This window comes from Streptomyces akebiae (assembly GCF_019599145.1).
Classification (GTDB): domain Bacteria; phylum Actinomycetota; class Actinomycetes; order Streptomycetales; family Streptomycetaceae; genus Streptomyces; species Streptomyces akebiae.
Genome location: NZ_CP080647.1, coordinates 9,573,106 through 9,803,791, shown reverse-complemented (window position 1 = coordinate 9,803,791; position 230,686 = coordinate 9,573,106). Strand labels below are relative to the sequence as shown.

The 230,686-nt window shown below is 70.5% G+C and carries 195 protein-coding genes, 15 pseudogenes and 1 riboswitch (2 of these 211 running past the window's edge); of the genes and pseudogenes, 104 read left to right on the top strand and 106 right to left on the bottom strand.

Annotated elements, in window-relative coordinates:
• Positions 1–1,235, top strand: the 3' portion of a protein-coding gene (locus tag K1J60_RS42480) for a GMC family oxidoreductase (protein WP_220650879.1). It extends 298 nt beyond the left edge of the window; 1,235 of the gene's 1,533 nt are visible here — the last part of the coding sequence; its start codon lies off the left edge, out of view; it ends in the stop codon at positions 1,233–1,235.
• Complete coding sequence (locus tag K1J60_RS42475; protein ID WP_220650878.1) at positions 1,232–2,668, top strand: aldehyde dehydrogenase family protein; 1,437 nt, start codon at positions 1,232–1,234, stop codon at positions 2,666–2,668. The genes K1J60_RS42480 and K1J60_RS42475 overlap by 4 nt, the downstream gene beginning before the upstream one ends.
• A gap of 77 nt (positions 2,669–2,745) precedes the next feature.
• Here K1J60_RS42475 and K1J60_RS42470 read toward each other — a convergent pair.
• The 5 genes and pseudogenes from K1J60_RS42470 to K1J60_RS42450 form a co-directional block, all read right to left on the bottom strand.
• Positions 2,746–3,482, bottom strand: a pseudogene (locus K1J60_RS42470) (dienelactone hydrolase family protein).
• Between the two features lie 254 nt (positions 3,483–3,736).
• Positions 3,737–3,892, bottom strand: coding sequence for a hypothetical protein (locus K1J60_RS42465; RefSeq protein WP_220650877.1), 156 nt, complete (start codon positions 3,890–3,892; stop codon positions 3,737–3,739).
• A gap of 154 nt (positions 3,893–4,046) precedes the next feature.
• A complete protein-coding gene (locus K1J60_RS42460) occupies positions 4,047–4,508 on the bottom strand; it encodes an IS5 family transposase (protein WP_220650876.1) in 462 nt (153 codons plus the stop codon).
• 72 nt (positions 4,509–4,580) lie between these two features.
• Positions 4,581–5,075: a MarR family winged helix-turn-helix transcriptional regulator gene (locus tag K1J60_RS42455; protein WP_220650875.1), complete on the bottom strand. Its 495-nt coding sequence runs from the start codon at positions 5,073–5,075 to the stop codon at positions 4,581–4,583.
• Between the two features lie 133 nt (positions 5,076–5,208).
• On the bottom strand, positions 5,209–6,435 hold the full coding sequence (locus tag K1J60_RS42450) for an acyl-CoA dehydrogenase family protein (RefSeq protein ID WP_220650874.1): 1,227 nt from the start codon (positions 6,433–6,435) through the stop codon (positions 5,209–5,211).
• A gap of 63 nt (positions 6,436–6,498) precedes the next feature.
• Here K1J60_RS42450 and K1J60_RS42445 point away from each other — a divergent pair, with 63 nt between their 5' ends.
• The gene (locus tag K1J60_RS42445; protein ID WP_220650873.1) at positions 6,499–7,326 is read left to right on the top strand and encodes an SDR family oxidoreductase; all 828 of its coding nucleotides are present in this window, start codon (positions 6,499–6,501) and stop codon (positions 7,324–7,326) included.
• On the opposite strand, the pseudogene K1J60_RS42440 reads toward K1J60_RS42445, so the two are convergent.
• The 4 genes and pseudogenes from K1J60_RS42440 to K1J60_RS42425 all read right to left on the bottom strand — a co-directional run.
• A pseudogene (locus K1J60_RS42440) lies at positions 7,327–8,028 on the bottom strand (FAD-dependent oxidoreductase); the annotation flags it as partial.
• A gap of 30 nt (positions 8,029–8,058) precedes the next feature.
• Positions 8,059–9,120, bottom strand: a complete 1,062-nt coding sequence (locus K1J60_RS42435) for an LLM class flavin-dependent oxidoreductase (RefSeq protein ID WP_220650872.1) — start codon at positions 9,118–9,120, stop codon at positions 8,059–8,061.
• Positions 9,120–9,653 carry an SRPBCC family protein gene (locus tag K1J60_RS42430; RefSeq protein ID WP_220650871.1) on the bottom strand — a complete coding sequence of 178 codons (534 nt, stop codon included), beginning with the start codon at positions 9,651–9,653 and terminating at the stop codon, positions 9,120–9,122. Before K1J60_RS42430 ends, K1J60_RS42435 begins: the two co-directional genes overlap by 1 nt.
• Before the next feature lie 114 nt (positions 9,654–9,767).
• Positions 9,768–10,217, bottom strand: a complete 450-nt coding sequence (locus tag K1J60_RS42425; RefSeq protein WP_259408166.1) for a winged helix-turn-helix transcriptional regulator — start codon at positions 10,215–10,217, stop codon at positions 9,768–9,770.
• 155 nt (positions 10,218–10,372) lie between these two features.
• Between K1J60_RS42425 and K1J60_RS42420 the strand changes: the two genes are divergently transcribed.
• The gene (locus K1J60_RS42420; RefSeq protein WP_220650870.1) at positions 10,373–11,269 is read left to right on the top strand and encodes an SDR family oxidoreductase; all 897 of its coding nucleotides are present in this window, start codon (positions 10,373–10,375) and stop codon (positions 11,267–11,269) included.
• Positions 11,270–11,317: 48 nt separating this feature from the next.
• Here K1J60_RS42420 and K1J60_RS42415 read toward each other — a convergent pair whose 3' ends face one another.
• Entirely contained in the window at positions 11,318–11,959 is a 642-nt protein-coding gene (locus K1J60_RS42415; RefSeq protein WP_259408165.1) for a TetR/AcrR family transcriptional regulator, read from the bottom strand.
• Between the two features lie 249 nt (positions 11,960–12,208).
• Here K1J60_RS42415 and K1J60_RS42410 point away from each other — a divergent pair, with 249 nt between their 5' ends.
• The 3 genes from K1J60_RS42410 to K1J60_RS42400 are packed head-to-tail and all read left to right on the top strand — an operon-like array spanning position 12,209 to position 15,607.
• On the top strand, positions 12,209–13,177 hold the full coding sequence (locus K1J60_RS42410; RefSeq protein ID WP_220650868.1) for an enoyl-CoA hydratase/isomerase family protein: 969 nt from the start codon (positions 12,209–12,211) through the stop codon (positions 13,175–13,177).
• A gap of 7 nt (positions 13,178–13,184) precedes the next feature.
• Positions 13,185–14,105 (top strand): alpha/beta hydrolase, encoded by a 921-nt coding sequence (locus K1J60_RS42405; protein WP_220650867.1) that lies wholly within the window; start codon positions 13,185–13,187, stop codon positions 14,103–14,105.
• 35 nt (positions 14,106–14,140) lie between these two features.
• On the top strand, positions 14,141–15,607 hold the full coding sequence (locus K1J60_RS42400; RefSeq protein ID WP_220650866.1) for a class I adenylate-forming enzyme family protein: 1,467 nt from the start codon (positions 14,141–14,143) through the stop codon (positions 15,605–15,607).
• A 229-nt stretch (positions 15,608–15,836) separates the two neighbouring features.
• Here the strand turns inward: K1J60_RS42400 and K1J60_RS42395 are convergent, their stop codons facing one another.
• Positions 15,837–16,709, bottom strand: a complete 873-nt coding sequence (locus K1J60_RS42395; protein ID WP_220650865.1) for an alpha/beta fold hydrolase — start codon at positions 16,707–16,709, stop codon at positions 15,837–15,839.
• A 65-nt stretch (positions 16,710–16,774) separates the two neighbouring features.
• Between K1J60_RS42395 and K1J60_RS42390 the strand changes: the two genes are divergently transcribed.
• The gene (locus tag K1J60_RS42390; protein ID WP_220650864.1) at positions 16,775–17,380 is read left to right on the top strand and encodes a CGNR zinc finger domain-containing protein; all 606 of its coding nucleotides are present in this window, start codon (positions 16,775–16,777) and stop codon (positions 17,378–17,380) included.
• A gap of 34 nt (positions 17,381–17,414) precedes the next feature.
• On the opposite strand, the gene K1J60_RS42385 is transcribed toward K1J60_RS42390, so the two are convergent.
• The 3 genes from K1J60_RS42385 to K1J60_RS42375 all read right to left on the bottom strand — a co-directional run bounded on the left by K1J60_RS42385 (position 17,415) and on the right by K1J60_RS42375 (position 19,509).
• Positions 17,415–17,888, bottom strand: a complete 474-nt coding sequence (locus K1J60_RS42385; RefSeq protein ID WP_220650863.1) for a winged helix-turn-helix transcriptional regulator — start codon at positions 17,886–17,888, stop codon at positions 17,415–17,417.
• Between the two features lie 258 nt (positions 17,889–18,146).
• The gene (locus tag K1J60_RS42380) at positions 18,147–18,320 is read right to left on the bottom strand and encodes a hypothetical protein (RefSeq protein ID WP_220650862.1); all 174 of its coding nucleotides are present in this window, start codon (positions 18,318–18,320) and stop codon (positions 18,147–18,149) included.
• Positions 18,321–18,669: 349 nt separating this feature from the next.
• Positions 18,670–19,509 (bottom strand): alpha/beta fold hydrolase, encoded by an 840-nt coding sequence (locus K1J60_RS42375; RefSeq protein WP_220650861.1) that lies wholly within the window; start codon positions 19,507–19,509, stop codon positions 18,670–18,672.
• Between the two features lie 88 nt (positions 19,510–19,597).
• Between K1J60_RS42375 and K1J60_RS42370 the strand changes: the two genes are divergently transcribed.
• Positions 19,598–20,248 carry a TetR/AcrR family transcriptional regulator gene (locus K1J60_RS42370; protein WP_259408164.1) on the top strand — a complete coding sequence of 217 codons (651 nt, stop codon included), beginning with the start codon at positions 19,598–19,600 and terminating at the stop codon, positions 20,246–20,248.
• Positions 20,249–20,339: 91 nt separating this feature from the next.
• Here K1J60_RS42370 and K1J60_RS46995 read toward each other — a convergent pair.
• Positions 20,340–20,618, bottom strand: a pseudogene (locus K1J60_RS46995) (IS5/IS1182 family transposase); the annotation flags it as partial.
• A gap of 50 nt (positions 20,619–20,668) precedes the next feature.
• On the opposite strand from K1J60_RS46995, the gene K1J60_RS42365 reads away from it, so the two are divergent.
• On the top strand, positions 20,669–20,818 hold the full coding sequence (locus K1J60_RS42365; protein WP_220650860.1) for a hypothetical protein: 150 nt from the start codon (positions 20,669–20,671) through the stop codon (positions 20,816–20,818).
• A 233-nt stretch (positions 20,819–21,051) separates the two neighbouring features.
• Here K1J60_RS42365 and K1J60_RS42360 read toward each other — a convergent pair whose 3' ends face one another.
• A complete protein-coding gene (locus K1J60_RS42360; RefSeq protein WP_220650859.1) occupies positions 21,052–21,639 on the bottom strand; it encodes a TetR/AcrR family transcriptional regulator in 588 nt (195 codons plus the stop codon).
• A gap of 160 nt (positions 21,640–21,799) precedes the next feature.
• On the opposite strand from K1J60_RS42360, the gene K1J60_RS42355 reads away from it, so the two are divergent.
• A complete protein-coding gene (locus tag K1J60_RS42355) occupies positions 21,800–22,513 on the top strand; it encodes an SDR family oxidoreductase (RefSeq protein ID WP_220650858.1) in 714 nt (237 codons plus the stop codon).
• Positions 22,514–22,763: 250 nt separating this feature from the next.
• Here K1J60_RS42355 and K1J60_RS42350 read toward each other — a convergent pair whose 3' ends face one another.
• The 4 genes from K1J60_RS42350 to K1J60_RS42335 all read right to left on the bottom strand — a co-directional run bounded on the left by K1J60_RS42350 (position 22,764) and on the right by K1J60_RS42335 (position 26,488).
• On the bottom strand, positions 22,764–23,597 hold the full coding sequence (locus K1J60_RS42350) for an enoyl-CoA hydratase/isomerase family protein (RefSeq protein ID WP_220650857.1): 834 nt from the start codon (positions 23,595–23,597) through the stop codon (positions 22,764–22,766).
• Between the two features lie 122 nt (positions 23,598–23,719).
• On the bottom strand, positions 23,720–24,526 hold the full coding sequence (locus tag K1J60_RS42345) for a strictosidine synthase (protein WP_220650856.1): 807 nt from the start codon (positions 24,524–24,526) through the stop codon (positions 23,720–23,722).
• A gap of 33 nt (positions 24,527–24,559) precedes the next feature.
• On the bottom strand, positions 24,560–25,426 hold the full coding sequence (locus K1J60_RS42340; protein WP_220650855.1) for an alpha/beta fold hydrolase: 867 nt from the start codon (positions 25,424–25,426) through the stop codon (positions 24,560–24,562).
• A gap of 66 nt (positions 25,427–25,492) precedes the next feature.
• Complete coding sequence (locus K1J60_RS42335) at positions 25,493–26,488, bottom strand: NADP-dependent oxidoreductase (RefSeq protein WP_220650854.1); 996 nt, start codon at positions 26,486–26,488, stop codon at positions 25,493–25,495.
• 149 nt (positions 26,489–26,637) lie between these two features.
• On the opposite strand from K1J60_RS42335, the gene K1J60_RS42330 reads away from it, so the two are divergent.
• On the top strand, positions 26,638–27,261 hold the full coding sequence (locus K1J60_RS42330; RefSeq protein ID WP_220650853.1) for a TetR/AcrR family transcriptional regulator: 624 nt from the start codon (positions 26,638–26,640) through the stop codon (positions 27,259–27,261).
• A gap of 68 nt (positions 27,262–27,329) precedes the next feature.
• Here the strand turns inward: K1J60_RS42330 and K1J60_RS42325 are convergent, their stop codons facing one another.
• The gene (locus K1J60_RS42325) at positions 27,330–27,581 is read right to left on the bottom strand and encodes a hypothetical protein (protein ID WP_220650852.1); all 252 of its coding nucleotides are present in this window, start codon (positions 27,579–27,581) and stop codon (positions 27,330–27,332) included.
• A gap of 474 nt (positions 27,582–28,055) precedes the next feature.
• Here K1J60_RS42325 and K1J60_RS42320 point away from each other — a divergent pair, with 474 nt between their 5' ends.
• The 4 genes and pseudogenes from K1J60_RS42320 to K1J60_RS42310 all read left to right on the top strand — a co-directional run bounded on the left by K1J60_RS42320 (position 28,056) and on the right by K1J60_RS42310 (position 32,884).
• Positions 28,056–28,967, top strand: coding sequence for an alpha/beta hydrolase (locus tag K1J60_RS42320; RefSeq protein ID WP_220650851.1), 912 nt, complete (start codon positions 28,056–28,058; stop codon positions 28,965–28,967).
• A 198-nt stretch (positions 28,968–29,165) separates the two neighbouring features.
• A complete protein-coding gene (locus K1J60_RS42315) occupies positions 29,166–31,055 on the top strand; it encodes a propionyl-CoA synthetase (protein ID WP_220650850.1) in 1,890 nt (629 codons plus the stop codon).
• A 56-nt stretch (positions 31,056–31,111) separates the two neighbouring features.
• Positions 31,112–31,570: pseudogene (locus tag K1J60_RS46515) on the top strand (ATP-binding protein); the annotation flags it as partial.
• Positions 31,571–31,816: 246 nt separating this feature from the next.
• Positions 31,817–32,884 carry an alkene reductase gene (locus tag K1J60_RS42310; protein ID WP_220650849.1) on the top strand — a complete coding sequence of 356 codons (1,068 nt, stop codon included), beginning with the start codon at positions 31,817–31,819 and terminating at the stop codon, positions 32,882–32,884.
• 356 nt (positions 32,885–33,240) lie between these two features.
• Here K1J60_RS42310 and K1J60_RS46510 read toward each other — a convergent pair whose 3' ends face one another.
• Both K1J60_RS46510 and K1J60_RS42300 read right to left on the bottom strand, forming a co-directional pair.
• Positions 33,241–33,495 carry an RICIN domain-containing protein gene (locus tag K1J60_RS46510; RefSeq protein WP_317619742.1) on the bottom strand — a complete coding sequence of 85 codons (255 nt, stop codon included), beginning with the start codon at positions 33,493–33,495 and terminating at the stop codon, positions 33,241–33,243.
• Between the two features lie 146 nt (positions 33,496–33,641).
• Positions 33,642–34,802 carry a DUF418 domain-containing protein gene (locus K1J60_RS42300; RefSeq protein WP_220650847.1) on the bottom strand — a complete coding sequence of 387 codons (1,161 nt, stop codon included), beginning with the start codon at positions 34,800–34,802 and terminating at the stop codon, positions 33,642–33,644.
• A 321-nt stretch (positions 34,803–35,123) separates the two neighbouring features.
• Between K1J60_RS42300 and K1J60_RS42295 the strand changes: the two genes are divergently transcribed.
• The 3 genes from K1J60_RS42295 (at position 35,124) to K1J60_RS42285 (ending at position 37,838) form a co-directional block, all read left to right on the top strand.
• Positions 35,124–35,339 (top strand): hypothetical protein, encoded by a 216-nt coding sequence (locus K1J60_RS42295; RefSeq protein ID WP_220650846.1) that lies wholly within the window; start codon positions 35,124–35,126, stop codon positions 35,337–35,339.
• A gap of 76 nt (positions 35,340–35,415) precedes the next feature.
• Entirely contained in the window at positions 35,416–37,203 is a 1,788-nt protein-coding gene (locus K1J60_RS42290; protein WP_220650845.1) for an ABC transporter ATP-binding protein, read from the top strand.
• 107 nt (positions 37,204–37,310) lie between these two features.
• Complete coding sequence (locus K1J60_RS42285; RefSeq protein WP_220650844.1) at positions 37,311–37,838, top strand: hypothetical protein; 528 nt, start codon at positions 37,311–37,313, stop codon at positions 37,836–37,838.
• A 745-nt stretch (positions 37,839–38,583) separates the two neighbouring features.
• Here K1J60_RS42285 and K1J60_RS47325 read toward each other — a convergent pair.
• The 5 genes and pseudogenes from K1J60_RS47325 to K1J60_RS42260 all read right to left on the bottom strand — a co-directional run.
• Positions 38,584–38,829, bottom strand: a pseudogene (locus K1J60_RS47325) (two-component sensor histidine kinase); the annotation flags it as partial.
• A gap of 190 nt (positions 38,830–39,019) precedes the next feature.
• Positions 39,020–40,297, bottom strand: coding sequence for a DUF418 domain-containing protein (locus K1J60_RS42275; RefSeq protein WP_220650843.1), 1,278 nt, complete (start codon positions 40,295–40,297; stop codon positions 39,020–39,022).
• Positions 40,298–40,796: 499 nt separating this feature from the next.
• On the bottom strand, positions 40,797–41,531 hold the full coding sequence (locus K1J60_RS42270; RefSeq protein ID WP_220650842.1) for an SDR family NAD(P)-dependent oxidoreductase: 735 nt from the start codon (positions 41,529–41,531) through the stop codon (positions 40,797–40,799).
• Positions 41,532–41,607: 76 nt separating this feature from the next.
• A complete protein-coding gene (locus K1J60_RS42265; RefSeq protein WP_220650841.1) occupies positions 41,608–42,717 on the bottom strand; it encodes an alanine racemase in 1,110 nt (369 codons plus the stop codon).
• Between the two features lie 136 nt (positions 42,718–42,853).
• The gene (locus tag K1J60_RS42260; protein ID WP_220650840.1) at positions 42,854–43,342 is read right to left on the bottom strand and encodes a RidA family protein; all 489 of its coding nucleotides are present in this window, start codon (positions 43,340–43,342) and stop codon (positions 42,854–42,856) included.
• Between the two features lie 391 nt (positions 43,343–43,733).
• Between K1J60_RS42260 and K1J60_RS42255 the strand changes: the two are divergent.
• Positions 43,734–44,276 (top strand): annotated as a pseudogene (locus tag K1J60_RS42255) (NAD(P)/FAD-dependent oxidoreductase); the annotation flags it as partial.
• Positions 44,277–44,383: 107 nt separating this feature from the next.
• Positions 44,384–44,566, top strand: a pseudogene (locus K1J60_RS42250) (IS5/IS1182 family transposase); the annotation flags it as partial.
• 66 nt (positions 44,567–44,632) lie between these two features.
• Here the strand turns inward: K1J60_RS42250 and K1J60_RS42245 are convergent.
• Together K1J60_RS42245 and K1J60_RS42240 are read right to left on the bottom strand one after the other, a co-directional pair.
• Positions 44,633–44,908: pseudogene (locus K1J60_RS42245) on the bottom strand (HAD family hydrolase); the annotation flags it as partial.
• 153 nt (positions 44,909–45,061) lie between these two features.
• Complete coding sequence (locus K1J60_RS42240) at positions 45,062–45,748, bottom strand: GntR family transcriptional regulator (protein ID WP_220650839.1); 687 nt, start codon at positions 45,746–45,748, stop codon at positions 45,062–45,064.
• Positions 45,749–46,007: 259 nt separating this feature from the next.
• Here K1J60_RS42240 and K1J60_RS42235 point away from each other — a divergent pair, with 259 nt between their 5' ends.
• The 10 genes and pseudogenes from K1J60_RS42235 to K1J60_RS42190 all read left to right on the top strand — a co-directional run bounded on the left by K1J60_RS42235 (position 46,008) and on the right by K1J60_RS42190 (position 54,805).
• Positions 46,008–46,688: a haloacid dehalogenase type II gene (locus K1J60_RS42235; protein ID WP_220650838.1), complete on the top strand. Its 681-nt coding sequence runs from the start codon at positions 46,008–46,010 to the stop codon at positions 46,686–46,688.
• Between the two features lie 89 nt (positions 46,689–46,777).
• Positions 46,778–47,263 carry a RidA family protein gene (locus tag K1J60_RS42230; RefSeq protein ID WP_220650837.1) on the top strand — a complete coding sequence of 162 codons (486 nt, stop codon included), beginning with the start codon at positions 46,778–46,780 and terminating at the stop codon, positions 47,261–47,263.
• A gap of 161 nt (positions 47,264–47,424) precedes the next feature.
• Positions 47,425–49,032 carry an FAD-binding oxidoreductase gene (locus K1J60_RS42225; protein WP_398684342.1) on the top strand — a complete coding sequence of 536 codons (1,608 nt, stop codon included), beginning with the start codon at positions 47,425–47,427 and terminating at the stop codon, positions 49,030–49,032.
• A gap of 19 nt (positions 49,033–49,051) precedes the next feature.
• The gene (solA, locus tag K1J60_RS42220) at positions 49,052–50,200 is read left to right on the top strand and encodes an N-methyl-L-tryptophan oxidase (protein ID WP_220650836.1); all 1,149 of its coding nucleotides are present in this window, start codon (positions 49,052–49,054) and stop codon (positions 50,198–50,200) included.
• A gap of 251 nt (positions 50,201–50,451) precedes the next feature.
• Complete coding sequence (locus K1J60_RS47320) at positions 50,452–50,937, top strand: transposase family protein (protein ID WP_220650835.1); 486 nt, start codon at positions 50,452–50,454, stop codon at positions 50,935–50,937.
• A complete protein-coding gene (locus K1J60_RS42210) occupies positions 50,934–51,704 on the top strand; it encodes a transposase (protein WP_220650834.1) in 771 nt (256 codons plus the stop codon). The genes K1J60_RS47320 and K1J60_RS42210 overlap by 4 nt, the downstream gene beginning before the upstream one ends.
• A gap of 121 nt (positions 51,705–51,825) precedes the next feature.
• Positions 51,826–52,314: pseudogene (locus K1J60_RS42205) on the top strand (transposase); the annotation flags it as partial.
• A gap of 27 nt (positions 52,315–52,341) precedes the next feature.
• On the top strand, positions 52,342–52,482 hold the full coding sequence (locus K1J60_RS42200; RefSeq protein WP_220650833.1) for a hypothetical protein: 141 nt from the start codon (positions 52,342–52,344) through the stop codon (positions 52,480–52,482).
• 658 nt (positions 52,483–53,140) lie between these two features.
• Positions 53,141–53,608 (top strand): STAS domain-containing protein, encoded by a 468-nt coding sequence (locus K1J60_RS42195; protein ID WP_220650832.1) that lies wholly within the window; start codon positions 53,141–53,143, stop codon positions 53,606–53,608.
• 441 nt (positions 53,609–54,049) lie between these two features.
• The gene (locus K1J60_RS42190; RefSeq protein ID WP_037723406.1) at positions 54,050–54,805 is read left to right on the top strand and encodes a DUF4142 domain-containing protein; all 756 of its coding nucleotides are present in this window, start codon (positions 54,050–54,052) and stop codon (positions 54,803–54,805) included.
• A gap of 403 nt (positions 54,806–55,208) precedes the next feature.
• Here the strand turns inward: K1J60_RS42190 and K1J60_RS42185 are convergent, their stop codons facing one another.
• A complete protein-coding gene (locus K1J60_RS42185) occupies positions 55,209–55,742 on the bottom strand; it encodes a MarR family winged helix-turn-helix transcriptional regulator (RefSeq protein ID WP_220650831.1) in 534 nt (177 codons plus the stop codon).
• Positions 55,743–55,775: 33 nt separating this feature from the next.
• The gene (locus tag K1J60_RS42180; RefSeq protein ID WP_220650830.1) at positions 55,776–56,864 is read right to left on the bottom strand and encodes a PP2C family protein-serine/threonine phosphatase; all 1,089 of its coding nucleotides are present in this window, start codon (positions 56,862–56,864) and stop codon (positions 55,776–55,778) included.
• Positions 56,865–57,026: 162 nt separating this feature from the next.
• On the opposite strand from K1J60_RS42180, the gene K1J60_RS42175 reads away from it, so the two are divergent.
• On the top strand, positions 57,027–57,533 hold the full coding sequence (locus tag K1J60_RS42175) for a nitroreductase family deazaflavin-dependent oxidoreductase (RefSeq protein WP_220650829.1): 507 nt from the start codon (positions 57,027–57,029) through the stop codon (positions 57,531–57,533).
• A gap of 213 nt (positions 57,534–57,746) precedes the next feature.
• Here the strand turns inward: K1J60_RS42175 and K1J60_RS42170 are convergent, their stop codons facing one another.
• Entirely contained in the window at positions 57,747–58,961 is a 1,215-nt protein-coding gene (locus K1J60_RS42170; protein WP_259408162.1) for a lactonase family protein, read from the bottom strand.
• Positions 58,962–60,475: 1,514 nt separating this feature from the next.
• On the opposite strand from K1J60_RS42170, the gene K1J60_RS42165 reads away from it, so the two are divergent.
• The gene (locus K1J60_RS42165) at positions 60,476–62,263 is read left to right on the top strand and encodes a copper resistance CopC/CopD family protein (protein WP_220650827.1); all 1,788 of its coding nucleotides are present in this window, start codon (positions 60,476–60,478) and stop codon (positions 62,261–62,263) included.
• Between the two features lie 621 nt (positions 62,264–62,884).
• Here the strand turns inward: K1J60_RS42165 and K1J60_RS42160 are convergent.
• Genes K1J60_RS42160 through K1J60_RS42150 form a run of 3 tightly spaced genes read right to left on the bottom strand, consistent with a single transcriptional unit; the run spans position 62,885 to position 65,231 of the window.
• The gene (locus K1J60_RS42160; protein ID WP_398684053.1) at positions 62,885–63,814 is read right to left on the bottom strand and encodes a methyltransferase domain-containing protein; all 930 of its coding nucleotides are present in this window, start codon (positions 63,812–63,814) and stop codon (positions 62,885–62,887) included.
• On the bottom strand, positions 63,811–64,458 hold the full coding sequence (locus K1J60_RS42155) for a TIGR04282 family arsenosugar biosynthesis glycosyltransferase (protein ID WP_220650826.1): 648 nt from the start codon (positions 64,456–64,458) through the stop codon (positions 63,811–63,813). Before K1J60_RS42155 ends, K1J60_RS42160 begins: the two co-directional genes overlap by 4 nt.
• Positions 64,455–65,231, bottom strand: coding sequence for a glycosyltransferase family 2 protein (locus K1J60_RS42150; protein ID WP_220650825.1), 777 nt, complete (start codon positions 65,229–65,231; stop codon positions 64,455–64,457). The genes K1J60_RS42155 and K1J60_RS42150 overlap by 4 nt, the downstream gene beginning before the upstream one ends.
• A 68-nt stretch (positions 65,232–65,299) precedes the next feature.
• On the opposite strand from K1J60_RS42150, the gene K1J60_RS42145 reads away from it, so the two are divergent.
• Positions 65,300–66,034, top strand: a complete 735-nt coding sequence (locus tag K1J60_RS42145) for a response regulator transcription factor (protein ID WP_037723413.1) — start codon at positions 65,300–65,302, stop codon at positions 66,032–66,034.
• Entirely contained in the window at positions 66,024–67,136 is a 1,113-nt protein-coding gene (locus K1J60_RS42140; RefSeq protein ID WP_220650824.1) for a sensor histidine kinase, read from the top strand. Before K1J60_RS42145 ends, K1J60_RS42140 begins: the two co-directional genes overlap by 11 nt.
• 108 nt (positions 67,137–67,244) lie before the next feature.
• Here the strand turns inward: K1J60_RS42140 and K1J60_RS42135 are convergent, their stop codons facing one another.
• From K1J60_RS42135 to K1J60_RS42115, 5 genes are all read right to left on the bottom strand, one after another.
• Positions 67,245–68,297 (bottom strand): NAD-dependent epimerase/dehydratase family protein, encoded by a 1,053-nt coding sequence (locus K1J60_RS42135; protein WP_220650823.1) that lies wholly within the window; start codon positions 68,295–68,297, stop codon positions 67,245–67,247.
• A 71-nt stretch (positions 68,298–68,368) separates the two neighbouring features.
• On the bottom strand, positions 68,369–68,989 hold the full coding sequence (locus K1J60_RS42130) for a hypothetical protein (protein ID WP_220650822.1): 621 nt from the start codon (positions 68,987–68,989) through the stop codon (positions 68,369–68,371).
• Positions 68,990–69,082: 93 nt separating this feature from the next.
• Complete coding sequence (locus K1J60_RS42125) at positions 69,083–69,484, bottom strand: hypothetical protein (protein WP_220650821.1); 402 nt, start codon at positions 69,482–69,484, stop codon at positions 69,083–69,085.
• On the bottom strand, positions 69,481–70,617 hold the full coding sequence (locus K1J60_RS42120) for a molybdopterin-dependent oxidoreductase (protein WP_220650820.1): 1,137 nt from the start codon (positions 70,615–70,617) through the stop codon (positions 69,481–69,483). The genes K1J60_RS42125 and K1J60_RS42120 overlap by 4 nt, the downstream gene beginning before the upstream one ends.
• Positions 70,618–70,985: 368 nt before the next feature.
• Entirely contained in the window at positions 70,986–72,491 is a 1,506-nt protein-coding gene (locus tag K1J60_RS42115; protein ID WP_220650819.1) for a DUF1996 domain-containing protein, read from the bottom strand.
• 760 nt (positions 72,492–73,251) lie between these two features.
• On the opposite strand from K1J60_RS42115, the gene K1J60_RS42110 reads away from it, so the two are divergent.
• On the top strand, positions 73,252–74,673 hold the full coding sequence (locus tag K1J60_RS42110) for a hypothetical protein (RefSeq protein ID WP_259408160.1): 1,422 nt from the start codon (positions 73,252–73,254) through the stop codon (positions 74,671–74,673).
• Between the two features lie 116 nt (positions 74,674–74,789).
• On the opposite strand, the gene K1J60_RS42105 is transcribed toward K1J60_RS42110, so the two are convergent.
• From K1J60_RS42105 to K1J60_RS42080, 6 genes and pseudogenes are all read right to left on the bottom strand, one after another.
• Complete coding sequence (locus tag K1J60_RS42105) at positions 74,790–76,418, bottom strand: serine/threonine protein kinase (protein WP_220651956.1); 1,629 nt, start codon at positions 76,416–76,418, stop codon at positions 74,790–74,792.
• 481 nt (positions 76,419–76,899) lie between these two features.
• Entirely contained in the window at positions 76,900–77,763 is an 864-nt protein-coding gene (locus K1J60_RS42100; protein ID WP_220650818.1) for a cytochrome c biogenesis CcdA family protein, read from the bottom strand.
• Between the two features lie 7 nt (positions 77,764–77,770).
• Complete coding sequence (locus tag K1J60_RS42095; RefSeq protein WP_220650817.1) at positions 77,771–78,361, bottom strand: redoxin domain-containing protein; 591 nt, start codon at positions 78,359–78,361, stop codon at positions 77,771–77,773.
• Between the two features lie 230 nt (positions 78,362–78,591).
• A pseudogene (locus tag K1J60_RS46505) lies at positions 78,592–79,180 on the bottom strand (galactose oxidase); the annotation flags it as partial.
• 246 nt (positions 79,181–79,426) lie between these two features.
• Positions 79,427–80,260, bottom strand: coding sequence for a TnsA-like heteromeric transposase endonuclease subunit (locus tag K1J60_RS42085; RefSeq protein ID WP_259408159.1), 834 nt, complete (start codon positions 80,258–80,260; stop codon positions 79,427–79,429).
• 148 nt (positions 80,261–80,408) lie between these two features.
• Positions 80,409–81,002, bottom strand: coding sequence for a DinB family protein (locus K1J60_RS42080; protein WP_220650815.1), 594 nt, complete (start codon positions 81,000–81,002; stop codon positions 80,409–80,411).
• Positions 81,003–81,576: 574 nt separating this feature from the next.
• On the opposite strand from K1J60_RS42080, the gene K1J60_RS42075 reads away from it, so the two are divergent.
• Entirely contained in the window at positions 81,577–82,551 is a 975-nt protein-coding gene (locus tag K1J60_RS42075; protein ID WP_220650814.1) for a DNA-directed RNA polymerase subunit alpha, read from the top strand.
• A gap of 883 nt (positions 82,552–83,434) precedes the next feature.
• Here the strand turns inward: K1J60_RS42075 and K1J60_RS42070 are convergent.
• Both K1J60_RS42070 and K1J60_RS46500 read right to left on the bottom strand, forming a co-directional pair.
• Positions 83,435–83,953 (bottom strand): annotated as a pseudogene (locus K1J60_RS42070) (DM13 domain-containing protein).
• Positions 83,954–84,065: 112 nt separating this feature from the next.
• A complete protein-coding gene (locus K1J60_RS46500; RefSeq protein WP_259408158.1) occupies positions 84,066–84,188 on the bottom strand; it encodes a hypothetical protein in 123 nt (40 codons plus the stop codon).
• Positions 84,189–84,360: 172 nt separating this feature from the next.
• Here K1J60_RS46500 and K1J60_RS42065 point away from each other — a divergent pair, with 172 nt between their 5' ends.
• From K1J60_RS42065 to K1J60_RS42055, 3 genes are all read left to right on the top strand, one after another.
• Positions 84,361–85,683, top strand: coding sequence for a hypothetical protein (locus tag K1J60_RS42065; RefSeq protein WP_220650813.1), 1,323 nt, complete (start codon positions 84,361–84,363; stop codon positions 85,681–85,683).
• Between the two features lie 88 nt (positions 85,684–85,771).
• Positions 85,772–87,352 (top strand): AMP-binding protein, encoded by a 1,581-nt coding sequence (locus K1J60_RS42060; protein ID WP_220650812.1) that lies wholly within the window; start codon positions 85,772–85,774, stop codon positions 87,350–87,352.
• Positions 87,353–87,443: 91 nt separating this feature from the next.
• Entirely contained in the window at positions 87,444–88,658 is a 1,215-nt protein-coding gene (locus K1J60_RS42055; protein WP_220650811.1) for an alpha/beta fold hydrolase, read from the top strand.
• Positions 88,659–89,140: 482 nt separating this feature from the next.
• Here K1J60_RS42055 and K1J60_RS42050 read toward each other — a convergent pair whose 3' ends face one another.
• The 6 genes and pseudogenes from K1J60_RS42050 to K1J60_RS42025 all read right to left on the bottom strand — a co-directional run bounded on the left by K1J60_RS42050 (position 89,141) and on the right by K1J60_RS42025 (position 103,121).
• Positions 89,141–89,605 (bottom strand): hypothetical protein, encoded by a 465-nt coding sequence (locus K1J60_RS42050; RefSeq protein ID WP_037723449.1) that lies wholly within the window; start codon positions 89,603–89,605, stop codon positions 89,141–89,143.
• 521 nt (positions 89,606–90,126) lie between these two features.
• Positions 90,127–91,362 carry an alpha/beta fold hydrolase gene (locus K1J60_RS42045; protein ID WP_220650810.1) on the bottom strand — a complete coding sequence of 412 codons (1,236 nt, stop codon included), beginning with the start codon at positions 91,360–91,362 and terminating at the stop codon, positions 90,127–90,129.
• A 382-nt stretch (positions 91,363–91,744) separates the two neighbouring features.
• A pseudogene (locus K1J60_RS42040) lies at positions 91,745–92,005 on the bottom strand (SpoIIE family protein phosphatase); the annotation flags it as partial.
• A gap of 423 nt (positions 92,006–92,428) precedes the next feature.
• Positions 92,429–92,689, bottom strand: a complete 261-nt coding sequence (locus K1J60_RS42035) for a hypothetical protein (protein WP_220650809.1) — start codon at positions 92,687–92,689, stop codon at positions 92,429–92,431.
• Between the two features lie 81 nt (positions 92,690–92,770).
• Positions 92,771–99,244 carry an RHS repeat domain-containing protein gene (locus K1J60_RS42030; protein ID WP_220650808.1) on the bottom strand — a complete coding sequence of 2,158 codons (6,474 nt, stop codon included), beginning with the start codon at positions 99,242–99,244 and terminating at the stop codon, positions 92,771–92,773.
• A 178-nt stretch (positions 99,245–99,422) separates the two neighbouring features.
• Positions 99,423–103,121: a LamG domain-containing protein gene (locus K1J60_RS42025; protein WP_398684041.1), complete on the bottom strand. Its 3,699-nt coding sequence runs from the start codon at positions 103,119–103,121 to the stop codon at positions 99,423–99,425.
• Positions 103,122–103,547: 426 nt separating this feature from the next.
• Between K1J60_RS42025 and K1J60_RS42020 the strand changes: the two genes are divergently transcribed.
• Positions 103,548–104,132: a uracil-DNA glycosylase gene (locus K1J60_RS42020; RefSeq protein WP_220650807.1), complete on the top strand. Its 585-nt coding sequence runs from the start codon at positions 103,548–103,550 to the stop codon at positions 104,130–104,132.
• A gap of 36 nt (positions 104,133–104,168) precedes the next feature.
• On the top strand, positions 104,169–104,564 hold the full coding sequence (locus K1J60_RS42015) for a hypothetical protein (RefSeq protein ID WP_220650806.1): 396 nt from the start codon (positions 104,169–104,171) through the stop codon (positions 104,562–104,564).
• Between the two features lie 368 nt (positions 104,565–104,932).
• On the opposite strand, the pseudogene K1J60_RS42010 reads toward K1J60_RS42015, so the two are convergent.
• The 4 genes and pseudogenes from K1J60_RS42010 to K1J60_RS42000 all read right to left on the bottom strand — a co-directional run.
• A pseudogene (locus K1J60_RS42010) lies at positions 104,933–105,220 on the bottom strand (transposase); the annotation flags it as partial.
• A 53-nt stretch (positions 105,221–105,273) separates the two neighbouring features.
• Entirely contained in the window at positions 105,274–105,405 is a 132-nt protein-coding gene (locus K1J60_RS46495) for a hypothetical protein (protein WP_259408156.1), read from the bottom strand.
• A 600-nt stretch (positions 105,406–106,005) separates the two neighbouring features.
• Positions 106,006–107,184 (bottom strand): acyl-CoA dehydrogenase family protein, encoded by a 1,179-nt coding sequence (locus K1J60_RS42005; protein ID WP_220650805.1) that lies wholly within the window; start codon positions 107,182–107,184, stop codon positions 106,006–106,008.
• A gap of 117 nt (positions 107,185–107,301) precedes the next feature.
• The gene (locus K1J60_RS42000) at positions 107,302–107,679 is read right to left on the bottom strand and encodes a ferredoxin (RefSeq protein WP_033526372.1); all 378 of its coding nucleotides are present in this window, start codon (positions 107,677–107,679) and stop codon (positions 107,302–107,304) included.
• Positions 107,680–107,850: 171 nt separating this feature from the next.
• On the opposite strand from K1J60_RS42000, the gene K1J60_RS41995 reads away from it, so the two are divergent.
• The gene (locus K1J60_RS41995) at positions 107,851–108,213 is read left to right on the top strand and encodes a DUF6479 family protein (protein WP_220650804.1); all 363 of its coding nucleotides are present in this window, start codon (positions 107,851–107,853) and stop codon (positions 108,211–108,213) included.
• A 72-nt stretch (positions 108,214–108,285) separates the two neighbouring features.
• Here K1J60_RS41995 and K1J60_RS41990 read toward each other — a convergent pair whose 3' ends face one another.
• The 10 genes from K1J60_RS41990 to K1J60_RS41945 form a co-directional block, all read right to left on the bottom strand.
• Positions 108,286–109,485: a 4-hydroxybenzoate 3-monooxygenase gene (locus tag K1J60_RS41990; protein WP_220650803.1), complete on the bottom strand. Its 1,200-nt coding sequence runs from the start codon at positions 109,483–109,485 to the stop codon at positions 108,286–108,288.
• Positions 109,486–109,610: 125 nt separating this feature from the next.
• Positions 109,611–110,825, bottom strand: coding sequence for a type III PLP-dependent enzyme (locus K1J60_RS41985; protein WP_259408155.1), 1,215 nt, complete (start codon positions 110,823–110,825; stop codon positions 109,611–109,613).
• 50 nt (positions 110,826–110,875) lie between these two features.
• A complete protein-coding gene (locus K1J60_RS41980) occupies positions 110,876–112,627 on the bottom strand; it encodes an IucA/IucC family protein (protein ID WP_220650801.1) in 1,752 nt (583 codons plus the stop codon).
• Positions 112,628–113,821, bottom strand: a complete 1,194-nt coding sequence (locus K1J60_RS41975) for an MFS transporter (protein ID WP_220650800.1) — start codon at positions 113,819–113,821, stop codon at positions 112,628–112,630. It abuts the gene before it with no gap.
• Positions 113,818–115,599 carry an IucA/IucC family protein gene (locus K1J60_RS41970; protein WP_220651953.1) on the bottom strand — a complete coding sequence of 594 codons (1,782 nt, stop codon included), beginning with the start codon at positions 115,597–115,599 and terminating at the stop codon, positions 113,818–113,820. Before K1J60_RS41970 ends, K1J60_RS41975 begins: the two co-directional genes overlap by 4 nt.
• Positions 115,600–115,688: 89 nt before the next feature.
• Positions 115,689–116,888, bottom strand: coding sequence for an ATP-grasp domain-containing protein (locus K1J60_RS41965; RefSeq protein WP_220651952.1), 1,200 nt, complete (start codon positions 116,886–116,888; stop codon positions 115,689–115,691).
• Between the two features lie 89 nt (positions 116,889–116,977).
• Positions 116,978–117,994 carry an ABC transporter substrate-binding protein gene (locus tag K1J60_RS41960; protein ID WP_220650799.1) on the bottom strand — a complete coding sequence of 339 codons (1,017 nt, stop codon included), beginning with the start codon at positions 117,992–117,994 and terminating at the stop codon, positions 116,978–116,980.
• Positions 117,995–118,094: 100 nt separating this feature from the next.
• The gene (locus tag K1J60_RS41955; protein ID WP_220650798.1) at positions 118,095–118,916 is read right to left on the bottom strand and encodes an ABC transporter ATP-binding protein; all 822 of its coding nucleotides are present in this window, start codon (positions 118,914–118,916) and stop codon (positions 118,095–118,097) included.
• 267 nt (positions 118,917–119,183) lie between these two features.
• Positions 119,184–120,227, bottom strand: coding sequence for an iron chelate uptake ABC transporter family permease subunit (locus tag K1J60_RS41950; RefSeq protein ID WP_220650797.1), 1,044 nt, complete (start codon positions 120,225–120,227; stop codon positions 119,184–119,186).
• On the bottom strand, positions 120,224–121,192 hold the full coding sequence (locus tag K1J60_RS41945) for a FecCD family ABC transporter permease (protein WP_259408372.1): 969 nt from the start codon (positions 121,190–121,192) through the stop codon (positions 120,224–120,226). The genes K1J60_RS41950 and K1J60_RS41945 overlap by 4 nt, the downstream gene beginning before the upstream one ends.
• A 269-nt stretch (positions 121,193–121,461) precedes the next feature.
• On the opposite strand from K1J60_RS41945, the gene K1J60_RS41940 reads away from it, so the two are divergent.
• Positions 121,462–122,307, top strand: coding sequence for a (2Fe-2S)-binding protein (locus tag K1J60_RS41940; protein WP_220650796.1), 846 nt, complete (start codon positions 121,462–121,464; stop codon positions 122,305–122,307).
• Positions 122,308–122,457: 150 nt separating this feature from the next.
• A complete protein-coding gene (locus K1J60_RS41935) occupies positions 122,458–124,563 on the top strand; it encodes a family 43 glycosylhydrolase (protein WP_220650795.1) in 2,106 nt (701 codons plus the stop codon).
• On the opposite strand, the gene K1J60_RS41930 is transcribed toward K1J60_RS41935, so the two are convergent.
• A complete protein-coding gene (locus K1J60_RS41930) occupies positions 124,550–125,485 on the bottom strand; it encodes an endonuclease/exonuclease/phosphatase family protein (protein ID WP_259408371.1) in 936 nt (311 codons plus the stop codon). The genes K1J60_RS41935 and K1J60_RS41930 overlap by 14 nt on opposite strands.
• A 75-nt stretch (positions 125,486–125,560) precedes the next feature.
• Complete coding sequence (locus tag K1J60_RS41925) at positions 125,561–125,920, bottom strand: ArsR/SmtB family transcription factor (protein ID WP_033526294.1); 360 nt, start codon at positions 125,918–125,920, stop codon at positions 125,561–125,563.
• A gap of 105 nt (positions 125,921–126,025) precedes the next feature.
• On the opposite strand from K1J60_RS41925, the gene K1J60_RS41920 reads away from it, so the two are divergent.
• From K1J60_RS41920 to K1J60_RS41910, 3 genes are read left to right on the top strand one after another with little or no spacing between them, the layout of a single operon-like run.
• Entirely contained in the window at positions 126,026–127,429 is a 1,404-nt protein-coding gene (locus K1J60_RS41920) for an MFS transporter (protein WP_220651949.1), read from the top strand.
• A gap of 55 nt (positions 127,430–127,484) precedes the next feature.
• Complete coding sequence (locus K1J60_RS41915; protein WP_220650794.1) at positions 127,485–127,910, top strand: helix-turn-helix domain-containing protein; 426 nt, start codon at positions 127,485–127,487, stop codon at positions 127,908–127,910.
• Positions 127,911–127,957: 47 nt separating this feature from the next.
• Positions 127,958–128,269: an NIPSNAP family protein gene (locus K1J60_RS41910; protein WP_220650793.1), complete on the top strand. Its 312-nt coding sequence runs from the start codon at positions 127,958–127,960 to the stop codon at positions 128,267–128,269.
• Positions 128,270–128,326: 57 nt separating this feature from the next.
• Here the strand turns inward: K1J60_RS41910 and K1J60_RS41905 are convergent, their stop codons facing one another.
• Positions 128,327–129,451, bottom strand: coding sequence for a Nickel transporter NicT (locus K1J60_RS41905; RefSeq protein ID WP_220650792.1), 1,125 nt, complete (start codon positions 129,449–129,451; stop codon positions 128,327–128,329).
• 265 nt (positions 129,452–129,716) lie between these two features.
• Positions 129,717–129,899, top strand: a riboswitch (cobalamin riboswitch).
• Positions 129,900–129,929: 30 nt separating this feature from the next.
• Here K1J60_RS41905 and K1J60_RS41900 point away from each other — a divergent pair.
• Genes K1J60_RS41900 through K1J60_RS41885 form a run of 4 tightly spaced genes read left to right on the top strand, consistent with a single transcriptional unit; the run spans position 129,930 to position 132,815 of the window.
• On the top strand, positions 129,930–130,649 hold the full coding sequence (locus tag K1J60_RS41900; RefSeq protein ID WP_220650791.1) for an energy-coupling factor ABC transporter permease: 720 nt from the start codon (positions 129,930–129,932) through the stop codon (positions 130,647–130,649).
• Positions 130,646–131,182, top strand: a complete 537-nt coding sequence (locus K1J60_RS41895) for an energy-coupling factor ABC transporter substrate-binding protein (RefSeq protein WP_220650790.1) — start codon at positions 130,646–130,648, stop codon at positions 131,180–131,182. The genes K1J60_RS41900 and K1J60_RS41895 overlap by 4 nt, the downstream gene beginning before the upstream one ends.
• Positions 131,183–131,187: 5 nt before the next feature.
• Positions 131,188–131,937 (top strand): cobalt ECF transporter T component CbiQ, encoded by a 750-nt coding sequence (gene cbiQ, locus K1J60_RS41890; protein ID WP_220650789.1) that lies wholly within the window; start codon positions 131,188–131,190, stop codon positions 131,935–131,937.
• Entirely contained in the window at positions 131,934–132,815 is an 882-nt protein-coding gene (locus tag K1J60_RS41885; RefSeq protein WP_220650788.1) for an energy-coupling factor ABC transporter ATP-binding protein, read from the top strand. Before cbiQ ends, K1J60_RS41885 begins: the two co-directional genes overlap by 4 nt.
• On the opposite strand, the gene K1J60_RS41880 is transcribed toward K1J60_RS41885, so the two are convergent.
• The 6 genes from K1J60_RS41880 to K1J60_RS41855 form a co-directional block, all read right to left on the bottom strand.
• On the bottom strand, positions 132,797–133,585 hold the full coding sequence (locus tag K1J60_RS41880; protein WP_259408370.1) for an amidohydrolase family protein: 789 nt from the start codon (positions 133,583–133,585) through the stop codon (positions 132,797–132,799). The two genes, K1J60_RS41885 and K1J60_RS41880, sit on opposite strands and share 19 nt — an antisense overlap.
• Before the next feature lie 152 nt (positions 133,586–133,737).
• Positions 133,738–134,049 carry an L-rhamnose mutarotase gene (locus tag K1J60_RS41875; RefSeq protein ID WP_220650786.1) on the bottom strand — a complete coding sequence of 104 codons (312 nt, stop codon included), beginning with the start codon at positions 134,047–134,049 and terminating at the stop codon, positions 133,738–133,740.
• On the bottom strand, positions 134,046–135,044 hold the full coding sequence (locus K1J60_RS41870; protein ID WP_220650785.1) for an aldo/keto reductase: 999 nt from the start codon (positions 135,042–135,044) through the stop codon (positions 134,046–134,048). Before K1J60_RS41870 ends, K1J60_RS41875 begins: the two co-directional genes overlap by 4 nt.
• Positions 135,041–135,805: an SDR family NAD(P)-dependent oxidoreductase gene (locus K1J60_RS41865; protein ID WP_220650784.1), complete on the bottom strand. Its 765-nt coding sequence runs from the start codon at positions 135,803–135,805 to the stop codon at positions 135,041–135,043. The genes K1J60_RS41870 and K1J60_RS41865 overlap by 4 nt, the downstream gene beginning before the upstream one ends.
• A complete protein-coding gene (locus K1J60_RS41860; RefSeq protein WP_220650783.1) occupies positions 135,802–137,139 on the bottom strand; it encodes an L-fuconate dehydratase in 1,338 nt (445 codons plus the stop codon). Before K1J60_RS41860 ends, K1J60_RS41865 begins: the two co-directional genes overlap by 4 nt.
• A 23-nt stretch (positions 137,140–137,162) precedes the next feature.
• Positions 137,163–138,014: a fumarylacetoacetate hydrolase family protein gene (locus tag K1J60_RS41855; protein WP_220650782.1), complete on the bottom strand. Its 852-nt coding sequence runs from the start codon at positions 138,012–138,014 to the stop codon at positions 137,163–137,165.
• 418 nt (positions 138,015–138,432) lie between these two features.
• Between K1J60_RS41855 and K1J60_RS41850 the strand changes: the two genes are divergently transcribed.
• The 4 genes from K1J60_RS41850 to K1J60_RS41835 all read left to right on the top strand — a co-directional run bounded on the left by K1J60_RS41850 (position 138,433) and on the right by K1J60_RS41835 (position 142,978).
• Positions 138,433–139,482 carry a sugar ABC transporter substrate-binding protein gene (locus K1J60_RS41850; protein WP_220650781.1) on the top strand — a complete coding sequence of 350 codons (1,050 nt, stop codon included), beginning with the start codon at positions 138,433–138,435 and terminating at the stop codon, positions 139,480–139,482.
• A gap of 100 nt (positions 139,483–139,582) precedes the next feature.
• On the top strand, positions 139,583–141,208 hold the full coding sequence (locus K1J60_RS41845) for a sugar ABC transporter ATP-binding protein (protein ID WP_220650780.1): 1,626 nt from the start codon (positions 139,583–139,585) through the stop codon (positions 141,206–141,208).
• Between the two features lie 2 nt (positions 141,209–141,210).
• A complete protein-coding gene (locus tag K1J60_RS41840; RefSeq protein ID WP_220650779.1) occupies positions 141,211–142,251 on the top strand; it encodes an ABC transporter permease in 1,041 nt (346 codons plus the stop codon).
• A 22-nt stretch (positions 142,252–142,273) separates the two neighbouring features.
• On the top strand, positions 142,274–142,978 hold the full coding sequence (locus tag K1J60_RS41835) for a FadR/GntR family transcriptional regulator (RefSeq protein ID WP_033526310.1): 705 nt from the start codon (positions 142,274–142,276) through the stop codon (positions 142,976–142,978).
• A gap of 5 nt (positions 142,979–142,983) precedes the next feature.
• Here K1J60_RS41835 and K1J60_RS41830 read toward each other — a convergent pair whose 3' ends face one another.
• Both K1J60_RS41830 and K1J60_RS41825 read right to left on the bottom strand, forming a co-directional pair.
• Complete coding sequence (locus K1J60_RS41830; protein ID WP_220650778.1) at positions 142,984–144,300, bottom strand: phytase; 1,317 nt, start codon at positions 144,298–144,300, stop codon at positions 142,984–142,986.
• A gap of 177 nt (positions 144,301–144,477) precedes the next feature.
• Positions 144,478–145,794, bottom strand: coding sequence for a DUF418 domain-containing protein (locus K1J60_RS41825; protein ID WP_220650777.1), 1,317 nt, complete (start codon positions 145,792–145,794; stop codon positions 144,478–144,480).
• A 192-nt stretch (positions 145,795–145,986) separates the two neighbouring features.
• Between K1J60_RS41825 and K1J60_RS41820 the strand changes: the two genes are divergently transcribed.
• Positions 145,987–146,664, top strand: coding sequence for a response regulator (locus K1J60_RS41820; protein WP_220650776.1), 678 nt, complete (start codon positions 145,987–145,989; stop codon positions 146,662–146,664).
• Positions 146,661–147,782, top strand: coding sequence for a sensor histidine kinase (locus tag K1J60_RS41815; protein WP_259408154.1), 1,122 nt, complete (start codon positions 146,661–146,663; stop codon positions 147,780–147,782). The genes K1J60_RS41820 and K1J60_RS41815 overlap by 4 nt, the downstream gene beginning before the upstream one ends.
• A gap of 181 nt (positions 147,783–147,963) precedes the next feature.
• On the opposite strand, the gene K1J60_RS41810 is transcribed toward K1J60_RS41815, so the two are convergent.
• Positions 147,964–148,266 carry a response regulator transcription factor gene (locus K1J60_RS41810; RefSeq protein WP_220650775.1) on the bottom strand — a complete coding sequence of 101 codons (303 nt, stop codon included), beginning with the start codon at positions 148,264–148,266 and terminating at the stop codon, positions 147,964–147,966.
• Positions 148,267–148,521: 255 nt separating this feature from the next.
• On the opposite strand from K1J60_RS41810, the gene K1J60_RS41805 reads away from it, so the two are divergent.
• The 11 genes from K1J60_RS41805 (at position 148,522) to K1J60_RS41760 (ending at position 159,668) form a co-directional block, all read left to right on the top strand.
• A complete protein-coding gene (locus tag K1J60_RS41805) occupies positions 148,522–149,211 on the top strand; it encodes a response regulator (protein ID WP_220650774.1) in 690 nt (229 codons plus the stop codon).
• Positions 149,212–149,310: 99 nt separating this feature from the next.
• Positions 149,311–150,657 (top strand): sensor histidine kinase, encoded by a 1,347-nt coding sequence (locus K1J60_RS41800; RefSeq protein WP_259408153.1) that lies wholly within the window; start codon positions 149,311–149,313, stop codon positions 150,655–150,657.
• A gap of 246 nt (positions 150,658–150,903) precedes the next feature.
• Positions 150,904–152,334, top strand: coding sequence for a phytoene desaturase family protein (locus K1J60_RS41795; RefSeq protein ID WP_220650773.1), 1,431 nt, complete (start codon positions 150,904–150,906; stop codon positions 152,332–152,334).
• A 219-nt stretch (positions 152,335–152,553) separates the two neighbouring features.
• Positions 152,554–152,823, top strand: a complete 270-nt coding sequence (locus K1J60_RS41790) for a hypothetical protein (protein ID WP_259408152.1) — start codon at positions 152,554–152,556, stop codon at positions 152,821–152,823.
• A 115-nt stretch (positions 152,824–152,938) separates the two neighbouring features.
• The gene (locus tag K1J60_RS41785) at positions 152,939–154,858 is read left to right on the top strand and encodes an alpha/beta fold hydrolase (RefSeq protein WP_220650772.1); all 1,920 of its coding nucleotides are present in this window, start codon (positions 152,939–152,941) and stop codon (positions 154,856–154,858) included.
• A 2-nt stretch (positions 154,859–154,860) separates the two neighbouring features.
• Entirely contained in the window at positions 154,861–155,475 is a 615-nt protein-coding gene (locus K1J60_RS41780) for a hypothetical protein (protein WP_259408369.1), read from the top strand.
• A gap of 1 nt (position 155,476) precedes the next feature.
• Entirely contained in the window at positions 155,477–155,602 is a 126-nt protein-coding gene (locus K1J60_RS46490) for a hypothetical protein (RefSeq protein ID WP_259408151.1), read from the top strand.
• 39 nt (positions 155,603–155,641) lie between these two features.
• On the top strand, positions 155,642–157,534 hold the full coding sequence (locus K1J60_RS41775; RefSeq protein WP_220650770.1) for an ABC transporter ATP-binding protein: 1,893 nt from the start codon (positions 155,642–155,644) through the stop codon (positions 157,532–157,534).
• Between the two features lie 58 nt (positions 157,535–157,592).
• The gene (locus K1J60_RS41770) at positions 157,593–157,784 is read left to right on the top strand and encodes a hypothetical protein (protein WP_220650769.1); all 192 of its coding nucleotides are present in this window, start codon (positions 157,593–157,595) and stop codon (positions 157,782–157,784) included.
• Complete coding sequence (locus tag K1J60_RS41765) at positions 157,781–158,644, top strand: class I SAM-dependent methyltransferase (protein WP_220650768.1); 864 nt, start codon at positions 157,781–157,783, stop codon at positions 158,642–158,644. Before K1J60_RS41770 ends, K1J60_RS41765 begins: the two co-directional genes overlap by 4 nt.
• A gap of 67 nt (positions 158,645–158,711) precedes the next feature.
• The gene (locus tag K1J60_RS41760) at positions 158,712–159,668 is read left to right on the top strand and encodes an alpha/beta fold hydrolase (RefSeq protein WP_220650767.1); all 957 of its coding nucleotides are present in this window, start codon (positions 158,712–158,714) and stop codon (positions 159,666–159,668) included.
• 229 nt (positions 159,669–159,897) lie between these two features.
• Here K1J60_RS41760 and K1J60_RS41755 read toward each other — a convergent pair whose 3' ends face one another.
• Positions 159,898–160,080, bottom strand: coding sequence for a hypothetical protein (locus K1J60_RS41755; protein WP_220652009.1), 183 nt, complete (start codon positions 160,078–160,080; stop codon positions 159,898–159,900).
• An 831-nt stretch (positions 160,081–160,911) separates the two neighbouring features.
• Here K1J60_RS41755 and dhaK point away from each other — a divergent pair.
• The 3 genes from dhaK (at position 160,912) to K1J60_RS41740 (ending at position 163,011) form a co-directional block, all read left to right on the top strand.
• A complete protein-coding gene (gene dhaK, locus K1J60_RS41750) occupies positions 160,912–161,904 on the top strand; it encodes a dihydroxyacetone kinase subunit DhaK (protein WP_220650766.1) in 993 nt (330 codons plus the stop codon).
• Between the two features lie 89 nt (positions 161,905–161,993).
• The gene (gene dhaL / locus K1J60_RS41745; RefSeq protein WP_220650765.1) at positions 161,994–162,608 is read left to right on the top strand and encodes a dihydroxyacetone kinase subunit DhaL; all 615 of its coding nucleotides are present in this window, start codon (positions 161,994–161,996) and stop codon (positions 162,606–162,608) included.
• Complete coding sequence (locus K1J60_RS41740; protein WP_220650764.1) at positions 162,601–163,011, top strand: PTS-dependent dihydroxyacetone kinase phosphotransferase subunit DhaM; 411 nt, start codon at positions 162,601–162,603, stop codon at positions 163,009–163,011. The genes dhaL and K1J60_RS41740 overlap by 8 nt, the downstream gene beginning before the upstream one ends.
• 262 nt (positions 163,012–163,273) lie before the next feature.
• Here the strand turns inward: K1J60_RS41740 and K1J60_RS41735 are convergent, their stop codons facing one another.
• On the bottom strand, positions 163,274–164,002 hold the full coding sequence (locus K1J60_RS41735; protein ID WP_220650763.1) for a glycoside hydrolase family 75 protein: 729 nt from the start codon (positions 164,000–164,002) through the stop codon (positions 163,274–163,276).
• Between the two features lie 400 nt (positions 164,003–164,402).
• Between K1J60_RS41735 and K1J60_RS41730 the strand changes: the two genes are divergently transcribed.
• Together K1J60_RS41730 and K1J60_RS41725 are read left to right on the top strand one after the other, a co-directional pair.
• A complete protein-coding gene (locus tag K1J60_RS41730) occupies positions 164,403–165,383 on the top strand; it encodes a fibronectin type III domain-containing protein (protein ID WP_259408150.1) in 981 nt (326 codons plus the stop codon).
• A gap of 161 nt (positions 165,384–165,544) precedes the next feature.
• Entirely contained in the window at positions 165,545–166,081 is a 537-nt protein-coding gene (locus K1J60_RS41725) for a hypothetical protein (protein WP_220650762.1), read from the top strand.
• A gap of 198 nt (positions 166,082–166,279) precedes the next feature.
• On the opposite strand, the pseudogene K1J60_RS41720 reads toward K1J60_RS41725, so the two are convergent.
• From K1J60_RS41720 to K1J60_RS41705, 4 genes and pseudogenes are all read right to left on the bottom strand, one after another.
• Positions 166,280–166,819 (bottom strand): annotated as a pseudogene (locus K1J60_RS41720) (PadR family transcriptional regulator); the annotation flags it as partial.
• A 115-nt stretch (positions 166,820–166,934) separates the two neighbouring features.
• The gene (locus K1J60_RS41715) at positions 166,935–168,956 is read right to left on the bottom strand and encodes an NADPH-dependent 2,4-dienoyl-CoA reductase (protein WP_220650761.1); all 2,022 of its coding nucleotides are present in this window, start codon (positions 168,954–168,956) and stop codon (positions 166,935–166,937) included.
• Positions 168,957–169,069: 113 nt separating this feature from the next.
• Positions 169,070–169,846, bottom strand: coding sequence for a putative protein N(5)-glutamine methyltransferase (locus K1J60_RS41710; protein ID WP_220650760.1), 777 nt, complete (start codon positions 169,844–169,846; stop codon positions 169,070–169,072).
• A gap of 163 nt (positions 169,847–170,009) precedes the next feature.
• Entirely contained in the window at positions 170,010–170,819 is an 810-nt protein-coding gene (locus K1J60_RS41705) for a GNAT family N-acetyltransferase (protein ID WP_220650759.1), read from the bottom strand.
• A 299-nt stretch (positions 170,820–171,118) separates the two neighbouring features.
• Here K1J60_RS41705 and K1J60_RS41700 point away from each other — a divergent pair, with 299 nt between their 5' ends.
• The 8 genes from K1J60_RS41700 (at position 171,119) to K1J60_RS41665 (ending at position 178,814) form a co-directional block, all read left to right on the top strand.
• On the top strand, positions 171,119–171,724 hold the full coding sequence (locus tag K1J60_RS41700; protein WP_220650758.1) for a sulfite oxidase-like oxidoreductase: 606 nt from the start codon (positions 171,119–171,121) through the stop codon (positions 171,722–171,724).
• The gene (locus K1J60_RS41695; RefSeq protein ID WP_220650757.1) at positions 171,717–172,490 is read left to right on the top strand and encodes a ferredoxin reductase; all 774 of its coding nucleotides are present in this window, start codon (positions 171,717–171,719) and stop codon (positions 172,488–172,490) included. The genes K1J60_RS41700 and K1J60_RS41695 overlap by 8 nt, the downstream gene beginning before the upstream one ends.
• Before the next feature lie 124 nt (positions 172,491–172,614).
• The gene (locus tag K1J60_RS41690) at positions 172,615–173,199 is read left to right on the top strand and encodes an Rv1733c family protein (protein WP_220650756.1); all 585 of its coding nucleotides are present in this window, start codon (positions 172,615–172,617) and stop codon (positions 173,197–173,199) included.
• Between the two features lie 173 nt (positions 173,200–173,372).
• The gene (locus K1J60_RS41685) at positions 173,373–173,774 is read left to right on the top strand and encodes a DUF485 domain-containing protein (protein ID WP_259408148.1); all 402 of its coding nucleotides are present in this window, start codon (positions 173,373–173,375) and stop codon (positions 173,772–173,774) included.
• Positions 173,768–175,366 (top strand): solute symporter family protein, encoded by a 1,599-nt coding sequence (locus tag K1J60_RS41680; RefSeq protein ID WP_220650755.1) that lies wholly within the window; start codon positions 173,768–173,770, stop codon positions 175,364–175,366. The genes K1J60_RS41685 and K1J60_RS41680 overlap by 7 nt, the downstream gene beginning before the upstream one ends.
• Before the next feature lie 123 nt (positions 175,367–175,489).
• Complete coding sequence (locus tag K1J60_RS41675) at positions 175,490–176,458, top strand: acetylxylan esterase (RefSeq protein WP_220650754.1); 969 nt, start codon at positions 175,490–175,492, stop codon at positions 176,456–176,458.
• Between the two features lie 182 nt (positions 176,459–176,640).
• Complete coding sequence (locus K1J60_RS41670; protein WP_220650753.1) at positions 176,641–177,801, top strand: serine hydrolase domain-containing protein; 1,161 nt, start codon at positions 176,641–176,643, stop codon at positions 177,799–177,801.
• Positions 177,802–178,007: 206 nt separating this feature from the next.
• Positions 178,008–178,814, top strand: a complete 807-nt coding sequence (locus tag K1J60_RS41665) for an alpha/beta fold hydrolase (protein WP_220650752.1) — start codon at positions 178,008–178,010, stop codon at positions 178,812–178,814.
• An 18-nt stretch (positions 178,815–178,832) separates the two neighbouring features.
• On the opposite strand, the gene K1J60_RS41660 is transcribed toward K1J60_RS41665, so the two are convergent.
• A complete protein-coding gene (locus K1J60_RS41660) occupies positions 178,833–179,579 on the bottom strand; it encodes a class I SAM-dependent methyltransferase (RefSeq protein WP_220650751.1) in 747 nt (248 codons plus the stop codon).
• Between the two features lie 64 nt (positions 179,580–179,643).
• Between K1J60_RS41660 and K1J60_RS41655 the strand changes: the two genes are divergently transcribed.
• Positions 179,644–181,230 (top strand): alpha-amylase family glycosyl hydrolase, encoded by a 1,587-nt coding sequence (locus tag K1J60_RS41655; protein WP_220650750.1) that lies wholly within the window; start codon positions 179,644–179,646, stop codon positions 181,228–181,230.
• Positions 181,231–181,278: 48 nt separating this feature from the next.
• Here K1J60_RS41655 and K1J60_RS41650 read toward each other — a convergent pair whose 3' ends face one another.
• On the bottom strand, positions 181,279–183,063 hold the full coding sequence (locus K1J60_RS41650) for an alkaline phosphatase family protein (RefSeq protein ID WP_220650749.1): 1,785 nt from the start codon (positions 183,061–183,063) through the stop codon (positions 181,279–181,281).
• A gap of 384 nt (positions 183,064–183,447) precedes the next feature.
• On the opposite strand from K1J60_RS41650, the gene rho reads away from it, so the two are divergent.
• Positions 183,448–184,599: a transcription termination factor Rho gene (gene rho, locus K1J60_RS41645; protein ID WP_220650748.1), complete on the top strand. Its 1,152-nt coding sequence runs from the start codon at positions 183,448–183,450 to the stop codon at positions 184,597–184,599.
• 80 nt (positions 184,600–184,679) lie between these two features.
• Positions 184,680–185,906 carry a D-alanyl-D-alanine carboxypeptidase family protein gene (locus K1J60_RS41640; protein WP_220650747.1) on the top strand — a complete coding sequence of 409 codons (1,227 nt, stop codon included), beginning with the start codon at positions 184,680–184,682 and terminating at the stop codon, positions 185,904–185,906.
• Positions 185,907–186,084: 178 nt separating this feature from the next.
• Here the strand turns inward: K1J60_RS41640 and mptB are convergent, their stop codons facing one another.
• The 11 genes from mptB to K1J60_RS41585 form a co-directional block, all read right to left on the bottom strand.
• Positions 186,085–187,473: a polyprenol phosphomannose-dependent alpha 1,6 mannosyltransferase MptB gene (gene mptB / locus K1J60_RS41635; protein ID WP_220651944.1), complete on the bottom strand. Its 1,389-nt coding sequence runs from the start codon at positions 187,471–187,473 to the stop codon at positions 186,085–186,087.
• A 174-nt stretch (positions 187,474–187,647) separates the two neighbouring features.
• Complete coding sequence (locus tag K1J60_RS41630) at positions 187,648–188,568, bottom strand: glutaminase (RefSeq protein WP_220650746.1); 921 nt, start codon at positions 188,566–188,568, stop codon at positions 187,648–187,650.
• The gene (aspA, locus tag K1J60_RS41625; protein ID WP_220650745.1) at positions 188,568–189,980 is read right to left on the bottom strand and encodes an aspartate ammonia-lyase; all 1,413 of its coding nucleotides are present in this window, start codon (positions 189,978–189,980) and stop codon (positions 188,568–188,570) included. The genes K1J60_RS41630 and aspA overlap by 1 nt, the downstream gene beginning before the upstream one ends.
• Positions 189,981–190,163: 183 nt before the next feature.
• Entirely contained in the window at positions 190,164–191,216 is a 1,053-nt protein-coding gene (locus K1J60_RS41620) for an asparaginase (protein ID WP_220651943.1), read from the bottom strand.
• A gap of 8 nt (positions 191,217–191,224) precedes the next feature.
• Entirely contained in the window at positions 191,225–192,673 is a 1,449-nt protein-coding gene (locus K1J60_RS41615; protein ID WP_220650744.1) for an amino acid permease, read from the bottom strand.
• The gene (locus K1J60_RS41610; RefSeq protein WP_078937039.1) at positions 192,670–193,401 is read right to left on the bottom strand and encodes a FadR/GntR family transcriptional regulator; all 732 of its coding nucleotides are present in this window, start codon (positions 193,399–193,401) and stop codon (positions 192,670–192,672) included. Before K1J60_RS41610 ends, K1J60_RS41615 begins: the two co-directional genes overlap by 4 nt.
• Positions 193,402–193,522: 121 nt before the next feature.
• Positions 193,523–194,356: an undecaprenyl-diphosphate phosphatase gene (locus K1J60_RS41605; RefSeq protein ID WP_220650743.1), complete on the bottom strand. Its 834-nt coding sequence runs from the start codon at positions 194,354–194,356 to the stop codon at positions 193,523–193,525.
• 137 nt (positions 194,357–194,493) lie between these two features.
• Positions 194,494–194,868, bottom strand: a complete 375-nt coding sequence (crcB, locus tag K1J60_RS41600) for a fluoride efflux transporter CrcB (protein WP_220650742.1) — start codon at positions 194,866–194,868, stop codon at positions 194,494–194,496.
• Between the two features lie 9 nt (positions 194,869–194,877).
• The gene (locus tag K1J60_RS41595) at positions 194,878–195,249 is read right to left on the bottom strand and encodes a DUF190 domain-containing protein (RefSeq protein WP_259408147.1); all 372 of its coding nucleotides are present in this window, start codon (positions 195,247–195,249) and stop codon (positions 194,878–194,880) included.
• On the bottom strand, positions 195,246–195,728 hold the full coding sequence (crcB, locus tag K1J60_RS41590) for a fluoride efflux transporter CrcB (RefSeq protein WP_220650740.1): 483 nt from the start codon (positions 195,726–195,728) through the stop codon (positions 195,246–195,248). Before crcB (K1J60_RS41590) ends, K1J60_RS41595 begins: the two co-directional genes overlap by 4 nt.
• A gap of 204 nt (positions 195,729–195,932) precedes the next feature.
• Positions 195,933–196,919, bottom strand: coding sequence for an SMP-30/gluconolactonase/LRE family protein (locus K1J60_RS41585; RefSeq protein WP_220650739.1), 987 nt, complete (start codon positions 196,917–196,919; stop codon positions 195,933–195,935).
• 113 nt (positions 196,920–197,032) lie between these two features.
• Here K1J60_RS41585 and K1J60_RS41580 point away from each other — a divergent pair, with 113 nt between their 5' ends.
• A complete protein-coding gene (locus tag K1J60_RS41580; RefSeq protein WP_220650738.1) occupies positions 197,033–197,866 on the top strand; it encodes an ATP-grasp domain-containing protein in 834 nt (277 codons plus the stop codon).
• Between the two features lie 60 nt (positions 197,867–197,926).
• Here K1J60_RS41580 and K1J60_RS41575 read toward each other — a convergent pair whose 3' ends face one another.
• Together K1J60_RS41575 and K1J60_RS41570 are read right to left on the bottom strand one after the other, a co-directional pair.
• On the bottom strand, positions 197,927–199,495 hold the full coding sequence (locus tag K1J60_RS41575; protein ID WP_220650737.1) for a glycoside hydrolase family 53 protein: 1,569 nt from the start codon (positions 199,493–199,495) through the stop codon (positions 197,927–197,929).
• Between the two features lie 216 nt (positions 199,496–199,711).
• Positions 199,712–201,733 (bottom strand): beta-galactosidase, encoded by a 2,022-nt coding sequence (locus tag K1J60_RS41570; RefSeq protein ID WP_220650736.1) that lies wholly within the window; start codon positions 201,731–201,733, stop codon positions 199,712–199,714.
• Between the two features lie 209 nt (positions 201,734–201,942).
• On the opposite strand from K1J60_RS41570, the gene K1J60_RS41565 reads away from it, so the two are divergent.
• The 5 genes from K1J60_RS41565 (at position 201,943) to K1J60_RS41545 (ending at position 207,161) form a co-directional block, all read left to right on the top strand.
• Complete coding sequence (locus K1J60_RS41565; protein WP_220650735.1) at positions 201,943–203,265, top strand: extracellular solute-binding protein; 1,323 nt, start codon at positions 201,943–201,945, stop codon at positions 203,263–203,265.
• Positions 203,262–204,185 (top strand): carbohydrate ABC transporter permease, encoded by a 924-nt coding sequence (locus K1J60_RS41560; protein WP_220650734.1) that lies wholly within the window; start codon positions 203,262–203,264, stop codon positions 204,183–204,185. Before K1J60_RS41565 ends, K1J60_RS41560 begins: the two co-directional genes overlap by 4 nt.
• Positions 204,182–205,087, top strand: a complete 906-nt coding sequence (locus K1J60_RS41555; RefSeq protein ID WP_220650733.1) for a carbohydrate ABC transporter permease — start codon at positions 204,182–204,184, stop codon at positions 205,085–205,087. The genes K1J60_RS41560 and K1J60_RS41555 overlap by 4 nt, the downstream gene beginning before the upstream one ends.
• The gene (locus K1J60_RS41550; protein ID WP_033526359.1) at positions 205,084–206,115 is read left to right on the top strand and encodes a LacI family DNA-binding transcriptional regulator; all 1,032 of its coding nucleotides are present in this window, start codon (positions 205,084–205,086) and stop codon (positions 206,113–206,115) included. The genes K1J60_RS41555 and K1J60_RS41550 overlap by 4 nt, the downstream gene beginning before the upstream one ends.
• Before the next feature lie 245 nt (positions 206,116–206,360).
• Positions 206,361–207,161, top strand: a complete 801-nt coding sequence (locus tag K1J60_RS41545) for a VOC family protein (RefSeq protein ID WP_220650732.1) — start codon at positions 206,361–206,363, stop codon at positions 207,159–207,161.
• 16 nt (positions 207,162–207,177) lie between these two features.
• Here the strand turns inward: K1J60_RS41545 and glgX are convergent, their stop codons facing one another.
• On the bottom strand, positions 207,178–209,313 hold the full coding sequence (glgX, locus tag K1J60_RS41540) for a glycogen debranching protein GlgX (RefSeq protein ID WP_259408146.1): 2,136 nt from the start codon (positions 209,311–209,313) through the stop codon (positions 207,178–207,180).
• Positions 209,310–209,825, bottom strand: a complete 516-nt coding sequence (locus K1J60_RS41535; protein ID WP_220650731.1) for a pep a2 — start codon at positions 209,823–209,825, stop codon at positions 209,310–209,312. Before K1J60_RS41535 ends, glgX begins: the two co-directional genes overlap by 4 nt.
• A gap of 269 nt (positions 209,826–210,094) precedes the next feature.
• On the opposite strand from K1J60_RS41535, the gene K1J60_RS47315 reads away from it, so the two are divergent.
• From K1J60_RS47315 to K1J60_RS41500, 7 genes and pseudogenes are all read left to right on the top strand, one after another.
• Positions 210,095–210,502 (top strand): DUF5133 domain-containing protein, encoded by a 408-nt coding sequence (locus K1J60_RS47315; protein ID WP_220650730.1) that lies wholly within the window; start codon positions 210,095–210,097, stop codon positions 210,500–210,502.
• 60 nt (positions 210,503–210,562) lie between these two features.
• Positions 210,563–212,578 (top strand): alpha-1,4-glucan--maltose-1-phosphate maltosyltransferase, encoded by a 2,016-nt coding sequence (locus tag K1J60_RS41525; protein WP_220650729.1) that lies wholly within the window; start codon positions 210,563–210,565, stop codon positions 212,576–212,578.
• Positions 212,575–214,293 (top strand): maltose alpha-D-glucosyltransferase, encoded by a 1,719-nt coding sequence (treS, locus tag K1J60_RS41520; protein WP_220650728.1) that lies wholly within the window; start codon positions 212,575–212,577, stop codon positions 214,291–214,293. Before K1J60_RS41525 ends, treS begins: the two co-directional genes overlap by 4 nt.
• 29 nt (positions 214,294–214,322) lie before the next feature.
• Complete coding sequence (locus K1J60_RS41515; RefSeq protein ID WP_220650727.1) at positions 214,323–215,711, top strand: maltokinase N-terminal cap-like domain-containing protein; 1,389 nt, start codon at positions 214,323–214,325, stop codon at positions 215,709–215,711.
• A 4-nt stretch (positions 215,712–215,715) separates the two neighbouring features.
• Positions 215,716–217,986, top strand: a complete 2,271-nt coding sequence (gene glgB / locus K1J60_RS41510) for a 1,4-alpha-glucan branching enzyme (RefSeq protein ID WP_220650726.1) — start codon at positions 215,716–215,718, stop codon at positions 217,984–217,986.
• A gap of 40 nt (positions 217,987–218,026) precedes the next feature.
• A pseudogene (locus K1J60_RS41505) lies at positions 218,027–218,197 on the top strand (VOC family protein); the annotation flags it as partial.
• Positions 218,198–218,291: 94 nt separating this feature from the next.
• A complete protein-coding gene (locus K1J60_RS41500) occupies positions 218,292–218,693 on the top strand; it encodes a MarR family winged helix-turn-helix transcriptional regulator (protein WP_220650725.1) in 402 nt (133 codons plus the stop codon).
• Positions 218,694–218,767: 74 nt separating this feature from the next.
• Here the strand turns inward: K1J60_RS41500 and K1J60_RS41495 are convergent, their stop codons facing one another.
• Positions 218,768–219,190 carry an SseB family protein gene (locus K1J60_RS41495; RefSeq protein WP_220650724.1) on the bottom strand — a complete coding sequence of 141 codons (423 nt, stop codon included), beginning with the start codon at positions 219,188–219,190 and terminating at the stop codon, positions 218,768–218,770.
• A gap of 293 nt (positions 219,191–219,483) precedes the next feature.
• Here K1J60_RS41495 and K1J60_RS41490 point away from each other — a divergent pair, with 293 nt between their 5' ends.
• The 6 genes from K1J60_RS41490 (at position 219,484) to ligA (ending at position 230,609) form a co-directional block, all read left to right on the top strand.
• The gene (locus K1J60_RS41490; protein ID WP_220650723.1) at positions 219,484–220,773 is read left to right on the top strand and encodes an alpha-L-fucosidase; all 1,290 of its coding nucleotides are present in this window, start codon (positions 219,484–219,486) and stop codon (positions 220,771–220,773) included.
• A 143-nt stretch (positions 220,774–220,916) separates the two neighbouring features.
• Positions 220,917–223,772 carry a helix-turn-helix transcriptional regulator gene (locus tag K1J60_RS41485; protein ID WP_259408145.1) on the top strand — a complete coding sequence of 952 codons (2,856 nt, stop codon included), beginning with the start codon at positions 220,917–220,919 and terminating at the stop codon, positions 223,770–223,772.
• Positions 223,773–224,213: 441 nt separating this feature from the next.
• Complete coding sequence (locus tag K1J60_RS41480; RefSeq protein ID WP_220650722.1) at positions 224,214–226,421, top strand: endonuclease; 2,208 nt, start codon at positions 224,214–224,216, stop codon at positions 226,419–226,421.
• A gap of 67 nt (positions 226,422–226,488) precedes the next feature.
• Entirely contained in the window at positions 226,489–226,722 is a 234-nt protein-coding gene (locus K1J60_RS41475) for a hypothetical protein (protein WP_220650721.1), read from the top strand.
• A gap of 111 nt (positions 226,723–226,833) precedes the next feature.
• Positions 226,834–228,279 (top strand): glyceraldehyde-3-phosphate dehydrogenase, encoded by a 1,446-nt coding sequence (locus K1J60_RS41470; protein ID WP_220650720.1) that lies wholly within the window; start codon positions 226,834–226,836, stop codon positions 228,277–228,279.
• Positions 228,280–228,512: 233 nt separating this feature from the next.
• Entirely contained in the window at positions 228,513–230,609 is a 2,097-nt protein-coding gene (gene ligA / locus K1J60_RS41465; RefSeq protein WP_220650719.1) for an NAD-dependent DNA ligase LigA, read from the top strand.
• A 72-nt stretch (positions 230,610–230,681) separates the two neighbouring features.
• Here the strand turns inward: ligA and K1J60_RS41460 are convergent, their stop codons facing one another.
• Positions 230,682–230,686 carry the 3' end of a PP2C family protein-serine/threonine phosphatase gene (locus K1J60_RS41460; RefSeq protein WP_220650718.1) on the bottom strand. Its footprint extends 1,225 nt past the window's final position, so only the last 5 of its 1,230 coding nucleotides appear in the window; the start codon falls outside the window, past its right edge — the gene reads right to left on this strand; its stop codon occupies positions 230,682–230,684.

The window sequence follows — 230,686 nt, the reverse complement described above, 5'->3', positions numbered from 1 at the left end:
GCCACCGGGCCGACTACGACAACTGGGCCTACCAGGGAGCGGCCGGCTGGTCGTACGACGAGGTACTGCCGTACTTCAAGCGCTCGGAGGACTTCGAGGACGGCGCGTCGTACTACCACGGGGTCGGCGGCCCGCTGCCCGTCAGCCGGAACCACTCCCCCAACCCGGTCACCGCCGCCTTCGTCGAGGCCTGCCAGGACTACGGGATCCCGTACAACGACGACTGCAACGGCCAGGACCAGCTCGGCGTCAACCTGATTCACCGCACCATCCGCGACGGCAGGCGCGTCAGCGCGTGGACCGCCTTCGTGCAGCCGGTGCTCGACAGTGCGCTGCTGACGGTGACGACCGGCGCGGCGGTCACGCGAGTCCTGGTGGACGGCGGCCGGGCCCGGGGCGTCGAGTTGCTGCACGAGGGCCGTACGACGGAGATCCGCTGCGAAGGCGACGTGATCCTGTCGGGCGGCACCATCGGATCGGCCCAGCTGCTCCTGCTCAGCGGCCTCGGGCCGGCCGACGAGCTGCGGACACTCGGTATCGGGGTGACCGCGGACCTGCCGGGCGTGGGCGCGAACCTGCACGACCACACCCTCGCTCCGGTGGTGTGGGAGTCGGCACGGCCGGTGCCACAGGGCACGGCCAACAAGCTGGAGGCGCACTACTTCGCCAAGTCCGAGCCGACGCTGTCCGTGCCGGACCTGCAGCCGCTGATGTCTCACGTACCGGTGCCCGTGCCCGATGTGAACGTCCCGGAGGAGGGCCACGGCTTCTCGGTGCTCGCCGGGACGATCCGTCCACTCAGCCGGGGCCGCATGTGGCTGCGCTCGGCCGACCCCACCCAGGCTCCCGCCCTGGACCCCGCCTACTTCTCCGAACCGTCGGACCTCGCGGCCATGGTGCGGGCCGTGCAGCAGGTGCGGGAGATCGGCGAGGAGAAGTCGCTGGGCGACTGGCGGGCCCGCGAGGTCGCGCCCGGACCGTACGTCCGCACGGACGCGGAGGTCGCCGCGTACATCAAGCGGACCCTCCTCAGTTATCACCACCAGGTGGGCACCTGCCGGATGGGCATCGACCGGATGGCGGTCGTCGACCCGCACCTGCGCGTACACGGCGTGGCCGGGCTGCGCGTCGCGGACGCCTCCGTCATGCCCTCCGTCACCTCCGGAAACACCCACGCACCTGCCGTCATGATCGGCGAGCGCTGCGCCGACCTCATCCTGGGAGCACAGCTGTGACCAAGACCCTTCTCATCGGTGACGAGTGGCAAGCCTCGGCCTCCGGGGCGGAGTTCGAGACCCTGGACCCGGCGACGGGACAGCCGCACGCCCGCGTTTCCCTGGCGGGGGCCGTGGACGCCGACGCGGCCGTACGGGCCGCCCGCGCCGCCTTCGAGAGCCCTGAGTGGGCGGGCCTCACCCCGGCCGCCCGCGCCCGGATCCTGTGGCGCGTCGGTGACCTCATCGAGGAACACGCGGAGGAACTGGCCGAGTTGGAGACGCGCGACCAGGGCCAGCCGCTCGGTGTCTCCACCGCCGTCAGTGTCGCCGCGGCGGCCGAACACTTCCGGCACTACGCCGGCTGGGTCACCAAGATCTACGGCGAGACGGCGCCGCTGTCCTTCCCCGGCGTGCTGCAGTACACCAAGCGCGAGCCGGTGGGAGTGTGCGCGCTGATCACCCCGTGGAACTTCCCGCTCATGATCGCGAGTTGGAAGATCGCGCCGGCCCTCGCCTGCGGGAACACCGTGATCGTCAAACCCGCGGAGCAGACCCCGATGACCACGGTGCGGCTCGTCGAGCTGTGCCGGGCGGCCGGTGTGCCGTCCGGCGTCGTCAATCTGCTGACCGGGGGTCCCGAGGCCGGCCGTGCCCTCGTCGAGCACCCGGGCGTGGACAAGGTGTCCTTCACCGGTTCGACCGAGACCGGCAGGGAGATCGTCCGGGCTTCCGCGGGGAATCTCAAGCGGGTCTCGCTCGAACTCGGCGGGAAGGCACCGAGCCTCGTCCTGCCCGGCGCCGACCTGGACGCGGCCGTGACGGGCTGTCTGCAGGGCGCGCTCCTCAACAGCGGCCAGGTGTGCGCCGCCTACACCCGGTTCCTCGTCCACCGCTCCCTCGCCGACGAGTTCGCCGAGCGCTGCGCCAAGGCTGTCGGTGGGATGCGGCTCGGCGCGGGCAGCGCGCCCGGCACCGAGCTCGGCCCCCTGGTCACCGGCGAACACCGGGACCACGTCCACGCACTGGTGCGCAGCGGGGTCCAGGAAGGCGCCCAGCTGCTCGCCGGCGGGGCCCCCGTCGACGACCTGCCGGGCTTCTTCTACCAGCCGACCGTGTTCACGGGCGTGCGGGACGACATGCGCATCGCCCGCGAGGAGATCTTCGGCCCGGTGCTGTCCGTCCTGCCGTACGACGACGAGGACGAGGCGATCGCCCGCGCCAACGACACCGAGTACGGTCTGGCGGCGGCCGTGTGGACCCGTGACGTGGGCGCGGCGCACCGCGTGGCGGGCGCCATCCGTGCCGGCACGGTGTTCATCAACATGCCCAACCCCGTGGACGCCTCCGCCCCCTGGGGCGGGTTCAAGGCCAGCGGCTGGGGCCGGGAGATGGGCAGGGGAGCCATCGACGCGTACACCGAGGTCAAGAGCGTGTGGACCTCGCTCGCCTGAGAGGCCTGCCTGCCGACGGCCAGGCAGGACCTGCCGGGGATGTGCAGGTCTCGCGGTCGGCCTTTGGCGTGGAGTGATCACGAGTCGGTCGGGTGTTCGGCGAAGAACGTCTCGATGCGGCGCCAGGCGTCGGCGGCGGACTTGGGTTCGGGACCGATCCCCGCGATCCGCGTGAGGGGGCGCAGCAGGCGCGGGGCGTTCTCCGCGTCGTTGAGGAAGGAGTGCCCGGCGGCCGGGTACTCCTTCACGTCGTGCGGTAAACAGGCCCGCGTCAGGGCGGACTCCAGTTGGCCGCGGCCCCTTTGAGCATGCGGTCGCGGCCGCCGTAACTGGCCACCACCGGGCAGGACTCGGCGAGGGCACGGTCGGCGTCCTTGGGCAAGAGGCCGTAGTTGACGGAGGCCGCGTCGAAGGTGCCCCGTCCGGCGGCGACCAGGGCGAAGCTGCCGCCCATGCAGAAGCCGATGACACCGACCCGTCCGGTGCAGTCGGGGTGTTCGGCCAGCGTCTGTCGCGCCGCTTCCAGGTCTGCCCACGCACGGCCGCGGCCCGATGTCGCGGCGCGCATCGTGGGTACCAGGCAGCGGCGGACGCCGCCGTCGGCGAACAGGTCCGGCATCAGGGTCAGATAGCCGGCCCGCGCGAGACGTTCGGTCTGCCGGAGCATGACGTCGTCCACTCCCAGGGCCTCGTGGACGACGACACCGGGCCAGGGACCGGCGCCCTCGGGGCGGGCGAGATGGCCGCGCAACCGGCGGGAACCGCCGAGAGATGCGCTGAGTTCGGTCAGGTCGAGCGGGGTGGGCGTGGGCATCGAGTTCTCCGGGTCGGGAATGCGGGGCAGGGATACGTACGGGGCAGGGAGGGGAACCGGACTGCGGGAACGGGAATGCGTCCGAGGGTGGAACCAACCGGCTGGGCCAGGGCTCAAGGGTCGGCGGGCGGGCCGCAGTCGGGACGGCGAGGACCAGTTGCCCGAGGCAGGGTGACACCAGGGTGCCCCGGCGCACGCTGCCGCCCGGGGCTCCACGGCAGGATCAGCCTGCCGGGGTGTTGGCGGTGCGCGTTTCAGCGCGCCACGTCGAAGAGGTCGGCGTGGTCGCGGGCCCATTCGGTGAAAAAGGTCGGCTTGATGCCCCAGGTCGCGTGGATGTCCTCGGGGCTGGGGGCGCCGTAGCCGATCTGGTTGGCCCGTTCCTGGCTGTGTGCGACGCCTGCGAACATGCCGTCGCGGAGGGCGTCGGCGACCGACAGCGCCCGATAGGTGTAAACCGTCCAGCACCGGAGCGAACATCGGGCTGTCGCCCCGCTGACCGGGCGAGGTCAGCCAAGTACAGCGGGCGGGCACGGTCGTCGGAGAGCAGATGGACCTTGCTGGTCAGCCCGCCCCGCGAGCGCCCCAACGCCTCGCGCCCATCCGCCTCCTCACGTGCCCCGCCCCCTCTTGCGGGTGGTCGGCCGGAGGCTTGCGGGGCGCCCCGGCCGCGTGCCGATGCGCCCGGCAGGAGGTGGAGTCGATGTTCACGGCCCACTCCCGCCGCTCCGCCTGGCCGGCGAGCGTCCCGTCCGGGTCACCGGCATCGGCCTCGCTCTGCAACTCCTCAAGGACGGTCTGCCAGGTGCCGTCGGCCGACCAGCGGCGGTGACGCTCATAGACGGCCTGCCAGGGACCGCACCGTTCGGGCAGGTCAGAACAGGGCACCCCGGTCCGGGCCCGGAACAGCACCCCGTTGATCACCTTGCGGTGATCCGCCCACTGCCCGCCCGGATTGCCGTTGCCGGGCAGGAGAGTCTCGATCTTCTGCCACTGCGCGTCCGTGAGCTCATGCCGCCGCACCATACGAGCGTCCTGCCCGGCCATCCTCGAGATCCACCCAGCCATCCAAGAGCCATCAGAAACAGCCCAGAGCCGTTAAGCCCGTTTCCCACCGTTCTGCTCCCGGACGGTGTCGAACAGGGAGGTCAGAGCGGGACTTCCCGCGAGACTGTCCAGCAGGACGTGAAGCGACTGTCGTTCCGTGGCGCCCAGGTCTGCCAGGATTTCGCCGTCGAGATCGACGAGTGTGCGGTTGAGGCGGGCCAGGACCGTGCGCCCTTCGGCGGTGATGTCCACGGCGTAGCGGCGACGATCCTGCGGATCTCGTGTCCGCTCCGCGTATCCGGCGCGCTCCAGGTCGTCGAGACTCGTCACCATCGTCGCGGGGTCGATGCGCAGGAACGAGCCAAGTGCCAGTTGCGGCATGGCACCGTTGTCCGCCAAGGCCTGCAGGACGCTGTAATGCCGCACTCGCAGGCCGGTCCCACCGATGCCGTCCTCGGCGATCCTGAACGCCACCTGCCCGAGTTTGACCAGCAGGCAGATGGTGTGTTCGGCCACTGTCCCCGGTACCAGCGGAGCCTCGGACATCGTTTATCCCGCCCATGGTTAGTCGCACGTATGGTCCTGTCCATCGTACGAGAAAGCCCGAGGTGCCAGGACCGCTGCAAGCCGGCGGGACTCCCCACCGTCCGCCGGCTTACGGCCGGTGCGTCCCGGGCGGTCAGCCGACGATGGCCCGACCGAAGATCTGCCGGGCTATGACCCACTTCTGGATCTCGTTGGTGCCCTCATAGATCTCGCCGATCTTGCTGTCCCGGTAGATCGCCTCGACGGGGCCGGGGCTGCCGTCGGCACCCAGTTCGCGCGCGAAGCCGAGGCCTCCGAAGGCCTGGACGGCGTCGCGCGCCATGTCCACCGACAGCTTGGTGGCGTAGTACTTCGCCATCGCGGCCTCGGGCTCCGGGGACGGGTTGCCCGCGTCCAGGCGCAGGGCGGCCTTGGTGTAGAGGGTGCGGGCGTTCTCGATCTCGGTGGCCCGTTCGGCGAGCAGGAACTGCCAGTGCTGGTTGGCGGCCACCGGCTTGCCGAAGGCGTGTCGCGTCGACAGGTGGGCCACGGTGTGGTCGAAGGCGGCCTGCGCCATGCCGACCCCGGCAGCCGCGATGCCGATCCGGCCGTAGGTCAGAGTGGACAGCGCCTGGCGCAGTCCGTGCCCCTCGGCGCCACCGAGGAGGTCGTCGTCGGTCAGGTGCACATCCGTGAAGCGGATGTCCGCGGTGAGCTGGCCGCGGTTGCCCATCTTGCGGTCGGGAAGGCCGACTTCCACTCCGGGAAGTGCCGTGTCGACGATGAACATGCTCAGCCGGGTGCCGGTGCGGGCGAGAACCACCACGAACCCGGCGACGGGCGAGTTGGAGATCCACCGCTTGTGGCCGTTCAGCACCCAGCCGGCCTCGGTGCGTATCGCCTCGGTCTGAACCGCCTGCGGGGACAGGTCACTTGAGGCGTTCGGCTCGGTGGTGGCGAACGCGCCGACCACTGAGCCCTCCGCGACCTTTCGCAGCCATCGCTGCTGCTGCTCCTCGGTGCCCTGCCGCAGGGCGTTGCCCGCCAGGATGCAGTGCACATCGAAGACGGCCGCGACACTGCTGGAGTAGTAGGCCAGTTCCTCGATGGCCGCGGCGGTGGCGGTCGCCGGGTGGGTCAGACCGTCGCCGCCGACCTCGCCGGGGAAGGGAATCCGGAAGACCCCCGCCGACGCAAGCCCGTCAAACACATGCCGGGGGAAGCCGTCCGTGCGCTCGTCGCCCCCAGCGATCGCCGCGGCGTGCGGAGCCACTTCGTGCTCTGCGATCCGGCGCACGGCAGCGCGAACGGACTGTGTCTCTTCGGGGGCGAGGAGCTCGTGGTAGAGCCGGTCGATCTGGCGTGTGGGAGTGGAAGTCATACGGGGAAGATACCATTAGCACCACGTACGATTAGCTCGGCAATCTATTGTGGAGGTTCGACCATGACACAGACACTGGCCGACAAGACCATCCTGATGTCGGGAGGCAGCCGCGGCATCGGACTCGCCATCGCTCTGCGCGCGGCCCGCGACGGTGCGAACGTGGTGATGCTCGCCAAGACCGCCGTGCCGCATCCGAAGCTCGAAGGCACGGTCCACAGCGCCGTTGACGAGATTGAGCGCGCAGGCGGCAAGGGGCTGGCCGTTGTCGGCGACGTCCGCAACGAGGACGATGTGCACACCGCTGTCGACGCGGCGGTCAGCGCCTTCGGTGGCATCGACATCGTGCTGAACAACGCCAGCGCGATCGACCTGTCATCGTCGGAGCAGCTGGAGATGAAGCGGTACGACCTGATGCAGGACATCAACACGCGGGGCACGTTCCTGCTGAGCAAGGCCGCTGTCCCGCACCTGCGCAAGGCGGGCAACCCGCACATCCTCACGCTCTCCCCGCCGTTGAACCTCGCGCCGCACTGGGTGGGGAAGCATCTCGGTTACACGCTGTCGAAGTACGGCATGAGTCTGTGCACCATCGGGCTCGCGGAGGAGCTCGCCGCCGACGGCATCGCCGCCAACTCGTTGTGGCCGCGGACCCTGATCGACACAGCCGCCGTGCGCAACGTGGTCGGCGGCGCCGGACAAGCCCGTAGTCCGCGGATCATGGCTGACGCCGCGCACGCCATCCTCACGCGTGACGCGCGGAAGTGCACCGCCAACCTGTTCATCGACGACGAGGTCCTGTCGGACGAGGGCGTCACCGACCTGTCCGTCTACAGCCCTGCCGGCTTCGAAGGTGATCTCGCGCTCGACATATTCGTCGATCCGGCCTGAGGTGGTGCGCGGGATCATGACGTAGTCCAGCTCCATGGTCTCCGCGCCGGAGAGCGTCTCAGCGGCGACCACTCCCATCGCCTCAGCGGCGTGCGCGAGCATGAGCTTCGCGGTGACGTCACCGATGGCGCAGATGTGCGGAACGGAGGTACGGCAGCGCTCGTCCACGTCGATGGCGCCGTGCTCCGTGACCTTGACACCGGTGTTCTCCAGGCCGTATCCCCGGTCACGTTCGCGGCGACGCCGATCGCTTGGAGGACCTTGTCCGCCTCCAGGACCTGGCGGGCACCGTCCGTTCCGGTGACCGTGACGCGGACCTGGTGCCCGGACTGGGCGATCGACTCGACACGGGTGGAGGTGAGTACGTCGATGCCCAACTTTCGGTACTGCTTGGCCAGTTCGGCGGAGACTTCGGCGTCCTCGAAGGGAGCGGCTCGGTCCAGGAACTCCACGATCGTGACCTGCACACCGTAGGTGTGCAGGACGTACGCGAACTCGATGCCGATGGCGCCGGCACCCGCGATGACGATCGACTGCGGGGGGTCCTCCGCGAGCATCTGCTCCTCGTACGTCACCACGCGCGCTGCGCTTGGTGCCGGGTAGCAGCTTCGGGGTGGCGCCCGTGGTGATGATGCAGTGGCCGAAGCCTATGGTGCGGGAGTTGCCGTCGTGGTCGGCGACCAGAAGCGTGTGCGGGTCAACGGCACTCCTCGACTGCACCAGGCCGTGCCGCTACCGTGCCGCCTCGTCCTCGATGTCACGGACCAGGTCGATGGCCCGGCCGAGAGTGGTGAGCCGAGCGTCGAGGGTCTCTCCGGCCGGATAGAAACGTACGGTGTCCACACCGGCGTCGCGCCACACACGCAGCCGTTGGCGCACCATGGCCTCGGTTCCGATCAGCGTGGTCGCCAGGACCATTTCGTCGGTGACCAAGCCGGCCGCGCCGTCCCGGTCCCCAGCCTGCCAACGTGTCCGGACTTCGGCCGCCACCTCGGCCCAACCCTGGCGGCTGTAGGCGTTGTTGTAGAAGTTCGTGGTCGCGGAACCCATGCCGCCCAGGCTGAAGGCCAGTTCCTTCTTGCGTCCGGCCACCATCGCGCTCAGCGCGTCCTCGTCGTCCGCGAAGGCGACCTCGGCACCTTGGCAGATGTCGAGGTCGGCACGAGCGCGACCGGCGGTGGCCAGGCCCTGGTCCAGGTGGTCGAAGTACGCCTCCTTGGCGCCCTCGGGCACGAAACTGGTGCCCAGCCACCCATCGGCGATCTCACCGGTCAGGTGCAGCATCTTCGGCGAGAGGGTGGCGAGGTAGACCGGAATGTCATGCTCGGCACGCATCGACAGACGCATGGGCTTCGCCTCCGCGCCCGGCAGTGGAATCCGGAACTCCTGTCCTGAGTAGGAGACTTTGCCGCCGGCGGCGGCCTCCCGCACGATCTCGACGGTCTCCCGCATCCGCACCAGCGGCCGGGCGAAGGGCACACCGTGCAGCCCCTCGATCACCTGCGGCCCGGAGGGGCCCAGTCCGAGAAGGAAGCGCCCCTCGGAGATCTGCGACAGTGTGATCGCGGCGCGGGCGATGGCCATCGGCGTGCGGGTGCCGAGTTGGATGATTCCGGATCCGAGGAGCATGCGCTCGGTCTTCGCCGCGAGGTAGCCCAACGGCGAGGGAGCCTCGGAGCCCCATGCCTCCGCCACCCAGCAGATGTCGAGACCGAGCTTCTCCGCCTCGGTGACATAGGCGACGATCTCCCGCCAGTCGCTCCCGGAGGCTTCGATCGTGGTGGAGGTCCGCATCAGAGCCTCTCCTCGCCCGCGGGCTGGGCCCTCTCGGCCAGCTTCTTGATCTCTTCGAGGGTGATGGTCATGTTGGCCTCGAACTCGCGCATGCGCACGAAGACGATCTTCTGCTCCTTCTCCGGCATGCGATCGATGGCGAAGGAGAGGCCCGAACGGGCCGGCCCCATCTGCATCCATTCGCTCAGCAGAGTGCCACCGGCCTGCGGCTCCAACGTGAACCGCCAGATCGCCGTTGGGTTCTGCGGGTTCTCGACGCCCCAGGCAAGCAGCCTCGGCGGCTCGTACTCGACGATGTGGGATGTGGTGGTCCACTCCCCGAGCGCCTCGTGCTTGCTCCGGCCGATGAACCGGGCCCCCAGAGCAGGGGCGGTCCTGCCGTCCAGCCATTCGACGTACTGCAGCTCGGAGCTCATACGCGGCATCAATTCGATGTCGGACACGAGCGTCCACACCTGTTCGGGCGGAGCAGCGATCCAGGTACGGACCTCCACCGTCGGCTTGTCCGCATAGCGCGCGCCTGTCCACTCCATGTTCCTGCAGCCTCCATGCCGATCCGAGAACTCCCATGACCAGACGTGACCAGTAAAGTTGCGTAGATAGACTCACATGTCAAGGGCATACGCAGCCCCGGCGGAGCCGCTGAGTCAGCCGGCGAAACGCTCCCGCACATCGGGCCGTTCGGCCAGATGCGGCGGATAGCCGGGACCCATCCGAGGACTGGTGTTCTCCGCGGTCATCTGCTCGCCGCAGGAAGAACACACCACCTCGGCATGGGCTTCCTGTCCGCAGACCTCGTGACGCATGACTACCGGCGGGCCCTCTTCACCGGACAGCCAGCGGTCCCCCCACCGGTTCATCACCAGCAGCACACCGTAGAAGTCGCGCCCCTTCTCCGTGAGCACGTAGTCGTACCGAACCGGCTCCGTCTGGTACGGCCGTTTCTCCAGCAGCCCCTCGTCCACCAGCCGGCGCAACCGGTCCGTCAATGTGTTGCGCGCGATCCCCAGTGACACCTGGAACGCGTCGAACCGCCGGATCCCGTAGAACGCCTCACGCAGCACCAACGGCGTCCACCAGTCCCCGAGCAAGTCCATGGTGCGCGCGATCGAACAGGGCCAGTGCGCAAAGGATGTCCGCCTCATGACAGGCAGCATAGGTTCGTCCGGTCGTGAGACCCAGCAGGTGGAGCGGCGACAGTTCATACGCGCGACATCTTGCGCTCAATAAATAACGAAGTTATGTTGCGGCCATGAAACGTGACTTGCTGGGCAGAAAGCTGGTTGTCACCGGAGCGGCGCGCGGCATCGGCGAGAAGGTGGCCCGCCTGGCCATCGCCCGAGGCGCTCAGGTGACCTTGATCGGACTGGAGCCCGACCGGCTCCGTGACCTCGCCCGCGATTTGGGCCCCGCCGCTTCCTGGCGTGAGGCCGATGTGCGCGACGGCACCGTCCTGCGGTCAGCGATCGACGAGGCCGCGGGGGTCATGGGCGGCATCGATCTCGTCGTCGCCAACGCCGGCGTCGTGGCGTACGGGACCGTGCGACAGACGGACGAGGCGTCGTTCGAGCGGGTCCTGGACATCAATCTGAACGGTGTCTTCCGGACCCTCAAGTACGTGACGCCCCATCTGGAGCACAGCCGGGGACACGTGCTGGTCGTGGCGTCCGCGCTGTCCTTCATGCCGCTGGCGGCGATGGCCTCCTACGGCGCCAGCAAGGCCGCGGCCGAACTGCTCGCCCTGACCTACCGCCAGGAGGTGGCGCACCTCGGCGTCACGGTCGGCCTGGTGCACCCCTCCTGGATCGACACGGATCTCGTCCGGGGCGCCGAGGTGGACCTCCCCTCGTTCCAGGGCCTGCGCAACCGGCTTCCCTACCCGGGCAATGTCACCACGAGTGCCGACCGAGCGGCTGCCGCGATCGTCGACGGGCTCGTGCGCCGCCGCAGCCGCGTGTACGTCCCGCGCGCGGTCGTCGTGGCCAACTGGGCCAAGGCAGTGCTGAATTCGCCACTGGCCTGGCCATGGGCGAGGCGCTTCGCGGCCCGTGCCGTTCCGTCCCTCGAACGGGAGGTCGCGGCGCTGGGGAGGCACGACCAGCTCACGCCGGGCACCGGTACCTCTACCACGGAGACCAAGTCGCCCTAGCCGCACACGGGTAGTCCCACGCGGGACGGCGACCTGCCCTACCGACTTTCACCGACCTTGAACGATCGAGTCGTAAAGGCGCGCGCCCGCCTCGTGCGAGGCTTCGGCCCGTTCCCGCTCGTCGCCCAGACCGACAGAGAAGTTCACGCCCATCGGCAGCATCACCTGCGCCACGGGGTCCTCGAACTCGCCGAAGTGCTCGGCCAGCTCAAGGGTGATGTACCCGTGGACCAGACTCCACAACTGGGCGGCTATGACTTCAGGTTCCTGCCGCTCGGCCCTGCCCGAGTCCACGAGCCGTTGACATGCCGCGGTGATATGGACGTGGGCATCCCGGAAGGCCGGCGAATGTCCGCTCAAGCGAAGGTCCGCGTCCGACAACGGCCGGTACGTCGCACGAGTGGACAGGCCGAACATCAGGTCGTACAGGTGAGGGTTCTCGTGGGCCACTCGGCGGCAGGTCAAAGCCATGGCGAAGAGATCCGCGATCGGATCATCCGTCACCGGCACCTGGGCGAAAGCCGCGCCGAGCTCCCTGAAGCCGTGGTCGGCTACGGCGCGCATCAGTTCGGGGATTCCACCGAAGTGGCCGTAGACGACCATCGTCGACAGCCCGCTCGCGGATGCCACCGTACGCGCCTTGATGGCCGACGGCCCCTGTTCGGCCAGCAGGCCGACAGCGGCTCGCACAAGCCGCTCCGGTGCGTCATCGAGCCTCGGCCGCCCCATGTCTCTCGCGCCTCCACCATTGACACTCTTGAAATAACTTGGTTACCTAACTCGTCACGGCAATAGTACACATCTCGAGTGACGTGCCGTTTCGGACACGGGTGCGCTCCCCGGACGGGCTTTCACGCACTGTCCCAGATTCCTGGCGCCGGTAGCCCCTCCCTCACCCGCTTTGCACTCCCCCATGAACCCAGCACGGGAGCAGAATCCATGCCATACAAAGACAAGGGCCATCTGGAGATCGAGGACCGCGGAGCCGTCCTTGTCGTCCGGGTCGACGGCGGCCCGCACCAGTTGTTCGGCCTCGATATCGCCCATCAGCTGGACAAGCTGGTGAACCGGGTCGACCGCGATCCGAGCATCCGTGCCGTCGTCTTCACCGGGGCACATCCCGAGCGGTTCGTCAGCCATGCCGCGGTCCGGTGGCTGCAGGAAGAGGGCGCCGCGAGCCCGACGGTCGGCCGACGCGGTGCCGCCGCCGTCGTACGCATGGCCAAGCACGTGGACCGGTCCCGTCTCCTCGGGCCCGCGATGCGCAGGACCCCGATGCGCGGGGCCCTCCAGCTGGAGCGTCTGCACACGACCTTCCTCCGGATGAACGCCAGCGGTGTCCTCTTCGTCGCCGCCCTCAACGGTTCGGCTCTCGGCCTCGGCGCCGAGTTCGCCTGGGCCTGCGATCTTCGGGTCATGGCCGACGGGGACTTCTTCATCGGCCAGCCCGAAATCCTCCTCGGCATCATCCCGGGCGGAGGCGGCACCCAGCGGCTGACCCGCCTGATCGGCACTCACCGGTCCCTGGCCGCGATCCTCGAAGGCAAGCCGTTCACGCCCGCGGAGGCTCTCGCCAACGGGGCGGTCGACAAGGTCGTCCCCCAGGACAAGGTCGTCGCGCAGGCGGTCGAACTCGCGGAGCACTTCGGCCGGCGGTCGAAGGGGTCGGTCGCGGCCGCCAAGAGGTCGGTGTACTTCGGCGGCTCGATGTCACTGGAGGACGGCCTGCACGTCGAACGTGCCGAATTCTTCACCAGAGTCATGTCCAAGGGGGGCCAGGAACTGATGCTCGACTACCTCGAGACCACGGACGCCACCGGCGAACTCCCGCTCTACCGGCCGGAGACCTACGCGCACGCGCTCGCCGCAGGCAGCGTGCCCGGGCGCCGCACGGCGAACGGACGGTGAGCCGACGATGACCACTGCGCAGCCCTTCATCCGGCACAACATCACATTCCCCTCCGGCGACAGCACGTGTGCCGGCTGGCTCTACCTGCCCACGGGCGTCACCTCCCCGCCCGTCGTCATCCTCGGGCACGGCCTCGGCGCCACCCGCGAGATGCGCCTGGACGCCTTCGCCGAGCGTTTCGCTCAGGCCGGCATCGCCGCCGTGGCCTTCACCTACCGGCACTTCGGCGACAGCGGCGGCCACCCGCGCCAGCTCCTGTCGATCAAGCGTCAGCTCGCCGACTGGGACGCCGCCATCGCCTACGTCAAGGCCCGCCCTGACATCGACCGCTCCCGCATCGCGGTGTGGGGCAGCTCCTTCGGCGGAGGCCACGCCATCACCGTCGCCTCTCGGCATCCCGAACTGCGCGCGGCCGTGTCCCAGTGCCCGTTCACCGATGGTCTCGCCTCCGCGCTCGCGCTCGGCCCGGTCGCCTCGCTCAGGATGACCCCCGTGCTCGTTCGGGACATGGCGGCCAGAGTGCGCGGCAAGGCACCCGCGATGGTTCCCATCGCCTCCGCCCCCGGTTCGCCGGCCCTCATGAACGCTCCGGACGCCCTTCCCGGATACCAGGCGCTGCAGCCGCCCGGCACGACGTTCCGCAACGAGGTGGCGGCACGGGTCATTCCGACCATCGCCACCTACCGGCCCGGGCGTGCGGCGAAGAAGGTCGCCATGCCGATCCTCTTCTGCGTCAGCAACACCGACTCCGTCACGCCTCCCGCCCAGACCCTCCGGTACGCGCGCACCGCACCCCGGGGAGAGATCAAGAGGTACGACGCCGGCCACTTCGACTTCTACACCGGCGAGACCTTCGAGGCCCTGGTCCGCGACCAGATCGAGTTCCTCACCCGGCAGTTGCACCCCGCGCCGGCATCGACTCCTTGACCGGATCGCACAACACCGAGACAGGTACGCCCGCCATGAACTTCGCTTCACTGCCCGACCGTCGCGCCGCTCTCGACCCCGATGGGGCAGCGGTCTCGGACGGGCGCCAGTCACTCACCAACACTCAGTTGCTGGACCGCGTCCGTGCGGCAGCGCGTCAGCTCCAGGACCTCGGCATCGGTCCCGGCGATGTCGTGGCCCTCAAGCTGACGAACCGCATCGAGTTCGTGCTGCTGTTGTTCGCCGCCTGGCGGATCGGCGCCACCATCACGCCGGTCAACCCGAGCATGACCGACGTCGAGGTGGCCCGACAGGTCAAGGACTCCGGTGCGCGTCTGCTGGTGGTCGAGGACCACGCGGCGCCCGTCACGGACGGTACTGCCGTACTCGCCGTCGGCGCACTGTACAAGGAAGGGGCGAGTTCGGATCACGCACCGCATGTGGACTCGTCCGCGCTGGCTCTTCTCATATACACCAGCGGCACCACCGGGATTCCCAAGGGCGTGATGCTGGACCACGCCAACATCGACGCCATGACGGAGATGGGCCGCCTGTCCCTGGACATCGGGCCCGCCGACCGGTGCCTGCTGATCCTGCCGCTCTTCCACGTCAACGGCATCGTGGTCAGCATTCTCACGCCTCTTCTCGCGGGGGCGAGCGTCGTCATCGCGGGCCGTCGGTTCGACCCACACAGCTTCTTCGACCTCGTCGAGCAGGAGCGCCCCACCTTCTTCAGCGCCGTGCCGACGATCTACGGCATGCTCGCCGCGCTCCCGGACGACGTGCGCCCCGACACATCGTCGCTGCGGTTCGGAGTCTGTGGCGCCGCACCTGCCTCCGCCGAACTGCTGAACCGGTTCGAAGCCCGGTACGGGTTCCCTCTTGTCGAGGGGTACGGCCTGTCCGAAGGAACCTGCGGGTCCACCATCAACCCCGTCGCGGGCCCGCGACGTGCCGGCACCGTGGGACTTCCCTTCCCCGGCCAGGAGATTCGGATCGTCGACGCCGAAGGTACCGAGGTGGGGCCGGGCACGGACGGTGAGGTCCTCGTGAAGGGCCCCAACGTCATGCGTGGCTATCTCGGCCGCCCTGAGGAAACGGCCCGAGTCATCGTCGACGGCTGGTTGCACACGGGCGATGTGGGTCACCTCGACGCCGAGGGCTATCTGACCCTGGTCGGGCGCTCGAAGGACATGATCATCCGCGGTGGGGAGAACATCTACCCCAAGGAGATCGAGGACGTCCTCACAGGCGACCCGTCGGTGCTCGAAGCCGCCGTGATCGGCGTACCCGACGAGAAGTGGGGAGAGGTGGTCGTGGCCTACATACAGCCGCGACCAGGCGTGACCGTCGATCTGACGGCGCTGCGGGAGCTCTGTGCGCGCAGCCTCACCGGCTTCAAGCGTCCGACCGGGTTCTTCGTGGTAGAGGCCATAGCGAAGAACGCGGTCGGGAAGATCGACAAAGCCTCCTTGCGCGCTGCCCACGTCGCGGCTACCTGATATTCACCGCGCGCCGAGCCCGGATGCCCGGGCAGCGCATATCCGACTACGTGGCCGCGGGGGACACTTCGGCGGGTGTCCCGGTCTCGGCCAGGATCTGACTGAGGGGCGGCCCGACCGGAAGCGGCTGGGCCGCCCCTCGGTTCGGGAGGCTGCTCGGACGACTTGCCCCGGCCGGCCAGTGAGACTGGGGACCCGCAGGGGCGCCGCTCTCGTCACGGTGGCAGGGTCACCGACCCGCCTCGTCGGCCAGGAACGGCCGCAAATGGCCCAGCAGCGCCTCCGGTTGCTCTTCCGGGATGAAGTGGCCGCACTCCGGGATTTCCGCTCCGGTGACGTCGTCCGCGTAGGCGCGCCAGATCTCCAGCGTCGGCAGGCGGGAGGGCAGCCCTGCGGAACCCCAGAGCGCCAGTACCGGCATGGTGAGGCGGCGGCCCTCGGCGGCGTCGATGTCGTCGAGGGCGACGTCCTGCTCCATGGCGCGGTAGTCGTCGAAGCTCGCGCGCATGGCACCCGGGCGGGAGAAGGCTCGGACATATCCGTCGACCGCTTCGGGTGTCAGCCCGTGCCGGTTGTAGGTCCACCGCTCGAAGAAGTACTCGAGATACCCGCGTATGTCGTGCCCCACGAGCCGCTCGGGAAGGTCGGGCTGCATCTGGAACAGCCAGTGCCAGTACCCGGAGGCGAGCGAGGCGTCCAGCCGGCGGAACATCTCCCGGGTCGGCACGATGTCGAGCACAGCCAGCCGTTCCACCTGCTCGGGGCGGTCCAGCGCCCAGCGGTGCCCCACGCGGGCGCCCCGGTCGTGCCCCACGACGGCGGCCGTCTCGAAGCCGAGTGCTTCGACGAGGCCCGCCATGTCGGCGGCCATCCGCCGCTTGTCGTATCCGGTCGAGGGCTTGTCGCTCAGGCCGTAGCCACGCAGGTCGGGTGCCACAACGGTGTGGTCGGCGGCAAGATCCGCCAGCACCGGCCGCCAGCAGTCGGAGGTCTGCGGCCAGCCGTGGAGCAGGACGAGCAGAGGACCGGATCCCGCTCGGAGGTAGTGCAGGCGGACCCCGTCCACCTGCGTCACGCCTGTGGTCACTGCGGGCTGTCCCATGGATGCGCCTCCCCGGCACGAACTAACCCTCTCAGGGGGTTAAACCTAACGTGCAGAATGAAGGCGTGGCAACGGACGACGCATGGATCTGGGACGGCGGGCGGGTCTGTCTGGACTTCACCAACACCCTCCGCCACCGGTGGCGACCCACGCCGGGGGAGACGCTCCGGAACCCGGGCGATCTCACCCTCTGGCTTCAGCGGGCCGGGCTACTCGCACCGGGCGTCCCGGATCCCGTGGATCCCGCCGTCCTGGCATCGGGCCGACGGCTGCGCGAGGCGGTCGACCGGGCCGTACTCGCGGTCTCCGACGGCCGACTGCCCTCCTCCAGCGACGTCGTGCTGCTCAACGGATCGGCAGCGGAGGCGCCCCGGCCGGCGCCGCAAATCGCCATCAAAGACGGCCACTTGGAGCCCGCCGGCACCACGACCATGGCACCTGGTCCCGCGACCGCCCTGGCACTGATCGCCCAGGACGCCGTAGACCTGCTCCTGTCGACCGAGATCCGGCGCGTACGCGTGTGCGGCGCGGACACGTGCGCCCTGCGCTTCCTGGACCGCTCCCCCGCCCACAACCGCCGCTGGTGCTCGATGTCCCGCTGCGGCAACCGCACCAAAGTCCGCCTCCACCAGGCCCGAGCCAGACGGAGTGAGCACACCCCGGCGGACTGAGCCCACCCGGACCCCTGCCGCCACCGCGCTCAGCTCACTCAGCGGCCTTCATACGGAAAGCGGGGCCGGGCACACTCTCGATGCCCTCCGCCTGCACGGCGTGGCCGCGTTCGCAGCGGATCTGGGCATCGACGTGCGCACCGCATCCGCGGTGTCGCGTCAGTACGGCCGGGCCCTCCGGGTCGGCGCGGTAGCGGTCGCCCCACTGCAGGAGCCCCATCACGGCAGGGACCAGGTCCACGCCCTTGGGTGTGATCACGTACTTCGGCCGACTCCGCGAACCCGGCTCCCTGTAGGTCTCGGTGGCCAGGATCCCTTCCTCCACGAGCATCTTGAGCCGCGCCGCGAGGAGATTGCAGGGACAGCCGAGGACCCGTTCGAAGTCACTGAAGCGGGACGAGCCGTACCAGACCTCGCGCAGGATCAGGATCGTCCACTTCTCACCCACGACCTCGAGGGTCCGGGCGATCGAACAGTTCGACATGTCCCCGTCGAGCCGGGTGTCCATGCCGGCGTCCTGAAGAGCTTCGGTCCTCGCGTCCCCAACATCGACGGCTCGCGTGTCTCGACGCTCATGACGGACACGGGAGTTGTCCGACGGCGCTCTCTGCTCCGACCTCGAATCCGAGGGCTGCCGGCGGCCGCGACAGTCCGCGGAGCCCCGCACTCCGCGCGCCTTGTTGTCGCGTGCCTTTGGTTATGCGCTGTTGAGCCGTCCACGGGCTGTCGTCCAGCGTCATGTCGATCACCGGTTGGCGAGCGCATTTCACCCGTCGAGACCCATGGAGCCACGACGCGAGGTGAAGTGGCTGCCACCGAAGTCGTATCGGCTTTGGCGCAACCCGGACACCACGATCGAGCGGATCGCCGCCCAGTGGCTGGAACTGAGGCGCTCTTCGTCGTGGTCACCGACGGCGCGGCCGGCGCCCACGTCTTCCACGCCCGTGCGGCACGTATCAGCCGTCCCGGCGGAAGGTCGCGGTGGTGGACACCGTGGGAGCGGGCACGGCAGCCGGGCAATGGCGCACGCCGCCTCGATCACGCAGGATGCGCCTACCTCAGCCAGCCGCTCCGGCGGCCGGGGTCCGGCCTGCCGGATTCTCGCGCAGCTGGTCAAGCCGGCGACATCGGCGACGATCCGTTGGCCGGACTGTCTTCCGTTTCGACCACGGGGGCGCAAAGGACTCCATGGCCTGGGAAGGTGTGCGTGTCGCATTCCGGGGACCGGTGAGCCTGCGGCCCGTCATCACGGACCAGGCGTCAGCGACTGCACCGAAGCACCGCGGGTGTTACTCGTCGAGGAACTGAATGGCGTGCTTCAGGAACCGCTCGGGATACTGGAACTGCGCTCCATGCCCGGCGTCGGGATAGATCAGCAGTTGCGCGTTGGGGATGTTCTGGGCGAGGTGCCAGGAGTTGATCGAGGCGATCATCACGTCGTTCTCGCCGTTGAGGACCAGCGTCGGCTGGGTGATCGCGTTCAGGTGGGCGTAGGGATTCTCGCCCGGCAGCGGTTCCGCGTAGGCGATGGTCGCTTCGAACTGCGCCTGTGCGACCGCGGGCGAGCTCGGCGGGTCCTGGTCGGCCCGCTGGTGGCGGCGCTCCCAGAAGGCCTTGCCCGCTTGCTTCGCGGCTTCCGAGCGGCCGAAGAACAGGAAGAGGAAGTCCTCCAGGGTGGGGACCGGGTTCAGGGCGTACTGAGGCACCTCGGGGTCACTCGTCGGGTCCCCGCCTCGGAGGCCGGTGCCGAGCAGGAGGAGCTTGCGCACCAACTGGGGATGGCGCAGCGTGACCTCCTGCGCCTGGAAACCGCCGAGCGAGAAGCCGAGCAGGTCGACCTGCTCCAGCCCCAGCGCCCGGATGACCGCGGCGATGTCGTCGGCCATGTCCTCGATCCGGTTACGCGGCGTGCCCGATGACGAGGCCACGCCGCGGCCGTTGAACAGGATGACCTCACGGCCTTCCGCGAGGCCGTCGGTGAGCAGCGGGTCCCAGTTGTCCATCCCTCCGCGGAAGTGCTGGACCAGGAAGATCGGGACGCCCGAGGGCTTGCCCCAGCGCCGGTAGGCGAACCGGTCGCCGTCGACCTCGATGTACTGAGTCGGTGCGGTCACATGCGTGTCACTCATGGCCTGAGCCTTTCTGGAGGGAGTGAGCAATACGATGACGATCGTAATCTAAAAAGTCAAGCTCTTTGATGTCGATCGACATCTATGTATGCTGACCGTCGAGCGTCGACCGAGGAAGGGACGGCTGGACATGCGGGTCACCAAGGCACAGGCAGAGCAGAACCGGGCCCACATCGTCGCGACAGCCGCCCGACTGTTCCGTGAGCGCGGATACGACGGTGTCGGCGTGGCAGAACTGATGGCAGCCGCCGGGTTCACCCATGGCGGGTTCTACAAGCACTTCCGCTCCAAGGCCGACCTGATGGCCGAAGCGTCCGCAAGCGGGCTCTCGCAGACCGTGGCACGGACAGAAGGTCTGGACCCCGCCGAGTTCGTCGAGCGCTACGTCTCGCGGGAGCATCGCGACGGGCGCGGCGACGGCTGCACCATCGCGGCCCTCGGCGGCGACGCCGCACGTCAGCCGGCGGACATCAAAACAGAGTTCGCAGCCGGGATCGAGAACCTGCTGACGGCCCTTCAGCCCCAGAGCGATACGCCGGGGGATGCGGACCAGCGCGCGGCCCGCATGATGGTGATCGACATGCTCGCCCATTCGGTCGGCGCGATCATGTTGTCGCGGGCATGCCCGGACGGTTCTCCGCTGGCGGACGAAATCCTCGATGTCTGCCGCAAGGAAATTCTCGCGTCACTGGCACAGGGCAACAGCAACCAGCCGGCGGCAAGGAGTCCAGAAACCTGACCGCGGCCGACCGACTCAAGCCCAGCTCAGCACCATGAGCAGCGCGAAGCCGGCTCCCAGTCGCCTCAGTACGAACACCGGCAGGACCACCCCCGCCGCCCTTTCGGGCGATCTTCTTCAACGTGCGGTCCAGGCGCGGGGCGCGGGCGGCCGGCAGGCCCACGACCTCACACACCCACCGGCTCACGGTGGTGCGGTGCACCCCGTCCCCGCCGGCCAGATCGCCGGGCCGCTGGTCACAGCGCAGCACCGCCGGCACGATGCCGGCGATCTTCCCGGCGGGCAGCGCCCGCCACCGCGAGGCGATCTTCTTCAGGCGGCCGCGCATCAGGCCGGCGCGATGGTTCAAGGTCGCACTCGACAGCGGCAGGCGGGCGGTGCAGACAAGGCCGTCAGGTCCCTCGGTGAGACCGTTGTTACGTGGATGCCACCGACGCCAAGGACGGCCTTCCCATGGTGGCCACCCTGGTCGGCGCGATCCTGCTGGCCCGCGCCACGGCGGGCACAGAACTGTCGGAGAAGATCCTGGAATCGACCCACAAAGCCCTGCCCGCACCACACGGGCCCTGACCCGGACTTCCGGGAACAGGGGCTGCGGGAGTGGGACCCGACGCCACACAGGTGGGCAATCTCCGGAATCCCAGCAGCACGCGGTGGCGGTAGCCCTCCGGCCGGCCGCCCCACCCGTCGAGTCATGTCGACATGGGCAGCAACGGCCGGATGACCTGTCATCTGAGGATTCGGGCCATGCCGCAGCCGCGGACTGCCCGGATGGTCACCTGCGCCTGAGGCTGGGCCGCGCTTCAGCGAGGCAGTAGGACCTCAACCTGCCCCCGGATGTCCTGCACGATCTCCTCGACGCTCAAGGCGATGTTCACGCTCGCCGCCATGCTGAGGAACATCACGGCGGACACGATGTGTGCCAGGGTCGCGGCGTCGCCCTCTGCGACCCGCTCGTCTCGGCGCAGCACGGCGGCGATGACCTCCTCGGTCTGCGCGGCGATGGCGAGGGCCGCACCGTGCCGGGGCTCCTCGGGGTCGCCGAAGACCATCTCTCGCAGGTAGGTGCGTCCGTTGTCGACCTGGATGCGGTTGCACTCCACGATCGGCCGGACGATCGCCAGCACCGCGTCCAGCACGCCTGGGACGGCCTCGGCGTCCGCCCGGCCCTGCTCAAGTGCTTCGACGTACTTGGCGTTCTGGACAAGGAGGAGGAGTTCGCCCTTGGTCTTGACATAAAGGAACAGGGTCCCGGTGCCGATGTCGGCCTGGTCCGCGATCTGCTGGGTCGTGACCTCATCGACGCCGTGTTCGGCGAACAGTTCACTGGCGGCAGCGACGATGCGGTCGAGCTTTTCCTGCTTTTTCCGCTCGCGCCGTCCGAGAGGCATAGCAGCGTCCTCCAGATTCTGACTGTAATCAGTTATGATTGTACTCAATATCATGTGGGCTCACATGTGTCTTCGCTCATTCTCCCATCGCGGAGCGACGTTCGTTGCTCCATCCGTGCACCGCCACGCACTTCACATCCCCCTCGGAAAGAAGGAACCCATGCCCTCCCTCGATGGAGCAGTCGTCCTCGTCACCGGCGCCAATGGCGGTATCGGCACCCACTTCGTCCACGAGGCCCTGGCTCGCGGCGCCGTCAAGGTCTACGCCACCGCCCGCTCCCCCCGCGCCTGGGACGACGAACGCATCGTCCCCCTGACCCTTGACATCACCGACCGCGCGTCGATCGACGCGGCCGTGGCCGCCGCGGCGGATGTCACCGTACTCGTCAACAACGCGGGCGCCACCCCGCCGAGCGCGAGCCTGCTGGACGTCACCGAGGCGGACATCCGGGCGAACATGGAGACGAACTTCTTCGGACCGGTCTTCCTCGCCCGCGCCTTCGCACCGGTCCTCGCCGCCAAGAAGGGGTCAGTCCTCATCGACGTGCACTCCGTTGCCAGCTGGTATGCCTTCGGCGGCGCCTACAGCGCGTCCAAGGCCGCGCTGTGGTCGGCCACCAACTCGCTGCGCATCGAGCTCGCACCCATGGGCATCCATGTGACGGGTGTGCACATGGGCTACGTCGACACCGATATGGCCGCGCACGCCGACGGACCCAAGATGCTGCCGACGCAGTTGGTGACGACGGTCTACGACGCCGTCGAGGCCGGAGAATACGAGGTCCTGGCCGACGAGTTGACCAAGGGGGTCAAGGCGGCTCTGAGCGGCCCGGTCGAGGCGCTTTACCCGGACCTGCGCAGCACGGACGCCTGAGCTTGTTCTTCGGTGCCGACGTGATCTCTTCACGTCGGGCCCCGGTGATCCATGGCGTTGGACAGTTGGCCGGCCGGTGTCCAGAAGCGGTGCACCGTCGCGGCCGTCGAGCGGTGGATGACATCGGCGGCCGATCCGGCAGCAGCCCGATCCGACCACGGCGCCGAAGGCGTCGGGAATCAGGTGGACCCCGCGGCAAAAGAGCACGGACGCTGCATCCGCTGCGTCCGTGCTCTCATTCTGATGGGTGTCAGCGTTGCTGGTTGGCGATGCCGATGTAGTGCCCGAGACGGTACTCGAAGTCGATGCCGGCCTGTTCGACGACGGCCTGCGTGCCTGCGGCCCGGGTGAGGAAACCGGGGAGGGTGAGGGAGTGGGTGAACTCGCCGTACGCGGCGACCAGGTCCGCGTCCGGGGGCAGGGAGGCCCGGTTGATCTGGGCTTTGGCCGAGGCGAGTGAGGTGCGGTCGAAGGAGGCGAGTCGGGCGGCGACGGTGCCGACGAAGGCGTCGAGTTCGCTGTCGGGGAGGGCGCGGGTGACCCAGCCCCAGCGTTCGGCGGTGTCGGCGTCGTAGTCGTCGCTGGTGAGGATGGCTTCCAGGGCGCGGTCGCGTCCGATGGCCCGGGGCAGGCGTTCGCTGCCGCCACCGCCCGGCAGCAGTCCGCTGCCGACCTCAGGCTGTCCGAAGATCGCCTTCTCACGACTGGCGTAGCGCAGGTCGAGGGCGAGGGCGAGTTCGTTCCCTCCGCCGCGGGTGCGTCCACGGATGGCCGCGATGGTGATGTACGGCGCTTTGGAGAGTTCAAGGACCAGATTCGTCCATGCCGGCACCGCGTCCGGGTCCTCGGAGGCGGGGAAGTCGGCGGCGGCGGCCAGGTCGAAGTGGTTGTAGAAGAAGTCGGGGGTGGCGCTGTCGAACAGCACGACCTGGATGTCCGGGTCGGTGGCCAGTTCGGTGACGATCTCGATGAGGCGCAGGACTGTCTCGCCGGCGATGAGGTTGACGGGCGGGTTGGCGAAGGTGATCTTCGCGATCTGCGGTGAGGTGCGCTCGTAGTGGATGGTGCTCTGCTGCTCGCTCATGGCTGGCTCCAGATGCGTGAGGGGTAACAGACGGCGACGGGGGCGCGAGGAGGGACCAGGAAGCCGGGGCGGATGGATTTACCGAACAGATCCGGCGGTCCCGCTCCCGGTCTGCGCGCCGCTCACTCCTGGTAGTGCGGGAGGATCTGGCCGTTCTTGACGTAGCTGAGGGCGGCGGCGACGTCGTAGGCGTGGATCGCGGAGACTTGCGGTGCCAGCCGGTTGGACAGGTCCTCGATCACCTTGCCGGTGAAGAACGCGTCCCGTGCTGCGGTGTCGGTGAACCCGAGGCTGACCGAGGCGTGGAAGTGCTGGTCGCGGGGGTTGTCGTGGGCGACGTCCGGGGTGTCCCAGAGCTTTTCGATCCAGGGCAGGAACGTCTGCGTGCGCAGTTCCTTCAGCACTCCGGTCCCGGCGAGCGCGGGAGCGAGCTGCTCGTTGACGAACTTCCGGAAGGCGCCGGCGCCGACCCCCTCCCTGCGGCGAAGGTAGATCAGCGCGCGGGCACCGACCGCCTCTCCGGGGCCTGCGACGTCGTACCACCGAGAGGAGTTCGGCGGGCCGGCGTAGAGAAGGGTGCGGCGGAACACGTTGATCTCGTCGGCGTAGGCCAGCTTCGTCTGCTCGCGCCCTTTCAGGGGTGCGAGCACCGATTGGAAGGTGACTTCCGCGACGCCGTCGATCTTCCGGTCGGCGGGGATCGCGGTCTGGACCCCGTCGATGGCCGGCCACAGGCCCGTGTTGTGCTCGGCGAGGTGGATCTGCCGGTACTCATCCAGGCCCGGGGTGGCGGAGATGATCCCTGAGTGCGGGCCCTTCCAGTGGTCCATGCCCCTCTGGCGGGGCTGGTCGGTGCGCACCCACAGCAGGATCGAGGAGGTGAGAGGCTTCTTCACTTCCAGGGGCGCGGCGGCCGGTGACGTGCTCATGGTGTTGCCCTTATCTTCCTGGTCAGGCGGTGGTCATCGGGCCAGGAACTCGACCGCCAAGGGGGCGAATTCCTGGTGGTACTGGAAGATGCCGCCGTGCCCGGAGTCGGGGTAGATGATCAGCTCGCTGCCCTTGATGCGCCGGTGCAGGTCCTCCGACAGGACCGACGGCACCATGCGGTCGTTGTCGCCGTTGGCGATCAGGGTGGGCTGCGTGATCGACGACAGGTCGTCGGGGGCGGAGCGCCCCCACTTCTTGATCGCCTTCAGCTGCGTCTGGAACGCCTTGGTCTTGATGTCCGCGTCGCGGTCGACGGTGCGCTCCTTGAGCCGGTTGACGAACGCGCGCCCGGCGGCCTTGCCGGTGGCGTCGCGGTTGAAGAACAGGAACTCCTTGGGGTCCGAACGGGTCAAGGTGGCGCGCAGGATGTCCCAGTAGGTGGTTCTGGCGACCTTGTCCATGTCCTTGCCGCCCTTGGGCCCGGTGCCGGTGAGGACGAGCTTGCGGATGAGCTCGGGGTGCTTGACCACCAGGGCCTGGGCGACCATGCCGCCGAGGGAGAAGGAGAAGACGTCGATCTTGTCGTACCCGAGCGCCTTGATGAAGGTGTAGGCGTCGTCGGCCATCGCCTCGACACTGTCCGGCACCTGGCCGGTGGATGCCCCGACGCCGCGGTTGTCGAAGGCGATGACGTGACGGCCCTTCGCGATGGGATCGATGATGCGGGGATCCCAGTTGTCCAGGGTCGCGGCGAGGTGGACGAAGAAGACGACGGGGATACCGCCCTTCGGTCCCAGCTCGCGGTAGGCGTAGGTGACGCCACCGGCGCTGACGGTGCGGGCCGGGGCCTTCGCGTAGGAGGTGATGACGGCTTCGTTCGGGGTGCCGGTGCTGCTCATGACGGATTCTCCTTGCGTGTTCTGTGTCGCTGTGTGTTTCGTGTCGCCCGTCGCGGTTGCGGCGGGTCAGCTGGTGCCGATGACGGCCTTGCCGCGGATGCCGCCCTGGGACAGGGACTGCAGCGCGTGCGGGGTCTGGTCGAAGGGGACCACCTTTCCCACGACCGGGCGTACCGCGCCCTGGTCGATGAGGGTGGTTATCTGGCGGAGCTGGTCGCCGCTGGCGCGCATGAACAGGAACTCGTACGTCACGCCGAGCTTCTTGGCCTGCCTGCGGATCTTGCGGCTCAGGGCTGCGACCGCGAGGCGCAGCAGCGGGTTCAGGCCGGCCTCGCGGGCGAACGCGGGGTCCGGGGGACCGGTGATCCCGATGGCTTTGCCGCCGGGCTTGAGCACCCGCAGGGACTTCTCGAGGGTCTCCCCACCGATGCTGTCCAGCACCAGGTCGTAGCCGGTCAGGAGCTGTTCGAAGTCCTGGGTGCGGTAATCGATCACCGTGTCCGCGCCGAGCGCGCGCACGAAGTCCGCGTTGGAGCCACTGGCGGTCGTGGCGACGCTCGCCCCGAGGTGCGCGGCGAGCTGGATCGCGATCGAACCGACCCCGCCGGCGCCGGCGTGGATGAGGACCTTCTGCCCGGGCCGCACCTTCCCGCGCTCCACCAGCGCCTGCCACGCCGTGAGCGCCGCCAGCGGCAGTGAGCCGGCCTCTTCCATGCTGATCGAGGCGGGCTTGAGCGCCAGGTCGCCCTCCGCTACGGCGATGCGCTCGGCGAACGTGCCGATGCGGTCCTGGTCGGGCCGGGCGTAGACCTCGTCTCCGGGCTTGAAGCCGCGAACCGCCGTCCCGACGCCGATGACGGTGCCCGCTACGTCGTTGCCCAGGATCAGCGGGAGCTTGTAGGGCAGGATCTGCTTGAACTCACCGGCGCGGATCTTCTCATCCAGCGGGTTCAGCCCGGCGGCCTCCACCCGGACCAGCACGTCGCGCTCCCCCACGGTGGGCTCGGGGACGTCCGCCTCCTGCAGCGGCTCCTTGTACTTGGTGACGACGAACGCTCGCATGGGGCGCCACTCCTAACGCTTGTCCTATTTATCCAGGTCTGAGACTGGATCGGCGAACCCGGTGCGACATCCGGGGCCTCGCCCCGCCCAGCAACTCCGAGTACACTCAACTATGAGTCCACTCAGAAATATTGTCAAGGGAGGTCCCCATGGGAAGCGGTCACATGCCGATCGGGCGCCGCGAGAGGGCCAAACAGGCCAAGCGCGAGCGCATCATGACCGCAGCCCGCGAGCTGTTCGCCGAACACGGCGTCGACAGGGTCACGACGCAGCAGATCGCCCGCCGGGCCGATGTCGCGATCGGGACGCTCTACCTGTACGCGTCCACGAAGGCCGAATTGCTGATCATGGTGCAGAACGAGAAGTTCGCCGCCGCCGTCGATTCCGGCCTCGCCGCCGCGAACGCCGCCGTCGGACAGGGCGCGCTGGAGCCGGTCATCGCTCTCATCCGCCCCGTGGTGGAGTGCGTGAGGGAGCACATCGAGAACGGCCGCACATACGTGCACGAACTCATCTTCGGCGACCCGGCCGAGCCCTACCGGCAAGCGGGCCTGACCCTTGCCGGCCGCCTCGAGGACGGCATCACCGGCCTGCTCACCCGCAACGAGGACATCGGCGCCGCCGACGCGGCAACGCTGGCGCGGGTGATCACCGCGATCATCCACATCAGCACCACCGCCACCGTGTGGCTGCACCGCAGCGACGAAGCCGTGCTCGCCGACATCCGCGACCAGATCCACGCCACCCTGGCGCCGCACATCCGCGCCGCATGACCACTCGCTCCACGAGCCGACCATCTCCCCGGAGCGGGGGCACTTCGTGAGTACGCGCTACGGCGCCGTCACCATCGGCGCCGGAACCGCGGGAACGTCACCGCGATCCGCGCCGCGCAACTCGGCAAGAACATCCTGACCGGCAGTCCGGCAGTCCGGACAACGGACAGCCGCAAACCCTGTCCACCAAATCCGATCACCGAGTCCGCCGCGCGTTCCCGCCACACGGTCAGGCCGGCGCCAAGCGAATCGGCCGTCGGATCCGGGACGGTCCCGGCAAACAGACGCGGCTGCAGTCCGGCGTCCTCAAGCATCACCATCAGGCGTTCCGCCGCACCGGTCCCGGCGACGGGGGACTACTCCTCCGCACCGTTCTCACGGTCGTCTCGCCCATCGTCTCGGGAAGCGAGTTCGCGTTGCGGCCGGAAGCGCGTTTCAACTGGTATCCGTTCCAGACCCCAGGCCTGGTTTCGGCGCCTGCGGCGTTCGCTCCCGGGTGGCTCGGTACCGTCAGCTCGCCCGAAGGTTCCAGGGTCGATTGCGAGCAAAGGCAGTACAGGATCCTGACGGGAAAGACAGTCGGACCTCAGACCGCTGATCCGCAACGGCAGAGATTCTGGAGCGTCGATCGCTCTCGGTCGCCCGCACAGCGCCGCCGCGCCCCCGCAGCCAGAGATGATCCCGAACCTCCTGAGTTTACTTTTCTATACTCAGACAGTAGCGTCACGACCAGCACATCAACCTGGCTGCACGCGGGACGTGGGCGTGGCAGCAACCTGCGAAGGAGCACCACCATGGGAGCAAGCCCAGAGGCACAGCAGTTCGCCCAGTTCCTCGAGAGCGTGAGCGCGAAGTCCTCGACGCCGGGGCTCGACCTGGCCATCGTCCGCGACATCGTCGACTCGAACCACAAGGCGTCGACCGAGCCGGAAGGCGTCACGTACGCCGAGGTGGACGCGGGCGGCGTCCCCGCCCTCTGGGCCATCCCCGAGGGAGCCGATCCCGACCGGGCTCTGCTCCACTTCCACTTCGGCGGGTCGGTCACCGCCTCGATGCACTCGGACCGCAAGGCCGCCGGCCATATCGCGAAGGCGGCGGGCGCCCGCTCTCTCGTCGTGGACTTCCGCCTGGCGCCCGAACACCCTTACCCGGCGCAGCTCGACGACGCCGAGACGGCGTACCGGTGGCTGCTCTCGCAGGGCTATGAGCCGCGGAACATCGGCAGCACGGGCCATTCGATCGGCGGCACCCTCGCGGTGATGCTCCCGCTGCGCCTGCTCGCGCAGGGGGAGGCGACCCCGGGCGCGATCGTCAGCGTCTCGCCGTGGACCGACCTCACCCTGCAGAACGCGTCGGTGGACGAGAACGAGGACAACGACAAGATGCTCAGCAGGAACACTCTTGAGCTCTTCCGTGGAGCCTGGCTCCAGGAGCCCGGAGTGGACTTCGCCGATCCGAAGATCAGCCTCGTGAACGCCGATCTGACCGGCCTGCCTCCCACGATCGTCCTCTACGGCGAGTACGAGACCCTCGCCGACGACGGCGCCCAACTGGGCCGTCGCCTCAAGGACTTCAAGGTCACCTCCGAGGTCCACCCGCTGCCCGAGGGACAGCACTCGTTCGTCCTGGGCGCGGGGCGCGTACCCGAGGTCGACGAGGCGATCCAGCAGATGGGTCAGTGGCTCCGCAAGCACCTCGGCGCGTGAGCTGAAGCCACACCGGGCGGAGCGGCCTCTCGGCCGGACCGCCGGACCGCCGCACCGCCGCACCACCGCGATGCCGGTGACCGATCCGCCGGTCGCCGGCATCCTGCTCGACCATGTCGCCGACATGCGGTACTTGTGTCCGACACGGTTCCGCACACAGCCACACCACCGTCCCTTGATGCCACAAAGGAGTGCGCGATGGGAACATACGAGGATGTCTTCCGCGCCAGTACCGAGGACCCGGAGAACTTCTGGCTGAAGGCGGCGGAGGGCATCGACTGGGATGTCACCCCACGACGCGCCCTGGACTCCTCGGGCGCTCCCTTCCACCGCTGGTTTCCCGACGGTCGGCTCAACGTCTGTTTCAACGCGGTCGACCGGCACGTCGAAGCCGGCCGCGGTGAACAGGCTGCGCTCATCTATGACTCACCCGTGACCGACACCCGGCGCACCTACACCTATCTCCAGCTGAGGGACGAGGTGGCGGCTTTCGCTGGAGCACTCGCGCGGCTCGGTGTCGGGCACGGCGACCGTGTGGTGATCTACATGCCGATGGTCCCCGAGGCCGTTGTCGCGATGCTGGCCTGCGCACGTATCGGCGCGGTGCACTCGGTCGTCTTCGGCGGGTTCGCCCCGCGCGAACTCGCGCTGCGCATCGATGACGCGGCCCCCAAGGTGGTCGTCTCCGCCTCCTGCGGCATCGAGGGCAAGCGTGTCATCGCGTACAAGCCCCTGCTCGATGAGGCGATCGAGCTCGCGGCCCACAAGCCGGAGAAGAGCGTGATCCTGCAACGCCCGCAGGAGACGGCCGAGTTGGGACCTCACGATCTCGACTGGGCCGACCTGGTGGCTGCCGCGCCGCCGGCCGACTGTGTTCCCGTCCCCGCAACCGACCCCCTCTACATCCTCTACACCTCCGGAACCACCGGAAAGCCCAAGGGAGTCGTGCGTGACTGCGGCGGCTACGCGGTCGCCCTCCACTGGTCGATGGGGGCCGTCTACGACGTGGGCCCGGGCGAGACGATGTTCACCGGCTCCGATGTCGGCTGGGTCGTGGGGCACTCGTACATCGTCTACGCGCCTTTGCTGGTCGGCGCGACGACGGTGCTGTACGAGGGCAAGCCGGTCGGCACACCGGACGCGGGCCAGTTCTGGCGCGTCGCCGCCGAGCACCGGGTGAAGACCATGTTCACGGCACCCACCGCCTTCCGGGCCATCCGCAAGCAGGACCCGAAGGGAACGCTCACCGCGGGCTACGACCTGACCGGTCTGCGCCACCTCTTCCTCGCCGGCGAGCGCCTCGATCCCGAGACCTACCACTGGGCGACCGATCTGCTGGGCATCCCCGTGATCGACCACTGGTGGCAGACCGAGACCGGCTGGCCCATCGTCGCCAACCCGGTGGGCATCGAGGCGGCTCCCCTCAAGCCCGGGTCTCCCACCCGCCCGCTGCCGGGATGGGACGTCCGGGTCCTCGACGCTGCGGGCGAGCCGGTGCCCGCAGGCGTCGACGGCGCGATCGTCGTGCGGCTCCCGCTGCCACCCGGCGCACTGCCCACGCTCTGGCAGGACGACGACCGGTACGTCGCCTCCTACCTCTCCGCCTACACCGGCTACTACCTGACCGGCGACAGCGGTCACATCGACGACGACGGCTACGTCTTCGTCATGGGCCGCACCGACGACGTCATCAACGTCGCCGGACACCGCCTGTCCACCGGCAGCATGGAAGAGGCCCTGGCCGCCCATCCCGACGTCGCCGAATGCGCCGTCATCGGCGTCGCCGACGCCTTGAAGGGGCAGGTACCGCGCGGCTTCGTCGTCCTGAAAGCCGACGTCGACCGCGAACCGGGCGACGTCGAGGCCGAACTCGTCCAGCTCGTGCGCGAGCGCATCGGCGCCGTCGCCTCCCTCAAGGACGTCGCGGTAGTAGCCGCCCTGCCCAAGACCCGCTCGGGAAAGATCCTCCGCAAGACGATGCGCGGCATCGCCGACGGGCACGACGAACCCATCCCCTCCACAGTGGACGACCCCGGTGTCATCGAGGCCCTGCGACCTGTTCTCCGCCGCACCGGTCACACCCCGTGATCGGCTGTCGCCTTCCCTGGCTGACGGTGGGCGGGCGCGCCCGGCGGACTGCCCACCGGAGCTTTGACACCGATCATGTCGCGACCTGGGGTCTCGTCGGCGACCCGGCAGTCGTCTCCACGGCCCGCGTCCAGGCATCCGATCAACTGACCGCCTGAGGGCTGGAAGAACTGGCCTTCACCACCGAACTCGTGGTCAGCGACTCGTGGTCAGCGAACTCGCGGTCAGCGAACTCGCGGTCAGCGAACTGGTGACGACCGCCATCCGCTACGGCAAGAGCCCCATCCAACTACGGATGATCCTGCAGTCCGCCCTGACGCGAAGTCTCCGACGCCAGCAGCACCGCCCCGCACCTGCGTCGTGCCCGGGTCTTCGACGAGGGCGGCCGCGGCCTGTTCCTCGTCGCCCACCCCACCGAACACTGGGGCACACGGCACAACCGCGAGGGCAAGGTCATCTGGGCGGAGCAGGCGATTCCAGCTTCCATTGCGGAACTCCCATCCGCTCTGGCGTGAGGTTCTTGCGCGAGCTGCGCCGCGGCTTCGTGCCCCATGCCGGGACCCACTTGCCACAGCCCACCCGATCACATAGCATTACGATCGTAATTTTATAGGCCGATGCCGATGCCGACTCCGACTCGGCCGGCGGGCGCAGGGCGGGTGCGTCTTCGGACCCGGAAGCAGAAGAGCCCGGTGCCCACGTCCACGCGGTGTCCGCCCCCGCCCTTTCGAAACCATCACCCATCACCTGAGGAATCCCCCATGCCCAACGCCTTGTGGAACCCGACCGTCGTCGGAGAGATCTCCCTGCCGCACCGGCTGGCCATGGCCCCCCTGACCCGCAGCAGGGCCACCCCGGACGGCGTGCCGACCGAGCTGAACGCCGAGTACTACGCCCAGCGCGCCTCGCACGCGCTCATCATCACCGAGGGCACCCAGCCCTCCGCCGACGGCCAGGGCTACCCGGTGACCCCGGGCATCTACACCGAGGATCACATCGCCGGCTGGCGCAAGGTCACCGATGCCGTACACAAGGCCGACGGACGCATCGTCATCCAGCTGATGCACGCCGGACGCATCTCCCACCCGGACAACACCCCCCACCACCGGCAGCCGGTGGCACCCTCCGCGATCAAGCCGGCCGGCCAGACGTTCACCCCGTCCGGGCTCCAGGAGATGCCGGAGCCGCGCGAACTGTCCACCGAGGAGGTCGCCGCGACGGTCGACGACTTCCGGCACGCCGCCGCGGCCGCCATCGCGGCCGGCGCCGACGGCGTCGAGATCCACGGGGCCAACGGCTACCTGGTCAACCAGTTCCTCTTCCCCAGCGCCAACCAGCGCACCGACCAGTACGGGGGCTCCCTCGACAACCGCATCCGTTTCGCGGTGGAGGTCGCCACGGCCGTGGCCGACGAGATCGGCGCCGGCCGCACCGGCATCCGGATCTCTCCCGGCAACCCCTTCAAGCTCAACGACCTCGCGGAGAGCGACCCGCACGAGCTCTACCCGCACCTCGTGCGCGCCCTCGCCCCCCTCAACCTCGCCTACCTGCACATCGGCCACGGCGGCGACGACGAACTCCTGCACACCCTCCGCAAGTTGTGGCCGACCACGCTGATCCTCAACCGGGCCGGTGCCGACATCGCCACCCGCGCCAAGGACGTCGAAGACGGCCTGGCCGACGTCGTCACCGTCGGCACCATGGCCCTCGCCAATCCCGACCTCGTCGAGCGCGTACGCTCAGGCGCCCCCCTGAACACCCCCGACCCCGCCACCTTCTACGGCGGCGGCGCGGCCGGCTACACCGACTACCCCACCCACGCCGCCTGACGAAGAGCAGCCCGGCGCCCGAGCGAACCACCACCTTCGGGCGCCTCGACACAGCTGCGGCGCACGGAGGCCGGCGACCCGAGGAGTTACGGGCCGCGACCGACGTGCGCCGCAGCGGTTTCACCTCACACCCCGGCGTCCGCGCCGAGATCGAGGGAGTGCGCCACCTGCACTTCGCCCAGCGGCCGGTGCCCGGACCGCCTGCGGTGATCCCCCCACCCCCCCACCGCACGCGCGCCGGGCAGCGCCGAGCGGATGCTCGCGCGGCTCCGCATCGGCACCAGCGGTGGGCGTCGGTAGAGGCGACGACCGTCGTCGGGATCGTCAGACGGCGATGATCTACCACTGCTGCCGCGTCAGTGACGGGTACGGCTGTGCTCGATGGTGGCTCCGTCGGCGGTGCTGCCCTCGTCGACGGCGAGGCAGAGCCCGCTGTAGCGGTTGTTGAGGAAGTAGTAGCCATCACCCGTGGGCGTGATGGCCCAGTGCTGCTGGCGGCGTTGGCCCCCCCCCCGGATGACCACGTTGCCGCCGTCGGCGCGGGAGAGGCCCGCGGCCTCCAAGACCTTGCCGCTGACCAGACCCTTGATCTCGTAGATCGAGGGCTCCATGTCGGTGCGGCGCTTTTCAGGGCCCGCAGTGCCGTCCTGTCGAGGGCCGACAGGGGCTCGGAGTCGGAGTCTGGGAAGGGGATGAGGAACTGCTCGGGCATCTCGGTGCCGGGGTGGAGCGAGGGGGCGTCCCACCCCGGCGGGTCTCATCGGATGTGCTTCGCCGGCTTGGTGGCGGCGTTGAGGAGGAATTCCAGGGGACCTCGGCGGAAGAAGCGGGACCAGACCGCGGCGAACACGGTCGCCCCGAGGACGAACATGAGCAGCGGCACCCATGATTGCTGGGTGCCGGTCCCGGCGGGCACGGACAGCGCGGACTGGGCGAGGAAGTGGCCGACGTAGGCGGTCAGGGACATGGTGCCCACGGCGATGACCGGCTTCGCCAGGCGGCGCAGTCGCGGCAGGCGGTCCATCGCCACCGTCGCGCCCACGATCACGAGGATCGCGACGCCCACGCTGCCGATGATGTCGAACGTGGTGCCGCTGTGCGGCCCCGCCTTCAGCAGGTACGACGCGGACATCTCGGGGAACGACCCCCCGTCCGGGGGCATCGAACCGCTGGCGGGGGGCATCGAACCGGAGCTGCCGGACGACGACCCGTCTTCCGCCATGCTCCTCAACGCGCCCGATCCGGCGAGCAGCAGGGACATGCTGTAGGCGGCCGCGGTGAGGGAGGCGCCGAGCGCGGCGAGGCGCTTCTGAACGGTGCCGGAGGACAGGTCGAGACGGCCCAGTGCCATGCCCGCGATCACGAACGACATCCACGTGAGCGCCGGGTAGAAGCCGGTGAACAGCAGGTCGAGCACGCCCACCTCGCTGAGGCGGCGGAGCGGGTCGTAGGCGTTGATGCTCTCCTGGACCGACGAAGTCAGCAGCGAGGTCAGGACGAACGCCAACTGCGGTGTGACGAGGGCGAACGCGGCAGCGATGATCGCGAGAGTCCTGGCGCTCAGGCGCACCAGGGGCAGGGCGAGGAGGAAGTAGACGCCGTAGAAACCGAGGATGATCACTCCCCCGTACTCCATCGCCAGCACGGTGCCCAGCACCAGCAGGATCACGGCGCGGATCGCGATACGGGCCCTCGCCTGCCGGCCCGCCAGGCCCGTCTTCGGCTCGCGGCGGCCGGCGATCAGCATCAGCGAGAACCCGGCGAGAGTGGCGAACAGGACCGACGAGTGACCGTCCGCTATGTAGCGGATCCAGCTCGCCACGCCGGTCGTGGCGGACAGCGGGGGGCCGATGTGCACGACGTACATGCCGAACACCGCCAGCGCGCGGGCCAGGTCCACCCCGACTAGGCGTCCCATCGAGGGACCGGCCGAGGCCGGCACGGCGGACTCGGGGGAGGTTCGGGGTGGCGGAGGTGAGTTCTCCGGGAGAGCTGATGTCTCCTGCGGCGGCTGCGTCTGTGTCATACGGCAAACCTCGCGCGGAGCTCAGGGGGCGGGCCATCCGGCAGGCTTCGGTAACGCCCCCGCCGACCGGCGGGTACCGCCCTGCCAACCGGCGGCCCTCGTCCCCGAACCGGTCCGTTGCGACCGGGCGGTGGTCTTGTCCAGCCACTCGGCGGGGGTGGACCCGACGGTTGCCGGATGGATGCGGGGCGGCCGGGCTTCCAGGGTGGAGGCATGACACACCGTGCGCGGCACACGGAGCCCGACACCTCCCACGCCTCACCGGCTGACGAACCGGGGCATGACGTGGTCCCTCGCAGGGGCGACTTCCTGGAGTTCCTCGGCCTGGTGCTGGCTGCGGGCGCCCTCGTCCTGGTCGTCGTACGCCCTGAGCTCCCCGAAGCGTTGGTGCGCGCCTTTTCATCGAGCACCGCCGGACTCGTCCGCTGAGTCGGCACACCATCACGCCCCGTCCGCCCGGCACCGTCTATGCGGTGCCGGGCGGACCGCAGAAGGAAGGAATGTTGTGAACACCGCATCCGCCCCGGCGAAGGATGAGACGTCCCTGTCTGCCCGGGAGACGGTCAGGGCGCTCTACGGGTATGTCCGGCCGCACCGTTGGGCCGTTGCCCTTGGTCTGTTGTGTGCCTTGGTGGGGGCCGCCGGGGCGCTGTTGCAGCCGCTGGCCACGAAGGCGCTGGTGGACCGGATGGCCTCCGGTGGGACGATCACCGGGATCCTGATCGGGCTCACCGTGCTGGTGGTGGTGGGCACGGCGGTCGAGGCGTTCGGCGCGTATGTGCTGGAGCGGACGGCGGAGTCGGTGGTCCTGGCCGCCCGACGCACCGTGGTGGGGCGGCTGTTGCGGCTGCGGCTCGCGGAGTTCGAGCGGATCCCGCCGGGTGATCTGATGTCCCGCGTCACCTCGGACACGACGCTGCTGCGGGCGGTCAGCACCCAGGCGGTCGTCTCCGCGGCCACCGGCGCGGTCGCGTTCGTCGCGGCGATCGTGATGATGGCGTTCCTCGACGCCGTGCTGCTGGGTGTGACGCTCGGCGTGGTCGTGCTGGTCGGCGGGGCCGTCGCACTGGTGATGCCGCGGATCGCGCGGGCCACCGAACGGTCGCAGCAGGCGGTCGGGGAGATCTCCGTCGCGTTGGAGCGGGCCTTCGGGGCGTTCCGTACGGTGAAGGCGTCCGGCGCCGAGGGCCGGGAGACCGCCCGGGTGGAGGCGGCGGCACGGCGGGCCTGGTGGCACGGCGTGAAGAGCGCGAAGTGGGAGGCCGCGGCGGGCTCGGCCGACGAACTCGCCGTACAGCTGGCCTTCCTCGCGGTGCTCGCCGTCGGCGGGGCGCGCGTGGCGTCCGGGGAGATCCCGGTCTCCACCCTCATCGCCTTCCTGCTGTACCTCTTCTATCTGATGGAGCCGGTGTCCCGGCTGGTCGACGCCGCGTCCTCCTACCAGGAGGGGTCGGCCGCCATCTCCCGGATCGCGGCCGTGGAACGTCTGGCGGCGGAGCCGGTCATCGGGCGGCAGGACACCCCGCCCCGGCAGCAGGCGCCGGTGCCGGGCCCGGCGTCGGTCCGCTTCGAGGACGTGTCCTTCCGCTACCGGCCCGGTCTGCCGTACGTCCACCACCAGGTCAGCTTCGAGGTGCCGGACACGGGGACGACGGCCTTCGTCGGTCCCTCGGGCGCGGGCAAGTCGACGGTCTTCGCGCTCATCGAGCGGTTCCACGAGGTCACCGGCGGCCGGGTCCTGGTCGACGGCAAGGACGTCCAGGACTGGTCCCTGTCCGAGCTGCGGTCTGCCATCGGGTACGTGGAACAGGACGCGCCCGTCCTGGCCGGCACCCTGCGGGAGAATCTCGTCTTCGCGGCGCCCGGCGCGACGGACGACGACATCCGCGACGTCCTGGCCCGCACGAAACTCGACACCCTCGTCGAGCGCCTGCCCCACGGCCTGGACACCCCGGTCGGACACCGCGGCTCCAAGCTGTCCGGCGGCGAGGGGCAGCGCGTCGCCATCGCCCGCGCCCTGCTGCGCAGGCCCCGCCTGCTGCTCCTGGACGAGGCGACCTCGCAACTCGACGCCGTCAACGAGCTGGCGCTGCGGGACGTCCTCACGGAGGTGGCGCGGGAGACCACCGTGCTGGTGGTGGCCCACCGCCTGTCGACGGTGACGGGAGCCGAGCGGATCGTCGTGATGGAGGCCGGACGGGTCCGGGCCGTCGGCACCCACGAGGAGCTGGTGGGCGAGGACGAGTTGTACGCACAACTGGCCGCCACCCAGCTCCTGACCCCCGCCCGATGACCCCACCACACGCGAGGTGGTCCGGTCGGCCACTGCCCCACGCCCGGCCGGACAACCACCACACCCACACCCACACCCACACAGACCAAGACCGCGAAAGGCCCCCCATGTACACCGAGTCCGCCATCCGTCACAGACGAGCGGTGTGGAGCTGGCTGGCGCAGCCGACCGCGCTGTTCGGCGGCGTGTACGGGCTGCTGGTGTCGAGTTCGGCCGTCGCCGCGCTCACCCAGTTCGGCGAAACGACTCGAGCGGCACGCATGGACGACGCCCTGTGGGTCCTGTTCACCGCCCTCGCCTCGGCCCTGGCCCACGGTTATGCCCACCAGATCGCCCACCGCGACGCGCAGGGACGTCCCGGCGTGCGGGGTGTGGTACGCGCCGTGCTCGCCGAATGGCCGCTGGTGGTGGCGGCACTGCCCACCGCACTGCTGCTGTGGGGGGCGGGCCTTGGCTGGTGGTGCTCGGCAGGCATCGAGTACGTCGCCTTCGGCATCAACACCGTCCTGCTGCTGGGCTGGGGCGTGCTGGCTTCCCAGGCCGCGGGCAGCACATGGGGACGAGCTCTCCAGATCGGCTGTGCCGACGCGATCCTGGGAGTGGCCGTCGCCTTGGTCAGCACGCTGCTGAAGTGACGTGGCGACTTGTCACGTGTGGCTCTCGTAGTCCGCCGTGGGCGAGGCGGAAACCGGAGCTGTCCGCCTGGTGCCGGGACGTTGACTGTCCGACCGCAGCACCAGAGACGGTCAGGGCGGGGAGCGGGACGAGCGTGCATGCTCGGCGGAGCGCAGGTCAGGGCGCCGGCGCCCGTTTGCCGGCCGCGGACCATGGCCTCGTGAGCCGACGGAAGAGCATGAGAGATCGAACAAATGTTGCTTCCTCGTCTGAGGCCGTCGGCGGGCTTCGTTCCGATCGTGCGCGGAGGATCACGGGTGATGTGGGAGATGCGCTGGTGGTCGTGCATCGGCTGGGCAAGAGTGGCGGTCGGCGGGTGACCGTGCGCCGCAGCGGGACGAGTGTGGATGTAGGCCTCGCGCATTCCGACCATGACCTCGTTGTTTTTCCTGGAGGCCGCATGCCTAACCGCCCCGGACGCGGCTCTCGATGATCGGTGGGTGGCAGAGCGGCCGCCCCCACCAGTGGGATGCGGCATGAGGGACTGGTGGTGTCGGCAAGGTATGGGCGGCTGATTGGGGGCCACTTGGTGAGCGAGTTGGGCAACATCCCCGGTTTCCTCCCCGCTGGTCGGAGGAGGGATCCGTCAGTTCCCCGGGACGCTGTAGCCGGAGATGTCTTGGCGGCTGCTCACGGGGCCGGCGCGAGGTAGCCCCCGCTTTCCCTGCCTGCTGCGCGCGGTCTCCCAGCACCTCAACATCAAGCCACGGCGAGGAGACGGCGGTTGCGGGAGCGTTCGGCCAGGGTGAACAGCGCCGCGAGCACAGCGACGGCGACATCCTGCATCAGCGCGACGGGCAGGGTGAGCAGGAACACGACGAGCGGGAACCGGCGCCGGAAGTTTTGGCTGCCAACTTCGTGGTTCACCAACCTGGGTGTAGCCGTCGTTGCCTCAGCCGCATCGGCGGCTGTCGCGTCTTGGCCCGCGCACAATCCTGCCCCGGGGACCATGTCCCGGCCCCTGGCCCAGGCATGGCCGGCCACTGCCCAGGCCGTGCCGCGGACGGCAGGTCGGCGTCAGGCGGAGCTGAGATCAGTCGGCCAGGTCCACTGCCGAGGCCCGCAAGGGCTGTCCCCTTGCGGGCCGAGCGGGCCGTGCAGGCCGGGGTGGGGCAGGAAGCCGAGCCACCCCGACCGGACATCAGCGGATGTACTTGGCGGGGTTGGTGGCGGCGTTGAGCAGATACTCCAGAGGGCCGCGGCGGAAGAAGCGGGACCAGATCGTGGCGAACACGATCGCTGTCAGGATGTACGTGAGCACGGGTACCCAGGACGTCGTGGTGCCGGCGCCGGAAGCGGGCCACGCGGACTGTGCGAGGAAGTGGCCTACGTAGGCGGTCAGGGACATGGTGCCCACGGCGATGACCGGCTTCGCCAGGCGGCGCAGTAGCGGCAGGCGGTCCATCGCCGCCGTCGTGGCCACGATCACGAGGATCGCGATGCCCGCGCAGCCGATGGTGTCGAAGGTGGTGCCGGTGTGGGACACGGCGCCCAGCAGGTCCGAGGCCGACAGCTCGGGCCCGCCGGGTGCGCTGCCCATGGAGCCGGAGACCGCGGAGCCGCTGCCCATGGAGCCCGGACCGGAGCCGCTGGAGGGTCCCCCACCTCCGCCGACGTTCCATACCGCGCTCGCGCCGGTCAGCAGTGTGGCCAGGCCGTAGGCGGCTGTGGCGAGGCCGGCACCGAGGACGGCCAGGCGCCGCCGGACGACGGGGGCGGACAGGTCGAGGCGGGCCAGAGCCATGCCGGTGGTCACGAACGCCATCCACGTGATGGTCGGGTAGAGGCCCGTCAGCAGCAGATCGAGTACTCCCACGGTGCTGAGGCGTTCCAGCGGGTCGTAGGCGTTGATGGTCTGCTGGACGGAGTCGCTCAGCCACATCTTCACAACGAACGCCAGTTGCGGCATGACCAGCGCGATCCCGGCCGCGATGAGCGCCAGTGTCCTGGCGCTCAGTCGTACCAGGAGCAGTGCGAGGAGGAAGTAGACGCCGTAGTAGGCGAGGATGATGATGTCCCCGTACTCCATCGCCAGCACGGTGCCCAGGGCCAGCAGGATCACGGCGCGGATCGCGATGCGGGCCTTCGCCTGCCGGCCCGCCAGGCCGGTCTTCGGCTCACGGCGGCCGGCGATCAGCATCAGCGAGAACCCGGCGAGGGTGGCGAACAGGGCCGAGGAGCGTCCCTCGGCCAGGAAGTACACCCAGCTGCCGACGCTGCCCTGGGGGGAGTCCATCGGGGCGATGTGCACGATGTACATGCCGAACACCGCCAGCGCACGGGCCAGATCCAGCCCGACCAGGCGTCCCATCGAGGGGCGGCCCGAGACTTGCCCGGCGGACTCGGACGAGGCCTTCGGCGGTGGAGTCGCGTTCCTCTGCGGAGCCGACAGTTCCTGCGGCGGCTTTACCTGTGTCATACGACGAATCCTTCGGTGCCGCCAGGAGGTGGAACATCCGACAGGTTTCGGCAACGCCCCCGCCGACCGGCTGGGACTGCCCCGCCGACCGGCGGAACCGCGCCGCGCCGACAGGCCGGCGGGCCCGGCCGGCACACTTCCCGCCGCACCGAATCAGTTCACCGAAGTAGTGGCCAGGGGCGGGCATTGGTGGCCGCGGCCACGGTCGACGAGCTACTGCCGAGCGGCATCTGACACACGCTCATGGGCATGACCGTTCCCGATGTGCGGAGGCCGATACGAGGCATCGTGGCTCGTGCCGAGGTGGCCGGGTGGCTCGGATACGGTTGTCGGCACGGGCGCACTGAGGGTGACGCCGTTCGAGTGGGGCAGGCGAATGGGGCACGCGCTCGACGCTTGTTCGACGGTTCATGTCGCAATCGGCGGACGCCCGAGGCAGAGGGAGCGACGGAGAACAGGTCGTTCAGCTCCTTGCTGATGGTGATGCCCAGCAGGGTGTTCAGCCAGCGGTGTACCCACCGTCGACGGTCAGGACCGATCCGGTCACGTACGACGACTCCCGCGAGGCGAAGAAGAGCACCGCGTCGGCGACCTCTTCAGGGGTGGCGAGGCGTTGGAGCGGGATCGTGCTCTCGCGCTGACGGCGGTAGCCCTCGGGGTCGGGCCTGCGCTGGAACGCCGCTTCGATGATCGGTGTGGCGGTCAGACCCGGAGCGACCACGTTGACCCGGATGTTGCGCGGGGCCCATTCGATCGCGGCGCCCTTGGCGAGCATGATGAGGCCCCCCTTGGCGGCGGAATACAGGACCTGCCCGGACATGCCGACCATGCCCAGCCGTGAACTGACGCAGACGAACGAGCCGCCGTTCTCGGGCATCAGCGGGGCGAAGTGCTTCATCACCAGGAACGCGCTGAGCAGGTTGCTCTCGAGCACGTTCTTCGCATCGTCGTAGGCCATCTCGGTGAGCGAACTGGTCGCCTGCAGGCCGTGGTTGAGGACGACGACGTCGACGGTGCCGAAGGTCTCTGCGGCCTGCTTGGCCAGGTGCTCGACGAACGCCTCGTCGTTGAGGTCTCCGGGAACGTACAGATCGTCGGGCTCAGCGCTGTCGAGCCGCTCCCTGCGGCCGGTGAGCAGCAGTCTCCCGCCCTCACGGCGGAAGTGGGAACTCACCGCCTGCCCTATGCCACTGCTGGCGCCTGTCACCAGGGCCGTGACGTTCTTGAGTCTCATGTCAGGCACTCCTCATTACGGGGGAGGTCGGTCGGGGTGGGGGCTTGGGGCGGACGGGAATCTCCTCCCGTGCCGGTCAGTTGAGGAATCCGCGGGCGTCGACCGGCCACAGCTCCAGCGACGTGCCCGTGCTGTCGGTGACGATCAGTTCCTCGAAACCGAGGACGACGGGGCATACATGGTTGGGCACCACCGGTACGACGCTTCCGACGCTGGGGCGGAAGTCGCCGTCCGGCAGCGGGAGGAATCCGTGGTACTCGTTGACCTTGGACAGGACCGCCTTCGTGCCGGCGATGCCGCCGTAGCCGATCTCGGGGCTGCCTTCTTTGCTGAGGGCCTTGTTGCCCACATCGACGATGACCTGGTCGGGGACCCAGTCGCTGACCACGGTGCCGGCGACGAACAGCGCGATCTGGTCCTCCGCGCAAGCACCCAGCCGGGCGTTGTTCAGATCGCCGAAGACGTACTCGCCGGGACGGATCTCGGTGATCACGCTGCTGCTGGTGGAGAACTCGACGGTGGGCGTGGAGCCGGCGCTGACCACCTCCGCGGTGACCCCGACGCCTTCGAGGCTGCGTACCGCGGTGGTGAGCGCTGCTTCCTGGTCCTGCGCGGCACGCCGGCGAGCGTCGCGACCGGCGCAGCCGTGACCGGGATAGGTGAAGACGCCCGCCGGCACCAGACCGCGCTTGCGGGCGGCGAGCGCGAGGTCGCCCGCGAGCTCGGGCGGCGCCCCGGAACGACGGGCGCCGCAGTCGACCTCGATCACGACCTGCAGGCGGTCCGGTTCGTCCCCCATCGCGTCGGCGAGGGCTTCGATCGCCGCGACGTTGTCGACGCCGACCCGCAGCCGGGCGGACTCGGCGAGCCGGCGGATCCGGGGCTTCTTCGATCCCGCGGCCCAGATCGGGTAGGCGAGGAAGATGTCGTCGAAGCCGGCCGCGGCGAAGACCTCTGCCTCACCGACGTTTCCCGCGGTGATCCCGACCGCGCCGGCCTCGATCTGGCGCCGACCGATCTCCACGCACTTGTGTGTCTTGACGTGGGGCCTGACCTTGATGTTGTGCTGGTCGGCGAAGCCCTGCATGCGGTCGATGTTGCCCTGCATGACGTCGACCAGCACGATCGGCGCGGGGGTGTCGATCCGCTCGACCAGAGCCTCGAGTGCTCGTTGCAGCTGATTCACGCTGCCCTCCTTGTGGTTCTGCCTGGAACGATCGAGGGGAAATGATCGAGGGGCGCGGGTGCTGACTCCCCTCGATGCCGAACGCGCGTGCCCCGCGATATCGCGCGCACTCGGGTACACCGCCGTCGGGGCCGCCCTACGCAGCGGTGATGACCATCTGGATCTCGACCGGGGTGTTGAGCGGCAGCCCGGCGACACCGATCGCGGTACGGGCGTGCCGTCCGTTCTCGCCCAGTACCTCGATGAGCAGTTCACTGGCCGCGTTGGCGACCTGCGACTGCTCACCGAAGTCCGGCGTACTGGCCACGAAGACCAGCATCTGCACGATCCGGACCCGGTCCAGATCGCCCACCGCCCGAACGGCGGCCGCGAGGCAGTTCAGCACGGCATCGTGCGCGAGTGACCGCGCCGTCTCGAGGTCGATGTCCCTGCCGACAGTGCCCTGCCCCAGCAGCCGACCGTCCCGGTAGGGCAGCTGGCCCGAGATGTAGACACTGGAGCCCACCGTCCGGTGGTGCACGTAGTACGGGTTCTCCCGGAGCTCGGGAAGGGCCAGCCCCAGGGCCTGAAGCCGACCGGAAGCCGAGTCGGTGTTCGCCGCCGACGTCTCATGATTCTTGATCATCTGTACTCGGCTCTCCTCTCGAGTAACGGCGGCGACAAAACCCCCTATGGCGGCTTAAAACCGTCAACCTATTGTCGTTTGTCGACCATATGGCTGTCCGTCGAGCACTGTCAATACGAACTTCAACCTCGAACGCGGCCGCGGAATCAGTTCGAGAGTGCGATGTGAGGGTTCAGGGCAAGCGCGCAGCGGCCCACCCTGGTCGCGACTGAGGACCGGACGCCGCACCAGTGTGCGGCTGGACGGGGCAAGGCAACCGGCCGGGGCCGCGACCGAGAGAGCCGGAGCCAAAGCTCGGCGGTCAGAGGCCACATGCCCTTCATGAGAACGGCAGCCTTGGCGGCGACAGCCCGGTCACGCCGCCGGGCAGCAGCGCCAAGCGTCCGCAGTTAAGCGGCTGATCAACGTCGGCAGCTTCGTCATCGTCACCGAGCCACTGGGCGAGGAGCGGGCCCGGCAGTTCATCCCCAACAACCGCGTGGTCGTGTCCTCCAAGAACATCGGCCACTACATTCGCATCACCCCGGACAATCGCCTGGCCTTCGGTGGCCGGGCCCGCTTCGCCCCCTCAGACCCCGCCTCGGACGTCAAGAGCGGTGACGTCCTGAAGCGGGAGATGACCGAGATCTTCCCGCAGGTGGCCGGGGTGAAGATCGACTATGTATGGGGCGCCATGGTCGGCTTCTCCTACGACCGCGTTCCGCACGCGGGCGAGGCCAACGGCCTCTACTACTCCATGGGTTACTGCGGCCACGGCGTCCAGATGGCCACCTACATGGGCCGCGCCATGGCCGAGGTCATGGACGGCCACGCGGAGGCCAACCCCCTGCGCCGCTTCGGCTTCCCCAAGGTTCCGGTGCCGTTCTACAACGGCACCGCCTGGTTCCTGCCCTTCGCCGGGGCGTACTACAAGGCCAAGGACCGGCTGCTCTGACCCTCCGCAAGAGGCATTCGTCAAGTTGCGTTGGACGTCGTTTCCCTGGTGTGCTCGTTGCTTCGCGCATGACGGATCTGGTCAAGCGGTTGGTGCCGGACGGGTTTGGACTCGAGTCCAGCGAACGCCTTGGCCGCCGCAGGCAGGTGATCGAGCAGACGATGTCGTGGCTGTACGGCTACCGCAGACTCACCCACCGCTACGAGCGTAGTTGCCGCAACTACCCGGCTTTTCTCGGGCTGGCTGCCGCGCTCTGCTTCCACAAGCGCCTCGTCCGCCTCACCAGTTAGGACACGGTCTCGGGCAGTAGGGCGCGAGAGGCCGAAGAACACCTTGTTCTCGATGCCCATGATGGCCGCGGGTCGGTGGTCGTACATGGGGCTCGCGGAGACGTGGACGATCTCGTCGGGTGTCACGCCGAGCTTGTCAAACATGTACTCGAACGCGCTGAGTCGCGGCTTGTAGACGCCCATCTCCTCGGCGCTGATGATGACCTCGAACGGGGCCTTCAGGTTCTCCGCGAGGCGCACGGCGTGCGCGGTGTCGCTGTTGGTGATGATGACCAGCGGAACCGCCTCGGCCAGGCGGTTCAGCGCCTCGGTGACACCGGGGAGTCGGCGACATCGGCGCATTGCCTGGTCGCGGTGCGCGGGCGGGTTCGTCACCGTGCGCGCGGCAGTTGCCGGACGGAAGCCGACCGATCGCGGCCACGACAGGAGGCACGAACGCAGCGGAGTCGACGCCGTGGCGAGCGGGCTTGGATGTTTCACGCAGGCGGCATGGACTCAGAGATGCCGGGACGCGGGCTCCCCCGGATCTCCCGCCTCGGCCCCCAGCCCCATGGGGAAATGGGCAGCCAGTTCCTGGCGGAACGCGTCGGTGTCGCCTTCCAGGGCAACGGCGGCCAACCGCTCGTGCTCGACGACCAATTGCTGCGGGTCGTCGCTGTAGGTGCGGTGGTCGACGCTGAGATGGAGGCGCAGCTTGGTCTCCCAGCCGTTCCAGAGACTCTGCAGGACGCCGTGGCCCGAGAGATCGTAGAAGAGCCTGTGGAATCGGAGGTGCGCGTCGATGCTGGCCGGGATGTCGTCCTTCTCCATGGCCCGGCGGAGATCCTCGACGGTTTGCAGCAACTGGGGCCGCTCAGGACCACGCAGCGCTTCGGCCGAGAGCTCGGCGGCGTACGGCTCGACACGCAGCCGGACCGAGTCGATCTCGGCGACCTCCCGAGCGCTCACCTCCACGACGAACGCCCCACGGTAGGGAAATTTGACGACCAGCCCTTCCTCTTCCAGCTTGGTCAGCGCCTCGCGCAGCGGGGACCGGCTGATGCCGAGATCCGCGGCGATGTGCGCCTCGCGCAGCTGGCCACCAGGAGGCACGGTCCCATCGAGGATGGCCGCTCGCAGTGTGCGGTAGACGCCCTCAGGAGTCGTCGTCCGCTGCTCCTGCCACTCGAACTTGTGGTCCACCCCGTGGCCCTCCCTCGGTGATTGCCGACCACTTGGTCGTTTGTCGACTATACCTCCGTCGGCTGCATCAACGTCATCGAGTGGGCTGCGCCGGTGGATCACCTCCATGCGTACAGAAGGGGGTCGGCGCCGTCCTGCCCAAGGCGCTCCCTCTGGCGCCGTTGACAGGTCAGACATGTTTGGTCGACAATCGACCAGACGAATGGTCGACAATCGACCGCAGCGTCGGACTGCTCCACTCAAACACACAGGAGGACCAGTGGCATTCGACATCAAGCCCAAGTTCGCGACGTTCGACATGAACGGAACGCTGATCAAGTTCAGTATCAACGACACGATGCGTGAGGTCCTGGGCGACCGACTGCCGGCCGAGGTCGCCGATGAGTACCTGCGGATCTGCAAGGCGTACCGGATCGACGAGTGCACGGGCGCGTACCAGCCGTTCCACCAGATCGTCGCGCGTTCCATGGAACGCGCCTCGCGCAAGGTCGGTCTGGAGTACCGCGAGGACGAGGCGCGGGCGGTGTACGAGCGTGTCCCCACCTGGGGCCCGTACCCCGGTGTCACCGAGGCGCTGAACCGCCTGGCCGAGGCGGTCCCGCTGGTCATCATCACCAACAGCGACACCGCGCACGCCGTGCGCCTCGCGGAGAACCTGAAGGCCCCGTTCGAGGTCATCATCAGCTCCGAGGAGATGGGCGTCTACAAGCCGCGACTCAGCGCGTTCGAGTACATGTTTGACAAGCTCGGCGTGACACCCGACGAGATCGTCCACGTCTCCGCGAGCCCCATGTACGACCACCGACCCGCGGCCATCATGGGCATCGAGAACAAGGTGTACGTCGACCGCGGCTTCGAGCACGACGAGCACTGGCTCGGCTACGAGCGGATCACCGACATCGCCGACCTCCCGGTCCTCTTCGGCCTCCCGCGCCCCTGACGTCCGAGCGGAGAACCGGAGAACCCGAGAACCCGAGAACAGGAGAACAGGAGAACTGAGGAAATGGTCCGCAGCAAGGCGGTGGCGGCATGAGCCTGCCCCTGCCTCAGACCGTCAAGGGCGACTCGGCCTCGGAAAGGCTCCAGAACATCGGACTGGAGCTGCCCGTCCTTCCCGGCAACGCATACTTCGTGCACCACCGGGCGGTGGACTCCAGCATCCACATCTCCGGCCAACTTCCTTATAGAAAAGGTGAGTTGCTGGGTCAGGGCGTTGTCGGCCGGGACGTGGAGCTGGAGACCGCGAAGGAGCTCGCGCGCCATGCCGTGCTCAACTGCCTTGCAGCCGCCGTTCAGGCGGTGGGCGATCTGGACCGGGTCCGGATCGTGCAGATGCTGGTCTTCGTGGCCAGTACGCCGGACTTCGGTGAGCAGTCGCAGGTCGCCAACGCGGCCAGTGAACTGCTCATCGAGGTACTGGGCGAGAACGGACGGCACACCCGTACCGCGATCGGTGTCGCCGGGCTGCCGCTCAACACCCCGGTCGAGATCCAGATGATCTGCACCGCGGTGTAGCGGCGCGTACCGAAGCGCCGATGGTGCCGGTCGACGTGACGGGGGAACCATCGGCGGTGTGCAGGACTTCGGCGCCGAGCACAGCCTCGACTCCAGGCCATACGTCACAACGCACCTATCAAGGCCTCCCTCCAGCGCAGGTCAGCGGCCCCGAGGCCCCCATCCGCGGGCGTGGGGCCTCGGGCCCGGCGCCGGCACCCGCTCAGGCACCTCGCCACTCCCCCGAGGAGATCGCCGCCGCCGTCCTCTTCCTCGCGTCGTCTGAGTCCTCGTACATCACCGGGGCAACCCGCCCCGTCGACGGCGGCCACACCGCCTTCCAGTACCGGCCCGCACGGTTCCCAGACACAGAAGAAGGACACGACATGAACGCGCTTGCGGCACCACCCCGAAACGGAGAGCTCGGCTTCTGGGTGGCCCAACTGGCCGACAAGAAGCCCTCGTTCCCCCGTTTCACCGGCCAGGACTCCGTCGACGTGGCCATTGTCGGCGGCGGCTACACCGGCCTGTGGGCGGCCTACTTCGCCAAGAAGCTCGAACCGTCGCTCTCGGTCGCCGTCTTCGAGGCGGAGCAGGTGGGCTACGGCGCGTCGGGGCGCAATGGTGGCTGGCTCTCGGCCATGCCGCCGGGAAACCGTGCCACCTTCGCCCGCGCCGGCGGAGGGCTGGAGGCGAGCCGGGCGCTGCAGCAGGAGTTCGTCGCCGGCGTCGACGCGGTCCTGGACATCCTTGAGGCCGAGGGAATCGATGCCGATCAGCACAAGGGCGGAGCGCTCGTCGCCGCCCACACGCGGGCGGGGCTGGGCCGGCTTGTCACCCGGCGTGATGCCGAACTGAAGTACGGGCTGACCGACGGCGAAGTCCACGTGCTCGACCGGGACGAGTTCCAGTCCCGGATCAACATCTCCACCGTCCACGGCGGACTCTTCTACAAGCACTGCGCGCGGATCCACCCCGCGAAACTCGTCTACGGCCTCGCCGACACCCTGACCTCCATGGGCGTCAGGATCTACGAGAGCAGCCGCGTGGACCGTGTCGAGGGCAAGACCCTCACCCTGGCCGACGGGCGTGTCACCGCGGCGAAGACGTTCATCTGCACCGAAGGCTATTCGGGACAGCTGCTGGGCCGCCGGAGCCTGATCCCGGTCAATTCCTCGATGATCGTGACCAAGCCCCTGCCGGAGGAGGCGTGGCAGCAGATCGGCTGGGACGGGCCCCAGTGCCTCAACGACTCCGCTCACACGTTCACCTACTCCCAGCGGACGTCGGACGGCCGTATCGCCATGGGGGGCCGTGGTGTCCCCTACCGCTTCGGGTCCGGCACGGGGGGAGCCGGTGCGACCGCCCAGTCCACCATCGACCTGATCTCGCACAAGCTCAGTACCTTCTTCCCGGGCATCCCCTTCGAGGTGGATCACGCCTGGTCGGGAGTCCTGGGCGTCACGCGTGACTGGAACGGCGGCGTGCACTGGGACCCGGCATCCGGGATCGGATCGTCCACCGGCTACGCGGGACACGGTGTCACGGCGGCCTATGTCGGCGGCAGGACTCTCGTGGAGCTCGCCTTCGAGAAGAAAACCGAACGGACCACGCTTCCCTGGGTGGGCTACCGGGCGCCGAAGTGGGAACCGGAGCCCATCCGCTGGCTGGGTGTTCATGCCATGTACCGGCTCTTCGGTATCGCGGACCAGTGGGAAGAGCGCAGGGGCTCCAGCAAGACCTCACTCCTGGCCCGATTCGGCAGCCGCCTCGCCGGACTTCACGAGTAGACGAGAAGGAATCGCTCTCATGGACGCACAACTCGCAGTCATCGGCCTGGGCAGCATCGGAAGCATGGCCCTGTGGCAGGCCTCCCGGCTGTCCGGCTCGGTGGTGGGCTTCGAGGCAGCCACCCCTGCTCACGGCCGCAGTGCCGTGGGCGGGGACACCCGCCTGTTCCGCATGGTCTACCTCGGGAGGCCCGAGTACTACCCCATCATCGAACGCTCCCGCAGCCTCTGGGCCGAGCTCGAAGCCGAAACCGGGCAGCAGGACATCCTCACGCCTACCGGGGGACTGTCCATCGGGACAGCGAACGGCAGCTACATCAACAGCCTCCTCGAGGCCACGCGCATCACCGGAGCCGAGCACTACGTCCTCAGCCGGGAGGAGTTGGCCGAACGCTACCCGCAGCACAATCTCCGCCCCGACGACTGCGCCGTCTACGACCCCCACGGCGGCGTTCTGCGCACCGACCGCGCCGTCAGCGCCGCCGTCGCGGCGGCCCAGGCGAACGGTGCCACCGTTCTTCAGAACACACCCGTGGACAGCATCACCGAAACCGACCATGGCGTCGTCGTCACCTCGGGCGACAGAACCTGGACGTTCGAGAAGGCCATCGTCGCCTCGGGCGGCTGGTCCCGAAAACTCATGCCCGACCACCTCAAGGCCGTCACCGAAACCCATCGTCTCGTCCTGACCTGGTTCATCGCCCAGGACGGCACACAGTTCTCGCCGGAGAACTTCCCCGCCTTCAGCCGGTGGTACGAGGATCGCTCCCTGTACGGCGCACCCGCCGTCGACGGCGTGACGGTCAAGGCATCGGTGGACGGACCGCTGGCCGGCCGCGCAAGGGCAACCCCCGACCCGGACGCCTTGCCCAGGGAACTCACCCGGGAAGAAACCGAAAAGGTCACCGAGATCGTCACAGAATTCTTCCCCGGCCTGATCCCCACCATCGCGCGCGCCGACGCCTTCCCCGACCTCTTCACCCAGGACAGGCATCCCCTCATCGGCTGGCTGGATCAGAACAGCAGCATCTACTGCGCCACCGGATTTTCCGGAAAGGGCTTCAAAATGGCCACCGGTTATGGCCACATCGCCGCACACGAGGCGCTCGGCAAGCAGACCTTCGAAGGCCTGGACTTCGTGCGTCCGGACCGGTTCAAGACCAGGTAACCGCCCACTCCTGCCGCCTCGGCGCAGTGGCCTCGGTATCACCATCCGGCTGACGGTCGTGGCAGGACTCAACTCTTGATGTCCCGCAACGGTGCAGGTGTGACCACAGCCGCTAGATGTCTCCTGAGCATCACGTCGACCTGCGCTTTTGCCAACCAGCTTCAGCTCTCGGCGACGCCTGAATTCTGGTTCTGGATCACTTTCCGTGCCGGAGCCACGGAGGGTCACCACGACCGCGATCATGAACGGCCGTGGGTGATGTGTTCCTCCAGGACCTGTGGTTCCACCAGGCCGAAGGCGTTGTGATCGAAAAGGCAGTAGTCGAGGGCGAGTTGGTGCTCGTGCGGGCCCGTGCATCGGCGGAGCAGGCCGCGTGTCACGCCTGCGGGACGTCGTCAGGCCGGGTGCACAGCCGATACGTACGCCGCCTCGGAGACACCGCGGTCGCCGGGCGTCCTGTGGTGATCGAGTTACAGGTCCGGCGGTTCCGCTGCCGTGACCGCGCCTGCAGGCAGGCCACGTTCGCAGAGCAGGTCGATGGCCTGACCTTCCGGCACGGGAGGCGAAGCACCGGGCTACAGACGGTGCTGCAGCGGGTGGCCGATGCTGGCGGGCCGGGCCGGGGCCCGCCTGGCGGACACACTCGCGGTCCGGGCGAGCCGGTCGACACTGCTGCGGCTGATACGCCGCCTGCCGGAACCCGAAGTGCACACGCCGCGGGTGCTGGGAGTGGATGAGTTTGCCCCTGCGCAAGGGACACAACTACGGCATGATCCTGGTGGACATCGACACACGTCGTCCGGTTGATCTGCTGCCCGACCGCACCACGGCCACGGTGTCCGCTTGGCTCGCCGACCACCCCGGCGTCGAGGTGATCTGCCGTGACCGCTCGACCGCATACGCCGAGGCCGGACGGCTCGGCGCCCCAGACGCGGTCCACGTCGCGGACCGGTGGCACATCTGGAAAAACCTCGTCGAGGCCGTCGAGAAGACGGTCATCCAGCACCGCGCCCTGCTGCGCGAGCCAGAGGAGACCAGCCTGATCCGCACCGCCGCGCCCGTGAAGACCCCGGAGCTCGCGCCGCGTCCCTCAGGCGAACCGCGACACTCCGGCCGCCTGTCGGACCGGGTGCGCGAACAGCACGCAGCCGTCCACGCCCTGCTCGACGACGGGCTCGGCATGCGGACGATCGGCCGCCGGCTCGGCCTCGCCCGCAACACCGTGCGCCGCCTGGCCCGCGCGGCCACCGCAGACGAACTGCTGGTGGGACAGTGGACCGGCCGCAGCAGCATCCTCGATCCCTACAAGCCCTATCTGCATCAGCGGTGGGCCGAGGGCTGCACCGTCGCCCGCCGCCTGTTCGAGGAACTGCGTGAGCGCGGCTACCCCGGCGGCGAGAGTGTCGTGAAGAGGTACGTGCAGCAGCTCCGTGAAGCGTTCCCGCACGACGATCGCCTCGCAAGCACCCTTCCCGTGCGGATGGCGTCCCTTGAGGTGGTGTAGCCGATCACGGTTAGGGAGTGCGCCGGGGGCGTATGTCGATGGGCTTTCGCTCCCTGCCCGCAAGGTGGGCCATCGTGCAACTCTCCGTAGTGAACGGGCAGTTCAACGCGGGAGGTGCAGGATGGCCCTGTCTCAGCATGACTTACTCCGGCTGCTTGAGTCACTACGTTCGTCGGACGGGCTCGAACTCGTCCGCCATGTGGCTGAGCGGATGCTCCAGGAGCTGATCGAGGCCGAGGCCACTGCCCGGATCGGCGCGGAATGGAACGAGCACACCGACACGCGCACCGCGCTTCGCAACGGCCACCGCGACAAGACGATCAGCACCCAGGCCGGCGACCTGGACCTCGCGATCCCCAAGCTGCGGTCGGGGAGCTTCTTCCCCGCGCTGCTGGAGCGGCGCCGCCGCATCGACCAGGCCCTGTATGCGGTCATCATGGAGGCCTACGTCCACGGCGTGTCCACGCGGTCGGTCGACGACCTGGTCAAGGCCCTCGGCGCGGACACCGGGATCTCCAAGATCGAGGTCTCGCGGATCTGCCAGGACCTGGACGGTCAGCTGACCGCGTTCCGTGCCCGGCCCCTGGACCACGTCCGCTTCCCGTACGTCTAAGCACTCCTGCGGCTGGTCACCGCCGTGCTCTTCGAACTGCACGACGAATGGATCGCCTTCCCCCGCCGCTACCTGCCCGAGGGAAGCATGGACCAGCTCTACCCCGCCGAGCGCCCCGAAAGCGCCCCCGCGCTACCCAACACCACCCACACGACCGCCGAATGATCGGCTACACCACGACAAGGGACACGACCCGCTCCGGCTGCCCCAGTGCGACGGTCGGTGGTAAACGCCCATTGTTCGCGGGCGGTTCCTCGGTGACGGACTTCGCCGAGTGCCGTTCTGAGCACCAGGGCGACGACGATGATCGCGGGTGCCGGTAGTGAGGAGTCCGTGGCCATCGGCAGGACACCCCCGTCAAGCCGGTCCACCATCACGGCGTCGAGCGCGCCGTGGGCAGATTCCGTCGCATCCGCTGCCTGGGCCTTGGGACAGTCCCTCAGGAGACGGTAGGCCGTGGCCTCGCAAGCGCGTCTCCGGCGGATCGTCCACAGCCAAGCCCCCTCGCAGACCTGAACAGAGGAGTTCGCAGCCACGCTGCGTGAGCGTCATCCGTGAACGGCGCAACAGCCCGTATCCCATGGCCGGTCGAATCGCCGTGCCGGAAACGGGACGAAGACCTGGTCGAGGCGGGCCGGGGGACCGGCATGGCCCCTTCCGGAGTTGCTGAGGGCAAAAGGATCCCCAGCCCGCGGGAGGACCTGAGCTCCACTGGCGCATTCATTTGCCTTATGCAAAGATTGGCCAGGTGGAGGGGCAGCCCGCCTGGAGTGCCGGGAAGTCTGGTCGGCGTACGGAGACCGCTCTAACCGGAAGACGCGCGATGAAACCGCCCCAGTCCAACCCCGAGGACGAGACAACAGCCGCCAAGCCGATGAGTAGTGGCGTTCCGCCTCACCATGGGGAGGACCTGCTGGAGGTCGGGAGCTCAAGGCTTTCGATCCAGCCCATCGCCGGTGGTCAATCCCCTCCCCTGCTGGAGCTACATCTCGCAGGGGAGCTCGACATCGACACCTCCGCGAGCTTGCGCGAGTACCTGGCTGGACTTGCCGCCCGTTCACCTGGCGGCCTACTGGTACTGAACCTCTCCGGTATCACCTTCTGCGATTCCGCAAGCCTGTACACGCTGCTGGGTATCCGGCAGGCACTGTCCGTGGCAGGCATCGAGGTACAGGTCGCCGAACTCAGTGCCGCTACGCGGGCTGCTGCAGAAAGAGCCGGTCCGCCCGTCCTCCGCAAGGTTCTGGACACCCCTGGCCCGGTTCCGCCTGATCGCCGACGTTTCTCCTGACATCTCCGGCCGCGCCTGGCTAGATCTTGCGCGCAGCCCCTCGCGGCGTCCATGAATGGAGTCGGGACGGCAGATCAGGTCTCCATAGGCGGCGGCCGAAAGCCTGTGGGCCGCGCTGCACCGGACTCTCCCCTCCCACAACCCGGCGCCGACGACACCCGCGCCTGCAAGCCAATGCGAGGTCGTGGCCGTCGGCGCCCATGAGGCCCCTCATCGGCGCCGGTGTTCATGTGACGGAAGCACCGGCCCTCCGCCCTTCCCCCAGGTCAGGGAGATCTGCACCCCAGCATCCGGGATACCGCTTCAATCACACTGCAAAATTTACCCAGCGCAATGATTCATTCGCCCGTTCCATCCGTACCCCCTGGCGACCCATCCGCACGGTGGGTCCGGTGCCACGCGCCGGACCCAGGGTGCGGCCACCCGCTGCCAGGAGCTGCCATGCCCCGCACTTGGAACATCGGAACGATCTTCGTCAGCGGCGGTCTGCTGCTGACCGTCGCCGCGCTCGCCTACCCCGCGATGCTGGGAGTCGAGAAGACGGCCACGGGAACAGAGCGGATCATCGCCAACACCCCCTACGGGCCGCTCACAGAAGCCGACCGTGACTTCGTCATCAAGGTCCGCTCCGCAGGACTCTGGGAGTACCCCCTCGGTGAAATGGCCATGGAGCGCGGTACGACGCCGGAGATGAAGGAGGCCGGCGAACACCTGATCGTCGGCCACGCCGGCCTCGACGAGATGTGCCGGAAGATCGCCCCCGAGCTGAACATCACGCTCAACAACCAGGCGAGCCCGCAACAGCAGCAGTTCGTGGCGACTGTGGACGCGGCCAAGGGCAAGGAGTTCGACTCCACCGCGGTGCAGATCATGCGTGTCACGCACGGCCAGATCTTCCCGGCCATCGCCAAGATCCGCGCCAGTACGCGCAACACCCTCGTGCGTCAGTTGGCGGACCTGGCCAACGACACCGTGCTCGACCACATCACCGTGCTGGAGAAGACCGGCCTGGTCAACCACGACCAGGTCAACTACCAGCAGACCAACCCGCCGAAGCTCCCCAGCGAACAGGTCACCCCTCCGGTTCCCCAGCAGGGAGCCCCCATGGTCGTCCTGACCCCGCGCCCGGATCTGGATGTGCAGACCGCTGCCCCGACAGCAGGCCCGACTCCTGATCCCTCACCGTCGTCCAAGTGACGCGACCACCGACCCGCCACGCCGGCCTCGTCCTCAAGCGAGGGCGGGACGAGGCCGGGTCCGGGCCGCCGCACGAAAGGAGCGCACATACGGGAGGAACGCGGGACCGCTACCGCATCGACGACCCGTGCACCACGGCCAGAGCGGCAATGCCGAACCTCGGCACATGGGACATCAGTCCGCCCTCCGCCCCGCGGTCACCGACGCATCGCGGACCGCCCCGCCTACAAGTCGTCCGCTGTCGCGTGCCGCGGCTGCCCCGATACGGCGCGCAGATCAAGAGCCCTCGCCCCCTTACCCGCCCATCACGGCTTCCCTGACTAGTGCGATACCGGTCAGCGGGCAGGTCGGATCGGCCGACCAGCGCGCACGACGGCAATGGCCGCGTGCCCGGGGCATGCCCTCAGGCGCCGTACCCCACCGTCGCGTCCACCCAGCCCAGGGGATACAGCTCCGGGTCGTCCGTCATCGGGGCCAGTGGCTCCATGCCCGCCTCGTTGAACGCGGTGAGCGCGTCCACGAGCGCCGTCCGCTGGTCCGGCACGAGCCGTTCGACGATCGTGGCGATCTCTGTACGGCGCCGGGCGGTGACGTCGGCGACCGTTCGCCGCCCCTCGTCGGTCAGCTGGAGCATGGTCTCGCGGCGGTTATCCGGGTTGATCCGGCGGTCGGCGAGCCCGGCAGCGATCAGCCGGTCGACCATGCGCATGGCTGTGGACGGCGCGACCTGGAGCAGGTCAGCGAGCACGACGAGTTTGGTGGCGCCACGGGTCGACAGCACCACCAGCATGCGGAACTGCGGCAGCGTCACCCGCTCCTCGACCTCGGCCAGGGATCTGGCCGACACCGCCACCAACAGCCGTGACGCGGTCAGCACCGCACGGGTGACCGCGTCGACATCGTCCACGCCCCTTGAAGGGGTCCTACGTTCCGCCATGTCCCCTTTCTACGCGCTGAGGCACCCGCGTGCTCAATCGGCAGGAACAGATTTTCCCATTCCATGACCGTGGTAGCGCAGCAGGAGCATGGCGGCGTCGTCGTGCGGCGGACCAGCGGCGTGCCGCACCACGTCCTCACGCAACGCGGTCAACGCGCTGTGCGGGTCAGGGCCTTTCAGCAGATGCGCCCGTTCGGCGAGCGGATAGAAGGCTCCTTGATCGTCGCGTGCCTCGGTGACGCCGTCGGTGTACAGAAGTAACTGCTCACCGGGTGCGAAGGACACCGGGTACGGTTTCGGGCCGTCGCTCCCGGGAGCGCCCAACCCAAGCGGCAGGGCATAGGAAGGAGGCTGCGGGAAGTCGGCGGTGCCGTCCCGGCGCACCCGCATCGGATCCGGGTGACCGTAGTTGACGAACACCACTTCGTGATCGGAGCCGAACTCGGCAAGGATCGCCGTGACGAACTTCTCCCCCTCCAGTTCCCGGGCGACACTCCGCTCCAGCCGCTCGCCGAGCCCCACCAGGTCAGGTTCGTCGTGCGCTGCCTCCCGGAAGGCACCGAGCACCACGGCGGCCGTCTCGACGGCGGCCAGCCCCTTGCCCTGCACATCACCGACGATCACCCGCACACCGTGCGGCGAGGCGACCACCTCGTACAGATCGCCCCCGATCCGCGCCTCGGCCACGGCGGAGGTGTACGACACCGCCACCCGCAGCGGGCCCGCCGTCAGCGGCACCGGTCGCAGCAGGACCCGCTGGGCGACCTCGGCGATCGAGCGGACACCGGCCAACTCCGTTTCCCGGCGCGAGCGCATCACGGCGGCGGCGATACCCACCCCGGTGACCCCGGCCACCGACCCCAGGGCCGCGAAGCCCCGGCTCGCCTCGAACAGGCCGTTGTACAGGCCGAGTCCCACGCACAGCAGCAGCGCCACCACACCGATGACGGCGGTACGCCGCCATCCCCCGACCAGCCCGGAGAAGGCCGGCCCGAGGGAGACCAGCGGGAGCAGTCCCACCCCGGGCCCCGCCACGACGTCCACACCTGTCACCACGGCCATCACCGCGACCGGCATGCAGGACAGCAGCGTGCCGTGGGACGGTGGCTCTTTCATGGTCATGGCGCTCTCCAGCGGTGTCGCGGCACTGGAGAGCCGCCCTGCGCAGACACCCCTCCTCAACACTTAGACTATGCAAGGATTGCTGCGACGGCACGGCTCTCGCTCCGGCCCTTTACCGAATCGATGCCGAGATCCGACATTCCACCGGCTCATGGAGACCCGATGCGGCAACCGGAAGGCGACGCCCCGCACCGCCCCCGACTCCCTTCCGGATGGAGACGCTTCGCCCCGCGGCTGCCGATCCTGTTGTTCCGTGCGGGACTGGGGCCCCTCTTCGGCGGACGGTTCCTGCTGCTTCACCACGTCGGCCGCGTCACCGGAGCCGACCGCCATGTGGTTCTGGAGGTGGTGGCGCGCGATCCGGCAGGTGGCAGTTGGACGGTTGCGTCCGGCTTCGGGCCGACGGCGGACTGGTACCGCAACCTGCGCCGCCGACCGCAGACCGTCGTCCAGGTGGGGAATCGCCACTATGCGGTCGACGCACGATTCGTCGCCCCGGAAGAGGGGGCAGAGATCATGGCCCGGTACGCGGCGCGACATCCACGGACCGCCCGCCGACTGTGCGCCTTCATGGGTCTGACCGTGGACGGCACCGCGGCATCGTTCCGAGAGGCGGGCAGAGCCATCCCGTTCGTACGGATCCATGCGGCCGAACAGCATCTGCGCTGAGCAGCCCGACCGCCATCGCCTCGGCTTGGCCGGGAGTGACGATCACGGGCTGCTTCAACCGCATTCCTGGATTCACGGCGAAAGGCGGTCCTCACCCGGCCCTCCGTTCCGGCCCTCTGCAGGAAGGTTTCAACGACACACCGTGATCCGGCCCGCGCAGCCTGGCGCCCTGGATCAACTGCGGGGCGCCGCACCGCGGTGACCGTTTTGCCGTCACACCGCGGCGATGCCCTCCATTCCGGATTCGGCGAAGGCGGGCAGTCCTGTCGCGGTCGTGACCTTCGTGAGCGAGCCGTTCCTGCCCACGCGGAAGCCGTCGACCGTACCGGAGACGGCGTTCTGCACATACAGGAACTTCTCGTCCTCGGTGACGGCCAGGTCGATGACGCCCTGGGACCGGGCCGACGGGGGCGTCGCCACGCCCACGTCGTTCGTGAGCGTCAGGCGCCCGCGCTTGTCCACGCGATAGCCGCTGACCGTGGAGTTGCCGGTGTTGCCCCCGTAGAAGAAGTCACCGGCGCGCTCCAGCCAGCACAGGGTCTCCTGCCCGTTGGCCAGCGGGCCCTGAACGACCTTCAGGGTGCCGTCGCGGCGCACCTTGTAGGTACTGACCGTCGACTTCTCCGCCTCGGCCACCAGCATCCGGCCGCCCCGGGCGAAGGTGATCGCGAAAGGCACCCCGCCTGCGGACTCGTTGACGACCGGTTCCTGCGCTGGGCGCCCGTCACGCCCCATGGGGAAGACCTCGACGGTGTTCGCGGACTTGGTGGTGACGACGAGCGCCCGGCCGTCCGGGGTGAACGCGACCTGCCCCGGCGAACTGCTGAACAGGGGGACCTCCTCGTTGTCCAGTCCCAGGGAGCGCTGCGAACCGCGCAGGGGCTTCAGCCCGTCGGAGGTGATCCGGAAGCCCTGGACGCTCCCCTCCCCACCCGCGTTCATGACGTACGCCAGCCGGCCGGAGACCGTGATCGACGCCGGGAAGTCGCCCCCGGAGGCCACTGTCTGCCTATCCGTCAGCTTCTGCCCCTGGACCAGGAACGAGGTCACCGTACCGCTTCCGGCGTTGACCGCCAGCAGCCGCCCCGACCGGTCGTCGTAGACGAGCGAGCCCTGCGAGGCCAGGGAGTCGGTCGGTGCGTCGATCTGGTCGCCGCCCCTGCCGCCTGTGGCGTAGCGGCCCGCGGCGGTCAGCGTGCCGTCGTCCCCCCGTTTGAAGACGTGGATGGTGTTGCCATCGAGTTCGTTGCCCTGCACGAACACCGCGTGGTCGGCGCCGACCTGCCCGGAACCCGCGTACCGGCGGCTGGTCTCCCCCGCCGAGGCCACGGTCACCGTCACCGCGGCCGCCGCCATGGCCAGGGCCACGGCTCCGGCGATCGTCAGCCGGGCCTGTACCGGGGACCTGCGCCTGGTGTGCCTGCTCATAACTCGCTCCTCGAACCCCTCCGCCATCCTCGAACAGTGGCGGGTTGAGCCAGAGTCACCGATGAGACGCCTGAGCCTGAAGGGGTTCAGCCTCCCTGTCAGGTTCTCGTAATAACCCTGACGTCCGTGTGACGACCACGCGGGCCCGCCAGATCGCCGTCGGGGCCTCGCGGCCGGGCCCACTGCTGGCGCTCTCGCTTTGCACTGTGCAATCATCGAGTGGGGCCCGCCCGGCGGCGGACCGCCGGACGCCCGGGAGTGACGACGGCGGAATACCGAGGTGAACATCGACGCGTCGGTCGCCGGAGGCCCCGCCAACCGGTCCGCGCTCAACACGGCCCCCAAGGCCGTGGCAGACCACAGGAGACCACGGGGCGTCAGCTCCTGCCAGGAGTCCGGCGCGCAACGGGGTCGCCGGCCAGAAGTGGGGAACGGAAGGTGCGGCGTGACCGCTCGCATGCCGGACGGAGACCAGACACCGGACGGCGATGGCCTCAGACCACCCGCCGCGGATGAGGTCTGGCACAGATTCCTGACCGACAGCGAACACGCGATACGGGAAACCGCGCCCAAGGAGCTCTCCGCCGCGGAACGTGGGACGGCGTCTCGGACGGCCAGCCCGCCCTCCCGTCCCCAGGGGGAGGACATACACGAAGGCGTCCTACAAGCCCTCTCCGGCAAAGGCCCGCCTCGCTCGACGGGACGGGAGCCGTCGGTGAGCTGTGGCAGCCCACCGAGCCCCGCCCCCACTCGCCCTGGCGGGAGCTGGACGGCCGAGCAAAGTGCCGCCGCATCGTCCGTGCACTGGGAACGGCTGCCGCGATCACTCTCGCCCTCGGTCTCTGCTCCCAGCTGGCAGCCCCCGGCGACCCACACGACGGAGAGGACGACACCGTCTCACAGCAGTCGGAGCAGGCTCCCTCCGCATGGCCCGCAGACACACCCCACATCACGGCTCCGCCATCCGGCTGAGGGCCGTCGACGGCTGTGCGGCGATCCTCGGCAGGACTGCGGCCGTCGGCGCTGCCCGCCCCTCGCCGCCAACACCGCCGGACCCTGGCCCCGCAGGATGGCGGACCCGGATGTCCGACGTACATCGCCGAAGCATCGCCAGTGACCGTCACGGTCACAGCGAAGCTCGCACGCCCACGGCGGTCCGTCCACAGGCGCCGGCCCGGCGGGGCGCCCGCGCCAGGCTTGTCCACGAAGACGGCCGCCGACGTCCCGCCCGCCGAAAGGAGCTCCGTCGCACCGGACCCCTCATCAACCGCCCGTCCGCTCACCGGCTCCCTGATCGCCGTGCCGGTCGTACCGGGGGCGGCACCTGGTGGCTGGTCAGGCGTCGGGCGTCCTCCGACACGGGGTGCTTTCCCGTGCCGACCCCGCGGCAGGAGACACCCGCCCTCGAACGACACGGCGGCGGGCATCTGCACACGCGTCAGCACGCTTGCCAGATCCAGGAACCGCTCCGGAGACATGAAGTGGAACGACAACAGACGCAACACACACAGCGCATGGGCAAGGCACTGCTGGTGGTGGTTGTGCTGCTGGCCGGTACCCTCCTCGCCGGCGCGGCACCCGCCTCCGCTCACGCGGTGCTGACCGGCAGCGACCCGCGCGAGGGCATGGTGCTGAAGACCGCGCCGGAACACGTCACGGTCTCCTTCAGCGAGTCCGTCGCGCTCACCGAGGACTCGGTGCGCGTCCTCGACCCCGACAGCCGACCGGTGACCGCCGGCGACCCCGTGCGTGCGGACGGTAGGACCGACACCGCGCGCGTGCCCCTGACCGACGGTCTGCAGCAGGGCACGTACACGGTCTCCTGGCGGGTGCTTTCCGAGGACAGCCACGCCGTCTCCGGTGCCTTCACCTTCTCCGTCGGCACGCCTTCGCAGACCCGCGCCGCATCCGCCGCCGAGCCTGCCGTGGCCCCGTCGGTCGACGTGCTGTACGGCATCGGCCGCTACGTCGCCTACGGGGGCCTGGCCCTGCTGATCGGCACCGCCGTGTTCGTGCAGGTCTGCCGTCCCGGTGCCGGGGCCACGCAGGCGTTGCGCGGCCCGTTCCTGGCCGGCTGGTGGGCCCTGACACTGGCGACGACCGCGCTGCTGCTGATGCGCGGTCCGTACGCGAGCGGAGACGGACCGGCCGGTGTGCTCGACCCTCGACTTCTGCGCGACACGGTGGACAGCCGACCGGGCATCGCACTGCTGGTCCGTCTCGCTCTACTCCTGCTGGTCGCCATGCTCCTGAGGCACGGCAGGTCCGAACAGCGACACGACCGGCGCACGGTCACGGTGGGCATCGCCCTCACTCTCGCTCTGGCCACGACCTGGGCAGCGGCCGAGCACGCCTCGACGGGCATCCAGGTGCCGACCGCGATGACGTCCGCCGCACTGCACCTGCTGGCCATGTCCGTTTGGCTCGGCGGGCTGACCGCACTGCTGGTCACGCTGTACCGGGCACCGGCCGACGACCCGCTCCGGCCCACCGTCGTCGGTCGCTTCTCCCGGCTCGCCCTCGGTGCCGTGGGCGTACTGACGGCCACCGGCATCTACCAGTCCTGGCGCGGCCTCGGTTCCTGGGACGCGTTCACCACCCCCTACGGCAGGGTGCTCGCGCTGAAGACCGGGACCGTGATCCTCATGCTGACGGCGGCGTCGTACTCCCGGAGCTGGACTGAGCGGCTACTGCGCGTGCCCCCGGTACAACCCGTGCTCGTCACCGCGGGCAGCGGCCAAGGCACACCGCCCGACCCGCCGACGAAGGACGGCCCCGGTGCCGTGCCTGAAGCAGCCGGCATCGGCTCTGAGGGCGGCCGGCGCGGGCTGCGCAGGTCCGTGCTCGCGGAGGCCGTCGTCGGTGTGGCAGTGCTCGCGCTCACGACCGTGCTGACGGGCAGCCAACCGGGGCGGGCCACCGTCGAGGCGGCGCGAGCCTCCACGGTGTCCGGACAGCCGGACGTGAACCTGACCGTGGTCCCGTTCGACACGGGCGCTCCGGCCGGGAGCGGCAGGGTGCAGATCACCCTGGAACCGGGCCGGGTCGGCCGGAACGTGGTCGAGGCCGTCGTATTCGGTGCCGACGGCGGCCTCATCGCCATCCCCGAACTACGCCTCACCTTCACCCAGACCGACAAACGCGTCGGCCCGCTCGATGCCGAACTCGTCGACCAGAGCGGCTACTGGGGCAGTGACACCCTCGACCTCCCCCTCGCCGGAACATGGACGATGCGGGCCACCGTCCGCGTCTCGGACATCGACCAGGTCACCGTCTCCAAGACCGTCGAGATCGCCTCGTGAGGACGGGCCGGGACCATCGTCCTGAGGACGTGCGGCCCGCAGAACCCGGACGGGCCGCCGACTGCGGCCACGACGCCCGCGGCAGCCGATCGCCCGAAGTGACGAAGGAAGAGCCTCGGCCAGAGGCGGAACCGAATTGAGTCGCGTCGGGTGGAGGGCACGAGGACTCAGCAACCCGGCGCCATGGGCGGCACGAGCCGGTTCCGCGGTCGGTGCAGCTCCCGGCCGCTGAGCAGGGCCGACCCGGCGAGGGGGCCAACCCCAGGCCGCTCGGGGCGGGCCTGCGTCAGCTGTCCCGGCCGGCGTCAGCCACCCGTCACGGGCCTGGAGCCGATGGCCGCGCAGGCCGCCTTCTCCGCGGTGTAGCCCGTCCGCGGGGTAGATCACCGGGTGATGTCCGGTCGGGGCGGAACTCTTACAGCGTGCGGAGTATCCGGGATCGGCCCGTCTCGGCAAGCGTGACACCGGCAAGGCACCACCGATCCGAAGGCCCTGCTTCCAGACGCTCCGTCAATACTGCGCTGCGCAAGCCACCCACGCCGAGTCCGCAGGGATGATCTCGAAATCTGGGCACCGCAGTCGGCCGCGGAGTCCGTGCACCGCGACCAGGCTGACGGAACGTCACCGAACCCTGTGCCCATGGAGCCCGGACGGGCCGTTGACCTGTGGCCCCTCACCGGTTGTGGGGGTGTGATCGGGCGGCGCGACGTGCCCGTCCCGGGCCGCGTCCGGCTCCTGGCGCTCCGACGTGGGGCGGTGGAGTTCCAGGAAGGAGCGCCTGCCGACGCTCCATCGGCCGGTGAGGATCCAGCCGGTGGAGTCGGCCGCGCGCAGCAGGGCGGTCGTGCCGACGCGGGCCCAGGGGAAGGGGCGGCCGTGGCGGCCGTGGGCGTCCTCCACGCGGACGGTGAGACGCTGGTCCACGTCTTCGTCCGCCGCCTCGGCCAGGAGGCGGCCACCGGGGCGGAGGAGGTCGCGCAGGCGGGTGAGCAGGGCTGCCGGGTCGCCCCCGATGCCGACGTTGCCGTCCATCAGCAGGACCGTGCCCCAGCGGCCCTCTCTCGGCAGGCGGTCGAAGACGGAGCGCCGTAGGGCGGCTCCGCCGTGGCGCCGGGTCCGGGCGACGGCGGCCGGGCTGACGTCCACACCGAGGGCTGTGACGCCACGTGCGGCCAGGGCGGCCACCAGCCGCCCCGGACCGCAGCCGACGTCCAGGACGGGGCCGGTGCAACGGCCCAGCACTTCGGTGTCGGCGGCGTCGGGGGCGGCGCACCAGCGCTCCACCTCCAGTGGAAGCAGCTCGGCCTCCCCCGGGGTGAGGGGCCCCAGGCTGCGCAGGTACAGCGGGCCCCGGCCGGCGCGCAGGGCCTGGGCGTAAGGGTCGTCCGTCCAGGGCTCGCCCGGCGCCACGGACGTCACGAAGCGGTCGGCGCACGGCGCGGGCACGATGAGCCGCTCGGGCGGCTGAACGTCGGTCTGCGGCCGGGGCGCCGTGTCGCTTCGTTCCGCCGGCTCGACGACGGATTCCGTACCGACAGCCGCGCCGCTCACCGGGTCACCTCCGCGAGCGAGTGCAGGACGGTGGCGAAGTGCGAGCCGGGTGGACACAGGCCGGCGACCGAGGCGGCATCGGACGCGGTGTCGACGTCCCGCAGCAGTGGGAGGTCGCGGACCGTCAGCCCCGCCTCGACGAGTCTGCGCCGCTGGATCGCGCCGGTGCGGTCGGTGGACATGGGTACACCCCGGACGAGCGACCCGGCGCGGGAGGGGTCGGCGAGGCCGAGAGCCCAGAAGCCGCCGTCGGCGGCCGGGCCGAACCAGGCGTCGTGGCCGTCCGTGCCGACATCGGCCAGCAGGCCGGCAGTGAGCTGCGGGGTGTCCATGCCGACCAGCAGTGCCGGCCCGTCGTCGCAGAGGGCGAAGGCGCCCGCGATCCGCTCGTCCAGCCCTCCTGACACCTGCGGGACGATGTCGAAACCCGGCGGCAGCCAAGGGCCCGGCGTTCCGTCGAGGACGAGCACCCGGCGCCGGGCCGGGACCCGGAGCAGGGTGCGGAGGGTGTCGGTGAGGGCGGCCTCGGCCAGGGCCGCCGCCTCGTACGGCGTGTAGGGCGGCGTGAGCCGGGTCTTGACGCGGCCGGGGACCGGTTCCTTGGCGATGATCAGCAGTGTGGCCGCTGCCGTGACGGTGTTCACCGCGCCCCTCCTGCGATCGGCGCGTCCGGGCCGGTGGAGGTGTGACCGGTACCGGCCGGCTGCTCGGCGAGAACGGCACGCATGTCACGGACCGCCTGCCAGGTGCCCCGCCAGGTACCGGTGACCTTCGAACGGCCCGTACGCGGGTGGTACGGCACGTCCGTCTCCTGAATGCGCCAGCCGGCGTCGGCGGCCCGGACCACCATCTGCAGCGGGTAGCCGGAGCGGCGATCGCTCAGGCCCAGGCCCAGCAGCGCTTCGCGGCGAGCCGCCCGCATCGGGCCCAGGTCGCGCAGGCGCAGGCCGGTACGACGGCGGATCAGCCGTGCCAGTTCGAGATTGGCGAGCCGGGCGTGCAGGGGCCAGGCCCCGAGAGCGGTGGGCCGGCGTCGCCCCAGCGCCAGGTCGATGGAGCCGTCGAGGACGGGTCCGGCGACAGCCGGCAGCAGGCGGGGGTCGAGTGAGGCGTCGCAGTCACAGAAGCAGACCACGTCGGCCGTGGCGGCGGTCAGCCCCGCGTGGCAGGCGGCGCCGAAGCCGCGGCGTGGCTCGTGGACCACCTGCGCCCCTAGGCCGCGGGCGATGTCGGGGGATCCGTCGGTGGAGCCGTTGTCGACGACGATCGCGCGCCAGCCGGGCGGGATGCGGTGCAGCACCCAGGGCAGGGCTTCGGCCTCGTCGAGGCAGGGCAGCACGACGTCCACGGAGGGAGGGGTTGTCTCGATCACCCCACTGAGCCTACGAACGCGGAGCGGACATAAGGGATGTGACATCCTTACGGATCGCTGACGTCCGCCGTCGCACCGCTGGGCGACGGGACGCCGGTGCGAGACTCACTCGTGTGAAACGCGTACTTGTCGTGGACGACGATCCCACCGTCTCCGAGGTCGTCGCGGGGTACCTGCATCGGGCGGGCTTCTCGGTCGACGTCGCCGCCGACGGCCCCGCCGCCGTGGAGACGGCAGCCTCCCGACCACCCGACCTGGTGGTACTGGACCTGATGCTGCCCGGAATGGACGGGCTGGAGGTGTGCCGCCGCATCCGCGCGAACGGCCCCCTGCCAGTGATCATGCTGACCGCGCGGGGAGACGAGGAGGATCGCATTCTCGGCCTGGAGGTCGGAGCGGACGACTACGTCACCAAGCCCTTCAGCCCGCGCGAGCTGGTGCTGCGTGTGGAGTCCGTGCTCCGCCGCGCAGGAACCCTGGCCGCCACGCGGACCGAGCCCGCGGAGCCCTGGTTGCGCAGCGGCCCGCTCGCCCTGGATCCCACCGCACGACGCGCCACCCGCAGCGGCGCCGAACTGGCCCTTACGACAAGGGAGTTCGATCTGCTGGAGTTCTTTCTCCGCAACCCCGGCCGGGCAACGAGCCGCGAGGAACTCATGCGCCAGGTCTGGGGCTGGGACTTCGGCGACCTGTCGACGGTGACGGTCCACGTCCGGCGCCTGCGGGAGAAGGTCGAGGACGACCCCGCCAAACCTCATCTGATCAGCACCGTCTGGGGCGTCGGATACCGCTTCGACCCTCCCCCGTCGGACGTCACCCACGGGAGAGGAGCCGGCGATGGTCGGTGACACGCTGCTCATCGCCCTCTACGCCGCCGTGGGCGCGGCAGCCGCAGGGCTGACCGGTGCGGCGGCCCTGCGGCTGCTCCGCGACCGGTCGGTCGCACTGTCGCTGGCCGTCGTCGCGGCCGTCACGGTCGCCGCGATGCTCGCCGGAACGATGCTGGTGTCCTGGGCGATGCTCCTCTCGGAGCACGACCTGTGGGTGGTCACGATGGTGTGCGTCATGGCCGCCGTCGCCTCCTTCGCCGTCGCCCTGCTGCTGGGCCGCAGTGTCGTCCGGGGAAGCCGGGCCCTCGCCGAGGCCACCCGCGCCCTCGGCGACGACGGCAACTTCGTCCCGCCCACCACCGCGCTCACCGCCGAACTCGCCCAGCTGAGCCGTCAGCTGGCCGCGACCAGCGCCAGACTGGCCGCCTCCCGGGAGCGGGAGCTGGCGTTGGAAGCGTCCCGCCGCGAGCTGGTGGCATGGATCTCCCACGACCTGCGCACGCCGCTGGCCGGACTCCAGGCGATGACCGAGGCCCTGGAGGACGGCATGGTCGACGACCCGCGTGTCTACCACAGCCGCATCCGCACCGAGGTCGGGCGGATGAACGCAATGGTCAGCGACCTCTTCGAACTGTCACGCATCCAGGCCGGTGTACTCGCCCTGACCCCGACCCGGATGTCGGTCTACGACCTGGTCGGCGACGCCATCGCGGGTGCCGACGCCCTGGCCAGGGAGCATGGGGTACGTCTGGTGGGCGCCGGGGTGGAGCAGGTGCCCGTCGAGGTCGACGGTCGCGAGATGTCCCGTGTCCTGGTCAACCTGCTCGTCAACGCCATCCGCCGCACTCCGGCCGACGGCACCGTCGCGATCTCCGCACGCCGGGAGGCCGACCGTGTCGTGCTGGCGGTGACCGACGGCTGTGGCGGCATCGCCCCCGAGGACCTGCCCCGCGTCTTCGACACCGGCTGGCGCGGCACCCACGCCCGGACCCCGCCCGCCGGAGCCGGACTGGGCCTGGCCATCGTGCGCGGCATCGTCGAGGCCCACCAGGGGCACGCGGCTGTGTCCAATGTGCCGGGCGGCTGCCGGTTCGAGGTCCATCTGCCCGCGGCGGTCTGAGGTCGGGGCAAGAACGATCCGTGATCGTCCGGAAGGAGCGGACCGGCCGGAGGAAGCCCGGCCGGTCCCTTGGTCACTCCCCTTGGGCGATTCGGCGCCCGGCCGGGCTCATCCGGCTCGTAGGGGTGCCGCCGCGAACTCCGCCATTCCTTCCGCGAAGGTGACTTGCGGCTTCCACCCCAGTTCCTCGCGGAGGCGTCGTGAGGAGGCCGTGATGTGGCGGACGTCGCCGAGCCGGAACTCCCCGGTGACGACCGGTACCCGATCGCCGTACGCCGCGGCCAGCGCGGTGGCCATCTCCCCCACGGTGTGCGGCTCCCCGCTGCCGACGTTGTACGCCCGCACCCCGCCCTCCGGGAGGCCCCGCACGCCGTCGAGCGCGGCGAGGTTGGCCCCGGCCACGTCCCGGACGTGCACGAAGTCCCGCCGCTGCCCGCCGTCCTCGAACACGCGCGGTGCTTCCCCGCGCGCGAGCGCGGACCGGAACAGGGACGCGACCCCGGCGTACGGCGTGTCGCGCGGCATGCCCGGGCCGTAGACGTTGTGGTAGCGCAGGGCGGACACCCTGCCGCCCGTCGCCCGCGCCCACGCGGCGGCCAGGTATTCCTGGGCGAGCTTCGTGGCGGCGTACACGTTGCGCGGGTCCGCGGGCGCGTCCTCGTCCACCAGCCCGCCGGTGAGCGGCTCACCGCAGTGCGGACACGGCGGTTCGAAGCACCTCGCCTCCAGGTCCGCCACCAGGCGCGGCCCCGGCCGGACCACGCCGTGCCGGGAGCATGTGTAGCGCCCCTCGCCGTACACCACCATCGAACTCGCCAGCACCAGGCGCCTCACCCCGGCCTCCGCCATGCCGGCCAGCAGCACCGCGGTACCGAGATCGTTGCAGCCTACGTAGTCGGGCGCGTCGGCGAAGTCCTTGCCGAGGCCCACCATCGCGGCCTGATGGCAGACGGCGTCCACGCCCCGCAAGGCGTCGGTGACGGCCGCCCTGTCACGGACGTCCGCGTGCCGCCAGTCCACCCCGGGAGGGATCTGCGGCGCGGTGCGGTGGGCGGCGGGCAGCAGTGCGTCGAGGACGCGCACCGCGTGCCCGGCGCCGACGAGGGCGGTGACGACGTGCGAGCCGATGAAGCCCGCACCTCCGGTGACCAGGATCAACATGCTCCGACCGTAGGGCCGTCCATGCGCCCGCGGGCCGATCGGCTCGGGAACGTCAGCGGTTCGTAAGCCTTTCAGCGGTTCGCAGGCGTTTCGGTCCGTGCCGTGTCCTTCGCCGGCCGGTACGTCGTCACCGTCAACAGGGTGAAGGCGACGGCGAAGCCGAGCATGGTGAACACGCCTCGCGGCCAGAAGATGTGGCTGTCGACGAAGAACCAGCAGGCGGCGAGGAGCACCACGGACCCCGGCAGGACCCGTGCCCCGTGCCGGCGCCACAGCACCGCGCACGTGGCGAGGCAGGCCACGGCCAGCGCGTACACCCCCGTCCGGCCCAGGTCGCCGCCGACCGCGAACAGCCGTCCGGCCGCGCCACGGATGCCGTGATCCACCACGGTGCCGGCGGAGATCCCCGCCACCGCGTCGAGCCCGGAGTAGTACGCCGCGTAGACCAGGCACCCGGACCACGCGAGCACCGTCAAGGCACCCTCGGCATCCCGGCCCGGCCTGCCCCACAACGGGACGATCAGGCCGAGCGCCAGAAGAGGGAACACGGGCAGCAGGGCAATGTGCAGTCCCGCCCAGTCACCTGCCGTCGCCGCCGTCAGATGCCGCGGATGCAGCAGACCCGCGACGGCCAGCATCAGTGGCGCGGCCGTCACCAGCGCCGTTGAACGAAGAACACGGAGGGATCGCATCCGGTCACCGTAGGAGGCCCTCTGCTCAGCGGCACCGTCCGGCGGGAAGGCGTAAGACACCCGTAAGACGGCGCGGCGCGGCCGCCGCCTTCCTCATGTCGGCGGCCGCCGACGGCGGATGAGTCCCCGAGCGGCCAGGACGAGCGCTGTCCCCGCGGCCACGACGACCAGTGCGATCATCCAGTTGCGCGGGTAATCCAGCGGCAGCACGGAGGAGTTGGCCGTTCGTCCCGGGCGGAGCAGGGCGGGCAACGCCACCACCGTCAAGGCGCCCGCGACAACCAGCGCCCCGCGCACGGGGCCACGCGCACGACCGCGCACCGCCACCAGTCCGGCAAGCAGCACCAGCGGCGCGATCACCACGTCGTGGAGGACAACCGCCCCTCCCAGCCAGACCAGAACGCCGGTCAGGTCACGGACTTCCAGCAACAGCGACACACCGAAGCCCATGAGTGCTACACCGGCCACGCCCGCGAGGACCCGCGTCGCCCTCACGACAGCACCTCCAGCCGACCCACCCACTTGGTCTGCAGCACACCGGGCCGGTTCGGCGCGATGAGCCGCACCGGGTAGCCGTGGTCGGGGTCGAGTTCCCCTCCGTTCAGGCGCAGGGCGAGCAGGGTCAGCGGATCCCGGGCGTGCTCATGCCCCATCTCCGACACTCGGTAGCCACCACGCAGTTGCAAGGACACCACCCGCACCCGTGCATCCGGCCGCGCGCCCGCCCGCTCCAGCAGATCCACGACCCGCACACCCGACCAGTGTGCCGACTTGCTCCAGCCCTCCACGCACGCGATCGGCAGCTCCACCTCGTGCTGCGGCAGTGCGCGCAGCTCGTCCAACGTCAGGGTGTACCGCCGCGGGCCGTCCACGACCAGGCGGTACTCCTCGTCGGCGATCCGGCCCACCCCGGCCGCAGCGGCCGTCCGGTTGACGGGCAGGCCCTGCGGACCCCGATCGGGGTGACGGGGCGCGAACAGGATCAAGCCCTTCAGCGGGGTGAAGGACTGGCCCACCGTGGTGAGGGTGACAGCCCCGACAGCTGCCCCCACCGCGGCCAGCAGCGACCGCCGGTCGGCCGCGTCCTGCGCCGGCAGTGTGAGCGTCCCGGGCGACCGTCGACTCCAGTGCGCCCGGATCTCCGGCGCCCTGACCGCGATGTGCAGCAGCAGCGCCCCCGTCACCAGCCACGCCACCGCGTAGTGCACCGGTACGAACGAGAACGGCCACGGGTACCACTGAGCCGTGTTCAACAGCCCGGTCGCCAGCTCGAAGACGGCGCCGGCCACCAGCAGCGCGATCGACAGACGCTCCAGCGCGTGCCGGAACGACCGCAGCGGCGGCCACGCGAACAACCGCGGGTAGACCGTCCACAGCTTGGCCAGCAGCAGGGGAATCGCCGCGATGCCGGAGGCGACGTGCAGGCCCTGGGTGAACCGGTAACCCCACGCCGGGCGACTGGGGATGCTGGGGGCCAGCCAGCCCGGCGGGTGTTGCATGAAGTGGCTGACCAGACCCGTGACGAAGCAGACGACGAACGCCGGCCCCAGCAGCCGGCCGATGGAGGTCGCCGTGCGGGCGTCATGCAGGCCGCCCTTGAACACCGGCGAAGAGACACGCAGTTTCATGTCTCCATCCCACCCGGCGCCGGGCCGCCGGGGAACGTGCGCGCTCCTTACGAAGTCGGAACGTCCCCGGCGCCGTGGGAGAGATCGAGCGAGCAGCGGCTGACCAGGTGTGCCGCGGGCACGGACAGCGCCGGCTCCGGAGCGGTGCCGGTGCCTGCGGAAGCGGCGCGGTGGTCAACACGCCCTGCGCCGCGCATCCCTTCCTCCGGCGGTCTGCGGCCACGCCGGTCTCGTAAGGTAAGCACGGGTCCGGTCGACGCAGCCGACGCCGGAGTCGAGTGACATGGAGCACCGGGAACGAGCGCGGGGCCTGACCGCGGCATGCGTCAGCCGCGGACAGGCCCGTGCGGTGGCCCACCCCCTCGGGGTCACTGGCACTTCTGGCCGGTGTTGATGCACTCGACCATCCGGTTCATCAACTTCTCGTCGAAGACGTTGACGAAGTCACCGTGATCGGTGACCGGCTTGTGCAACTGCTCCGGGAAGCCGTCCACGGAGAAGAAGGGGCGCGACCGGCCGTTGTCGTTCAGGCTCGGCGCGTCCACGTCGTACACCAGGCGCTGGACCAGCTGCGGAATAGCCCGGAAGCCGCTCGGGCAGGCACCGGTACGCGGGTCGGCGAACGCGACGTGGTCGCGGTGGTTGGCGCTGTCGATGTTCTGGCCGTCCCAGCAGCTCTGGAACTTGGACGTACGGACCACGCTGCTGCCCTGGGGGCAGATCGGGTACTTGTCCGTCAGCTGCCGGTCCTCGAAGCCGGTGCAGCTCCACGCCGCGTTGGCGTTGGCGGTTCCGTTGGTGAACGCCTTCGCGTCTCCGGTGATGATGCGCAGGAACTTCGGCATCGCCACGACCTTGCCGCTCGGGTTCCCCACGTAGTCGAGGGTCACCTGCGACGCGGTGAGGATCCTGCCCACGTTGCCCTCGGCTCCACCGCCCTGCTGGCCGGCGTCGAACTCCTGAGTGCCGTCCTGCAGGCGGAGGACCGGCCAGTAGTACGAGGACTTGTCCCCCTGGTTCCGGCAGGTGGTGTCGCCCGCCGCGAAGTCCTCGTTGTCGGCGAAGGCGTCGTTCGCCTGGTTGCCGACGTAGTCGTGCGTGTGGTGCGCCCCGTTGTCCACGCCGGGAGCGACGATGATGTTGTCGGTGTTGTACAGCTTGTTCCCGTTCACACCGCAGTCGGTGGTGAATTTGCCGAGTGAGGCGTTCTGTTGCCGCTGAGGGCTGGGGACGTTGGGCTGGACGGTGGTGATGTCCACGAAGTCCGCGGCCACCGGACCGTTACCGGCCTGTCCGCCGTTACCGGCGGGCTTCCCCTGCCCGTTCCCCTGGTTCTGTTCCTGGCCCTTCTGCCCATCGCCGCCTTGGCCGTTGCCCCCCTGGTTGCCGGAGGCGCGGAGCGTGCAGGCGGCGAGGGACTGGAGCCCCTGCGGCCGGTCGGCCACACGGCCGATGGCGATCTCTATGCGGTCGATGGCCGCGGTGCGCTTGCTCTTCAGCGGCCCCATGACGGCGTTGTCGGCGAAGGCGCTGTCCTGCTGTATGGCACGGACCGAGCTCTGCAACCGCTGGTATGCCTCCGCGACCTGCTGGTCCAGCAGCGCGAGTTCCCTGTCGACCTCGGCCCGGGCCTGGTCGGGCACCTGCCGCAGTCGGGAGCCGACGTCGGGGCAGTCGATGGTGGCGGCCCCCGCCGCCATGGCCTGATCGATCCGGTCCTGAGGGGAACTCCTGGTCGTATTGCCGGCTCCGCTCTCACCAGCCGAGGCATACACGTTGGCCACCACCAACCCCCCTGCTCCCATCACCACCGCGGCCAGTGCGGCTACGGTCCGGCGGGTCGTCTTCGATCGCTTGCGCGTGTTGCGTCGCATGAGACTCCTTCGAGAACTCTGGTCAGGTGGGTTCAGATGTCGCTGTGGTGCCGCTTGGGGCCGCTATGCGGTGAGCATGAGGTGTCGGATGCGGCCGGAGCCGCAGCCGTTGAGCGAGCCGCAGTGACGTGTATCGGAACCGCCCGGGGCCGCCCTGCTCCGTGACGGCCCGACGCGACCCGCCACCGTCGTTCGTACAGGAGGCGGCCGGTGCCTGTCCGTACGGCAGAAGGCCACCTCGGGGTCCGGAGCCCAAGCCGGCCACGCGGACGCGGACTTGAGAGCTCGTGCGGTGTGCTGGCGTGATCACCGTCGGCTCCTCACATTCCTCTCGGCGTCGCTCTGCTGCGACGTCGTGACCAGAGTTACGTGTGGGACTGGCGCGATGAGCAAGATCAGATACCTCGTCAGGGTCTCGTAAGGATTCGAGGAACTCGGGCCCGCCGTTTCCTGGCAGCAGAAACGCACGCCGGAGACACGCGTACCGCAGGACCCCCGCTCGGTCTCCATACGATCTGCGCCCCGCTCACCGAGCGGCGCGCCAGCCACTGGACCCTCGCCGCCGGCGCAAGCAGGCACGGCATGAACGTCCAGCTCATGCCACTGCACGAGAAGGCGCACGCCCGGCCCCGCGAACGGTCAGGTACCAGCAGGGCTACGCGGGTGGGCGGCACAACACCGCGTCCGTGAACCATGACGAAATGCTGACGTCCGCGTCCGACCCAGGCCCGTCCGCCGCCGTCCGGCCTAACGTTCCCCCGTGAACCATGATCTCCACAGTGACCTGCGTTGCGATACCAGCCCCGGCCTTCGCCGCGATCTGTACGCCGTCGCCGGCGCCGCAGTGCTCGTCCTGACGGCCGCGCTCGTCGGTGTCACCATCAAACGGTCGAAGGACATCCTCCACGTCGGCTGGCCGCCCTTGTACGCCAACTGGCTTCCCCACGTCGGCCCCGGCACCCCGGCAGCGCTCACCGTCGCAGTGGTCGTCGTGGCGTACGGCCCCACCGTCGCCGCACGCCTGCCCTGGCGCAGCCTGCTGCTCGCCTCCTGGGCCACCGCCACGGCGTGGACGTTCTCCCTCGCTCTCATCGACGGCTGGCACCGGGGCGTCGCCCGGCGGCTGACCACCCGGTACGAGTACCTCCAGGTCATCGACCGCTTCCACGACATCCCCGCGACCCTGCGGGACTTCACGAACCACATCCTGCTCGACTCTCCCGACCACTGGCCCCCGCACGTCGCCGGACATCCCCCGGGCGCCACCCTCACCTTCGTCCTCCTGGACCGGATCGGGCTGGGCGGAGGCGCCTGGGCCGGGGTATGGGCCATCACCGTCGGGGCCACCACGGCGGTCGCCGTCCTCGTCACCGCGAGGAGCCTGGCCGATGAGTCCCTGGCCCGCCGGGCGGCGCCCTTCCTGGCACTCGCGCCCACCGCCGTGTGGATGGGGACGTCGGCCGATGGCTACTTCGCGGCCGTCGCCGCGTGGTTCGTAGCCCTCGTCGCACTCGCGGCCACGGCAAGGACGGCACGCCGCTCGTGCACCGCCGCGTTCGGCGCGGGCCTGCTGTTCGGCCTGATCTGCTACCTCTCGTACGGGCTCACGCTGTTCGCGGTGATCGGGGCGGGGGTGCTGGTCCTCGGGCGAAGGAGGCTCAGGGCACTGCCCTTCCTGTTCGCGGGAACCGTCGTCGTACCGCTGGCCTTCACACTCGTGGGCTTCGACTGGTGGGAGGCGTACCACCTGCTCGTCGAACGCTACTACCAGGGAGCGGGCGGGTTCAGACCCTACGGCTACTGGGTGTGGGCGAACCTCGCCTGCACCGTGCTGGTGGTGGGCCCGGCCACGGTGGCGGGGCTGCGGCGGATCGCCGCCGTACTCGTCCGGGAGCGCGAGCGGCTCTGGCCGGTCCGGGCACGCGCACGATCCTTGCCCGTCGACACGACGCTCCGCCACACTCCCGAAGTCCGCCTGGCCCTGCTGGTACTCCTCGCTCTTGCCGCACTCCTCGTCGCCGACCTGTCGGGTATGAGCAAGGCGGAGACCGAACGGATCTGGCTGCCCTTCGCCGTGTGGCTGCTCGCGGCGGGCGCCCTGCTGCCCCGGCCCCGCGCCTGGCTGGCCGCCCAGGCCGCACTCGCGCTGCTCCTCAACCACCTGCTGCTCACCGGCTGGTGAAGGTCCGGACCGGCACGCAGGCCACGGTCCACCGGGCGGACGCCGCTTCGAGAAGCGCGCACGCACCGGTTTGCCAGTCCCGTGGGCCGGGCAGGCAGCCGGCCGGACCGCCGGCCTCAGACGGCCGGGTCCGGACGAAAGGTCCCGAGGAACGTCTCCAGGGCTTGGCGGTTGGCGGCCTTTTCCCAGTTGGCGGACGGCGTCGTCCAGCGCAGTGAGAAACTGCGGTGTCCGCCGAGGAGGAAACCCCGCCCGAAGGTGCGGCCCCGTCGGCCGTCGGTGTCCGAGAACCACTCCATGTCGGCGGCCTCGTACCCCTGGTACGTCGTTGCCTCGATCGCGCCGATCCGCCGGAAGCCCGCCTGCCGGCGCAGCGCGGGCTCAACGTCGTCGCGCCAGACCGCGACCGGGTCCGAACCGGCCCGCGTGCTGTACGTCACCGCGAGTGTGCGCGGGTCGCCGTCCGACCCGAACGTGACCCGGTACGCCGCATCGCCCTGCTTCCGGGTGGTCAGCCGCTTCCAGCCGTCGGGCAGGGCCACGGAGAACCCCTCGGGCGCACGGTACACCTGGTACCCCGCCGGGAGCACGTCGACGGACACGGCGGGAGGGGACGGAGCGGCGGTGGCCGTCGGAGCCGGGGAGGAAGGGGTGCCCGAGGACGCGTCGGACGGGCGGGGGGTCGCGTCGACCGGCTCGCCGGCGTCCTCGGCCGCGGGTGCCGTGGACACCGGCGGCCGGGTCTGCGCGCCCCCGCCCGCAGTCTCCTCGGTGTGGGGCGGCTGTTGGGTCACAGCCAGGGCTGCGACCGCCACCGTGACCACGGCCAGCGCCGTCCCTGCGACCATGGCACGTCCGCTCCGCCGTGGCCCGAGGCGCCGGGCCGCGGCACCGGCTCGCCGCAGCCGGGAAGCCGCCACGACGGCTTGCGGATCCTGCTCCAGCACGCGGTTCAGGCTCTGGCGCACCGTGGTCCGCGTCGGCCGCTCCCAGGAGTCCTTGCGCACCAGACCCTGGACGGTGGCTGCGAGCGGGCCCGCCCGCAGCATGCTCCCGAGCGGCGGCCGGGCCGCGCCACGCGGGGTGCTCGCCGGCCAGTCCGGGTCCGGGTACGGCGGCCTTCCCTCGAGCATCGTGTACAGGATGGCGCCCAGCGCCCACAGGTCGGCCGCCGGACCGATGCGCTCGTCCCGGGCCTGCTCGGGAGAGGCGTACGACGGTGCCGCCAGCCTGGGCACGAGGGTCGCCCCCGCCAGTCCGAAGCCGGTGACGACCAAGTGGCCTTGCACCCGGAGGAACACCTGCCCCGGGCTGAGTTCGCCGTGCGTGATGCCCTCGCCGTGCGCGGCCTCCAGCACGTCGAGCAACTGCAGTGCGACTGCGGCCGCCATGGTCGGGTCGAACGGACCCTCCTGATCGACGAGCTGACCGAGCGGCAGCCCGTCGACCCACTCGGTGACGGTCCACAAGGAACCGGCCTCCGTCAGCGCGTCGAGGACCGTGGCCACCCGGCCAGGGCTGACCCGCGCCATCGTCTCCGACATACGCATCACCCGGTCCGCGGCCTGCACCGCCTCCTCCTCGCCCAGGTGGGCGGGGAGACCGATCCGGGTGACCAGGCACGGACGCCCCTCTTGTACGTCCTCACCATGCCAGCTGACCCGGTTGGTCTCACGGTGCACGATGTCGATGAGCCGGTACCTTCCGGCAATCAACTCGTGCGGGGACACATGCGCCTTGACCATGGTCGTCCTTCGCTGAGACACCGGTTTCCTTCCTTTCCCGGAAGTACGGGGGACGCATCGGGATCCGTTCAACTGGCCGCGACTCCGGCGTGATTCCTGTCTTTCATTCAAAGGCGTTCGACCGTATGTACAAGGGAAAGGACGTCCCCACAGCTGTCCGGCCGTTCAACCAGCGGTGAACACGGCGGGTCGCGCGGTCCTGCGAAGGTGAAAGCGCGGTCTCGGAGTGAGCTTCGCCCGAAACGCGGAAGATATGGACTGAGGTCAGATGGGTTTTTGATGAGAGTTCATGCTCCAGTCGCACATGGTTACGCGCCTGGGGCCTGGCGCTGTCTGCCGCTGGTGATGAAACGCAGGTGGGCTCGGTGCCCTTGCTGGGCAAGGTCGGGATGCGTGCCTCCGGCGGTCATGCAAGATCGCGATGCCGGGTGCCGCACGTGTAAGGCCATCTCTCGAGGCGCGTGTGTCGAAAGCCCCTTGATCACGCTCGGGAGCCGGTGCGTTGACGTGTGCGCCTGTAGCGCCGGATCAGCAGTGCCGCGAGGAGCAGAGTCCCGAAGAGCACAGCGATCACGGCCGGACCCGCAGCGTCCAGGGTGCCGTCAACGGCTCGCTGGGCAGTGGCCGCCGTGTCGATGACGAGGTCGGTGGTGGTGGGGTCGCGCAGGGCGCGGATCTCGTACCAGCCGTAGTAGGCGACGTAGGCGCCGACCAGGAGGAGCAGGCCGCCCCCGAGTCGGGGGGCGATCGCGCCGAGGCGGCGCAGGCGGGTGACGGCGGTGGTGCGGGTGAGGGCGACGGTCAGGGAGGCTACGCCGACGATCAGGCCCATCCCTGCGGCGTAGGCAGCGAAGAGGAGGATGCCTTCCACGGTGGAGCCGCTGCGGAAGGCGGAGACGACGATGGCGAGGAACGGGGCGATGGTGCAGCCGAGGGAGGCGGTGGCATACGCCGTACCGAACAGTGCCATCGAGGGCACGGAGCGCGTGATGGTGGGGGCACGGCGGAGTTTCGGGGCGAAGGTGGACAGTTGGCGGCCTGCGAGGAGCCATGCTCCGGCCGTGACGATGAGCAGGCCGAGGACGATGGTGAACCAGGGCAGGTGCTGCTGGATCTGGCCGGCGACGGGCTGGATGACGAGTCCGAAGACGCCGAAGAAGGTGGCGAAGCCGGCGGTCATCGCGGCGGTGGCGGCGAGCGCCCGGCCGACGGCGACGGTACGGCTGGGGCTGTCGTCGCCGAGGACGAGCAGGGAGAGGTAGGCGGGGAGCAGGGCGAAGCCGCACGGGTTGACGGCGGCGAGCATCCCGGCGCCGAGGGCGAGGGCGAAAGGGAGGTCGGCCATGGCGGGGTCAGCCGGTGAGGGCGGCGACCTTCTCCGCCAGGCCCTTGCCGCCGGGGAGCACGCCCTCGTAGACGGTCATTCCGGTCTGGTCGAGGATCACGTAGTAGCTCTGCTGGGTGATCTTGAACCGCTTCCACACCTCGCCTTTCTCGTCGGACAGGTGGGGGAAGGAGCCGGTGCCGGTGCCGGAGACGAAGGCGCGCATGGCGGTGTTCGTGTCCAGGCCGGCCACGCCGACGACGTTTGCCTTGCCGTGCTGGTTGGCGGCGACCTTGGCCGTCTCGGCGGCCTGCCCCTTGCAGGTGGGGCACCAGGGCGCCCAGAACCACAGCACCGTGGGCTTGCCCGCGAGCGTCTTCGCGTCGAACGGCTTGCCGTCCACCGTGGTCGCGGCGAAGTTCAGCGCTGCGGGGGCCTTCACGTCCAGCGACCCGCTGCCGCCGCCGTAGGAGTCGGTGGGTGACTGGGCGGGGGAAGAAGGCTTCGAGGGGGAGGTCCCCTCGTCGTCGGCGGGCGCGGAGCCACCGCCCGAGCCGCATGCGGTCAGGGTGAGAAGAGCGGCGGTGAGGGCGGCCGGGAGGAGGGTGCGGGCGCGCAAGGAGGACTCCTGAAGGGTCGGGACCGGTGGCGAGCGTAGTTCGTCGCGGCTCGAGCGGGCAGGGGGCCGGGGCCTTACGGATTGGTGGCATCAGCCAACGGCGTCATTGAGTCGTTCGAGGTCGAGGACGCTGATGCGTCCGCGGGCCAGGCGGAGCGGGCCGTCGGCGTAGTCGCGCATGACCCCGTGCCCCGCCCGGCCGGCGGGCCCTCACGGTAGCCGCCGACGACGAAGATCTTCTTCGCGGGCTTGACGGAGACGGGGTCCTTGGAGACGAACGTCTTGTGGTTCTGCTTGCCGGTGAACTGCGTCCCGGCGGGCAGCGTGACCGTTCTATCGGGTCCTCGTTGTGGACGATCATCAGCCCGTCGGCCTCGGCGACATCGCCCCTGAGCTTCTCGTGGCGCTTGGTGCCGTCCGCGAACAGCAGCCTGCCGTCGGCCAGGTGGATGTGGCCTTCAGAAGAGGTCGGCCAGGGTCCTCACCTCGTGGAAGGTGTTCTCGACCGGGTCCCAGACCGCCGAGCGGAAGTTCTTGCCGCCAAGTTGTCGAGGTTGTTGCCGGACTCGGCGACCAGCAGGATCTTGCCGGTGTACAGCAGGGCCGCGTGGATGGTGTTCTGCCGGAACTCCTTGGGGACGTCGCCCACGTCCCAGTGCCCGTTCTCCGCCTTGTACTCGGGTCTGTTGATCTCGTAGTGGTGGTAGTTCGCGCTCCCGACGCGGTACAGCCACGGCCCGTTCAGACCGCCAGCGCCATCACCACCACGGTGCCGACCGGCAGACGACGGGTGCGACGGCACCCGGCATTGCCCTCCATGTCGCGGATCCCCCCGGAACAGCTGGATGGTCGGTCGGGCCGCCGCCTCCCCTGTGTGCCGCGGCCCGACCGAGCCTGCACTGCGGCGTCCACCGGGTTCCCGCTCCCACTTGCACAGTTGTCCCGTCTTAAATGATCTGGCTCCGAGTCGGGCTCCTGGCCTGCGGCGACCAATTCAGCTGAGACGCGGAGATGCTGGGAATCTCAGGTGATGTGGTCCCGGGCTGGTGAACACCGGATGCTGTCTCAGCCGATCTGGTCCGGCTCCGCCGTTTCGAACTGATACCACGCCTGAGTCGTCAGCCACGACTGGTAGTCCCTGAAGATCCGCCCGAGGCCGTCGGGCTGTGCTCGCGCGTCGAAGAAGTCGCCGAGGAGCCGGTGGAGCGTGGTCACGGCTGCGGTGTCGGCCTGCTGGGTGAGTGGGTGGACCCATCCTCCGGGGGCGAGGTGGCGGACGAGGATGGGCCAGGTCAGGTCGTGTCCTGTGCCGCGGCGAACTACGAGCCATTCCTGGAAACCTGCGAGCATGTTCCAGTTGCTTCCGGCGTCCAAGCCGAGAACGAAGGCGGTGGTCGTGGCGAAGGTGCCGTCGAGGCCATGTCGGGCGGGCTCGCGGCGGACTGCGGTCAGCAGCGCCCGGTACTGCTTGAACACAGTGGCATGGAAGGTCTGCTGGGTGGCGGCGAGGTAGTTCCCGGTGGTGAGTTCAGTGTGGCTGATCGCGAAGTAGTCCGGGGTGTGCTCGCGATCCCGCTCGTCATCCGTCCAGACCAGGCGGAAGGGCTGGGAGGCCAGAGCGACGACTGCAGGATCGAAATCCAGGGTCATCGCGGCATCCCGCTCAACCCACGACTCGTAGCCCACCAGACAACGCGAGGTCGCCGCCCAGTAGTCGCCGGTGAAGTTCTTCTGCCCCTTGAAGGCGGTGAACTTCCGGGCTGGCGAGGAAAACTCGAAGGACTCGCCCCAGTAGCGGGCCAGCGGACCAAGCCGCACAGCTCCGTCCGCGTCGACGAACCGAACCTGGACGTCCGACGCGTACTCCCAGGCGGGTATCGCCTTCGCGGGCTCGCCCACGAGCACCTCCCCGCCGCCCTCGGCCCTGCACTGCGAGGGTGGAGCACCCAGCGGGGTCCCGTGCCCCGGACGCGGAAGGCGTCACCCCAATGAGCGACATCCCTGTGAGAGTCGAGCCGGTCGCTGTTTTACTCGGCCTGGTTCGAGCTCACGCGTCTCGGCCGGCTTCCTGAGCTGCACGCTCCAGCCGGCTTCGGTGGTTCTCCCACCACGCCGAGTCGCCCGTCGGCATGCTGTCGTTGCCCTTGTTCATCCCGACGGCACCGTCTATGAGCTCCCGGAGGATATCGGCGTGCCCGGCGTGCCGGTGCGTATCAGCGATCACTCGGACCACGGCATGATGCAACGTCACCTCGTCCCTGCCGTTGGGCCACCACGGCACCCTGCCAGTCGTGTCCAGCGCCAGCGCGTCGATTGTCACGTCCGCGTGCACCCACGCCCGGCGGTAAAGCTCCACGATGTACTCGCGTGACTCATCGGCGGTGGCCCACATATCCGCGTTGGACTCCGCACCGTCATCGAGCCAGGGCAGCGGCTCGCCGGACGGTCGCCCGAAGGTGTCGCCGAGGTAGCCCAGTTCCACACTGGCCACGTGTTTCACCAGGCCCAGGAGGTTCGTGCCGGTCGGCGTCAGCGGGCGGCGGATGTCGTACTCCGAGAGCCCTTCGAGCTTCCACAGCAGGGCATCACGGGCGGACTGCAAGTAAAAGTGAAGGTCAGCCTTGGCATCTGATGCGGTCATGCGGCCAGTCTGCCGCCCGCGCGATCTTTGTCCACCGCCTTTTCCACCGCTCGCGGCGAACCAGATCATCTGACACGACGAGCGAATCGGACCAGATCACTTGAGACAGGGACCAGATCGGCAGAGACGGGACAACAGTGTCGGCGGCCGTCTGACGCCCCATGCTATTTTGCATCATGCAAAGTTGAACACAAGAGGAAGTACGAACGCCGCAAGCAACAGGGGGTCGGCACTGACACCTTTCGCCGCGCCTTGAACGGCTGGAGGGAGAAGCCGCGTGGCCGGTTCGGACGCATCGCGGCGCACCGCGCGGTCTGTGACTGTTCCTGCGGTGCCTTCCAGCGGCGCCGACCGTCTGCTCGCCGACAACGGCGGCGGGATGTGCGCCGTCCCCGGCGCGCGCGTCCGGACGACGCCGGAACCCGACTTCGGCTCAGGTCGCGCGTGTGCGCGGGTCGGGTTTCCGCTCAGGGCCTCGATGCCGCTCTGATCCACAAAGAGACCGAAAGACTTTCGACACTTTGATGTCCATGACGCCCGCCAGTGGGCACCGAATAGCCGGAGGCTTCACCTCATGCTGATTGCCCAACGTCCCTCGTTGACCGAAGAGGTCGTCGACGAGTTCCGTTCCCGGTTCGTGATCGAGCCGCTGGAGCCGGGCTTCGGTTACGCCCTCGGCAACTCCCTCCGCCGTACCCTCCTGTCGTCGATCCCCGGTGCTGCTGTCACCAGCATCCGTATCGACGGCGTGCTGCACGAGTTCACCGCCGTGCCGGGCGTGCGGGAGGACGTCACCGACCTGGTCCTGAACATCAAGCAACTGGTCTTCTCCTCGGAGGACGACGAGCCGGTCGTGATGTACCTGCGCAAGCAGGGCCCGGGTCTGGTCACCGCCGCCGACATCGCTCTGCGGGGCAGCGTCGAGGTGCACAACCCCGACCTGGTGCTGGCCACGCTGAACGACAAGGGCAAGCTGGAGATGGAACTGACGGTCGAGCGTGGCCGCGGTTACGTCTCCGCCGCACAGAACAAACAGGTGGGCCAGGAGATCGGCCGTATCCCGGTCGACTCCATCTACAGCCCTGTACTCAACGTCACGTACAAGGTCGAGGCTACCCGTGTCGAGCAACGCACCGACTTCGACAAGCTGATCGTCGATGTCGAGACCAAGCAGGCCATGCGTCCCCGTGACGCCATGGCGTCCGCCGGTAAGACCCTGGTCGAGCTGTTCGGCCTGGTCCGCGAGCTCAACATCGACGCCGAGGGCATCGACATGGGCCCGTCCCCCGCGGACGCCGCCCTCACCACCGACCTGGCGCTGCCGATCGAGGAACTGGCGCTCACCGTCCGCTCCTACAACTGCCTCAAGCGCGAGGGCATCCACTCCGTGGAAGAACTCGTCGCCCGCTCCGAGGCCGACCTGCTCGACATCCGCAACTTCGGTACGAAGTCCATCGACGAGGTCAAGGCGAAACTGGCCGACCTGGGCCTGGCCTTCAAGGACAGCCCCGGAGCCGAACCTCTCACTCCCTTCGGGAGCACTGCCTGAAGTCCCGCCGCCATGCGGCAGCGAGCTCAGTGGAGAGCAAGCAGCACTCAAAGTGAGCGCTCTGTCACCTTGGCAGCGCCTGACGGATCAGCAGGTGAGAGTGCGCTGAGACGAGAATGCCGGGTGTGGTTGGAGTGTCGGGTGTTGTCGGACGTCGACCCGTTTCACGGCCGACCGGACGGCCTGGAACACCCACAGTCGACGAGGATTGCCGTTCGCCAGCAGCACCAATGGTGTGTCGTGCTCGACTGACAGCAATCGAAGAGCCTGCTTCGTGCCCTGGGTCTCATCCACGACTGCGCCCAGGAGGCCGTCTCCGTCGGCAGGCCACATCCGCTGCCTGCCCTGCGCGGCTTCCACGCGGCGATCGTCGCGCTGCGGCCAAGACCGCCCGCACCAACTTGGCGAGGCCGCAGACCACCCCCGTACAGCACAACGCCACACCGCGAGGGTCGCGCATCTCGGCTGATCTCCACACGAAGAGTGGCGCGGGCTCTCCTCGAAGCAGGTGTCCATCGCTTCGGAGAGTGGCAGCCACCCACCTGTCCGGCATTCACCACGCCGAGTCCGCATGGCACACAGAGGCCGGGGCAGACGAGGAGACGAAACTCTCCACGGCGGCGAAGTCGGGAGATCCCAGGCGGCACTCGACGCCCAATGAGCCTGCCAGGACCGGGAATCGGTCGTCAGCGCGCCCGCAAAAGGACACCCGCGCCCACCCACACCCAGCAGCCCGCCATCAGCGGCCGGGGAACTCCTCTCGTCCGTGCTCGCTCACCGATGACCGCGGCAGGACGAACGGACCGCGCGCCTTCATGCCCCGGCGCAGCAGTTGCGGAGCCGGCTCCGTGCCGGATCACGGCAGTAACCCTGTGAACCATGCTCAGGCAGAGGCGAGTTCGGCGGGGCCGAAGGAGACGTCGAAGCGGTCGCACCAAATACTGACGCTGCTGTACCGGGACAGGTCGACGTCCTCGGGGACGGCGTAGTTCTGGCTGCCCCTGTTGCCCTTCAGCTTGCCGAGACCGACGTACTCCCCGTCGTCGAAGACACGCCAGCCGTCCATGCCCTCCTTCACCGGCGCGTCAGTCAGCCACACCCACAGGTCCGGCCCGTTACTGGTGTCGAGGTTCTCCAGCCGCACGACAGTGGGAGCCGTCGGCCGACCGTTTGAGTCTCCCCGTGCCCGATGTCGCGTGCTCATGGCTGATGAGCTCACCGCTGGCGAGCGTCTGTGTCCCGGTCGGCGCGGAGGAAGGCGACCCGGATGACGCCGCAGCGGGAGGAGAGAATCTCCCCGCGGCCTCGGGCAGGGCCTCTTGCACCGTCTCGTCCTGCCAGAGCTTCCACGGCTGGACCGGTACAGCCCGAAGCCGACCCCGGCGACGGCCACCACCAGCATCTCGATGAGCCAGGACCTGCCCGCCAACTTCCGCACGCGCCTCACCCCTTGAGAGTTCCCTGTCCGTCCTCGCTCAAGAGGAGGTACGGGCCGTCACAGGCGTTCGGAGAGATCACGGAACTCTTGTATCGCCGCGGCCGGCCCTCCGTCGGACCACGCACCAGCCGGTCGGGATCAGGTCGCGGTTGTCCAGGGTGGTGACCAGGATGTCCCTGCCGTCCTCCGTCTGCTTCACCTGTCCTCAGCCTCTCCTCAGAGAAGCCTCAGAGTTCCGCCAAGCGGTGGCCCGACGGCAAGCCCGACCATCGGAACACACGCGACGCGGCAGTCCTCTCCGACCGTTTCACGCAGGGTCGGCGCCGCCGGCCCGCCCACACACCGACGACAACCCACAGGCGGACTATCAGATGATCACTCGATGCTACGGCGACCTGGAGATCGGCTACACCACCCGATGGAACGGCTCGGTCCATGCCGGAACCGCTTCCCGGACCGGGGCGTGGCGCACGCTGGGCAGCGTCTTCGGGGGTGGCTTGGTGTGGAATTGGCAGGACGCGTACGGCGCTCTCGTGGCCCAGGACCGCTCAGCCGGCCAGGACCTGCTCAAGCCGCCCGTCGACTTCCAGCATGTGGGTCGTTTCCCCGGCTTCAGCGTGCTCAAGACCGAAGTGTGGCGTCCTGTCCCGCCTGCCGGGTACGTGGCTCTGGGGGACGTGGCGAACTGGTCTATGTCCGGGAAGGGGGTGGAGAAGCCCGACGCCTCCGCCCTGGGCATCGTGTGCGTGAAGAAGGAGCACAACGGGCGCTCCTACGTGCGCCGCGCGGAACTCGGCCGCCTTCCCCTCCTCACGAACGGCAACGGGAAAGGTCTGTGGGCCGTCACGCCCCCGCTGTATCCGTTCGACGACACCGAGGAGCACCTGTTCCTGCACGCCGGTACGTTCAGCTGCGGCCCCGACACCCCGCACGGGCCGACGGCCGTGACCTGGGTGCTGGACTTGCCCGCCGTCGTCGACACAGCCGACTACGCCCCTGAACTGCGGCCGGAGTCCTACAACGCGCCCCCGGCCCAGGCGATCGTCACCGACCGGGCCGTGACCATGCCCTACTTCATGGTCAAGGACGATGCGCGCTCCGAGGCGTGGAAGGTGGCCAACTCCCCCTTCTACAAGATCCAGCGCAAGCGCCAGTACGACCTCATCCGGCACGTCGACTTCCGCAGCGCCGGCGGCGGACAGATCGCCGAGACGGTCGAGGAAGGCGTCTCGAAGGAGAGGGGTGGGGAGTTTGCCCTCACGACCGGGATCACCGTCGGCGTCACGGCGGGCGTGGAGGCATCGGCCAAGCCCTTCGGCGTGGGTGCGAGCGTCTCGGTGGAAACCCCGGTGAGCGCGTCCGTCGAACTGGGCTACACCACGCGCTACGGCGTGTCCACCTTCGAGAACAAGAGCGTGAGCGTGACGTTCGATGTGCCCGCCGGCCATGCCGGCGCGCTGTGGACCGATACCCACCAGCTGGTCCCGATCCGCCGTGACGGCACCCTGGTCACCAACGCGAACCTGCGGCTGAACGCCGGCGATTCCGGTTCCTACGTGGGCCGCACCTTCCCGGAGACCGCACAGTCCAAGGTCTCCGTCGTCCGCAAGGTCTCCGACATGGAACTAAAGGCCGCGGAGGAAATGGGCATCGATCTCAAGACCCTGGCCGACGTCACCGAGATCCCGCAGTAACACCCGCTTGGCGACAGCAGGGGCATACCGACAGGCGGGTGTGCCCCTGCTGTTGTGACCAGCAGGGCAACCGAGAAAAGGAGTTTCGATGATCTACACCAGCAAGTACCCGGATGTCTCCGTCACCGATCGCCCCCTCCACGAGTGGGTGCTCGGCGATGCGTCGCGGCGCGGAACGCGGCCGGCCTTGGTGGACGTGGCGAGCGGACGGACGCTCAGTTACGGCGAACTGGCCGCGCTGGTCCGGGGGATCGCGGCGGGCCTTGCCGCAGAGGGCATCGGCAAGGGTGACGTGGTCGCGCTGCACTCGCCGAACACGGTTCTGTTCCCCGTGGTCCTCTACGCCACCACCACCGCGGGCGGGACGGTGACCACACTGTCGCCGCTGGCCACACCCGGCGAGATCGCCAAGCAGCTGATCGATGCCGAGGCGCGGCTGATGGTGAGCGTGTCGGCGCTGATCGAGACCGCGCGGGCCGCGGTCGAGCTGGTCCGGCAACAGACCGGCCGGGGCATCGAGGTCCTGGTCTGCGACAGGGCGGACGGTCAGCGTTCGGTGCTGGAGCTGCTGAGCGACGGCGACGTGCCGGCCTTCGACTTCGACCCCGCCGTGGACGTCGCCGTACTGCCGTATTCGAGCGGTACGACGGGCGTGCCGAAGGGCGTGATGCTGACCCACCGCAACCTGTGCACCAATCTGGAGCAGTTGAACGGCCTGCACCGGGTCGCTGAGAACGATCGTGTCATCGCGATCCTGCCCTTCTTCCACATCTTCGGGCTGACCGCGCTGGTCAACAGTGCGCTGCGCCGTGGCGCGACGGTGTACGTGCACGCGCGGTTCGATCTCGACGCGTTCCTGACCAGCCTGGAGCGCGACCGCATCACCCACGCCTACGTCGCCCCGCCGGTGATGCTCGCACTGGCCAAGCACCCCGCGGTCGGGAACCTGGACCTGTCGCACCTGCGGCGCGTCATCTGCGCCGCGGCGCCGCTCGACGCCGGGCTTCAGGCGGCGGTGGCCGATCGGCTGGGCGTGGAGGTCGGGCAGGCGTACGGCATGACCGAGCTGTCCCCCGCCTCGCACATCCACGCCGACGGCAACCTCGACGAGCCCGTCGCGTGTGTGGGGCACCTGCTCCCGTCTACGCAGGCACGGCTGGTCGATCCGTTCACGGGGCTGGATGTGGCGGCGGGTGAGCCGGGCGAGGTGTGGATCCGGGGGCCGCAGGTGATGAAGGGCTACTTCGGGCGCCCGGAGGACACCGATGCGACCGTCGACGCCGACGGCTGGCTGCACACCGGTGACATCGGCCGGGTCGACGAGGACGGGAACTGGTTCATCGTCGACCGGGTCAAGGAGCTCATCAAGTACAAGGGCTACCAGGTGGCGCCGGCCGAGCTCGAAGCCATCCTGGTGCAGCATCCCGGCATCGCCGACGCGGCCGTGATCGGCGTCGACGACGAGGAGGGCAACGAGATACCCAAGGCGTTCGTGGTGCCCATGACGGGGGTGCCGATATCCGCCACCGAGGTGATGGCCCACGTCGAAGGCCAGGTCGCCCCGTACAAGAGGATCCGCCGGGTCGAGTTCATCGAGGCGATACCGAAGGCGGCGTCCGGGAAGATCCTCCGGCGTCGGCTGCAGGAACGGGAGCCGGCGCGCTCCTGAACGGTGTCGGTGCTCGCGGGCCCGGCGCTTGGGGCGCCAAGGGTGGACATCCAACTCCCGAAAGTTTCCAAGGACGTTGTAAAGTTTCCGTGTGGACAGCGCGGTTTACCGGTTCGGGCAGTACGCGTTGGACGCGGACCGCCGTTGCCTCAGCCATGAGGGACAGCAAGTCGACATCGAGCCCCAGGCTCTGGATCTTCTGTGCCACCTGGTCGAGCACCGCGGCCGCGTCGTGCCCGAAACGGAGCTGCGCGAAAGGATGGGACACGGACAGGCGGTCAGCGAGGACGCACTCGCCACCTCGCTGCACGCGGCCCGTATCGCCATCGGTGACAGCGACACACGACAGCAGGTGATCCGCGCCGTAAGCCCGCACGGCTATCGGTTCGTCGCGCAGATGACGGTGGCTTCCCCTCTTCCGGTCGCCACGGCCACGGCCCCCGGCATCCCGGCAGGGGCGGAGGCGGACCACGAGGTCATCCGCTTCTGCCGGTCCGTCGACGGCACCCGCATCGCCTACGCCCGCTCCGGCGAGGGCCCGCCCCTGGTGAAGACCGCCAACTGGCTGACCCACCTCGACCTCGACCGGACCAACCCGATGTGGGCCCACTGGTTCGACGGTCTCACCCGCGGCCGGCAGCTCATCCGCTACGACGAGCGCGGTTGCGGCCTCTCCTCATGGGACATGGGCAGCTTCACCCTCGACGACCTGGTCGCCGACCTCGATGCCGTGGTCGACGCCGTCGGCCTCGACCGCTTTCCCCTGCTCGGGGTGTCACAGGGCAGCGCCGTTGCGGTCGCCTACGCCGCTCTTCGCCCCGAGCGGGTCAGCCATCTGATCCTCACCTCCGCCTACGCCCGGGGACAGCAGATCCGTGCGGGCAGCGACGCCGAGCGCGATGCCGCCGAGGTCGACCTCAACATCGCCCGCGCCGGATGGCGTTCGAAGGACAACAGCTTCCTGCGCCACTTCGCCTCCCAGTTCCTCGCCGACGCCACTCCCGCGGAGTGGGACGCGTTCGCGGCCTACCAGCGTCAGACGACTTCGCCCGCCAACGGCCTGCGCTTCCTGGAGGAGTTCACCCGCATCGACGTCTCGGGCATCGCTCACGACGTGACCTGCCCCACGCTGATCATCCACGCCCGCGACGACGCGCGAGTCCCCGTCGCGCAGGCCCTGGAACTGGCCACGCTCATCCCCGACAGCCGACTGGTCCTGCTCGACAGCCGCAACCACCTGTTCACCGCCGACGACTCGGCCTGGCCCACCTTTCTCACCCACCTCTACAGTTTCCTCTCCGAGTAGCCCGGCGGACGGAACGCCCGCAGCGACGGGAGCGCGCCGCGGTGCGGCGACCCGTCCGGAGGCGGTCCGCAACGCCGGGGGGTGCCTCGGTCGCACACAGTCCGTGGCCATGCCGCCGGGGCGAGGAGGCGAGGCTCCCGCAAGACACACCGGTGCCGCCGCGGCCAGTCCGGTTCCATCGCGGCAGCTCCGGATGGAGATGAACTACGGGCAGGGGCCCACCGGCGCTACATCGGCCGGTGGGCCCCTGCCGCCCGTCAGAGGGCGTCTATTGCTCGATCTCGATGACGTGAATGGTCACGTGTGAACTGGTTCACGCGCCACCGCGTGGTGTGGGCGACCTGCAGGTCGCCATGGCTTGGGGTGATCACGCGCCCGGGTTCCACCGTGGTGTTCTGATCCGACGTCCGTGAGGCGGACGGCTTCACGGAAGCCGATGGTCTTGGCGGGCAGACGTGCCGGCCTGTGCGAACGGTGTGCGGCTAGCCGATGACGATGTCGCAATCGGCCCTGCCCCGGGCGGCGATGTCGGTGAAGTCCGCCTGGACGGCGGGGTCGAACGCCGCCGAGCTGATGCTGCGGGTCTTCTTGCCGGGTACGGCCTTCTTGCCAGTCGAGTGCGTCACCTTCGCCGCGTCCCACGTCAGGTCACAGGTCCAGTGGAAGGTGCGGACGAGCAGGTGCGAGTTGCGCCCGCTTCCCGCGATCGACCAGTTGCCGTCCGACTTGACCACGAAGGTGACACTGCCGCTGACGCCCCGGCTGCTGTCGCTCGTGGCGAACGTGATCGACTGGCCGTCCGCCGCCACCGTCTTGGTGGTGTCGTTGGCCTGCGCCGGAAGCGTTCCCAGCAGCAGGGAGCCCAGCCCGGCCCCCGTCGCGATCAGCAGCGCCAGCCCCCGGCGAGTCCGGGCCCGGCCGGACGTCCTGGTGTTGTCGATTCGCATCTTCTGTCCTTCTCTCGTGTGTTTTTCCGTGTCTGCGGTGAGTGCCGGGCGGAAATGCCCCATCACTGCTCCTTGGCCCAGCACCGCTCAAGCATCGCGTTCACCGGGGGCCAAGACTTGGTGGAGGTCTGAGGCTCGTCTGAGGGTGGGCTGAGGACGGACTGAGGGTGCCTCTCTCAATGAGCGAGCCGGATTGACGGGAGGCCTGTGAGCACCACGTCCGGCGAACCGGACGCCAACGGGGTAGGTGCGGCTGCCGGGACGTTCGCTTCGCGCGCTGCAAGCCGCGCCCTTGAGTCCACGAGCAGACAGCCGGAGATCGAGCAGCCCGCATGTGGGCCGGCGCGGGCCCGCCCGGGGAATCAGGTCGAGCAGCTCTGGGGGCAGCCCAGGCCCGCCCCGCGCGCCAGGTCACCAGGACCGCCTTCGTCGGCCCGAGTCGCTGATGACACGGTCACGGCCGTCGGGTGCTGACAGCGGCCCGGCGGCACTTCGGCTGCCGGATTACGAGGCCACGCGACTCACTCGGTCAGGAAGGCGTCGATGTGTGACAGGAACTCGTCCCAGGCCGGTTCGAACGCGGTGAGCAGGTGACTGCGGCTTTTGAGCAGGACCAGTCGGCTGTCGGGTATGAGAGCGGCCAGCTCATTGGCCTGCGAGACCGGCACCCGCTCGTCGTCCCGGGAGTGGAGGATCAGTGTCGGACAGGCCACCCTGTGGGCGATGTCGGACACGTCGATCCGGGCGAACTCCTCTAGGAAACGGACCCCGTTGGAGGGCGAGGTCGTCTGTCGCTGGAAGGTCGTGAACTCGTCCCAGTCCTCCGGTGTGCCGTCGGGCAGGAACTGAGAGGCGAAGACCCGAAGAAATTTGGGGTCCTGGTGGATCCATCCCACCCGGGCCACATCCAGATCGAGGGCTGCCTCGGCACCCTCGGTCTCGCTTCGAGCCCGAACCTGCCTCCCTCGGGCGTAAGCCCCGGCGAGGATCAGCCGGCTGACCCGCTCAGGATGGCGTACGGCATAAGCGACCGCCACCGCCCCGCCCTGCGACACCCCGAGCAGAGGGAACCTGTCGAGCCCCGCGGCTTCGACCACGGTCTCCAGGTCGTCGACCCAGTCCTCGAACGTGAAGCCGGGCACCACCCAGTCGGAGAGACCGCACCCGCGCTCGTCGTAGCGGATCAGCCGACGGTTGCGGGCGAGCCCTCTCAGCCAGTGCGACCACACCGGAGTCGTCCACTCCAGGTCGAGATGGGACATCCAGTTGGCCGCCTTGAGCAGGGGCGGGCCCGAGCCGACGGCGGCATAGGCGATGCGCGTTCCGTCACCGGCCCGGCAGAACCGGATGGTCTGACGATCGGCGCCGAGCGGCCCTCCGGCCGCCGCCAGCTGCACACCGGCCTCGCCGCCGGGGTCGTCGGGTGGCGCCCCCGCCCCGATGACCATCGCCGCAGCCACAAACTGGTATCCCCGCCGGTGCACCGTACGGATCACCTGTTGTCGGCTGCCGGTGTCATCCACGGCCAGCCGCGCGGTCCGCAGCGCCGTGGTAAGCGCGGCCTCGCTGACGAAACGGTCCCCCCACACCTCGTCGAGCAGCTCGTTCTTCGGCACCACGCGGTCACGGTGCTCGACCAGATGTCGCAGCAAGTCCAGGGCCCGGGGCTCGACGTGGACCGGTTCGCCGGCCCGCCGGAGCTGGTGCCGAGCCGTGTCCAGCTCGTAATCACCGAAGTGATACTTGTCCCCCTTCACCTTTGCAGCGTACAACTCATGCTTGTGTGTGTATACATGAACGAGTGTCAGGCACGCCGCCATACAGCCGGCCACGGACACATGGCCCGCATCGCAGGCAGGATGCCTATTGAGGTGACCGGCAAGGCGGAGCCGCCCCCGAACGGAAACCGGGATTCCGTGCCGCGCCCTGCCGAGGCTGTCCGGCATGGCGGGCACGAACTCGCAGTCCACCTGAGCACGGCGGGTCGTCTCCGTCGGCAGAGGACCCCGTCCGCGCCGCTGTCTGCGTAGGCGGCCACAAGCAGGAGCTGTACGGCCGTCCAAACCTACCTGCCGTGGGCGCCGCACACGGACATCGCGAACCGGCCCGCCGGCAGCCCAGGCTGGGAAGTGCGCCGTTTCCGTGCCCTCGCGCTTGCACATCGCGGCGCAGCGCGACGAGCGCGGCATGCGCGTCAGGGTCCTTGAGCAGAGCGGCCCGCTCGGCGAGCGGATAGAAGTGCCCGTCCTCGTCCCGCGCCTCGGTGACACCGTCGGTGTGCAGCAGCAACTGCTCGCCCTGTGCGAACCCCACCTGGCAGGGCCGCGGCCCGGCGTCACCGTGCGCGCCCAAACCCAGGGGCAGCGCAGGAGACGGCGGTTCGGGGAATTCGGCGGTGCCGGGCGTCCCCGAAAGGCCACCACATAGCGCAGACCTAAAGCGAGGCGCGCCGCAGAATGTCGCGGCATTCCTCTCCCCACTGTCCGAGCCGCTACCCGAGCGGGCACGAAGTCGCGCCCCAGCCAACTCCCACCAGGACCGCAAAGATCCCCGCCAGCCGGAAGGTCCCGGCAGTGGCGCGTCCAGGACTCATGAAATCGGCGAAAAAGGTGTAGAGGCGACTGGCGACTCTCCCGAAGTCCCCGATGAGACAGGCGCCGAGGACGATCAAAACGCTTCCGAAGATCAACCCGAGCATCTCGGCACCTTCCTCAATCTCACCGGTTGACCCAAGCGCCACTCCACGACCTGCTCACGTCGGTCCAGCCGGAGGCCGTCCGGACCGCTTCCACCAGGCGGCAACCCGACCTGACCACGTCACCGCTATGACGTCAGACCGCTCACGAACGACCAGGTCGAAACGGCGCCTATGAGTGCCCCGACGATCCTGATGACGAGCGGGCTGAAGCCTGGGCCGGGGGCGAATGGCCCGCGACTGGTGAAGAACTCGTAGATCCGATAGGCGGCGTCGCGAATGTTGAGGGCGATGCAGAATCCGAGAATTCCTAGAATTCCCTTCCACGCCAGATAAAGGAAGCCCATAGCCCCCTCGGGGCCAGCTGCAAATATCATGCTTCCCGGCATTGCCTCTCCAGCGGTGCGAAGTGAGTAAATGTACTGAGACTGCCGCGCCGCAGTCTACAACAGCGGCGCGGCAGCACGTTTCTACCAGAACTTCAGGAAATCCCCCACTTCTCCGAATACTGTCCCCGCACTGGCAATCCTGGTGTTTCCGGCACCGAAATTGCCGCCGAGGCCGCCGAAAGCGCCGGCAGATGTCGTCACACTGTGGACGATGTCACCGCGGCTGTTCCTGGTTCCGAAAGTTCCGCGGTGGCTCAGCGAGAAGGGGCCGGCGCTTCCGCCGATACCTGCCGACTCGCCTCTGACCTGGTCGATCGAGTCCGCGTTGCTCCAGACCAGACCGGCGGTGACACCGATGGAGGCTTCCCCACCCGATTGGTCCTCCTCGACCCAGGCGAAGGCGTATTCGTCGCCCACCCGCATGAAGCATCCGGAGTACTCCGCTCCCGCACCGAACATCGCGCTGCCGCTCACGCACAGGCCCGAGGTACTGCTGTACGACATGACGTAGTCGTAGCCGTCCTTGACGTCCTCCCAGGAGGGCAGCCAGCCGGTTGCCTTCTCGAACCAGTTCTTGTTGGCCTCGGCCTTCGGCTTGGGGCCGGGGTTGGGCGGAGGTACGACCTTGAGCCAGCCCGTGGGAGGCGGTGTCGACGGCAGGGTGATGTTGCGGCGGCCCGGGATGCCGCCGAGTCCGGTGGGCTTCATGCCCTTGACGAGTGTGGGCCGTCCTCCGCAGCGGCAGGCCCGGACGGGGCCCTCACCACCGCTGCTGGTGGTCTTCTTCTTGCCGCTACTGACCGGAATGCCGCCCCGGCACGTGATGCCGTACTTCTGCGGCTCCCTGCACTCGGGCACGCCGAGACCGGACGGGTCGGCGAGGGTCGACGGATTCTGGACGGCGTAGCTGTAGCCGTTGAGGGTCTGCCCCACACCGGTCTGCAGAAGCGGGTCGACGCTGATGAACTGGCCGAGCTCGGGGTCGTACTGGCGGGCGTCGACATGGGTGAGACCGGTGCCGGTATCGGTGGTCTTGCCGAGGAACCCCTTGTCGTCGGGCCAGGCGGCCCCGGTGGTGTCGCCTCTCGGTGCGCCGAAGGGGGTCGTGTAGCGCCGGGAGAACTCCTGGTTCGTGGCGTCGATGGCGAGGGTGGCCGTGCCGTGCTGGTCGGTGACGAGGTAGCTGAGTTCGTCGGCGCCGCTCTCGTTGGAGCGGACGGCGACGGTCAGGCTGCCCGAGCCGTAGTGGCGCTGGGCCCACGTGCTGCCGTCCGCTCGCAGGTGCAGTTCGGTGGCCCCCACGTACAGGACGCGCTCGCCGCCCTCCGTGGAACGGATCAGGAGCGTGCCGTCGGCCCCGTACAGGTAGTCGGTCGTCTTGCCGCTCTCGGTCAGGGTCGCCAGCCTGCCCTCGTCGGACCAGTCGAGGTCCTGGGTGGCGGTGCCGTCCGGCCGGCTGGTGGTGTTGCCGGTGCTGTCGAACTCGTAGGACCGGTCGGGGGCGGTGCAGTCGGCCTTCGTGCTGGTGCCGGTCAGGGCGTGGGGCTGGTCCGCCTTCTCGTAGCAGTAGGTCGTGGTGGTGTCGCCGGTGGAGGTGTGTTCGGTCTCCTTGGTGCGCTGACCGGCGTCGTTGTAGCCGTAGCTGGTCCAGTACGCGGACCGGCCGCCCAGGCTGCTCGCGCTGCGGGCGTCGGAGCACTTCTGCGAGGCGGGTGTCCATGCCTCGGTCAGGCGCCGGTGCCCGTCGTGGGCGAAGCACTGGGTCTCCGCCGGTGCGGTGCCGCCCAGCGTGCTGGTGTCGGCGACGGAGGTGACGTTGCCCGCCTGATCGTAGGTGTAGGCGAGGTTCTGCAGCTTGTACGGGTGGGTCTGGTCCGTGACATGGCTGCCCAGGAGCCGCCCGGTCCCCTCCTCCCAGGTGTTGGTGACGTACGCCTTCTTGTGTTCCTCGGTGTTCGCGGTGCCGATCACGAGCTGCCGGGCCTGTCCGAGGGCGGAGTAGTCGGCGTGCAGGAGGTAGCCGGTGCTGCCTCCTATGGAGCTGACCTGGCCGGTGCCGGTGTAGCCGTAGTCGACGATCTCGGAGGGCAGTCCGCCGAGCGCGGGCTCCTTGCTGTTCTGCAGCGTGCCGTCGATGTTGTAGTTGTTCTCGAATTCGAGGGTGGCCGGTGCGCCCGCCGCGACGAGCGGGTCGGAGCCCGGCAGGGACAGCTCGGTGGCGGTGGGCCGGGACAGGCTGTCGTAGGCGGTGACGGTCCTCGTGTACGCCTTGCCGGTCTTGCCGCCGACGTAGCGGGTGCTCGCGTCGGGCAGGCCCTTGAGCAAGGAGTCGTAGGTAAGGGCGGTCAGTTGGTTCGCGTCGGTCTTCGAACCGGTCCAGGTGCCGGTGACCCGGCCGATCGCGTCGTATCCGGAGAGGACGGCGCGGCCGAAGGAGTCGGTGGTGCTGATGAGCCGGTCGAGACTGTCGTACTCCAGCTCGGTCAGACCCTTGTCCGGGTCGTCGGCGCTGGTCTTGCGGCCGAACAGGTCGTAGCCGTACGACCATGTGGCGCCGTCGGGGCCGGTGACCTGGGACTGTTGGTCGTCGAGTGTGTACTGGAACGTGGTGGAGGTGTACGAGGCGGTGCCCGAGCCGCCGCCGAACTGCGGGTCGGCCGGGCTGGCGCCCGCGTACTCGCGGGTCTCGACGGTCCGTTCGCGGGCGTCGACGATGGTGCGGGTCGCCGAGCCGCCCTGGACGGCGGTGGTGGCGGTGGAGTCACCGGTGTAACTGGTGGTGGTCGACCACTTCTTCACCCCGTACGAGTGAAGGGTGCTGGTCGTGATCCGCTCCGCGCCGTCGTAGGCCGTCTCGATCTGCCGGGGTGCCTCGCCGTACTCCTCGCGCGTGTAGGTGCCGTCGGGGGTCGTGGTGCTGTCGAAGATGTCCTCGTACGTCTCATGGGCCAGGCCGCGGGTGTCGTAGCGGGTGTCGGTGAGCACCCGGCCGCCGAGCGGGGTGGGGGTCTGGGTCTGCAGCGGGCGCATCATCGAGTCGTACAGCTCGTAGCCCGTGTTGTACGTCTCGCCGTCCTTCTTCAGCTTCGAAGTGGACACCCAGGACGGTTCACTGCTGCTGATCCGGTACTTGAACGTGGTGTTCGCGCTGTAGCCGGCGGCCTTGTTCCGGTTGGGTTCCCAGACCGCCGTCAGTCGGCCGAGGGCGTCGTAGGTGGTCTCGGTCTTCTTCAGGTTTGCGTCGTACACCCGCAGAGGCTGGCCGTGCCGGTGGTCCAGGAAGCTGGTGACCTTGTGGGTCATGGGGTTGGTGACGATCGTCTTCGTCAGGGGGCCCGCGGAGACCGGGGTGTAGGCGGTGTTGGTGGTCTCTCCGGCGGCGTCGGTGACGCCGACGGGGCGGCCGAGGGTGTCGTACGTGGTGGCCGTGATCCTCTGCCAGCCCGAGGCCGCGCGCAGCCCGTCCGCACCCGCCATGGTTCCGTACCCCGTGGCGCGGCCGGTCCAGGTAGCCGCCCCCTTGGTGGGGGTCTGGGTCGCGGACCATGCGGTGGCCGAGGGGTTGTCGTAGACGGTGGCGGTGTCGGACAGCACATCGCCGCGCGTCCTGGAGTTCGCCGGCAGGTTCAGGCTCGTGTCCGCCACCGAGCAGGACTGGCCGACGGTACGGCTGCGGGAGACGAGGTCGCTGATGCCGGCGTCGGCGTTGCGGGCGTACCAGGTGCGGGTGCAGGTCTGGTCGCCCCCCTTGCCGACCTCACCCGAGTCGTCGACCGTCACCGGCATGCCGTGGTCGTCGTAGGTGGTGGTGAGCGCGCGGGCGCGCCAGGTCTTCGCCGCGGTCAGATACGCGTGGGTGGTGGACTTCCCCATACGGACGAAGCGGGCCACGTGGTCGGCGGCGTCGGAGGGCGCGCTCTGGCGCGCGGTCTCCTTCGACCACGGGTCGTTGACCTCGACGGTGATGGGCGTCGAGCCGTCGTAGGTGACGTGTTCGCGCCGCATGCCGGAGTACTGGTCGCTGTCGGTGACGCTCGCCACGCCGATCGACGGAGAGGACAGCGGGGCGAGTGAGACGGAGCGGGTGGTGCCGTCCTTCTTCTTGTCGCCGTGCATGCCCTGGAAGTAGAGCGAGACCGTCTTGGAGCGGGTCGTCTCCACGGCACCCGTGTGGACGGTGACCTGGCGGTAGCCGCGCCAGCCGGACCAGGTGCGCTCGGCCTTCGGGGTGAAGGGGTCGTCGGTGTGGTGCCAGGCGGCGCCGCTGTAGTCGTAGGCGTACTCGACGGCGTCGTTGTGGCCCGCCGGGTCCGATACGACGACGGCCTCGACCCGGTACTTGTGGAACCAGTCCACCGACGCCTCACTGGCCCCGTTGATGTTCCAGTACTTCGGGTAGCAGGAGCGGGTGTTGGTGTCTTCGGCCGCGCCCAGGACCTCACTGCGCACGCACTCCGGCGAGGACAGCGTGACGGTGGTGATCGAGCCGGTCTCCGAGGTGACCGTGGAGATACGGGGCCGGGTCAGGGGAAGGATGTCGTCGGTGCCGTCGACCCGGTTCTCCCGCCACTGGTAGGTGAACGAGATCGGGTTGAGGGCGATGGCTGTGTCGCCGGCCTTGCCTGTCCGCTTGATCGACTTCAGGGTCAGGACATGGTCGGAGGTGTCACCGATGTCCCCGCCGTCGAGGTACTCCTGCGTGAGGTCCCAGGAGTCGACCGGATCGTAGGCCCCGGCGGCAGCGTCCCACGAGAAGGTGTCGATGCCGGTCAGGCGCTTGCGGGAGAAGAACGAGGGGCCGTTGGCCAGGCAGTCGTCGTCTCCGTCGGTGCAGAGGGCGTCGAAGGGGACGTCGGGCCAGTTCTTGGCGGTGTCCTTGGTCAGCGAGGAGCAGTCCGATGCGGTGCACCGCTCGGCGTGGGAGAAGGTGACCTTGGCGTCGGCGTCGTCGGTGAACAGCGCGCCCTTGCGCAGGCCGTACTTGATCTCCTTGAGGTAACCGCCGCGTGTGTAGGAGGCGTTGGCGGTGGTGGCCTTGTTCTTCTTGTAGTGGTTGGTCTCCTTGGCATACCAGTACGTGGAGGCGTTGCCCTGGGTGTCCTCGACGTAGTCCAGGTTCCAGCGCCATGCCTGGGTCACGGCGCGGTCGGCGAAGGCGTCGCCGTTGCCGTAGCCGGGGTCGCCGGAGTCGTCGCCGAAGACGGGCACGGTCCAGGTGGAGTTGGTGCGCTGGTCGGCGGCACCGGCGAGCTTGTTCAGGCCGAAGACGTACTTGGTGCCGTCGCCGGTGATGACCGTCCAGTGCTCACCGTTGTCGTCGCCGTTGTCCGCGTCGGTGGACCGGGTCACGATCGAGGCGTCGTCGTTCTCCAGCCGCCAGGTGCTCTCCCAGGTGCCGGACACCTTCACCAGCCGCGTGGACTTGCCGTTGAGGACCAGCTGGGCGTTGTCGTACTTCCAGCAGTGGTCGAAGACGTCCTCGTGGCCGTCGTCGTCGCAGGAGCCGTAGCCTCGCTCGATGTAGGACTCGCTCAGACCGAAGCCCTCACCGACCGCGCTGCCCTGGTTGTTGGTGGTGGCGATGCGGCCGTCGACACTGCCCGAGTCGTACGACAGAGACAGTTCCGGCTCCGGACCGGCCGCCGCGGACGGCACGTTGAAGTCGTGGTTCCACGTGAAAGAACCGGAGTTGTCGCCCGCCGTCCAGGAGGAGGACTCCGACAGTTCCGTGGCCGAGTAGTCACCGGCACCCGAGGGGGACTCGCCGGCGCCGGGGTCGGCCGCGGTCACCGCGAACACCGTGGCGTCAGCAGTCGCCGCGGCACGGGCCAGTTGCGTCGAGAAGCCCTCGCCGGTGGCGGTCAGCGGAACGGAGGCGGTGACGGTGCGGTCCGCGACGTCGTTGTCGGACGCGATGGGGGTGGCAGTGCGGCACGCCGCCTTCTCGGGTGTGTCGAGCACACAGGCAGGCAGGCGTACAAGGCGCAGTCTGGAGGACCAGCCGCCGCCGACGGCCGAGGCGAAGCCGCTGTAGTCGACGGCGATCTCGGCCCGTCCGGCATGGTCGGCCTCGGCGGTCAGCAGGACGCCGGTGATCCCGGCCTGCTGGGCTGCCTTCTGGCCGAGCACGGTGATCCGGGCCGTGGTGCCGTCCTCGACACCCTGCTTACCGTCGGCCGGTGCGAGGGTGACAGGGAGGCCGCCCGGCTTCGCCTGTGCGCTCTTGCCGGTGTCCAGATCGAGGACCACGTCACCCTGCTGCGGCCAGGCTGACTGCTGTTCGGCGCGGGCCCGCCGGGCGCGTTCGGCGTCGGCCTTCTTCTCCTTGGCGACCTTGGCGCGGGCCTTCTTGGCGCCGGGCCCGTCGACCTGCCTGACCTTGCTCGCCTGTTGCTCGGGGACATCCGGCCGGCCGAGGCCCTTGTCGGCGGCCTGCGCGACCGGGGTGAGGCCGGTCGGGACGACGAGCGCGAGGGCCAGGGCCGCGACGATCGCTCCGACGCGACGTCTTCTCCCGCCCCGCACTCTTTCTGATGTGCCTATGCCAAAAGTCATGGTTGTTGGACCACCCCGTTGTTCCGAGCCGTGATAGCTGACAAGTGACATGCCAATGACCGGTGCTGTGCCGGGTGACAGGTCATGTGCTGGTCGGGTGGTGCGACGCCGCCGTTGGGGCGCCGCACCACTCCTTGCGCGCGGATCGGTCCGCGTGGATCAGTTCACGCGGATCAGATCAGTCGCCTACGCGGACTTCGACCTGCTCCGGGCTCGCCATCGCCCCCGCCCACAGGCGGACTTCAGAGACGCGAGCGGGTAGATAGTGCTTCCAGGCTCCGTTGGTGAAGCCCTTGCCGACGGCGAAGTCCCCGCTGCCCAGCTGGACGGTGAACGCCTTCGCGTCACCGTTCTGCCCATAGCCCAGATAGAGGCTGATCGTGCCGTACACCGAGTCGTAGATGCCGGTCAGCCGCACCGGACTGTCCAGGGCGGCCACTTCGTCGGAGACCACGGAGGAGAAGGTGCCGTCCGCGTTCAGGCGACCGAAGTGCCAGACGCCGACCGGCTTCGTGACCTCCTCCAGTGTCTCCTCGTCGAGCACGGTGTCCTTGCCGGTCAGCTCGTACCAGAGACCCCAGGCCGAGCCGTCCGCCGTTCGCTGGCCCAGGACCTGGCCGGTGTATCCGACGTCCTTGCTCACCAGTTTCGCGGAGTTCAGTTCGACGAGCGTGGACACGGTGAAGGGTGCGTGGTCGTAGACCAGCGGGCCCGGGGCCGTGGCCGCGTCGTCCACTCCGTCCAGGACTATGGCCTCTTCCGCGAGGGAGGCGCCGCCGGTCAGGGTCAGACTCCTGCCGTAGCCGGACGTGGTGTCCGCCACCGTCGTTCCGCTTCCCCTCGCCGCGTTCCAGTCGGCCACCAACTCGACGCCGGCGAAGTTTTCCGAGACCAACAGCTTCGTCTCGTCCGCGACCTCCTCGTGCGTCAGGACGCGCTGCCAGACCGCGACTTCGTCGATCGAGCCGGGGAAGTGGTACGTGCTGCTGCCGCTCGGAAACTTGTAACGGCCGAACTGCAGCCCTCCGGTGGACTCCCAGGAGCCCGCGCCGGTCGCCAAGGGCTGGCTCTGCCGACGGCCGTCCACGTAGAGGATCAGCTCCTCCGTGGCCGGGTCGTAGCTACCGGCAAGGTGGGTCCACACCCCCGTTTGGGCCGCGTAGACGGAGTACTTCCCTCGGAGCGTGGAGCCGTCCTGGTCAAGTACGCCGAAGAACCACTGCTTCACATCGGCGAGGTACCAGAGGACGAACGTGTTGCCCTGTCCCCCGGGCTGTGCGAGCACGGAGGCGTTCTTGCCGCCCTCGTCCAGCCGCGCCCAGGCGGAGACCGTGTAGGCGGACCGGGTCTCCAGCACCGGCGCACTGGTCTCCGCGTAGGCGGTGGTGCCGTTCAGCGACAGCCCCTTGTCGGTGACCGCCTCCGCCAGAGGCTGGCCTTCGGCGTCGTGCGTGACCAGCCCACGCCGGCCGCGGTCGTCGCGCACCGCGCCCCCGGCCAGCGTCGCGTTGTCGGCGCCGTCGGCGGTCGCGGAGTCCACCGCGGTACCGTCCGGCTCGTCGAAGTGCCAGCGGCCGACCGGTCCTTCGCCGGCGGCCACGAGGAAGTCCACCACGTTCTGCGCGCCCCAGCGACCCACCGAGTCCTTCGCCCGCACGTACACGCTGTACGTGCCGGAGCGGTCGGGCGTGATGTCCTTCGCCACGGTCGCTCCGTTGATCGGGGAGGACCAGGCCGCCGCGGTGGAGAGCTTGTACTGGTAGGCGACGTTCGAGTCACCGGTGGCCGGACCGAAGGTGAAGGTTCCCTTCTGGCCGGGACCACCACCCGCCGGACATGCCGTGTCGGTACAGCCGGAGTAGGGGCTGCCGACTGTGATCTTCGGGGCCTTGGGAGCGGTCGGGTCGACCTTGAAGTAGCACCAGCCAGTCGTCGAGGCGTTGGAGGGCCCTGCGAGGTAGCTGCCGCCGCTGTTGTAGTACGAGCGCACCCACGCCCGGTACCGGTACAGCTTCCCTTCGGTCAACGTGGACCAGGACTTGGTCAGCTTCACGCCGTCGCCGACATACCCGCTGGACGGGCTGAGCTCGCCGTTCCCGGCCGTAGTGTCCGACCAGGTGCTGTCGCTGTTCTTGTGGTCGAGGTCGTAGAAGACACGGAGCTGCGCGTCCTTCTCACCACCGGCTGCGGTCTGCGCCGTCGCGGTCAGAGCCGGGGTGGGGTCGGAGACGATCGCCGGGTCCGACTCGGCCGTCTCGCACACCGTGCCCGATCCGGTCACCAGGCCGATGCCGGTGGGCTTGGCGGGCAGGCCCACGAAGTCGACCGCCAGTACGGCATCGTTCTTGAATCGCTTCCAGGCGCTGGTGTCGCTCTCGTCGTGCGCCCGGATCTCCAGTGTGAGCCGCGAGAACTTGCCCGCCGCGAAACTCCGAACTGTGGGCGTCAGGTTCTCGTTCGTCTCCTCGGGGTTGTCGTTGAACTCGATGGGCGCGTCAGGGGAGTCCGGATCGCACAGCGAGCCGCGCCCCGCCGAGACGTGCCGATCGCCCATCAGATCCAGCGCCTTGGGCCGCGAGGACCAAGTAGTGGAGGACGAGATGTTGTTCGTGCGCACCAGATCCACCCAGCGCGGATCGCACTGGAACGCCCACGGCTCCGTCACCCGGAACGTGGCGTCCAGGACGTGCTTGCCCTTCAGGCTGGCCGGCGAGAACTCGAAGTACAGCCGCTGCACATACCCCGGTCCGCAGTAGTAGTTGCTCCAGGTACCGCACTTGCCCGCGCCCTTGCCCAGGCCGTCGTCGCCGTTGCCCCAGCCGTACGACTCGTAGCCGTCGCTGCGCAGCAGGGTGCGCTCGGACTCGCCCCAGGTCACCGTGGGGTCGATGAACAGCGGGAAGGCCGACTCCTTCGTGCCGGTGAGCATGCCGCTGTCGGGGATCACCGTCAGCGTGTCGTCGGAGAGCTTCACGTCCATCGTGGCGACCTTGTCGCCGGCGCGGGGTTCGGAGTCGTTGGAGGCCGAGGCGCCGGCCTCGGCCGGGTCCGAGCCCTGTGACGCCTCGGGGCCGGCGGCGTCCGTAGTGCCCGTAGCGCCCGTGGTCTTGCCAGTTTCCCCGGTGTCCAGGGCGGCTGTCCGCGCGGACGTGGGTCGAGTTCCCGCTGCGGCATCGACGGCGTCCGCTCCGGCCGAGTCCCACATCTGCGCGCGCGGCGCACGGAACACCCGGTTGCCGTCGTCGTCGACCGCGGTGAGGTTGCCGGTTCTGCCCTTCACGACGTCCAGAGCGGTCGTCCTCAGCGCGTAGTCGATCCTCTTGAGGTCCTCCGAGGCAGCGGCCTCGGGCGACTTGACCACCAGAACGTGCCGGAAGCCCTCCGTCGACGCCGTGACCTTGAGGTCCACGCCCGTCAGCACCTCCGGATACACCGCGTCGGCGCCGTCCAACTCGGGCTCGGGAAGCTTGTCCGGCCAGCTCAGCCCCAGAGACCGTCCTCGGTCGGATATCTTCACCAGCGGATCGGAGGTCCCACCTCCGGAGAACTCCATCTCCACCGCGGCGGCCTTGGGCGCCACAGTCCCGTCGCCACGAACCTCCAGCGTGGCATCGGGTGTGAGCCAACCCCCGTCAGGGCCGGGCACCCGCACCGGAACCGCCGACTCCTCCAACGTGAAGGTGAAACCGTCGGGGTTGGCGTACACGGTCGTACGCTCGGTCCGCTCACCGACCACCTCGACGCGCGTACCCGACTCCCTGGCCTCGGTGAGGGCCTTCTGCCCCTCCGACAACGCGGGTTCCGCCTCATCGGCCACCGCCGTCCCCGGCAACGGACCCAACGTGGCCAGCAGCGCCAGCACCACGGCCCCGGTCACACCGGGAACCAGGCCCCGCCCCTGTCTTCCCCGTCTTCCACGCACGCCTCTGACACGAATCCCCCGTCTCACAGCCACATCCCGCCCCGGCTTCCGCCGCTCGAAGTTGACTATTCGATGCATCAACCTTTGCCTAATGCCACTGTTCGTAAAACTGCCGTGATGAAGATGTGACTTATGGTGTGCCGGTGGCTTGGGGAGTCGTTCTCCGCGTCGGCAGAGGGAAGGACGAGGGCTGCGAACTCGGCAGGAGGAAGGGCCGTTGTACGGCTGCGGCCGTGGCCGTTGTTGTCAGAGGGGCCTGACACACTGCGGCCCATGACGTCACACGAGCCTTTTCACACCACAGCCCCTCGCACTCTGCGGGATCCCGATGCGCTGAGCGCCCGGCTGCTCGCTGTCAGGACGGAACCCGCGGTAAGCCCCTTGAACGACTGGGTGGAGAGACTGCGCGAACGGCTCGGCGACGCCGAGTCCGTGCCGTGGTTCGACCCCGCTGCCGGCGGCACCGAGGCCCGTAGCCTCTTTCTCCTTGAGGCACCCGGCCAGAAGTCCATGGGAGCCGAAGCTCCCCTGAGACGCACCGGCAGCGGCATCATCTCCATCGACAACGACGACCCGACGGCACAGAACTGCTGGACGCTGCGCGCCGAGGCCGGTCTGCCGTACCGGGAGTCCCTGCACTGGAACATCGTGCCCTGGTACCTGGGCACCGCGGACCGCATCGCCGCCCCCGGAAGGACGGAGATACAACGCGCGGCACCCTTTCTGCACGAGGTGATCTCCATGTTGCCCAAGCTGGAGGTGGTGGTACCGATGGGCCGCAAGGCCCAGGCCGGCTGGGCGGCCTACCAGGAGCGATACGCGCCGGCGGTCCACACGCTGACGACCTGGCACCCAAGCCCCCGGGTGTTCGCCTCACGCCCTGCGGCCCGCCAGGAGATCCTGAACGTCCTGCGCCGAGCGGCAGACCTGCTCGATGTCGACGTCCCGCCCGCCGAAGGCGACTGACGGCCGCTACGGTCGGCCAGAGGAGGGGAGAACGGCATGAGCGGAAACCGACGCGCGTTGCGCCTGCTGGAAAGAGCGTGCGCGGTCATCGCAGCGCTCTACGCGACGCTCTTGGCGTTGTCCACGAATTACGACGCCTTGCTGATCACCTACAGGAACGGCGACCTCACCCCGACGATCGCGGTCTTCACAGGGGCATGCGTCGGTTGGCTGGGTCTGCGCCTGGCGCGCTCCCGGCGACGCCCGCCGGTGCTGTGCGTCGGTGGCGTGTGCGCCGTTGGCCTGGTGGCCGTGTTGTGGTGGACGAACCACTCCACGGCGGATGAGGAGCAGGTCACGCCCACTCCGAGCACCGGAGGCTTGCGGTCTCAGCCTTCCGACAACACTCCAGGCACTGCGCCCCTTCCGGCCTCGCCCACCGCGGGGCCATGACCAGCCCGGCCCTCTAACGAGTGACGAGGAGACCACGCCCCGGGCTGTCTTCGGGGCTGGTGTCCGCAGCCCACAGGGCGAGTACGCCGCCTCCGCGCAGAAGGCCGGCAGGAACAGGCCCGACAGGACCAGACGCAGCCTGAGTGCGCTCTGTGCGGTGATCGGCTCGGTACCGCTCCGGGGGAAGTGGCGGCCCAGCATCCCGGATCGCCCTCGTCGCTCCCGGTCCGTGGGCTGCATCGGATGGTTGTTGTCCATGCTCGCTTCCCGAACGATGTCGACGGTCATTGCGCCGAGCGCCTCTTGTGCGGTTTCACACCGGGCATCCGGTTCCTTCCGCTGAGCGGTCCGAGCTCCGCGGTGCCTCCCAGCTCACGGTCGACCAGGGCCCGGCCGCAGGCGGAGGCGTAGGCGGAGGCGTAGGCGTAGGCGGCGAAGACGCCGATCTGGCAGTTCTCGGTCCGGAGGGCGGTGCCGGAGTACTGGCGCTGAACCCCGCCGGAGGTGGTGCCCTTCTTGATGAACCCGGTGTCATCGATGATCAGGACACCGTCGGCTTCGCCGAGCTTGGCGGCGACGTGTTCCTGCAGGTCGTCGCGGATGTCATCGGGCTCCCACTTCGATCCGGCGAGGAGGTGCTGCAGGCCGTCAGGGGCCTCCCGAACCGGACGTGCCCGATCTCCAGGCATCCGGCTCTCCACAAGCCCCCTCAGGCGGCCGCTGCGATCGTGGTCCCGTTGGGATCACGATCGCCGGTCGCCCAACAGTGCAGCTTGGTCTGCATCTCCAGTACCCGGCGCTCGGCCTTGAGCAGCGCGAACTCCAGCGCGTCGGTATTCACCAGCGGCCTCCCGGCATTGCAGCATCCTCCCTGCCGACTTGCTGGCCCCCTTCGCCATGCACGGAGCTTTCCTCCGCTCGGACTACTACGGGGCCTCCGCCCCACCTGCGGACCTCAGCCGGCAACGGGCCTGCCCTCGCTCTCCGGACCGGATGCCGGGAAAGCGGGGGCGACCGCAGGCGGTTCCCACGTTCACCATGTGCCGATCGGCCAGGTCGGCGTCCCGCTACTACCCCGGCAGCATCACCACGCCTACGCCGCAGACCTTCAGCGTGGTCTCTGCACCGGCAGTTGGAGACCGGCTACGGAGTTGACCACCCCTGCCGAAGCGAGCGGTCACGCACTGCACCCCGGGCCCATATCCGCCAGATTTGAGCCCGGTGCAAGACTTACGGGGCTTTACACGGGTTCCTCTTCGTACGCCTTCTGGCCTTGCTTGCCGAACCCGACGCGTCTGGCAGTACCGCGCCGTCCCGGCGTTGTCAGGGCTGCTTTCCGTCCTCACCGGCGTTCCCCCGGCTCGGACTGCCCTCAGCTTCTACCCGGCCGCTGCGACGGCCCGGCGGCAGAGGTCTCGCACCTCCACTCGGTCACAGCAGGCTAACGCCGCACCCGAGGCATCCCCAGGCCGATCCACGAGATGATCTCGCGCTGGATCTCGTTGTTGCCGCCGCCGAAGGTGAAGATGACGGCCGAGCGGTAGCCGCGTTCGAGTTCGCCGTGGAGGACCGCTCCGGCGGAGCCCTCCTTGAGGGCGCCGGCGGCGGCGACGATCTCCATGAGCCAGGCGTAGGCGTCGCGGCGGGCCTCGGAGCCGTAGACCTTGACGGCGGAGGCGTCCTGCGGGGTGAGGGTGCCGTTCTGGACGGCGCTGACCATGCGCCAGTTGAGGAGTTTGAGGGCGTCGAGCTTCGTGTGGGTCTGGGCCAGGCGGCGGCGTACCCAGGGGAGATCGACGACCCGGCTGCCGTCGGCGAGTTTGGTCTCCATGGCCCAGCGCTGGACGTTGTGCAGGGAGCGGATGGCCATGGTGCCGTGGGCGGCGAGGGTGACGCGTTCGTGGTTGAGCTGGTTGGTGATCAGCCGCCAGCCCTTGTTCTCCTCGCCGACGCGGCGGGAGACGGGGACGCGGATGTTCTCGTAGTAGCTGGCGGTGGTGTCGTGGGAGGCGAGGGTGTTGATGAGGGTGCAGGAGTAGCCGGGTTCCGTGGTCGGCACGAGGAGCATGGTGATGCCCCTGTGAGGCGGTGCGTCGGGGTCGGTGCGGGTCGCCAGCCACACCCAGTCGGCCGTGTCGCCGTTGGTGGTCCAGATCTTCTGTCCGTTGACGACGTACTCGTCGCCGTCCCTGACCGCGCGGGTCCTCAGCGACGCCAGGTCCGTGCCGGCGTCGGGTTCGCTGTAGCCGATGGCGAAGTCGATCTCACCGGAGAGGACGCGCGGCAGGAAGTAGGACTTCTGCTCCTCCGTGCCGTACTGCATGATCGTCGGTCCGACGGTGTTGAGCGCCATCAGCGGCAGGGGGACGCCGGCCTGGGCGGCCTCGTCGAAGAAGATGAACTGTTCGATGGCGGTCAGGCCGCGTCCGCCGTACTCCTCGGGCCACCCCACGCCGAGCCAGCCGTCGCCGCCGAGGCGGCGGATGGTCGCGCGGTAGAAGCGCTTCTGGGCCGCGGGGTCGGCATGACGGGTGTTGGCGCCGTCCGGGACCAACTCGGCGAAGTAGGCGCGCAGTTCGGTGCGCAGCCGCTGCTGCTCGGGCGTGTATTCGAGGTGCACGGCGCCTCCAGGCTCCCCAAGGCCGACCTGACGGCGCACACGCTAGAACGTGTTCCAGTAATTGGGAACAGTCGGGGGCGGCCCCCTTTCTCGGCACGCCGGGTACCAGGCAGTGGCTCAGCGGAGGATGGCGAGGAAGTCCGTGCAGGCCTGGGCGCACTCGCGGCAGGACTTGGCACCGTCCTCGGCGCCGGGGGTGTCGTCGAAGACGCGGGCGCATTCCAGGGCGACGGTCCGGCACCACTCCACCTGGAGGCGGATGGCGGCCTCGTCGAGGCTGGTCTGCTCGGAGAGCACCCTGCACGTGGCGTCGCACACCTCCGCGCACATGATGCCCTTGCGGCGCATCTTCTCCTGGTCTTCGGGGCCGTCCGGATCGGCGAGGCTCGCCCTCAGCGCGCACGCACGCGCACACTCGGTGCAGGCCTGCGCACACGCGAAGCGGTCCTCTAGGAACCGGATGAGTTCCTGGTGGGATGTCGTCGTCGAGGTCACCACGGGCGGGTAGCCGGAGGCGCTCCCACCAAACACGGGGCGCGACACCCGCCCCGCACGCGGTTCGACTGATTCCGTTTCCCCCGGCGCGAGGCAGGGCACCCGTCCGCTCCCGGACCGCTCGTGCGAAACGGGCCGGTTCACTCGAAATTTTGGGGGTATTCATCCCATATGAACATGGAATGGACTGATATAGCCGCAGAGCGCAGTGTACTGGGCGGTATCGCACCGTTCCTGGCAGGCGTCGTGGTGGTGGCCATGCTGATCGGCGCACTCTGGCTGGGCGCCCGCGTACGCGCCCGCGAGCCGCGCCGCCCGCGCCCCGACGAGCAGCCGCGGATCCCCGAGGGGGGCCCTGTTCACGAGGAGAGGCTGCTCCGCGAACCGGACGAGATCCCCCGGAGCGACCGCCGGCTGACCCCGTACGAGGTGCACGGCAACCAGGGGACCCGACCGAGCCCGGACAAGAAGCGGCCGCGCTGGGGCAAGAACAGCAGCGGCGGTTTCGGCAGCGGCGGCCTCGGCGCCCACTGACACCGACAGCTTTTCGGGCGCTCCCCCTGCCGCGCGCAGGGGGAGCGCCCACTGCTGCGCGCGGCCCGGGGGCTACGACGACCGGAGATCGGTGTCGAGCGGCAACCCCGTGTAGTTCTCGGCGAGTTCGGCCGCGGCGTGCCGTGAGGTGGCGACACGGTCGAGCTGGGAGAGCTGGAGCCGGGTCTCGAACGGGGACTGCCCCGGGTCGGCGTGGAGGGTCGTGGTCATGAAGTAGGAGAAGTGCTCGGCCCGCCAGACCCGGCGCAGACAGGTGTCGGAGTAGGCGTCGAGCAGGTCGGTCGAGCCGGTCTCCTTGAGTCGGGCGAAGGCGCGAGCCAGCACGATGACGTCGGTGGCGGCCAGGTTGAGGCCCTTGGCGCCGGTGGGCGGCACGATGTGGGCGGCGTCCCCGGCCAGGAAGAGCCGGCCGTGACGCATCGGCTCGGTGACGTGGCTGCGCATCGGCAGGACCGCCTTGGACGTGATCGGTCCCCGCTTGAGCCGCCAGCCGGGGTGGGCGGTGAGCGCGAACCGGGCGTCCAGTTCGTCCCAGATCCGTTCGTCGGACCAGTCGGCCGGGTCGGTGCCGTTCGGGACCTGGAGGTAGAGGCGGCTGACGGACGGCGACCGCATGCTCGCCAGCGCGAAGCCGCGCTCGGAGTGGGCGTAGATCAGTTCCTCGTAGACGGGCGGGGCGTCGGCGAGGATGCCGAGCCAGGAGTAAGGGTACGTCCGCTCGTACGACGTCCGGACACCCTCGGGGACCGCGTCCCGGGCCACCCCGTGGAAACCGTCGCACCCGACCACGTAGTCGCAGGTCAGCGTCTGCTCACGGCCCTCGTGGGTGTACCGGATCACGGGCCGGTCGGTGTCTGCCCCCTCCACCGCGTGCACCTCCGCCTCGAACAGCAGAGGTCCGCCGTCGGTGAGCTGGAGGGCGATGAGATCCTTGACCACCTCGGTCTGGGCGTAGACCCAGACCCGGCGGCCGCCGGTCAGCTCGGGGAAGTCGACGCGGTGGGCTCGGCCGCCGAAGCGCAGCTCGATACCGTCGTGGGGGATGCCCTCGGCGTCCAGCCGTGCGCCCGCCCCGGCGGAGCGCAGGACGTCGACGGTGGCCTGCTCCAGGATTCCCGCGCGCTGGCGCTGCTCGACATAGGTGCGGTCCTTGCGCTCCAGAACCACACTGTCGATTCCCGCGTTGTGCAGCAGGCGGGCCAGCAGCAGCCCCGCGGGGCCGCCGCCGATGATGCCGACGGTGGTGTGCATTGAGTACTCCTCGTCGTTGAGGACGAGCCGTGTCCCGTCCTCCGGGCCCCGACCTTGTTCGCCTGGTGAACATCACTTCACTTATCGAGGACGAGTCTGCGCCGGACCGGTCCGCCTGTCAACGGTCACACTCCCCCATCGGCCGGGGTGAGGAAGTGGAAACCGGGCCGCGGATGCATCAGGAAATCGTGGTGCGAGATGTTCCAGGCGTACGCGCCCGCGAGGGCGAAGGCCACCCGGTCCCCCGCACGCAGCCCGGGAGCGCGGGTGTCCCGGGCGAGCAGGTCCTTCGGCGTGCAGAGCTGTCCGGTGAGGCTGACGTACTCCCCCTCGGCCGCCGGGCGCGGCCAGGGGTGGGGCCACTCCTCCACCGCCAGCACCGAGCACGGCTGGTCGTGTCCCTTGGTGGCCGGGGTGCGCAGATGGTGCGTGCCGCCCCGGACCACGGCGAACTCCTCGCCGTGGCTGCGCTTCACGTCCAGCACCTCGGTGGCGTACCAGCCGCAGTACGCGGTGAGCGCGCGGCCGGGTTCGATACGCAGCGTCAGCTCCGGGTGGCTGTCGACGAGTTCGGCCAGTCCTTCGCCGTACGCCTGCCAGTCGAAGCGGCTCTCGGGGCGCGTGTAGTCGACGGCCATGCCGCCGCCCACGTTCACCTCGGCGACCGGTACGCCCAGGCCGGTCGCCCACCGCACGATGGAGCGGGCCACGGAGAGTTGTCGGGATGCGTCGAGTCCGCTCGCCAGGTGGGCGTGGACACCGAGCAGTTCGAGGTGCGGGTGGGTGCCGTCCGTGAGGGGGCGGAGCACGTGCGGTGCCCGTGTGGGATCCAGGCCGAACGGGGTGGGCCGTCCGCCCATCGCGAGCGAGCTGCCCGCGAGCGAGCCGTCGGCCACCGCGAGGTTGAAGCGGAGCAGCACCCCGACCCGCGTGGGCGGCGCCACCCGGCGTGCCAGCTCGGCGAGCACACGCAGATCGTGCTCGCTCTCGACGTGGAAGCGTTCGACCCCCCGCTCCAGAGCGGTCCGGATCTCGTCGGGGGTCTTGCCGGGCCCGCCGAAGGCCAGGGGGCGGCCCGGGACCGCCTCGGCGACATGGGCGAGCTCACCGCCGGAGGAGACCTCGTAGCCGTCGACGTACGGGCCGAGCGCGGCCAGGATCTCCGGCTCCGGGTTGGCCTTGGCCGCGTAGTACAGCTCGACCCGCTCGGGCAGCGTGCCGCGCACCTGTGCGGCGTGCTCCCGCAGGGCCGTCAAGTCGTAGACGTAGGCGGGCAGTTCGGTGGGCGACAGGGTCAGGACGCGGTCGCGGACGGCGGGGGTGGGGGTGGGAAGGGTCATCGGGGGCTCCTGGCTCATGACGTGCCCGTGGCTCGTCCGGGGCTCGTGGTTCACCGGGGGCTCCAGCGCAGGACGTCCTCGGCGAGGGGTGAGGGGAGACGGACGTAACCGGCCTCGCGGTCGGCCTTGCGTTCCCAGCGGGTGAGGAGGTTGGTCTTGGCGGGGAGCGGGACGCCCGCGAGGAGGGCCGCGAGGCGGGGCGGGCAGCCCTCCTCGTCGGCATAGCCCCGGATGGTCGCCCGGACCGCGGCCCACAGGTCGGCCTCGGTCTCCGGGTGCAGGTCGGCCAGCGCGGCGAGCAGTTCGGCGACGTGGTTGACCAGCAGGCAGTACACGACCCGGTCCCAGCCGCGCTGCGCGTCGTACGACATCGGACCGGCAACCTCGGGCGGGAGCGCGGCGAGGGTGTCGGCGTGGTGGTCGGGGACGAGCTTGGTGCCCTCCAGGTCGCGGAAGAGGACCTGGGCGGGCATCCCGTCGCCGTCGACACAGATCAGGACGTTCTGCAGATGGGGTTCCAGGACGAGGCCGTGGTCGAAGTAGGCGGAGAGCACGGGCGGGACGAGCAGGCGCAGGTACGCCCGCCACCAGTGCAGGGCGGTCCGCGGGCCGGCTCCGTCGAGGAGGCGGGAGACGTGCGCGGCGCTGGTGGGGTACTCGTCGGCGACGGCGGCCGCCAGCAGCGGGGTCGTGCCCGGCAGCAGCCGCCGGGACAGGCCCTCGCGGACGATGACACCGAAGCCTTCGAGGAGGGCCCGGTCGGGGGTGCCGTCGGGGCCGGGGAGGGCGAGGCTGCGGTAGGCGGGTTCGCGGAGCATCGCGCTGCCGGGGAAGCGGGTCTCCAGGTCGGTGAGGGCGGGGGCGAGCACACGGGTGAGGGCGACGGCGCCGGAGAGTTCGTAACTGGCGTTCTTGCGAAGGCAGTTGGTGATGCGGACGTTGAGGCTGAACTTCAGGAAGGAGTCGCCGTCGAAGAGGGTGCGGACGGAGGCGGTGGCCGCGTACTCCCGGCCGCCGGGTCCCAGGTCGAGGATGTCGCCGCAGCCCAACGCCTCCCGCAGCAGCCGGTGTTCGCGGAGCATCGCGTACTGCCAGGGGTGGGCGGGCAGCAGTCGGTAGCCCTCGGGGACGTCACCGTGTTCCCGGTCGAACACGGCCGTGGCGCCCGCCTCGGCGGTCTCCTCGGCGATCAGGTGGTCGCGTACGGCGAGGTGGCGCAGCGGGAAGGCGGCGCCGGCCTCGGGGGCGTACGACTGCCAGGCATCCGCGTCGCCCGTGCGGGCCTTGGGGGTGGGGTGGAAGCGGTGGCCGAAGAGCAGGGACTGCTCGGAGGCGAGGTAGTCCGGCAGCCCGTGGGGGGCGCTGTCGTGCGGGCCGGGCGTGGCGGCACCGCGGCCGGTGGGCCCGCCGGTCCCGCGGGCCGCGAGCGCGGTGGCCACGGTGCGGTGGCTGGAGTCGATCTGGTCCAGGAACTCGTCGTTGCGGACGCCGGTGCGCAGGGACAGTTCGTCGTGGGTGTACTCGGCGAGGCGGCGCCAGTCGAGCACGGTCCAGCCGGTGTGGGACTGCTCGTGGACGGGGCCGGTGAAGCGGTGGGCGCCCAGGAGCGACCTGCGCCGCAGGGCGACCCGGAGGAGGAGGCCGCGGCGGGGCAGGCGCAGCAGGAGGTGACCGTCGATGACGGCGGTCTGGTGTTCGGGGCCGGACACCTCCCGCAGCAGGCAGTTGAGGAGGGTGTGGACCACCGCGTCGTCGGCGGTGGGCAGGTGGGTGGTACCGAGCGAGTCGGCGAGCGGGGACATTCAGTGGCTCCAGCGGGTACGCGGGTGTGGGGGCAGGAGGGTCGCGAAGACGGTGAGGGCGGCCATGCCGCCGCCTATGAGCACCGGTGCGGCGGGCCCGAACCGGGCGCTGCCCACGGCGGCGGTCACTCCGGCGGCGACGGCGCCTGCCTTGGAGAAGAACTCCAGGGAGCCGAACATCCCGCCGGGAGCACGGCCCCGGGCGCAGTCGGCGGCCAGGACCGACAGGCCGACCATGCCGAGGGTGAGACCGGCACCGAGGAGCAGCCGTACGGCGACGAGGGTGGGCAGGGTGTCGGCGACGCCGTGTCCGGCGAGACCCAGGGCGATCAGCGCGAACCCGAGGGCGATGCCGTGCCGGGGGCGGGTGTGCACGGCGCGGTGCACCGCCAGGGCCGTGAGCAGGTAGCAGAGGTGCGGCAGGGCGAAGAGCAGGCCGGACAGGGCGGCGGAGGCGCCGGGGAGGCGTTCCTCGACGAGGGCGATGAGATAGGGGAAGGAGATCACTGTGGAGAACACGAAGGCGAACTCCAGGGCGTAGAGCCGGCGCAGCGCGGCGCTGGGGGCGGCGCCGGCGGCCTCCGCCTCTCGTTCCGCCGTCTCCTCGGCCTCGGGCGGTTCGGGCAGCGCGGCCAGCAGCAGGGCGGCGGCGAGCGGGAGCACCGCGAGGAGGGCGTACTGGCGGTGCGGGGACAGCCACGGCGACAGTGTGCCGACGACGATCGGCGCGAGGACGAGGGCGGCCCGCGCGCTGCCCTGCATCAGCGTCAGCGCCTTCGACAGTCGCGGGCCGTCCAGGGCGGCACCCAGATAGCCGTTCGAGGCGGCGAAGGTGCCGCCCAGGATGCCCTGGAGGACCAGCGCCACCGTGAACATGGGGAGCGAGTCGGCGCAGCCCGCCAGCAGGAAGGAGACGGCGAGGCCCAACTGGGCCCGCAGCAGCAGCCGTTTGCGCCCGAAGCGGTCGGCGAGCCGCCCCCACAGGGGTGCCGCGAGCGCGCTGAACACGGTGGGGACGACGTACAGGACACCCGCCCAGCCGGCCGCGCGGTCGCCCAGTTCGGGCAGTATCTCGGTGAAGTAGGGCGGCAGCCCCAGGGCGGCGAACGACGCCACGAAGTAGCAGGCGGCCACGGCGTGCACCTGCCGGCGGCCGAACGCGGGGCGCGAGACCGCGAGCGCCTCGGCGGTCATGGCGAACCACCTTCCTCCAGGAGGTAGTTGGGCCCGGTGGTGTAGTGCTTGTTGATGTCGGCGGCGCCCGAGCGGGCCTTGCTGAGCAGGGTCCCGGCGGTCACCATCGCCTTCACCGGAAGCTCGGGCGCGTTCAGCACCCGCTCGCGCAGGACGACGGCCGCGTCGCCGCCGAGCCGGTCGACGGCCTCGGTGAGACGGTCCCGGACGAGACGCAGCAGCTCGGCCAGCGGGGCACGGCCGTGCCGGGCCAGGCCGAACGCGTAGGCGCCGGCGCACAGATGGACGGTGACGGTGGTGAAGAGGTCGGCCACCGCGCGGTCGTCGGTGGTGAAGGTGCGGGTGTCGTCGAAGCCCAGGCTTGCCCCGTCCGCACCGAGCCTGGCGGTCAGGCGGGCGCGGTTGACGCGGGGCCCGTCGTTGTCCTTCAGCAGCAGGCGCAGGTCGCCGGGGTCGGGGCCGAACACCAGGGAGACGTTCTGCTGGTGCGATTCCAGGGCGATGCCGTAGCCGAAGAGCGTGGTCTGCCAGTCGAACAGCAGGGTGAGCACGGCGTCGAGCAGCGCGATCGGGTCACCGGCGTGGAAGCGGTCGGCGAGGTGGTCGACGACCAGTCGCCCGCCGGGGGCCTCGGCGAGGAGAGCGGCCATGGGGACGACGGCGCAGTCGCCGAGGTCCGTCGGGTAGCGGCGGCACAGGACGGCGAGGAGTTCGTGTCCGGCGTGCGCGTACACCGTCTCGTCGGCGTGCAGCACCCGGCCCCGGAGGCGCGGTTCTCGGTCGGTCACCTGCGCGAGCAGCCGTTGTCCGGCGGCGCCGTCGACGAGGGTCCCGGGCTTGATGGACCGCTTGTTGCGCAGGCCCAGGGTGGCGGTGGCCAGGGGGAGTTTGAGGTGCAGGGAGGGAGCGGCGGTGGGTGCGACCGTACGCATCGACAGGGTGGGTACGACGGGGAGGTACGGCCGGTCGGCGAGTACGGCCCGGTCCGCGAGCCCCGCCTCGCGCAGTGCCGCGTCCAGGGGCGCGCCGACGGTCGACGGGTGCACGGGCAGGGCGACATGGGTGTGGTCGAGGCCCGCGAGTCCGAGCCCGGAGGGGGTGGGCCAGCCGTCCGGGAGGTCCCCGGCGACGGTGACGGACTCCCTGGGGAGGGCGAGCCACCGGAGCGCGAACGTCGGGTGGAACTCGGGCGCGTAGCGGCGCAGTTGCTCCTCGTCCAGGCCGGAGCGGCCGCGTGCGGTCGGGTAGACCGGGTGGTCGAGGCGCGCGGCGAGCGTCTCGTACGCCAGGCAGCCGGTCAGCCCCGTCCAGTCGGCGAGGTCGGCGCCGTACAGCTCGGTGAGCCCTTCGGCGATCTCCTGCGCCGTCGCCTGGTGCAGCCGCATCGTCGCGAGGGTCTGGCGGCACTCCTCGGCGAAGGCGTCGAAGCCGTCGCGGTCGACGGGGTCGGCGAGGGCGCGCAGCGCGGCGAGGACGGTGTCGCAGGTGGGGAGGCGGGTGCCGTCCGACTCCCGGACGATCAGGGGCAGTCGGGCGGCGAAGGTGTGCTGGAAGCCGTCCTCGGTGACCGGGAGGAGGAGGGCGTCGCCGTCGGGGGTGGGCAGGCGCAGCCAGGGGCCGTCCGGGCGGTCGAGGGGCGTACCGCGGGTGCGCAGGCCCACGACGTCCTCGCGGAGGAGCGCGCCGAGCACACGGGTGAGCAGCTCGGCCTCGGTGGCGTCCGCGGTCGTGGCCGTGGCGCCGTCCTCGGTTCCGGTTCCGGTGCCGGGGGCGTGCATGGGAGCGGCGGCGAAACCGGTCTCGGGGGTGCCTCCCGGGGCGCCGGGGGCCGCGGCGGACCCGGGGGTGCCCTCGGGCGCTACGGCGGTCACGGCTGGATCTCCCAGCGCCGGTCGGCGAGGAAGCCTACCACCGCCCGGTCCACGCTCTGCTGAGCGGTGCCGGTGGCTCGCAGGACGCCGAGGTAGTCGCGGTTGGTCCCGTACAGCTCGTGGTGTTCGCCGGGTGCGCGCAGCGGGCGGTACGTCAGACGCACGCCGTCGACGGTGACGTCGGTCGCGGCGGGGGCGGTGACGAGAGTGCCGGCCCGGTCGGCGCAGGGGTACTCCAGGCGGGCCGCGCCGTCGCGCCGGATGCCCAGGTCGGCGGGGAGCGGATCGCCGAGGTGGGTGCGGAGGATGTGCTCGAACAGCGGGATGTCGAGGAGCTGGGCCAGCAGCAGATCGCACTGGTCACCGATGGCACGGTAGTTGACCTCGATGACGCGGGCCCGGCCGTCGTGGACGACGAACTCGGTGTGACAGGCTCCGAACCCTACGCCCAGCGCGTCGAGTTGGGCGAGCACCTGCGCGACGACCGGTTCGGGGTGGGCGGGGACGAAGGTGAGCCGCTCCTCGATGAAGTACGGCGGCGGGGACAGCTCCGTGTGGAATCCGCCGAGCACATGCCGCACGCGCCCGTCGCCGAGGGTTTCCAGGGTGTACAGCTCCCCGGGCAGGTACTCCTCGACGACCAGGGTGGCGCCGGGGCGCCGGCCCAGGATTTCCCCGGCGCGCGCCACGAGGTCCGCGGCGGTGTCGACGAGCACGACGTCCTCGCTTGCCACGCCTTCGCGGGGCTTGACGACACAGGGGTACGGGGCGTCGACGACGAGAGGGCCGGTGAGGTCGGCCGGAGCGGTGATCTCCTCGGACCATACGGCGTCCACGCCGGCCGCGGCGAGGTGGCGGCGCATCTCGCCCTTGTCCTTGGTGCGCAGGGCGGCCCGCCAGTCCTTGCCGGGGAGGTCGAAGTAGTGGGCGGCGAGGGCGGCCTGGGTCTGGAGGTGGTCGCTGTTGGTGAAGATCGCGTCGGGCCGGTGGTGGGTGGAGATCCGGCTGATGACGGCGCGGTGGTCCCGTACGTCGCAGCCGAGGACCTCGATCCCGGGGTGCTCCGGGCGGGCAGCGCGGTGTGCGTCGGGCTGGTCGGTGAGGAGGGTGACGTCCAGGCCCAGCCGGACGGCGGCGGGCAGGAAGCCCTCGGTGACGGAGTCGGTGGGGTTGAGGGCGAGCAGGTACAGGCGCATGGGGTGGTGCACGGCTTCCGCTAGCGGGTGGGGGGGTGGGGCGGGGCGGGCCCGTCTCGTGGTGGGGCCCGCCCCGGGTACCGCGGGAGTTACTGCTTCGGGAGTTCGACGCCGGTGGCCTTGGCGATGTCGGCGAGCATCTCCTCGGCGGCCTGGACGCCGATGCCGGACATCCAGGTCTCGTCCGGGACCTCGAAGACCTTGCCGTCCTCGACGGCGGGCAGGTCCTTCCAGACGGGGTTGGAAGTGACCTGCTTCTGCTGGGTCTTGTCCGGGGTGTCGGCGGTGGTGACGAAGATCAGGTCGGCGTCGGCCCGGTCGATCTCCTCGGGGCTGACGTCCTTCATGGTCACGGCCGGGTCGTCGGAGATCTGCGACTTCGGGCGCCGGAAGCCGACGTCGTCCAGGACGACACCGCTGTAGGAGTTGGAGGCGTAGAGCCTGGTCGGGCCGGCGACGAAACGGACGACGGAGACGGTCGGCAGAGTGCCGTCCTTCTTCTTGATCTCCTCACCGAGCGCCTCGGCCCGCGTCTCGTACTTCTCCAGCTCGGCCTCGGCCTCGTCCTCCAGGCCCAGCGCCTCGGCGTGGACCTTGAGGTTCTCCTTCCACACACCGCCGGTGGTCTCGGTGAAGACGGTCGGGGCGATGGCGCTGAGCTTGTCGTAGACCTTCTCGTGGCGGACCTTGGAGGACAGGATCAGGTCGGGCCGGAGAGAGGCGATCTTTTCCAGGTTCGGCTCCAGGAGGGGGCCGACGTCCGTGGTGTTCTCGAGGTCGCCCTCCAGATACGTGGGGAAGCCGCCCTCCGTCTTGAAGTGCGGGGCGACGGCGCCGACCGGGTCGATGCCGAGCAGGGTGACGTCGTCGAGCTCGCCGGTGTCGAGGACGACGACCTTCTTGGGCTGCGCCGGGATCTCGACGTCGCCCATCACGGTCGTGAGGGTGCGGGGGAAGGCGGCGCCGTCGGCACCGGCCCGCACGGTGTCGTCCGCCTTCGTCGTGCCGGAGTCGCCGCAGGCGGCCAGAAGGCCCGTGCCGAGGACGACGGTGAGCAGCGCGGCGGTGGGACGGCCGAATCCGCGCAGGGGTGATCGCTTGAGCATGAGGGGGTGGACTTTCTCGGAGAGTGAGTGAACGCGTGGGAGAGGGAGGAGTCGGCAGGTGGGTGAGTAGGCGGTCGGTCGGACGGCGGGGGCGGGTCGGTCAGGCGACGGCGGGCGCGGTGGTGTGCCGTGCCGCGGCGCTCTTCGGGACGACCAGCGGTGTGCCGGTCTCCGGGTCGGGAACGACCCGGCAGTCCACGTCGAACACGGACTTGACCAGGTCCGCGTCGAGCACCTTCGCCGGCGGGCCGGCGGCGGCGAGGCGCCCGTCCTTGAGCACGACCATGTGGTCGGCGTAACGGGCGGCCTGTCCGAGGTCGTGCAGCACCATCACGACGGTGCGGCCGGCCTCGGCGTGCAGGGCGGCGACCAGGTCGAGGACGTCGAGCTGGTGCCGGAGGTCGAGGAAGGTGGTCGGTTCGTCGAGCAGGAGCAGTTCGGTGTCCTGCGCCAACGCCAGAGCGATCCAGGCGCGTTGGCGCTGGCCGCCGGAGAGTCTGTCGACGGGCTCGTCCCGCAGCACCGTCGTGCCGGTGCGGTCCAGCGCCTCGTCCACGGCCCGCTGGTCGGCGGCCGACCAGGGGCTCAGCAGGCGTTGGTGCGGGTACCGCCCGAGCCGTACGAGCGCCTCGACGGTGATCGCCTCGGGGGTGACGGGCTGCTGCGGCAGCAGTCCCATCCGCAGGGCCAGTGCGCGGGCGGTCATGCGGTGGATGTCGCAGCCGTCGAGGGTGACCGTCCCGGCGGTGGGCGCGAGCAGTCGGCTCAGTCCTCGCAACAGGGTCGACTTGCCGCAGGCGTTGGGTCCGACGATCGCGGTCACGGCCCCGCCGGGCAGCGTCAGGTCGAGCCCGCCGACCACGGTCCGGTCGCCGTAGCGCAGGTCGAGGCCCTGTGTGGAAAGTTGGTTGGTGGGGGGCATGGGGGGCTCCTGGGGTGGGCCGGGGGCGCGGCTGGTGGGGGGGTGAGTGCGGGGTCGTCGGCGGGTGCGGGTGGGTGGGGGCTGGTCGCGCAGTTCCCCGCGCCCCTAAAGGCTTCAGGCCCTGCGGGCCTGAAAGCCACGGCCCTGCGGGCCTGAAAAGCACGGGGCGCAGCCCCTGCTTTTCAGGGGCGCGGGGAACTGCGCGAGAAGCCCCACCGGCCCCGCACCCGCCGACGACCCCGCACGCACCCCCCACCAACCGCGCGCTCACACACCCCTCCCCGGCGCACTCTGACGGAACATCAGCACCAGCAGCCACGGCGCCCCCAACGTCGCGGTGGCGGCGCCGACCGGCAGGCCCTCCACGGGGAGGAGGTGTTGGACGGCGAGGTCGGCGGCGAGGAGGAGGACGGCACCGGTGAGGGCGGCGAGGGCGAGCGTCGCCGTCGTGGGCGGGCCGGTGAGGAAGCGGACGAGGTGTGGGACGGCGAGGGCGACGAAGGTGACCGGGCCCGCGAGGGCCGCCGCCAGGGAGGCCAACGTGACGGCGACGAGGAGTAGTTGCAGGCGCGCGGCGGAGGTGTCGAGGCCGAGGGCGCCCGCCGATTCGTCGCCCAGGTCGAGCACGGCGAGGCGGCGGTGGGTGACCAGCGCGGCGGCCAGGGCGAGCAGCGTGGCGGCGCCGGCGCCCCAGAGCTCCGTCCAGGTGCGGCCGTACACCGACCCGGTCGTCCACTGGAGTGCCGAGCCGGCGAGTTCGGCGGGGAAGCGCACGATCATCAAGTTGACGGCGGCGGCAAGGCCCGCCTGGACGGCGAGGCCGGTGAGGACGAGCCGGGTGACGACGAGGCCGGACCGCCAGGCGAACACCCCGAGCAGCAACGCGGCCAGCAGGCCACCGGCCAACGCGCCTACCGGGATGAGCAGTTGGGAGGCACCGGCGGCCAGCAGGGCGACGGCGCCGAGCGAGGCCCCGCCCGTCACCCCCATCACGTCCGGGGAGGCGAGGGGGTTGCGGAACAGCCGTTGCAGGACGCAGCCCGCCGCCCCCAGTCCGGCACCGGCCACGACGGCGGCGACGGCACGGGGCGCCCGGAACTCCCGCACCACCAGCACATCGCCCGGATCACCGAACCCGAGCAGCGCGCGGAGCGCCACGGACGCGGGCATGCTCATCTCCCCCGCGGAGACGGCGACCGTGACCAGCGCGAGCAGGGCGAGGAGACCGGTCGTGCCGTACGCGAGGAGGCGGGCCCGTTCGGGCGGGCGACGCGCGCCCTGTCGTACGGCCGCCTTGTACGTCAGGGTCATCGGGCGGCCTTCCGGGCGAGCATGGCCAGCAGGGGTGCGCCGAGGAACGCGGTGACGATGCCGACCTCCAGTTCCGCGGGGCGGATGACCAGGCGCCCGAGGATGTCGGCGGTGAGGAGGAGCAGGGGGCCGGCGATGAGGCAGCCGGGGACGAGGAGGCGGTGGTCGCCGCCGAGGAGCGGGCGGACGAGGTGGGGTGCGGCGAGCCCGATGAAGGCGACCGGGCCGGCCACGGCGACCGCGGATCCGGCGAGCAGGACGACCGCGAGGCCTCCGGCGAGCCGGACGCGGGTGACCGGTACGCCGAGCGCCTGGGCCGAGTCGTCGCCCAGGGCGAGGGCGTTGAGTGCGGGTGCGACGGCCCCGGCGAGCAGCAGGCCGAGCAGCAGGGACGGCAACACCGGGTAGAGCGTGTCGAGTTGGCGCCCGGCGAGGGAGCCCGCCAGCCAGAAGCGCGCCTCGTCCAGGGTGCGCTGACTCGCCAGCATGACCGCCGACGTCCAGGACAGCAGCACCAGTTGGAGCACCGTACCGCCGAGGGCCAGCCGGACCGGGTCGATGTCCCCGGCACGGCGGGCCAGCCCCTGGGCGAGGACGGCCGCGGCGGCGGCTCCGGCGAAGGCGAACCACACGTACTCGACGGAGTCGGTGAGTCGCAGCGCGAAGATGGCGACGACGACCGCGAACCCCGCACCCGCGTTGATGCCCAGGGTGGTCGGGGAGGCCAGCGGGTTGCGGGTGATCCCCTGGGCCACGGCGCCCGCGACTGCGAGGGCGGAGCCGACCGCGAGGCCGATGACCGTGCGCGGCAGCCGAAGTCCCGTCACCACCAGGGCGTCCCGGCCCTCGACGTGTCCCGACAGTGTGTCGAGCACGGTGGACAGAGGGACGGAGCGGGCTCCGAGGGCGAGGCTCAGCGCGGCGCACAGCGCCAGCGCGCCGATTCCGCCGAGGAACAGGGGCAGGTGCCTCAGGGCACGCGGGCGCACGCCGGTCGGCGCGGCCCGTTCGGTCGCAGTCACGAAACGTGAGCTTAGGTTAGGCATGCTTTAGCTTTCAACGGCCGCGCACTCACTGTGATCCACAACGCCCTTGATCAACTCGCAAGTAACTTCGCTGGTCAACGACGCACACGACTACTTCACACCCCGCATGGTCATCGGCTCGCGATCTTGCAGCTAAGGTAAGCCTTACCTCCTCAACTCGCCAAACCCTTCACGCTCTGGAGTTATCGATGACCGTGGCCCACCTGGAGACCGCCCAGGCCGACATCGCCACGCCCGTCCCGGTGCTCCTCTCCGCCGCCTTCCGCCGCCTGGACGCGATCTGCGAGGCACTGTCCGTGCGGATCGTCGAGCCCGGCCGATCGGCCGTCGGCACCGTCGGCCTGACGGACGGCCAGGAGGACGTCGAGGCCTTCGTGGAGGCGGAGGCCGCCCGCATCCGGGAGCGGCACGACCACACCGCGCCCCGGCATGTCGCCGCCTCCCGCGCCCTGCACGACTACGCGTGGTCGGTGAGCCTGTTGATGAGCGGCGTGTGGTACCTGGAGCGTCGCGTGCCCCGCATCGACCCCGGCGACATACGGGTCGACCTCACGTCGGGCACCTTCGAGATCACCCCCGGCACCGCCCTGGCCTGCCTCCCGGACGACCCGGCCGCGCCCCTGCCCGGCACCCGGGTCGTCGCCCACCAGGAGGCGCTGCGCGCCGAGTTGAGGGCCGCCGTGGCGGACCACATGGGTCCGGTGCTGGAGGTGATGGGCCCGTACGTCCGCCGCGGCTCGCGCGCGCTGTGGGGTCTGGTCTCCGACGACCTGGTCTCCGGCCTCTGGTACCTCGGGCGGACGCGCGGCGACGAGGCCGCCGGCGTCCGGGCCGCCTCCGCCGTCCTGCCCGCCGCCCAGGCCCCCTTCCCCGGCGGCGCCGACTTCCGTTCCCTGCGCACCAGCGACGGCCACGAGCACCCGACCCGCACCCGTCTCGGGTGCTGCCTCTACTACACGATCCGCCCCGCCGAGGCCTGCTCCACCTGCCCGCGCACCTGCGACGCGGAACGACTGCGCCGACTGGAGAGCTGACCGCACGGGAAGAGGACACCCGCCTCCTCGAAACTTTCGGCACCGCCCCGGCGCCCTGTGCCGATTGACGCCGCTCGGCACAGATAGCAACACTCTTCGACGGGGGTTTCCCACACGAAGTGCCAAAAGCCCGCAGCGTTGGAGGTCGGCTTGCAGGAGTACGCCGGATACGTCTTCGTCTACTTCACCGGCGAGGACAGCCCGGACGGCGAGCGGATCCGGTTCGCGCTCAGCCGGGGCGACGACCCGCTGCGCTGGCGTGAGCTGAACGGCGGGGCGCCGGTGCTCACCTCGGACCTCGGGACGGGCGGGCTGCGCGATCCGTTCCTCGTGCGCGCCCCGGAAGGCGACCGGTTCCATCTGATCGCCACCGACCTCAGGATGCACGGGGAGCCGGACGGCGACTGGGACCAGGTGCAGCGCACCGGAAGCACCTCGCTCATGGTCTGGGAGAGCACCGATCTGGTGCACTGGACCGACGGCCGACTCGTACGCGTCGCCCCCGACACGGCCGGCAACGTCTGGGCGCCCGAGGCCTGTTACGACCCGGAACTCGGCGCGTTCGTCGTCTTCTGGGCGTCGAAGCTGTACGGGGAGGACGACCCGGACCACACCGCCGACACCCACAACAGGATGCTGTACGCGACCACCCGTGACTTCCGTGTCTTCAGTGAGCCCCGGCTGTGGAACGACCCCGGCCACTCGGTCATCGACTCGACCGTCGTCCGGCACGACGGCGCCTACTACCGCTTCACCAAGGACGAACGTGCCCACTCCCCCGCCGCGCCCGGCGGAAAGTTCATCACGGTGGAGAAGTCGAAGGGGCTGCGCGACACCTCGTACGACTTCGTGGGCGACCGGATCGGTCAGGGGGCCGTCGAGCAGGGTGAGGGGCCGATCGTCTTCAGGTCGAACGCGGACGACCGCACGTGGTACCTGTTCGTCGACGAGTTCAGCGGGCGCGGCTATGTGCCCTTCGAGACCACCGACCTGGATTCCGGACGGTGGACGCCCTGTGAGGAGTTCGCGCTCCCGCCCGGCGCGCGGCACGGCTCGGTGCTGCCGGTGACGCGAGCCGAGTACGAGCGGCTCCTCGCCGGGTTCGCGCCGCCCGCGTCCGTCGTCGACGCCACCGTGCCGGAAGGACTGAAGGCGTACGCGATCGTCGACGACGCCGCGTCGAAGGTCGTTCTGCCTGTGCACCCGGGCACCGAACTCGACGGTCTCGCCCCGGAGTTCGACCTGTCGGTGGGCTCCCGGATCGAGCCCGCGTCGGGCACCCCGCGGGATTTCCGCACCCCGCGGAGCTACACCGTCACCGCGGCCGAAGGCACCGCCCGCACCTGGACGGTGGAGGCCGTGCCGATGCGCAGCCCCTTGCTGCCGGGACTGTACGCCGACCCCGACATCCAGGAGTTCCAAGGCCGTTACTACATCTATCCGACGACGGACGGCTTCGAGGGCTGGGGCGGCACCCGGTTCGAGGTGTTCTCCTCCGACGACCTGGTCCACTGGGAGAACCACGGCGTCGTCCTCGATCTGGAGTCGGACGTGAGCTGGGCGGACCGCCACGCCTGGGCGCCGGCCGCCGGGGAACGCGACGGGTCGTACTACTTCTACTTCTGCGCCGACCAGCAGATCGGCGTGGCCGTCGGCGACAGCCCGACCGGCCCCTTCCGGGACGCCCTGGGCCGGCCGCTCATCGGGCGCGACGACTACGCGGGCCAGATGATCGACCCGGCCGTCCTCACGGACGACGACGGCACGACGTATCTCTACTGGGGCAACAGCGAGGCGTACGGCGTACCGCTCGACGAGGACATGGTGTCCTTCGACCCGGCGCGGGTACGGCGGTTCACCCCGGAGAACTTCCGCGAGGGGGCCTTCGTCGTCAAACGGCGGGGCGTCTACTACTTCATGTGGTCGGAGGACGACACCCGCAGCGAGGACTACCGCGTCGCCTACGCCACCGGCCCCACCCCGCTGGGCCCGTGGACCGAGAAGGGGGTGATCCTGCGCAAGCGCCCGGAGTACGGGATCCTCGCCACCGGCCATCACACGGTCGTGAACGTCCCGGGCACCGACGACTGGTTCATCTGCTACCACCGGTTCGCGATTCCGGGCCCCGGCACCCCGCGCGGTGACGGCGTCCGCCGGGAATCCACCCTGGACCGGCTGGTGTTCGCGGCGGACGGCTCGATCGAGGAGGTCGTGCCGACGCTGCGGTCCATCGATCCGGTGGTCAGCCCAGGGTGATCCGGGCGGCGACCGGCAGGTGGTCGCTGCCGGTGGCGGGCAGGGCGCGGATGTCGGCGACGGTCGCCGAGCGGGCCATGACCTGGTCGATCCGGGTGAGCGGCAGACCGGCGGGGTAGCTGAAGGCGAAGCCGCGCTCCGCCACGTTCAGCCGTGCGGTGAGCGGCGCGAGGCCGCGGTCGTCGACCGTGCCGTTGAGGTCGCCCAGCAGGATCACCGGGTTCCGCGTCTCCGCGGCGACGGCCCGGCCCAGCAGGCCGGCGCTCTCGTCCCGCCACTGCGACGCGAGCCCGCCCGCCCCGACACGGACCGACGGCAGGTGGGCGACGTACACCGCGAGGTCGCCGTGCGGGGTACGGACCGAGGTCCTGAGCCCGCGGCTCCAGTCCTCCTCGATCCCCTCGGGCTTGATGTCCAGCAGGCGGGTCCCGGTGAGCGGATGCCTCGACCAGAGGCCGACGGTGCCCCGGACCGCGTGGTGGGGGTACTGGCGGGCGAGTGTCCTCTCGTAGACCGGCAGTGCCGTGGGCACCAGTTCCTCCAGCGCGATGAGATCGGGCTCGGCGTCGGCCAGGGCTCGGGCCGTGCCCGCCGGGTCGGTGTTCTCGTCGCTGACGTTGTGCTGCACCACGAGGAGGTCCCGCGGACCGGGCCGCGCACCGGGCAGCAGCAGCCCGCCGAAGGTGTACGTCCAGGCCGCCACCGGAAGCAGGAGGGCCAGCAGCGCGACGGCCGAGCGGTGCAGGAGTCCCACGCCGAGCAGCACCACGGCCACCAGGCCGAGCCAGGGCAGGAACGCCTCCAGCAGACTGCCCAGCCGGCCCACGGAGTTGGGGACCGCACGGGGGAACAGCACGAGCCCGGCGGTCAGCACGGCCACCACGGCGCCCACCCGTCCGGTAGCGGGACGGTCCGGCCTCACGGGCTCGCCGGTCCCGGGCGGGCCTCCTCGGTGCCGGAGGCGGGACGGCGGATCTTCGGCGGTCACGGGCCGTCCTCAGTCGTGCGGTGCCTGGCCGCTGACCCGGTGGTCCGCGTGGCTGAGCGCCTCCACCACCAGGCGCTTGAGGTGCCCGTCGGCGAGGCTGTAGTAGATGTGCCGCCCCTCGCGGCGGGTGTCCACGAGCCCGGCGAGCCGGAGCTTCGCCAGATGCTGGCTGACGGCCGTGCGGGACGCCTCGCAGCGGTCGGCCAGGGAGCCGACGTCCGACTCGCCCTGCGCGAGCAGCCACAGCAGATGCAGCCGGGTGACGTCGGAGAGCATCGCGAACACTCCGGTCGCCTCGGTGAGCCGTGCGCTGTCAGGAGCGCGCAGATGCGCACCGGACGCAGGTGACACGGCATGGCGTTCAGGCATGAACCCAGCCTAGCCCTTTGCCGATCCATCATGTGCACAAGTGCGCACATGATGGCTACACTCGGCTGGACGGACCGCAACGCCACGCCGAGGGGAGCCGTGCCCATGCTCGCCGTTCTGCGTCATCGCGCCTACCGGCGGCTCTTCACCGCCCAGGTCGTCGCCCTGGTGGGCACCGGACTCGCGACCGTCGCGCTCGGGCTGCTGGCGTACGACCTCGCGGGTGCCGACGCGGGGTCCGTCCTCGGTACGGCTCTCGCGATCAAGATGGTGGCGTACGTGGTGATCGCCCCGGCCGTCGGCGCGGTCGCCGACCGACTGCCGCGCCGGGCACTGATGGTGACGGCGGACCTGGTACGCGCGGGAATCGCCGTGTCGCTGCCGTTCGTCGGCGAGGTCTGGCAGGTGTACGTCCTGGTGTTCCTCCTGCAGTCCGCGTCGGCCGTGTTCACGCCCACGTTCCAGGCCGTCGTCCCCGACGTGCTGCCCGAGGAGCGCGACTACACACGGGCCCTGTCGATGTCCCGGCTCGCGTACGACCTGGAGAGCCTCTTCTCCCCCGCCCTCGCGGCCGCCCTGTTGTCGGTGATGACCTACGACGGGCTGTTCAGCGGCACGGTCCTCGGTTTCCTCGCCTCGGCCGCGCTGGTCGTCTCGACCGCCCTGCCCGAGCGGGCCGCCGCCACCGCCCCGAGCACGGGCGGCGTGTACGCGCGGGCCACCGCCGGCACGCGCCTCTTCCTGGGCGTGCCCGAGCTGCGGGCCCTGCTCGCCCTGAACCTCGCGGTCGCGGCGGCCGGGGCGATGGTGACGGTGAACTCCGTCGTCTACGTCCGCGATGTGCTGGGCCTGTCGGCGGGCGCCCTGCCGCTGGCTCTCGGGGCGTACGGGGCCGGTTCCATGGCCGTGGCGCTGATGCTGCCCCGGGTGCTGGACAAGGTGCCGGACCGGGCCGTGATGCTGCCGGGCGCGTTGTCGCTGACCGTCGTCTTCGCCGGGCTGGGGGCCGTCACGGGGGCACCGGGCGGGAGTTGGCGGCTGCCCGGGCTGCTGGTCGTCTGGGCCGCGTTCGGTGCCGCGTGCTCGGCGGTGCTCACCCCGACCGGACGCCTCGTCCGCCGCTCGGTGGCGCCCGGGGAACGTACGGCCGCGTTCGCCGCCCAGTTCTCCCTCTCGCACGGCTGCTGGCTGCTGACGTACCCGCTGGCCGGATGGCTGGGGGCGGCGGCCGGGCTGAACTGGGCGGTGCTCGCCCTGGGTTCGCTCGCGCTGGGCGCGGCGCTGCTGGCCGTACGGCTCTGGCCGACGACATCGAGCGCCGACGCACCCTCGGCTCCCGCACCGCCGGACCGGACGCACGCGGGCCATGCGCACGCGGCCGGCGTGCACGGAGCCCACGTGCACGCCGACCTCCCCTTCGGTCACCCCCATCTGGCGGGGGCCCGGCGCGTCCCGAACGGATGGCGACACAGCCACGGCCACCTCACGGACGGGCTGCACGCCCGCTGAGGGGCCTGGGCACTTCGGTGGGACGGGGCCGACGGGGCCGATGTGTTCCTGGAGTGTGTCCGAAGGCTCGGCGGAGGACGACCACTTGGCGCAGCGGCTGGTCGACGCCGCCGACGCCGCCTCCCTGCCCCTGTTCGCCGGCTGGCGCGCGCAGCCCTGCCCCGCAGACGATCCCGTCGGGGCGGCCATGCAGCGCGTCCACGTACAGCGAGAACACCGGGGTGCCTGCCATCTGGCGGCGGTGCGCGTGTACGGACTGACCGCCCAGGCGGCCATGGTCGTCAACCTCGGCGTCGAGCAGGCGGCCCACCACGGCTGGCGAGAACCGCAACCCGTCGCCGCGGCCCTGATCCCCCGACGGCGGCGCGCCGAGCAGCTCCCCGGCGAGTTGCAGGCGCCGCTCTACACCGCACCGACCGCCCGGCAACGCACCGAGTTCGCCCGGCTCGTCGACGCCTTGACCACCTCCCCCACCCCATGACGCCGACCGGCATGGCCGTCGCCCGCGCCCCGGGGGACCATGGAGCCGTGATCACCATTCATCTGAAGTACGAGATCGACGCCGACAAACTTGAGGACTTCGAAGAGTACGGGCGGCGCTGGGTTCGGCTCGTCAACCGTTTCGGCGGGACGCACCACGGCTACTTCCTGCCGAGCGAGAGCGACAGCGACATCGCCTACGCCCTGTTCTCCTTTCCCAGTCTCGCCGCGTACGAGCGGTACCGCACGGACAGCATGTCCGATCCGGAGTGCCAGGACGCGTTCGCGCTGGCCCGCGACACCCGCTGCATCAAGCGGTACGAACGCCGCTTCCTCCGGCCGCTCGACGGCTTGTCCTGAGGCCGGTGGGGCGCCCGTGTGCCGTGGTGCGGGTGGGTGGTGGGTGTTCGTGGGTGTTCACCCCGCTGTCCACTTCTCCTCGATCCGCGCGAACCGCCAGACCAGCAGGGCGACCGCCCAGGTGACGAAGAAGAGGCCGACGACCACATAGCCGACGGTGTTGAGGTCGAGGCCGGAGACCCGGTCCCAGAAGAGGCCGTGCAGGTGGGCCTTCTCGGCGACGAGGCCGAGGAGTTCGACCGTGCCGATGACGAGGGCGACGGCCACGGACAGACCCGTGACGGTGAGGTTGTAGTAGACCTTGCGGACCGGCTGGGAGAACGCCCAGCCGTAGGCGAAGTTCATGAACGTGCCGTCGACGGTGTCGAGGAGCGACATTCCGGCGGCGAACAGGACGGGCAGGCACAGGATCGCGTACCAGGGCAGCCCGGAGGCGGCGCCCGAACCGGCCAGGACCAGCAGCGCGACCTCCGTCGCCGTGTCGAAGCCGAGGCCGAAGAGCAGGCCGACGGGATACATCTGCCAGGGCCTGGTGAGGGACCTCATCAACCGCCCGAGCAGGCGGTTCATCAGGCCCCGGCTGTTCAGCCGTTCCTCCAGCGCGGCCTCGTCGAAGGTGCCCGAGCGCATCTCGCGGAACACCTTCCAGATCCCCACCAGGGCCACCAGGTTGACGAGGGCGATGGCGTACAGGAACGTCCCCGAGACGGTGGTGCCGATCCAGCCGGTCACCTCGTGCAGCGCGGAGCCGTCGTCGCGGACGGGTCCGGCGAGCGTCTTGACGCCGAGGGTGAGCAGGAAGGTGAGGACGAGCACGATCGACGAGTGGCCGAGGGAGAACCAGAAGCCGACCGACAGCGGGCGTCGCCCCTCCCCCATCAGTTTGCGGGTGGTGTTGTCGATGGCGGCGATGTGGTCGGCGTCGAAGGCGTGCCGCATGCCCAGGGTGTAGGCGGTGACACCCATACCGATGCCGAAGGTCCTGCTGCCGACGCTGTAGTGCTCGGGGGCGACGATCACCACGAGGGTGAACCAGCCGACGAGGTGCAGCGCCAGGATGAAACCGGCCATCCCGCCCAGGCCGGCCCACTCCCCGCGCGTCGTCGTGGCGCGGATCCGCCGCCATGAGAGACCGCCCGTCCCGGCGGTGGCCGAGGGGGCGGTGTCGGTACCAGGAGCCATGGGGCGTGCGCCTCTTCTTCTCTGCGTGCCTCGCGTCGCGTCGCCGCGTCCGTGCGGTCGAGGTCCTCGTGCCGCGGTCGTGCGGTCGAGCCTCCTCAGCCTTGTGCGCCATGTTGGCAGCTGCAATATCGTCGCAGTAAAGCTCCCGTCTGCTTTCGGTCAGGTCCGTTCTCTCGACGTGGCGCCGGGCGTGCGCCGGGGTGTGAGCTGTCGCACGGCGCCTGCGCGCCCCTCGCCTCCGCTTGTCAGCGTCCTTATCTGGGCACTACTGTCACCACGCCTTGGTGAACGGGAAATCCGGTGTGATGCCGGTGCGGCCCTCGCCACTGTGATCGGGAAGTCCGGCTCCGGTCCTCACGGACAGCCACTGGGTCTTCGGACCCGGGAAGGCGGAGCACGGGCGGTGTCACCCGTAAGCCAGGAGACCGGCCAAGGCGCGTCAACCATCCACGAGGTGCTGGAGAGGGTCTGCTGAGCCATGCACATAGCCGAGGGTTTCCTTCCTCCGGCGCACGCGATCGCCTGGGGCGTCGCGTCCGCGCCGTTCGTCGTCCACGGAGTCAGGGCACTCACCCGTGAGGTCAGGGAGCATCCCGAGAGCACGCTGCTGCTCGGCGCCTCGGGGGCCTTCACCTTCGTTCTGTCCGCGCTGAAGCTCCCGTCGGTCACCGGGAGTTGCTCCCACCCCACCGGCACCGGCCTCGGTGCCATCCTGTTCCGGCCGCCGATCATGGCGGTGCTCGGCACCATCACCCTGCTCTTCCAGGCACTGTTGCTCGCCCACGGCGGTCTGACCACGCTCGGCGCCAACGTCTTCTCGATGGCGATCGTCGGCCCCTGGGCGGGTTACGGTGTCTACCGGCTGCTACGACGCTTCGGCGTGCCGCTGATGGTGACGGTGTTCTTCGGCGCGTTCTTCGCCGACCTGGTCACCTACTGCGTCACCAGCGTGCAGTTGGCGCTCGCCTTCCCCGACCCGAGCAGCGGCTTCCTGGGCGCGCTCGGCAAGTTCGGCTCCATCTTCGCCGTCACCCAGATCCCGCTCGCGGTCAGCGAAGGTCTGCTCACGGTGTTGGTGATGCGTCTGCTGGTGCAGTCGAGCAAGGGCGAACTGACCCGGCTCGGCGTGCTCCTGACCGGCGGGCAGAGCCGCGCCGGGGCCGGGACGGAGACCGGGAACAAGGCGGTGGCCCGATGAAGCGGAACACGAAGATCAACGCACTGCTGCTGCTCGCCGTGGCCGCACTCGCCGTCCTGCCGCTGGCCCTCGGCCTCGGCGACCACAAGGAGGAGCCCTTCACGGGCGCCGACGGCGAGGCGGAGACGGCGATCACGGAGATAGAGCCGGACTACGAGCCGTGGTTCTCCCCTCTCTACGAACCGCCGTCCGGTGAGATCGAGTCGGCACTCTTCTCCCTCCAGGCCGCCCTCGGCGCGGGGGTCCTCGCCTACTACTTCGGCATCCACCGGGGTCGACGCCAGGGCGAGGCCCGGGCCCGGGCACTGCTCGACGCGGCCGGGGAGGCCGACACGGCTCCGGCCAAGCCGGTGGACGTGGCGGTCGCGGCGTCCACGGCGAGGGCGGCGGCCACGGCGGCGGCGAGTGCCCCGGCCGCCGCGGCGGCCTCGAAGGGCGCATCCGGCGCATCCGGCGCATCCGGCGCATCCGGCGCATCCGGCGACGAAGGCTCGTCCGGTGGCTCCGGGGAGTCCTCCGCCGGGCGGGGCTGACCCGGGTGCTGCCGATCGACGCGGCGGCGCACAGCAGTCGCTGGCGCCGCCGCCATCCCGTGGACAAGGCCGTGCTCGGTCTCGGCCTCACCGTGCTGGCGATCTCCCTGCCGCCCTGGCCCGGCGCGGCTCTGGTCCTGCTGACCGCGCTCGTGGTGCTGCTGGGCCCCGCGGGCGTGCCCGGCCGTCGGCTGTGGCGGGCCTACCGGGTGCCGTTGGGCTTCTGCGTGACCGGCGCGCTGCCGCTGCTCGTTCAGGTGGGCGGGCCGGACGGGTTCGTCACCCCGGCCGTCGGCGGGCCGGTGCATGCCGGGGAGCTGTTGCTGCGCACCTCGGCCGCCTCCCTCGGCGTCCTCCTGTTCGCCTTCACCACTCCCATGTCGGACCTGCTGCCCCGGCTCGTGCGGGCCGGGGTGCCGGCGCCGGTCGTGGACGTGGCCCTCGTGACCTACCGGATGAGCTTCCTGCTCCTGGACTCCGTGCGCCGGATCCGGGAGGCGCAGGCGGCCCGGCTGGGGCACACCACCCGGGCCGCCACCTGGCGTTCCCTCGCCGGGCTCGGCGCCACCGCGTTCGTACGGGCCTTCGACCGGGCGGCGCGGCTGCAGACCGGGCTCGCCGGACGCGGGTACGACGGCACCCTGCGCGTCCTGGTGCCCGAGGCCCGGGTCTCCGTGCGCTTCACCACGGCCAGTGTCGCGCTCCTCGCGGCCCTGGTCGCCCTCACCTTCGTTCTGGAAAGGCCGCTGACATGAGCGAGCCCGTGCTCGTCGCCCTGCGGGGCGCGTCGTTCGCGTACGAGGACGGACCGGCCGTGCTCAGCGACCTCGACTTCGAGGTGCGCGAGGGGCGCGCGCTCGCCCTGCTGGGCCGCAACGGCAGCGGCAAGACCACGCTGATGCGGCTGCTCAGCGGCGGACTTCGGCCCCGTACGGGCGAGTTGACGGTCGAGGGGCGGCCGGTGACGTACGACCGCAAGGGCCTCACCCGGCTGCGGACGACGGTCCAGCTGGTCGTCCAGGACCCGGACGACCAGCTCTTCGCGGCGTCCGTCGCGCAGGACGTGTCGTTCGGGCCGCTGAACCTCGGGCTGCCCGACGCGCAGGTGAGGGACCGGGTGGACGAGGCGCTCGGCGCGCTCGGTATCGCCGCCCTCGCCGACCGGCCGACCCATCTGCTCTCCTACGGCCAGCGCAAGCGGACCGCCATCGCCGGGGCGGTCGCGATGCGGCCCCGGGTCCTGATCCTGGACGAGCCGACCGCCGGGCTCGACCCCGACGGGCAGGAGAGGCTCCTGGCCACCCTGGACGAGCTGCGCCGGTCCGGCACCACCGTCGTGATGGCCACCCATGACGTCGACCTCGCGCTGCGCTGGGCCGACGACGCGGCGCTGCTCACCCCGTCCGGCGCGCGCACGGGCCCGGTGGCCGAGATGCTCGCCCGCACGGATCTCCTCCAGCAGGCGGGGCTTCGGCTCCCCTGGGGTGTCGCGGTCGCCCGACTCCTGCGCGAGCGGGGGCTGTTGGCGGAGGAGGAAGCCGGCCCACGCACACCGGACGAGTTGGCGGCCCTGGCGGGGTCGGACACCGGGCCGGGGTCGTTCCTGCCGCAGCCTCAGATCCGCAGGCCGTAGACGCGGACGGCGGTGCCCGCGAAGACCTGCCGGTGTTCGGCCTCACCGAGTCCGGACATCAACGCGTCGGCGACGTGCAGGACTTCGACATAGTCGGAGGCCAGTCGGCAGACCGGCCAGTCGGAGCCGTACATCAGCCGCCCGGGGCCGAAGGCGTCCAGCACGGTGTGGGCGTACGGGACGAGGTCCGCGACCCGCCAGGAGTGCCAGTCGGCCTCCGTGACCAGGCCGGAGAGCTTGCACACGGTGTTCGGCAGGGCCGCCAGCCGTCGGATCTCCCCCGCCCAGGGCTCCAGTTCGCCGGAGGCGATGGGCGGCTTCCCCAGGTGGTCGAGCACGAAGGTGAGTCCGGGGAGGCGGGCCGCCGCCTCCACGGCGGCCGGGAGCTGGTGGGGTGTGACCAGGAGGTCGTAGACGAGTCCCGCGTCGGCGACCGCGGCGAGGCCCCGCAGCACGTCGGGGCGGGTCAGCCAGCGGGGGTCGGGTTCGCCCTGTACCTGGTGACGGATGCCCACCAGGTGCTCCCCGCCGGGGCCGTCGCGCAGTTCGGCCAGGGCGTCGGCGACGGCGGGAGAGGTGAGGTCGGTCCAGCCGACGACCCCGGCCACCACGTCGCTGCGGGCGGCGAGGGCCAGGAACTCGGGGGTCTCCTCGGGCACGGTGATCGTCTGCACCAGGACCGTGGCGGTGACATCGGCGACGCTCGCGGCGGACTCCAGCTCGCGGAGGGTGAAGTCGCGACGCAGCGGGGCCAGTTCGGGCCCGGTGATCCAGTCCTGGTCCCGTACGGAGAGGTCCCAGACGTGGTGGTGGGCGTCGACCGTCCAGGCGTCCGTGTCGTCTGTGTCATCCGGGCCGCCTGTGTCGTCCGTGCCGGTCGTGTCGTGCGGGCCGGTCCTGCCGCCTGTGTCGTCCGTGCCGGTCACAGTTCCCACACCACGGGCAGTCCGGCGTCGGAACCCTCGGCCGAGTAGTCGTGGACGACGTCGAGGAGTTCGGCCATGCGGGCCTGCCAGGCGATGTTGACCGGCAGTTTCTCCAGTGCGGCGATCATCGCCGGGTAGTCCTCGACCTCCAGCAGGTGGAAGAGGTCGGTGCCGCTGCGCCAGATCGTCCACTGGCTCACCCCGGCGGCGCGGATGGCGGTGGTCAGTTCCCCGGGGACCTCGCGGTGGGCCGCCTCGTACTCCTCGACGCGGTCGGCGCGGACCTTGGTGTGCAGGGCGACCCTCACGACGTCTCCTTCGGCTGCGGGACGGGGATGTCCGGGCTCAGCAGCCCCTCGGCGCGCAGCTCGTCCCAGAGTGCGGCAGGGATCGGACGGCTGAGCAGGTCGACCGTGTCACGCACCTCCTCGGCGGAGCGGGCGCCCGTCAGTACGGCCGCGACCGCCGGGTGGGCGAAGGGGAACGCCAGGGCCGCGCCGCGCAGCGGTACACCGTGGCGTTCGGTGACGGCCCTCAGCCGCAGGGCGCGGTCGAGCACGGGCACCGGCACGGGGGCGTAGTCGTAGGTGGCGCCCGGCTTCGGGTCGATCAGCAGGCCGGAGTTGAAGGCGCCGCCGATCAGTACGCTGCGTCCCCGGGCGGTGGCCTCGGGCAGCAGTTCCGCCAGGCCCTCCTGTTCGAGGAGGGTGTAGCGGCCGGCCAGCAGCACCACGTCGATGTCGGTCTCACGCAGGAAGCGGGTGGGTGCGGCGCACTGGTTCATGCCGACCCCGATGGCGCCCACGACGCCCTCGTCACGCAGCCGCTCCAGCGCCGGGTAGGCCTCCCTCAGGGCCTGCTCGACGTGGTCGTCGGGGTCGTGGAGGAGGACCACGTCCACCCGGTCCAGACCGAGCCGCGCCAGGCTGGCCTCCAGGGAGCGCAGGACGCCGTCGGCGGTGAAGTCGAAGACGCGGCGGTGGGTCGCCGGGACCGCGAAGCCGTCTCCCAGGTCGTCGCCCCCGGTGGTCTCGTTCTCCACCAGCAGTCGGCCGACCTTGGTGGAGATCGTGTACGACTCCCGGGGCCGGTCCCGGAGCGCGGCGCCGAGGCGTCGTTCGGACAGGCCGAGCCCGTAGTGGGGGGCGGTGTCGAAGGTGCGGATCCCGGCGTCCCAGGCGGCGTCGATCGCGGCGGCCGCCACCTCGTCGGGCACCGGGCGGAAGAGGTTGCCGATGCCAGCGGCACCGTAGGCCAGCTCGGTGACGCGGACCTCGGTGCGGCCGAGGGTCCTGGTCCTCATGAGCCCGCCGGGCGGAGCCGCAGACCCTGCATACCGCCGTCCACGGCGAGGGCGGTGCCGGTGACGGAGGCCGCGGCGGGGCTCGCCAGGTAGACGATGGCGGCGGCGACCTCGTCGGCGCTCACCAGCCGGCCCATGGGCTGGCGGGCGTTGAGGGCGGCGCGCTCGGCCTCGGGGTCGTCGGCGGCGTCGAGGAGCCGGCCGACCCAGGGGGTGTCGGCGGTGCCGGGGTTGACGCAGTTGACCCGGATGCCCTCACGGACGTGGTCGGCGGCCATGGCCAGGGTCAGGGAGAGGACCGCGCCCTTGCTGGCGGAGTACAGGGCCCGCTGCGGCAGGCCGGCGGTGGCGGCGATGGAGCAGGTGTTGACGATCGCCGCGTGAGACGAGTTCCGCAGATGCGGCAGGGCGGCGCGGCTGGTGCGGACCATGCCGAGGACGTTGACGTCGAGGACCCGCTGCCACTGGTGGTCGGGGTTGTCCTCGACGGTGCCCTGCGCGCCGATGCCGGCGTTGTTGACGAGGATGTCCAGGCCGCCGAGCCGCCGGGCGGCCTCCGCGACGCCCTCCCGTACGGAGGCGTCGTCGCAGACGTCGGCCTTGAGGCCGAGCAGCGGGGCCGAAGCGCCGGAGGGGTCCAGGTCGAGGACGGCGACGGAGGCGCCCCGCCCGGCCAGCAGCCGGGCCGTGGCCAGCCCGATCCCGGACGCGCCACCGGTGACGAGCGCGCGGAGTCCCGTCAGCTCACCTGTGTCGGTCATGCGACTTCCTCCCGTCCAGCGAGGTCGGCGGCCCAGAACGCGCCGTCCGGGTAACGGTATTCGGCGAGCGACCCGGGGTGCATGGTCGCGGAGAAGCCGGGGGTCAGGGGGGCGACGTAGTGACCGTCGCGCATCACCACGGGGTCGGTGAAGTGCCCGTGGAGGTGGTCGACGTACTCGATGACCCGGTCGTCGGTGGTGCCGGAGAGGGCCAGGTAGTCGAACATCGACAGGTGCTGGACCAGTTCGCACAGGCCCACGCCGCCGGCGTGCGGGCAGACCGGGACCCCGAACTTCGCGGCGAGCAGCAGGATCGCCAGGTTCTCGTTGACGCCGCCCACGCGGGCGGCGTCGATCTGGAGGACGTCGAGGGCGCCGGCCTGGAGGAGTTGCTTGAAGACGATGCGGTTCTGGACGTGTTCACCGGTGGCGACCTTCACCGGGGCGACGCCCCGGCGGACGGCGGCGTGGCCGAGGATGTCGTCGGGGCTGGTGGGTTCCTCGATCCAGTACGGGTCGAAGTCGGCGAGGGCCCGGGTCCACTCGATCGCCTCGTCGATGTTCCAGCGCTGGTTGGCGTCGATGGCGATGCGGATGCCGTCGCCGACGGCGGCGCGGGCGGTACGCATCCGGCGGACGTCGTCGGCGAGGTCGGCGCCGACCTTCAGTTTGATCTGGGTGAAGCCGTCGGCGACGGCCTGCTTGGCCAGCCGGGTGAGCTTCTCGTCGGAGTAGCCGAGCCAGCCCGGTGAGGTGGTGTAGCCGGGGTAGCCGCGCCGAAGCAGCGTGGCCTCGCGCTCCGCGATCCCGGTGCGGCCCTCGCGCAGCAGCCGGAGGGCGTCCTCGGGGGTGAGGGCGTCGGCGATGTAGCGGAAGTCGACCTGGGAGACCAGCCACTCGGGGTCGGCGTGCGCGAGCAGCCGCCACAGGGGCCGGCCTGCGCGCTTGGCGGCCAGGTCCCATACGGCGTTGACGACGGCGCCGATGGCCATGTGCATCACGCCCTTCTCGGGGCCGAGCCAGCGCAGCTGGCTGTCGCCGATCAGGTCGCGATTGACCGAGCCGGGGTCGGCGCACAGCTCGTCGACCGAGCGGCCGAGGAGGTGGGGCCGCAGGGCGCCGATCGCGGCGACCTGGACGTCGTTGCCGCGGCCGATGGTGAAGGTGAAGCCGTGGCCTTCGAGGCCGTCTCCGGCGTCGGTGCGCAGCACGACGTAGGCGGCGGAGTAGTCGGGGTCCGGGTTCATGGCGTCCGACCCGTCCAGCTCCCGCGAGGTGGGGAACCGGACGTCGTAGGTGTCGACCGCGGTGATCCGGGCGGGGGTTGCAGTCACGGGGGTGCTCAAGGGGGTGCCTTTCACGCTTGGCCGAAGGTCTGGCGCTGGCTCCCGAGCCCGTCGATCTCCAGCTCGACGGTGTCACCGGGGCGGAGATAGGGGGTGCCGGGCAGGCCGAGGGCGACGCCCGCGGGCGTACCGGTGTTGATCACGTCGCCGGGCTGAAGGACCATGTACCGGCTGAGGTACGCCACGATCTCGTGGACCGGGAAGATCATGTCGCGGGTGTGCCCTTGCTGGCGCTTGACGCCGTTGACGCTCAGGCGCAGCCCAAGGTCCTGCGGATCACCGACCTCGTCGGCGGTGACCAGCCAGGGCCCCATGGGGTTGAAGGTCTCGCAGGACTTGCCGAGGTCCCACTGCGAGGAGTACTCCAGCTGGAACTCGCGCTCGGAGACGTCATGGCTGACCACGTACCCGGCGATCACCCCGGCGGCCTCCCCGGGGCCCTCCAGATAGCGGGCCGGCCGTCCGATGACGACCCCCAGCTCGACCTCCCAGTCGGTCCTGACCGAGCCGCGCGGGATCAGCACCTCGTCGTACGGGCCGACGACCGTGCCCGGGTCCTTCATGAAGACCACGGGGCGGGGCGGGATCGCGGCGCCGGTCTCGGCGGCGTGGTCGCGGTAGTTCAGCCCGACGCAGATGACCTTGCCGGGGCGGGCGACGGGGGCGCCGACGCGCAGGCCCTCGGGGTCCAGCTCGGGCAGTGTGCCCGCCTCGACTGCCGCGCGGGCCCGGTCGACTCCGCCGGAGGCGAGGAAGGCGCCGTCGATGTCCAGGGCCACGGAGGACAGGTCCAGCAGCCGGCCGTCGTCACCGCGGACGGCGGGCCGCTCCTCTCCCGGGGCGCCGACGCGTAGCAGTTTCACTGGGGCAGCTCCCTTGCCATGGGTTCGATCATTCATCGGAGGAATGACGCACCGCGACTTTAGGGGCAGTTCGGCGCCCTGACAACGTATTCCTCGGATGTATTTGCCTGACACCAGGCTTTTCGCAGCTCATAGATCCGGCATGTACGACTTTGTCTCGACCGGAGCACCGGGGCGCCGCACGCACACACGGTCGAATTCCTCGTGGACAACCTCTTGTCAGTCCGGGCAATGCCGCCGTAACGTCCTCGACGTCCGAGATACATCGGAGGAATCGCTCCACCGCCCACAGCGAGGTAGTGGCCCTTCAAACTCCGCTGCTCGTTCACCGGTTGACCCTCTATGCCTCCCCTCCGTCGGTCCACGCACGCGTGGCCCGGAGGGCGGCCTCCCTGTCCTGGCTAAGGAGAACCCGGCCATGAAGCTCGCTCGCACCCGCTCCACCGCCGCAGCGGCCTGCGCCCTCGCGGCCCTCACCCTCCTCACCGCGTGCAACCGCGACAGCTCGTCCGGGTCCGCCGGCTCGGGCGGCGACAAGCCCGCCATCGGAATCGACCTGCCGCGCTCCGACTCGGACTTCTGGAACTCCTACGCCGAGTACCTGAAGAAGGACATCAAGTCCGAGGACATCAACGTGCTGCCGCTCAGCAACTCGCAGAACGACATCACCAAGCTGGTCGCCAACGTGCAGGTGTTCCAGAACACGGGCGCCAAGGCCGTCGTCATGGCCCCGCAGGACACCGGGGCCATCGCCTCCACCCTCGACACCCTCGCGTCGAAGAAGATCCCGGTGGTCAGCGTCGACACCCGCCCCGACAAGGGCGACGTCTACATGGTCGTCCGCGCCGACAACCGGGCCTACGGCACCAAGGCGTGCGAGTTCCTCGGCGAGCAGCTGGGCGGCAAGGGCAAGGTCGCCGAGTTGCAGGGCGCGCTGGACTCCATCAACGGGCGGGACCGCTCCGAGGCGTTCGCGGAGTGCATGAAGACGAAGTTCCCGAAGATCGAGGTCTTCGAGCTGCCCACCGACTGGAAGGGCGACGTGGCCTCCGCCAAGCTGCAGAGCCTGCTCGCCCAGCACCCCGACCTGAACGGCATCTACATGCAGGCCGGCGGCGTCTTCCTCCAGCCGACCCTGGCCCTGCTGGAGCAGAAGGGCCTGCTGAAGCCGGCCGGTCAGAAGGGCCACATCTCGATCATCTCCAACGACGGCATCCCGCAGGAGTTCGAGGCGATCCGCAAGGGCCAGATCGACGCCACGGTCTCCCAGCCCGCCGACCTCTACGCCAAGTACGCGCTGTACTACGCCGAGGCGGCGGCCGAGGGCAAGACGTTCGAGCCCGGCACGACCGATCACGACTCCACGATCATCGAGATCCCGGGCGGCCTGGAGGACCAGCTCCCGGCACCGCTGGTGACCAAGGACAACGTGGACGACAAGGCCCTGTGGGGAAACAACGTCGGCTAGCCGCGTACCGGCCGACGACGGCGGAGGGACGCGGCCCGTCCCTCCGCCGGTCCCTGGCCCGCCCCCCCTCGCACCCACCCCACGAAGGACGGTATCCACCATGGCGGACACCACGACCGCCGCGGCGACCGGCGGCGGGCACCCCGCCGCCGGGAACGACGCCCCGGTGGCCGAGGCCACCGGCATCAGCAAGAGGTTCGGCGCCACCGTCGCGCTGCGCGACGCCCGGATCACCATCACGCCGGGCGAGTCGCACGCACTGGTCGGACGCAACGGCGCCGGCAAGTCCACGCTGGTGTCCATCCTCACCGGGCTGCGCCCCGCCGACACCGGCACCCTGCGCTTCTCCGGCGAGGCGGCGCCCGCCGTCGGCGACATCGACGCCTGGCGCTCCAAGGTCGCCTGCGTCTACCAGAAGTCCACGATCATCCAGGATCTGACCGTCGCCGAGAACCTCTTCCTGAACCGGCAGAGCGACGGCCCGCTGCGGCCCATCCGCTGGAAGCAACTGCGCGCCCGCGCTGAGGAGTTGCTCGCCGGATACGGCGTGGACGTGAAGGCCGACGCGCGAGCACGGGACCTCACCGTCGAGCAGCGGCAGTTCGTCGAGATCGCCCGCGCCCTGTCGTTCGGCGCGCGCTTCATCATCCTCGACGAGCCGACCGCGAAGCTCGACGCCCGCGGCATCAACCGCCTCTTCGACAAGCTCCGCGACCTCCAGCGACAGGGCGTCGCCTTCCTCTTCATCTCGCACCACCTGCAAGAGGTGTACGACCTCTGCACCACCGTCACGGTCTACCGCGACGCCGCCCACATCCTCACCGCGCCCGTTGCCGAACTCGGCCACCGGGCGCTGGTGGAGGCCATGACCGGGGAGAGCACGGTCACGGCGGCGGAAACCGTCGAGAACCGGCCCCCGGTACGGTCCGACGCCCCGGAACTCCTCACGGTCGAGCACCTCACCCTGCCCGGCGCCTGCGAGGACCTGTCGCTCACGGTGCGGGCGGGTGAGGTCGTCGGCCTCGCCGGTGCGGCGGCCAGCGGCAATGTGCGGGTGGGTGAGACCGTCGCCGGGCTGCACCGCCCCGAGCAGGGCACGATCTCGGTCGGTGGCCGGCGGGTGCGCGGCGGCAGCGTACCGTCGGCGCTCGCCGTCGGTGTCGGGCTCGTCCCGGAGGACCGCCACCTCCAGGGCCTGGTGAACAACCGCAGCGTGGCCGAGAACGCGACGCTCACCGTCACCGACCAGCTCGGCCCGTACGGCACCGTGTTGCCCGCCCGGACCAGAAGCTTCGCCCGGCGCATGATCCGCGACCTCGACATCAAGACCCCGGGCGGTTCCACACCCGTGTCGGAGCTCTCCGGCGGCAACCAGCAGAAGGTCGTCGTCGCCCGCGCCCTGGCCACCGATCCCCAGGTGCTGGTGGCCATCCGCCCCACCAACGGGGTGGACGTCAGGTCCAAGGAGTTCCTGCTGCGCCGGATCCGGCAGATCGCCGACGGCGGGAAGGCCGCGCTGATCGTCTCCGACGAGCTGGACGACCTGAAGGTGTGCGACCGGCTCGTGGTGATGTTCCACGGGCGGGCGGTCGCCGAGTTCGACCGCGGCTGGAAGGACGAGCACGTGGTCGCCGCCATGGAGGGCGTGGCCGACCGCGCCGAGAACTCCGGCGCCCACGCCTCCGCCGATCCCACGTCTGACACCACCGAAGAGCACGGAAGGTAGTCATGTCCGCCACCACTGATGTCACCGAGCCCGCCACGAGCGTGGCGCGGGAGACCACCGGAGACACCCGCCGCGGGCTCGGCCTCGGTCGCTTCCGTGAGCTGTCCCTGGTCCCGGCCATCCTCGTGCTCGGCCTGATCGGGTTCATCGTCTCGCCGGCCTTCCTGACCGCCGACAACCTCATCGGTGTGGCCCAGCAGTCCACCGAGCTGAGCCTGCTGGTGCTGGCCACCGCGCTGATCCTGATCTGCGGCCGGATGGACCTGTCCCTGGAGTCCACGATCGGCGTGGCGCCCGTCATCGCGGTCTGGCTGGTGCTGCCGACCAGCGGTGCCCGGTTCACCGGGCTCGGGCTGCTGCCCGAGTGGACGGCCGTACCGCTCTGTCTGCTGGTGGGCGTCGTGATCGGCGCCGTCAACGGCTTCCTGATCCTGAAGCTGCGCCTCAACGGGTTCATCGTCACCCTCGGCATGCTGACCATGCTGCGCGGCCTCCAGGTCGCCCTCTCGGAGGGGCAGTCCATCGTGGAGCTGCCGTCCTCCTTCACCTACCTCGGCAAGGCGTCGTGGCTGGGGGTACCGGCCGCCATCTGGATCTGCGTGGTCCTCTTCGCCCTCGGGGGCAGCGCGCTGGCCTGGCTGCGGCACGGACGGGCGCTGTACGCGATCGGCGGCAACGCCGAGGCGGCCCGTACCGCCGGCATCCGGGTGGACCGGATCGTGTGGGCGGTGCTGATCCTCGGCAGTGTGCTGGCCGCGTTCGCCGGCATCCTCTACAGCGGCCACTACGGCTCGATCTCCGCCACCCAGGGCAGCGGCTGGATCTTCCAGGTCTTCGCGGCGACCGTCATCGGCGGAGTGAGCCTCAACGGCGGCAAGGGCTCGGTGTTCGGCGCGCTCACCGGTGTGCTGACGCTGCAACTCGTCGTGAACGTGATGACGTTGGCGGGGGTGCCGCCGCTGTGGAACCAGTTCCTCAACGGCGCGATCATCATCGTCGCACTGATCATCTCCCGCTTCGCCTCGGGCGAGAAGCAGGAGTAGCCCCGCTACAGGGAGGCACCTCGTGGCACTCACGGACGAGGCGATGGACAAGATCAAGGCGATGATCGTGGCCGGCGAGCTGGCGCCGGGCTCCCGCCTTCCCAAGGAGGAGATCCTCGCCGCCCAGCTCGGCCTGTCCCGCAGTTCGCTGCGGGAGGCGGTACGGGCGCTGACCGCGATGCGGATCCTGGTCACCCGGCAGGGCGACGGCACCTACGTGTCGAGCCTGGAGCCGCATCTGCTGCTGGAGTCGCTCTCGTTCGCCTCGGACGTCTCCCAGGGGCAGACGGCGCTGCAACTGCTCCAGGTACGGCGGCTGCTGGAACCCCAGGCGACCGGTGCGGCCGCAGCCCTGCTCACCGCCGAGGACCTCGACGAGCTGGGCGTGATCCTGGAACGGTCGCGGGCGGCCGCGACGGTCGAGGAGTTCGTCGGCCACGACATCGCGTTCCACCTGCGGATCGTGCAGGCGGTGGGCAACCCGGTGCTGTCGATGCTGCTGCGGGTGCTCTCCACCCGCACCCAGCGGGCCCGGATCGTCCGGGGCACCCGCACCGAGCGGGCCGTGGAGCACGCCCACCGCGAGCACGAGGAGATCCTCCGCGCCCTGCGGGCCCACGACGCCGCCCTGGCGGTGTCGGCGGCGACGGTCCATGTCGCCGCCGTGGAGCAGTGGATGGCGAACGGGCTCGTCGAGGAGGATCCCCTCGGCGCGGCCGAGGGCTGAGCGCCCTACAGGTCGGTGGCGTCCGCCAGCTCGCCGAGGTCGACGAACTTGAAGCCGGTGCCCGTGCGCGTGCCCCCCTCGCCGTCCGGGACCTCCGGGGTCTCGTGGCCGTCCTGGACGACGAGCAGGCCGCGCGGGTAGCGGCTGCCCAGCGGGGCGTTGAGGACGGCCGCGCCGTCGCACTCCTCCACTCCGTCGAGGGTGTCCGACGCGGGCCCGACGCGGAATCCGCCCTCGTACTCGTTGCCCTCGCTCACCTCACGGTCGTACAGGGCGAAGGTGTTGTCGCCCTGGCTGGAGGCGAGCAAGTAGCCGTCGCCGTCCCGTTCCTGATAGAGCGTCAGTCCCTCGACGTCGGCCGACAGCCGCTTCCCGCCGTAGCCGGGGTCGGCACCGGGCACGCACTCCTCGGTCTCCTCGTCGTAGGTGCCGGGGACGCCGTACTCCCTGGTCCTGTCGACCAGGACGGGCTTTCCGGTGAGGTCGGCGCGCAGGCGCCAGATGCCGACGTCCTCCTGTCCGGCGTAGAGGGTGCCGGTGGCGGGATCGACGACCATCCCCTCGACCTGCGGGAGTTCACCGGGTTCGCCGCAGGGGCTCCATCGGGTGCCGTCGGGCAGCCGGAAGGAGGCGGGCAGGTCGAGGGTGCGGATCGCGCGGTAGCCGACCGTGCCGTTCGCCGCCGGGAGGAGTTCGAGCAGCGCGAGACGGGTGCGTTCGCGCCGGCTGACCAGGGCGTAGGACCGGCCGGTGGCCCTGTCCGTCCAGGTGGCGAGGCCGTAGGCGGTGCGCTGGTCGTTGATCTCGGCCTGGTCGGCGGAGAACACGGGGGCGGCGGCCGGGTCGGTGACGTCGGTCAGCGGGCCGTTCGGGCGGTCGGGGTCGATGCGGTAGATCCGCAGCCGGTCGTTGCCCCGGTCGCTGACCACGGCCACATCGGCCCGGCCCGCGGAGGTCCGCAGGCCGGTGACGAGGTCGACGTTGTTGTAGCGGCCCGGGGCGTCGTCCTGCGTCGGCGGCTTCGGCGCGGCCAGGGACTGCACGAGGCGGGCGTCCAGGTCGTAGACGCGCAGGCCGCCCTCCTTCGCGGTGGCGACGACGAGGCTGCGGTCCGGGTCTGCGGGGTTCCGCCAGATCGCCGGGTCGTCGGCGTCGGAGTCGGCGCCGGCCTCGTCGTCGTACAGCGCGGCCGACTCGCTCGTCGCGGTCACCGTCGGAAGGGCGGCCGTGCCCGCTCCCGCGGGGGCGGCCGCGAGGAACGTGGTCAGCGCGGTTCCCGAGGCGAGCAGGGCGACTCTTCGAGCAGTGCGGGGCGTTCTCACAGGCGTTCGCTTCCTTACCGTCGTGACTGCCGTCGATGGGCGCGGTCATGTCGTGGGCGGGGCCATGTCGATGGTGCGGAGAGAAGCTTGCGCGCAGACGGACGTGAGCTGTCCATGCCGACGTGGTGGTACGGCCGCGGTTTGGCCGAAGTTCGCCCGGGCGTCGCCCGATCCGTGTCACTTCACGTGGCGGGCCGGGAGCGTACTGACGTGGAGCAGCTGCTCCAGCGGTCCGCGGCGGAATCGGCGGGTCCAGGCGGTGGCGAGCAGCAGGGCGAGCGACGTGTACGCGAGGAGGTCGAAGAGGGCCGGGCCGGTCTCCTCCTCCATGCCGAACTCCCGGACGGCGAGGATGTGCAGGACGTACGCCGTCAGGGCCGTCATTCCGACGGCGCACACGGGCGTGGCGAGGCGCGCGCAGCGCGGCAGTCGGTCCATGACCGTCACACACAGCACCAGGACGAGCAGCGCGACACCGGTGTTGCCGAGGATGGAGAAGGTCGTCTGGCTGTGCGGCGCGCCCACCAGGAGCCAGGCCGCCGGGGTGTCGTCGACGAGGTAGCCGACGGTGTCGGACCACCAGGCGGACGCGGCCGAGTCGCCGTCCGTGGCGGCGGCGACGGTGGCCCGCGCGTGGGGGACGAGTCGCAGTGCCAGCCAGGAACCGCCGTAGCCGAGCAGGGCCGACGCGCCGCCCGTGCACGCCAGTCGGGCGCGGACGGTGTTCCTGGTGAGGTCGAGTCGGGCCACCGCCATCCCGGCCAGCATGAACGACATCCAGGTGAGCACCGGGTACTCGCCCGTGAACAGCAGCTCCATGAAGCCGTCGGTGTCGCTGATCCGGGCCAGCGGATCGGCGGCGACGATCGCGTCCGCCCAGTCGCCCTCCTCGATCGACAGCCGTGTCACGTGGAGGAGTTGGGGCATGACGAGCGCGCCCACGGCGGCGAGGAGCGCGAGCGTCCGGGCACGCAGGCGGTGGAGGGGGAGGACGGCCAGGAAGGTCAGCCCGTAGAAGGCGAGGATCACGTCGACGTCGGTGTCGAGGGAGGTCAGGGCGAACCCGAGGACGATCAGGACGAGGGAACGGATGACCATCCGGACGACCGCCTGGCGTCCGGCGCGCCCGGTGCGCGGGTGCGGGCGCCCGGTGATCAGGACGAGGGTGAAACCGGCGAGCAGCGCGAACAGCGCGGAGGAGCGGCCCCGTGCCAGTTCCATCACGAAGCCCAGCGGCCCGCCGTCGGCCGGGTCCGGGCCGACGTGCGCGGCATACATACCGAAGACCGCGAGTCCACGGGCCAGATCGATGCCGACCAGCCGCCCGGTGGACGGCCTCGCGGAGACTCCGACGGCTGTGGGGGGCGAGGCGGGGACAGGGGCAGAGGCAGAGGCAGAGGCAGAGGCGGAGGCGGAGGCGGAGGCGGAGGCGGAGGCGGGAAAGGGTGCGGCGACCGGCTTGGACGACAGGTCCGACGACGTGTCTGGAGTCATGGCCTTCAGCGTCGGGGGCGCGAGGGGCGCGTCTCCATCCGGCGGGTGGCTGGACGTTCTCCCGCCGACCAGCCGGAGCCACCCCCGCCAGGTGACCGGAAATGGGGAGGAATGGGAACCAGGCGGCGACTTCGGACGTCGTAGCGGTTCCAGCAGAAGTCCAGTGGTGGTCCGACGACGAGCGGGGCACGGGTGATCCGGGTACTGGTGGTCGACGACGAAGCCCTGATCCGTACGGGCTTCGAGCACATCCTCAACTCCGCGGACGACATCGACGTGGTCGCGGCGGTCCCCGGTGGCCGGGCCGTCCACACCGTACGGGAGCTGCGCCCCGAGGTCGTCCTGCTGGACATCCGTATGCCCGATGTGGACGGGCTCACGGTCCTCGCCGAACTGAGGAGACTGGCCCGCCCGCCGGTGGTGGCCATGCTCACCACCTTCGACATGGACGAGTACGTGGCGGCCGCTCTCCGCTCGGGAGCCGCGGGCTTCCTCCTCAAGGACACGGACCCGGAGCAACTGCCCTATCTCGTACGGACATTGGCGGCCGGCGGGGTCGTCCTGTCGTCCCGGGTGACCCGGACCGTGGTCGACGGGTACCTGGACAACGGGCCCCGGGAGGCCGCCGTCCGGCTCGTGGACCGGCTGACCGAACGTGAGCGGGACGTCCTGGTCCTCATCACGGAGGGGCTGTCCAACACCGACATCGGTGACCGGATGCACCTGAGCACCGGCACGGTCAAGGACCATGTGAGCGCGCTCCTCACCAAGTTGGAGGTGGGCAGCCGGGTGCAGGCGGCGCTGCTGGCCGAGCGTGCCGGTCTGCTCAGGCGGCCGCGCTCCGCCGGCGGCGGACGGGAGGCCGGATGAGGGCCCCCTCCCGCGCCCCACGCGTGTGGATGACGGACGCCGTGCTCGTCGCGGTCTCCCTGACGGACGTGTGGATCCACGACGTGGGCCCCCATCATCCCCAGGAGCCGGCCGCCGCCCTGCTCGCGGCCTGCGCGCTCGTCATGCGCCGCGGGCTGCCGCTGCCGACCTTTCTGCTCACCCTGCCGACCGCCCTGTTCACGGACGCGGTGTTCGCCACGCTGGTGGCGCTGTACACCCTCGCCTCCCGCACCCACCACCGGGTGCCGCTGGCCGTGTGCGCGCTGGGGTTCACGGTCTGCGACCTGACGTGGTGGTCGTGGCCGTCACCGGAGTTCACCGACCTCGACGACCGTCAGGCCCTGATCCCGCTCTCCTACAGCGTGGCGCAGGCGACCGCTCCCCTCTTCCTCGGGCAGCTCGTCCATGCGCGACGGGAGCTGTCGCTCCGTCTCGTCGAGGTCTCCGAGGCGCGCGAGCACGAGCGGCTGCTGATCGCGCAGAGCGTCCTGGCGAAGGAACGCGCCCAGCTCGCCCGGGAGATGCACGACGCCGTCTCCCACCAGGTCAGTCTGATCGCCGTGCGCGCGGGAGCCCTCCAGGTCGGCAGCCGGGACACGGAGGCGAAGGAGGCGGCGGCGACGATACGGCTGCTGAGCGTGCAGACCCTGGACGAGCTGCGGCACATGGTCGGGGTACTGCGGGCCTCCGGCAGCCGCCCCACCGAACTGACCCCGCAGCCCTCCCTCGCCGACCTCGACCGGCTGGTCGCCGGCAGCGGCATCGACACCGACCTGCGGACGGACCTGCCGGCCGACCTGCCGCCGCCCGTCCAGCGCGCCGTCTACCGCACCGTCCAGGAAGCCCTCACCAACATCCGCAAGCACGCTCCCGGTGCCACCGCCACCATCCGGGTGCGCCGGCGGGACGGCACGCTGCGCGCGACCGTCACCAACACCGCGCCCAGCCGCCCGGCCCTCTCGCTGCCGGGTGCCCACCACGGCCTGATCGGTCTGCGCCAGCGCGCCGAACTCCTCGGCGGGACGGTCACCTCCGGGCATCTGCGGGACGGCGGCTACGAGCTGCGTCTGGAGCTGCCGGTCGACGGCGCGCCGTGAGCGGTAGCGGCCCGGCCCCGGGTCGAGGCCGGGCCGGGGACGCAGTCCCGGGAGAGGCTCTCCGCGTCCACCGCGTCGGCCATCGCCCCGCGGCAGGATCATCTCCTTGCTGCCGAGGACCGGCGGCTGACGCGCAGGTGCCCCGGGCCGCACCAACCGGCCCGGGGCACACGCTCACCCGCTACGCGATGCCGACGGGTCGCGGCGGCCGGACCCCGCTGCGCCCGGTCAAGCGGAACGTTTCGTCGAGGCGGTCCATCCGGTCCGTCCGCAGCGCGAGGATTCCCGCGCGCAGTGCGGTCACCACGAGGTGTGTACGGTTCTTCGCGCACAACTTCTCCCGGATGCTGCGCATATGGGAAGCCACTGTGCGAACCGAGATCGACAGCTGACGAGACATGTCCGCGTCCGACATGCCGTGGGCCGCCAGAAGGAGGATCTCCATTTCCCGGGCGCTGAGCCGGCCGGAGCTGTCCAATGCCATGGGTGCCTGCCTTGTCCGAAGTGGGGGTCGAGGACCCCGCGTGCCGTTCATCTGCTGCGCTGTGACTCTTCCGTGACATCCGGGCACCGGCCATCGACCGTTCGACCGATACCGGGCAGTAGTCATCGGCCGATCGGCCTCGGTCCCACCCTCCGGGGCGGAGCTTTCGCCGGGTAAGCACCAACTGCCCGATTCGGCAGGGGGCTTGGCGGGCCGGCTTCCCCGGACCGCCGGACCGGCCGGATGATCCATGGCATGCTCGGCCGCGTGAGCCACACCCCCACACGTGTGATGATCGCCGACGACCAGGATCTGATCCGGGCCGGTTTCCGTCTCATCCTCGACGCCCAGGAGGGCATCGAGGTGATCGGAGAGGCCGCCGACGGGCTCGCGTGCGTGGAGCTGGCGCGCGCGCTGCGGCCGGATGTGTGCCTGGTGGACGTCCGGATGCCGAAGCTGGACGGGCTGGAGGTGACCCGGCTGCTCGCCGGGCCGGGGGCCACGCACCCGACCCAGGTCGTGGTGGTCACCAGCTTCGACCAGGACGACTACCTCAACGTCGCGCTGCGCAACGGAGCGTGCGGCTTCCTCCTGAAGGACGCGGCGCCCGCGCTGCTGATCGAGGCGGTACGGGCGGCCGCACGCGGTGACGCGCTGGTCTCCCCCGCGGTGACGGTCCGGCTGCTGAAGCAGTTGGAGGAGCGGGCGGCGGTCCCGGTGGACGGTGTCGGCGTGCCCGAATCCTCGCTCAGCGCACGGGAGTTGGAGGTGGCCCGGCTGGTCGCGGTGGGCCGGACCAACCAGGAGATCAGTGACGAGCTCTGTCTGTCGCTGTCCACCGTGAAGACGCACCTGGGTCACATCCACCACAAGCTCGGTGTACGCAACCGCGTCGAGGTGGCCGCGTGGGCCTGGGCCAACGGGACGGTACGGACAGGGCGGTGACGGGGATGTGGTGAGCGCCCTGTAATCGATCTATGACGCTGCCCACACATCGATCCACTCCCTGCCGGGGAAGCATGTGCATGCCTAGCCTCCGGTTGTATGACAACTTCGTCACTCGCGGCACTCTCGGCACGAGCGACCCAGCCGCACCATCACGGCCGCCCCCGGTTACCCGCGCGACGGCTGGACCACCGCGCTCTGTATCCGGCGCTGGGCGTGCTGTGGCTGCTCGACGTGGGCATCATCGTGTCGCAGCAACGGGGCCCCCTCGACTGGTTGCCGCTGGTGACGGGCCCCGTCGCGCTGGCTCTGGTGCTGGTGCCCGAATCGCGGCTGAGCATCACCTGGCGTACGGGGTTCTGCGCGGCCGTCTCGACGACGGTGACTCTGGGCACGTCCCTGATGGGCTGGGCCATGCCCGAGTGGGGGCTGCTGGAGACGGCGTGCATGCTGGTCCTGCTCGCCCGCACCTGCCGCCACGTGGCCCGGCCCCGGGTCGCCCTCGCGCTGGCCGCGGCGATGGGGGCCAGCGTCATCGACGAACCCCTGCGCACCGGGGGCACGAGCATCACCCTCACCTACCCGTTCCTGCTGACGTTCGCGGTCGGCGGCGCCATCGGCGCGGGGTGCTACCTGCGCACCCTGGACGCCCGGCGCCGTCGCACGATCGCCGCCGTACGGCTCGCCGAGCGGATCCAACTCGCCCGGGAACTGCACGACTTCGTCGCCCACCATGTGACGGGCATCATCGCCCAGGCACACGCCGCCGGTGTGGTCCACGAGAGCGCGCCCCACCAGGTCGGGCCCATCCTGGGCAACATCGCCGAGGCCGGGCAGCGGACCATGGACTCCATGCGCCGGCTGATCCGGGTGCTGCGCGAGGACGGCGAGCAGGTCTCCCTGGAACGTCCCGAGGAGCCGTACGCCGAACTCGCGAAACTGGTCTCGGAGTTCAGCGACCAGGGCGACGGTTCGACCGCCCAGCTGGAGATCACCGGGGCCGCCCGCAGAAGCGGTCTGCTGCCCGAGGTGGGCTCGGCCGTCCATCGCGTGGTCCAGGAGGCGCTGACCAACGTACGGCGGCACGCACCGGGCACCCAGGCCACGGTGCGCGTCCACCGCACCCGCGACGACCTGCTGCGGGTCGACGTGTACAACGAGGGGCCCGAGCGGCGGGTCTCCCGTCCCACGGGAGGCAGAGGGGGCTACGGCCTGATCGGGCTGCGCGAGCGCGTGGAGACGGTCGGCGGCTCCCTGACGGCGGGCCCGGCCGACGACGGGGGCTGGTGGATCATCGCCCATTTCCCGGTACTCCCACCGGCCGTGCTCCCCGGCGCCGAGGACGCCGCGGGATCGGGTCCGGGATCCCGCCGGCAACCCGGGCGTCATGCGAAGCCGAATGCGCACGCGGAACCCGAGCCGGACATGAGCTGGGACGCGAGTTAGTCGATCGGGGGCGTGAATTAGGCAATTCTGCGAATCGCGCCCGGCCGATCCACCCTCTATCGTCTGAGAACCAAAAGGCGCCGGGACGGCCTTCCCCACGTCCCGCAGAGTGGTGAATCGGCGCGGACCGGGCTCTTTCGAGGGCCCGGTCCCCGTTTCCGCACACCGCTTCGGAACCGGTCGTCTCCCGTCCGCCGCGCGCGGGCCCAGGCCCGGCGCCCGTCATCGAGGAGGCACGGAAGACCTATGACTACGGCCGTCGTGGTGGGCAGCGGTCCGAACGGTCTCGCGGCCGCCGTGTTCCTCGCCCGGGAGGGCGTGGACGTCACCGTCCTCGAAGCCGCCGACACCATCGGCGGCGGCACCCGCACCAGCGAACTGACCCCCGGGCTGCTGCACGACCACTGCTCCGCAACGCATCCCATGGCCGTCGCCTCGCCGTTCCTGCGCGACCTCGACCTCGGCCGGCACGGCCTCACCTGGTGCCTGCCGGAGATCGACTGCGCGCACCCCCTGGACTCCGGCGAGGCCGGCGTCCTGCACCGGTCGGTGCAGGAGACCGCGGACGGCCTCGGAGGAGTGGACGGACGCCGCTGGCAGCGGCTCTTCGGGCCGCTCGCGGACGGCTTCGACGCGCTGGCCGAGGATCTGATGCTGCCGCTCCCGCATGTGCCGCGCCATCCGCTGCGCCTCGCGGCCTTCGGGTCGCGGGCCCTGCTGCCCACCGTCGCGGTGGCCCGGCTGTGGCGGTCGCCGGCCGCCCGCGCGCTCTTCGCCGGTGTGGCCGCGCACGCCTTCCGCCCCTTCCACCTGCCGGCCGGCGCCGCGGTCGGTCTGACCATCGTCGCCGCGGGTCACCGGCACGGCTGGCCGGTGGCCGCGGGGGGATCCCGGGCGATCAGCGACGCGCTCGCGGCACAGCTCTTCGAGTTCGGCGGCCGGATCGAGACGGGAGTGAAGGTGTGCGCCTCGGCCGATCTGCCCCCGGCCGACGTGGTCCTGTTCGACCTCGCCCCCCGCGCCGTCGCCGACATCCTGGGCGACCGGCTGCCGGGACGCGTCGCGCGGGCCTACCGGCGCTTCCGCCACGGGCCCGGAGCCTTCAAGGCCGACTTCGCGGTCGAGGGCGGCGTCCCCTGGACCAACGAGGCGGCCCGTCGGGCGGGCACCGTCCACCTCGGCGGAACGTTCGAGGAGGTCGCCCACACCGAGCGGATGATCCAGGCCGGGCGCATGCCGGAACGGCCTTTCGTCCTGGTCGGCCAGCAGTACCTGGCCGACCCGAGCCGCTCGAAGGGCGACCTCCATCCCGTCTGGACCTACGCACATGTTCCGCACGGCTACGACGGCGACGCGACCGAGGCGATCATCGGGCAGATCGAACGGTTCGCGCCGGGGTTCCGTGAACGTGTCCTCGACATGGCCGTCCGCCCGCCCGCCGCTTTCGCGGACTACAACCCGAACTACGTCGGCGGGGACGTCGTCACCGGGGCGAACACCGCCCTCCAGCTGGTGATGCGGCCCCGGGTGGCCCTCGACCCGTACCGCACGGGGGTCCCGGGGATGTACATCTGCTCCGCCGCGTCACCACCGGGAGCCGGCGCCCACGGCATGTGCGGCGCGAACGCCGCCGCGTCCGCCCTGCGTCATCTCCGGCGACGGCACGGTCGAGAATGACCCGGCAGCCGCCGGCCGCGACATTCCTGAGAAAGGCCTGGACCGAATCGGTCCGGGCCTTTTCCGCGTCCACGGGGTGATGCCCCGGCGCGAAGGACGGCTTTCAACAATAGGCATTTTTATCGATGTGGAGACGGCCGGAGAGGCCCTAATGTTTTCTCCAGAAGGGCACCGGAAGAAAAGAACTTCCGCAGTCCCGAATGCGAGAGGATGAAAGAAATGAGCAGCATCGAGAACGCGCTGAACAGCGTGGAAATCCCCGTCGAGGGTGTCGTCTACGTCGCCGCTCGCCCGACCCTGGGCACCCCGCGGATCGCCCGCATCGGCCGCATCGCCCAGGCGGCCGAGGGTGTCGGCGCCCTCGCGGCGGCCGCCACCGCGGCGGTCGGTGTCGCGCAGGCCGCGGAGGCCAACAACCTGGCGGCGGAGGCCAACGCCCAGAACCAGGCCGCGCTCGCCGCCGTCGGCGGTACGCCGCCCGCGGTCTGACGACCGACGGTGATCGCATAGGAACCCGCTGTCGGACCAGAGGGCTGTTCTGGTCCGGCAGCGGGTTCCGCCGTACTCAAAAAACGCATTCGAAAGTACCAGGAAAAGAGGTTCCATGAAACTCGTCCGAAGGATCACCTCTGCGGTCCCGGACAAGGTCGCCTCCGCGGTGCTCGGCCCGATACCGGTCGGCCGGGACCGCGCGCTGGGCCTGTCGGAGCGGCTGGCCGCCGCGACGAGCCTCACCTCGTCCCTCGAATACCTCAGCCAGCGCCATGAGATGGACAAGGGAGGCATGAACGACTGGGACATCGCCAAGGACAGCGTCGCGCACGCGAACCCCCTGCTGCGTCGAGTGATCGACATCGCCAGCGGACGGCGGACCACGACGGCTCTGCACGTCACACGGGCCGCGGTCGCCTCCGCCATGCTGCTGCCGGGCAGGTCCCCCTGGCGCGGCGCCGGCAGCCTCTTCCTCGGTGCGACCTCCGCCCTCCTCGGCCCCCGCCAGCACTACGGCAGCGACGGCGCCGACCAGGTGGCGACCCTCGTACAGCTCGCCACCGGCGGCGCCCGTCTGGTGCCCTCGCCGGCCGCCAAGGACGCCCTGATGTGGTACGTCGCCCTGCAGTCCAACCTCTCCTACCTGGTCTCCGGCTGGGTCAAGCTGCTCGGCCCGGACTGGCGCGACGGTTCGGCCCTTCCGGGTGTGATGCGCACGCACACCTACGGCCACGAGGGCATGCACACCTGGATCCGGAACAACCCCCGGGCCGCCAAGCTGCTCGCCCACAGTGTGCTGGCGCTGGAATGCCTCTTCCCGCTCGCCTATCTCAAGGGCGGCCGACTGACCCGTCCCGTCCTCGCGAGCGCCGCCGCGTTCCACCTCGCCAACGGCTACTTCATGGGGCTCGGCAGGTTCGCCACCGCGTTCCCCGCGATGCACCCGCTGATCGCCTACACCGCGGCCCCCCGCACGCACCCCGCGGTGGCGGGACGCGACGACCGCGCCCTGCCCGCCGCCCTCACCCTGCTCGCGGGTGCGACGGCGGCCGCGGGCGTCACCGCCGTGCACCGGCGCATGCGCGCCACCGAGGGCTGGCGGACCTCCCGAGTGCTGACGACCCGCCACGGCAACCGGCTCCAGTACGAGGAGATGGCCGCCGGGGACGCCGACCGGCCGGTCTTCGTGCTCGCCGCCGGTCTGCTGTCCACCAGCGAGCACTACGCCTGGATCAGCGAGCGCCTGGCCTACGAGACCTCGTACGGCGTCATCACCTACGCCCGCGCCGGGTACGCCGGGAGCCACCGCAGGGCGACCACCGCCTACCGGCTGACGGAGTCCGTCGACGACCTCGTCGACCTGGTCAACGGGGCCGTGGCACCGCACCGCAAGGTGGTCCTGGTCGGCCACTCGATCGGCGGCGAGCTGGCCCGCCGTGCGGTGACGCACCTCGGCGACCGGGTGCACGGCGTCGTGTACCTCGACTCCTCGCACCCCGACCAGTTCCACCGGTCCGCCCAGCAGCGGGTGACCGGTGCCGGCCTGGGCAGCACCTTCACCTCCATGAGCCGAGCCCTGCGGCTGGGCACCGGGGCCCTCCTCACCCGCCCGTGGTGGATCAAGGAACTCCCCGCCGCCTACCAGGACAAGGTCTTCGCCCAGTACTCCGACGCGCGGATGTGGGAAGCGGCACGCCGTGAATGGACGGCGCTGCGGGAGGACTTCGAGGCCTTCCCCGGTCGACTCGCTCCGATCGAGGGCGTGCCCTGCCTGGTGATCTCGGCCCAGCGGACCGTGGACCGCGACCCCGAACAACTGCTGATGCACCGGGAACTGGCCGAGGCCCACCGGGGGGCGCCCACCGAGACGGTGGTCATCGAGGGGGCGGGGCACGACACCCTGCTGATCAACAGCCGCTACGCCCACCAGGTGACGGACCGTGTCCTCGCCTTCTTCCACAACCTCGACGAGCGCCCCCGCGCGGCACGGTCCACCCGATCCGTCACCCTCAGGAAGGAGGCCTCCCGGTGAGCATGCCGCGACGTCTTCCGCTGAAGAACCCGTTCACCGGCGAGGGCGCGGCCTGGCGGATCGCCGGCGCCGCCATGCTGGTCGTCACCTTCGCGGGCCAGCACCCCTTCGAACAGTTCTCCCGGTTCCGTACGAAGGACGTTCTGTCCCTGGTACCGAACTGGCGGTTCTTCGCCCCCAACCCCTGTATGCACGACAGCCACTTCCTGTACCGCACGGTGGACGCGGAGGGCAACGCCTCGCCCTGGCGGGACGGGTTCACGACCGAGACGCGCAAGCCCCAGCACATCGTGTGGTTCCCCACCCGGCGCGCGGACAAGGGCGTCTCCGACGCGTGCGCCGACATCCTCCCGACCCTCGAGTTCGGCGGCTTCGAGGCCGCTTCCCGGGTCCCCGGCTACCGGATGGTCACCGAGCACCTGCGTCTCCTCATCAGGTCCCAGGGCCTCGCGGCCGACGAAGTACGGGGCTTCCAGTTCGCGCTGGCGCGGGCCACCGGCTTCGACACGCGCCACCGTCCCGAGCTGATGTTCGTCTCCCCGTTCGTTCCCCTCGACCCGCAGGCCCCGGGCACCCCGCTGACGTCGGCCCCGGCCAAGACTCCCGCAAAGGTGTGACATGGACTTCGCCATCCCCTTCATCCTGCTCGCGATGCTGATATTCGCGCTCGGACTGCTCAAGGCGGGCCTGCGGATCCGCAGGTCCCAGGCGGAAGCGAAAGAGGAAGGGAGGGAACACGAGTGAGCCGGGTACGGACGGCCGCCATGGGGCCGAGGGCCCGGGATGAGTGACCTTCCGGCCGGCCGGGGGCGGCACACCCGCCCGCAGGACCCCCCGGTGAACCTGGCGAAGGAGGGCGGGCCCGGTGGCGGGCGGCGGGCCGGGCACCGGGCGGTCCCCCAGCTCAATCTGCACCTGCTGTGGGGCGAGGGAGCCAAACCCTGGCGGGCCATGGGCCGTCACCGCCGGCTGGTCCTGCTCGGGATCTTCCTCGGCCTGGTGGGAGCCGGGACCTCCCTGGCCCAGCCCGCGGTCATCGGCCAACTCGTCGGCGCCGTCGGCGAGGGACGCTCGGTGACCGGCCCGATCCTGGTGGGCGCGGCGCTGTTCATCGCCGACGCCGCTCTGGGCGCACTGCACTCGTACGTCATCGGGCTGGCCGGCGAGAACATCGTCTACGACATCCGCCGGACGCTCGCCTCGCGGCTGCTGCGCTCCCGGTTCAAGGCGTACAGCGGACTGCAGCAGGGCGATGTGTTCTCCCGGATGGTCAGCGACACCATGCTCGCCCGCTCCACCATGACCCACGCCATCGACAGCATCCTCAACAACAGTTTCCTGGTCATCGGCGGGATCGCCCTGATGGCCTGGATCGACACCGTGCTGCTCGCCGCGACCCTGGCCTGCCTCGGCGTGACGAGCGCCGTCTCGCTCTGGCTGGCACGCGGGGTGCGGAGGGTGTCGGTGCTCAACCAGGCCGACCTGGGCACCTTCGGCTCCGCCCTGCTGCGGGTGCTGGGGGCGATGCCCACCGTAAAGGCCTCCCGCGCCGAGAGCCGGGAGGCCGAGGGGATCGCGGCCATCGCCCGGCGAGCCCGGAAGTCGGGGATCAAGGTGACGGTGATGTCGTCGCTGCTCGACCCGACCATGAGCATCGGCACCCAGCTCGCCCTGACGGTCGTCATCGGTCTGGGCGCGGCCCGCACGGCGACCGGGGCGATGCCCACCGCCGATCTGACGGCGTTCATCCTCTACCTGTTCTACCTGGTGGCGCCGTTGCTGACGCTGTTCGAGTCGATCGCGCAGTTCCAGATCGGCAGGGCGTCGGTGGACCGGCTCGCGGAGCTCGGCAGGATCGAGGTCGAGACGGACGCGGTCGGCGGACCGTCGGCCGAACGGCCGCGCGGTGTCCGCCCGCTCAGGCGCGACTACGAGCCCGGACTCCGCTTCGACGGTGTCCGGTTCTCCTACCCGGGCAGCGACAAGATGGTCCTCGACGGGGTCTCCTTCAGCGTCCCGCCCGGAGGGCTGACCGCCATCGTCGGTCCCTCCGGCGGCGGCAAGTCCACCCTCTTCCAGCTGATCGAGCGGCTCTTCGACCCGGTGTCCGGGGCGATCCGCATCGACGGGACGGACATCACCGATCTGCCGCTCAACCAGCTGCGGTCCATCGTCGGCTATGTCGACCAGGACCACACGCTGCTGCGCGGCACCGTCCGCGAGAACCTCACCTACAGCGCGCCGGACGCGGACGACAAGGACATCGCCGAGGCGCTGCGCATGGCCAACCTGACCGAGGTGATCGCCGCGCTTCCGCACGGCCTCGACACCGAACTGGGCGATCGGGGCGCGGGGTTGTCGGGAGGTCAGCGACAACGCCTGGCCATCGCCCGGACGTTGCTGCAGGCGCCCCGGTTCCTGCTGCTGGACGAGGCCACCGCGAACCTCGACACCGAGTCGGAGAACGCGCTGCGCGACAGCATCGCCATGATCTCCGGCTTCTGCGCCGTCATCGCCATCGCCCACCGGCTGTCCACCGTCACCGAGGCCCAGCAGATCGTCGTGCTGGACCGGGGCCGGGTGCACGCCGTCGGCACCCACGACGAACTCCACCGCCACAGCGACCTCTACCGCCGGCTCGCCCGGCTCCAGGCGCTGAGCGACGTGGCGTCCTGACCGAAGACCCGACAGGAGAACGAAGTTCCCGAAACGACCTCCCCCAAAGGAGAACCTGATGAACGACTTCCTGCTGATCCCGTTCGTGGTGGCCCTCGGCATCGTCGGCTTCCTCATCACCACCCGGGCCGTCAGCACCCCCGCCGTCCTCGGCGTCGCCCTCGTGGTGCTGCTCGGGGCCTGCTCCCAGGCCAGAAGGAACGCCCATCCGAGGACCACCCCACCCAAGAAGCGGAGGCACCACCCATGAGCACGTCCACCACGTCCACCACGTCCGTCACCCTGACCAAGACCCCCACGGCCGGCGCGACCACCCGGACCGGGACAGCAACCCGGACCACGACGACCGGCATCGTCGACGACATCGGCTACGGACGGCAGTTCGACGGCTGGTACCACCGGCTCTTCCCCGACGACGCGTCCGTCGTCGCCGAGGTGGATCTCCTCGCCTCGCTCCACCCCGACCCGGCCACGGGGACGGTCGAGTTCGGTGTCGGCAACGGGCGCATCGCCCTCCCGCTCTCCCGCCGGGTCGGCAGGATCACCGGCGTCGACTCCTCCCCGGAGATGCTCGCCCTGCTGCGCCGGGACCTCACCGAGGAAACCCCCGTGGAGCCCGTGCACGCCGACATCCGCACCTACACCGCCGACGGCACCGTGGGGCTGGTGTACGCGATCTGCGCCACCCTCTCCATGCTGCTGACCCCCGAGGAGCAGCAGCAGGCGGTGCGGCGCGCCGCCGACCTGCTCGCCCCCGGCGGCCGACTGGTCGTGGAGACCCACAACAAGCCGGCCGTCCTCGCCCTGCACGAAGGCCGCGCCCGCGCCACGTACTTCACGCCCTACCCCGAACCCGGCACCGGTCTGCAGAGCCACTCCCTGCTCTTCCCCGAGGGGTCCCTCTGGCACCTCTCCCACGTCTGGTACGAGTCCGACGGCACCACCCGGGTGGGCACCGAGGTCTCCCGTTTGACCGCGCCGGAGGAATTCGACGCCTACGCCCGCGCCGCCGGCCTCGAACCCGAACGCCGCTGGGGCGACTGGCCGGCCGACGCGGCCCCGTACGGCCCGGACTCGCCCTTGGCCATCTGCTCCTACGTCAAGCCCTGACAACCACACCAGGAGGGCGGCCAGGCTCCACCGGGACCCGGATCCCCCGACGCGTACGCTCGTTCGCATGGTTGCGCATCGAATGATCGAAGCGAACGGAGTACGACTGCACATCGCCGAGCAGGGCGCCGGCCCCCTCGTGGTGCTTCTGCACGGCTTTCCCGAGTCCTGGTACTCCTGGCGCCACCAGTTCGACCCGCTGGCCGCGGCGGGCTTCCGCGTCGTCGCCCCCGACCAGCGCGGCTACGGAGACAGCGACCGCCCCGAGGCCGTCGAGGCGTACACCATTCTCCATCTGGTCGGCGACGTCGTCGCGCTGATCCGGGCGCTCGGCGAGGAGAAGGCGTACGTCGTGGGACACGACTGGGGCGCGCCGGTCGCCTGGCACACCGCACTGCTGCGGCCGGACATGGTGCTCGGGGTGGCCGGCCTGAGCGTGCCGCCCCCCTTCCGGGGGAAGCAGCCTCCGCTGGTGGCGGCACAGGAGAGGTACGGCGGCCGCTTCTACTGGAACTACTTCAACCGCCCGGGTGTCGCCGACGCCGAGTTCGCCGAGGACCCCCGCACCACGCTGCGGAAGATCTTCTACTGGGCCTCCGGCGACGCTCGCGTCACCGGCGAGGACAGGCAGCCCCTGGTCGATCCCGAGCGGGGCTGGCTCACGACGCTCGCGGACCCCGAGGCGCTGCCGGAGTGGTTCACCGAGGACGACCTCGACGTCCTCACCGAGAGTTTCTCCCGGGGCTTCACCGGAGCACTCAACTGGTACCGCAACCTCGACCGCAACTGGGAGCTGACGGCACCCTGGCACCACGCCCGCGTCACCCCGCCCGCCCTGTTCGTCTACGGCGACCGTGATCTGGTGCCCGCGTTCCCCGGCACGCCCGAACTCATCGCGGCCCTGCCGGACCTGATGCCCAGCCTTCGGGGCGAGCCCGTCGAGTTGCCCGGCTGTGGACACTGGACGCAGCAGGAGCGCCCGGACGAGGTGAACGCGGCTCTCGTCGACTTTCTGACGGGGTGACGGCGCTCAGCGAGTGGGCGTCCCGGGCGAATGGTGAATACATCAGGACCGCGACCGCCGTCGACCCGCGGGGCTCTCGTCCGAGCGGCCCGGCAGAAACGCGCCGAGAGCGGTGACACGGGCGCCGGCATCCAGGGTGTTCGATGCGGCGGTGGGGGGTGATCACCTCGTCGCCATGCCCGTCTGTTGCCGCGGTGGCCGAGAAGCCGGTATCGGGGTCGGGGTGGGATCAGGGGGTGAGGGTGGCCTGGTGCAGGTCGCCGTTGGGCGCGGTGGCGGCGGCGCCGATGATGCCGACCGGGCGGGCGCTGAACTGTTCCACGAGGAAGCCGGTGGTGCCGCCTTCGGAGGGGTCGGGACCGAGGTGTGCCGCGTACATCCCGAAGACCGCGAGCCCCCGCGCCAGCTCCACGCCGATCAGGCGCCCTGCCTGGGAACGTCTGGTCCCGGGCGCGGGTGCTCGGCTCGCCCACCGGGGCTTCGGCCGACGAGGTACCCGGTGGGACGACCACCGTGTCGTCTGCGTTCCGGGGCATGCGTCCAGGCTGTGGGCCGACCCGGGCCGGAGGATCCGACGAAGGCCCGGCCCACCCCCGCCACCCGGGGGTACGAGCCCCGCACGGCGGTGGGCCCGGCTCCCGGCAGCGCCCGGTCGTCTTCCGCCCTCGAAGTCGCATGCGCCGCGCCGGTTCCGGTGCGATGGCAGGCCCGGGCCCCTGGATGGAGGATGTTGTCGACGGCGTGGCGAGCGAGCCGGGTGGACCGGGGCCTGCGGCGGCCGACTCGAAGGACGGGGCAGGTCGCCCGCGCGGAGCGGACCACTCCGCGTCGGAGGCGGTGTCCTTCCGGCTCGGCGAGCCGGACGTTCGACCTGGTTGATCCACGACGAGCAGGTGTATGCGAAGTGCGGGCGGAAGCGGGCACGAGAAGCCACTGCGGTACCACCGGCGCCTGGTGGGCTCCCCCGGGCTGCCGGATCTGTCGACCCGCGCCCGGTATCGCACTCAACTGGCCCAGCACTACGCTCGGTTCGCCACCGACCGTCACGGAAGGCAACCTGCTGTGCGCACACACCCTGCTCCGACGACGAGGCTCGTCACTCATCACTCGCACTCGCACTCGCACTCGCACTCGTCGCTTGACGCTCGACACGACCAAAGAGATCTGACGGACCATGGAGAAAGCTCCGACCCGGCCACACGCAGGTCATGAGCACACCGACCAACCTCACCGGGAGGCACACATGAAAATGCTGATCAACGTAGCCGAGAGTGTCGTCGCGGACGCGTTGCGGGGTATGGCGGCCGCGCATCCCGAGTTGACCGTGGACGTGGAGAACCGGGTGGTGGTACGGCGGGACGCGCCGGTGGCCGGGAAGGTGGGGCTGGTCTCCGGGGGCGGTTCGGGGCACGAGCCGCTGCACGGTGGGTTCGTGGGACCCGGGATGCTGTCGGCGGCCTGTCCCGGGGAGGTGTTCACGTCCCCCGTGCCGGACCAGATGGTGCGGGCCGCGGCAGCCGTGGACAGCGGCGCCGGGGTGCTGTTCATCGTGAAGAACTACACCGGTGACGTGCTGAACTTCGACATGGCCGCCGAGCTCGCCGCGGACGAGGGCATCCGGATCGCCAAGGTCCTCGTCGACGACGACGTCGCCGTCACCGACAGCCTCTACACCGCCGGGCGGCGCGGCACGGGCGCGACCTTGTTCGTGGAGAAGATCGCGGGGGCCGCCGCCGAGGAGGGGCAGCCGTTGGAGCAGGTCGAGGCGCTGGCCCGGCAGGTCAACGAGAGCTCCCGCAGCTTCGGCGTGGCCCTGAGCGCCTGCACCACCCCGGCCAAGGGCAGCCCCACCTTCGATCTCCCCGCCGGGGAGCTGGAGTTGGGCGTCGGCATCCACGGTGAGCCCGGTCGTGAGCGGCGCGCCATGATGACCTCGCGGGAGATCGCCGACTTCGCGGTGAACGCCGTCCTGGACGACATGAGCCCCCGCAACCCGGTGCTACTGCTCGTCAACGGCATGGGCGCCACGCCCCTGCTGGAGCTGTACGGCTTCAACGCGGAGGTGCAGCGGGCACTCACCGAGCGCGGGGTCGCCGTGGCCCGCACGCTCGTCGGCAACTACGTCACCTCGCTCGACATGGCCGGCGCGTCGGTGACGCTGTGCCAGGTCGACGAGGAACTGCTGCGGCTGTACGACGCTCCGGTGCGGACGCCGGGTCTGCGCTGGGGCGTGTGAGCGGTCCGCAAGGGACGGCCGCGCATGGCGGGGCTCGGCGGCAGCACCCCTCACCACCCGTCAACTCACTGACCACGCAAGGAGATTCCGTGCTCGACGCCGATTTCTTCCGTCGCTGGATGACGGCAACCGCGGCCTCGGTGGAGCGCGAGGCCGAGCGGCTCACGGAGCTCGACTCGCCGATCGGGGACGCCGACCACGGCAGCAATCTGCACCGCGGGTTCACCGCCGTGGCGGCGGTCCTGGAGAAGGAGGCTCCGGACACACCCGGCGCCGTCCTGGTGCTCGCCGGACGACAGCTGATCTCGACCGTCGGCGGCGCGTCCGGCCCGCTGTACGGCACCCTGCTGCGCCGGACCGGCAAGGCGCTCGGCGACGCCGCCGAGGTGAGCGAGGCCCAGCTCACGGACGCGCTGCGCGCCGGGGTCGACGCGGTCATGACGCTGGGCGGGGCGGCACCCGGGGACAAGACCATGGTCGACGCGCTGGTCCCGGCGGTCGACGCGCTGGCAGAGTCGTTCGCCGCCGCGCGGGCCGCGGCCGAGGAGGGCGCCTCGGCGACCACACCGTTGCAGGCCCGCAAGGGCCGGGCCAGCTATCTCGGCGAACGGAGCATCGGCCACCAGGATCCCGGTGCCACCTCCGCCGCGCTGCTGATCGCGGCTCTCGCCACCACCGCCGACACGGAGGCCGCCGATGTCTGAGGAGAAGCGGGTCGGCATCGTGTTGGTGTCGCACAGCGCCGCTGTCGCCGCCTCGGTGGCCGAGCTGGCGCGGGGGCTCGCCGGTGCGGGCGCCTTCGTTCCCGTCGCCCCGGCCGGTGGCACCGAGGACGGGGGCCTGGGCACCAGCGCCGAACTGATCTCGGCGGCGGCCGCCTCCGTCGACCGGGGCGCCGGGGTCGCGGTCCTGACCGACCTCGGCAGCGCGGTCCTCACCGTGAAGGCGCTCCTCGCCGAGGGCGACGAACTCCCGGCGGACACGCGTCTGGTGGACGCCCCGTTCGTGGAGGGCGCCGTCGCGGCGGTCGTCACGGCCTCGACGGGCGCGGACCTCACGGCGGTGGCGGCCGCGGCTTCGGAGGCGTACACGTATCGGAAGGAGTGACCCTCCACTCGACCGCAACCCGGGAGACGCCTCCTCCCGGCGCCAGCCGACGCCCGGCACACTCCTTCCGGGGCCCGCCGCCCCATCAGGCGGCGGGCCCCGGAAGGAGTGACCGGCTGCTCGCACAGAAGTGACCGGCTCGCACGGAAGATGACCGGCTGTCGCTCGGCTAGGGGACGGCTAGGGACCCGGGTGTGGTCGGTCGGCCGCGCCGGGGCGACGGGGAGCGTTTCCCCCGCTCCCTCGCCCCCGGTCGGTGACGTCAGTTCGTCGCCCCGCCCCGCATCGTCGCGCCTCGGCGCATCACCGCCCCCTCCACCCACTTCCGGGCCAGTTTGCCGCCCAGCTCGACCGCCGCTTGGTGGTCCTCGATCGGGGTCACCTCGGTGTCCTCGAAGACGATGTAGGTGACTCCGGAGGCGGTGCCGCCGGTGCGCGGGTCGGGGCGGATGCCGAGCGCCTCGGCCGTGGCGTAGGAGGCCTCGCCGATGATGTTCTGCGGGCCGGTGTCGCCCACGACGGCGTACTCGACCCGGTCCCCGTGGACGACGGCGGCGACCGAACCGCCCTTGATGCCGTGGACCCGGTAGTCCCAGACGCGGCTCGGCGCGGGAACGACGACGAACGGCAGGCTCTCGGAGCGGAGGTAGCGTCCGTCGGACTGCAGGAAGGACGTGGCGGGCTGGAACCACGGGTCGGTCTCGCGGTTGCAGCGCGGACTCGGCCGGCCGTCGCAGTCGATGTCCATGTCGGCCTTCCAGTACACCGCGCCGTCGACACCGCAGACGGGGATCTCGGCGGGCTTCCCCGCGTCGCTGCTGTACAGCCCCTCGGAGACCCGGACGCACCCACGCGCCCTGGCCAGCAGGTCGGCGGCGGTCACACCGCCCTCGTACTGCACGGGACGCTGCGGATGGGCCAGGGCGGGCAGGGCGACGGGGGCCAGCAGGGCGGCGCCGACGGCGGCCAGCGTCAACGAGCGGACACGCACGATGAGGGACCCTCTCCTGGGGGGACATGACGGACACTCACCCAAAGGTGGTGCGGGTCGGAGAGGACGGCCACCGGGAGGGGGCCGGACGGACCACGGCGCTTGCGTCACGCTGTCCGCGGGTGCGCGGCCGAGGGCCGGGCCCGACTCGGCCCGGCCGCTCGGCCGCTCTCGTCGGCGCGGGATCGGCGACGACAGCGGCCCGCGCCGTACGGCGTGAACCGACCTGGCACGGAGGAGAGTTCACGTCGTGTCGGAGAACCAGCATACGTAGCGCCCCGCCCCGCCGCGCACCGCGGCCATCCGGACCCACCCCTTGATGTGACCGCGTCAGTCATGCATACATGGAGATAGGTACAGACCAATCCCGTCATGGCTCGACGATCGAGGGGGCAGGATCGTGCGACGCGTTTCCGTGCCGGCACTCGTCCTGGTGCCGACGCTCTGTGGCCCGCTGCTCCTCACGGCCGGCTGCGCGGTGCGGGAGCGCCCCGGCAGTCTCCCGCCGCCCGCCCCACCAGGCGTCACCGCCGACGCGGGCAGCGCCACCAGCGTGCACGTCATGTGGAACCGGGCACCTGGGGACACCGAGATCGCCGGGTACGAGGTCTACCGGGGCCGCGCCAAGGTGAAGGACGTGCCGGGCGACGAGCACATGGTGGACATCACCCGGCTCCGGCCCTCCACCACGTACGTGTTCACCGTGCGGGCCCGCGGCGCCTCCGGGGACCTCGGGCCGCCGAGCGCGGAGGTCCGGGCCACGACACCGGCCGCCGGGACGGCCGACCGGCGGGCCCCGAGCCGGCCGGGGCGGCCCGACGGGAAGGTGCTCGGCAGCAGGACCGTGCAGTTGTCCTGGGGGCCGTCGACGGACGACCGGGACGTGGTGTCGTACGACATCCTGCAAGGCGGCTCGAAGGTCCACGGTGTGGGCGGGGAGCAGACGGCGGCCGTGGTCACGGGGTTGCGGCCGGGCACCCGCTACTCCTTCACCGTGCGGGCACGGGACGCGGCGGACAACGTCTCGCCCGTGAGCGCGACGGCACGGCTCACCACCGCTCCGGGAGCGGACGACGGGCGGGGCACCGCGCCCACCGGACTCCGTGCGGCGACACGCCGGGACGAGCGGGCGTACTCCGTCGAGCTGTCCTGGCTGCCTCCGCCCGTCGACGGGGTGGTCACGGAGTACGAGATCCAGCTCGACGGACGGCCCGCCACCACCCTCGTCTGGGGCGGGACCCCGCCCCGGGGACGAGCCACGTACCGCTTCCACGTGGGCCTGGAGGCCGGGGTGACCTACCGCGTGCGGATCCGGGCGAAGCTGCCGGACGGGACCTGGGGCGGGTTCTCGGCGGAGCGGACGGTCACCACCGCCGGGTGAGACCACGGTGTCCCCCGCACGGCGGTATCCGTCACCTGCCCGGGTGTCGTCCGCATGCGACCGGGGCGCGGGGCACGTTGGCTCACCCTGAGGCAGCACGGGTCCCCCGATCCTCGGCGGCGCAAGGGATGTGCCGCGACCGTGCCGCTGGAGGGCAGACCATGCGTACGTCTCAGCTACTCCTCCGCTCCGGCCTGACGGTGGCCGCCGCCGCGCTGCCGATCGCCCTGACCGCGCAGCCGGCCGCGGCGGTGCCGACGGGTATCTCGGTGAGCACCACGGGTTCCTCGGTCACCGTGAACACGCCCGATTGCCCCAACAGCGTCAACGGCACGTTCGGCACCGCCTCGCTGCTCTCCGGCGGGCAGGCGAACTTCTCCCAGGGGCGTCAGGTGACCCTCACCGGCACCAGCACCACCCAGTCCGCCTCGTGGTCGAACGTGGGCCCGGGCACCTACACCGTGATCGTGGTGTGCAAGGACGGGACCACGGCGGGCACCCAGTCCGTCATCGTCACGGCGGCCACGCCCACCATCTCCACGACGGCCTCACCCGCCCGCGGCGTCATGGGTGGTGTCGGCGGGGCGACCCGGGAGTACGGCACCGCCACCCTTGTGGGCGGCGGGGCGCTGGTGGCCATGGGCACGGGAGCCGCCGTCTGGTACCTGCGCCGCCGGGCGAAGCCGCACCGCCTCTGACCTGTGGTGGGCGCTCACCCCGAAGCCGGGTGAGCGGTCCCCTGTGACGCGGACGGCCGCCTACTGCCCCCTCGCGCCCTCCTCCCCCGCGCTTCCCTCGTCCGCGCCCGCTTCCCCGCTTTCCTCCTCCGCGTTCCCGTCCTCCGCGTCGCCCTCCCCGCGGCGGTCCTCGCCGCCGCAGTCCTCGCCGCCGCCGGTGTCCCCCGGCAGCGTCGCGAACTCCTCCAGGGCGTTCGTCAGCCACTGTGTCCAGAAGGTCTGCAGGTCGATCCCCGCCCGCAGGATCAGATGCTGGAGCCGGTCCTGGGCGGTGTCGCGGCCGGGCCCGAAGTCCCGCTTCTCGATCTTCTCGTACTCCGCCAACGTCCGCCGGTGCAGGGCGAGATGACGCCGCAGATCGTCCTCGAGGCCGTCGGTGCCGACCACGGCGGCGGCGCGCAGCCGGACGAAGAGCGCGTCGCGCCACGGCTTGGGGTCCTGGGGCGCGGAGGTCCAGCGGGCCAGTTCCTCGCGGCCGGCCGGCAGCACCTCGTAGCTCTTCTTCTGGCCCCGGGCGGGCCGCTCGGAGGGCAGGGCCCGGATGTAGCCCTCGCCCTCCAGTTTCCCGAGCTCGCGATAGATCTGCTGGTGCGTCGCCGACCAGAAGTAGCCGATCGACCTGTCGAACCGCCGGGTCAGCTCCAGGCCCGACGAGGGCTTCTCCAGGAGGGCGGTGAGGATCGCGTGCGGGAGTGACATGGGCTCATCCTAGGAAGGGCGGGTGCGCACGACTTGCCGCACGCACCCCGCGACCAGGCGCCCGCCTCCTCCGCCGGGCGCCCGCGTCCCCTCCGCCGGGCGCCCGCGACGCCTCCTACAACTCCGCCGCCAGCTCCGTCCCCTGCTTGATCGCCCGCTTGGCGTCGAGCTCGGCGGCCACGTCGGCCCCGCCGATGAGGTGCGCGGAGCGCCCTGCGGCGATCAGGTCGTCGTACAGGTCGCGGCGCGGGTCCTGGCCGGTGCAGAGGACGACCGTGTCGACCTCCAGCAGCTGGCGGACGCCGTCGACGGTGACGTGCAGCCCGGCGTCGTCGATCAGGTCGTACTGGACGCCGGGGACCATGGTGACGCCCCGGTGCTTGAGTTCGGTGCGGTGGATCCAGCCGGTGGTCTTGCCCAGTCCGGCGCCGACCTTGGTGGTCTTGCGCTGGAGGAGGTGGACCGATCGCGGCGGGGCGGGCCGCTCGGGGGCGGCGAGGCCGCCGGGGCCGCGGTAGTCCATGTCGACGCCCCACTGCCGGAAGTACGCGGCCGGGTCCTCGCTCGTCTTCTCCCCGCCGTCGGTCAGGAACTCGGCGACGTCGAAGCCGATACCGCCGGCGCCGAGGATCGCGACGCGGTCGCCGACGGGGGCACCGTCACGCAGGACGTCCAGGTAGCCCAGGACCTTGGGGTGGTCGACGCCGGGGAGTTCGGGGGTGCGCGGGGTGACACCGGTGGCGACCACGACCTCGTCGTACGCCGCCGCCGTGAGATCGTCGGCCGTGACCCGGGTGTTCAGGCGTACGTCGACGCCGTGCGCGTCGAGTTGGGTGCGGAAGTAGCGCAGCGTCTCGTCGAACTCCTGCTTGCCGGGGACCCTGCGGGCCACGTTCAGCTGGCCGCCGATCTCGCTCGCCGCGTCGAACAGCGTGACCTCGTGGCCGCGTTCGGCCGCGCTCACGGCACAGGCGAGTCCGGCCGGGCCCGCGCCGACGACCGCGACGCGCTTGCGTCGCCGGGTCGGGGAGAGCACGAGTTCCGTCTCGTGACAGGCGCGCGGATTGACCAGGCAGGAGGTGATCTTGCCGCTGAAGGTGTGGTCCAGGCAGGCCTGGTTGCAGCCGATGCAGGTGTTGATGGCGTCGGAGCGGCCCTCGCGCGCCTTGTTCACGAAGTCCGGGTCGGCGAGCATCGGGCGGGCCATGGACACCATGTCGGCGTGGCCGTCGGCCAGCAACTCCTCGGCCAGCTCAGGGGTGTTGATGCGGTTGGTGGTGACGAGCGGCACGGACACCTCGCCCATCAGCTTCTTCGTCACCCAGGTGTACGCGCCGCGCGGCACCGAGGTCGCGATGGTGGGGATGCGGGCCTCGTGCCAGCCGATACCCGTGTTGATGATGGTCGCCCCGGCCGCCTCGACGGCCTTCGCCAGCGTGACCACCTCGTCGAGCGTGGAGCCGCCGGGGACGAGGTCGAGCATCGACAGCCGGTAGACGACGATGAAGTCCTCCCCGACCGCCTCGCGCACCCGGCGCACGATCTCGACGGGGAAGCGCATCCGGTTCTCGTACGAGCCGCCCCAGCGGTCGTCGCGGTGGTTGGTCCCGGCGGCGATGAACTCGTTGATCAGATAACCCTCGGAGCCCATGATCTCGACGCCGTCGTACCCCGCCCGGCGGGCGAGGCGGGCCGCGTTCGCGTAGTCGTCCATCGTCTGCTCGACCTCGGCGTCGGTGAGCGCGTGCGGGACGAACGGGCTGATCGGGGCCTGCAGGGCGCTCGGGGCCACGAGGTCGCGGTGGTAGGCGTACCGGCCGAAGTGCAGGATCTGCATCGCGATCCGGCCGCCCTCGCGGTGTACGGCGTCGGTGATCTCGCGGTGCCGATCGGCCTCGGCGTCGGTGGTGAGCTTGGCGCCGCCCTCGTACGGACGGCCGGCCTCGTTGGGCGCGATGCCACCGGTGACGATGAGGCCCACTCCCCCGCGCGCGCGGGCCGCGTAGAACTCCGCCATCCGCTCGAAGCCGCGTTCGGCCTCCTCCAGGCCCACGTGCATGGAGCCCATGAGCACGCGGTTCGGGAGTGTGGTGAAGCCCAGGTCGAGCGGGCTCAGCAGGTGCGGGTAACGGCTCATGGGGCCCTCCGTGCGTGGCGTCGTCAGCAAGGTTGTAGACGACGCCAAGCCTTTTATGCAACTAGTTGCACAATGACTGAGGGCAAGGCCACATCAGGGTGCGGGTGGGGTTCTCAGGCTCTGGTGCCGATCACCACGTGGGCGTGTCTCTCCTCCGAGACGGCCGTGCGGGCGGTGAGACCGGATCGGTGGAAGGCGTCGAGGGCGTGCGGTGCCTGGCGTCGGCTCGTCTCGACGAGGAGGCAGCCGCCGGGGGCGAGCCAGTCGGGGGCCCCGGCGGCGACCCTGCGCAGGACATCGAGGCCGTCCGTGCCGCCGTCGAGCGCGACCAGGGGTTCGTGGTCGCGGGCCTCGCTCGGCAGCAGCGGGACCTCGCCGGTGGGGACGTACGGGACGTTCGCCGCGAGGATGTCGACCCGGCCCCGCAGGTGGTCGGGGAGTGCGGCGAAGAGGTCGCCCTGGTGGGCGCGGCCGCCATAGGGACCGAGGTTGCGGCGGGCACAGCGGACCGCCACCGGGTCGATGTCGGCGGCGTGCAGTTCGACGCCGCCGAGCGACGCGGCCAGGGCGGCGCCCACCGCGCCGGAGCCGCAGCAGAGGTCGACCACCACGCGGGCGCCGGGGGCGGTGGCGAGGGCCTGCTCGACGAGGTGCTCGGTGCGGCGGCGGGGGACGAACACGCCGGGTTCGACGGTGATGCGCAGGCCGGCGAACTCCGCCCAGCCGAGGACGAGTTCGAGGGGCAGGCCCGCGACACGCCGGTCGACCATGGAGGCGGCCTCGTCCGGGGTGGGGGCGGTCGCGAGGATCAACTCCGCCTCGTCCTCGGCGAAGACGCAACCGGCGGCGCGCAGTGCCGTGACGACGGAGGTGAGGGAGAGAAGCGGCATGACAGCCAAGGAGCCTTTCGGTGGGCCGAAGGGCGCTCCCGCGGTGGCCTAGCGGCGGCGCACCGCGCGGTGTTGAGGTGAGAGCACCCGACCTGACACAGCGGTAATGGGTCTCACCTCCTCGGTCCACGTTGCTGACTGGCCCGGCAACACTACCCCATGATCACGAACGGTCCCTCAAGGCTCCGAGAGGCGCCGCCGGCGTCCGACCGTCCCCCGTCGCGACCGCCGACACCCGGGCCGCCATGAAGCGGGTGGTGCGGCGGAGGCGGAAGCCGAGGGCCTCGTAGAGGCGGATGGCGGTCGTGTTGGCGGCGGCGGTGTGGAGGAAGGGGGTTTCGCCTCGTTCCCGGATGCCGTGGGCGACGGCACGGACGAGGCGGGTGGCGAGGCCCGCGCTCCGGAAGGCCGGGTCGGTGCAGACCGAGCTGATCTCGGTCCAGCCCGGTGGACGCAGCCGCTCACCGGCCATGGCGACCAGCGTGCCGTCCCGGCGGATGCCGAGGTAGGTGCCGAGTTCGATGGTGCGAGGCAGGAAGGGGCCGGGCCGGGTGCGTGCGACGAGGTCGAGCATCTCGGGCACGTCCGCGGGGCCGAGCCGTACCGCCTCGTCGTCCGGGGCGGCGGCGATCCCGTCGTCGACGAGCTGGACGCCCTCCAGGTCGAGGGTCACCTCCCAGCCCGCCGGGAACCCCTCGCAGTAGGCGACCGCCACCTCGGCACCCGGACCGGCCAGCGCGGCGAGATCGGCCCAGTCTGCCGCGTCGAGGCCCTCCGGCAGGCCCAACCACGGCGAGACGTCGGGTGGGTAGCGCAGCAGCCGGCCGCGCCGCTCGGCGATGGGGGCACCTCCCACGCCGTTCAGGCTGTGGGGGAGGGCGTGCGGCCCGGTGAGGGCGGCGAGGGCGGGGTTGTCGAGGACGTGCGGCACGGTGTCCGTGCCCTTGCCGCCGCCCGTCGCGTACTCGGTCATGCGCTCTCCCACTCCGCTCCACTGCCGTCCGGCCACTCCGGCCACTCCGGCCCGTCCGGCCCGTCCTGCTGATCCGCCTCATCCGGATGGTCTGCTCATCCGGCTCGTCGGCCGCCGGACCGGCCTGCTCCACCAGCTCCGGCCACTGGCGGCAAGGAAGATCGTCGCGGCCCTCTTCCCGGGGCTCCGACGACTTCACGCGAACCCAATGATCGGCACCCGCCCCCGGGGCCGGGGCACTCTCCAGCGGCACGTACGGTTGTGTGACTCACCCACCACCGCCGTCACGTTGGACCCCCATGAACGTCACCCGAGGCTTCACCGGGCGCCCCCGCGTCCACCACCCAGGGCTGCCGCCCGGCCAGTACGACGCCGGCGACGACTGGCCCGTCCTGTCGGCCGAGGTCACTCCCGACCTGGCACCCGCCGACTGGACGTTCAGGATCGACGGCCTGGTGGCGGAGCCTCGCTCCTGGGACTGGGACGAGGCGCACGCGCTGCCCGCGTCGGTGTACGAGGGCGACATCCACTGTGTGACGAGCTGGTCGAAGTTCGGGGTGCGCTTCGGGGGCGTCTCGCTGGACGCGTTCTGGGACGCGGTCCGGCCCGACGCGTCCGCCACGCACGTGGTCGCGTACGCGCACAGCGGTTACACCACGAACCTCCCGCTCGCCGATCTCACCGGCGGGCGCGCCTGGATCGCCTGGGAGTACGACGGCGAACCGCTGGCCGCCGAGCACGGCGGTCCGGCGCGGCTGCTGGTGCCGCACCTGTACTTCTGGAAGAGCGCCAAGTGGATCGCGGGCCTGCGGCTGCTCGACCACGACGAACCCGGCTTCTGGGAACAGAACGGCTACCACGCGCGGGGCAACCCGTGGGAGGAGCAGCGGTACTCCGGTGACTGAGACGACAGCGCCGGACACGGCCTTCTCGCCACCCACCCGGTTCGCCGTGCCCGGCCGTATCGCCGTGAGCAACCGGACGGCGGCCCTGTGGCAGACGGCCACGCTGACGGAGATCCGGCGGGAGACGCCCGTCGTGTCCACGTTCCGGTTCGCGGTGCCCGGGTGGGCGGGACATCTGCCGGGGCAGCACCTGATGCTGCGGCTGACCGCCGGGGACGGCTACACGGCGCAGCGTCACTACTCGCTGGCCTCCCCGCCGGACGACGCGGGACACATCGAGCTGACCCTGGACCATGTCGAGGGCGGTGAGGTCTCCGGCTGGTTCCACACCGAGGCCCGGCCGGGCGACCAGGTGGAGGTGCGCGGCCCGCTCAGCGGTTTCTTCGCCTGGCCCGGGGACCGGCCCGCGCTGCTGATCGGGGCGGGTTCCGGTGTCGTACCGCTGATGTCGATGCTCCGCCACCACCGGAGGCGGGCGCTAAACGTACCCCTGCGGCTGCTGGTGTCCGCGCGCGGGCCGGAGGAGCTGATCTACGCGGCGGAGTACGGCGCGGAGACCACGGCCGTGTTCACACGGCGGGCGCCCGAGGGGATGCCGGTGGGGCGGCTGTCGGCGGCTCACGTGGCGCGGGTGGTGGCCGAGCGGCCGACGGGCGGGTGGGAGGCCTATGTGTGCGGCTCCAACGCGTTCGCCGAGCACGCCTCGCGGCTGCTGGTGGCGGCGGGGCAGCCGGTGGATCGCATCCGCATCGAGCGGTTCGGCTGACCTTCGCCGCGAGATTTCTGGCGCAGACCATGCCATTCCGGCCTCTTTCGGGTACACCGGAAGTGCGGACCAGTCCTAACCGGGGTTCTCGTATCCGAGGGCCGTGCCGGTGAGGGAGGGCGAGATGCGAGGCCAGGTCTTCGGGTGGCGTTGGCGCGCCAATCCGCTGCGGCGACGCTCGGACGTCGTCGAGGCGTGGACGGTGCTGTGCGTCGTGCTGCTGCTCGTCCTGGGTGCCCCGGCCGTCGGGGTCGCGGTGGGCCGGTGGGCCCATGGGGACGCGCGAGCGCACGCCACGGCCGAGCGCGCCGCGCTGGACCGGGTCAGCGCCGTGATCGTCGAGCAGGCGCCGGCCTCCGTGCCCTCGGCGCACGGCGACAGGCAACCCAAGTACTGGGTGGGGGCCCGCTGGACCGAGCCCGACGGCGGCTCCCGTACCGGTGAGGCCCGGGTGCCGGCGGGCACCGAGCGCGGCGATCGCGCCGATGTGTGGCTGGACGACGCCGGGCGCAGTGTCCAGCCACCGCCGACCGACACCGCTGTCTGGCAGCACGCGCTGTCCATGGGGACCTTCGCCACGGGCGGCGCCGCCGCCGCCGTGCTGCTGGGACACGTCGTCGTCCGCCGGATCGCCCTTCGGCACCGGCTCGACGAGTGGGAGCGGGAGTGGGCGCGGACGGGGCCCGATTGGGGACACCGCCCGGCCTGATGGGCCACGAGAACGAACGCGAACAATTCTCAGCTAATAGCTGCACAGCACATGTCGGCCACCCTCGAAACATCCACAAAATCCACTTCCTCAACGCAGTTGATACTTCAATTGCGTTGCTGCCATAATCCGCTTCCTCCCCCACAGGCATAAGGCAGCGAAGAGGGTGCATTGTGTCCAACCACACGGCACGGTACGGCAGTTCCGCCCCGTCTCCCCCCGCACGGACAAGCCGACAGCCCATCCACGCCCATCCTGAGTTTCGTTCGATAAGCGCGGCATATCGTAGGTTCGGGATAGCGGCGACGGTGTTTTCCGTCGGTGGATTCCTGTCGTACGTCCTCCTGTCGAGTTTCGCTCCGGGGGTAATGAATCAGCGATTGATCGGACATCTCACGCTCGGGCTGACCCTGGGTCTGGCGCAGTTCGCCGTCATGGGTGTGACCGCGTTGCTGTATGTCCGGCACATGCGCGAGAAGATCGACCCGGTCGTCCGGCGGCTCCGCAGCCAGCTGGAGGAGCACGAGGCCGAGCAGCCCCGGGTTCCGGCCGGACGGCGGTTCGGCGCATGGTGACCTTCTCCGCGAGCGTGGCCGACGCGTTCAGCCTGCGGCTGACGTTCGTGCTGTTCCTGTCGGTCGTCGTGATCACCCTGTTCACCGCCTTGCTGACGGCACCGCAGCGGGACGAGATCGGCGAGTTCTACCTCGGCAACCGTGACATGTCGCCGTTGCGCAACGGCCTCGCCATGTGCGGTGACTACCTCTCGGCCGCGACACTGCTCGGCAGCACCGGTCTCGTCGCCCTCACCGGGTACGACGGTCTGCTCTACCTCGGCGGCACGGTCGTCGCCTGGATGATGGTGCTGCTGCTGATCGCCGAACCCCTGCGCAACTCCGGGAAGTTCACCCTCGGCGACGCCCTGGCACGCCGGCTCCCGCTGCGGCAGCGGCAGGTCCGGCTGGCGCTCGCCGTCTGCACGCTCTGCGTGTGCACCCTGTACCTGGTGGCCCAACTGGTCGGCAGCATCGCGCTGATGACACAGTTCGTCGGCGAACCCGGCCCCACCACCCGCACGATGACCGTGATCATCATCGGCTCCATCGTCACCATCTACGCGGCCATCGGCGGTATGCCCGGCGCGACGTTCATCCAGGTGGTCAAGGCCGTGATGCTCGTCGCCGGGGTCTCGGTGCTCGCGGTCCTGGTGTTGAACCGCTTCGACTGGAACGTCGACGGGCTGCTGGCGTCCGCCACCGCGGGCAGCGGGCTGGGCGACGAGTACCTGCAGCCCGGTCTGCGGTACGGGGCGGGCCCGATCAGCAAGATCGACTTCTTCAGCCTGCAACTGGCCATCGTGCTCGGACTCGCCGCGCTCCCCCATGTCATGATGCGGCTGTTCGCCCCGCGTCGGACCAGGGTGCTGCGCGCCTCCGTGGTCTGGGCGGTGGGTCTGGTCGGTTTCGTGTGCCTGATGGCCGGCGTCCTGGGCCTCGGCGCCACGGCCGTCGTCGGCCGGGAGACCATCGCCGGCATCGATCACAAGGGCGACGCCGCCGTCCTGCTCCTCGCCCACGAGCTGGGCGGCGAGGTGCTCACGGCGATCGTCTCGGCCCTGGCCTTCGTCACCCTGCTCGCGGTCGCCGCCGGGCTCATGCTCGCCGCGGCCTCGTCCGTCGCCCACGACCTGTACGGCGAGGTGATCCGCAAGGGCAGGGCCAAGGAGACGCAGGAGCTGGGCGTGGCCCGGATCGCCGCGGTGATCCTCGGCGTCCTGAGCATGATGTTCGCCCTCCTCGCCTGGGGCACCAACACCGCCACGCTCGCGTTCCTGGCCTTCGCGATCGCCGCGTCCGCCATCCTGCCGACCATCGTCTACAGCCTGTTCTGGCGCGGGTTCACCGCGCGCGGCGCCCTGCTCAGCCTGTACGGCGGTCTGGCCACCTCGGTGCTGCTCGTGGTGTTCTCGCCGGTGGTCTCCTCCACTGCCGGCTCGGTCTACCCGAACGCCGACTTCGCGTGGTTCCCGCTGCAGAACCCGGGCATCGTGTCGATCCCCGCCGGCTTCCTCCTGGGTTGGCTCGGCTCTCGTCTGGGTCCGCGCGAGGACGAGAGCGCGTACGAGGACTTCGAGGTACGGGCCCTGGTCGGGGCGGACCAGCGGTGAGCCCCGGCACCGGCCGCGGGTGATCCGTGGGGCGTCGCGGGCCGGGAAAAGCCCCTTGGCGGGCCACGACGCCCCACGTACGGTGTGATCATCCGCACCTCAGAACTCAAAAGGTGGTCCTTCATGGCCCTGTTCGACCTGCCGTTGGACGAGCTCCGTGGTTATCGAAGCGCTTCGACGGAGCCCGAGGACTTCGACGCCTTCTGGGCGAAGACACTCCAGGAGGCCCGCGCGCACGACCTGGACGCCCGTTTCGAGCCGGTCGAGACCCATCTGAAGACGGTCGAGGTATACGACGTCACCTACTCCGGATTCGGCGGGCACCCGGTCAAGGGCTGGCTGGTCCTCCCGGCCGGGGCGACCGAACCGCTGCCCACCGTCGTGGAGTTCATCGGCTACGGCGGCGGTCGCGGCCTGCCCCACACCCACCTCCTGTGGGCCTCGGCGGGCTACGCGCACTTCGTCATGGACACCCGGGGCCAGGGCAGCGCCTGGGGCGGTGGCGGCGACACCCCCGACCCGGTGGCGGGCGCCCCCGCCTTCCCCGGCTTCATGACCCGGGGCATCGACGCCCCCGAGAACTACTACTACCGCCGGGTCTACACCGACGCCGTCCGCGCGGTGGAGGCCGCCCGCGCGCATCCGCGGACCGACGCCGCACGCACCGCCGTGGTCGGTTCCAGCCAGGGCGGCGGCATCTCGATCGCGGTCGGGGGACTCGTCCCCGACCTGGTGGCGGTCGCGCCCGACGTGCCGTTCCTGTGCGACTTCCCGCGCTCCACGATCCTCACCGACCGGGATCCGTACCGCGAGATCGGCAAGTACCTCAAGACCCACCGCGGCCGCACGGAGCAGGTCGGGCGCACCCTCGCCTACTTCGACGCCGTGCACTTCGCCGCGCGCGGCCGGGCCTCCGCGCTGTTCTCGGCGGCCCTGGAGGACCAGACCTGCCCGCCGTCCACGGTGTTCGCGGCCTTCAACGCCTGGGCCGAGGCGAACAAGCGCATCGAGGTCTACGACTTCAACGACCACGAGGGCGGCGGGCCCTACCAGGAGGCGGTCAAACTGCGCTGGCTGGCCGCACAGCTCTGAGGCGTCCCGGAGGGGATGGCCACGGCCGAGGCGGCACGGCGGTTCGTGGGTGTGCGGCATGGGCGTGGGCCGCCCATGCCGCACGTCCGTCGTACGCCTTCCCCCCTGTCCGACCAGTCGGTATGTTCAGGGGGCCCGGACGGCACCCGTCCCGGCGAACGGCCGTGGACGACGGAGGGCTCATGTCTCAGTCTCAGGTGCGGGGTCACTGCGAGGCGCGGTTCGAGGCCGTGCGCGACGCGTTCGAGGAGAACTTCGCCGAGCGTGACGAACTGGGGGCGGCGGTCACGGTGACGCTGGACGGGGAGACCGTGGTGGACCTGTGGGGCGGCTGGGCCGACGCGGCGCGGACCCGCCCCTGGGAGCGGGACACCGTGGTCAACGTCTGGTCGACGACCAAGGGCGCGACCGCGCTGTGCGCGCACCTCCTCGTCGACCGGGGTCTGCTCGACCTGGACGCCCCGGTGGCCGCGTACTGGCCGGAGTTCGCGGCGGCCGGCAAGGAGGGTGTCCTCGTCCGGCATCTGCTGTCGCACCGGTCGGGGCTCGCGGGCCCGCGCGAGCCGCTCTCGTTCGAGCAGCTCCTGGACTGGGAGCCGACCGTCGAACGGCTCGCCGCGCAGGAGCCGTGGTGGGAGCCGGGCACGCGGTCGGGGTACCACGCCATGACGTTCGGCTTCCTCGTCGGTGAGGTGGTCCGGCGGGTGTCGGGGCTGCTGCCGGGCGCCTTCCTGGCGCGGGAGGTGACCGGCCCGCTGGGCATCGACTTCACCATCGGACTGCCCGAGGCGCAGGCGTCACGGGTGGCCGAGCTGGTGCATCCACCGGCCGCGACGACCAGTGAACAGGCGGCGGTCTTCGCCCAGTTGACGCCGACCGCGCTGGCCGCCCTCGCCAACCCGGTGGTCGGCGCGGCGCAGGCCAACACCCCCGAGTGGCGGACGGCCGAGGTGCCGGCCGCCAACGGCCACGGCACCGCGCGGGCTGTGGCCGCGCTGTACGGCATCCTCGCGCTGCGCGGTACCTGGGGCGGCCGGGAGGTGCTGTCGGCGAAGGCGGCCGAGCGGGTCCGTGAGGGGCAGGGCGCCTGCCGTGACCTGGTGCTCGGGGCCGGGTTCGGCCGGGACACGGAGATCGGGCTGGGACTGTGGCTGAGCGGGCCGCACGGTTCGTACGGCCCGAACCCCAGGGCCTTCGGCCACGACGGCTACGGCGGTTCCTGCGGTCTCGCCGACCCGGAGGCCGGCGTGTCCCTCGGCTACGTCATGAACCGTATGGGTCCGCACATCGCCGACGACCCGCGCAAGATGGCGCTCGTCGACGCGCTCCACACCGCGCTGTGACCCACGGGGCGGCCCGCCCCACGCCCGTCCGGGGCTGTGCTCCCCCGGCACGGAGAGTCTTGCGACAGTGCACGCTCAGTCGATTCCCGCACCTTCTCCGGTGCCAGTATCGACCCCGAGCGAACTGTGGTCCTTCGCTGTCTCCCTGAAGCGAACAGCGGTCCTTCGATGCCGATCTCTCGTCTTCGTCAGGAGCTGACACACGCATGCGCAGACATCACCGTCCTCTGGTCCTGGGCCTCGCCGTCACGGTCGGCGTGCTCACCGCCACGGTCGTCCCGTCGTCCGCCGCCCCCTCGGACGACCGGACGACACCGAAGCCCACCGTCGTCCTGGTGCACGGCGCGTTCGCGGACGCCTCCGGCTGGTCCGGGGTCGTCTCGCGGCTGCGGAAGGCGGGCTATCCGGTCGTCGCCCCGGCCAACCCGCTCCGTGGCCTGCAGTCGGACGCCGGGTACCTCGCCTCGCTCCTCGGCACGATCGACGGCCCGAAGATCGTCGTCGGGCACTCGTACGGCGGTGCCGTCGTCACCGAGGCCGCCGCGTCCGTGCCCGAGGTGAAGGCGCTGGTGTACGTGGCGGCCTTCATGCCCGACAAGGGCGAGGCGCTCGGCGAACTGGCGGACCGTTTCCCGGGCTCCGAGCTCAACCCGGCGCTGGAGGTGCTTCCGGACGGGGCCGGCCACCACGACGTGGCCATCAAGCCGGACAAGTTCCACGACGTGTTCGCGGCCGACCTCCCGCGCTCCACGACGTCGGTGCTGGCGGTGTCCCAGCGCCCGGTCAGCCTCGCGGCGTTCGGGTCCACGGCGCAGGCCGCGGCGTGGCGCACGATCCCCTCGTGGTTCCTGGTGGCCACCGAGGACAAGACGATCTCCCCCGCGCTGGAGCGCTTCCAGGCGGAGCGGGCGGGATCGCACACCGTCGAGGTCGACTCCTCGCACGTGGTGATGATGTCCCACCCGGACAAGGTGACCTCGCTGATCAAGTCGGCGGCGAAGTCCACTCGTTGAGGCGCGGCCGGCGTGCGGTCAGCCCTCGCGGGTGGCCACCACCATGCGACAGCGGGGGCTGCCGTCGGTCCGTCGGCCGAACTCGGGGAGCGCGAACAACTCCACCTCGAACCCCGCGCGTTCCAGCTCACGCTGCACGACACCGAGCCGGAACGGCCGGTAGTACATGACGAACGGCGGCCGCCAGAGCGCGTTGCGCACCCGCATCGCCGCGTCGAAGCCCAGGGCCGCCCAGTACCAGGGGGAGCGGACCGGGGCGGGCGCCGGCAGCGGGAACGCGAAGCGACCGCCCGGTCTCAGGACGGAGTGGACCTCGGAGAACAGACGCGGCAGCTGCTCGGGCAGGAAGTGCCCGAACGCGCCGAGGCTGACGACCAGGTCGAAGGCCGAGGTGAAGGGGAGGGCGAGGGCGTCGCCGCGCACCCAGGAGAGGAGGGGGCCTTCGCTGCCGGCGGAAGCGCCCCCGGGGCCCACCCGCTCCCTGCCCACCGCCAGCATCCCGGCGCTGATGTCCACACCGGTGACGCTCTTGCGGCAGACCTCGCGCAGCACCTCCATCCCGGCTCCGGTGCCGCAGCAGAGGTCGAGGCCGTCCTCGAAGGGGCCCATCGACGACAGGGCGGCCTCGACCGCCTCCAGGACGGAGTCCGGAGTACGGAACGGGGTCTGGTCGAACTTGGGAGCGAGCAGGTCGTAGCCGTGTTCGACGGAGGAGAGCGCCTGAACGGCGAGTTCGCGGAGGCTGGGGCCTTGCGGGGTGAACATCACCTCAGCTTAGGCCCTGGCTCGGGGCAGCGCCGGGCGTGGACTGTCGCCTAAGGTCCGGGACATGACTTCGTTCCGTCCCGCCCCGACCTGGCTGGCCGACGCCGTCTTCTACCAGATCTATCCGCAGTCCTTCGCCGACTCCGACGGGGACGGCATCGGGGATCTCCCCGGGATCACCGACCGTCTCGACCATCTGTCCTGGCTGGGCGTCGACACCGTCTGGCTGAACCCCTGTTTCGTCTCACCGTTCCGCGACGCCGGGTACGACGTGGCGGACTATCTGAACGTCGCCCCGCGCTACGGCTCGAACGAGGACCTGGCGAGGCTCGTCGACGAAGCGGGCCGCCGGGGGATCCGGATCCTGCTGGATCTCGTCGCCGGCCACACGTCGATCGACCACCCGTGGTTCCGGGCCTCGGCGAACGACCCGGACGACCACCGTTACATCTGGACGGCGGAGGGCCGGCCCGACGGGTTCGTCGCCTCCCCCGGCACCCGGCCGGGGGCGTACCTCCCGAACTTCTTCGACTCCCAGCCCGCCCTCAACTTCGGCTACGCCCGCGGCAATCCGGCCGAGCCGTGGCGGCTGCCGGTCGACGCCGACGGGCCACGCGCCAACCGCCGCGCCCTCCGCACGATCATGGACCACTGGCTGAACCTCGGGATCTGCGGATTCCGCGTCGACATGGCCGCGTCGCTCGTCAAGGACGACCCGGACAGGACCGAGACCGCCGGTGTCTGGACGGAACTGCGGCACTGGCTGGACACCGCCCACCCGGAGGCCGTGCTGCTCGCCGAGTGGGGCGAGCCCGAGGTGTCGATCCCGGCCGGTTTCCACGCCGACTTCTTCCTCCACTTCGGCGGCCCGGCCGACGGCCTCGCCCTGCGGTCGCTGTGGAACAACAGCCAGGGCACGGTCCACGAGGACTGGGACCCCCTCGACTGCTTCTTCGACGCGAGCGGCGGGGGCTCGCCGAACCCCTTCGTCGAGGCCTGGCAGCAGGCGACCACGGCCGTCGCCGGCGCGGGCTTCGTCTCCCTGCCCACCGCCAACCACGACTTCTCCCGCCTCAACTGCGGCCCCCGTACGCCCGATCAGCTCCCCGCGGCCTTCGCCTTCCAGCTGACCTGGCCGACGCTCCCGGCGATCTACTACGGCGACGAGATCGGCATGCGCTACGTCCCGGGTCTGCCCGACAAGGAGGGCAGCGTCCTCGGCCCCGGCTACAACCGCGCGGGCTCCCGCACGCCCATGCAGTGGGACGACACGCCGAACGCGGGCTTCTCCACCGCACCCGCCGACCGCCTCTACCTCCCCGTGGACCCCTCCCCCGACCGCCCGACCGTCGCCGCCCAGCGCGCCGACGGCGCCTCGCTCCTCCACCTCGTCCACCGCCTGATCGCCCTGCGCCGCCGGACACCCGAGCTGGGCCCCGGCGGCTCGGTGGAGGTGCTGCACGCGGGCTATCCGTTCGTGTACGTCCGGGGCGGACGGTATCTCGTGGTGGTCAACCCTCAGCGGGACCAGGCCCGTTGGTCCTCCGCACGCGCCGTCCGGAGCACCCTGGAGGGGCAGGGCGTGGAGATCGCGGACGGCACGGTCACCGCACGGGGCTTCGGGTACGGGATCTTCGAACTCGACGGTTAGCCGCGCACGACACCGGTGCCCGCGCCGACGTCGCCCACCTACGGCCTTCTACGGCGCGGGCGGGCCGGCCGCCTTCGGCTCCTCGCCGTACGCCGTAAGGAAACGGTCGCGGAAGGTGTCCATGCGCCAGACCGGGGCGTCGTCGCCGGGGCGCAGGCCGTCGGACCAGCCCCAGTCGTCGATCCGGTCGAGGACCTCCGGGTCGTGGGCCACGACGGTGACCGGTACGTCGTGGCTCGCGCCGTTGCCGCTGACGCTCGCCATGGGCTGGTGGTCGCCGAGGAAGACCAGGACGGTGTTCTCGTCGCCGTACTTCTCCACGTACTGCAGGAGGCTGTGCAGCGAGTACTGGACGGACTTGCCGTACTCCTCCTTCACCTCGACGGGGTCGGTGAACACGTCCGCGGGGTCCTTGCCTGCCTTCTCGATGTCCCGGTAGACGGAGCCGTCGCCGACCTCGTCCCAGCCGACCATCTCCGGCAGCGGTGCCCAGGGCTGGTGGCTGGAGGTCAGGATGATCTCCGACATCAGCGGCTTGTCGCCCTTCTTGGCGGCCTCCAGGCGCTCGAACGCGGTGAGGGCGTACTGGTCGGGCATGGTCGACCAGCTGAACTTCGGTCCCCGGTAGCCGAGATCGCGGGAGTCGTAGACCTTGTCGAGGCCGTAGAAGTCGCCTTCAGGCCAGTTCTTCTGCACCCCGGGCACGATGCCGACCGTCCGCCAGGCGCCGCTCTTGTGGAACGCGCCGGGCAGCGTGAGGCGTTCGCCGGCGGTGACCGTGCGGTAGCGGCTCTGGTTGTCGATCCACAGGCCCGTCAGGAACGTGGAGTGGCCGAGCCAGCTGCTGCCGCCGTACGTCGCGGAGGTCAACCAGCCGCTCCTCGCAGCGAACCCGGCCTCGGTCAGGGCCTCGCCCTCCTCGTCGAGGGCCGCGTCGACGCCCGGTGCGATGGCCGGGTCCTCCAGGGCCGCGCGGCCGTAGCTCTCGATGAAGGTGATCATGACGTCCTTGCCGCGCAGTCCGGTCAGCAGCCGGTCGGCGGGCACATCGGCGAAGGTGTCCTTCTTGGCCTCCTCGGCGAACGCGGCCTCGTCCCGCAGGGTCTCCTGGACCCGGCCCCAACGGTCCTGCACGAACCCGATGGTGTTCCTGGAGGCGACCGCCGTGTTCTCGATCGGTGTCAGGCCGAGCGCCGCGCAGGTGATCCACACGGTGCCGGCGACGATCGTGCCCCGGGTCGCCCGGTCGCGGTCGCGGACCAGGAGGTCGACGAGCCGTACCACCGCCAGTGCCATGACGACGAACAGCGTCAGTACCAGGACCATGAGGCCGACCACGGCGGCCGTCGCGCCCGTCGGGCCGAGCGTGTCCTGGACGTAGGACTCGGCGTCGTCCAGCAGTCCCCAGTCGAGGACGACGTTGAAGCCCCGGCCGAGAAACTGGTTGAAGCCGATGTCGAGCGCCTTCACGACGACCAGCGCGGCCAAGCCGACCCCGACGACGACCGCGGCGACCAGCCTCGGCCGTCGGGGCAGCACCAGCATCAGGGCGGCGGCGAGGATCGGCTCCACCGGTATGCGCAGGAACTGCCGCGCCTCGAAGTACTCGACCTTGCCGGGCATCAGCAGCGCGAAGAACACCAAGGCGGCGGCCAGCGCCGTGACGCCCCACGACACGTTCCGCGCCGCGACGGGGTACTTCCTGCGGAACGCCGTCCGGTACCCGCGCCATCGGCGCACGGGTTCGACGGTCTTCGCCGGTGTGTCCTGATCCGACGGCCGGCTCGTCCCGTCCGTGTCGGGTGATGGGCTGGAGCGCGTGAAGAGCGACACGCGACGTTCCTTCCGTGCGAAGACCGCTGGCGGTGCCCCCATCTGTACGGGGGCTCCCCGAGATCGGTTCAACGGCCACCGGTAAGCCGTCGGTAAGGAACTCCGCACCATCGGCCGCCGGTGGTGGTACGCTGATCGCGGCACGTGTGTATCGCCCCTTCCCGGGCGCCGGTGCCGCTCCCTCTCAGCGCAGCTCAGCTCCTGAGATCTCTCTCGCCGCACCGCCCGTCGACATCTCGATCGGCGTCGGCTTCACCACAACCACCCGCGACACACGGACCGCCTCTCGAAGCGCGGCCGTGCACGGCTCAGCCGAACTCCGGGTGTGTGCCCTCCCCCTCGCTTCCCACGCGTTTTCCCACGTCCTCGAAAGGACCCTCCTTCATGACCAGCACCACAATCGAACGCACTTCCACACATCCTCGGCCTCCGGTCCGGGTCACCGGCGTCCTGGAGACCGCACAGGGCGGACAGGGCGGACACGGCCATCTGCGCGTCGAGGGCTGCCTGCCCACCCCCTCCGACCCCCAGGTCTCCGCCGCGCTGATCCGCCGGTACGGCCTGCGCAAGGGCGACACCGTCGAGGGTGTGTACGACGGTCGGCGTACCCTCACCGACGTCGAGCGGGTCAACGGCCGTACGCCTCAAGAGCTGCGCGGCCGCCCGCACTTCCACGACCTCACCCCGCTGCACCCGCGCGAGCGACTGCGCTTGGAACACCCGGCGAGCGGCCTGACGGGCCGTCTGGTCGACGTCGTCGCCCCCGTCGGCAAGGGACAGCGCGGGCTGATCGTGGCCCCGCCCAAGACCGGCAAGACCGTCCTGCTGCAGCAGGTGGCGGCCGCCATCGCCGCCAACCACCCCGAGGCCCGCCTGATGGTGGTCCTGCTCGACGAACGGCCCGAGGAGGTGACCGACATGCGGCGCTCCGTACGGGGGGAGGTGTACGCCTCGACGTTCGACCGGTCCCCCAAGCAGCACGTCGCGCTCGCCGAACTCGTCGTGGAGCGCGCCAAGCGGCTCGTGGAACAGGGCGAGGACGTCGTGATCCTCCTGGACTCCCTGACCCGGCTGTGCCGGGCCCACAACAACGCGGCCGCGGCCGGTGGCCGCACCCTCAGCGGCGGGGTCGACGCCGCCGCTCTGCAGGGCCCCAAGCGGCTGTTCGGCGCAGCCCGGCTGACCGAGGAGGCCGGCTCCCTCACCATCCTGGCCACCGCCCTCGTGGAGACCGGGTCCCGCGCCGACAACTTCTTCTTCGAGGAGCTCAAGGGCACCGGCAACATGGAACTCCGCCTGGACCGCGCCCTCGCCGACCGGCGGGTCTTCCCGGCCGTGGACATCACCCCCTCCGGCACCCGCCGCGAGGAACTCCTTTTGACAGCAGGCGAGTTGGCGGCCGTGCGCGGTCTGCGGCGGGCCCTGCGGTCGCGCGAGGGGCAGACGAACCTGGAGACACTGCTGGAACGCATGCGCGCCACGCCGGACAACGCGACCTTCCTGCGACAGGTGCGCCCCACGCTGCCGACGGCATGACATGCGGCATCCGGGTGCTCGATCCGTGCGCTCGGCCCGGGCATCCCGGACTACGGCACGCCCCTTCCTACGTTTGCGGTATGACCATCGGATTCCGCTCCCGCGCTTCCCGTGTTGCTCGCGCCCCCCGTGGCGCCCGCGCTGCCCGTGCGGCCCGCCTCGCCGTGTGCTGCGCCGCCGTCTGCGCGCTCGGGGCCCTGGCCGTCGCGACCGACCCGGAAGCCGTCGGCCCCCGGTCCGGGACGGGCACTCAGGACGCCAAGGCCGCGCAGGAGTCACCGTCCCTGTACGGGCAGGGGACACAGGTACGGCCCCGGGCCGGGGCGCCCGAGGTGCCGCAGGACGTGTCCGCGGTGTCGTGGCTGGTGGCCGACGCCGACAGCGGCGCGGTGCTCGCCGCGCACGACGCGCACCGCAGACTGCCGCCCGCGAGCACGCTGAAGACCCTGTTCGCGCTCACCGTGCTGCCGGGCCTCCCGGCGGGCCTGAGACACACCGTGAAGCGCGAGGAACTGTCGGGCATCGGCGCCGGAAGCAGCCTGGTCGGCGTCAAGGAGAACCGCACGTACACCGTCGCCGACCTGTGGCGCGGGGTCTTCCTCAGCTCGGGCAACGACGCCGTCCGCGTCCTGGCCCACCTCAACGGCGGCTGGAAGGCCACCGCCGAGCAGATGCGGGCCAAGGCCCGCGCCCTGGGCGCCCGGGACACCCACGTCGTCTCTCCCGACGGCTACGACGCGCCCGGTCAGGTGTCGTCCGCCTACGACCTGGCGGTGTTCGGGCGGGCCGGGCTGCGCAACGCGGAGTTCGCCGGGTACTGCGCCACGGCCAGTGCGAAGTTCCCCGCGGGCGGCTGGTCGTACGGCATCCAGAACACCAACCGACTGCTCACCGGCGCCGGCGTCGAGCGCTACCCGGGGCTGATCGGCGTCAAGAACGGCTACACCACCCACGCGGGCAACACGTTGATCGCGGCCGCGAAACGGGACGGGCGCACCCTCGTCGTGACGGTGATGCGTCCCGAGTCGGGGGGTGGCTTCGCCGTCTACGAGGAGGCGCGCTCCCTGCTGGACTGGGGGTTCGGTGCCGTCGGGCGCGTGGACGCCGTGGGCTCGCTCCTTCCTCCGCGCCCGGCGGCGGCACCTGAGGCCGGCCCCGCGTCGCCGCCCGAGGTCCGCGCGGGCAGTGCCGAGCCGGCCGTTCCCGGCTGGCCGGTGGCGGGCGCGATCACGGGCGCGGCAGGAGTGGGCGCGGCGGCCGTGGCCCTGGCGCTGCGGCTCAGGCACGGCCGGTTCACCCGGGGCTGACCGACCGGCAGCCACAGCAGCAGACCGAGCGTGATCCACACAAAGGTGTTGGCACCGACGAAGCCGTCGACGCCGGACGCGCCGTCGAACCACAGCCAGACGACGCTGCTGCACAGCACCCCGTACAGCGCCGCCGTGAGCGGCAGCAGCCGCCAGAGCCGCCTCGGGCGTGGTCCGCTCATGCCGTGCGCTCCAGGACCGGCGCCCGGAAGGCCTGTTCGGCCTGCCACAGCACCACCAACGCGAGCACTCCCCCGCACGCGGCGAGGACGATCTGCTCGGTGTCCGCCGGGTTCCCGCTCGGCAGGACGGCGAGCGCGAGCACCCCGCTGGCGGCCGTGGCCCGACGCTGCACGGAGACGTCCCGGGCGCCGGCGGCGATGAGGAACAGGCCCCACAGGGCGTACCAGGGGCGCACCGCCGGGCCCAGCGCGGCCACGGCGGCCAGGCTGAGGCCGAGCGCGTACACGGGGCCGGGCCGCAGCCGGAACCAGATGTGGCCGACGACGGCGAGGGCCAGCAGCAGTCCGGCGGCACGCCAGGCCGGGAGCGCGAGGGGGGCCAGGTCGCTGCCGAGGTCGTGCAGCAGGGTGCCGGTGGCGCGGCCGAGGACGGTGGTGGGCGCCCAGTTCCGCGGGGACACGGGTGTGCGCAGCGCGGCGATCCAGCCGTATCCCGTGCCGGCCAGGACGGTGGCGGCGGCCGTGGTGACGACGGCGACGGCCAGGGTCCCCGCCGCCGTCCGGACCCGTCCCGTACGGCCGCGCATCACCACCACCGCCACCAGCCCGAGCGCGGCGGGTGCCTTCACCAGCGCGGCGAGCGTGACCAGGACGACGCCGACGAGGTACCAGCGGCCCCGCGCGAGCACCAGCCCGACGCCCAGCAGACCCAGCATCATCGCGTCGTTGTGGGCCCCTGCCACCAGGTGCAGGAGGACGAGCGGGTTGAGCGCGCCGAGCCAGAGGGCGACCGCCGGGTCGGCTCCGCTGTACCGGGCGAGGCGGGGCAGCGCGACGGCCATCAGTGCCACGCCGAGGAGGGCGACCAGTCGCATCCCGATGAGCCCGGCCGGTGTCCGGCCCTCGGTCAGGGCGGACAGCGCGGAGGCCAGGGCGAGGAAGACCGGGCCGTACGGTGTCGCGGTGTGCCGCCACATCGGGGCCACCTCGTCGGCGAGCGGTCCGCCGAGCCGGGCAGGGCCGTGCAGGTGGACGTCCATGTGCGCTTCGACCATGGCGCCCTGGGCGAGGTAGCTGTAGACGTCCCGGCTGAACAACGGAGGCGCGAGCAGCAGCGGTGCCGCCCAGAGAGCCAGAACGGGCAGCAGGGCGTGGGGAGTCGGTGGTTCCGGGCCCCGTATCACCTTGCCCAGCAGCGCCCATGCGGCTGTCAGCAGGACGATGCCGGCGTAGACGCCGACGAGCCCCAGGGCGCCGCGCCCCGAGGTCGGCGAGAGCAGCTCCCGCACGGGCAGGGCTCCGGCGGTCTCACCTCCCAGGGCGAGAAAGGCGGATCCGGCCAGGCCGAGTGCCTGGCAGCGGCGCAGGTCGACGGGAAAGGCGATGGCCAACACTCGGTCAGGCTGTCAACGCCGGGTGGCGTGAAAGCGACGTCGCGCCCTCCGGGCGGGTACGAGGGCGTGACCATGAGCGAACCCGCCGCCCCGGGCGGGGCGGCGGGTTCGGAGCCGACGGTGGCGGGCCCGCACAAGGAGCGGATGCCCTGTATGGGGAGCGGGTCAGAAGATCGACAGCCCTGTCAGGGTCGTGAACCGGTCCAGGGCCGCCACTCCGGCCACCGAGTTGCCCCGCTCGTCCAGCCCCGGGCTCCACACACAGAGCGTGCAACGGCCGGGCACGACCGCGATGATGCCGCCGCCCACCCCGCTCTTGCCGGGCAGGCCCACGCGGTACGCGAAGTCACCGGCGGCGTCGTACGTCCCGCAGGTGAGCATCACCGCGTTGACCTGTTTCGCCTGGCTGCGGGTCAGCAGGCGGGTGCCGTCGGCGCGCAGGCCGTGCCGGGCCAGGAAGGCGGTGGCGAGGGCGAGGTCGGCGCAGGAGGCGGTGAGGGAGCACTGGCGGAAGTACTGGTCGAGGAGGACCGGTACGGGGTTGTCGATGTTGCCGTACGACGCCATGAAGTGGGCGAGGGCGGCGTTGCGGTCGCCGTGGGCGGACTCGGAGGCGGCGATCTGCGGGTCGAAGTCGAGGCCGGGGTTGCCGCTCTCCGTGCGGAGGAAGGACAGCAGCGTGCCCGCCGCGTCGCCGGTCCGGGTGTGCAGACGGTCGGTGACGACGAGGGCGCCCGCGTTGATGAACGGGTTGCGCGGGATGCCGTTCTCGTACTCCAGCTGGACCAGGGAGTTGAAGGGATTGCCGGAGGGCTCGCGGCCCACGTGTTCCCAGAGGGCGTCACCCTCGCGCGCCAGGTCGAGCGCGAGGGTGAAGACCTTGGTGATGGACTGCGTGGAGAACGGCTCGCGCCAGTCCCCCACGCCGTACACCGTGCCGTCCGGCTCCGCGACGGCCATGCCGAAGTGGCGCGGGTCGCGGGCCGCGAGCGCCGGGATGTAGTCGGCGGGCCGGCCGCGGCCCGGGGTCCGTTCGATCTCCTCGGCGATGCGTTCCAGGATCGCCCGGAAGTCGGGGGAATCCATCAGGCCGGCTGGGCGCCGCTGCCCGCGAGGACCTCGGGCCGCAGCAGTTCCCGGAGCCGTTCGGCGGGCAACAGGCCCTTCTCCTGGACGAGTTCGGCTACGCCCCGGCCGGTGGCCAGGGCCTCCTTGGCGATGTCGGTGGCGGCCGTGTAGCCGATGTACGGGTTGAGGGCGGTGACCAGGCCGATGGAGTTCTCCACGCTCGCCCGGAGCTGATCGGTGTTGGCGGTGATGCCGTCGACGCAGCGTTCGGCGAGGGTGAGGCAGGCGGCGCGCAGGTGGGTGAGGGACTCCGAGAGGGAGTGCAGGATGATCGGTTCGAAGGCGTTGAGCTGGAGCTGTCCGGCCTCGGCGGCCATGGTGATGGTGACGTCGTTGCCGATGACCTCGAAGGCGACCTGGTTGACGACCTCGGGGATCACCGGGTTGACCTTGCCGGGCATGATGGACGAACCGGCCTGCACCGGCGGCAGGTTGATCTCACCCAGGCCCGCGCGCGGCCCGGAGGACAGCAGCCGCAGGTCGTTGCAGCTCTTGGAGAGCTTGACGGCGATGCGCTTGAGGACGCCCGACATCTGCACGAACGCGCCGCAGTCCTGCGTGGCCTCGACCAGGTTCGCGGCCGTGACCAGCGGCAGCCCGGTGATCTCGGAGAGGTGGCGACGGGCCGACTCGGCGTACCCGGCCGGCGCGTTGAGGCCGGTGCCGATGGCGGTGGCGCCGAGGTTGATCTCGTGGATCAGCTCGACGGCCTCGGCAAGACGGTGGCGGTCCTCGTCGATCATGACGGCGTACGCGGAGAACTCCTGGCCGAGCGTCATGGGGACCGCGTCCTGGAGCTGGGTGCGGCCCATCTTGAGGACCTCGCGGAACTCGACGGCCTTGCGGGCGAAGGAGTCCTGGAGGACGGCCATCGCCCTGAGCAGTCCGTGGACCGCGAAGACCGTGGCGATCTTGACGGCGGTCGGGTAGACGTCGTTGGTGGACTGGCCGAGATTGACGTCCTCGTTGGGGTGCAGGTGCGCGTACCGGCCCTTTTCGTGGCCCAGCAGCTCCAGCGCGCGGTTGGCGATCACCTCGTTGGCGTTCATGTTGGTCGAGGTGCCGGCTCCGCCCTGGATCACGTCGACGACGAACTGGTCGTGCAGCTTGCCCTCGCGGATCTCCCGGCACGCCTCGATGATCGCGGCGGCCTTCTCCGGGGCGAGCAGGCCGAGTTCCTCGTTGGCACGGGCGGCGGCCTCCTTGACCGCGGCCAGGGCGTCGACCAGATGCGGGTAGGCGGAGATCGGGGTGCCCGTGATCGGGAAGTTCTCCGTGGCGCGCAGGGTGTGGACGCCCCAGTACGCGTCGGCGGGGACGTCACGGTCTCCGAGCAGATCGTGTTCGCTGCGGGTCGCTGCGGCGGTCATGGTGGTACGGGTCCTCTTCTTTGAGGCGGGTGCGGATGGCCGCCTTCGTCGGGCGCGGCCCTTGTGGGGTCGCGCCGTCGGAGGGCGGTTCGAAGGGAGACGAGATCGCGGGGGCCAGGGGTTCAGATCTCCGTCGGATCCATGGGCGGACCCGGAGGTCGAACGAGTGGGACGCGAGCGGCTTCAGCCGTCCGTGGTCTCCGCGAGCGGGTCGAGCGCCCTGGCCGGTCGGACGTGTCCGACGACGTGGCCGCCGCCGAGCAGCGGGGCGCCCGCGAACGCGGTGAGGGCGGCCGGATCGACGCCGGCGCGGGCCAGGGCCGCGGCGGTGACGGGGACCCGGGCCCGGTCGGCACCGTCGGAGATCTTCACGGCGACGGCCCGGCCGTCGGGCAGCGCGGCGACCTGGACGCCCTCGAAGCCGTCCTTGGTGAGCAGTCCGGGCACCGCCCGCATCAGTTCGGCGACGTCGCGTCCGGTGCCGGAGGCCATCTCGGCGTGGTCGCGCATGGCGTCCGCGACCGTGCGCTCGGGAGTGCCCTCGGCGGCGGTGGTGACCCGGGCGAGGGCGCGGGCCAGGCCGTGCAGGGAGACGGAGAACAGGGGGGCGCCGCAGCCGTCGACGGTCACCCGGGCGATGGCCTGCCCGGTGAGGTCCTCGACGATCTCGGCGATGGCCTGCTGCAAGGGGTGGGCCGGGTCGAGGTAGTCGTCCAGGGACCAGCCGTTGAGCTTGCAGGTGTAGAGCATGGCCGCGTGCTTGCCCGAGCAGTTCTGCGCGAGACGGGAGGGCTGCCTCCCCTCGCGTATCCACGCGTCCCGGACGGCCGGGTCGTACGGCATGTCGGTGACGTTGCGCAGATCGTCCTCGGCAGCGCCGGCCAGCTGCAGGATCCGCCGGGCTCCGGCGAGGTGGCGTTCCTCGCCGGAGTGGCTGGCAGCGGCCAGCGACAGCAGTTCGCCGTCCAGGGGGAGTCCGGCACGCAGCATCGCCACGGCCTGGACCGGCTTGAGCGCCGACCGGGGGTAGAACGCCGCCTCGATGTCGCCGAGTTGGAGTTCCACCTCCCCGTCGGCTCCCAGCACCACGACGGAGCCGTGGTGGATGCCCTCGATGACACCTCCGCGTACGAGGTGGGCGACGGGGGCGTGGAGCGGTTCCCGGATCGCGGGGGCCGCGGCCACCGGAGCCGCAGGGATCGCCGCGGCGCCGGTGGTCGTGGGGTCGTACGTCACTGCGTGGATCACTTCTTCACTCCGGCCGACTGCTGGGCGACCCGGCGACGTACGCCGAACCACCCCGCGATCAGCGCCAGCACGATGAGGGGCAGGCACAGCACGGTCGTGCGGCCCGCGCCGCCGTCCGCGTACATCAGGACGAGGACCGACGCCAGGAAGAACAGGGTCACCAGTTCGGTCCACGGGGAGCCCGGCAGCCGGTAGCTCGGCCGGGTCAGCTCGCCCTTCTCGGTCTTCTGCCAGAACACCAGGTGACAGATCATGATCATGCCCCAGGTGCAGATGATGCCGATCGCGGCGAAGTTGAGCACGATCTCGAACGCGTCGGCCGGGACCACGAAGTTCAGTCCGACGCCGAGCACGCAGATACCAGTGGTGAGCAGGATGCCGCCGTAGGGAACCTGGTTGCGGCTCATCACGCCGGTGAACTTCGGGGCGGAGCCCGCCATCGCCATGGAGCGCAGGATGCGGCCGGTGGAGTACAGGCCCGAGTTGAGCGAGGACATGGCCGCGGTCATCACGACCAGGTTCATGATGCCGCCGGCCGCCGGGACGCCGATGTTGGAGAGCACCGTGACGAAGGGGCTCTCGCCGGCCTTGTACGAGGACCAGGGCAGCAGCATCGCAAGGAGCAGGACGGAGCCGACGTAGAACAGACCGACGCGCCACATGATCGAGTTGATCGCCTTCGGCATGATCTTCTCGGGGTTCTCGGTCTCGCCCGCCGCGACGCCGACCAGCTCGACGGAGGCGTAGGCGAAGACGACACCCTGGATGATCAGCAGCATGGGCAGCAGACCGTTGGGAAAGATGCCGCCGTTGTCGGTGATCAGGGACGGGCCGGGGGTGTGGCCGTCGACGGGCTGCTGGGTGACCAGCAGGAAGATGCCGATCACCATGAAGGTGACGAGCGCGCCGACCTTGATGATCGCGAACCAGAACTCCAGTTCGCCGAACATCTTCACCGAGATCAGGTTCACGGCGAGGACGACCCCGAGCGCGATGAGCGCGATGACCCACTGGGGGATGTCGGAGAACATGCCCCAGTAGTGGGTGTAGAGGGCGACCGCGGTGATGTCGGCGATACCGGTGGTGGCCCAGTTCAGGAAGTACATCCAGCCGGCCGTGTACGCGCCCTTCTCGCCGAGGAACTCCCGGGCGTAGGACACGAAGGCGCCCGACGAGGGCCGGTACAGCACCAGTTCGCCGAGTGCGCGGACGACGAGGAAGGCGAAGACTCCGCAGACCGCGTAGGCGATGAAGAGGGACGGGCCCGCGTCGACGAGACGTCCGCCGGCGCCGAGGAACAGGCCGGTGCCGATCGCTCCGCCGATGGCGATCATGTTGACGTGTCGGGACTTCAGGGACTTGCTGTAGCCGGCGTCTCCGGCGTCGACGTGAGCCGGCGACTGCCCGGCCCGTACGTCGTCCTTCTCGAGGGACTGCTCGCTCACGCCTCGGGTCCGCCTTCCGTGGAACTCTCCGTGCGCGGGGAACGCACGATGTCGGTGAGGGTGGTCTCGACGCGGTCGAGGTGGTGGGACATCGCCTCCACCGCGTCGTGTTCGGAACCGTCGATCAGCGCCTCGACGATGGCCCGGTGCTCACGGTTGGACTGCTCGCGCCGGCCGCCCAGCTCGTTGAGGAAGGCCGACTGGCGGGCCAGCGCGTCCCGGATCTCCTCGATCACCCGGCGGAACACCGGGTTCTGGGCGGCTTCGGCCACGGCCAGGTGGAAGAGGGTGTCCATCGCGACCCAGGCGGTCGTGTCGGTCTCCCGCTCCATCCGGTCCAGCAGGTGGGCCAGGTGGTCCAGGTTCTCCGGGGTACGGCGGACCGCCGCGTACCCGGCGACCGGGATCTCCACGTGGCGGCGCACCTCCAGCAGGTCGCTGGCCGCGTAGTCGCCGAAGGTGGGGTCCTCGACGGCGTTCGCGATCACGAAGGTGCCCTTGCCGGTGCGGGACTGGGTCAGGCCCATCACCTGGAGGGCGCGCAGCGCCTCGCGCAGGACCGGACGGCTCACTTCGAGCTGTCGGCAGAGCTCCGCCTCCGAGGGGAGCTTGTCCCCGATGGCGTACTTGCCGCGCTCGATGGCGTCGCGGAGGTGGGTGAGCACCGCTTCCATGGCGCTGACGCGCCGGGGTGCCGAGCCACCTGTCTGGCTGTCTGACAGGTTCACGGGGGTGATCCTGCGGGTGACCGGAGGGGGCTGTCAAGGGGGCCCGTATTCGATCTTCCAGGTCACGAGCGGTGGTGGATCAGCCGTGTGCCGTGTGACGGCCTCGTGGGGGTGGGCCTCGTCAGCCGAGGCCACCGGCAGCGAGCAACCCGAACAGCAGGACGCCCACCACGATCCGGTACGACACGAACACCTGGAAGGAGTGCCTGGTCACGAACTTCAGCAGCCAGGCGACCGAAGCGTACGCGACCGCGAACGACACGGTGGTGCCGGCGATCAGCGGGGCCGCGCCCACCCCCGAGCCGAGGGCGTCCTTCAGCTCGTAGAGCCCGGCGCCGGTGAGGGCCGGAATGCCGAGGAAGAAGGAGAGCCGGGTGGCGGCGACCCGGTCGAGGTCGAGCAGCAGCGCGGTCGACATGGTGGCGCCGGAGCGGGAGAAACCGGGGAACAGCAAAGCGAGGATCTGCGAACCGCCGACGAGCATCGCGTCCCGGAACCGGGTGTCCTCCTCCGCTCGCCTGCGCCGGCCCACCTGTTCGGCGACCCACATCACGCCGCTGCCGACGATCAGGGAGCCGGCCACCACCCACAGGGAGGCGAGCGGCCCCTCGATCAGCGACCGGGCAGCCAGCCCCACGACGACGATCGGGATCGTCGCGGCGATCACCCACCACGCGAACCGGTAGTCGCGGTCCTGCCGCTCCCCCGCGTCGAACAGCCCCCGGAACCAGGCGGATCCGATGCGCGCGATGTCGTGACGGAAGTACACGAGCACCGCGGCGATCGCGCCGACCTGGATGACCGCCGAGAACCCGACGACCGCCTTGTCGTCCACCTGGATCCCCATCAGCCCTTCGGTGATCTTCAGATGGCCGGTGGAGGACACCGGGAGGAACTCCGTCACCCCCTCGACCGCTCCGAGGACGACTGCCTGACCGACGCTGATGGTGCTCATGGGGTCCAGTTCTGCTCTGCTGGGGCACGACGAATTCCTGCGGGCACGACGGGCGAGGCCGGGCCGACGTACCCGGGGCGCGACGCGGGGTCGCGCCGGTGGAGGCAGTCGTACAACGGCCGGGTAAGCGCCCGCACTCACGCCCAGAGGGCCTGCGCCGCCGCCATCCCGACAAGAGCCGCGCCGAGCCCGGCCACCACACTCCCGACGACATTGGCGACGGCGTGGAAGCGTGCGCCGTCCTGGGCTAGGCGCAGGGTCTCGTACGAGAAGGTCGAGTATGTGGTGAGCGCCCCGCACAGTCCGGTGCCGAGCAGAAGTTGCAGGTGGGAGGTGGCGGCACCCGTGGTCACGGCGCCGGTGAGGACGCCGAGGACCAGGGAACCGGCGACGTTCACGGTGAACGTGCCCCACGGGAAGACCGTGTCGTGACGGGACTGCACGGCGCGGTCGGTGAGGTAACGCAGAGGCGCGCCGACCATTCCGCCGACGATGACGAGCGCCCAGTTCACGACGGCTTCTTACCTTTCCTCACGTGGTTCGGTGGACCCGGTCCGGCCGACGACCTCGCAGGCGTCGAGCGTCACCAGCCCCTCGACGACCAGTTCGTCCAATTGCGGCAGGAACGCCCGGACGCGGTCCTCCGTGTCCACCACGATCACCGCGACCGGCAGGTCCTCACTGAGCGAGAGCAACCGCGCCGTGTGAACGACCGAGGAGACGCCGAAGCCCTCGATGCCCCGGAAGACGCTGGCGCCCGCGAGGCCGGCGGCGTGTGCCCGGTGCACGATCTCGCTGTAGAGCGGCTTGTGGTGCCAGGTGTCGTGCTCGCCGATCAGGACGGTGAGGCGGACGGCGGGACCGGTGAGCCGTGCCCGTTCGGTACGTGTCAACGTCTCCTCCATGCGAGAAGCAGGCGTGCTGTCGTCGCCGCGAGCCAGACCGCGATGAGGGCGACGAGGAGCGTGGCGGCGAGGTAGGCGAGGGCGGTGCGGGGGTGGCCCTCGTCGACCAGGCGCTGGATGTCGATGGCGTAGGCCGAGAAGGAGGTGAAGCCACCCAGTACGCCGGTGCCGAAGAAGGGCCGTACCAGGCGGTGGGCGGCCCAGACGTCCGTGATCACGACCATGAAGAGGCCGATCACGAAGCAGCCGGCGACATTCACCCCGAACATGCTCCAGGGGAAGCCGCCGGGCTGCGCCGGCCATATGAGCGACGCGCCGTAGCGGGCCGCCGCACCGATGCCGCCGCCGATCGCCACGACCGCGACCACGGATGCCTGGTCGTGCCAGGGGGCGGCCCGGGGAGGTCCGGCGACGGGGGCCCCGGTCGGTCGCAGGGGTCGAGCCCCGTCGGGGTGCGGAACTGTCATGTCGGCGCGTCTCCTACTCGGCGGTGCCCGGTCGAAGGCCGGACATACTCCGTCGCAAGCAGGGACCGTTGGCGGCGGATTGCCGCGGTTCGGGTACGGCGGGCCCCACCGCCGCGCCGCGAGGGGATCGCGGCCGGTCAACAGCGTAACGCCACCGCGGTCCGCCCCGCACGCGCCCGGTACCCCGTCATGGCCACCACACGTTCAGTCCGCCTTCCCCGGCAGCGCGCACACCGCGACCCCCCGCTCGACCAGGCTGCCCAGGATCAGCTGCCCCTCGGCGACACAGGCACTCGTCACCATGCGGAACCGGGAACGGCTGTCGACCAGGGTGTGGACGACGTGCCCCTCGTCGTCGACCGCGACGACCCCGGCGAACCCCAGGGGCCGGAACGGCGCCCGTACCGCCACCCGGCTCGCGGCGCTCCGCACGGCCGGGCTCGCGCGGTGCAGGCGGTCGAGGGCGCCGATGCGCGGGCCGGCCAACGCCACCCACAGCAACCCGCCCTCCTGGTCGCGCCACATGTTGTCGGGCATGCCCGGCAGGTCCTCGACGAAGGGCTCGCTCGTGCCGGCCCCGGCCCCCGTGAGGCGGACACGGGTCAGCCGGCGGGCGCCCGTCTCCGCGAGCACGAGGAACGACTCGTCGGCGCAGAGCGCGAGGCCGTTGGCGAACTGGAGCCCCTCCAGGACGACTTCGGGTGTGCCCGCGCCCGGCGCGAGGCGCAGCAGCCGTCCGGTACCGGTGTGTTCGACGATGTCGCCGATCCACTGATGGAGGGGGTACCGGCGGCTGGAGACCGTGAAGTACACCGTCCCGTCGGAGAGGGCCACGGCGTTGCTGCAGAACCGCAGCCGCTCACCGCGCACCTCGTCGGCGAGCACCCGGACCGTGCCGTCGCCGGTCGTGACGCGCAGCAGCCCCCGCTCGGCGTCACACACCAACAGGTCGCCGTCTGGGAGGAGTTCGAGGCCGAGAGGCCTGCCACCGGTCTCGGCGAGCGTCTCGACCCGGGCCCGCCCCGGCTCCGCGAGCCCGTCCACCCGCAGGACCCGGCCGTCCTCGACACCGGTCAGCACCCGTCCGCGCTCGTCGGCGACGACGTCCTCGGGCCCTCGCCCGCCGATCCCGACGTACGCCAGGGGCACCAGTGCGCCGTGTGGGTCCGTCCTGTCCGCCGCGTCCGTCATGTCCGCCTCCCGGAGGTCCGCCCGATCGCCTGCACCGGTCCATCCTGGCAGCGGGCCGGGCCGCCCCACATGTCCTCGGGTTAAGTTGGCCGTCACCGACCAGGGAGACCGCCGTGCCCGCCCGCGCCCGCCTGCTGTACGTCACCGACCTCGCCTATCCGGCCCGGGGGCGGCGCTACGGCGACGAGGACATCGTCCTCACCTCCCGGCTGCGCGCGGAGTTCGACATCGCCCTGTGCCACCCGCTGGACGCGGCGGCGCTGATGGACCGCTTCGACGCGGTCGTGGTGCGCAACAGCGGGCCCGTCCTGCACCACCAGGAGGCGTACGAGGCCTTCCGCGAGCGGGCGACGGCTCTCGGGACCCGCGTCTACAACCCGCTGACGGGCCGCGCCGACATGGTCGGCAAGCAGTACCTGCTGGACCTCACCGGCGCCGGGTACCCGGTCATCCCCACCGTCGACCGGCCCGAGGACCTGCGGCGGCTGCCGGAGTCCGGCTCGTACGCGGTGAAGCCCAGGGCCGGCGCGGACTCCCTCGGCCTGCGCTTCTCGACCGGCCCCGAGCTGGCCGGTCTGACCTGGGGCGACGTCCTCGTCCAGCCACGCGTCGACTTCCGCTACGAGGTGTCCTTCTACTACGTCGACGACACCTTCCAGTACGCCCTGTACGCACCCGACCCCGACCGCCGCTGGGTCCTGGAACCCTACGAGGCCTCCGGGGCCGACCTCGCCTTCGCCCGGCGCTTCATCGACTGGAACACCCTCGACCACGGCATCCAGCGCGTGGACGCCTGCCGCACCCGGTCCGGCGACCTGCTCCTGGTCGAGCTGGAGGACCTCAACCCGTACCTCTCGCTGGACCGTGTCCCGGAGCGGGTCAGGGACGCCTTCGTCACCGCCATGACGCGATCACTGCACGACTTCCTGGGCGCCGCCGGCGGCTGAACGGCGCAAGGGGCCGCACGCCGAGACGTGCGACCCCGCGAAACCGTCACCTACACGCACTCACCGATGGCTGAACCACGCCATCGCCGGCAGCGCCCTGTCGTCGTACCCGAACAGCGCCTGGTTCTCCCACCCGTTGCCGGACGCCGCGTCCGTCGGGTCCCAGCCGTTGCCCGCGACGGCGGTCCACGTCGACTCCCAGTAGAAGATCCCGAGGCCGCGGCCGTTCGGGACGGCTTCGACGATGCTCGCGATGTCCTTCATCCACCGCGTCTGACCGGCGGTCGTGGCCGGGTAACCGGACACCAGCTCGCTCGACAGGTCGATGATGTTCTCGTGCGCGTCCTCGCTGTCCAGCCGGAACGGGTAGGCCGTCTCGGCGACGAACACCGGCTTGGCGTAGCGGGACGCCGCGTCGTCCAACGTGGTCTGGAAGTCCGCGAGCGTGCCGTGCCAGTAGCCGTAGTACGACAGGCCGATGACATCGAACTTCACCCCGTTGGAGACCGCGCTGTCGAACCACCAGCGGGTGCCGGACAGGTCACCGCCCTTGGCGAGGTGCAGCGCCACCTGGGTGGAGGAGTTGACCGCCTTGACCGCGTCGTAGCCGGAGTTGAGCAGTCCGGCGAGCTGCGACCAGTTGGACGTGGAGCCGGCCGACCACAGCATGCCGCCGTTGATCTCGTTGCCCACCTGGACCATGTCGGCGGTGGTGCCCTGGGACTTGAGGGCGTTCAGGACGTCGTAGGTGTGGTTGTAGACGTCCGTCCTCAGCTGGCTGTAGGAGTGACCGGTCCACGGGGACGGCACGGTCTGCGCGCCCGGGTCGGCCCAGGTGTCCGAGTAGTGGAAGTCGACCAGCAGCTTCATGCCCTGCGCCTTGATGCGCTTGGCGGCGGCGAGCACGCGCGTCTTGTTGTTGTAGCCGTCGGCGGGGTTGACCCAGACCTTGACGCGGGCGTAGTTCTGTCCGGCGCCCTTGAGGATGGCGAGCGCGTCGCCCGTGGTGCCGGAGCTGTTCTTGTAGACGCCGCCCTTGGCCTCGCTCTTGATGAGCGACGACACGTCGGAGCCCTTGATGGACAGGCCCGTCGTACCGGACGCGAAGGTCAGGTCGTCGACGTTGATCCAGTTCCCGGCGCCCGCGTCGGAGTTGATGCTGATGGTGCACTGGTTGTTGGTCACCGCGATCGAGGTGACGATCCGGATCCAACCGCTGGAGGAGACCGGGATGTCGGTGCGCTGCTCGGTGCTGCCGCAGTTCTTCAGCGCGATGTACGCGCTGTTCTGGCCGCCGCCGGAGCGCACCCACGCGGTGAGCTTGTAGTTCCCGTTGGTCAGGCCGGACAGGTACTGGTACGTCTCCACCTTGTACGCGGAGGACGACCAGTGAGTCAGACGGTAACTGCCGCCGTGGCCACCGGACTCGGTGAACGAGGCGGCGTTCTGCCCGCCGGCCGAGTACGTCGACCAGCCGGCCGGCGTCGCGGTCCCGGTCCCGTCGGACTCGAAGCCTCCGTTGGTGAGCGTGGAGGCCGCGTGCGCCGAGGTGGCGGGCACGGTGGTGAGCGCCAGACCGGCGAACAGCGGTATGAGCAGGGCCCTGAGGGCGCGTCTCGCGTGGAACATCGTCGTCCCTTCGACGAAGGTGGGGAGCCTGGTGGTGCGGTGCTGTGGCGGCGCCGCGCCCGACGGCCGTGGGCGCGGCGCCGCCGGGACCGACCGGATGTCCCCAGAGATCCGGTCGGCGTCGGGGGTGACCCGGGGCCGGGAAGCGGCCCCGGGCGGGGAGCGGCGGCGGTCACTCGTACGGCTCGGTGACCGGTCGCCGCCCACAGCTGATGATCAGGCGTCGAGACGTACGACCCTGACCGCGCCGGCGGGTACGACGAGTCGGCCCGCCGCGCGTTCGCCGGTGAGGAGTTCGGTGCCGGCCGTGTCCAGCGGCACCTTCGCGTCGAGCGCGGTGTGGTTGATCGCGAAGAGGAAGTCGCCCGACTCCCCCGCCCGGCGCACCACTTCGACGTCGCGGGGCAGGTCGGCCCGGGGTGCGATACCCGCGTCGTCGGCGGCCCAGCCGAGGAGCGCGTCGAGGCCGTGCGCGTCGAGGCGGGTCGACACGTACCAGGCGGAGCCCTCGCCGAGCCGGTGCCGGGTGACGGCGGGCCGGTCGGCGGCGAGACCGTCGGCGTAGGTCCACACGGGCTCGGCACCGCGCGTCACCACGAACTCGGTCCACACGTCGCCGGTGAGTTCCGAGCCGTCGGGGCCGGTGATGCGGACGCTCTCCCCGCCGAGCAGCGGCGAGAACTCCTCGACGGTCAGGCCGAGCACGTCCCGCAGGGCGCCGGGGTACGGGCCCTCGTGGACGGCGTCGTGCTCGTCGACGATTCCCGAGAAGTAGGAGACGACGAGGGTGCCGCCGTTCTCGACGTACGCCTTGAGGTTGTGCCCCGCGGCTTCGGTCATCAGGTACAGCGCGGGAACGACGACAAGGGGATAGGCCGACAAGTCGGCTTCCGGGTGGGCGAAGTCGACCGTGTGGTGGCGGTCGTAGAGGGCCTCGTAGAAGGCGTCGGCGCGTTCGCGGGCCTCGTGGTCCTCGCTGGGGCGCCAGGCGAGGTTCTGCGCCCACCAGGAGTGCCAGTCCCACAGGACGGCCACGTCGGCGACGGTCCGGCTGCCGCGGATCTGGCTCAGCGAGTCGAGGGAGGCGCCCAGTTCGACGACCTCGCGCCACACACGCGACTCAGTGCCGGCCTGCGGCAGCATCGCCGAGTGGAACTTCTCGGCGCCGCGCCGGGACTGCCGCCACTGGAAGAACATGGCGCCGTCGGAGCCGCGTGCCACATGGGCGAGGGAGTTGCGGGCCATCTGGCCGGGGGCCTTGGCGGGGTTGCGGGCCTGCCAGTTGACGCCCGAGGTGGAGTGCTCCAGGAGCAGCCACGGGGCGCCGCCGCCGACCGAGCGGGTGAGGTCGGCGGCCATCGCGAGGTTGACGTGGGTGCGACGGCCGTCGGTGATCAGGTAGTGGTCGTTGGTGACGAGATCGACCTCGCGGCCCCAGGCCCAGTAGTCCATGGAGTCGCACTGGCTGAGCGCGGCCATGAAGTTGGTGGTCACCGGGATGCCGGGCGCGAGCCGGTGCAGGATGTCCCGCTCGGCGACGAAGTTCTCGCGGATCGTCTCGTCGGCGAACCGCTTGTAGTCGAGGGCCTGCCCGGGATTGCCCACCGTGGGGGTCACGCGTGGCGGGTTGATCTGCGCGAAGTCGGTGTAGTGCTGGCCCCAGAAGGCGGTGCCCCAGGCCTCGTTGACCGCCGCGACATCGCCGTACGTCCGCTCCAGCCAGCGGCGGAAGTGCGTGGCGCAGGAGTCGCAGTAACAGGCGGAGACGGGGACGCCGTACTCGTTGTGGACGTGCCACAGGGCGAGCGCCGGGTGGTCGGCGTAGCGTTCGGCGAGCCTGGTGGTGATGTTCGCGGCGGCGGCCCGGTAGTCGGCGTTGCTGTGGCAGATGGCGCCGCGCGAGCCGAACTCGTACCGGGTGCCGTCGGCGGTCACGGGCAGCGCCTCGGGGTGCTCACGGTAGAACCAGACCGGCGGGGCGACCGTGGGGGTGCCGAGGTCGACGCGGATGCCGTTCTCGTGGAGCAGGTCGAGCAGACGGTCGAGCCACGCGAAGTCGTAGGTGCCCCGTGAGGTCTCCAGCAGGGCCCAGGAGAAGATGCCGACGCTCACCATCGTGACGCCGGCCTCGCGCATCAGCCGGACGTCCTCGTGCCAGACGGTTTCCGGCCACTGCTCGGGGTTGTAGTCCCCACCGAAGGCGAGCCTGGTCAGGCCCGTGGGGGTGGTCTCCGGCATGGATCTCTCCCGTTTTGTCGATCATCTGGGAACGTGCACACACAGCGGCGGCGGTGCGAGCCCAACATAACCGCACAGCAACAACCATTGACAAGTGTCCGGGATGTTTCTCTACTGTGAACGCTCACAGACGCACTGCCTGTGAACGCTCACAGCGCATGGCATGGTCTTCGCAGCAGGCGAGGACCCAGGTCAGGGGAGAACGATCCATGCCCAACATCACGAAGCACCGGCGCTTTGTGGCCACTGCCGTCGCCGTCACGCTCGGCGCCACCACACTCGCCGCCTGCGGCGGGTCCGACGACGACAGCGGGGACCGGTCGGGGCCGGCGAAGCTGACGTACTGGACCTGGACGCCGGGCATGGACAAGGTCGTGGACCTGTGGAACAAGGGCCCCGGCAAGGAGCAGCAGATCACCGTCACGGTGAAGAAGCAGGCCTCCGGCGACACTCTGGTCACCAAGATCCTCACCGCGCACAAGGCGGGCAAGGGCCCGGACCTGGTGCAGGCCGAGTACCAGGCACTGCCGACACTGGTCAGCAATGACGCGGTCGCCGACATCGCGAGCGAGGCGGGCGACGCGAAGAGCAAGTTCGCCACCGGTGTCTGGCAGCAGACCACGCTGGGCTCCGACGCCGTCTACGCGATACCCCAGGACATCGGACCGATGATGTTCTACTACCGCGAGGACCTCTTCGAGAAGTACGGCCTCACCGTCCCGAAGACCTGGGACGAGTTCGCCGAGACCGCGCGCAAGCTGAAGAAGGAGGACGCGGACGTCGACCTGACGACGTTCTCCGCGAGCGACTCCGGTCTCTTCGCCGGTCTCGCCCAGCAGGCGGGCGCCAAGTGGTGGACCACCGAGGGCCAGAAGTGGAAGGTCGCCATCGACGACCCGGCCACGCAGCGCGTCGCCGACTTCTGGGGCGGCCTGGTGAAGGAGGGCGCCATCGACAACCAGCCGATGTACACCCCGGCCTGGAACAAGGCGCTCAACACCGGCAAGCAGATCGCCTGGGTCAGCGCCGTGTGGGCGCCGGGCACGCTGACCACGGCCGCGCCCGAGACCGAGGGCAAGTGGAAGGTGGCGCCGCTGCCGCAGTGGTCGGCCTCCGAGAACACCACCGGCAGCTGGGGCGGCTCCTCCACCGCCGTCACCACGGACTCCGAGAACAAGGGCGCCGCCGCGAAGTTCGCCGCCTGGTTGAACACGGACCCCGAGGCGCTGACCGCGCTGGCGAAGGAGGGCGGCATCTACCCCGCGGCCACGACCGCGCAGACCAGTGACGCGTTCGCCGAGCCGCCCGCCTACTTCGCCAACCAGGCCGACTTCTACACCGTGGCCTCCGAGATCGCGAAGACGACCGCGCCCTCCGCGTGGGGCCCGAACGTGAACGTCGCGTACACCACCTTCAAGGACGCGTTCGGCGCCGCCGCGAAGAACAAGTCGGACTTCGGTGCCGCCCTGAAGACGATGCAGGACGACACCGTCGCCGACATGAAGAAGCAGGGCTTCGAGGTCGCCGAGTGACGACGGCACGCCGGAGGTCGTACGGGGTCAAGGGGGCCCCGTACGCCTTCCTTCTTCCCGCGACGATCCTGTTCGCTCTCTTCTTCGCGCTCCCGATCGGTTACGCGGTCTGGCTCAGCCTGCACAAGGTGCAGGTCAAGGGCCTCGGCCTCGGCTCCGGCGCGCGCAGCGAGGTATGGGCGGGCTTCGAGAACTACGCCGACGCGCTGACCGACTCCGAACTGCTCGACGGCGCCCTGCGTGTCCTCGGCTACGGCGCGATCGTGGTCCCGGTCATGCTCGGTCTGGCCCTGGTCTTCGCCCTGATGCTGGACAGCGACAAGGTGCGCCTCGCCCCCTTCACCCGGCTGGCGATCTTCCTGCCGTACGCGATCCCGGGCGTCGTGGCGGCCCTGCTCTGGGGCTTCCTCTACCTCCCGGACGTCAGCCCCTTCTACTTCGTGCTGGAGACGCTGGGCCTGCCGCAGCCGGATCTGCTGGACGGCGGCGGCCTGTACGCGGCGCTGTCGAACATCGCGGTGTGGGGCGGCACCGGCTTCAACATGATCGTCATCTACACCTCGCTGCAGGCGATCCCCGTCGAGGTGTACGAGGCCGCCGAGCTGGATGGCGCGACACCGCTGCAGATCGCGCTGCGGATCAAGATCCCGATGGTGGCGCCATCGCTGGTGCTGACCTTCTTCTTCTCGATCATCGCCACACTCCAGGTGTTCAGCGAGCCCACCACCCTCAAGCCCCTCACCAACTCGGTCTCCACGACATGGAGCCCGCTGATGAAGGTGCACCGGGACGCCTTCGGCGAGGGCGACATCTACTCGGCGGCGGCCGGCGCGGTGATCATCGCCGTGGCCACCCTGGTCCTCTCCTTCGGGTTCCTGAGGGCCGCGAACTCCCGTCAGAAGCAGGAGGCAGCACGATGAGTTCTCTTGCCGTACGCAAGGCGGCCCCGGCGGCGGGGGCGACCCCGGGAACCGCCCAGGGCCCGCCGCTGCGCCGCCGGATCGCGCTCGTCCCGACGCTCACCCTGCTGCTCGGCGCGATCTACTGCCTCCTCCCCGTCGCCTGGGTGCTGATCGCGGCCACCAAGTCGGGCAGCGAGCTGTTCTCCACCTTCACCTTCCTGCCGGGCACCGGCTTCGCGGACAACCTGTCCGACCTCAACGCCTACCGCGACGGCATCTACTGGCAGTGGATGGGCAACTCCGCCCTGTACGCGGGCCTCGGCGCCCTCCTCTCGACGGCCGTCTCCGCGATCAGCGGCTACGCGCTGGCGATCTACCGCTTCCGGGGCCGCGAGGCGGTCTTCAACGTGCTGATGGCGGGCGTGCTGATGCCGCCGGTGATCCTGGCGATCCCGCAGTACCTGCTGATGGCCAAGGCCGACCTGGCGGACAGCCACTGGTCCGTGCTGCTGCCGCTGGTCCTCTCCCCGTACGGCGTGTACCTGGCCCGGATCTACGCCGCCGCCGCCGTTCCCGGCGACGTGGTGGAGGCCGGGCGGATGGACGGTGCGAGCGAGTGGCGGATCTTCACCCGGATCGCGCTGCCGATGATGGTGCCGGGGCTGGTGACGGTCTTCCTGTTCCAGTTCGTGGCGGTCTGGAACAACTTCCTGCTGCCGTACATCATGCTCAGCGACGACGAGAAGTTCCCGATCACCCTGGGCCTGTTCACTCTCCTCGAACAGGGCGCGAACACGCCGGCGCTCTACACCCTGGTGATCACGGGAGCCCTGCTCGCGGTGGTCCCGCTGATCGCGCTCTTCCTGGTCATCCAGCGGTTCTGGAGCCTCGATCTGCTCTCCGGAGCCGTAAAGTCATGACCATGAGCAACACGGGGGGCAGGCGCAAACCGCCGACCATTCACGACGTGGCGCGCGAGGCGGGAGTCTCCCGGGGGACCGTCTCACGCGTGCTCAACGGCGGTCACTACGTCAGCCCGACGGCAGCCGAAGCGGTCAACGCCGCGATCCGCAAGACGGGTTACGTCGTGAACCGGCACGCCCGCTCGCTGATCACGGGCCGTTCCGACTCGATCGGCTTCCTGCTCACGGAACCGCAGGAGAAACTCTTCGAGGACCCCAACTTCAATGTCCTCCTGCGGTGTTGCACCCAGGCGCTGGCCGCGCACGACATCCCGCTGCTGCTGATGGTGGCCGGTACGGAGGACGAGCGGCGCCGGATAACGCGGTACATCACGGCGGGCCACGTCGACGGTGTGCTGGTGGTCTCCAGCCACTCCGCGGACCCGGTCGCCCAGGAGCTGCGCGAGGCGGGCATCCCCCTCGTCCAGTGCGGCAAGCCCATGGCTCCCGGCTCCAAGGTGAGTTACGTGGCCGCCGACGACCGCGACGGCGCCCGTGACATGGTGCGTCATCTGCTGTCGCTGGGCCGCCGCCGGATCGGGGTCGTGACCGGTCCGCTGGACTCGCCCGGCGGTGTCGACCGCCTCGCCGGCTACAAGGAGGTGCTCACCGAGGCGGGTGTCGAGATCGACGAGCGCCTCATCGCCTCCGGCGACTACAGCCGGGCGAGCGGCGAGGCGGGCACCGACCTGCTGCTGGAGCGGGCCCCCGACATGGACGCCGTGTTCGTGGCCTCCGACCTGATGGCGCAGGGCGCCCTCGCGGCGCTGCGCCGGGCGGGCCGCCGGGTCCCCGAGGACGTGTCCGTGGGCGGCTTCGACGACTCGGCCGCGGCCACGGAGTCCGTCCCCGCCCTGACCACCATCCGCCAGCCCTACGACCGGATCAGCAACGAGATGGTGCGGGTCCTGCTGGCGCAGATCGGCGGCGAGGCCCCGGCCGCCGTGATCCTGCCGACGGAACTGGTGCGGCGGGAGTCGACGTGATGCCGCGCGGGCCGAGGCACGGGAGCCTCGGGCCGCGCCACCGTCCGCCCTGGCGCACAGGTCCGCGCGGCGCGCGGCAAGAAGCCGGGGCCGCCGTCATCACTCGAACGGTCGTCCGAAGATCGCGTGGTCACCGGGGTCGGTACGCCGACTCGGGGGTACTCGACGGGCACCGGCCCCGGATCCGGTTGGACACTGGAGTGCGGCCGGGGTGTGCCGACGGACGAGACCAGGACACGACTGCCATGAACAGCGACAGCAATCACCGGGACGCGGAGAACGTCGTCTCCAGCCATTCCGTCTTCGGCGCGCCCTGCTGGGTGAGCCTCACCAGCCGGGATCTGCCGGCCACGGAGGACTTCTACGCCGCCGTGCTGGGCTGGCAGTGGCGTACCGCCAAGCTCGGCGACCACTTCCGGATCGCGCTGGCCGACGGTGTGCCGGTCGCCGGGATCGCCGGGGTGGCCTCCCTGTGGCAGATGGCGGTCGCCTGGACCCCGTACTTCGCCGTGTCGGACGCCGACGCGGCGGCCTCCCGGGCCAGGGAGCGCGGTGGGACGGTCGCGGTGGGCCCCCTCTCCTTCCCGCCCGGCCGCGCCGCCCTGCTGGCGGACCGGCACGGTGCCTCCTTCGGGATCTGGGAGGGCGCGCTCTTCACGGATTGGGAGACCTGGCGCAAGGCCGCCCCGGCCTTCATCCGGCTGCACACCCGGGACGCCTTCGACGCGGCGATCTTCTACGGCGAGGTCCTGGAGTGGGCCACCGAGAAGCCCGGCTGCTGCGAGGTGCGCTACGAGGCGAACGAGGTCGTGCTGCGCAGCGAGGGCGAGGTGGTGGCCCGGATCAGCTCCGGCGCGCTGGAGGCCGCTCCCGATCCCACGATCCGCCCGCACTGGCAGGTGCACTTCTCCGTCTCCGACGTGGCGGACCGGGTCGAGGCCGCCCAGCACCACGGCGGCACGATCCTCACCCAGGACGCGCACGAGGCGGTGCTGCGCGACCCCGACGGCGCCCAGTTCACGATCACGTCGCGCGGCGCGCGCTGAGCGCTCCGTCCATGGCTCAGCCGGTCCGGGAGGGCCGGGAGGGCCGGGACAGCAGCATCAGCCCCCGGGCCTCGACGGTGATCTCGGAGCCCGCCTTGTGCTCGGACTCGTCCGGGACTCCGTCGGGCCCCGCGGTGGTGTCGACGCGGGTCGTCCAGCGCTCGCCGTAGACGGTGCCGGGCAGCCGGAAGACCCTGGGTTCCCAGTGGCTGTTCAGCAGGAGCAGGAAGGAGTCGTCGACGACGCGGCCGCCGCGATGGTCGCGTTCGGCGATGGCGTCGCCGTTGAGGAACACGGCCACGGCGTACGCGTCGGAGCGGTCCCAGTCGGCGTCGGTCATCTCGCGGGCGTCCGGCCGCAGCCACACCAGGTCGGGCAGTGGCTGGTCCGCGCGGGTCGGTGTGTCGCCGTGGAAGAAGCGGCGGCGGCGCAGCACCGGGTGGGCGGCGCGCAGGGCGATGAGGTCGCGGGTGAAGGCGAGCAGCGCGCGACGTTCGTCGTCGAGTCGCCAGTCGAGCCACGAGACCTCGTTGTCCTGGCAGTAGGCGTTGTTGTTGCCCCGCTGGGTGCGGCCGGACTCGTCGCCGTGGCAGATCATCGGGATGCCCTGGGACAGCAGCAGTGTGGCCAGCAGATTGCGCTGCTGCCGGGCACGGAGGGCGAGAACCCGCGGGTCCTTGGTGGGTCCCTCCGCTCCGCAGTTCCAGGAGCGGTTGACGCTCTCGCCGTCCCGGTTGCCCTCGCCGTTGGCCTCGTTGTGCTTGTCGTTGTAGGAGACCAGGTCGCGCAGGGTGAAACCGTCGTGCGCGGTGACGAAGTTGACGCTCGCGCGCGGGCTGCGCCGGCTGTGCTCGTAGAGGTCGGCGGAGCCGGTCAGCCGGGACGCGAACTCGCCGAGCATATGGGGACGGCCCCGCCAGAAGTCCCGTACGGCGTCGCGGTACCTGCCGTTCCACTCGGACCACAGGGGCGGGAAGTTGCCGACCTGGTAACCGCCCTCGCCGACGTCCCAGGGTTCGGCGATGAGCTTGACCCTGCTGATCACGGGGTCCTGCTGGATCAGGTCGAAGAACGCCGAGAGGCGGTCCACCTCGTGGAACTGCCGGGCCAGGGTGGCGGCCAGGTCGAAGCGGAAGCCGTCGACGTGCATCTCGGTGACCCAGTACCGCAGCGAGTCCATGATCAGTTGCAGGACGTACGGGTGCCGCATCAGAAGGCTGTTCCCCGTGCCGGTGGTGTCGTAGTAGTGGGCCCAGTCGCCGTCCACCAGGCGGTAGTAGGAGCTGTTGTCGATGCCGCGGAAGGAGAGGGTGGGCCCCTGCTCGTTGCCCTCGGCGGTGTGGTTGTAGACCACGTCGAGGATCACTTCGAGGCCGGCCGCGTGCAGGGCCTTGACCATCGACTTGAACTCGGTGACCTGCTGGCCTCGCGTGCCGTGGGCGGCGTAGTCGTTGTGGGGCGCGAAGTAGCCGATGGTGTTGTAGCCCCAGTAGTTGGTGAGGCCCCGGTCCTGGAGGACTCCGTCCTGGACGAACTGGTGGACCGGCATCAGCTCGATCGCGGTCACGCCCAGCGAGGTGAGGTGCTCGACGACGGCGGGGTGGGCCAGACCGGCGTAGGTGCCGCGCAGCTCGGGGGGCACGTCGGGGTGGGTGCGGGTGAGGCCGCGGACGTGGGCCTCGTAGACGACGGTGTCGGCGTACGACCGGCGCGGCGGGCGGTCGTCCCCCCAGTCGAAGAACGGGTCGGTGACGACGCCGAGCATGGTGTGCCCGACGGTGTCGGCGCCGGGTTCGCGGAGGGAGGGGTGGTTGTCCACCTGTCCGTCGACGGCCGTGGTGTACGGGTCGAGCAGCAGCTTCGCCGGATCGCAGCGGTGGCCGGCGGCGGGGTCCCAGGGGCCGTGCACCCGGTAGCCGTAGCGCTGCCCCGGGCCGACGCCGGGGAGTCTGCCGTGCCAGACGAAGCCGTCGACCTCGGTGAGCGGGACGGCGCGATGGCGGCCCGCGTCGTCGACGAGGACCAGGTCGACGCGGTCGGCGACCTCGCTGAAGAGCGCGAAGTTGGTGCCGGTGCCGTCGTAGGAGGCACCCAGCGGGTAGGGGTGCCCGCTCCACACGGGCACCCCTCTGCGGTCGGGCCGCACGGTCACCGCGCGTCTTCGCGGGTGTCCGACGCCTCGCCACCGGGCGAACCGGCGAGGGCCGCGACGGGCATCTCGCGGGGCACCTGGAGCACCTCGCGCAGGGCCGGCTCGGGCGCCGTCGGCACCAGGGGCACGCTCTGGTCGACGGGGGCCCGCTGGGTGAACCAGATGACCGTGCTGCCGGTGTCCGTGGAACAGCAGCCCCAGCCGTCACTGAGCGCGGCGATACGGGTCAGACAGGGACGCAACTCCCGGTCCGGGCGCAGCTCTCGGTCGTTCTCGGCCACCGCCGAGATGAGGTGCTGACCGTTCCACCACATCTCGATCGACGTGTTCTTGTCCGTCGCGTGCTCCTCGATGGCGTGCAGGAGCAGTTCGGCGCTGTGGCAGACGGGCTGGACGAGGGTCTCCAGGTCCCAGAACCGGAGGTGAGCGGCCAGGATGCGGCTGACCTGTTCGACCCGTTCCGGACTGACTTCCACGTCGAGGTGGTAGTAGCGAGGCACTGCGGTCTTCATCGTCGTTGGCTCCTCACCGGCGAAGCTCCCCGCCTCGTGTGCACGAAGCGTGAGCACCGATCACTTCTGAGTCAGCTCCAGAGTGGGAGGGCTACGCCATTCGTGCAACACGAGCGACGCATGAGGTGGTTGAAGAGCCAACAAGACGCCGGGTGGTTGCCCGTGCACCATGAGTGAAGGCATCGGCTCCCCTGAGGCGCCGATGCCCCTCCACGCACGACCTCCCCCGGGAAGCGTGCTCCGCCGAGAGTGCCGGGAGGGACCAGCACATGCTGCTGCCCGCCAAGAACGAGGTGGCCAGACATCTGCGGCGCTACCGCACCTGGGAACGCGTGATGCTCGCGTCCCCGACCGACCGCGCGGCCCGGGACAGTTTCGAGGCCTCGGGCTACACACTGTGCGTCCTGATGGGCAAACGCTGTGCCCGCGAGGCCGTGGCGGCCGCCGAGCGCTATCTGCAGACGAGTCTGCCCACCTATCTCCAGGAGCAGGGCGACCGTCCTCAGCAGGAACCCACCGGAAAGACCCGTAAGGACCGGACCGGCAAGGACCGGACCGGCAAGGACCGGGGCCGCAAGGACCGGAGCGGCAAGGCGGCCGGCAAGACCCGGACCGGCGAGAGCCGTTCCGCCACAGGTGGTCCGCCGTCCGGTAGGCGTTCCACGGCGGAACTCTAGAACCCGCAGGGCACCCGTTCGGCCCAGCGCCGATCCCCGAGCACGGCGGAGGTGAGACCCATGAGCCCGACTCAGGCCCCGGCCGTCGGCCGCGTCCCCGTCAGGGATGTCCGCCCGCTCGTCGAGTGTGGCAGGCGTCCCGCGAAGGCGGTCGTCGGCGAGACCTTCGAGGTCACCGCGACGCTGTTCCGCGAGGGGCACGCGGTGGTGGCCGCCAATGTCGTGCTCAAGGATCCGGAGGGCCGTCCGGCCCCGTGGACCCCGATGCGCGAACTGGCTCCCGGCTCCGACCGCTGGGGCGCCTCGGTCACGCCGACCTCCGAGGGCCGCTGGACGTACCGCGTGGAGGCGTGGAGCGATCCCATCGCCACCTGGCGGCACACCGCCCGGATCAAGGTCCCGGCCGGCATCGACACGGGGCTCGTCCTGGAGGAGGGTGCCGAACTCCATGTGCGGGCCGCCGCCGGGGTGCCGGAGGCGGACCTGCACGCGGTCCTGGTGACGGTGGTGGGCAGGCTCCGCGACGACTCCCTGCCGGCCGCCGACCGTCTGGCGGCGGCGTTGGCGCCGGAGGTGGACGAGGTCCTCACGCGTCATCCCCTGCGGGAACTGGTCACGTCCTCCGAGCCGTTGCCCCTGCTGGTGGAGCGCGAACGGGCCCTGTTCGGCTCCTGGTACGAGTTCTTCCCCCGTTCCGAGGGCACCCCCGAGCAGCCCCACGGAACCTTCCGCACCGCCGCCCGACGCCTCCCGGCCATCGCCGCCATGGGCTTCGACGTCGTCTACCTGCCCCCCATCCACCCCATCGGCACCACCTACCGCAAGGGCCGCAACAACACCCTCTCCCCCACCCCCGACGACGTCGGCGTGCCCTGGGCGATCGGCTCCCCCGAGGGCGGCCACGACACCGTCCACCCGGACCTGGGCACCCTCGACGACTTCGACCACTTCGTCGCCGAAGCACGCGCCCTGGGCATGGAGATCGCCCTCGACTTCGCCCTGCAGTGCTCGCCCGACCACCCCTGGGTGGACAAGCACCCCGAGTGGTTCCACCACCGCCCCGACGGCACCATCGCCTACGCCGAGAACCCGCCCAAGAAGTACCAGGACATCTACCCCATCGCCTTCGACGCCGACATGCCCGGCCTCATCACCGAGACCTGCCGGATCCTGCGCCACTGGATGGACCACGGCGTGCGCATCTTCCGCGTCGACAACCCCCACACCAAACCGGTCGTCTTCTGGGAACAGGTCATCGCCCGGATCAACGCCACCGACCCCGACGTCATCTTCCTCGCCGAGGCCTTCACCCGCCCCGCGATGATGCACACCCTGGCCGCCACCGGCTTCCAGCAGTCCTACACCTACTTCACCTGGCGCAACACCAAAGCCGAACTCACCGACTACGCCACCGAACTCGCCGGCGAAGCCGCCGCCTACATGCGCCCCAACTTCTTCGTCAACACCCCCGACATCCTCCACGCCTTCCTCCAGGAAGGCGGCCGCCCCGCCTTCGAACTCCGCGCCGTCCTCGCCGCCACCCTCTCCCCCACCTGGGGCGTCTACTCCGGCTACGAACTGTGCGAGAACACCCCCCTCAAACCCGGCAGCGAGGAATACCTCGACTCCGAGAAATACCAACTCCGCCCCCGCGACTGGGACGCGGCAGAACGCGACGGACGTACCATCGCGCCTCTCATCACCGCGCTCAACGACATCAGACGGCGGCACCCCGCACTGCACGGACTGCGGAACCTGCGCTTCCACCACACGGACAACGACGCGGTGATCGCGTACAGCAAGCGCGCCGGGTCGGACGCGGTCGTGGTCGTGGTCAACCTCGACCCCCACCGCGCCCAGGAGGCCACGGTCACGTTCGACACGGCGGAACTCGGCCTGGGCATGGGCGAGAACATGCCAGTGCGCGACGAGTTGACGGGAGAGACCTACCGCTGGGGAAGGACGAACTACGTGCGCCTGGAACCCGGGCGGGCACCCGCGCACGTCCTCCACGTCCAGCCCCATGCCGACAGCTCGTCCTCGTCGTCGCAGAACGGAGGGTCAGGCACCCCATGACCATGAACAAACCCATCCCGGACACCTTCGAGGACACGCCGCAGAAGGACCGGGACCCGGACTGGTTCAAACGCGCCGTCTTCTACGAGGTCCTCGTCCGCTCCTTCCAGGACAGCGACGGCGACGGCGTCGGCGACCTCAAGGGCCTGACCGCCAAACTCGACTACCTGCAGTGGCTCGGCATCGACTGCATCTGGCTGCCGCCCTTCTTCAAATCCCCCCTCCGCGACGGCGGATACGACGTCTCCGACTACACCGCCGTCCTCCCCGAATTCGGCGACCTCGCCGACTTCGTGGAATTCGTCGACGCCGCCCACCAACGCGGCATGCGCGTCATCATCGACTTCGTCATGAACCACACCAGCGACCAGCACCCGTGGTTCCAGGAATCGAGGAAGGACCCCGACGGACCCTACGGCGACTACTACGTCTGGGCCGACGACGACAAACAGTTCCCCGACGCCCGCATCATCTTCGTCGACACCGAAGCCTCCAACTGGACCTTCGACCCCGTCCGCAAACAGTACTTCTGGCACCGCTTCTTCTCCCACCAGCCCGACCTCAACTACGAGAACCCGGCCGTGCGCGAGGAGATGCTGGCCGCCCTGCGGTTCTGGCTGGACCTCGGCATCGACGGCTTCCGCCTCGACGCGGTCCCCTACCTCTACCAGGAGGAAGGGACCAACTGCGAGAACCTCCCGGCCACCCACGCGTTCCTGAAGCACGTCCGCCGGGAGCTCGACGCGCTGTATCCGGACACGGTCATCCTCGCGGAGGCCAATCAATGGCCGGAGGACGTCGTCGACTACTTCGGCGACTTCCCCAGCGGCGGCGACGAATGCCACATGGCGTTCCACTTCCCGGTCATGCCGAGGATCTTCATGGCGGTCCGGCGGGAATCGCGCTATCCCGTCTCGGAAATCCTCGCCAAGACCCCGGCCATCCCCTCGAACTGCCAGTGGGGCATCTTCCTGCGGAACCACGACGAGCTGACCCTCGAAATGGTCACCGACGAAGAACGCGACTACATGTACGCGGAGTACGCCAAGGACCCGCGCATGCGCGCCAACATCGGCATCCGCCGACGGCTCGCCCCGCTCCTGGACAACGACCGCAACCAGATCGAGCTGTTCACCGCCCTGCTGCTGTCCCTCCCGGGCTCGCCGATCCTCTACTACGGCGACGAGATCGGCATGGGCGACAACATCTGGCTCGGCGACCGCGACGCCGTCCGCACCCCCATGCAGTGGACCCCGGACCGCAACGCCGGCTTCTCCTCCAGCGACCCCGGCCGCCTCTACCTGCCGACGATCATGGACCCGGTCTACGGCTACCAGGTCACCAACGTCGAGGCGTCGATGTCGTCGCCGGCGTCGCTGCTGCACTGGACCCGCCGGATGATCGAGATCCGCAAGCAGAACCCGGCGTTCGGCCTCGGCACCTACACCGAGCTGCCCTCGTCCAACCCGTCCGTCCTCGCCTACCTGCGCGAACACAAGGACGACCTGGTGCTGTGCGTGAACAACTTCTCCCGCTTCGCGCAGCCCACGGAACTCGATCTGCACGCCTACGAGGGACGCCACCCCGTCGAACTCATCGGCGGAGTCCGCTTCCCCGCCATCGGTGAACTGCCCTACCTCCTCACCCTCGCGGGCCACGGCTTCTACTGGTTCCGGCTCTCCCGAGTCCTCTCCCGCGCTGCCCGAGGGCGTTGAAGCGCGGTCCGGCGAAAGGACGCGTCACCATGTCGAAGACCGCATCCGCACTGCTCCGGCCGAGCGGCGAAGAGGTCGACGTCGGCCTCATGACCTCGCTGGCGGGGCTGCTGCGCGAGTGGCTGCCACGGCAACGCTGGTTCGCAGGCAAGGACCGGCCGGTCACGGATCTCGCGCTGTTGTCGATGACCGAGCTGTATCCGGGCTGCCTGCATCTGCTCGTGCACACCGGCCAGCCGAGCCACACCGGTCACGGCGGGGTGCCCGCGCCGTGGGGAACTCCGTCGGCCGGTGACTGCTATCAGCTCCTGCTCGGGGTGCGTGAGCATCCGGTGCCGCGCCTGGCCCGAGCGCTCATCGGGCAGGCGCACGAGGGGCCGCTCGCCGGTCTGACGGTGTACGACGCACTGTACGACGCCCGGTCGGCCGAATTGCTCCTCGAACGGCTGCGGCATCCCGGCTCGGCGGGCCCGTTGCGCTTCGAGGCGGACCCCGGCGCACGGGTACCGGCCCGGTTGGCGCCCCGGCTGCTGGACGCCGAGCAGTCCAACTCCTCGCTGGTGTACGGGGACGAGTACATCCTGAAGGTCTTCCGGCGCATCCAACCGGGAGTGAACCCCGATCTGGAGGTGCCGGGCGCGCTGGCCAAGCAGGGGTGCGGCCGGGTGCCGGCGCCGGTGGCCTGGTTCCGGACGACCGATCCCTTCCCGGCGACACTCGGCGTGCTCCAGCCGTTCCTGCCCGACGCGTCGGACGGCTGGACACTGGCGCTCGGCGCGCTCGCCGCCGGGCAGGACTTCACGGCGCAGGCCCGTGAGCTGGGCCGGGCCACGGCGGAGGTGCATCTGGCTCTGGCCTCGGCCTTCCCCGCCGGAGCCCACGACGACAACGCGCGGACGGCGGCCGCGATGACCGAACGGCTCGACGCCGCCGCGCGCTGCGTACCGGCCCTGCGGCCGTACGTCCCCGGACTGCGCACGGCCTTCCGCGCCCTGCTCGCGTGCGACGCGGGGCCGCCCGCGCAGCGCGTGCACGGCGATCTGCATCTGGGGCAGGTGCTGCGGGCCGGCCCGGAGTGGTTCGTCATCGACTTCGAGGGCGAGCCGTCCCGTCCGCTCGCCGAACGATGCGGCACACAGTCGCCGGTGCGGGACATCGCCGGGATGCTGCGCTCCTTCGACTACGCCGCCCGGCAGCGCCGGCCCTGGCGCCCGGAGTGGGCGCGCCGCTGCCGGGAGGCCTACTGCGCGGGCTACGCGGCCCGCGCCGGCTGGGACCCGCGCGGCAAGCACGGTCTGGTGCGCGCCTACGAGACGGACCGGGCGGTGTACGAGGTCCTCTACGAGGCCCGGCACCGACCCGACTGGCTCCCCGTACCGATGGCGGCGATCGAGCGTCTCGCCGTGAGAGGAGACTGAAGCCGTGGCCCTGCGTGACACCACGCCCCCCGAGTCGGCCGGCCCGCCCCGGCGCCGCCCCAGGCTGACCGTGGCCGCCCCGCCCCTGCCCCCCGAGGAGCGTGCACGGCTGCTCTCCGGCGCGCACCACGATCCGCACGCCCTGCTGGGCGCCCATCCGGTGCCGGGCGGCGGGATCGCCGTGCGGGCCCTGCGCCCGTACGCCCATGCCGTGAGTGTCGTGATCGAGGGCGAGCGCACCTATCTCGCCTCGGAGGGCGACGGCCTCTTCTCCGTCCTCCTGCCGCTCGACGCCGTCCCCGCGTACACGCTGTTCGTGTCGTACGAGGATGCCGACCACGAGGTGCACGACCCGTACCGTTTCCTGCCCGCTCTCGGCGAGCTGGATCTGCATCTGATCCGGGAGGGGCGGCACGAGCAGCTGTGGAGGGCGCTGGGGGCCGAGCCGATGACCCACCAGGGCGTCACCGGCACCCGCTTCACCGTCTGGGCGCCGAACGCCCGAGGGGTGCGGGTCGTCGGGGACTTCGCCTGCTGGGACGGGACGGCGTTCCCGATGAGGTCGCTCGGTTCCTCCGGGGTCTGGGAGCTGTTCCTGCCGGGGGTGGGCGAGGGCGCCCACTACAAGTTCGAGATCGCCACGCGCGACGGCAGGCGTCTGCTCAAGGCCGACCCGATGGCCCGCCGGGCGGAGGCTCCCCCGGCGACGGCGTCCGTCGTCCACGCCTCGCACTACGAGTGGGGCGACGCGGAGTGGATGGCCCGGCGCGGGGACGTCCCGGTGCACGAGGCGCCGTTCTCCGTGTACGAGATCCATCTTCCGTCCTGGCGGCCTGGACTGACGTACCGTCAACTCGCCGAGGTGCTGCCCGCGTATGTCTCCGACCTCGGTTTCACCCATGTCGAGTTGATGCCGGTCGCCCAGCACCCGTTCAGCGGTTCCTGGGGCTACCAGGTCACCGGCTTCTACGCCCCGACCGCCCGCCTCGGCACCCCGGACGACTTCAAGTACCTCGTCGACGCCCTGCACCGGGCCGGGATCGGGGTGATCGTCGACTGGGTGCCCGCCCACTTCCCGAAGGACGACTGGGCGCTCGGCCGCTTCGACGGGGAGCCGCTGTACGAGCCCGGGGACAGCCGGCGGGCGGAGCATCCGGACTGGGGGACGTACGAGTTCGACTTCGGTCGCACCGAGGTGCGCAACTTCCTCGTGGCGAACGCCGTGTACTGGTGCGAGGAGTACCACGTCGACGGGCTGCGGGTGGACGCGGTCGCCTCCATGCTCTACCTCGACTACTCGCGGGACTCAGGACAGTGGTCCCCCAATGTGTTCGGCGGGCGCGAGGATCTGGACGCGGTCGCCTTCCTCCAGGAGATGAACGCCACCGTGTACCGGCGGGCGCCGGGTGTGGTGACCATCGCGGAGGAGTCCACGGCCTGGGACGGGGTGACCCGGCCGACCGACAGCGGCGGGCTGGGTTTCGGCCTGAAGTGGAACATGGGGTGGATGCACGACTCGCTGGGCTACATCGAGCACGAACCCGTGCACCGCAAGTACCACCACAACGAGATGTCGTTCTCGATGGTGTACGCGTACAGCGAGAACTACGTCCTGCCCATCTCCCACGACGAGGTCGTGCACGGCAAGCGGGCGCTGGTGTCGAAGATGCCGGGCGACTGGTGGCAGCAGCGCGCCAACCACCGCGCCTACCTCGGCTTCATGTGGGCCCATCCGGGCAAGCAACTCCTTTTCATGGGGCAGGAGTTCGCCCAGGGCGGGGAGTGGGTGGAGGCGCACGGGCCGGACTGGTGGCTGCTCGATCCCGGGTACGGCGCGGAGGCCGACCACCGCGGTGTGCGGGACCTCGTCCGTGACCTCAACACGACCTACCGTCACACGCCGGCCCTCTGGCAGCGGGACACCGACCCGGCCGGCTTCCAGTGGGTGAGCGCGGACGCCGCCGAGGACAACGTCTTCGCGTTCCTGCGGCTCGCCGCGGACGGGACGCCCTTGTTGGCCGTCTCCAACTTCAGCCCGGTGGTGCGGGAGGACTACCGGCTCGGGGTGCCGGACGACGTCGCGGCATGGCGCGAGGTGCTGAACACGGACGCGGCCGTCTACGGAGGCAGCGGTGTCACCCGTCCCGACCCTGTCGAGGCCGAGCCGCACGCCTGGCACGGGCGGCCGGTGAGTGTCCGCCTGACCCTGCCCCCGCTGGCCACGGTGTGGCTCCGCCCGGAGGCCCCGAGAGCGCCGCGAAGGAGTGCGCCATGACCGCCGGACTGAAGACCGTCGTCTACCCCGTCCAGGACCTGGATCGGGCTGGCCGGTGCCGTACTGGCACGTCGGCGACATCCGGACGACACTCGCGGCGCTGCTCGGGGCCGGGGCGCAGACGCTGGAGGACGTCCATGACGTGGGCGGCGGCCGGCTGATCGCCTCGGTGAAGGACAGCGACGGCAACCTGATCGGGCTTCTGCAGTAGGACACGGCGGCGACGCAGTAGGGCCGGGGGCGATGGTTGCACCTGCACTAGTTGCACGGACAACGACCGGTGGGCCCTCTGTTACCGTGCACATATGGCAGCGAACACGACCGGTGTCCGGCTCGAGGACCAGTGGCGGGACATCCTGTCCGTGCACGCCCGCACGATGTGCGAGATCGATCGCGTGCTGCATCCGCACGGGCTGGGCGCCAGTGACTTCGAGGTCCTCGACGTCCTCGCGTCGGGGATGGCGGCGGCCACGGCGGCCGGGGACCTGTGCCGCGTGCAGAACATCGCCGAGAAGGTCCACCTCAGCCAGAGCGCGCTGTCCCGGCTGATCGGCCGACTGGAGAAGGACGGCCTGGTGGAGCGGTCCGTGTGCGTGGAGGACCGGCGCGGCGTGTGGGTCACCCTGACGGACAAGGGCCGCAGGCTGCACACGGAGGTCCAGCCCCTGCAGCGTGCCGTTCTGGCCCGCATGCTGCGACAGGACTGACCCCGCCCTCGGGCCTGCGTGGAACGCCGTGAGGGCCGTCCCCTCGTCCGTCGGGCGAGTGGTCCCCGTGCGGGTCAGATCCCCTGGCCTCCCAGGAGGGTGCCCACGTCGTGGGCGTCCAGGGTGAGGCCGTGCGGGGAGCCGGCGTCGATGGTGAGGGAGAGGTCCGCGTCGGCGGGCCACTGGGAGGCCAGGGCGCCCAGGGGTACCAGCCGGTAGCGCGACACATAGGGCAGGAGCTCCGCCATCGCGGGCTCCGAGGTGAAGACCGGCACGATCTGCTCGCCGCCGGGCTGCTCCAGCACGGGCAGCGCCACGGCCGTCGGATCGTTCACGGCCGCCTCGTCGGCGTCGTCCGGGACCGGGATCAGCACGTCGGTGTCGGCGAGCGTGTGGAGCGCGGCCGTGTCATGGGTGTCGAAGGCGAGCGCGGTCAGCGCGCGCTGGGCCGGCGAGGCGGCCTGAGGCGGGTTGTTGCCATTGGTGGGTATGTCCATCACAAGATCCCAGGTAGTAGCGGAAGGGCCGCCCGGGACGGCGTCCGTCCCGGGCGCTGCGCCCCTCGCGTACCCGACGGGGAGACGGGCATTCCTCTACCCGACCGATGCATATGGGGCGCGAGGGGCCGCTGAGGGCCCGAGGGGCCCGGCGGGCCCGACCCCGCCGGGCGCGGTCGCTTCGACAGGGCCCGTCCATCCCGATCTTCCGCGCCGCGGAGGGAGTGAAAATGAACCAGTTGTGGTGACCCGCGCCCACGCGCCCGCCGGGAGCCCGCACCTAGCGTGGCCGCATGACCATGCAAACCTGGTTTCCCGCCGCCAAGCTGGGCATCTTCATCCACTACGGCATCTACGCCGTGGACGGGGTGCCGGAGTCCTGGTCCTTCTACTGGGGCGAGGTGACGCACGAGCGGTACATGAAACAGCTCGACGGCTTCACCGCGTCCGCGTACGACCCCGCCGCCTGGGCCGAGTTGTTCGCCCGGGTGGGTGCGAAGTACGCGGTGCTCACGGCCCGCCACCACGACGGCGTCGCCCTGTGGGACACCGCCCAGGGCGACCTGGGCGTCGTCCACCGCACGCCGGCGGGCCGGGACCTGATCACCGGGTACGTCGACGCGCTGCGCGAGCGGGGGCTCAAGGTCGGCCTCTACTACTCGCACTCCGACTGGAACCACCCCGACTACGCCAGTGTCCGCCACCCGGAGATCGACCTGTGGACGAACGACCACCCGGGCGGCAACGACGCCAATCCCTACTCGCACGCCGCACCCGGTGAGGAAGACCCGGCCGCCTGGGAGCGCTACCTCGCCTACCGGGACGGCCAGGTGGGCGAGCTGGTCGAACGGTTCCGCCCCGATCTGCTGTGGTTCGACGGTGAGTGGGAGCGCACCGAACAGCAGTGGCGGATGCGGGAGTTGGCCGAGCTGATCCTCAGGGAGAACCCGGACACCGTGCTCAACGCCCGCATGCTCTCGTACGGCGACTACGCCACCCCGGAACAGGGCGTGCCGCTCGAAGCACCCGAGGGCCCCTGGGAGTTGTGTCTGACCATCAACGACTCATGGGGCTTCCAGCACGCGGATCACAACCACAAATCCGTGCGGCAGCTGGTGCGTTACTTCGCCGAGACGATCGGCATGGGCGGCAATCTGCTGCTGGACGTCGGGCCGAGGGCGGACGGGACGATCCCCGCCGAGCAGATCGAGCGGCTGGAAGGGCTCGGGGCATGGATTCGGCGGCACTCCGACGCCGTGTACGGCACGGCCGCCGGACTGCCCGCAGGACACCACTACGGTCCGAGCACGCTCTCCGCCGACCGGCGCACCCTGTACCTGACGTGCTTCGACGTGCCGCGTGAGTCGGTGGCGGTACGGGGGCTGCGCAATCCCGTCACCAGGGTCACCGTCCTCGGCACGGGCACCGAGCTGGGCCACCGGGTGATCGGCGGCCTCGACGCGGTGCCCGGCGTGACGTGGATCGACGCGCCCGCGGAGGCCGACCTCGACCCGTACGCGACCGTCCTCGCCGTGGAGTTGGAAGGAGAGCTGGACCTCTACCGGGGCTCGGGCCGCGACTGACCCGTCTCCGGAGGCGGGGGCCGGAGCGGACCGGGGACATGTCGGGACCTACGTACAATCCTCGGAATCGACCGGTGGGTTCGCGTTCATGAACCTCCGGATCGGCCCGGGACGGCCCCGGGCCCGTTTCAGGGGGAATCGCATTGCCGTGGGACGTGGCTCCGCTGGTGGGCCGGCAGACCGAGCTGGCTCGCCTCGCCGGCGTACTCGACGGGCTGACCGGGACAGGCCACGGCCCGGCGGTCGTGGACGTCACCGGCGCGGCGGGTATCGGCAAGAGCAGGCTGGTCGCCGAGTTCTGCGCACGGGCGCGGGACCGGGGCCTGACGGTGCTGCGCGGCCGGGCGACCGAGTACGAGCGGCACCTGCCCTATCAGCCTCTCGCCGACGCCCTCGCCGACCTCGACAGCGAAACTGGGATCCCGTCCCCGTTCGCCGAGGCCCACACCATGGACCGTTTCGCCCTGCAACGCGCGGCGGCGGCCTTCCTGACCCGGATCGCGCGCACCGGCACCGGCCTCGTGGTGGCCCTCGACGACGTGCACTGGGCGGACCCGGCGTCCCTGGAGCTCCTCGACCATCTCGTCCGGCATCCGCCGCGGCGCGCACCCGTGGTGATCGTGGTGGCCCGGCGGGAACGGCAGACCGCGCCGCGGCTCGTCGCCGCCCTCACCCGGGGTGTGGAGTCCGGGACGGTGCTCCGCCTCGAACTGGGCCCGCTGGACCGGGACGCCTGCCTCGCGGCGCTGGCCCCGGACCGCCCGGCCGGTCTCGCCGCCGAGCTGTACACGGCCAGCGAGGGAAACCCGCTGTACTTTCTCGCCCTGCTCCAGGCCGGCAGGCCGGCGGGGCTCAGCTCGCTGCTGCTGGACGAACTGACTCCGCTCACCGACGACCAGCGACGGACGGTCCAGGCCGTGGCCGTGCTCGGCGACCACGCGGCACCCGCTCTGGTGGCGGCCGTCACCGGTCGCCCGGAGCATGAACTTGAGTCGGACTTCCGGGAGTTGACCGTGCGAGATCTCGCGCGACCGGGTCCCGACGGCCGTTGGGCGCTCCGGCATCCGGTGCTGCGGTCCCTCGTCCACGACACCACCGATCCCACCCTGCGCACCCGGATGCACCACCTGGCCGCCGCCGAACTGGCCCGGATCGGAGCGCCGGTCAGCGAACGGGCGCACCACGTCGAGCGGGCGCTGACCGGCTGGGACCCGCACGCCGTGGCCGTGCTCACCGAGGCCGCCCGCCAGGCCGCCGCGACCGCGCCGGCGAGCAGCGCCCACTGGCTCGGCGTCGCCCTCGCGCACCTGCCCGAGCGGCCGGTGCACGGCGTGCCGCGCCGGGATCTGATGCTGCGCCGGGCCGAGGCGCTCGGCGCCTGCGGCGGGCTGCGCGAGAGCCGGGACCTGCTGCACGAGGTGATCAGCCTGTCGCCGCCGGGCACCGATGACGGCGCACGAGCCCTGGCCGTCACGCTGTGCGCGGTGATGGAGCGCCATCTCGGCCGGTACACGGAGGCCGTTGCCCTGCTCCGCCGCGAACTGGCCCGGGGCGCCGACCTCTCCCCCGCCGAGACCGTCCGACTCGGCCTGGAGCTGGGCTCGTCCGCGCCGCACGCCAGCCCGTACCCGGACGTGCGCGACGACGTGGCCCGCACGCTGGAGCTGGCCCGGTCGCTGGGCGACGAGGTCGCGGAGGCGGGCGGGCTCGCCGTCACCGCGCTCGGGGAGGCGTACGAGGGCAACCCCGAGGCCGCCGCCGAGGCGACCGACCGGGCGGCCGCGCTCATCGACTCCCTCACCGACCAGGATCTCGCGGGGCTGTGCGAACCACTGGCCCGGCTCAGCTGGGCGGAGGCGTTCCTGGAACGGTACGCCGACGCCGAACGGCACGCCGAGCGCGGCCTCGTGATCGCCCGCCGGGGCGGTCTGCTCTATGTGGTGCCGCATCTGCTGCTCTGCCTGTCCCATCTCCACGTCATGACACTGCGTCTGGCGTCGGCCCTGGAACTCGCGGAGGAGGCGGAGACGATAGCCCGGGGCATCGGCAGCGACGAGTTGCTCGCCTTCGTCCTGGCGTCCAAGGCCCAGGCGCTGGTCCCCGCGCTCCCGCCGGGTGACGGTGGTGCGGTGGCCGTGGCCGAGGAGGCCGTCGCCCGGGCCGGCGCCGGTACCGGCTGGTGGGCGTCCATCGCTTGGTGCGTGCTGGGGTTCGCCGCGCTCCACGCCGGTGATCCGGTGCGGGCCCGGGCGGCCCTGCTGCGGGCGGGCGGGGAGGATCTCGCCGGTCTGCAGCCGGGCATGCGACCCCTGTTCACCGAGGTCCTCGTCTCCGCCTCCGTGCTCACCGGGGACCACGGCGATGCCCGGCAGTGGGCGGAGCGCGCCCGTAAGGAGGCGGAGCGGCTGGATCTCATGGCGCAGCGGGCGTCCGCGCTGCGCAGCCGGGCGCAAGTGCGGTTGGCCGAGGGTGATCTGGCCGCCGCGTCCGAGTTGTTCGAGCAGGCCGCCGAGGAGGCCGGCCGGGGCCGGGGTGGGCTGTGGGAGGCGCAGTCCCTGCTGATGGGGGCGCCGCTGACCGCGTCGGCGGGGCGCCCCGCCCGGGCCCGTGCCATGTGGGAGCGCGCGGTACGGCTGAGCGGCGAGGCCGGCGCTCACCTGCTGACCGGCCTCGCGGAGGCGATCCGTCCTGCGGTCTTCGTGGAGTCGGAGACCGGCCCGGAGGTGGGTGTGGGAAGGGGAGCGGACGCCGGGACGCCGTCGCCGGAACCCGCGGCCGTGCAGCTGCCCGTGCTGGCCGCGCTGTCCGCGCGGGAGCGGGAGATCGCCGCCCTCGTCGCGAAGGGCCTGACCAGTCCCGCCATCGCCGAGCGACTCTTCCTCAGCCCGCGCACGGTGGAGACCCACCTCTCCCGCATCTACCGCAAGACCGGCGTCACGTCGCGTGCGGCGCTGGCGGCCCTGCAGACCCGTGACGAGCTACGCGAGGGCAACGCCTGAGCCGGCGGCCGCGCTGAACTCCAGATCCGGGACGACGGAGCCGGACATGATCTCCGACGGGGAACATGTCCGCCCTTTTGCGCGCGTTTGCCCTTGCTGTCAGCATGGAAGAGGGGGCAGCGAACACAAGGAGCGGCCGGGACCACCCTGGAATGGGATCAAGCCGACGGCTCGTCCCAGGAGTTGTGGAGGTCCGCGCGCGACTGCGGACCGGTTCGCCGACGCGACTGCGGACCGGTTCACCAAGACATGTGCCCGGCAGCGCTCCACAGCGCGAGGTGCCCGGAACGCCGCAGTGACGGCCGGTCCGCGATCTCCCGTGCGAGGCCGCGCTCTTCGCGCACGGCCGCCTCGGCACCCACCCCGACGAGGCATCGCTCAGCTCACGACTCGTGGCGTGGCGCGCCGTACTCCCCACCCCTTCCCATGGGAGGCGGACCCATGACAACGGCGGAACTCTTCTCCCCCACGGAATCCGGCTACTTGTCACAGCTGACGAGGGCCGCGGACCGGTTCGCGGAGCGGGCCGAGCGGCGCAAGCGCAATCAGAAACTGCTCCGGACCCGCGGCGTGCTGTACGCCGACGAACCGGAGCGCGTCGAGAAGCGGCTGAACCGCCTCGGCACCGACTGGTCCCAGGCCAGGGCGATCGACCGGGAACCGACCGAGCCCCGCACGACGTCCGGGAGCACCTTGCGGCTGCCGCCCGAGCACTTCGGCAGTGACATGCTGGGGCTGGAGCGCCTGATCGGGCGCAACAACCTCACCCCGGTCGCGTTCCTGGAGAAGGGCGCGCTGGTGGCCCGCTCGGTCGGCCGGGTCACCCTCAGCGGGCCGGGCGGCGGCCACGGCACCGGCTTCATGGTCTCGCCCTCCCTGCTGCTGACCAACAACCATGTGCTGCGCAGTCAGGAGGAGGCACGCCGCAGCACCGTCGCGTTCGCTCTGCAGGCCGGGATGGACGGCCGGCCCCTGGTACCGGCGGTGTTCCCACTGGAGCCGCAGCGGTTCTTCGTCACCGACCGGGAACTGGACTTCACCCTGGTCGCGGTGGCCGAGCAAGGAGGCCGAGGCGAAGCCCTCTCCTCCTTCGGCCTACTGCCCCTCAGCGAGGAGCAGGGCAAGATCGTCATCGGGGAGTTCGTCAACGTCATCCAGCACCCCGGAGGCGAGCCCAAGCAAGTGGCACTGCGGGAGAACCTGGTCGTCGACATCCTGGACCGGTTCCTGCATTCCACGACCGACACCCTTCGGGGCTCGTCGGGTGCGCCGGTCCTCAACGACCAGTGGGAGGTCGTCGCACTGCACCACTCGGCCGTCCCGAAGACCGACGCCGAGGGCCGCCCCCTGAGCGTCGACGGCACCCTGTGGACACCGGAGATGGGCGAGGATCGAGTGGCCTGGGTGGCCAACGAAGGGGTGCGCATCAGCCGGATACTGCGCGCGCTGAGCACGATCAGGCTGACCGGTGCGGCGGCCCGGCTGCGCGACGAGGTGCTCACCGCCGGGCCGACCGGTGAAACGGTCACGGCACCGGTCGGCACCCCGCTGCCCACTGCCCCCTCCACGCCCTCGGTGGACGGGGCGAAGGGACTGCCCGGCACCGATGGCGCACGCGTCCAGGTGACCGACGGCATCGCCCACCTCACCGTCCCCCTGAGGATCAGCGTCGGACTCGACCTGTCGGCCCATCCCGTGACGCCGATGTCCAGCCCTGCGCCCTTCCTCGCGCCCGCACCGCCGTCGCCCCCGGACGGTGCGTCGGCGGTCGAGAGGGACGTGGAGGCCGCTCTGATCAGCCTTCGCCTCGGGCGGGAACGGCCGTACTACGACCGGCAGGCCGATGCCGCCGCGCGCGACACCTACTACGCGGGCATCGACACCGGCGACGCGGAGGCACTGCGCCGCGCGCTCACCGAACTGCTGGAGGACACCCACTCCCCCCGGCCCAAGTACCGGCCCGACCGCCTGGTCTACCCCTGGGTCGACCTGCACAGAGACGGGCGGCTTCGCAGCATCTACTCCGGGAAGGACTTCTCCCCCGAGGAGTTCATCAGGGCGGACGCGGCCGTGGCGGAGGCACGGCTGGCCCGCGTTCAGGAACTCTTCGTGCGGGAACGCGCGGCGGGTCCGGCGGAGTTCGAGGCCGAGTTCGACGCGCTGGAGGCCTCGATGCCGTTCAACTGCGAACACGTGGTGCCGCAGTCGTGGTTCGCGCACAAGGAGCCGATGCGCGGGGACCTCCACCATCTGTTCGCCTGCGAGGTCGCGTGCAACAGCTTCCGCAACAACTTCGCCTACTTCGACTTCCCGAACTTCCGGGAAGCCGAACGGGAGGAATGCGGAATGCGCGACCCCGTCGGCTCCGACCGAGCCGTGATCGGCTTCGAGCCGGAGGCCGGCAAGGGAGCGGTGGCCCGGGCCACCCTCTACTTCCTGCTTCGCTATCCGGGTCTGGTCGGTGATGTCCGGACCGAGTTCCCCGAGAGCCGGCTGCCCACTCTGCTGGCCTGGCACGCCGGCGAGCCGGTGAGCGAGTACGAACGCCATCGCAACGCCGCCATCGCCGAACTGCAGGGCGACCGCAACCCGTTGATAGACCACCCGGAGTGGGCGCAGAAGATCGACTTTTCCGGCGTCTGGCCCTGAACCACCCGCCCGGCCGAGCTGATGCAGCGGCCCCAAGGGGCGGCCCGCACCCCGAAGGTCACCCCTGGTGTGGACCGACCCGCCCGGCGCGGCTCTGCGGAACGACCTGGATCCGATCGTCCGCGCAGGCGGTCAGGAGCACCACGGCAACATGGGCACGGGCGCCGGCTTCGACCGCGTCAACAACGTCGAGCAGGTCAACTGGAGGGGTGTCCCCGCCGGTGGCGCGAAGGTCGTCGTGCGCGCCCACCGGATCACCCAGTTCGCCCAGCCCTACGCCGCGTCCTGGCGCGTCTCGTGAGCAGCCGCTGAACTCGTTCGAGGGCCACGCCACCGGGCTCGGACCCCGGTGGCGTGGTCCTTTCGGCGACCGTTTAGCATATGAGCGCCGCCTAGCTCGAAAGATAAACCTGTGACTCTCAACGAGGACTCGTTCACCGTCTGGAAGCACCGCGAGGAGATCGCGGAATCGATGATCCCGATCATCGGGAAGCTGCACCGCGAGCGGGACGTGACGGTCCTGCTGCACAGCCGCTCCCTGGTGAACAAGTCGGTGGTCAGCATCCTGAAGACCCACCGGTTCGCCCGCCAGATCGCCGGCGTGGAGCTGTCGGTCACCGACACCCTGCCGTTCCTGCAGACCCTCACCACGCTCGACCTCGGCCCCTCCCAGATCGACATCGGTCTGCTCGCCGAGGCCTACCAGGCCGACGACCGAGGCCTGTCGATCGCGGAGTTCACCGCCGAGGCCGTCGCCGGTGCCACCGGCGCCAACAAGATCGAGGGCGGGGAGGGACGCGACGTCGTCCTCTACGGCTTCGGCCGCATCGGCCGCCTCGTGGCCCGCCTGCTCATCGAGAAGGCCGGCTCGGGCAACGGGCTGCGGCTGCGCGCCATCGTGGTGCGCGGCGGTGGGGATCAGGACATCGTCAAGCGTGCCTCGCTGCTGCGCCGGGACTCCATCCACGGCCAGTTCCAGGGCACGATCACCGTCGACGAGGCGACCAGCACGATCAACGCCAACGGCAACGAGATCAAGGTGATCTACGCCGGGGACCCGTCCGAGGTCGACTACACCGAGTACGGCATCAAGAACGCGATCCTCATCGACAACACGGGCAAGTGGCGCGACCGTGAGGGTCTGTCGAAGCACCTGCGTCCCGGCATCGACAAGGTCGTGCTGACCGCGCCCGGCAAGGGTGACGTCCCGAACATCGTGCACGGCGTCAACCACGACACGATCAAGCCGGACGAGCAGATCCTGTCCTGCGCGTCCTGCACCACCAACGCGATCGTGCCGCCGCTGAAGGCGATGGACGACGAGTTCGGTGTGCTGCGCGGACATGTGGAGACCGTCCACTCGTTCACCAACGACCAGAACCTGCTGGACAACTACCACAAGTCGGACCGCCGCGGCCGCTCCGCGCCGCTCAACATGGTCATCACGGAGACGGGTGCCGCCTCGGCCGTCGCCAAGGCGCTGCCCGACCTGAAGGCGCCGATCACCGGCAGTTCGATCCGCGTCCCCGTCCCGGACGTCTCGATCGCGATCCTCAGCCTGCGCCTCGGCCGCGAGACCGACCGCGAGGAGGTCCTCGACTACCTCCGGGGCGTCTCGCTGACCTCCCCGCTCAAGCGCCAGATCGACTTCACCAACGCGCCCGACTCGGTCTCCAGCGACTTCATCGGCTCCCGGCACGCCTCGATCGTCGACGCCGGTGCCACCAAGGTCGACGGCGACAACGCGATCCTCTACCTCTGGTACGACAACGAGTTCGGCTACTCCTGCCAGGTCATCCGGGTCGTCCAGCACGTCTCCGGGGTGGAGTACCCGACGTACCCGGCTCCGGCGGTCTGACCGTCGCGCCGCAGTACCCCGGCCACGGGCCGGACGAGCGATCCGCTCGTCCGGCCCGTGGTGTGCCCAGGGGTGGGATGGCGCCGTGAGCCGAGGACCGCGTTGTCTGTGGCGGGATCTACGGTTCCGGGTGCGAGAGTGCGTGCCGGGCGTCGCGACGCCGCGGAGATCCATCAGAAGCCCCCCAGCCTGCGAGGCGTCGCCCGAGGGCGTTGTCAGTGGTGGGAGGCAGGATGGTCCGCATGACGACATCAGTTGCTGTGATCGTGGATGCCGCCGCCTACGCGCAGGCCGTCGAGGACGCGGTGAAGGCCTCGGCCGCCTACTACACGGGCGGTACGTCGGTGCTGGACGACGACACCTACGACCGCCTCGTGCGGGGCATCGCGCTGTGGGAGGCCGAGCATCCCGACCAGATACTGCCGGACTCGCCGACCGGGAAGGTGGCCGGTGGGGCGGTCGAGGGGGACGTGCCGCACACGGTGGCGATGCTGAGCCTGGACAACGTGTTCTCGGGCGAGGAGTTCACCGCGTGGACGGCGTCGCTGGCCCGGCGGATCGGCCACGACGTGGAGCGGTTCAGCGTGGAGCCCAAGCTCGACGGGCTCGCGGTCGCCGCGCGCTACACACGGGGACGGCTCACGCGGTTGATCACCCGCGGCGACGGGACGGCCGGGGAGGACGTCTCGCACGCCATCGGCACCATCGAGGGGCTGCCGGGCGAGCTCGCCGAGCCGGTCACGGTGGAGGTGCGGGGCGAAGTCCTCATGACCACCGCCCAGTTCGAGCACGCCAACGAGATACGCACCGAACACGGCGGGCAGCCGTTCGCGAACCCGCGCAACGCCGCGGCGGGCACCCTGCGCGCCAGGGAGCGTGCCTACACCGTGCCGATGACGTTCTTCGGGTACGGGATGCTGGCGCTGCCGGGCACGGACTCCACCGACGCCGCCAGGCTGGCGGAACTCGCCCACAGCGACCTGATGACCCGCGCCGCCGAACTGGGGGTCAACACCACCGCCGGTACGGCCGTGCCCGGTGTCACCGCCGGTTCCGTCGAGGAGGTCCTCGCCCGGGTGACGGAGATCGCCGCGCTGCGGGCCGGGCTGCCCTTCGGGATCGACGGGATCGTCGTCAAGGCCGACCTGGCCGCCGACCAGCAGGCCGCCGGGTCCGGTTCCCGCGCTCCGCGCTGGGCGATCGCCTACAAGCTGCCCGCCGTCGAGAAGATCACGCGGCTGCTGGAGGTGCAGTGGAACGTCGGCCGCACCGGCATCATCGCGCCGCGCGGCGTGCTGGAGCCCGTCGAGATCGACGGCTCCACCATCACGTACGCCACCCTGCACAACCCGGCCGACATCACCCGCCGCGATCTGCGGCTGGGCGACCACGTCATGGTGCACCGCGCCGGTGACGTGATCCCGCGCGTGGAGGCCCCCGTCGCCCATCTGCGCACCGGCGACGAACAGCCCATCGTCTTTCCCGAGGTGTGCCCGAGATGCGGCTCCGGCATCGACACCGGCGAACAGCGCTGGCGCTGCGAGAACGGCCGCAACTGCCACTTGGTGGCCTCCCTGTCGTACGCCGTCGGCCGCGACCAGCTCGATGTGGAGGGGCTCGGGCACACCCGGGTCGTCCAGCTCGTCGAGGCGGGCCTGGTGACCGACCTCGCGGACCTGTTCGCCCTCACCCGGGAGCAGCTCCTCCGGCTGGAGCGCATGGGGGAGACCAGCACCGACAACCTCCTCGCCGCGCTGGACGCGGCCAAGGGGCGGCCGTTGTCGCGGGTGCTGTGCGCGCTGGGGGTGCGGGGCACCGGACGATCCATGTCCCGCCGTATCGCCCGGTACTTCGCCACCATGGACAACATCCGCGCGGCGGACGCCGAGGCGATCCAGCGGGTGGAGGGCATCGGCACCGAGAAGGCCCCGTCGATCGTGGCCGAACTCGCCGAACTCGCCCCGCTCATCGACAAGCTCGTGGCGGCCGGGGTGAACATGACCGAGCCGGGCGCCACGCCTCCCGCGCCGGCCGACGAGAACCCCACCGACACCGAGGAGGGCCCCGAGGCCGCGGGCGGGCCGCTCGCCGGGATGGCCGTCGTGGTGACGGGCGCGATGACCGGCGTCCTGGAAAAGCTCAGCCGCAACCAGATGAACGAACTCATCGAACGCGCCGGGGGACGCGCCTCCTCCAGCGTCTCCAAGAAGACCTCCCTGGTCGTCGCGGGGGAGAACGCCGGCTCCAAGCGCGCCAAGGCCGAGACCCTGGGCGTCCGGCTGGCCGACCCGGACGAGTTCGCCGCGCTGGTGGCCGACTTCCTCGACTGACCCGGCGTGCCGCGATCGACGCCAGGCCGAGGCCCGGCCTGCGGTTGTCGGCGCCGCGCACCGGCCGCCGGCTCACA

Excerpts from the sequence above, each read along its gene's own strand:
- K1J60_RS41710 (WP_220650760.1), bottom strand. The coding sequence starts at position 169,846 with ATGCCGCTTCTCTCCCTCACCTCCGTCGTCACGGCACTGCGCGCCGCC.
- K1J60_RS41885 (WP_220650788.1), top strand. The coding sequence starts at position 131,934 with ATGAGCGAGCCCGTGCTCGTCGCCCTGCGGGGCGCGTCGTTCGCGTAC.
- K1J60_RS42385 (WP_220650863.1), bottom strand. The coding sequence starts at position 17,888 with ATGGACACCCGGCTCGACGGGGACATGTCGAACTGTTCGATCGCCCGG.
- K1J60_RS41765 (WP_220650768.1), top strand. The coding sequence starts at position 157,781 with ATGAGCACGTCCACCACGTCCACCACGTCCGTCACCCTGACCAAGACC.
- dhaK (WP_220650766.1), top strand. The coding sequence starts at position 160,912 with ATGAAAATGCTGATCAACGTAGCCGAGAGTGTCGTCGCGGACGCGTTG.
- crcB (WP_220650740.1), bottom strand. The coding sequence starts at position 195,728 with ATGACAGTTCCGCACCCCGACGGGGCTCGACCCCTGCGACCGACCGGG.
- K1J60_RS41675 (WP_220650754.1), top strand. The coding sequence starts at position 175,490 with ATGGCCCTGTTCGACCTGCCGTTGGACGAGCTCCGTGGTTATCGAAGC.
- K1J60_RS42445 (WP_220650873.1), top strand. The coding sequence starts at position 6,499 with ATGACACAGACACTGGCCGACAAGACCATCCTGATGTCGGGAGGCAGC.
- K1J60_RS42320 (WP_220650851.1), top strand. The coding sequence starts at position 28,056 with ATGGGAGCAAGCCCAGAGGCACAGCAGTTCGCCCAGTTCCTCGAGAGC.
- K1J60_RS41535 (WP_220650731.1), bottom strand. The coding sequence starts at position 209,825 with ATGAAGACCGCAGTGCCTCGCTACTACCACCTCGACGTGGAAGTCAGT.
- K1J60_RS42165 (WP_220650827.1), top strand. The coding sequence starts at position 60,476 with ATGGGCAAGGCACTGCTGGTGGTGGTTGTGCTGCTGGCCGGTACCCTC.
- K1J60_RS41870 (WP_220650785.1), bottom strand. The coding sequence starts at position 135,044 with ATGAGGACCAGGACCCTCGGCCGCACCGAGGTCCGCGTCACCGAGCTG.
- K1J60_RS42300 (WP_220650847.1), bottom strand. The coding sequence starts at position 34,802 with ATGGGACGCCTAGTCGGGGTGGACCTGGCCCGCGCGCTGGCGGTGTTC.
- K1J60_RS41970 (WP_220651953.1), bottom strand. The coding sequence starts at position 115,599 with ATGCACGCCCCCGGCACCGGAACCGGAACCGAGGACGGCGCCACGGCC.
- K1J60_RS41955 (WP_220650798.1), bottom strand. The coding sequence starts at position 118,916 with ATGCCCCCCACCAACCAACTTTCCACACAGGGCCTCGACCTGCGCTAC.
- K1J60_RS42075 (WP_220650814.1), top strand. The coding sequence starts at position 81,577 with ATGCTGATTGCCCAACGTCCCTCGTTGACCGAAGAGGTCGTCGACGAG.
- K1J60_RS42060 (WP_220650812.1), top strand. The coding sequence starts at position 85,772 with ATGATCTACACCAGCAAGTACCCGGATGTCTCCGTCACCGATCGCCCC.
- K1J60_RS42360 (WP_220650859.1), bottom strand. The coding sequence starts at position 21,639 with ATGCCTCTCGGACGGCGCGAGCGGAAAAAGCAGGAAAAGCTCGACCGC.
- K1J60_RS41845 (WP_220650780.1), top strand. The coding sequence starts at position 139,583 with ATGGCGGACACCACGACCGCCGCGGCGACCGGCGGCGGGCACCCCGCC.
- K1J60_RS42170 (WP_259408162.1), bottom strand. The coding sequence starts at position 58,961 with ATGAGCAGGCACACCAGGCGCAGGTCCCCGGTACAGGCCCGGCTGACG.
- K1J60_RS41760 (WP_220650767.1), top strand. The coding sequence starts at position 158,712 with ATGGTTGCGCATCGAATGATCGAAGCGAACGGAGTACGACTGCACATC.
- K1J60_RS42355 (WP_220650858.1), top strand. The coding sequence starts at position 21,800 with ATGCCCTCCCTCGATGGAGCAGTCGTCCTCGTCACCGGCGCCAATGGC.
- K1J60_RS42315 (WP_220650850.1), top strand. The coding sequence starts at position 29,166 with ATGGGAACATACGAGGATGTCTTCCGCGCCAGTACCGAGGACCCGGAG.
- K1J60_RS42435 (WP_220650872.1), bottom strand. The coding sequence starts at position 9,120 with ATGCGGACCTCCACCACGATCGAAGCCTCCGGGAGCGACTGGCGGGAG.
- K1J60_RS41525 (WP_220650729.1), top strand. The coding sequence starts at position 210,563 with ATGAGCCCGACTCAGGCCCCGGCCGTCGGCCGCGTCCCCGTCAGGGAT.
- K1J60_RS42115 (WP_220650819.1), bottom strand. The coding sequence starts at position 72,491 with ATGCGACGCAACACGCGCAAGCGATCGAAGACGACCCGCCGGACCGTA.
- K1J60_RS41775 (WP_220650770.1), top strand. The coding sequence starts at position 155,642 with ATGAGTGACCTTCCGGCCGGCCGGGGGCGGCACACCCGCCCGCAGGAC.
- K1J60_RS41985 (WP_259408155.1), bottom strand. The coding sequence starts at position 110,825 with ATGACCCTTCCCACCCCCACCCCCGCCGTCCGCGACCGCGTCCTGACC.
- K1J60_RS41690 (WP_220650756.1), top strand. The coding sequence starts at position 172,615 with ATGCGAGGCCAGGTCTTCGGGTGGCGTTGGCGCGCCAATCCGCTGCGG.
- K1J60_RS41850 (WP_220650781.1), top strand. The coding sequence starts at position 138,433 with ATGAAGCTCGCTCGCACCCGCTCCACCGCCGCAGCGGCCTGCGCCCTC.
- K1J60_RS42455 (WP_220650875.1), bottom strand. The coding sequence starts at position 5,075 with ATGTCCGAGGCTCCGCTGGTACCGGGGACAGTGGCCGAACACACCATC.
- K1J60_RS42335 (WP_220650854.1), bottom strand. The coding sequence starts at position 26,488 with ATGCGAGCGTTCGTCGTCACCAAGTACAAGGAGCCGCTGCAGGAGGCG.
- K1J60_RS41990 (WP_220650803.1), bottom strand. The coding sequence starts at position 109,485 with ATGCACACCACCGTCGGCATCATCGGCGGCGGCCCCGCGGGGCTGCTG.
- K1J60_RS41965 (WP_220651952.1), bottom strand. The coding sequence starts at position 116,888 with ATGCGCCTGTACCTGCTCGCCCTCAACCCCACCGACTCCGTCACCGAG.
- K1J60_RS42460 (WP_220650876.1), bottom strand. The coding sequence starts at position 4,508 with ATGGTGCGGCGGCATGAGCTCACGGACGCGCAGTGGCAGAAGATCGAG.
- K1J60_RS41815 (WP_259408154.1), top strand. The coding sequence starts at position 146,661 with ATGAGGGCCCCCTCCCGCGCCCCACGCGTGTGGATGACGGACGCCGTG.
- K1J60_RS41995 (WP_220650804.1), top strand. The coding sequence starts at position 107,851 with ATGAACATGGAATGGACTGATATAGCCGCAGAGCGCAGTGTACTGGGC.
- K1J60_RS42465 (WP_220650877.1), bottom strand. The coding sequence starts at position 3,892 with ATGTTCGCAGGCGTCGCACACAGCCAGGAACGGGCCAACCAGATCGGC.
- K1J60_RS41950 (WP_220650797.1), bottom strand. The coding sequence starts at position 120,227 with ATGACCCTGACGTACAAGGCGGCCGTACGACAGGGCGCGCGTCGCCCG.
- K1J60_RS42135 (WP_220650823.1), bottom strand. The coding sequence starts at position 68,297 with ATGTTGATCCTGGTCACCGGAGGTGCGGGCTTCATCGGCTCGCACGTC.
- K1J60_RS41640 (WP_220650747.1), top strand. The coding sequence starts at position 184,680 with ATGACCATCGGATTCCGCTCCCGCGCTTCCCGTGTTGCTCGCGCCCCC.
- K1J60_RS41500 (WP_220650725.1), top strand. The coding sequence starts at position 218,292 with ATGGCAGCGAACACGACCGGTGTCCGGCTCGAGGACCAGTGGCGGGAC.
- K1J60_RS42105 (WP_220651956.1), bottom strand. The coding sequence starts at position 76,418 with ATGGTCAAGGCGCATGTGTCCCCGCACGAGTTGATTGCCGGAAGGTAC.
- K1J60_RS41800 (WP_259408153.1), top strand. The coding sequence starts at position 149,311 with ATGACAACTTCGTCACTCGCGGCACTCTCGGCACGAGCGACCCAGCCG.
- K1J60_RS41660 (WP_220650751.1), bottom strand. The coding sequence starts at position 179,579 with ATGTTCACCCCGCAAGGCCCCAGCCTCCGCGAACTCGCCGTTCAGGCG.
- K1J60_RS41895 (WP_220650790.1), top strand. The coding sequence starts at position 130,646 with ATGAAGCGGAACACGAAGATCAACGCACTGCTGCTGCTCGCCGTGGCC.
- K1J60_RS42015 (WP_220650806.1), top strand. The coding sequence starts at position 104,169 with ATGAGCGGAAACCGACGCGCGTTGCGCCTGCTGGAAAGAGCGTGCGCG.
- K1J60_RS42420 (WP_220650870.1), top strand. The coding sequence starts at position 10,373 with ATGAAACGTGACTTGCTGGGCAGAAAGCTGGTTGTCACCGGAGCGGCG.
- solA (WP_220650836.1), top strand. The coding sequence starts at position 49,052 with ATGGACGCACAACTCGCAGTCATCGGCCTGGGCAGCATCGGAAGCATG.
- K1J60_RS41605 (WP_220650743.1), bottom strand. The coding sequence starts at position 194,356 with ATGAGCACCATCAGCGTCGGTCAGGCAGTCGTCCTCGGAGCGGTCGAG.
- K1J60_RS42295 (WP_220650846.1), top strand. The coding sequence starts at position 35,124 with ATGACACACCGTGCGCGGCACACGGAGCCCGACACCTCCCACGCCTCA.
- K1J60_RS41515 (WP_220650727.1), top strand. The coding sequence starts at position 214,323 with ATGTCGAAGACCGCATCCGCACTGCTCCGGCCGAGCGGCGAAGAGGTC.
- K1J60_RS46490 (WP_259408151.1), top strand. The coding sequence starts at position 155,477 with ATGGACTTCGCCATCCCCTTCATCCTGCTCGCGATGCTGATATTCGCG.
- K1J60_RS41630 (WP_220650746.1), bottom strand. The coding sequence starts at position 188,568 with ATGGATTCCCCCGACTTCCGGGCGATCCTGGAACGCATCGCCGAGGAG.
- K1J60_RS41490 (WP_220650723.1), top strand. The coding sequence starts at position 219,484 with ATGACCATGCAAACCTGGTTTCCCGCCGCCAAGCTGGGCATCTTCATC.
- K1J60_RS41665 (WP_220650752.1), top strand. The coding sequence starts at position 178,008 with ATGCGCAGACATCACCGTCCTCTGGTCCTGGGCCTCGCCGTCACGGTC.
- K1J60_RS42395 (WP_220650865.1), bottom strand. The coding sequence starts at position 16,709 with ATGGGACAGCCCGCAGTGACCACAGGCGTGACGCAGGTGGACGGGGTC.
- K1J60_RS42230 (WP_220650837.1), top strand. The coding sequence starts at position 46,778 with ATGAGCCTGCCCCTGCCTCAGACCGTCAAGGGCGACTCGGCCTCGGAA.
- rho (WP_220650748.1), top strand. The coding sequence starts at position 183,448 with ATGACCAGCACCACAATCGAACGCACTTCCACACATCCTCGGCCTCCG.
- K1J60_RS41570 (WP_220650736.1), bottom strand. The coding sequence starts at position 201,733 with ATGCCGGAGACCACCCCCACGGGCCTGACCAGGCTCGCCTTCGGTGGG.
- K1J60_RS41975 (WP_220650800.1), bottom strand. The coding sequence starts at position 113,821 with ATGACCGCCGAGGCGCTCGCGGTCTCGCGCCCCGCGTTCGGCCGCCGG.
- K1J60_RS42100 (WP_220650818.1), bottom strand. The coding sequence starts at position 77,763 with ATGGCCGACCTCCCTTTCGCCCTCGCCCTCGGCGCCGGGATGCTCGCC.
- K1J60_RS42035 (WP_220650809.1), bottom strand. The coding sequence starts at position 92,689 with ATGCCGGGAAGCATGATATTTGCAGCTGGCCCCGAGGGGGCTATGGGC.
- K1J60_RS41780 (WP_259408369.1), top strand. The coding sequence starts at position 154,861 with ATGCCGCGACGTCTTCCGCTGAAGAACCCGTTCACCGGCGAGGGCGCG.
- K1J60_RS41585 (WP_220650739.1), bottom strand. The coding sequence starts at position 196,919 with ATGACGGACGCGGCGGACAGGACGGACCCACACGGCGCACTGGTGCCC.
- K1J60_RS41840 (WP_220650779.1), top strand. The coding sequence starts at position 141,211 with ATGTCCGCCACCACTGATGTCACCGAGCCCGCCACGAGCGTGGCGCGG.
- K1J60_RS42310 (WP_220650849.1), top strand. The coding sequence starts at position 31,817 with ATGCCCAACGCCTTGTGGAACCCGACCGTCGTCGGAGAGATCTCCCTG.
- K1J60_RS41725 (WP_220650762.1), top strand. The coding sequence starts at position 165,545 with ATGCGTACGTCTCAGCTACTCCTCCGCTCCGGCCTGACGGTGGCCGCC.
- K1J60_RS41555 (WP_220650733.1), top strand. The coding sequence starts at position 204,182 with ATGAGTTCTCTTGCCGTACGCAAGGCGGCCCCGGCGGCGGGGGCGACC.
- K1J60_RS42080 (WP_220650815.1), bottom strand. The coding sequence starts at position 81,002 with ATGACCGCATCAGATGCCAAGGCTGACCTTCACTTTTACTTGCAGTCC.
- K1J60_RS42195 (WP_220650832.1), top strand. The coding sequence starts at position 53,141 with ATGAAACCGCCCCAGTCCAACCCCGAGGACGAGACAACAGCCGCCAAG.
- K1J60_RS42065 (WP_220650813.1), top strand. The coding sequence starts at position 84,361 with ATGATCACTCGATGCTACGGCGACCTGGAGATCGGCTACACCACCCGA.
- K1J60_RS41550 (WP_033526359.1), top strand. The coding sequence starts at position 205,084 with ATGACCATGAGCAACACGGGGGGCAGGCGCAAACCGCCGACCATTCAC.
- K1J60_RS42400 (WP_220650866.1), top strand. The coding sequence starts at position 14,141 with ATGAACTTCGCTTCACTGCCCGACCGTCGCGCCGCTCTCGACCCCGAT.
- K1J60_RS41740 (WP_220650764.1), top strand. The coding sequence starts at position 162,601 with ATGTCTGAGGAGAAGCGGGTCGGCATCGTGTTGGTGTCGCACAGCGCC.
- K1J60_RS47315 (WP_220650730.1), top strand. The coding sequence starts at position 210,095 with ATGCTGCTGCCCGCCAAGAACGAGGTGGCCAGACATCTGCGGCGCTAC.
- K1J60_RS41575 (WP_220650737.1), bottom strand. The coding sequence starts at position 199,495 with ATGTTCCACGCGAGACGCGCCCTCAGGGCCCTGCTCATACCGCTGTTC.
- ligA (WP_220650719.1), top strand. The coding sequence starts at position 228,513 with ATGGTCCGCATGACGACATCAGTTGCTGTGATCGTGGATGCCGCCGCC.
- K1J60_RS41545 (WP_220650732.1), top strand. The coding sequence starts at position 206,361 with ATGAACAGCGACAGCAATCACCGGGACGCGGAGAACGTCGTCTCCAGC.
- K1J60_RS42175 (WP_220650829.1), top strand. The coding sequence starts at position 57,027 with ATGCGGCAACCGGAAGGCGACGCCCCGCACCGCCCCCGACTCCCTTCC.
- K1J60_RS41680 (WP_220650755.1), top strand. The coding sequence starts at position 173,768 with ATGGTGACCTTCTCCGCGAGCGTGGCCGACGCGTTCAGCCTGCGGCTG.
- K1J60_RS42150 (WP_220650825.1), bottom strand. The coding sequence starts at position 65,231 with ATGTCACATCCCTTATGTCCGCTCCGCGTTCGTAGGCTCAGTGGGGTG.
- K1J60_RS41790 (WP_259408152.1), top strand. The coding sequence starts at position 152,554 with ATGAGCAGCATCGAGAACGCGCTGAACAGCGTGGAAATCCCCGTCGAG.
- K1J60_RS41925 (WP_033526294.1), bottom strand. The coding sequence starts at position 125,920 with ATGCCTGAACGCCATGCCGTGTCACCTGCGTCCGGTGCGCATCTGCGC.
- K1J60_RS41905 (WP_220650792.1), bottom strand. The coding sequence starts at position 129,451 with ATGGCTCCTGGTACCGACACCGCCCCCTCGGCCACCGCCGGGACGGGC.
- K1J60_RS46510 (WP_317619742.1), bottom strand. The coding sequence starts at position 33,495 with ATGGAGCCCTCGATCTACGAGATCAAGGGTCTGGTCAGCGGCAAGGTC.
- K1J60_RS41785 (WP_220650772.1), top strand. The coding sequence starts at position 152,939 with ATGAAACTCGTCCGAAGGATCACCTCTGCGGTCCCGGACAAGGTCGCC.
- K1J60_RS42270 (WP_220650842.1), bottom strand. The coding sequence starts at position 41,531 with ATGAGACTCAAGAACGTCACGGCCCTGGTGACAGGCGCCAGCAGTGGC.
- K1J60_RS41795 (WP_220650773.1), top strand. The coding sequence starts at position 150,904 with ATGACTACGGCCGTCGTGGTGGGCAGCGGTCCGAACGGTCTCGCGGCC.
- K1J60_RS42410 (WP_220650868.1), top strand. The coding sequence starts at position 12,209 with ATGCCATACAAAGACAAGGGCCATCTGGAGATCGAGGACCGCGGAGCC.
- K1J60_RS42275 (WP_220650843.1), bottom strand. The coding sequence starts at position 40,297 with ATGACACAGGTAAAGCCGCCGCAGGAACTGTCGGCTCCGCAGAGGAAC.
- K1J60_RS41480 (WP_220650722.1), top strand. The coding sequence starts at position 224,214 with ATGACAACGGCGGAACTCTTCTCCCCCACGGAATCCGGCTACTTGTCA.
- K1J60_RS41700 (WP_220650758.1), top strand. The coding sequence starts at position 171,119 with ATGAACGTCACCCGAGGCTTCACCGGGCGCCCCCGCGTCCACCACCCA.
- K1J60_RS41810 (WP_220650775.1), bottom strand. The coding sequence starts at position 148,266 with ATGGCATTGGACAGCTCCGGCCGGCTCAGCGCCCGGGAAATGGAGATC.
- K1J60_RS41770 (WP_220650769.1), top strand. The coding sequence starts at position 157,593 with ATGAACGACTTCCTGCTGATCCCGTTCGTGGTGGCCCTCGGCATCGTC.
- K1J60_RS42190 (WP_037723406.1), top strand. The coding sequence starts at position 54,050 with ATGCCCCGCACTTGGAACATCGGAACGATCTTCGTCAGCGGCGGTCTG.
- K1J60_RS41865 (WP_220650784.1), bottom strand. The coding sequence starts at position 135,805 with ATGACCGACACAGGTGAGCTGACGGGACTCCGCGCGCTCGTCACCGGT.
- K1J60_RS41980 (WP_220650801.1), bottom strand. The coding sequence starts at position 112,627 with ATGTCCCCGCTCGCCGACTCGCTCGGTACCACCCACCTGCCCACCGCC.
- K1J60_RS41565 (WP_220650735.1), top strand. The coding sequence starts at position 201,943 with ATGCCCAACATCACGAAGCACCGGCGCTTTGTGGCCACTGCCGTCGCC.
- K1J60_RS42260 (WP_220650840.1), bottom strand. The coding sequence starts at position 43,342 with ATGATCAAGAATCATGAGACGTCGGCGGCGAACACCGACTCGGCTTCC.
- K1J60_RS42285 (WP_220650844.1), top strand. The coding sequence starts at position 37,311 with ATGTACACCGAGTCCGCCATCCGTCACAGACGAGCGGTGTGGAGCTGG.
- K1J60_RS42140 (WP_220650824.1), top strand. The coding sequence starts at position 66,024 with ATGGTCGGTGACACGCTGCTCATCGCCCTCTACGCCGCCGTGGGCGCG.
- K1J60_RS42425 (WP_259408166.1), bottom strand. The coding sequence starts at position 10,217 with ATGGACTTGCTCGGGGACTGGTGGACGCCGTTGGTGCTGCGTGAGGCG.
- K1J60_RS41920 (WP_220651949.1), top strand. The coding sequence starts at position 126,026 with ATGCTCGCCGTTCTGCGTCATCGCGCCTACCGGCGGCTCTTCACCGCC.
- K1J60_RS41900 (WP_220650791.1), top strand. The coding sequence starts at position 129,930 with ATGCACATAGCCGAGGGTTTCCTTCCTCCGGCGCACGCGATCGCCTGG.
- K1J60_RS41825 (WP_220650777.1), bottom strand. The coding sequence starts at position 145,794 with ATGACTCCAGACACGTCGTCGGACCTGTCGTCCAAGCCGGTCGCCGCA.
- K1J60_RS42210 (WP_220650834.1), top strand. The coding sequence starts at position 50,934 with ATGAGTTTGCCCCTGCGCAAGGGACACAACTACGGCATGATCCTGGTG.
- K1J60_RS42375 (WP_220650861.1), bottom strand. The coding sequence starts at position 19,509 with ATGAGTGACACGCATGTGACCGCACCGACTCAGTACATCGAGGTCGAC.
- K1J60_RS41705 (WP_220650759.1), bottom strand. The coding sequence starts at position 170,819 with ATGACCGAGTACGCGACGGGCGGCGGCAAGGGCACGGACACCGTGCCG.
- K1J60_RS41940 (WP_220650796.1), top strand. The coding sequence starts at position 121,462 with ATGACCGTGGCCCACCTGGAGACCGCCCAGGCCGACATCGCCACGCCC.
- K1J60_RS42430 (WP_220650871.1), bottom strand. The coding sequence starts at position 9,653 with ATGGAGTGGACAGGCGCGCGCTATGCGGACAAGCCGACGGTGGAGGTC.
- K1J60_RS42450 (WP_220650874.1), bottom strand. The coding sequence starts at position 6,435 with ATGACTTCCACTCCCACACGCCAGATCGACCGGCTCTACCACGAGCTC.
- aspA (WP_220650745.1), bottom strand. The coding sequence starts at position 189,980 with ATGACCGCCGCAGCGACCCGCAGCGAACACGATCTGCTCGGAGACCGT.
- K1J60_RS41960 (WP_220650799.1), bottom strand. The coding sequence starts at position 117,994 with ATGCTCAAGCGATCACCCCTGCGCGGATTCGGCCGTCCCACCGCCGCG.
- K1J60_RS42340 (WP_220650855.1), bottom strand. The coding sequence starts at position 25,426 with ATGAGCAGCACCGGCACCCCGAACGAAGCCGTCATCACCTCCTACGCG.
- K1J60_RS42405 (WP_220650867.1), top strand. The coding sequence starts at position 13,185 with ATGACCACTGCGCAGCCCTTCATCCGGCACAACATCACATTCCCCTCC.
- K1J60_RS41805 (WP_220650774.1), top strand. The coding sequence starts at position 148,522 with ATGCTCGGCCGCGTGAGCCACACCCCCACACGTGTGATGATCGCCGAC.
- K1J60_RS42325 (WP_220650852.1), bottom strand. The coding sequence starts at position 27,581 with ATGGTGATGCTTGAGGACGCCGGACTGCAGCCGCGTCTGTTTGCCGGG.
- K1J60_RS41715 (WP_220650761.1), bottom strand. The coding sequence starts at position 168,956 with ATGAGCCGTTACCCGCACCTGCTGAGCCCGCTCGACCTGGGCTTCACC.
- K1J60_RS41670 (WP_220650753.1), top strand. The coding sequence starts at position 176,641 with ATGTCTCAGTCTCAGGTGCGGGGTCACTGCGAGGCGCGGTTCGAGGCC.
- K1J60_RS42185 (WP_220650831.1), bottom strand. The coding sequence starts at position 55,742 with ATGGCGGAACGTAGGACCCCTTCAAGGGGCGTGGACGATGTCGACGCG.
- K1J60_RS42130 (WP_220650822.1), bottom strand. The coding sequence starts at position 68,989 with ATGCGATCCCTCCGTGTTCTTCGTTCAACGGCGCTGGTGACGGCCGCG.
- K1J60_RS42120 (WP_220650820.1), bottom strand. The coding sequence starts at position 70,617 with ATGAAACTGCGTGTCTCTTCGCCGGTGTTCAAGGGCGGCCTGCATGAC.
- K1J60_RS42350 (WP_220650857.1), bottom strand. The coding sequence starts at position 23,597 with ATGAGCGAGCAGCAGAGCACCATCCACTACGAGCGCACCTCACCGCAG.
- K1J60_RS41495 (WP_220650724.1), bottom strand. The coding sequence starts at position 219,190 with ATGGACATACCCACCAATGGCAACAACCCGCCTCAGGCCGCCTCGCCG.
- K1J60_RS42345 (WP_220650856.1), bottom strand. The coding sequence starts at position 24,526 with ATGAGCACGTCACCGGCCGCCGCGCCCCTGGAAGTGAAGAAGCCTCTC.
- K1J60_RS42050 (WP_037723449.1), bottom strand. The coding sequence starts at position 89,605 with ATGCGAATCGACAACACCAGGACGTCCGGCCGGGCCCGGACTCGCCGG.
- K1J60_RS41655 (WP_220650750.1), top strand. The coding sequence starts at position 179,644 with ATGACTTCGTTCCGTCCCGCCCCGACCTGGCTGGCCGACGCCGTCTTC.
- K1J60_RS42180 (WP_220650830.1), bottom strand. The coding sequence starts at position 56,864 with ATGACCATGAAAGAGCCACCGTCCCACGGCACGCTGCTGTCCTGCATG.
- treS (WP_220650728.1), top strand. The coding sequence starts at position 212,575 with ATGACCATGAACAAACCCATCCCGGACACCTTCGAGGACACGCCGCAG.
- K1J60_RS42370 (WP_259408164.1), top strand. The coding sequence starts at position 19,598 with ATGCTGACCGTCGAGCGTCGACCGAGGAAGGGACGGCTGGACATGCGG.
- K1J60_RS42330 (WP_220650853.1), top strand. The coding sequence starts at position 26,638 with ATGGGAAGCGGTCACATGCCGATCGGGCGCCGCGAGAGGGCCAAACAG.
- K1J60_RS42030 (WP_220650808.1), bottom strand. The coding sequence starts at position 99,244 with ATGACTTTTGGCATAGGCACATCAGAAAGAGTGCGGGGCGGGAGAAGA.